The 228,722-nt window shown below is 70.9% G+C and carries 203 protein-coding genes, 1 tRNA gene and 1 pseudogene (1 of these 205 running past the window's edge); 93 read left to right on the forward strand and 112 right to left on the reverse strand.

The window, feature by feature from the left end; all coding sequences use genetic code 11:
* From QOM21_RS02680 to QOM21_RS02705, 6 genes are all read left to right on the forward strand, one after another.
* Positions 1-577, forward strand: the 3' portion of a protein-coding gene (locus tag QOM21_RS02680; RefSeq protein WP_407547878.1) for a sarcosine oxidase subunit gamma. It extends 53 nt beyond the left edge of the window; the window shows 577 of its 630 coding nt (coding positions 54-630); the start codon falls outside the window, past its left edge; it ends in the stop codon at positions 575-577.
* Positions 577-1,950, forward strand: coding sequence for an L-serine ammonia-lyase (locus tag QOM21_RS02685; RefSeq protein ID WP_407547879.1), 1,374 nt, complete (start codon positions 577-579; stop codon positions 1,948-1,950). The genes QOM21_RS02680 and QOM21_RS02685 overlap by 1 nt, the downstream gene beginning before the upstream one ends.
* Before the next feature lie 4 nt (positions 1,951-1,954).
* A complete protein-coding gene (gene purU / locus QOM21_RS02690) occupies positions 1,955-2,869 on the forward strand; it encodes a formyltetrahydrofolate deformylase (RefSeq protein ID WP_407547880.1) in 915 nt (304 codons plus the stop codon).
* A 140-nt stretch (positions 2,870-3,009) separates the two neighbouring features.
* Positions 3,010-3,342, forward strand: a complete 333-nt coding sequence (locus QOM21_RS02695) for a hypothetical protein (protein WP_407547881.1) — start codon at positions 3,010-3,012, stop codon at positions 3,340-3,342.
* On the forward strand, positions 3,339-4,436 hold the full coding sequence (locus QOM21_RS02700) for a DUF6973 domain-containing protein (RefSeq protein ID WP_407547882.1): 1,098 nt from the start codon (positions 3,339-3,341) through the stop codon (positions 4,434-4,436). The genes QOM21_RS02695 and QOM21_RS02700 overlap by 4 nt, the downstream gene beginning before the upstream one ends.
* Before the next feature lie 35 nt (positions 4,437-4,471).
* A complete protein-coding gene (locus tag QOM21_RS02705; RefSeq protein ID WP_407547883.1) occupies positions 4,472-4,909 on the forward strand; it encodes a hypothetical protein in 438 nt (145 codons plus the stop codon).
* 49 nt (positions 4,910-4,958) lie between these two features.
* Here QOM21_RS02705 and QOM21_RS02710 read toward each other — a convergent pair whose 3' ends face one another.
* Entirely contained in the window at positions 4,959-5,486 is a 528-nt protein-coding gene (locus tag QOM21_RS02710) for a hypothetical protein (RefSeq protein ID WP_407547884.1), read from the reverse strand.
* A gap of 185 nt (positions 5,487-5,671) precedes the next feature.
* Here QOM21_RS02710 and QOM21_RS02715 point away from each other — a divergent pair, with 185 nt between their 5' ends.
* Positions 5,672-6,421, forward strand: coding sequence for a response regulator transcription factor (locus QOM21_RS02715; protein ID WP_407547885.1), 750 nt, complete (start codon positions 5,672-5,674; stop codon positions 6,419-6,421).
* The gene (locus QOM21_RS02720) at positions 6,421-7,710 is read left to right on the forward strand and encodes a sensor histidine kinase (protein ID WP_407547886.1); all 1,290 of its coding nucleotides are present in this window, start codon (positions 6,421-6,423) and stop codon (positions 7,708-7,710) included. The genes QOM21_RS02715 and QOM21_RS02720 overlap by 1 nt, the downstream gene beginning before the upstream one ends.
* 113 nt (positions 7,711-7,823) lie before the next feature.
* Here the strand turns inward: QOM21_RS02720 and QOM21_RS02725 are convergent, their stop codons facing one another.
* From QOM21_RS02725 to QOM21_RS02735, 3 genes are all read right to left on the reverse strand, one after another.
* Entirely contained in the window at positions 7,824-8,384 is a 561-nt protein-coding gene (locus QOM21_RS02725; protein WP_407547887.1) for a TetR/AcrR family transcriptional regulator, read from the reverse strand.
* A 168-nt stretch (positions 8,385-8,552) separates the two neighbouring features.
* A complete protein-coding gene (locus QOM21_RS02730; protein ID WP_407547888.1) occupies positions 8,553-9,944 on the reverse strand; it encodes an amidase in 1,392 nt (463 codons plus the stop codon).
* Positions 9,931-10,137, reverse strand: a complete 207-nt coding sequence (locus QOM21_RS02735) for a hypothetical protein (protein WP_407547889.1) — start codon at positions 10,135-10,137, stop codon at positions 9,931-9,933. Before QOM21_RS02735 ends, QOM21_RS02730 begins: the two co-directional genes overlap by 14 nt.
* A 163-nt stretch (positions 10,138-10,300) precedes the next feature.
* Between QOM21_RS02735 and QOM21_RS02740 the strand changes: the two genes are divergently transcribed.
* Entirely contained in the window at positions 10,301-11,227 is a 927-nt protein-coding gene (locus QOM21_RS02740; protein WP_407555564.1) for an MBL fold metallo-hydrolase, read from the forward strand.
* 74 nt (positions 11,228-11,301) lie between these two features.
* Here QOM21_RS02740 and QOM21_RS02745 read toward each other — a convergent pair whose 3' ends face one another.
* On the reverse strand, positions 11,302-12,120 hold the full coding sequence (locus QOM21_RS02745; protein WP_407547890.1) for a VTC domain-containing protein: 819 nt from the start codon (positions 12,118-12,120) through the stop codon (positions 11,302-11,304).
* Positions 12,117-12,779 (reverse strand): DUF4956 domain-containing protein, encoded by a 663-nt coding sequence (locus QOM21_RS02750; protein WP_407547891.1) that lies wholly within the window; start codon positions 12,777-12,779, stop codon positions 12,117-12,119. Before QOM21_RS02750 ends, QOM21_RS02745 begins: the two co-directional genes overlap by 4 nt.
* A 183-nt stretch (positions 12,780-12,962) precedes the next feature.
* Here QOM21_RS02750 and QOM21_RS02755 point away from each other — a divergent pair, with 183 nt between their 5' ends.
* Entirely contained in the window at positions 12,963-13,406 is a 444-nt protein-coding gene (locus QOM21_RS02755) for a cupin domain-containing protein (RefSeq protein ID WP_407547892.1), read from the forward strand.
* 109 nt (positions 13,407-13,515) lie between these two features.
* Here the strand turns inward: QOM21_RS02755 and araD are convergent, their stop codons facing one another.
* The 8 genes from araD to QOM21_RS02795 form a co-directional block, all read right to left on the reverse strand.
* Positions 13,516-15,237, reverse strand: coding sequence for an L-arabinonate dehydratase (gene araD, locus QOM21_RS02760; RefSeq protein ID WP_407547893.1), 1,722 nt, complete (start codon positions 15,235-15,237; stop codon positions 13,516-13,518).
* Entirely contained in the window at positions 15,234-16,145 is a 912-nt protein-coding gene (locus QOM21_RS02765) for a dihydrodipicolinate synthase family protein (RefSeq protein WP_407547894.1), read from the reverse strand. The genes araD and QOM21_RS02765 overlap by 4 nt, the downstream gene beginning before the upstream one ends.
* A complete protein-coding gene (locus QOM21_RS02770) occupies positions 16,142-16,810 on the reverse strand; it encodes a GntR family transcriptional regulator (RefSeq protein WP_407547895.1) in 669 nt (222 codons plus the stop codon). The genes QOM21_RS02765 and QOM21_RS02770 overlap by 4 nt, the downstream gene beginning before the upstream one ends.
* Positions 16,811-16,971: 161 nt before the next feature.
* Positions 16,972-17,805 (reverse strand): pectate lyase, encoded by an 834-nt coding sequence (locus QOM21_RS02775; protein ID WP_407547896.1) that lies wholly within the window; start codon positions 17,803-17,805, stop codon positions 16,972-16,974.
* 88 nt (positions 17,806-17,893) lie between these two features.
* Complete coding sequence (locus QOM21_RS02780; RefSeq protein ID WP_407547897.1) at positions 17,894-18,610, reverse strand: hypothetical protein; 717 nt, start codon at positions 18,608-18,610, stop codon at positions 17,894-17,896.
* Positions 18,610-19,113: a SigE family RNA polymerase sigma factor gene (locus tag QOM21_RS02785; protein WP_407547898.1), complete on the reverse strand. Its 504-nt coding sequence runs from the start codon at positions 19,111-19,113 to the stop codon at positions 18,610-18,612. The genes QOM21_RS02780 and QOM21_RS02785 overlap by 1 nt, the downstream gene beginning before the upstream one ends.
* Positions 19,114-19,417: 304 nt before the next feature.
* Positions 19,418-20,155, reverse strand: coding sequence for an SAM-dependent methyltransferase (locus QOM21_RS02790; RefSeq protein ID WP_407547899.1), 738 nt, complete (start codon positions 20,153-20,155; stop codon positions 19,418-19,420).
* Between the two features lie 339 nt (positions 20,156-20,494).
* Entirely contained in the window at positions 20,495-21,538 is a 1,044-nt protein-coding gene (locus tag QOM21_RS02795) for an aldo/keto reductase (RefSeq protein ID WP_407547900.1), read from the reverse strand.
* 98 nt (positions 21,539-21,636) lie between these two features.
* Here QOM21_RS02795 and QOM21_RS02800 point away from each other — a divergent pair, with 98 nt between their 5' ends.
* On the forward strand, positions 21,637-22,263 hold the full coding sequence (locus tag QOM21_RS02800) for a TetR/AcrR family transcriptional regulator (protein ID WP_407547901.1): 627 nt from the start codon (positions 21,637-21,639) through the stop codon (positions 22,261-22,263).
* A 422-nt stretch (positions 22,264-22,685) separates the two neighbouring features.
* Here the strand turns inward: QOM21_RS02800 and QOM21_RS02805 are convergent, their stop codons facing one another.
* Positions 22,686-23,264, reverse strand: a complete 579-nt coding sequence (locus QOM21_RS02805) for a Type-2Aa cytolytic delta-endotoxin (RefSeq protein ID WP_407547902.1) — start codon at positions 23,262-23,264, stop codon at positions 22,686-22,688.
* A gap of 185 nt (positions 23,265-23,449) precedes the next feature.
* A complete protein-coding gene (locus QOM21_RS02810) occupies positions 23,450-24,178 on the reverse strand; it encodes a hypothetical protein (protein ID WP_407547903.1) in 729 nt (242 codons plus the stop codon).
* 190 nt (positions 24,179-24,368) lie between these two features.
* Here QOM21_RS02810 and QOM21_RS02815 point away from each other — a divergent pair, with 190 nt between their 5' ends.
* Complete coding sequence (locus tag QOM21_RS02815) at positions 24,369-25,781, forward strand: MFS transporter (RefSeq protein ID WP_407547904.1); 1,413 nt, start codon at positions 24,369-24,371, stop codon at positions 25,779-25,781.
* A 221-nt stretch (positions 25,782-26,002) separates the two neighbouring features.
* Positions 26,003-26,536 (forward strand): GNAT family N-acetyltransferase, encoded by a 534-nt coding sequence (locus tag QOM21_RS02820; RefSeq protein WP_407547905.1) that lies wholly within the window; start codon positions 26,003-26,005, stop codon positions 26,534-26,536.
* Positions 26,537-26,681: 145 nt separating this feature from the next.
* On the opposite strand, the gene QOM21_RS02825 is transcribed toward QOM21_RS02820, so the two are convergent.
* Positions 26,682-27,671, reverse strand: a complete 990-nt coding sequence (locus tag QOM21_RS02825) for a helix-turn-helix transcriptional regulator (protein WP_407547906.1) — start codon at positions 27,669-27,671, stop codon at positions 26,682-26,684.
* 92 nt (positions 27,672-27,763) lie between these two features.
* On the opposite strand from QOM21_RS02825, the gene QOM21_RS02830 reads away from it, so the two are divergent.
* Complete coding sequence (locus tag QOM21_RS02830) at positions 27,764-28,162, forward strand: VOC family protein (protein WP_407547907.1); 399 nt, start codon at positions 27,764-27,766, stop codon at positions 28,160-28,162.
* A gap of 28 nt (positions 28,163-28,190) precedes the next feature.
* Here the strand turns inward: QOM21_RS02830 and QOM21_RS02835 are convergent, their stop codons facing one another.
* Entirely contained in the window at positions 28,191-28,985 is a 795-nt protein-coding gene (locus tag QOM21_RS02835; protein WP_407547908.1) for a methyltransferase domain-containing protein, read from the reverse strand.
* A gap of 299 nt (positions 28,986-29,284) precedes the next feature.
* Positions 29,285-32,494 carry an alpha-L-rhamnosidase gene (locus QOM21_RS02840; RefSeq protein ID WP_407547909.1) on the reverse strand — a complete coding sequence of 1,070 codons (3,210 nt, stop codon included), beginning with the start codon at positions 32,492-32,494 and terminating at the stop codon, positions 29,285-29,287.
* Positions 32,495-33,063: 569 nt separating this feature from the next.
* On the opposite strand from QOM21_RS02840, the gene ggt reads away from it, so the two are divergent.
* Positions 33,064-34,908 (forward strand): gamma-glutamyltransferase, encoded by a 1,845-nt coding sequence (gene ggt, locus QOM21_RS02845; RefSeq protein WP_407547910.1) that lies wholly within the window; start codon positions 33,064-33,066, stop codon positions 34,906-34,908.
* Positions 34,909-35,009: 101 nt separating this feature from the next.
* On the opposite strand, the gene QOM21_RS02850 is transcribed toward ggt, so the two are convergent.
* The gene (locus QOM21_RS02850) at positions 35,010-35,426 is read right to left on the reverse strand and encodes a Fur family transcriptional regulator (RefSeq protein WP_407547911.1); all 417 of its coding nucleotides are present in this window, start codon (positions 35,424-35,426) and stop codon (positions 35,010-35,012) included.
* 629 nt (positions 35,427-36,055) lie between these two features.
* On the opposite strand from QOM21_RS02850, the gene katG reads away from it, so the two are divergent.
* On the forward strand, positions 36,056-38,284 hold the full coding sequence (katG, locus tag QOM21_RS02855) for a catalase/peroxidase HPI (RefSeq protein WP_407547912.1): 2,229 nt from the start codon (positions 36,056-36,058) through the stop codon (positions 38,282-38,284).
* Positions 38,285-38,472: 188 nt separating this feature from the next.
* On the opposite strand, the gene QOM21_RS02860 is transcribed toward katG, so the two are convergent.
* Together QOM21_RS02860 and QOM21_RS02865 are read right to left on the reverse strand one after the other, a co-directional pair.
* Positions 38,473-39,021 (reverse strand): YciI family protein, encoded by a 549-nt coding sequence (locus tag QOM21_RS02860; RefSeq protein WP_407547913.1) that lies wholly within the window; start codon positions 39,019-39,021, stop codon positions 38,473-38,475.
* Between the two features lie 168 nt (positions 39,022-39,189).
* Positions 39,190-39,588, reverse strand: coding sequence for a DUF4345 domain-containing protein (locus QOM21_RS02865; RefSeq protein WP_407547914.1), 399 nt, complete (start codon positions 39,586-39,588; stop codon positions 39,190-39,192).
* Positions 39,589-39,667: 79 nt separating this feature from the next.
* Here QOM21_RS02865 and QOM21_RS02870 point away from each other — a divergent pair, with 79 nt between their 5' ends.
* Positions 39,668-40,273: a TetR/AcrR family transcriptional regulator gene (locus tag QOM21_RS02870; protein ID WP_407547915.1), complete on the forward strand. Its 606-nt coding sequence runs from the start codon at positions 39,668-39,670 to the stop codon at positions 40,271-40,273.
* Between the two features lie 107 nt (positions 40,274-40,380).
* Here QOM21_RS02870 and QOM21_RS02875 read toward each other — a convergent pair whose 3' ends face one another.
* Positions 40,381-40,905 (reverse strand): GNAT family N-acetyltransferase, encoded by a 525-nt coding sequence (locus QOM21_RS02875; protein WP_407547916.1) that lies wholly within the window; start codon positions 40,903-40,905, stop codon positions 40,381-40,383.
* Between the two features lie 263 nt (positions 40,906-41,168).
* Here QOM21_RS02875 and QOM21_RS02880 point away from each other — a divergent pair, with 263 nt between their 5' ends.
* Positions 41,169-41,309, forward strand: coding sequence for a hypothetical protein (locus QOM21_RS02880; protein ID WP_407547917.1), 141 nt, complete (start codon positions 41,169-41,171; stop codon positions 41,307-41,309).
* 202 nt (positions 41,310-41,511) lie between these two features.
* Complete coding sequence (locus QOM21_RS02885; protein ID WP_407547918.1) at positions 41,512-43,065, forward strand: ArnT family glycosyltransferase; 1,554 nt, start codon at positions 41,512-41,514, stop codon at positions 43,063-43,065.
* Positions 43,066-43,145: 80 nt separating this feature from the next.
* Here the strand turns inward: QOM21_RS02885 and QOM21_RS02890 are convergent, their stop codons facing one another.
* Positions 43,146-43,721, reverse strand: coding sequence for a TetR/AcrR family transcriptional regulator (locus QOM21_RS02890; protein WP_407547919.1), 576 nt, complete (start codon positions 43,719-43,721; stop codon positions 43,146-43,148).
* Between the two features lie 71 nt (positions 43,722-43,792).
* Between QOM21_RS02890 and QOM21_RS02895 the strand changes: the two genes are divergently transcribed.
* From QOM21_RS02895 to QOM21_RS02905, 3 genes are all read left to right on the forward strand, one after another.
* Complete coding sequence (locus tag QOM21_RS02895; protein WP_407547920.1) at positions 43,793-44,380, forward strand: dihydrofolate reductase family protein; 588 nt, start codon at positions 43,793-43,795, stop codon at positions 44,378-44,380.
* Between the two features lie 70 nt (positions 44,381-44,450).
* Positions 44,451-45,338, forward strand: coding sequence for a LysR family transcriptional regulator (locus QOM21_RS02900; RefSeq protein ID WP_407547921.1), 888 nt, complete (start codon positions 44,451-44,453; stop codon positions 45,336-45,338).
* Positions 45,339-45,424: 86 nt separating this feature from the next.
* Positions 45,425-46,975 carry an AMP-binding protein gene (locus QOM21_RS02905; RefSeq protein ID WP_407547922.1) on the forward strand — a complete coding sequence of 517 codons (1,551 nt, stop codon included), beginning with the start codon at positions 45,425-45,427 and terminating at the stop codon, positions 46,973-46,975.
* 84 nt (positions 46,976-47,059) lie between these two features.
* Here the strand turns inward: QOM21_RS02905 and QOM21_RS02910 are convergent, their stop codons facing one another.
* The gene (locus tag QOM21_RS02910) at positions 47,060-47,644 is read right to left on the reverse strand and encodes a TetR/AcrR family transcriptional regulator (protein WP_407547923.1); all 585 of its coding nucleotides are present in this window, start codon (positions 47,642-47,644) and stop codon (positions 47,060-47,062) included.
* 115 nt (positions 47,645-47,759) lie between these two features.
* On the opposite strand from QOM21_RS02910, the gene QOM21_RS02915 reads away from it, so the two are divergent.
* Together QOM21_RS02915 and aguA are read left to right on the forward strand one after the other, a co-directional pair.
* Positions 47,760-48,455 (forward strand): VC0807 family protein, encoded by a 696-nt coding sequence (locus tag QOM21_RS02915; protein ID WP_407547924.1) that lies wholly within the window; start codon positions 47,760-47,762, stop codon positions 48,453-48,455.
* Positions 48,452-49,594, forward strand: coding sequence for an agmatine deiminase (gene aguA, locus QOM21_RS02920; protein WP_407547925.1), 1,143 nt, complete (start codon positions 48,452-48,454; stop codon positions 49,592-49,594). Before QOM21_RS02915 ends, aguA begins: the two co-directional genes overlap by 4 nt.
* Positions 49,595-49,625: 31 nt before the next feature.
* Here aguA and QOM21_RS02925 read toward each other — a convergent pair whose 3' ends face one another.
* The 10 genes from QOM21_RS02925 to QOM21_RS02970 all read right to left on the reverse strand — a co-directional run bounded on the left by QOM21_RS02925 (position 49,626) and on the right by QOM21_RS02970 (position 59,610).
* Positions 49,626-50,591 carry an erythromycin esterase family protein gene (locus QOM21_RS02925; protein WP_407547926.1) on the reverse strand — a complete coding sequence of 322 codons (966 nt, stop codon included), beginning with the start codon at positions 50,589-50,591 and terminating at the stop codon, positions 49,626-49,628.
* 136 nt (positions 50,592-50,727) lie between these two features.
* Entirely contained in the window at positions 50,728-51,390 is a 663-nt protein-coding gene (locus QOM21_RS02930) for a TMEM175 family protein (RefSeq protein ID WP_407547927.1), read from the reverse strand.
* Positions 51,391-51,487: 97 nt separating this feature from the next.
* Positions 51,488-52,099: a TetR/AcrR family transcriptional regulator gene (locus tag QOM21_RS02935; RefSeq protein WP_407547928.1), complete on the reverse strand. Its 612-nt coding sequence runs from the start codon at positions 52,097-52,099 to the stop codon at positions 51,488-51,490.
* A 102-nt stretch (positions 52,100-52,201) separates the two neighbouring features.
* The gene (locus QOM21_RS02940; protein WP_407547929.1) at positions 52,202-53,068 is read right to left on the reverse strand and encodes a 3-hydroxybutyryl-CoA dehydrogenase; all 867 of its coding nucleotides are present in this window, start codon (positions 53,066-53,068) and stop codon (positions 52,202-52,204) included.
* Positions 53,069-53,193: 125 nt separating this feature from the next.
* Positions 53,194-54,366, reverse strand: coding sequence for an acyl-CoA dehydrogenase family protein (locus QOM21_RS02945; RefSeq protein ID WP_407547930.1), 1,173 nt, complete (start codon positions 54,364-54,366; stop codon positions 53,194-53,196).
* Between the two features lie 52 nt (positions 54,367-54,418).
* Positions 54,419-55,591, reverse strand: coding sequence for an acyl-CoA dehydrogenase family protein (locus tag QOM21_RS02950; RefSeq protein ID WP_407547931.1), 1,173 nt, complete (start codon positions 55,589-55,591; stop codon positions 54,419-54,421).
* A gap of 32 nt (positions 55,592-55,623) precedes the next feature.
* On the reverse strand, positions 55,624-57,711 hold the full coding sequence (locus QOM21_RS02955; protein WP_407547932.1) for an acetate--CoA ligase family protein: 2,088 nt from the start codon (positions 57,709-57,711) through the stop codon (positions 55,624-55,626).
* 2 nt (positions 57,712-57,713) lie between these two features.
* Positions 57,714-57,905: a ferredoxin gene (locus tag QOM21_RS02960; protein WP_407547933.1), complete on the reverse strand. Its 192-nt coding sequence runs from the start codon at positions 57,903-57,905 to the stop codon at positions 57,714-57,716.
* An 11-nt stretch (positions 57,906-57,916) separates the two neighbouring features.
* Positions 57,917-59,203: an NADH-ubiquinone oxidoreductase-F iron-sulfur binding region domain-containing protein gene (locus tag QOM21_RS02965; RefSeq protein WP_407547934.1), complete on the reverse strand. Its 1,287-nt coding sequence runs from the start codon at positions 59,201-59,203 to the stop codon at positions 57,917-57,919.
* The gene (locus QOM21_RS02970) at positions 59,200-59,610 is read right to left on the reverse strand and encodes a hypothetical protein (RefSeq protein ID WP_407547935.1); all 411 of its coding nucleotides are present in this window, start codon (positions 59,608-59,610) and stop codon (positions 59,200-59,202) included. Before QOM21_RS02970 ends, QOM21_RS02965 begins: the two co-directional genes overlap by 4 nt.
* A gap of 362 nt (positions 59,611-59,972) precedes the next feature.
* On the opposite strand from QOM21_RS02970, the gene QOM21_RS02975 reads away from it, so the two are divergent.
* From QOM21_RS02975 to QOM21_RS03005, 7 genes are all read left to right on the forward strand, one after another.
* The gene (locus QOM21_RS02975; RefSeq protein WP_407547936.1) at positions 59,973-61,124 is read left to right on the forward strand and encodes an aromatic ring-hydroxylating oxygenase subunit alpha; all 1,152 of its coding nucleotides are present in this window, start codon (positions 59,973-59,975) and stop codon (positions 61,122-61,124) included.
* Between the two features lie 147 nt (positions 61,125-61,271).
* Positions 61,272-62,405: a spermidine/putrescine ABC transporter substrate-binding protein gene (locus QOM21_RS02980; RefSeq protein WP_407547937.1), complete on the forward strand. Its 1,134-nt coding sequence runs from the start codon at positions 61,272-61,274 to the stop codon at positions 62,403-62,405.
* Between the two features lie 82 nt (positions 62,406-62,487).
* The gene (locus QOM21_RS02985) at positions 62,488-63,309 is read left to right on the forward strand and encodes an ABC transporter permease (protein WP_407547938.1); all 822 of its coding nucleotides are present in this window, start codon (positions 62,488-62,490) and stop codon (positions 63,307-63,309) included.
* Positions 63,306-64,151, forward strand: coding sequence for an ABC transporter permease (locus QOM21_RS02990; RefSeq protein WP_407547939.1), 846 nt, complete (start codon positions 63,306-63,308; stop codon positions 64,149-64,151). The genes QOM21_RS02985 and QOM21_RS02990 overlap by 4 nt, the downstream gene beginning before the upstream one ends.
* 4 nt (positions 64,152-64,155) lie before the next feature.
* Positions 64,156-65,280: an ABC transporter ATP-binding protein gene (locus tag QOM21_RS02995; protein WP_407547940.1), complete on the forward strand. Its 1,125-nt coding sequence runs from the start codon at positions 64,156-64,158 to the stop codon at positions 65,278-65,280.
* Between the two features lie 46 nt (positions 65,281-65,326).
* Positions 65,327-66,640 (forward strand): flavin monoamine oxidase family protein, encoded by a 1,314-nt coding sequence (locus tag QOM21_RS03000; RefSeq protein ID WP_407547941.1) that lies wholly within the window; start codon positions 65,327-65,329, stop codon positions 66,638-66,640.
* Positions 66,633-68,063, forward strand: a complete 1,431-nt coding sequence (locus QOM21_RS03005) for an aminobutyraldehyde dehydrogenase (RefSeq protein ID WP_407547942.1) — start codon at positions 66,633-66,635, stop codon at positions 68,061-68,063. Before QOM21_RS03000 ends, QOM21_RS03005 begins: the two co-directional genes overlap by 8 nt.
* 24 nt (positions 68,064-68,087) lie before the next feature.
* On the opposite strand, the gene QOM21_RS03010 is transcribed toward QOM21_RS03005, so the two are convergent.
* Together QOM21_RS03010 and QOM21_RS03015 are read right to left on the reverse strand one after the other, a co-directional pair.
* A complete protein-coding gene (locus tag QOM21_RS03010) occupies positions 68,088-68,543 on the reverse strand; it encodes a GNAT family N-acetyltransferase (RefSeq protein WP_407555565.1) in 456 nt (151 codons plus the stop codon).
* A 206-nt stretch (positions 68,544-68,749) separates the two neighbouring features.
* Positions 68,750-69,754 carry an alpha/beta hydrolase gene (locus QOM21_RS03015; protein WP_407547943.1) on the reverse strand — a complete coding sequence of 335 codons (1,005 nt, stop codon included), beginning with the start codon at positions 69,752-69,754 and terminating at the stop codon, positions 68,750-68,752.
* A gap of 227 nt (positions 69,755-69,981) precedes the next feature.
* Between QOM21_RS03015 and QOM21_RS03020 the strand changes: the two genes are divergently transcribed.
* Positions 69,982-72,912, forward strand: a complete 2,931-nt coding sequence (locus QOM21_RS03020) for an AfsR/SARP family transcriptional regulator (RefSeq protein WP_407547944.1) — start codon at positions 69,982-69,984, stop codon at positions 72,910-72,912.
* A gap of 18 nt (positions 72,913-72,930) precedes the next feature.
* Here QOM21_RS03020 and QOM21_RS03025 read toward each other — a convergent pair whose 3' ends face one another.
* A complete protein-coding gene (locus QOM21_RS03025) occupies positions 72,931-73,320 on the reverse strand; it encodes a VOC family protein (protein ID WP_407547945.1) in 390 nt (129 codons plus the stop codon).
* A gap of 136 nt (positions 73,321-73,456) precedes the next feature.
* Positions 73,457-73,702 carry a hypothetical protein gene (locus QOM21_RS03030; RefSeq protein WP_407547946.1) on the reverse strand — a complete coding sequence of 82 codons (246 nt, stop codon included), beginning with the start codon at positions 73,700-73,702 and terminating at the stop codon, positions 73,457-73,459.
* A 290-nt stretch (positions 73,703-73,992) separates the two neighbouring features.
* Between QOM21_RS03030 and QOM21_RS03035 the strand changes: the two genes are divergently transcribed.
* The 3 genes from QOM21_RS03035 to QOM21_RS03045 all read left to right on the forward strand — a co-directional run bounded on the left by QOM21_RS03035 (position 73,993) and on the right by QOM21_RS03045 (position 77,665).
* Complete coding sequence (locus QOM21_RS03035) at positions 73,993-76,050, forward strand: phosphocholine-specific phospholipase C (RefSeq protein ID WP_407547947.1); 2,058 nt, start codon at positions 73,993-73,995, stop codon at positions 76,048-76,050.
* A 199-nt stretch (positions 76,051-76,249) separates the two neighbouring features.
* Entirely contained in the window at positions 76,250-76,894 is a 645-nt protein-coding gene (locus QOM21_RS03040) for a LysE family translocator (RefSeq protein WP_407547948.1), read from the forward strand.
* A 213-nt stretch (positions 76,895-77,107) separates the two neighbouring features.
* On the forward strand, positions 77,108-77,665 hold the full coding sequence (locus QOM21_RS03045) for a hypothetical protein (protein ID WP_407547949.1): 558 nt from the start codon (positions 77,108-77,110) through the stop codon (positions 77,663-77,665).
* A 140-nt stretch (positions 77,666-77,805) separates the two neighbouring features.
* Here QOM21_RS03045 and QOM21_RS03050 read toward each other — a convergent pair whose 3' ends face one another.
* Complete coding sequence (locus QOM21_RS03050) at positions 77,806-78,417, reverse strand: short chain dehydrogenase (RefSeq protein WP_407547950.1); 612 nt, start codon at positions 78,415-78,417, stop codon at positions 77,806-77,808.
* A 70-nt stretch (positions 78,418-78,487) separates the two neighbouring features.
* Between QOM21_RS03050 and QOM21_RS03055 the strand changes: the two genes are divergently transcribed.
* Positions 78,488-79,378: a LysR family transcriptional regulator gene (locus tag QOM21_RS03055; protein ID WP_407547951.1), complete on the forward strand. Its 891-nt coding sequence runs from the start codon at positions 78,488-78,490 to the stop codon at positions 79,376-79,378.
* Between the two features lie 16 nt (positions 79,379-79,394).
* On the opposite strand, the gene QOM21_RS03060 is transcribed toward QOM21_RS03055, so the two are convergent.
* A complete protein-coding gene (locus tag QOM21_RS03060; protein ID WP_407547952.1) occupies positions 79,395-81,011 on the reverse strand; it encodes an FAD-binding oxidoreductase in 1,617 nt (538 codons plus the stop codon).
* A 65-nt stretch (positions 81,012-81,076) separates the two neighbouring features.
* Between QOM21_RS03060 and QOM21_RS03065 the strand changes: the two genes are divergently transcribed.
* Complete coding sequence (locus tag QOM21_RS03065; RefSeq protein WP_407547953.1) at positions 81,077-81,718, forward strand: TetR/AcrR family transcriptional regulator; 642 nt, start codon at positions 81,077-81,079, stop codon at positions 81,716-81,718.
* A gap of 82 nt (positions 81,719-81,800) precedes the next feature.
* Here QOM21_RS03065 and QOM21_RS03070 read toward each other — a convergent pair whose 3' ends face one another.
* Positions 81,801-82,721, reverse strand: coding sequence for a LysR substrate-binding domain-containing protein (locus tag QOM21_RS03070; RefSeq protein WP_407547954.1), 921 nt, complete (start codon positions 82,719-82,721; stop codon positions 81,801-81,803).
* Between the two features lie 555 nt (positions 82,722-83,276).
* Here QOM21_RS03070 and QOM21_RS03075 point away from each other — a divergent pair.
* Positions 83,277-83,897: a LysE family translocator gene (locus QOM21_RS03075; RefSeq protein ID WP_407547955.1), complete on the forward strand. Its 621-nt coding sequence runs from the start codon at positions 83,277-83,279 to the stop codon at positions 83,895-83,897.
* A gap of 55 nt (positions 83,898-83,952) precedes the next feature.
* Here the strand turns inward: QOM21_RS03075 and QOM21_RS03080 are convergent, their stop codons facing one another.
* Entirely contained in the window at positions 83,953-84,882 is a 930-nt protein-coding gene (locus QOM21_RS03080) for a LysR family transcriptional regulator (RefSeq protein ID WP_407547956.1), read from the reverse strand.
* Between the two features lie 141 nt (positions 84,883-85,023).
* Here QOM21_RS03080 and QOM21_RS03085 point away from each other — a divergent pair, with 141 nt between their 5' ends.
* Positions 85,024-86,076, forward strand: coding sequence for a YncE family protein (locus QOM21_RS03085; RefSeq protein ID WP_407547957.1), 1,053 nt, complete (start codon positions 85,024-85,026; stop codon positions 86,074-86,076).
* Between the two features lie 64 nt (positions 86,077-86,140).
* Here the strand turns inward: QOM21_RS03085 and QOM21_RS03090 are convergent, their stop codons facing one another.
* The 9 genes from QOM21_RS03090 to QOM21_RS03130 form a co-directional block, all read right to left on the reverse strand.
* Complete coding sequence (locus tag QOM21_RS03090; RefSeq protein WP_407547958.1) at positions 86,141-88,186, reverse strand: FAD-dependent oxidoreductase; 2,046 nt, start codon at positions 88,184-88,186, stop codon at positions 86,141-86,143.
* Between the two features lie 220 nt (positions 88,187-88,406).
* Positions 88,407-89,828, reverse strand: a complete 1,422-nt coding sequence (aspA, locus tag QOM21_RS03095) for an aspartate ammonia-lyase (protein ID WP_407547959.1) — start codon at positions 89,826-89,828, stop codon at positions 88,407-88,409.
* Between the two features lie 154 nt (positions 89,829-89,982).
* Positions 89,983-91,011 carry an asparaginase gene (locus QOM21_RS03100; protein WP_407547960.1) on the reverse strand — a complete coding sequence of 343 codons (1,029 nt, stop codon included), beginning with the start codon at positions 91,009-91,011 and terminating at the stop codon, positions 89,983-89,985.
* A gap of 2 nt (positions 91,012-91,013) precedes the next feature.
* Positions 91,014-92,615 carry an amino acid permease gene (locus QOM21_RS03105; RefSeq protein WP_407547961.1) on the reverse strand — a complete coding sequence of 534 codons (1,602 nt, stop codon included), beginning with the start codon at positions 92,613-92,615 and terminating at the stop codon, positions 91,014-91,016.
* The gene (locus QOM21_RS03110; protein ID WP_407547962.1) at positions 92,612-93,352 is read right to left on the reverse strand and encodes a FadR/GntR family transcriptional regulator; all 741 of its coding nucleotides are present in this window, start codon (positions 93,350-93,352) and stop codon (positions 92,612-92,614) included. The genes QOM21_RS03105 and QOM21_RS03110 overlap by 4 nt, the downstream gene beginning before the upstream one ends.
* An 885-nt stretch (positions 93,353-94,237) precedes the next feature.
* Complete coding sequence (locus QOM21_RS03115) at positions 94,238-94,690, reverse strand: VOC family protein (RefSeq protein WP_407547963.1); 453 nt, start codon at positions 94,688-94,690, stop codon at positions 94,238-94,240.
* A 107-nt stretch (positions 94,691-94,797) separates the two neighbouring features.
* Positions 94,798-96,408 (reverse strand): bifunctional 3-(3-hydroxy-phenyl)propionate/3-hydroxycinnamic acid hydroxylase, encoded by a 1,611-nt coding sequence (locus QOM21_RS03120; protein WP_407547964.1) that lies wholly within the window; start codon positions 96,406-96,408, stop codon positions 94,798-94,800.
* On the reverse strand, positions 96,405-97,364 hold the full coding sequence (locus QOM21_RS03125; protein ID WP_407547965.1) for a fumarylacetoacetate hydrolase family protein: 960 nt from the start codon (positions 97,362-97,364) through the stop codon (positions 96,405-96,407). The genes QOM21_RS03120 and QOM21_RS03125 overlap by 4 nt, the downstream gene beginning before the upstream one ends.
* A complete protein-coding gene (locus tag QOM21_RS03130; protein WP_407547966.1) occupies positions 97,361-98,506 on the reverse strand; it encodes a VOC family protein in 1,146 nt (381 codons plus the stop codon). Before QOM21_RS03130 ends, QOM21_RS03125 begins: the two co-directional genes overlap by 4 nt.
* Before the next feature lie 135 nt (positions 98,507-98,641).
* Between QOM21_RS03130 and QOM21_RS03135 the strand changes: the two genes are divergently transcribed.
* Positions 98,642-99,277 (forward strand): TetR/AcrR family transcriptional regulator, encoded by a 636-nt coding sequence (locus QOM21_RS03135; RefSeq protein ID WP_407547967.1) that lies wholly within the window; start codon positions 98,642-98,644, stop codon positions 99,275-99,277.
* A gap of 9 nt (positions 99,278-99,286) precedes the next feature.
* On the opposite strand, the gene QOM21_RS03140 is transcribed toward QOM21_RS03135, so the two are convergent.
* A complete protein-coding gene (locus QOM21_RS03140) occupies positions 99,287-100,897 on the reverse strand; it encodes an MFS transporter (RefSeq protein ID WP_407547968.1) in 1,611 nt (536 codons plus the stop codon).
* A gap of 113 nt (positions 100,898-101,010) precedes the next feature.
* Between QOM21_RS03140 and QOM21_RS03145 the strand changes: the two genes are divergently transcribed.
* Positions 101,011-101,691 carry a TetR/AcrR family transcriptional regulator gene (locus QOM21_RS03145; RefSeq protein WP_407547969.1) on the forward strand — a complete coding sequence of 227 codons (681 nt, stop codon included), beginning with the start codon at positions 101,011-101,013 and terminating at the stop codon, positions 101,689-101,691.
* Positions 101,692-101,779: 88 nt separating this feature from the next.
* Here QOM21_RS03145 and QOM21_RS03150 read toward each other — a convergent pair whose 3' ends face one another.
* The gene (locus QOM21_RS03150) at positions 101,780-102,427 is read right to left on the reverse strand and encodes a TetR/AcrR family transcriptional regulator (protein WP_407547970.1); all 648 of its coding nucleotides are present in this window, start codon (positions 102,425-102,427) and stop codon (positions 101,780-101,782) included.
* 107 nt (positions 102,428-102,534) lie between these two features.
* A complete protein-coding gene (locus tag QOM21_RS03155) occupies positions 102,535-104,724 on the reverse strand; it encodes a SpoIIE family protein phosphatase (RefSeq protein WP_407547971.1) in 2,190 nt (729 codons plus the stop codon).
* A 391-nt stretch (positions 104,725-105,115) separates the two neighbouring features.
* Between QOM21_RS03155 and QOM21_RS03160 the strand changes: the two genes are divergently transcribed.
* On the forward strand, positions 105,116-105,709 hold the full coding sequence (locus tag QOM21_RS03160; RefSeq protein ID WP_407547972.1) for a dihydrofolate reductase family protein: 594 nt from the start codon (positions 105,116-105,118) through the stop codon (positions 105,707-105,709).
* Between the two features lie 218 nt (positions 105,710-105,927).
* Here the strand turns inward: QOM21_RS03160 and QOM21_RS03165 are convergent.
* Positions 105,928-106,737 (reverse strand): annotated as a pseudogene (locus QOM21_RS03165) (EamA family transporter); the annotation flags it as partial.
* Between the two features lie 141 nt (positions 106,738-106,878).
* On the opposite strand from QOM21_RS03165, the gene QOM21_RS03170 reads away from it, so the two are divergent.
* Both QOM21_RS03170 and QOM21_RS03175 read left to right on the forward strand, forming a co-directional pair.
* Positions 106,879-107,748, forward strand: a complete 870-nt coding sequence (locus tag QOM21_RS03170; protein ID WP_407547973.1) for a LysR family transcriptional regulator — start codon at positions 106,879-106,881, stop codon at positions 107,746-107,748.
* Positions 107,749-107,885: 137 nt separating this feature from the next.
* Positions 107,886-109,157: an MFS transporter gene (locus QOM21_RS03175; protein WP_407547974.1), complete on the forward strand. Its 1,272-nt coding sequence runs from the start codon at positions 107,886-107,888 to the stop codon at positions 109,155-109,157.
* Here QOM21_RS03175 and QOM21_RS03180 read toward each other — a convergent pair.
* Positions 109,129-110,106: an alpha/beta hydrolase gene (locus QOM21_RS03180; RefSeq protein WP_407547975.1), complete on the reverse strand. Its 978-nt coding sequence runs from the start codon at positions 110,104-110,106 to the stop codon at positions 109,129-109,131. The two genes, QOM21_RS03175 and QOM21_RS03180, sit on opposite strands and share 29 nt — an antisense overlap.
* Positions 110,107-110,300: 194 nt before the next feature.
* On the opposite strand from QOM21_RS03180, the gene QOM21_RS03185 reads away from it, so the two are divergent.
* Positions 110,301-111,758: an FG-GAP repeat domain-containing protein gene (locus QOM21_RS03185; protein WP_407547976.1), complete on the forward strand. Its 1,458-nt coding sequence runs from the start codon at positions 110,301-110,303 to the stop codon at positions 111,756-111,758.
* Between the two features lie 132 nt (positions 111,759-111,890).
* Here the strand turns inward: QOM21_RS03185 and QOM21_RS03190 are convergent, their stop codons facing one another.
* Positions 111,891-112,607: a TetR/AcrR family transcriptional regulator gene (locus tag QOM21_RS03190; RefSeq protein ID WP_407547977.1), complete on the reverse strand. Its 717-nt coding sequence runs from the start codon at positions 112,605-112,607 to the stop codon at positions 111,891-111,893.
* 107 nt (positions 112,608-112,714) lie between these two features.
* On the opposite strand from QOM21_RS03190, the gene QOM21_RS03195 reads away from it, so the two are divergent.
* Entirely contained in the window at positions 112,715-113,902 is a 1,188-nt protein-coding gene (locus QOM21_RS03195) for an FAD-dependent monooxygenase (RefSeq protein ID WP_407547978.1), read from the forward strand.
* Positions 113,903-113,972: 70 nt separating this feature from the next.
* On the opposite strand, the gene QOM21_RS03200 is transcribed toward QOM21_RS03195, so the two are convergent.
* Entirely contained in the window at positions 113,973-115,334 is a 1,362-nt protein-coding gene (locus QOM21_RS03200) for an APC family permease (RefSeq protein ID WP_407547979.1), read from the reverse strand.
* Between the two features lie 62 nt (positions 115,335-115,396).
* Entirely contained in the window at positions 115,397-116,281 is an 885-nt protein-coding gene (locus QOM21_RS03205) for a carbon-nitrogen hydrolase family protein (RefSeq protein WP_407547980.1), read from the reverse strand.
* Positions 116,282-116,504: 223 nt separating this feature from the next.
* Between QOM21_RS03205 and QOM21_RS03210 the strand changes: the two genes are divergently transcribed.
* Positions 116,505-117,221, forward strand: a complete 717-nt coding sequence (locus QOM21_RS03210) for a FadR/GntR family transcriptional regulator (RefSeq protein ID WP_407547981.1) — start codon at positions 116,505-116,507, stop codon at positions 117,219-117,221.
* A gap of 124 nt (positions 117,222-117,345) precedes the next feature.
* Here the strand turns inward: QOM21_RS03210 and QOM21_RS03215 are convergent, their stop codons facing one another.
* From QOM21_RS03215 to QOM21_RS03230, 4 genes are all read right to left on the reverse strand, one after another.
* On the reverse strand, positions 117,346-117,642 hold the full coding sequence (locus tag QOM21_RS03215) for a hypothetical protein (protein ID WP_407547982.1): 297 nt from the start codon (positions 117,640-117,642) through the stop codon (positions 117,346-117,348).
* A 104-nt stretch (positions 117,643-117,746) separates the two neighbouring features.
* A complete protein-coding gene (locus tag QOM21_RS03220) occupies positions 117,747-118,178 on the reverse strand; it encodes a protein phosphatase (RefSeq protein WP_407547983.1) in 432 nt (143 codons plus the stop codon).
* Positions 118,179-118,268: 90 nt separating this feature from the next.
* Entirely contained in the window at positions 118,269-119,132 is an 864-nt protein-coding gene (locus QOM21_RS03225; RefSeq protein ID WP_407547984.1) for a carbon-nitrogen hydrolase family protein, read from the reverse strand.
* A gap of 6 nt (positions 119,133-119,138) precedes the next feature.
* A complete protein-coding gene (locus QOM21_RS03230) occupies positions 119,139-120,683 on the reverse strand; it encodes an APC family permease (protein WP_407547985.1) in 1,545 nt (514 codons plus the stop codon).
* A gap of 144 nt (positions 120,684-120,827) precedes the next feature.
* Between QOM21_RS03230 and QOM21_RS03235 the strand changes: the two genes are divergently transcribed.
* Positions 120,828-121,427 carry a TetR/AcrR family transcriptional regulator gene (locus QOM21_RS03235; RefSeq protein WP_407547986.1) on the forward strand — a complete coding sequence of 200 codons (600 nt, stop codon included), beginning with the start codon at positions 120,828-120,830 and terminating at the stop codon, positions 121,425-121,427.
* 80 nt (positions 121,428-121,507) lie between these two features.
* On the opposite strand, the gene QOM21_RS03240 is transcribed toward QOM21_RS03235, so the two are convergent.
* The 5 genes from QOM21_RS03240 to QOM21_RS03260 all read right to left on the reverse strand — a co-directional run bounded on the left by QOM21_RS03240 (position 121,508) and on the right by QOM21_RS03260 (position 126,042).
* Complete coding sequence (locus tag QOM21_RS03240) at positions 121,508-121,984, reverse strand: hypothetical protein (RefSeq protein WP_407547987.1); 477 nt, start codon at positions 121,982-121,984, stop codon at positions 121,508-121,510.
* A 65-nt stretch (positions 121,985-122,049) separates the two neighbouring features.
* Entirely contained in the window at positions 122,050-123,270 is a 1,221-nt protein-coding gene (locus QOM21_RS03245; RefSeq protein ID WP_407547988.1) for an acyl-CoA dehydrogenase family protein, read from the reverse strand.
* 29 nt (positions 123,271-123,299) lie between these two features.
* Positions 123,300-123,953, reverse strand: coding sequence for an HAD family hydrolase (locus tag QOM21_RS03250; RefSeq protein WP_407547989.1), 654 nt, complete (start codon positions 123,951-123,953; stop codon positions 123,300-123,302).
* Entirely contained in the window at positions 123,950-124,762 is an 813-nt protein-coding gene (locus QOM21_RS03255) for an SDR family oxidoreductase (RefSeq protein ID WP_407547990.1), read from the reverse strand. Before QOM21_RS03255 ends, QOM21_RS03250 begins: the two co-directional genes overlap by 4 nt.
* Before the next feature lie 146 nt (positions 124,763-124,908).
* On the reverse strand, positions 124,909-126,042 hold the full coding sequence (locus tag QOM21_RS03260) for an alpha/beta fold hydrolase (RefSeq protein WP_407547991.1): 1,134 nt from the start codon (positions 126,040-126,042) through the stop codon (positions 124,909-124,911).
* Between the two features lie 84 nt (positions 126,043-126,126).
* Between QOM21_RS03260 and QOM21_RS03265 the strand changes: the two genes are divergently transcribed.
* Positions 126,127-127,101 carry an ArsR/SmtB family transcription factor gene (locus QOM21_RS03265; protein ID WP_407547992.1) on the forward strand — a complete coding sequence of 325 codons (975 nt, stop codon included), beginning with the start codon at positions 126,127-126,129 and terminating at the stop codon, positions 127,099-127,101.
* 106 nt (positions 127,102-127,207) lie between these two features.
* Here QOM21_RS03265 and QOM21_RS03270 read toward each other — a convergent pair whose 3' ends face one another.
* Genes QOM21_RS03270 through QOM21_RS03280 form a run of 3 tightly spaced genes read right to left on the reverse strand, consistent with a single transcriptional unit; the run spans position 127,208 to position 130,556 of the window.
* Positions 127,208-128,095, reverse strand: coding sequence for an SCO6745 family protein (locus tag QOM21_RS03270; RefSeq protein WP_407547993.1), 888 nt, complete (start codon positions 128,093-128,095; stop codon positions 127,208-127,210).
* Positions 128,096-128,099: 4 nt separating this feature from the next.
* Positions 128,100-129,710 (reverse strand): long-chain-fatty-acid--CoA ligase, encoded by a 1,611-nt coding sequence (locus QOM21_RS03275; RefSeq protein WP_407547994.1) that lies wholly within the window; start codon positions 129,708-129,710, stop codon positions 128,100-128,102.
* Between the two features lie 18 nt (positions 129,711-129,728).
* Positions 129,729-130,556 (reverse strand): enoyl-CoA hydratase-related protein, encoded by an 828-nt coding sequence (locus tag QOM21_RS03280; RefSeq protein WP_407547995.1) that lies wholly within the window; start codon positions 130,554-130,556, stop codon positions 129,729-129,731.
* A gap of 348 nt (positions 130,557-130,904) precedes the next feature.
* Between QOM21_RS03280 and QOM21_RS03285 the strand changes: the two genes are divergently transcribed.
* Positions 130,905-131,528 carry a TetR/AcrR family transcriptional regulator gene (locus QOM21_RS03285; protein ID WP_407547996.1) on the forward strand — a complete coding sequence of 208 codons (624 nt, stop codon included), beginning with the start codon at positions 130,905-130,907 and terminating at the stop codon, positions 131,526-131,528.
* Positions 131,529-131,573: 45 nt separating this feature from the next.
* Here the strand turns inward: QOM21_RS03285 and QOM21_RS03290 are convergent, their stop codons facing one another.
* Together QOM21_RS03290 and QOM21_RS03295 are read right to left on the reverse strand one after the other, a co-directional pair.
* Positions 131,574-132,368, reverse strand: coding sequence for an SGNH/GDSL hydrolase family protein (locus tag QOM21_RS03290; RefSeq protein ID WP_407547997.1), 795 nt, complete (start codon positions 132,366-132,368; stop codon positions 131,574-131,576).
* 12 nt (positions 132,369-132,380) lie between these two features.
* Positions 132,381-132,950 carry a PadR family transcriptional regulator gene (locus QOM21_RS03295; protein ID WP_407547998.1) on the reverse strand — a complete coding sequence of 190 codons (570 nt, stop codon included), beginning with the start codon at positions 132,948-132,950 and terminating at the stop codon, positions 132,381-132,383.
* 71 nt (positions 132,951-133,021) lie between these two features.
* On the opposite strand from QOM21_RS03295, the gene QOM21_RS03300 reads away from it, so the two are divergent.
* Positions 133,022-133,420, forward strand: a complete 399-nt coding sequence (locus QOM21_RS03300; RefSeq protein WP_407547999.1) for a nuclear transport factor 2 family protein — start codon at positions 133,022-133,024, stop codon at positions 133,418-133,420.
* A 23-nt stretch (positions 133,421-133,443) separates the two neighbouring features.
* Here the strand turns inward: QOM21_RS03300 and QOM21_RS03305 are convergent, their stop codons facing one another.
* Positions 133,444-134,403, reverse strand: coding sequence for a LysR family transcriptional regulator (locus tag QOM21_RS03305; RefSeq protein WP_407548000.1), 960 nt, complete (start codon positions 134,401-134,403; stop codon positions 133,444-133,446).
* 173 nt (positions 134,404-134,576) lie between these two features.
* On the opposite strand from QOM21_RS03305, the gene QOM21_RS03310 reads away from it, so the two are divergent.
* Positions 134,577-135,272, forward strand: coding sequence for a type 1 glutamine amidotransferase domain-containing protein (locus tag QOM21_RS03310; protein WP_407548001.1), 696 nt, complete (start codon positions 134,577-134,579; stop codon positions 135,270-135,272).
* Positions 135,273-135,337: 65 nt separating this feature from the next.
* Here the strand turns inward: QOM21_RS03310 and QOM21_RS03315 are convergent, their stop codons facing one another.
* The gene (locus QOM21_RS03315) at positions 135,338-136,999 is read right to left on the reverse strand and encodes an ABC-F family ATP-binding cassette domain-containing protein (protein WP_407548002.1); all 1,662 of its coding nucleotides are present in this window, start codon (positions 136,997-136,999) and stop codon (positions 135,338-135,340) included.
* A gap of 476 nt (positions 137,000-137,475) precedes the next feature.
* Here QOM21_RS03315 and QOM21_RS03320 point away from each other — a divergent pair, with 476 nt between their 5' ends.
* From QOM21_RS03320 to QOM21_RS03330, 3 genes are all read left to right on the forward strand, one after another.
* Entirely contained in the window at positions 137,476-137,814 is a 339-nt protein-coding gene (locus QOM21_RS03320; RefSeq protein WP_407548003.1) for a hypothetical protein, read from the forward strand.
* Positions 137,811-139,145: a hypothetical protein gene (locus QOM21_RS03325; protein WP_407548004.1), complete on the forward strand. Its 1,335-nt coding sequence runs from the start codon at positions 137,811-137,813 to the stop codon at positions 139,143-139,145. Before QOM21_RS03320 ends, QOM21_RS03325 begins: the two co-directional genes overlap by 4 nt.
* Positions 139,146-139,288: 143 nt before the next feature.
* Positions 139,289-139,525 carry a hypothetical protein gene (locus QOM21_RS03330; RefSeq protein ID WP_407548005.1) on the forward strand — a complete coding sequence of 79 codons (237 nt, stop codon included), beginning with the start codon at positions 139,289-139,291 and terminating at the stop codon, positions 139,523-139,525.
* Between the two features lie 116 nt (positions 139,526-139,641).
* On the opposite strand, the gene QOM21_RS03335 is transcribed toward QOM21_RS03330, so the two are convergent.
* The 3 genes from QOM21_RS03335 to QOM21_RS03345 all read right to left on the reverse strand — a co-directional run bounded on the left by QOM21_RS03335 (position 139,642) and on the right by QOM21_RS03345 (position 143,918).
* Complete coding sequence (locus tag QOM21_RS03335) at positions 139,642-141,003, reverse strand: M28 family metallopeptidase (RefSeq protein ID WP_407548006.1); 1,362 nt, start codon at positions 141,001-141,003, stop codon at positions 139,642-139,644.
* Between the two features lie 265 nt (positions 141,004-141,268).
* Positions 141,269-142,453 carry an anhydro-N-acetylmuramic acid kinase gene (locus QOM21_RS03340; protein WP_407548007.1) on the reverse strand — a complete coding sequence of 395 codons (1,185 nt, stop codon included), beginning with the start codon at positions 142,451-142,453 and terminating at the stop codon, positions 141,269-141,271.
* A 61-nt stretch (positions 142,454-142,514) separates the two neighbouring features.
* Positions 142,515-143,918, reverse strand: a complete 1,404-nt coding sequence (locus QOM21_RS03345) for an MFS transporter (RefSeq protein ID WP_407548008.1) — start codon at positions 143,916-143,918, stop codon at positions 142,515-142,517.
* A gap of 444 nt (positions 143,919-144,362) precedes the next feature.
* On the opposite strand from QOM21_RS03345, the gene QOM21_RS03350 reads away from it, so the two are divergent.
* Positions 144,363-146,678, forward strand: coding sequence for a glycoside hydrolase family 3 N-terminal domain-containing protein (locus QOM21_RS03350; protein WP_407548009.1), 2,316 nt, complete (start codon positions 144,363-144,365; stop codon positions 146,676-146,678).
* 141 nt (positions 146,679-146,819) lie between these two features.
* On the opposite strand, the gene QOM21_RS03355 is transcribed toward QOM21_RS03350, so the two are convergent.
* The 4 genes from QOM21_RS03355 to QOM21_RS03370 all read right to left on the reverse strand — a co-directional run bounded on the left by QOM21_RS03355 (position 146,820) and on the right by QOM21_RS03370 (position 153,315).
* Positions 146,820-147,905, reverse strand: coding sequence for a LacI family DNA-binding transcriptional regulator (locus QOM21_RS03355; RefSeq protein ID WP_407548010.1), 1,086 nt, complete (start codon positions 147,903-147,905; stop codon positions 146,820-146,822).
* Positions 147,906-148,238: 333 nt separating this feature from the next.
* The gene (locus QOM21_RS03360) at positions 148,239-150,854 is read right to left on the reverse strand and encodes a hypothetical protein (RefSeq protein ID WP_407548011.1); all 2,616 of its coding nucleotides are present in this window, start codon (positions 150,852-150,854) and stop codon (positions 148,239-148,241) included.
* A gap of 155 nt (positions 150,855-151,009) precedes the next feature.
* On the reverse strand, positions 151,010-152,437 hold the full coding sequence (locus QOM21_RS03365) for a sugar porter family MFS transporter (protein ID WP_407548012.1): 1,428 nt from the start codon (positions 152,435-152,437) through the stop codon (positions 151,010-151,012).
* 602 nt (positions 152,438-153,039) lie between these two features.
* The gene (locus QOM21_RS03370) at positions 153,040-153,315 is read right to left on the reverse strand and encodes a hypothetical protein (RefSeq protein WP_407548013.1); all 276 of its coding nucleotides are present in this window, start codon (positions 153,313-153,315) and stop codon (positions 153,040-153,042) included.
* A 686-nt stretch (positions 153,316-154,001) separates the two neighbouring features.
* Here QOM21_RS03370 and QOM21_RS03375 point away from each other — a divergent pair.
* From QOM21_RS03375 to QOM21_RS03475, 21 genes are all read left to right on the forward strand, one after another.
* Positions 154,002-154,196: a hypothetical protein gene (locus tag QOM21_RS03375; RefSeq protein ID WP_407548014.1), complete on the forward strand. Its 195-nt coding sequence runs from the start codon at positions 154,002-154,004 to the stop codon at positions 154,194-154,196.
* Between the two features lie 281 nt (positions 154,197-154,477).
* The gene (locus QOM21_RS03380; protein WP_407548015.1) at positions 154,478-155,242 is read left to right on the forward strand and encodes an IclR family transcriptional regulator; all 765 of its coding nucleotides are present in this window, start codon (positions 154,478-154,480) and stop codon (positions 155,240-155,242) included.
* A 466-nt stretch (positions 155,243-155,708) separates the two neighbouring features.
* Positions 155,709-156,344: a dihydroxyacetone kinase subunit DhaL gene (gene dhaL, locus QOM21_RS03385; RefSeq protein WP_407548016.1), complete on the forward strand. Its 636-nt coding sequence runs from the start codon at positions 155,709-155,711 to the stop codon at positions 156,342-156,344.
* A 268-nt stretch (positions 156,345-156,612) separates the two neighbouring features.
* The gene (hppD, locus tag QOM21_RS03390) at positions 156,613-157,722 is read left to right on the forward strand and encodes a 4-hydroxyphenylpyruvate dioxygenase (protein WP_407548017.1); all 1,110 of its coding nucleotides are present in this window, start codon (positions 156,613-156,615) and stop codon (positions 157,720-157,722) included.
* A complete protein-coding gene (locus tag QOM21_RS03395; protein ID WP_407548018.1) occupies positions 157,719-158,885 on the forward strand; it encodes an alpha-hydroxy acid oxidase in 1,167 nt (388 codons plus the stop codon). The genes hppD and QOM21_RS03395 overlap by 4 nt, the downstream gene beginning before the upstream one ends.
* Complete coding sequence (locus QOM21_RS03400; RefSeq protein ID WP_407548019.1) at positions 158,882-159,799, forward strand: phytanoyl-CoA dioxygenase family protein; 918 nt, start codon at positions 158,882-158,884, stop codon at positions 159,797-159,799. Before QOM21_RS03395 ends, QOM21_RS03400 begins: the two co-directional genes overlap by 4 nt.
* Before the next feature lie 65 nt (positions 159,800-159,864).
* Entirely contained in the window at positions 159,865-161,112 is a 1,248-nt protein-coding gene (locus tag QOM21_RS03405; RefSeq protein ID WP_407555566.1) for a PLP-dependent aminotransferase family protein, read from the forward strand.
* On the forward strand, positions 161,109-162,044 hold the full coding sequence (locus tag QOM21_RS03410; RefSeq protein ID WP_407548020.1) for a DMT family transporter: 936 nt from the start codon (positions 161,109-161,111) through the stop codon (positions 162,042-162,044). Before QOM21_RS03405 ends, QOM21_RS03410 begins: the two co-directional genes overlap by 4 nt.
* Before the next feature lie 77 nt (positions 162,045-162,121).
* The gene (locus QOM21_RS03415) at positions 162,122-163,342 is read left to right on the forward strand and encodes a prephenate dehydrogenase (RefSeq protein WP_407548021.1); all 1,221 of its coding nucleotides are present in this window, start codon (positions 162,122-162,124) and stop codon (positions 163,340-163,342) included.
* Between the two features lie 18 nt (positions 163,343-163,360).
* The gene (locus QOM21_RS03420) at positions 163,361-163,750 is read left to right on the forward strand and encodes a 5-carboxymethyl-2-hydroxymuconate Delta-isomerase (protein WP_407548022.1); all 390 of its coding nucleotides are present in this window, start codon (positions 163,361-163,363) and stop codon (positions 163,748-163,750) included.
* On the forward strand, positions 163,747-164,199 hold the full coding sequence (locus QOM21_RS03425) for an NUDIX hydrolase (protein ID WP_407548023.1): 453 nt from the start codon (positions 163,747-163,749) through the stop codon (positions 164,197-164,199). The genes QOM21_RS03420 and QOM21_RS03425 overlap by 4 nt, the downstream gene beginning before the upstream one ends.
* A gap of 310 nt (positions 164,200-164,509) precedes the next feature.
* Positions 164,510-165,751, forward strand: a complete 1,242-nt coding sequence (locus QOM21_RS03430) for an ROK family transcriptional regulator (protein WP_407548024.1) — start codon at positions 164,510-164,512, stop codon at positions 165,749-165,751.
* Between the two features lie 479 nt (positions 165,752-166,230).
* The gene (locus tag QOM21_RS03435; RefSeq protein ID WP_407548025.1) at positions 166,231-167,559 is read left to right on the forward strand and encodes an LLM class flavin-dependent oxidoreductase; all 1,329 of its coding nucleotides are present in this window, start codon (positions 166,231-166,233) and stop codon (positions 167,557-167,559) included.
* The gene (locus tag QOM21_RS03440; RefSeq protein ID WP_407548026.1) at positions 167,556-168,593 is read left to right on the forward strand and encodes an ABC transporter substrate-binding protein; all 1,038 of its coding nucleotides are present in this window, start codon (positions 167,556-167,558) and stop codon (positions 168,591-168,593) included. Before QOM21_RS03435 ends, QOM21_RS03440 begins: the two co-directional genes overlap by 4 nt.
* Positions 168,590-169,396: an ABC transporter ATP-binding protein gene (locus tag QOM21_RS03445; protein ID WP_407548028.1), complete on the forward strand. Its 807-nt coding sequence runs from the start codon at positions 168,590-168,592 to the stop codon at positions 169,394-169,396. Before QOM21_RS03440 ends, QOM21_RS03445 begins: the two co-directional genes overlap by 4 nt.
* Positions 169,389-170,252 carry an ABC transporter permease gene (locus tag QOM21_RS03450; RefSeq protein WP_407548030.1) on the forward strand — a complete coding sequence of 288 codons (864 nt, stop codon included), beginning with the start codon at positions 169,389-169,391 and terminating at the stop codon, positions 170,250-170,252. Before QOM21_RS03445 ends, QOM21_RS03450 begins: the two co-directional genes overlap by 8 nt.
* A 103-nt stretch (positions 170,253-170,355) precedes the next feature.
* Positions 170,356-171,297, forward strand: coding sequence for a TauD/TfdA dioxygenase family protein (locus QOM21_RS03455; protein WP_407548032.1), 942 nt, complete (start codon positions 170,356-170,358; stop codon positions 171,295-171,297).
* A 671-nt stretch (positions 171,298-171,968) separates the two neighbouring features.
* The gene (locus QOM21_RS03460) at positions 171,969-173,282 is read left to right on the forward strand and encodes a PP2C family protein-serine/threonine phosphatase (protein ID WP_407548034.1); all 1,314 of its coding nucleotides are present in this window, start codon (positions 171,969-171,971) and stop codon (positions 173,280-173,282) included.
* 58 nt (positions 173,283-173,340) lie between these two features.
* Positions 173,341-173,838, forward strand: coding sequence for a winged helix-turn-helix transcriptional regulator (locus QOM21_RS03465; protein ID WP_407548036.1), 498 nt, complete (start codon positions 173,341-173,343; stop codon positions 173,836-173,838).
* Between the two features lie 131 nt (positions 173,839-173,969).
* On the forward strand, positions 173,970-174,533 hold the full coding sequence (locus QOM21_RS03470; protein ID WP_407548038.1) for an SRPBCC family protein: 564 nt from the start codon (positions 173,970-173,972) through the stop codon (positions 174,531-174,533).
* Positions 174,533-175,594, forward strand: coding sequence for an LLM class flavin-dependent oxidoreductase (locus QOM21_RS03475; protein ID WP_407548040.1), 1,062 nt, complete (start codon positions 174,533-174,535; stop codon positions 175,592-175,594). Before QOM21_RS03470 ends, QOM21_RS03475 begins: the two co-directional genes overlap by 1 nt.
* A gap of 52 nt (positions 175,595-175,646) precedes the next feature.
* Here the strand turns inward: QOM21_RS03475 and QOM21_RS03480 are convergent, their stop codons facing one another.
* The gene (locus QOM21_RS03480; RefSeq protein WP_407548042.1) at positions 175,647-176,924 is read right to left on the reverse strand and encodes a SpoIIE family protein phosphatase; all 1,278 of its coding nucleotides are present in this window, start codon (positions 176,922-176,924) and stop codon (positions 175,647-175,649) included.
* A 130-nt stretch (positions 176,925-177,054) separates the two neighbouring features.
* Positions 177,055-177,130 (reverse strand) — tRNA-Trp (locus tag QOM21_RS03485).
* A 292-nt stretch (positions 177,131-177,422) separates the two neighbouring features.
* On the opposite strand from QOM21_RS03485, the gene gntA reads away from it, so the two are divergent.
* Positions 177,423-178,133: a guanitoxin biosynthesis heme-dependent pre-guanitoxin N-hydroxylase GntA gene (gene gntA, locus QOM21_RS03490; protein WP_407548044.1), complete on the forward strand. Its 711-nt coding sequence runs from the start codon at positions 177,423-177,425 to the stop codon at positions 178,131-178,133.
* 157 nt (positions 178,134-178,290) lie between these two features.
* Here the strand turns inward: gntA and QOM21_RS03495 are convergent, their stop codons facing one another.
* Together QOM21_RS03495 and QOM21_RS03500 are read right to left on the reverse strand one after the other, a co-directional pair.
* Positions 178,291-179,283: a 2-hydroxyacid dehydrogenase gene (locus QOM21_RS03495; protein ID WP_407548046.1), complete on the reverse strand. Its 993-nt coding sequence runs from the start codon at positions 179,281-179,283 to the stop codon at positions 178,291-178,293.
* A 56-nt stretch (positions 179,284-179,339) separates the two neighbouring features.
* Positions 179,340-180,506 (reverse strand): lactate 2-monooxygenase, encoded by a 1,167-nt coding sequence (locus QOM21_RS03500; protein WP_407548048.1) that lies wholly within the window; start codon positions 180,504-180,506, stop codon positions 179,340-179,342.
* A gap of 119 nt (positions 180,507-180,625) precedes the next feature.
* Here QOM21_RS03500 and QOM21_RS03505 point away from each other — a divergent pair, with 119 nt between their 5' ends.
* The 4 genes from QOM21_RS03505 to QOM21_RS03520 all read left to right on the forward strand — a co-directional run bounded on the left by QOM21_RS03505 (position 180,626) and on the right by QOM21_RS03520 (position 185,707).
* Positions 180,626-181,678 carry an Lrp/AsnC family transcriptional regulator gene (locus tag QOM21_RS03505; RefSeq protein WP_407548049.1) on the forward strand — a complete coding sequence of 351 codons (1,053 nt, stop codon included), beginning with the start codon at positions 180,626-180,628 and terminating at the stop codon, positions 181,676-181,678.
* 210 nt (positions 181,679-181,888) lie between these two features.
* Positions 181,889-182,497 (forward strand): CatB-related O-acetyltransferase, encoded by a 609-nt coding sequence (locus QOM21_RS03510; protein ID WP_407555567.1) that lies wholly within the window; start codon positions 181,889-181,891, stop codon positions 182,495-182,497.
* An 82-nt stretch (positions 182,498-182,579) separates the two neighbouring features.
* Positions 182,580-183,461 carry an oxygenase MpaB family protein gene (locus QOM21_RS03515; protein WP_407548051.1) on the forward strand — a complete coding sequence of 294 codons (882 nt, stop codon included), beginning with the start codon at positions 182,580-182,582 and terminating at the stop codon, positions 183,459-183,461.
* A 215-nt stretch (positions 183,462-183,676) separates the two neighbouring features.
* Positions 183,677-185,707, forward strand: a complete 2,031-nt coding sequence (locus QOM21_RS03520; RefSeq protein ID WP_407548053.1) for a trypsin-like serine peptidase — start codon at positions 183,677-183,679, stop codon at positions 185,705-185,707.
* 33 nt (positions 185,708-185,740) lie between these two features.
* On the opposite strand, the gene QOM21_RS03525 is transcribed toward QOM21_RS03520, so the two are convergent.
* The gene (locus QOM21_RS03525; RefSeq protein ID WP_407548055.1) at positions 185,741-186,733 is read right to left on the reverse strand and encodes a DMT family transporter; all 993 of its coding nucleotides are present in this window, start codon (positions 186,731-186,733) and stop codon (positions 185,741-185,743) included.
* Positions 186,734-186,798: 65 nt separating this feature from the next.
* On the opposite strand from QOM21_RS03525, the gene QOM21_RS03530 reads away from it, so the two are divergent.
* A complete protein-coding gene (locus QOM21_RS03530) occupies positions 186,799-187,629 on the forward strand; it encodes an AraC family ligand binding domain-containing protein (RefSeq protein ID WP_407548057.1) in 831 nt (276 codons plus the stop codon).
* Between the two features lie 12 nt (positions 187,630-187,641).
* Here QOM21_RS03530 and QOM21_RS03535 read toward each other — a convergent pair whose 3' ends face one another.
* Entirely contained in the window at positions 187,642-191,088 is a 3,447-nt protein-coding gene (locus QOM21_RS03535) for a DNA polymerase III subunit alpha (protein WP_407548059.1), read from the reverse strand.
* Between the two features lie 331 nt (positions 191,089-191,419).
* Between QOM21_RS03535 and QOM21_RS03540 the strand changes: the two genes are divergently transcribed.
* Complete coding sequence (locus QOM21_RS03540) at positions 191,420-192,343, forward strand: TIGR03564 family F420-dependent LLM class oxidoreductase (RefSeq protein WP_407548061.1); 924 nt, start codon at positions 191,420-191,422, stop codon at positions 192,341-192,343.
* 28 nt (positions 192,344-192,371) lie between these two features.
* On the opposite strand, the gene QOM21_RS03545 is transcribed toward QOM21_RS03540, so the two are convergent.
* From QOM21_RS03545 to QOM21_RS03560, 4 genes are all read right to left on the reverse strand, one after another.
* Positions 192,372-192,731, reverse strand: a complete 360-nt coding sequence (locus QOM21_RS03545) for a hypothetical protein (protein WP_407548063.1) — start codon at positions 192,729-192,731, stop codon at positions 192,372-192,374.
* 875 nt (positions 192,732-193,606) lie between these two features.
* Entirely contained in the window at positions 193,607-194,011 is a 405-nt protein-coding gene (locus tag QOM21_RS03550; protein WP_407548065.1) for a hypothetical protein, read from the reverse strand.
* Complete coding sequence (locus tag QOM21_RS03555) at positions 194,008-195,792, reverse strand: right-handed parallel beta-helix repeat-containing protein (RefSeq protein WP_407548067.1); 1,785 nt, start codon at positions 195,790-195,792, stop codon at positions 194,008-194,010. The genes QOM21_RS03550 and QOM21_RS03555 overlap by 4 nt, the downstream gene beginning before the upstream one ends.
* 52 nt (positions 195,793-195,844) lie before the next feature.
* Positions 195,845-196,945: an endonuclease/exonuclease/phosphatase family protein gene (locus QOM21_RS03560; RefSeq protein WP_407548068.1), complete on the reverse strand. Its 1,101-nt coding sequence runs from the start codon at positions 196,943-196,945 to the stop codon at positions 195,845-195,847.
* Positions 196,946-197,277: 332 nt separating this feature from the next.
* Between QOM21_RS03560 and QOM21_RS03565 the strand changes: the two genes are divergently transcribed.
* The gene (locus QOM21_RS03565) at positions 197,278-197,688 is read left to right on the forward strand and encodes a RidA family protein (RefSeq protein WP_407548069.1); all 411 of its coding nucleotides are present in this window, start codon (positions 197,278-197,280) and stop codon (positions 197,686-197,688) included.
* 123 nt (positions 197,689-197,811) lie between these two features.
* Here the strand turns inward: QOM21_RS03565 and QOM21_RS03570 are convergent, their stop codons facing one another.
* Entirely contained in the window at positions 197,812-198,186 is a 375-nt protein-coding gene (locus QOM21_RS03570) for a hypothetical protein (RefSeq protein WP_407548071.1), read from the reverse strand.
* 187 nt (positions 198,187-198,373) lie between these two features.
* Between QOM21_RS03570 and QOM21_RS03575 the strand changes: the two genes are divergently transcribed.
* A complete protein-coding gene (locus QOM21_RS03575) occupies positions 198,374-199,174 on the forward strand; it encodes a MerR family transcriptional regulator (RefSeq protein WP_407548072.1) in 801 nt (266 codons plus the stop codon).
* The gene (locus QOM21_RS03580; RefSeq protein ID WP_407548074.1) at positions 199,171-200,409 is read left to right on the forward strand and encodes a glycosyltransferase; all 1,239 of its coding nucleotides are present in this window, start codon (positions 199,171-199,173) and stop codon (positions 200,407-200,409) included. The genes QOM21_RS03575 and QOM21_RS03580 overlap by 4 nt, the downstream gene beginning before the upstream one ends.
* A gap of 212 nt (positions 200,410-200,621) precedes the next feature.
* Here the strand turns inward: QOM21_RS03580 and QOM21_RS03585 are convergent, their stop codons facing one another.
* The 4 genes from QOM21_RS03585 to QOM21_RS03600 form a co-directional block, all read right to left on the reverse strand.
* A complete protein-coding gene (locus QOM21_RS03585) occupies positions 200,622-202,295 on the reverse strand; it encodes an alpha-amylase family glycosyl hydrolase (protein WP_407548076.1) in 1,674 nt (557 codons plus the stop codon).
* Between the two features lie 142 nt (positions 202,296-202,437).
* Positions 202,438-203,292, reverse strand: coding sequence for a carbohydrate ABC transporter permease (locus tag QOM21_RS03590; RefSeq protein ID WP_407548078.1), 855 nt, complete (start codon positions 203,290-203,292; stop codon positions 202,438-202,440).
* Positions 203,289-204,221: a carbohydrate ABC transporter permease gene (locus QOM21_RS03595; RefSeq protein ID WP_407548080.1), complete on the reverse strand. Its 933-nt coding sequence runs from the start codon at positions 204,219-204,221 to the stop codon at positions 203,289-203,291. Before QOM21_RS03595 ends, QOM21_RS03590 begins: the two co-directional genes overlap by 4 nt.
* On the reverse strand, positions 204,218-205,543 hold the full coding sequence (locus QOM21_RS03600) for an ABC transporter substrate-binding protein (RefSeq protein WP_407548082.1): 1,326 nt from the start codon (positions 205,541-205,543) through the stop codon (positions 204,218-204,220). Before QOM21_RS03600 ends, QOM21_RS03595 begins: the two co-directional genes overlap by 4 nt.
* 279 nt (positions 205,544-205,822) lie before the next feature.
* On the opposite strand from QOM21_RS03600, the gene QOM21_RS03605 reads away from it, so the two are divergent.
* Positions 205,823-206,968 carry a LacI family DNA-binding transcriptional regulator gene (locus QOM21_RS03605; protein WP_407548084.1) on the forward strand — a complete coding sequence of 382 codons (1,146 nt, stop codon included), beginning with the start codon at positions 205,823-205,825 and terminating at the stop codon, positions 206,966-206,968.
* A 137-nt stretch (positions 206,969-207,105) separates the two neighbouring features.
* Positions 207,106-207,726 carry a hypothetical protein gene (locus QOM21_RS03610; protein WP_407548086.1) on the forward strand — a complete coding sequence of 207 codons (621 nt, stop codon included), beginning with the start codon at positions 207,106-207,108 and terminating at the stop codon, positions 207,724-207,726.
* 123 nt (positions 207,727-207,849) lie between these two features.
* On the opposite strand, the gene QOM21_RS03615 is transcribed toward QOM21_RS03610, so the two are convergent.
* On the reverse strand, positions 207,850-208,836 hold the full coding sequence (locus QOM21_RS03615; protein WP_407548088.1) for a DMT family transporter: 987 nt from the start codon (positions 208,834-208,836) through the stop codon (positions 207,850-207,852).
* A 63-nt stretch (positions 208,837-208,899) separates the two neighbouring features.
* Between QOM21_RS03615 and QOM21_RS03620 the strand changes: the two genes are divergently transcribed.
* On the forward strand, positions 208,900-209,502 hold the full coding sequence (locus tag QOM21_RS03620; RefSeq protein ID WP_407548090.1) for a TetR/AcrR family transcriptional regulator: 603 nt from the start codon (positions 208,900-208,902) through the stop codon (positions 209,500-209,502).
* A gap of 102 nt (positions 209,503-209,604) precedes the next feature.
* Here QOM21_RS03620 and QOM21_RS03625 read toward each other — a convergent pair whose 3' ends face one another.
* From QOM21_RS03625 to QOM21_RS03645, 5 genes are all read right to left on the reverse strand, one after another.
* Positions 209,605-211,047: a flotillin family protein gene (locus QOM21_RS03625; RefSeq protein WP_407548092.1), complete on the reverse strand. Its 1,443-nt coding sequence runs from the start codon at positions 211,045-211,047 to the stop codon at positions 209,605-209,607.
* A gap of 246 nt (positions 211,048-211,293) precedes the next feature.
* Complete coding sequence (locus QOM21_RS03630; protein WP_407548094.1) at positions 211,294-211,803, reverse strand: hypothetical protein; 510 nt, start codon at positions 211,801-211,803, stop codon at positions 211,294-211,296.
* 204 nt (positions 211,804-212,007) lie between these two features.
* Positions 212,008-212,934 carry a DMT family transporter gene (locus tag QOM21_RS03635; protein WP_407548095.1) on the reverse strand — a complete coding sequence of 309 codons (927 nt, stop codon included), beginning with the start codon at positions 212,932-212,934 and terminating at the stop codon, positions 212,008-212,010.
* Positions 212,935-213,296: 362 nt separating this feature from the next.
* On the reverse strand, positions 213,297-213,524 hold the full coding sequence (locus QOM21_RS03640) for a DUF5133 domain-containing protein (protein ID WP_407548097.1): 228 nt from the start codon (positions 213,522-213,524) through the stop codon (positions 213,297-213,299).
* A gap of 197 nt (positions 213,525-213,721) precedes the next feature.
* Positions 213,722-214,231, reverse strand: coding sequence for a hypothetical protein (locus QOM21_RS03645; protein WP_407548099.1), 510 nt, complete (start codon positions 214,229-214,231; stop codon positions 213,722-213,724).
* Positions 214,232-215,303: 1,072 nt separating this feature from the next.
* Between QOM21_RS03645 and QOM21_RS03650 the strand changes: the two genes are divergently transcribed.
* Positions 215,304-215,681 (forward strand): hypothetical protein, encoded by a 378-nt coding sequence (locus tag QOM21_RS03650; RefSeq protein ID WP_407548101.1) that lies wholly within the window; start codon positions 215,304-215,306, stop codon positions 215,679-215,681.
* A gap of 164 nt (positions 215,682-215,845) precedes the next feature.
* Here QOM21_RS03650 and QOM21_RS03655 read toward each other — a convergent pair whose 3' ends face one another.
* Entirely contained in the window at positions 215,846-216,550 is a 705-nt protein-coding gene (locus QOM21_RS03655) for a hypothetical protein (protein WP_407548103.1), read from the reverse strand.
* Positions 216,551-216,760: 210 nt separating this feature from the next.
* Positions 216,761-217,399: a TetR/AcrR family transcriptional regulator gene (locus QOM21_RS03660; RefSeq protein ID WP_407548105.1), complete on the reverse strand. Its 639-nt coding sequence runs from the start codon at positions 217,397-217,399 to the stop codon at positions 216,761-216,763.
* Between the two features lie 106 nt (positions 217,400-217,505).
* Between QOM21_RS03660 and QOM21_RS03665 the strand changes: the two genes are divergently transcribed.
* The gene (locus tag QOM21_RS03665) at positions 217,506-218,153 is read left to right on the forward strand and encodes a DUF5701 family protein (protein ID WP_407548107.1); all 648 of its coding nucleotides are present in this window, start codon (positions 217,506-217,508) and stop codon (positions 218,151-218,153) included.
* An 86-nt stretch (positions 218,154-218,239) separates the two neighbouring features.
* Here QOM21_RS03665 and QOM21_RS03670 read toward each other — a convergent pair whose 3' ends face one another.
* The 3 genes from QOM21_RS03670 to QOM21_RS03680 form a co-directional block, all read right to left on the reverse strand.
* Positions 218,240-220,756 carry a SpoIIE family protein phosphatase gene (locus tag QOM21_RS03670; protein ID WP_407548109.1) on the reverse strand — a complete coding sequence of 839 codons (2,517 nt, stop codon included), beginning with the start codon at positions 220,754-220,756 and terminating at the stop codon, positions 218,240-218,242.
* Positions 220,757-221,029: 273 nt separating this feature from the next.
* Entirely contained in the window at positions 221,030-222,253 is a 1,224-nt protein-coding gene (locus QOM21_RS03675; protein WP_407548111.1) for a beta-ketoacyl-[acyl-carrier-protein] synthase family protein, read from the reverse strand.
* Positions 222,254-222,519: 266 nt separating this feature from the next.
* Positions 222,520-223,353 (reverse strand): NmrA family NAD(P)-binding protein, encoded by an 834-nt coding sequence (locus tag QOM21_RS03680; protein WP_407548113.1) that lies wholly within the window; start codon positions 223,351-223,353, stop codon positions 222,520-222,522.
* 378 nt (positions 223,354-223,731) lie between these two features.
* Between QOM21_RS03680 and QOM21_RS03685 the strand changes: the two genes are divergently transcribed.
* Positions 223,732-223,809, forward strand: a complete 78-nt coding sequence (locus tag QOM21_RS03685) for a 50S ribosomal protein bL37 (RefSeq protein WP_372486533.1) — start codon at positions 223,732-223,734, stop codon at positions 223,807-223,809.
* Between the two features lie 262 nt (positions 223,810-224,071).
* Here QOM21_RS03685 and QOM21_RS03690 read toward each other — a convergent pair whose 3' ends face one another.
* From QOM21_RS03690 to QOM21_RS03700, 3 genes are all read right to left on the reverse strand, one after another.
* The gene (locus QOM21_RS03690; protein ID WP_407548115.1) at positions 224,072-225,355 is read right to left on the reverse strand and encodes a cytochrome P450; all 1,284 of its coding nucleotides are present in this window, start codon (positions 225,353-225,355) and stop codon (positions 224,072-224,074) included.
* Positions 225,352-226,080, reverse strand: coding sequence for a TetR/AcrR family transcriptional regulator (locus tag QOM21_RS03695; protein WP_407548117.1), 729 nt, complete (start codon positions 226,078-226,080; stop codon positions 225,352-225,354). Before QOM21_RS03695 ends, QOM21_RS03690 begins: the two co-directional genes overlap by 4 nt.
* Positions 226,081-226,267: 187 nt before the next feature.
* A complete protein-coding gene (locus tag QOM21_RS03700) occupies positions 226,268-227,737 on the reverse strand; it encodes a UDP-N-acetylmuramoyl-L-alanyl-D-glutamate--2,6-diaminopimelate ligase (RefSeq protein ID WP_407548119.1) in 1,470 nt (489 codons plus the stop codon).
* Positions 227,738-228,722 lie beyond the last annotated feature (985 nt).

Here is a 228,722-nt window from a genome sequence, read left to right on the forward strand (position 1 = left end):
TCCCCTGGCCCATCTGCAAGGGCGGATACGCGCCGCCGCGGTCACCGGCGCCCGCGGCGTCACGCTGACCGAGTGGCCCTTCCTCACCATGGTCAACCTGCGCGTCGACCCCGCTTCCGAGGCGGCCGCCCGCGTCGAGAAGACCCTGGGGACGCCGCTCCCACGACAGTGCGGGCACACCTCCGCGTCGGGCCCCCATACGGTCGCCTGGCTGGGTCCGGACGAGTGGCTCGTGCTGTCCCCGGACGAAGCGGCCCCCGTGGCCGCCGAGTTGCGGGAGGCACTCGGCGCGGACCCGGGCTCGGTGGTGGACGTCTCGGCGAACCGCACCACGCTGGAACTGCGCGGTCCGGCCGCCCGGCAGGTTCTGGAGAAGGGCTGCTCGCTCGACCTCCATCCCCGGGCCTTCGGACCCGGCCAGGCGGTGTCGACCACGGTCGGCCCGGTCGCCGTACTGCTCTGGCAGGTCGACAGCGCGCCGACGTACCGGCTGTTCCCGCGCTCCTCGTTCGCCGACTACCTGGCGCGCTGGCTGATCGACGCGATGGGCGAATACCGCGGCCCGGAGGTGCCCTGATGGGGCTCAGCGCCTTCGACCTGTACTCGGTCGGCATCGGCCCTTCCTCCTCCCACACGGTGGGGCCGATGCGGGCGGCCCGGCGCTTCGTCAGGCTCCTGGACAGTGAGGGCTTCCTGCCCTCCGTCAGCCGGGTCGGAGCCGAGCTGTTCGGGTCGCTCGGCGCGACCGGCCACGGGCACGGCTCGGACAAGGCGGTCGTGCTCGGCCTGGAGGACGAGGATCCCGCGACCGTGGACACCGACCGGGCCGACGGCAGGGTCGCGCAGGTACGCGAAAGCAGCACCCTGCTCCTCGCCGGCAAGCACCGGATCGGCTTCCACCGCGAGACCGACCTGGTGCTGCACCGGCGCAAGTCGCTACCCGCGCACCCCAACGGAATGGTGTTCCACGCCCTCGCCGACGACGGCCGGGTGCTCGTCAAGCGGACCTACTACTCCGTGGGTGGCGGGTTCGTCGTCGACGAGGCCGCCACCGGCGCCGACCGCGTCGTCGCGGACACCACGCAGGTGCCCTTCCCCTTCGACTCGGCAGCCGAGCTGCTCGCGCACTGCGCTCGGGAAAACCTGGCCATCAGCGACATCATGCTCGCCAACGAGCAGGCCTGGCGCCCCGAGGCCGAGGTGCGGACGGGACTGCTGCACCTGTGGTCGGTCATGCAGGCGTCCGTGGACCGCGGATGCCGACGCGAAGGAGTGCTGCCGGGCGGACTGCGGGTGCCACGCCGGGCACCGGCTCTGTTCCAGGAACTGCAATCGAACACCGGCGACCGGGATCCGCTCCAGGTCATGGACTGGGTGAACCTGTTCGCCCTGGCCGTCAACGAGGAGAACGCCTCCGGCGGCCGCATCGTGACCGCTCCCACCAACGGGGCGGCCGGCATCATCCCCGCTGTACTGCACTACTACGCGCGGTTCGTACCCGGCGCCGACGACGAAGGCGTGGTCCGTTTCCTGCTGACCGCCGCGGCGATCGGCATCCTGTTCAAGCAGAACGCCTCCATCTCCGGCGCGGAGGTCGGCTGCCAGGGCGAGGTCGGTTCGGCCTGCTCGATGGCGGCCGGGGCGCTCTGCGAGGTGCTCGGCGGGACTCCCGCGCAGGTCGAGAACGCCGCCGAGGTCGGTATCGAGCACAACCTGGGCCTCACCTGCGATCCGGTCGGCGGCCTGGTGCAGATCCCCTGCATCGAGCGCAACGCCGTCGCCGGTGTCAAGGCGATCAACGCGGCACGGCTCGCCCTGGCCGGTGACGGCACGCACAAGGTCAGCCTGGACAAGGCCATCAAGACCATGCGCGACACCGGCCGGGACATGAAGGTCAAATACAAGGAGACCGCCCGCGGCGGTCTCGCCGTCAACGTCATCGAATGCTGACACCATGACTGATATCCCGGCTTCCGCCACGCCCCCCGCCCACCCGTCCGCCGACCCCGCCACGGCGCCGGTCGAGCACGTACTCACCCTCGACTGCCCCGAGGCCCCGGGCATCGTCCATGCCGTCTCGCGGTTCCTGGTCGAGCACGGCAGCGACATCATCGACAACCAGCAGTTCGGCGACCGCCGCGACGGCCACTTCTTCATGCGGGTGCACTTCGCCGCCCTCGGAAGCGAGAACACCACGGACACCCTGCGGCAGAACTTCGCCGCCGTGGCCGCTCCCTTCGCCATGGACTGGCGCCTGGAACCGGTCAGCACCCGCCGCCGCGTGCTGGTCATGGTGTCCCGCTACGGCCACTGCCTCAACGATCTGCTCTTCCGTACCCGCAGTGGCGACCTGCCCATCGACGTGGTCGCGGTGGTCTCCAACCACCGCGACCACGAGGCTCTCGTCGCCTGGCACGGCATCCCGTTCTTCCACCTGCCGGTCACCGCCGCGACCAAACCGGATGCCGAGGCCCAACTCCTCGACATCATCGACTCGTTCGACGTCGACCTGATCGTGCTGGCGCGCTACATGCAGGTGCTCTCAGACGGCCTGTGCACCCGCCTGGCCGGCCGGACGATCAACATCCACCACTCCTTCCTGCCGAGCTTCAAGGGCGCCAAGCCCTACCACCAGGCACACGACCGCGGCGTCAAACTCGTCGGCGCGACGGCCCACTACGTCACCGCCGACCTCGACGAAGGCCCGATCATCGCCCAGGAGGTCATCGGCGTCGACCACAGCCACACCCCCGACGACCTGGCCGCCATCGGCCGCGACGCGGAGTCCGCAGCCCTGGCCCGAGCGGTCCGATGGCACTGCGAGGACCGGGTATTCGTCCAGGGCAGGCGCACGGTGGTCCTCCGGTGACGGACTCTCCCGAAGGAAGCAGGCGGGAGGCGCACGACCGTCCTGCGGCGAGCGCCTCGGCCGATGGCTCAGAGTGATCCATCCGCTCCATCGGCTTTTCGATCATCTGTATGGTGAGCGAGAGCTGATGGGGGAACAGCATGGGGGATTTCGGTGCGGGTCAGCGGGGCTATGCGGCTGATCCCGATGCGATCAGGAAGGCCGGCGGCAAGGCGCTCGACATCCGGCAGGATCTGCTGGATGCGGCCAGGCCGACATGCGCCGCGACGAGTCGCGCGGCGACCGGCCTGGAGGGCTGGCAGAGCGCTGACCAGCTGAAGAAGACCGCACGGCGGTGGGAGGAGCAGACCTTCGCCCTCGCCGAGCGAATGGGGCGCACCGGCGGGAATCTGCAGCACAACGCCGAGGGGTACCGGACCGCGGAGGATGTCAACACTGCTGCCGTGACGGCGGTGGACAGCCCGTGGGGATGACGGTGAGGCAGCTCGAACGGGCCGACGCCGACCTGGTCCTCAAGGCGTCGGAGGCATGGGCCGAACAGGTCCGTGCGTTGAAGGGCCTGGTCGACAGTTACCGGACCGAGGTCAAGGACACGGTCGAACGGAGTGGCTGGCAAGGCCCCGCATACGAGGCCGCCCGGAGCAACTGGGTCGAGGAACTCACCCAGCTGGAGAACGCCCGGGCAGAGGCCGACGGCATCAGGCTGGCACTGGACATGGCCGTGGCCGACATCCGGGCAGCACAGCAACTGCTGCGCTCCGGCCTGGAACCCGCCCGCGAGAACGGGGTGCCGGTTGCTCCGGACGGAAGTCTGGAACCGCCTCCGTCCATGCTTGACGATCCGAATCTGATCAGCGGCCCTCTGGGGGACGAGCTGCGAGCAGCGCAGGAGCGGATCCACGACGCGCTCCGGATGGGGAACCGGGCCGACGAGAGGATCGCCTGGGATCTGAAGGACGACGGCGGTCCGCACGAGGACGTCTTCAACGACCGGGTGCACATGGGGCGGAGGCTCAGCCCCGGGGAAATACGGCGTCAGTATCAGGTCACCGACGACCCGGAAGGCATGACCACGTACTTCGGGGAGCAAGTCACCCAGGGCGAGAAGGACATCCTTTCCGAACTCGGTGCCGGCGAAAAGCTCGACTTCATGGAGATCAGGGATCAGGCATGGGAAGAGTGCCAGGCCCGGTTCCCCGACGACGAGCAGGACGGGCACATGGACGCCTTCCGGCACACGTACTGGAACTCCCTGATGGCTCAGCGGTTCGGCGTGGAGTGGGCGGAGCGTTACGGTTCGGCGCACGAGCGGGTGCCGGGCAACCCATCGGACCGTGAGGCGATGGATCTGCACAACAACGATCTGGGGCGCCGCATTGCCGTGGAGAACCCGACCGCCACTCCGGCCCAGCTGGCCGAGAAGGTGCAGGCAGCGGTGCAGCAGGGGAGGACCGTGGTGATGGACCGGGACGGAAGCCTGGTTCCCAGTGACAAGGTGCGAGTTCAAGAGAACGGGCACAGCAACGGGGTCGCGGGCGCGCCTGACCAAGGCAAGGGCCCCCGGTGAACCGCGGCAGGGAGGCCGGGGTGGGGAGGCTGCCGATGCTGCGCACGCGGAAGAGGAAAGTGACTGCCGTGCTGGTGGTGGCCGTCACGCTGGGCGCGGCCTGGTACGTGTTCCGGGAGCCGGCGGTGGTGAGCACGACCGACAAAGCTCTTCAGGAGAAAGTGCATTCAGCGATCGCGGGCCGTCATCCGGCCCCGCTTACGAAGATGACCGGCTTCGCATGGGACCGGCTCCAGGTGTTCGCGCACGACACGAGCGATGGCGATATTTCCGATGCGGTGGGCGACCGGGTCGAGTGGGAACCCGCCGCGTCCTCGTACTCAGGACCTTCGTTGTGGGTTTTCAGCAAGGGCGGCGAGGCGGTGCGGGCCGTGCAGATGGAGACCGGCGTGCCTGATGCAAAGCCGAGTTGGTCGACGAAGGTGAAGGTCTCCGGGGGCGCCTACCGCAACACCTTGCATTTCGTGGAGTGACCGTCCGGCGAGAGGATGAAGCACACCGGCGCCGCGAGTTGTGTCCGGCTCAGTCGTCCGTGTCACCCATCTTCTGGACCCGGGGTCCGGTCGGTGTGCAGGTGATGTCGTACGACCGGTCCTCGGCCTCGTCGGCGTCGGGTTCGGCCTCCAGGTGGGCTACCGCGGACGGTCCCCGTACGACGTCCTCGTCGAAGGCGTAGCCGTTGGCCGGGCTCCAGGAGACGAGGTAGACCGTTCCGTCGGGACGGCACTCCGCGGTGGCGGTGCCGCCGGTGAAGCGGACCGTATCCGTTCGGGGAGCGGCTTCTGTTCGTGATCCGGCGGCGGTGGGAGTGCCCTGCGGGCCCGGGGTCTTCGAGGGTGTGGGAGCGGGGGGTTCGGTGGGTTCCGCCGCGGTGGCCGAGTGCGTGTTGGCCGCCAGGGCGCGTCGGACCGCGGCGTCGTCCAGGGCCCGTCCGTGGGCGTCCGCGCTTGATCCGGCGTCCGCGCTCGCGAGTTGCCACGCGCCGAGCCCGCCTGCGCCGGTTCCGACGGCGATCCAGGCTGCGGTCACCAGCGCGCTGCGCCACCTCACGACGATCTCCTCCACACGCCGGCGTTCCCGCCGGCAGTTTCGTACCGGATGCACCGGCGTCCACCATGAACCCTCCCCCACCCTTTCCTAACGTCGCGTTAAGGCCCGTACAAGGACGGCCCGGGAAGGCATCCGGCATTCACCCTGAGTGCCCCTTGCATCCACTTGGTGGCTACGGTGTTCCCATGGCCCACCTGCTTGTCGTGGAGGACGACGCCGCCCTGCGCAGCGCTCTTGTTCGCGCCCTGCGCGACAAGGGGCACGCCGTCGCGACGGCGGCCGGCGGGATGGCGGGGCTCGACGCGGCGGTGACCAGTCCGCCGGATCTGATCGTGCTGGACCTGGCACTGCCGGACGTGGACGGCGGGCAGGTTCTGCGGATGCTGCGGGCGGTCAGCGACGTACCGGTGATCGTGGCGACCGCGCGGGACGAGGAGTCGGAGATGGTCTCGTTGCTGGAGGGCGGCGCGGACGACTACCTCGTGAAGCCGTTCGGCGCGGCGCAACTCGACGCTCGTATCAAGGCGGTGCTGCGGCGCCTCGGCCCGGCCGAGGCGGAGGAGCCGCTACGGGTGGGCGGACTCGTCGTGGATCCGGCGGCCCGTGAGGTCACCCTCGACGGCTGCGCCCTCGACCTCACGCCCCGGGAGTTCGACCTGCTCACCCACCTCGCCCGCCGCGCCGGTCAGGTCGTCTCGCGCCGCGAACTTCTCGCCGAGGTCTGGCAGCAGCCGCTGGGCGGTGCGGACAAGACGGTCGACGTCCATCTGTCCTGGTTGCGGAGGAAACTGGGCGAGACGGCCCAAACCCCGCGCTATCTGCACACGGTCCGTACGGTCGGGGTGAAGCTGATGGCTCCCGGACAAGGGGTGACATCCGAACTCGGGGCGGAGCCGGGGTCCGGGAACGCGGCGGCGGAGACCGGTGACCGATAGTGCGTCGTCGGCTGCTCCTGCTCACCGGGGCCACCACCGCCCTCGTGCTGGCCGCTCTGCTGGTGCCGCTCACCCTGCTCACGCGGTCGCATGCCGCCGACCGCGCCACTGCCGAGGCGACCGCGCGGGCGCAGTGGGTGGCGGCGACGGCCGGGCCGGTACTGGCCGGCGGGGCGCGGGGGGTTACGGACGTCGGACAGACCATGCAGAGCGTCAACGGGCCCGGGCTGCCCAGGACGTCGCTCATCCTTGTCGACGGCACGGTTGTCGGCGCACCCGCCCGCGTCACGGACGCGGTCCGGCTCGCGCGTACGGGACGGGCCTTCACCTATGAGCCTCCGGACGGCGGCCGAATGGTCCTGGTGCCGGTACATGGAGCGCCGGAGGGCACTGCGGTCGTCCAGGTCGCCCTCGCCGAGCGCCAGTTGTACGCGGGCGTCCTCACCTCCTGGCTGGTGCTCGCCGGCATAGGGGCGGGGCTCGTGGCGCTCGGTCTGGTCCTCGCCGACCGGCTGGGCGCGCGCCTCGTGGGAGCGACACGCGCGCTGGCCGGGACGGCGGTCCGGCTGGCGGCCGGGGATCTCACAGCCCGGGCACAGCCTGCCGGGCCCCCCGAACTCCGTTTGGTGGGAGATGAGTTGAACAGGCTGGCGGCCCGTATCGAACAGCTCCTCGCCGCCGAGCGCGAGAACGCCGCCGACCTCGCCCACCGCCTCCGTACGCCCGTGGCCGCGCTCCGCCTGGACGCGGAGACCCTGCGGGATCCGGCCGAGGCCGAGCGGATCGCCACGAGTGTCGCCGCCCTGGAGCTCGGTGTCGATGAGGTCATCCGCCGGGCCCGACGGCCCTTGAGCGACTCCGCACCCACCGCGGACCTGTCCGCGATCACCCGCGATCGGACCGCTTTCTGGCTCCCGCTGGCCGAGGACCAGGACCGCACCGTCGAGGTGCACACCCCGCCCGGCCCGCTTCCGGTGCGGGTCCCCCGCGACGAACTTGCCGCCGCGCTGGACGCATTGATCGGCAACGTGCTGGACCACACCCCGCACGGCACCCCGTTCCGCGTCACGGTCCGCTCCCGGGGCGACGCCGCCGAGCTCCTGATCCAGGACGACGGCCCTGGCTTCGCCACGTCCGATACCGCCGAACGCGGTATCAGCGGAGCCGGTTCCACGGGCCTCGGGCTGGACATCGCCCGCCGCACGGCGCAGGAGTCGGGTGGCACCTTCACGGCGCAGAGCGCACCGGGGGCGAGGGTGACGTTGACGTTCCCGGCGCACACGGGATGAGCCGTGCACCCCGGGCCGAGGGACCGGCCTGGGCCGGACCAGCGGGAGAGCGCCTGACGCGCAGGCTCTGACCAGCGCGGAGGGCGCCTAACGGGCCCGCGGGGGTTTCGCCGTCAGAGCCGGTCGAGGGCGTTCGTCACGAGTTCGCGCGCGTACGCGGCGTCCAGCCGACCGGGGCGAAAGAGGATGCGGTACATCATCGGCGCCACGACCCGGTCGATCACCCGTTCCGTGTCAGGCACCGCCTCTCCGCGCCGCGTCGCACGGTTCAGGACGGCGTCGATCTGCTCCGCGGCGTAGGCGGAGCACCGGCCGGCATTGGTGCCGTCCGGATCGCCGAGGAGCGCATCTCTGATGTACGCACGCCCTGGCGGAGAGGCCATCTCGTCGAGGAACTGCTCCGCCCATGCGTCGAGGTCGGCCCGCAGGCTGCCGAGATCGACGGGCTCGGTCTCCGGGCGCAGCCGTTCGACTGCGACATCGGACAGGAGTTCCTGCAGGTCGCCCCAGCGGCGGTAGATCGTGGAAGGTGTCACACCGGCCCGGGCCGCCACCAGGGGAACGGTCAGCGCTTCGCGGCCCTTCTCACCGACGAGCTCACGGACCGCGGCATGAACGGACTCCTGCACACGGGCACTGCGCCCGCCGGGGCGCGTCATGGGCTTGGGGCTCATGCGTTCCACCTTAATGCGAATACGTTGCTTCTAGTCGCCCGCCTGCCGGTCCGCGACAGGTGCCCAGGGGCACCGCCCTGGGCACCGCACCATCTGAAGACGGCGGCCCGAGAAGGACCGCCGGGCGCCCCCGGGCAAGCACGGGTCACCCGGGACTTCCGCCGACCCTCAGGCCGCCACCGGGGCGACCCGCCCCACGTCGGCGGCCATCCCCTCGTACGCCCTGCCCACACGCAGCACCGTCGCGTCCCCGAAGGGGCGCGCCATCAGCTGCATACCGATCGGCAGTCCGGCGTGATCGTGTCCGACCGGCAGCGTGAGGGCCGGAACGCCGGTGATGTTGGCCGGGGCGGAGAGGCGGACATAGCTGTCGGACACCGTTTCCACCGTGCCGTCGGCCCATTCGACCGTGTCCTGGTTGGACTTGGCGGCTGTCATCGGCACGGTCGGGGCGGCGAGGACGTCGATCCCGTCGAACATGCGGGTCCAGCCGTCGCGCATCATGGTGCGGGCCCGCTGGGCGCGAAGGTAGTCGCCGGCTGATGTGAGTGCGCCGGCTTCGAGCAGGACGCGTACGTCCGAGGTGTACAGGTCGGGCGCGGCCCGCAAGGACCGCTCGTGGTAGGCCGTGGCCTCGGGAACCATCAGCCCCCACTGGATGGCCTGGATGTAGCGCGCCATCGGGATCTCCACGTCGACGAGCTGCGCGCCGAGCTCCGTCAGCCGCTCGATCGCCCGGCGTACGGCCTCCTCGACTTCGGGCGAGACCCTGTCGAAGTAGTGATTGCGGGGAATGCCGACCCTGAGCCCCTTGAGATCACCGCCGCCGGTGAAGTCCGTCGAGGGGCCGGACACACTCGCCGGATCGTGCGGGTCGTACCCGGCTGTCGCGGCCAGCACCAGAGCCGCGTCCCGCGCACTGCGGGTGATGGGACCGACGTGGTCCAGGGACCAGGACAGCGAGGTCACACCGGAACGGGGGACGAGACCGTAGGTCGGCTTGAGGCCCACCACGCCGTTGAGTGCGGCGGGGACCCTGATGGACCCTCCCGTGTCGGTGCCCAGGGCGAACGTCGCCCCGCCCGCGGCGACCGCCACCGCCGAGCCGCCGCTCGACCCTCCGGCGACGCGGCTCCGGTCCCAGGCGTTGGCGGTCTGTGGGGTGGTCAGGCCGTAGGCGAATTCATGGGTGTGCGTCTTACCCAGGAGAACGGCCCCGGCAGCCTTCAGGCGTGCGGCCACCTGGCTGTCGTGGTCCGCGAGGTGCCCGGCCCGGACGTCCGAACTCGCCGTGGTGGGCAGGCCCGCGGCGTCGATCAGGTCCTTGAGGCCCATGGGGATGCCGTGCAGAGGGCTGCGCGGTCCGGTTGCGGAGATTTCCCGTTCGGCGCGCACCGCTTCGGCCAGAGCGGCGTCCGCCGCGACGGTGACGTAGGCGCGGAGCCGTCCGTCGACCGCGGCAATGCGGGCCAGTACGGATTCGGTGAGCTCGACCGGGGAGAGTTCCCGTGCGCGTACGGCGCGGGCCGCCTCGGCGAGGGACAGCTCAAAGGGTTGCATCGACGTCCCCCTGTCCGGCCCGGTACGACATCGCCGGGGGTGTGTCGGCAAAGTCGAGTTCGCGCAGTGTCGTGATGACGGAGTGGATGTGGTTGGCGGTCGCAGCCACCCCTTCGTGACGCTCGTCCCCGAGGAAGAGCCCTGCCCGCAGCGCGACTTGAGCCGCCTGCTGGGGAGTGAGTTCGCTGGTCATGGGTGTTCCTTCCAGCCCTGTGCGGTGCGCCGGTCCGGGACCTGGTCCACAGCCCCGACCACCTAAAAGCGAATCGTTTGCTTTAGATGACGGTAGGGCCTACGGTTACTTAAAGCAAACCAGTTGCTTTTAGCTCACGTAAGGGAAGATCACCGTGCCCGCGATCCCGCAGCCCAGCACCCCCGCCACCGCGCAGACCCCCACATGGGCCGTGGGCGACCACACCGTGCGACGCATCGACGAAACAGCCCTTCCCGCCGCGACCGGCCCGTGGCTGCTCCCCGGGGCGACCGCGGACGTCGTGAACCGGACGCCTTGGCTGCGCCCCGACTTCGCCGACGAAGAGGGCGTCCTCCGGCTGGCAAGCCACACCTTCGCGGTCGAGGTGGACGGGCTGCGGATCCTGGTCGACACCGGCATCGGAAACGGAAAAGAGCGCACCAACCCCGCCTGGCACCACCTGAACAGCGACTACGAAGCACGACTGACGGCGGCCGGCTTCGCACCGGAGACCGTGGACGTCGTCATCCTGACCCACCTTCACACCGACCACGTGGGCTGGAACACCCGGTTCGAAGGCGGCAGTTGGGTGCCGACCTTCCCCAACGCGCGCTATCTCACCTCGCATGCCGAATGGAACTACTGGGCCGGTGTCGAGATGGAGGAGGCGCGGCAACAGATGTTTCAGGACTCGGTGCACCCCGTCCGGGATGCGGGCCTCCTGGAGATCGTCGATGTCGCGGACGTGGGCACGGACATCGCGCCGGGTGTCCGCCTGCTGCCCAGCCCCGGCCACACTCCGGGCCAGGTGACGGTGGCGCTGAGCAGTCAGGGCGAGAGTGCACTCATCAGCGGCGACAGCATCCACCACCCCGTCCAGATGGGGCATCCAGAGCTCTGCAGCTGCGTGGACATCGCACCCGAACTCGCCGCCAGGACCCGGCACCGGATGCTCAGCGCACTGGCCGGCACCCCGACCCTGCTGCTCGGCAGCCACTTCCCGCCCCCGACCGCCGGTCACGTGCGGCGCGAGGGCAATGCGTACCGGCTGGTGCCCATCGCACCCGGGGGCGCAACGTTGCGTGCCTGAACGGGGTACCAGCGCCGCACCTGCCGCCCCAAGGGCAACGGCGGTGACCGGAGTGCGGAGAATCCGCTGAGGGTTCAGCGGTCGAGGGCGCCCGGGAACACCCGCCGCACCGCCCGGGCCCAGGCGTTCGCCGCGAGCCCCGGCCGTACCGCGGCCAGTCCCCCGCTGTACTTCGTGAACTCGGCCGGCCGTACGCCGTGCCGGTGCAGCACACGGTCCGCCTCCGTCAGATGCCCGCGTGTCTTGGTCTCGACGAGCACGAGCGAACCGTCCGCGACGGCGCACCGCCCGGAGGTCTCGTCCCGCACCAACAGACCGGCGTCACAGGTCACCCGCTGTCCGTCAGCGACGAGGGTCACTCTCCGGTAGTCCGTGCGGAGCGTGGGCAGGAGGCCGTGCGGGACCTCGATGGGCCCGTACGACTGCCTGAGCACCCGGCCCAGGAACGTCCGCCGCGCTCCGTCCAGCGGATCGTCGTGGCCGGACATCCGCTGCCGGTGCTTGACCGTCTCACCGCGCCCGCTCTTGAGCTTGACCTCGAACTGCCGCTCGCCGCTGTCCTCGTACACCCGCTCCCTGATCCGGAAGCGCCGCCGGCGCCCCTGACGGTGGTCGTGGAAGGTGCCCAGCCCCGGAGTGTCGTAGTAGGTGGAGCGGTACCGGAAACAGCGCAGCCCGTCGATCGCGAGGACCCGGAAGGCGTCGGCGCGGCGCGGATCCGTCAGGCGGGCCACGAAGTCCTCGAAAACCGGGACGGGCACGAGATAGCTGTTGTCGTAGCGGGCCAGCAGTTCCGCGCGGGCGTTGAGCTCGGCGAGCGACAAGGGATGTGCGGCGAGCGCGGCCCGCTCAAGGGCGAGCAGCGCCTCCGACGGCGTTCCGCTGCCGCTCACCACGGGGTGGGCTCCTTCGCCTCCGTCGCCGTGAGCCGCGCCGACGCACCGGCGGCCGCCAGGGACTCGTGGGAGACGCGGGACGCCCGCGCGGCGGGCTGCCGGTAGCGCACCTCGACAACTGTCAGGTCCCGCACGTAGTCCACCTGCCGCACGGTCCAGCCGAACGGCTCGCCCAAACGCCGCCGCAGATCGGCGCACAGGGCGTCCTCATCGTCGTACACCGTGTCGAGGGTGACGACCGCCCGCCGCTCACGGGCGTAAAGACGGGGGTGATCGGCGCCGTACACCACGAGCAGGAGCACAGCCGTGAGACCTGCGGCCACGCCCAGGCCCAGGCCGGGCAGCCCGCAGAGCAGCCCCAGGACCAGAGTGGTGAAGTAGTACGCGACTTCCTGGTGCTGCACCGCGTCGGATCGCAGCCGGACGATCGACAGGACGCCGAACAGCCCGAACCCCAGCGCGAGTCCGCCGCTCTTGCCCACCGTGCCGAGGGCCGCGACGACCGCGAACAGCGCGACGTTCAGCGCGAGATACGCGGGCACCAGCTCCCGCCTGCGATGCCGCGGTTGGAAGACGCCGAACGTCAGCAGCGTCACGGCGACGAGATCGAGCCCCAAGTGGGCGGCCATCTGACCAAGAGTTCCTGTGCTGTCCATGACCACGACGCTAGGACCCGGCGAGTTAAGGGGACCGCAGGACCGGGTTAAGGACTTCGCGGCGGCACCCCCTCGACCCGCACCCCGGCTCCATTTGCCGTGTCGGCAAAGATGATTGCCGCATCCGATATGAGCGTCGCATCCTGGTTCGGGCAAGGCCAACGAGATTCAGGAGGCTGCACGATGACTACCCATGAAGGCGCCGGGACCGCGCTCGGGCCTGGTGACGGCTCGCCGCTGAACAACCGTGTCCACCACATCCGGTCCGGCGAGTTGGACGGCTACGCCGCCATCAGCGGCGGCACGGTCGGTTCGAAGAAGCTCTGGATGGGCGTCGTGGAGAATCCGCCGTCGAGCGCCACGGACAACCACCATCATGGCGATTCGGAGGCGGGGATCTACGTGGTCAGCGGTCACCCCGTGTTCGTCTACCACGACGGTACAGAGGAAGTACGCCTCGCCGCCCGGCCGGGCGACTTCTTCCTCGTCCCCCCGTTCGTCCCGCACCGCGAGGAGAACCCCGACCCGGACGAGCCCACGGTCGTCGTGATCGCCCGGACGACGCAAGAGCCGATCAAGGTCTCCGTGCCGGAGCTGTACCGGCTCGAAGAGACAGCCACGCAGTAGAAGACGCAGTAGAAGGAAGAGGCCGCCTGGAAGGAAGCGGTCCGAGGCTGGTGCCGACGAACCAGGGCGGGGGGCGTCGGGGGTGAACTCGGGGGCGTTGCCGGGCTGCTCAACCCGCGTAGGGGTCGGGCACCTTGCCCGGTCGGGCCAGGAAGGCGAAGTCGCAGCCGGTGTCGGCCTGGGTGATCTGCTCGGTGTAGAGCGCGCCGTACCCGCGTTCGTACCGCTCGGGTGGCGCGGTCCAGCCGGCGCGGCGCCGTGCCAGCTCCGCCTCCGGCACGTCGAGCCGCAGCGTCCGCGCGGCGACGTCCAGGCTGATGGGATCGCCGGTACGGACGAGGGCGAGCGGTCCGCCCACGTAGGACTCGGGCGCGACGTGGAGCACGCACGCGCCATAACTCGTGCCGCTCATCCGGGCGTCGGAGATCCGCAGCATGTCCCGGACGCCCTGCTTGAGGAGATGCTCGGGGATCGGCAGCATGCCGTACTCGGGCATTCCAGGGCCCCCCTTGGGACCGGCGTTTCGCAGGACGAGCACATGGTCGGCGGTGATGCCGAGGGCCGGGTCGTTGATCGTGCGCTGCATCTCCCGGTAGTCGTCGAAGACTACGGCGGGGCCGGTGTGCCGGAGCAGGTGCGGTTCGGCGGCTATGTGCTTGATGACCGCTCCGTCCGGGCAGAGGTTGCCGCGCAGCACCGCCACGCCGCCCTCGGCCGCCACCGGGTTCTCGCGGGTGCGGATGACATCGTCGTCGTGGACCAGGGCGCCGGCCAACTGCTCCCGCAGCGTCGGGTGGGCGACGGTCGGGCGGTCCAGGTGCAGCAGGTCGGTGATCCGGGAGAGGAAGCCGGGCAGCCCGCCCGCGAAGTGGAAGTCCTCCATGAGGTACGGACCGCCGCCGGGCCGGACGTTGGCGAGCACCGGTACGGTGCGGGCGATCCGGTCGAAGTCGTCCAGGGTGAGCCGCACTCCGGCGCGTCCGGCCATCGCGATCAGATGGATGACGGCGTTGGTCGAACCGCCGAGCCCGAGGACGGTGGTGACGGCGTCCTCGAACGCCTCCGCGGTCACGATGTGCGACAGCCGCACGTCCCGGCGTACCAGGTCGACGATGCGCAGGCCCGATGCCGCCGCCATCCTGTCGTGTCCGGAGTCGACGGCCGGGATGGAGGAGGCCCCGGGAACGGTGACGCCGAGCGCCTCGGCGGCGGCGGTCAGGGTGGAGGCGGTCCCCATGGTCATGCAGTGGCCGGGCGAGCGGGCCAGGCCGCTCTCCAGCTCGGCCAGTTCGCAGTCGCCGATGAGGCCGGCGCGCTTGTCGTCCCAGTACTTCCACATGTCGGTGCCCGAGCCGAGGGTCGCGCCGCGCCAGTGCCCGGGGAGCATCGGCCCGGCGGGCACGAAGACGGTGGGCAGATCGACGCTGGCGGCGCCCATCAGCAACGCCGGCGTGGACTTGTCGCAGCCGCCGAGCAGCACCGCGCCGTCCACCGGATACGAGCGCAGCAGCTCCTCGGTCTCCATGGCGAGCATGTTGCGGTAGAGCATCGGGGTCGGCTTCTGAAAGGTTTCGCTGAGAGTGGCGACCGGGAATTCGAGCGGGAATCCCCCGGCCTGCCACACCCCGCGCTTCACGGCCTGCGCGCGGTCGCGCAGGTGTTGGTGGCAGGGGTTGATGTCGGACCAGGTGTTGAGGATCGCGATGACGGGCTTGCCGGAGTGTTCCTCGGGCAGGTAGCCGAGCTGCCGGGTGCGGGCACGGTGGCTGAAGGAGCGCAGCCCCTCGGTGCCGTACCACTGATGGCTTCGGTACTCCTCGGGGCGCCTCATATCGACCAGCCGGCGGCGATGGCGGCGACCTCGGCCCGCTCGTCCTCGGGCAGCGTCCGGCTCGGCGGGCGGACATCGCGGCGGCACAGACCGAGCGAGGCCAGGGCCTCCTTGACCACGCTCACGTTGTCGGCGGAGGCATTCGCGCCACGCAGCTCCTCGAAGCGGCGGATCCGCTCCCAGACCTTCATGGCGGCCGGGTGGTCGCCGGACCGGAGCGCTTCGAGCATGTTCAGCGAGACGGCCGGGGCGACGTTCACCAGCCCGGAGGTGAAGCCGGTGGCACCGGCCGAGAAGTACGAGGGGGCGTAGGGTTCGGCGAGCCCGGCGATCCACACGAACCGTTCGAGACCGGCATCGCGGGCGAAGGCGGCGAAGCGTGCCGCGTCCGGGACGGCGTATTTCACACCGATGACGTTCGGGCAGGCGTCGGCGAGTTCCGCGAGCCGGCGGCCGCTCAGCGCCGGGTTGCGGAGGTAGGGGACGACGCCCAGCTCGGGGACGGCCTCGGCGATCGCACGGTGGTAGTCGACCCAGCCGCCCTCCGAGACGTACGGGTGCACGGGCTGATGCACCATCACCATGTGTGCGCCGACGTCGCGGGCGTGCTGCGCGGAGGCGACGGCGGTCGGCACGTCGTGGCCGATCCCCGCCAGGATCGTGGCCCGGTCTCCGGCTGCCTCGATGGTCAGCTCGGTGACGGCGCGCCGCTCGCCGGGGGTGAGGGCGTAGAACTCGCCGGTGTTTCCGTTCGGCGTCAGCGTTCGGACGCCGCCGTCGAGCATGCGGCGCAGCAGCACGCGGTGGGCCTCGGTGTCGAGAGCGTCGTCCGCCGTGAACGGGGTCACCGGGATGGCCACGACATCGGCGAGGGCCGCACGGTGTGTGTCGAATGCGGCCGGTGTCATGCCTGCGCTCCTTCTGCGGTGGGGGCGTCGTCCGGCTCGGGGAAGGCCCGTTCGACGAAGGAGGCGATGTGGGCGTGGACCGCGTCGGCCGCTCCTTCGGCGTCGCCGGCCGTGGCCAGCCGGAGGATCTCCTCGTGTTCGGCGGCCTCCCGCTCCCAGGACGGCACGGCCGCCCAGGCGACGGTCGACACCAGGGCGGCCTGGTCCCGGACCTCGTCGAGCATGCGGGCCAGCAGCGGGTTGCCGCACGGCAGATACAGCGCGCGGTGGAAGTCGCGGTTGGCGAGGGAACGGTCCGCCGGGTCGGCGGCCGCCGCCGCCCGGGCCAGCGCCGTGCGGGCGGCCTCGAAGGAGGCGGCACCGCGCACGGTGCGGCGGACCGCCTCCGGCTCCAGAAGCAGCCGTACGTCATATACCTCGTGAGCCATGGCCGCGTCGACCATCCGCACGGTGACGCCCTTGTACTGGCTCACGACCACGAGTCCGGTGCCCGCGAGGGTCTTCAGCGCCTCGCGTACGGGTGTCTTGGAGACCCCGTACTGGGCGGCGAGTTCGGTCTCGACCAGTGACCTGCCTGGGCTCAACTGGCCGGTGAGGATGCGGTGTTTGATCGCTTCCAGCACATATTGCGTGCGGGAGGGTATCGGGGCGGGGGCGAAAGTCATGGGCGGCCGCTCTCCGTTCTCGTATCTCGCGCATCGCGTCTCATATATGACGCATGAAGTACGACGCGATGAAGCTAGAACGACCGAGGGGGTTCGTCAACGCTTCTGACAGGGGAACCGGAGAGACGGCCGCCGCACGACCAACAGGTGCTGCTGAAGGCTCAGTTGTACGAGATATCGGACGCCGAGTAGCGGCAGTACGTGCCGTCCGGGCCACTGCCGGTCTCGACGGGCTCGTCGCCGTTGTCATTGCCCGTGTAGTGCACGCAGGGCTTGATCTTCTTGCCGCTGTCGCCGTGGATGCGGATGTCCCGCAGCGTCACGGTGTCCCCGTAGTTGGTGTTGATGCCGGTCAGGGACTTCCCCGGAGCCGTCACGTCGACGTCGCTGACGCTGATGGCGCGCTTGTACTGGGTCGAGCAGTTGCCGCAGCTGCGGACGAGCTTGCCGAAGTCGGCGACCTGGAAGCCGCTGATGTTCAGCTTGCCGGCGCCGTTGAACTGGAAGACCTTGTCGGACGCCTTCCTCGCGCCGCCGCCCGTGACCGTGTACGTCGCACCGGCGGAGGTGCCCTTGAAGGAGGCCGCGTCCTCGCCGACGTCCTCCCACCACACGTTCTGCAGCGTGCAGCTGCCCGAGCAGTGGACACCGTCGGCGGCCGGCGAGCCGATGACGACGTTCTTGAGCACCGCGCCGTCCTTGAGTTCGAAGATCGGGTCCTGGCCCTCGCCCTGACCGCCGTCGCCCAGGTCCCCGCTGCCGTAGAAGCGCTTCAACCCGCCGTCGTACGTACCGGAGACCTCGATGGTCTCGGAGACCGGCTGACCGACGCCGGACGCAGGCCGGTCCGCGGCGGCGTTCGCCGTTCCCGCCTGCGTCGTGGTGAGGATGGCGGCGCCGGTCAGCCCGGCTGCGGCGAACCCGCCGAGTACCGCGCGGCGGCGGCCGATGGACCTGCGGTGGCGGCCCGCGGACCGCTGTTCTGCTGACGTCATGTCCCGTCTCCTTCGGTGGGGGTGAGACCTACGTCGTCCTGTCGCCACCGGAGGCGGAAGAGGTTGCCGGGGCCGGGAAGTTTTTCCCTCAGTCGATTCGGGGAGCGAAGTCCCCCCGTACCGCTACCTGTTCATCGCCGGACCGTGCGGTAGCCGCGTAACCGTCCGCGGTCGCGTCCCGGCCGCCGCGCGCATGGTGGTACTGCCCGGCGAAGACATGACTGCCCGCCGGCACCGTGCGGCCTCCCTTCAGCGTCCAGCGGTAGACGAGGAAGCCGTCCTCGGCCTTTGTGGTGAGGACGAAGTCACGGGCGGGCAACGTGCGCCACGCGCCGGCCGGCCGTACGCCCTCGGTGCGTGCGACGCGCAGCTCCACAGCGAGCGAGGTCAGCGGCTGCGTCGTCTTGAGAGTCACATTGCTCTGAGCCCAGAAGTCGTTGCTGTGCGGGTCGACGGAACCGTCGCTCCAGAGCGGGCCGTCCTCCGTGCGCACGCCGCGCGGCGAGGTGCTGGGCGCGGGCGGGGAACTGCGGCTGGGCGGCACGGTGCGTGCGGGAGCCACGGCTTGCGTGGGGGCGCCGCGCGAGTGTTCGTGCAGCAGGACGGACATGCCGTAGCCGCCGGCCACCAGGACACCGGCGGCGGCAGCGGCAGCTCCCGCGATGCGCAGCGACGGCCGGACGGAGCGCCGCGGGGCCGGCTTCCCCTGGGCCGACATGCCACGCTCGACACGGGCCAGCATCCGCTCCCGGTCCGGGCGGTGAGCCGCCGCGCTCTGCCGCAGTTGTCGGCGCAGCTCGTCCATCACGTCCTCCTGCCGACGAGTTCCCCGGTGGCGCCGGTACCCAGCAGCCGTTCCAGCTGGGCCATCCCCTTGGAGGTCTGGCTCTTCACCGTACCCACCGAGACACCGAGGGCGAGCGCGGTCTCCCGCTCGGACAGATCGAAGGCGTGCCGCAGCACGACACAGGCCCGCTTGCGGAACGGCAGTGTGCGCAGGGCCTGTTGCACATCGACGACGGCCGGCACATCCGGCGCGTCGGTGTACTCGGCGCTCTGTGCCCAGAACAGTGCGACCCGGCGGCGCTCCCGCATCGCACTGCGGATGTGGCTGCGGGCCAGGTTTGCCACCACTCCCCTGGCGTACGCCGCGGGACGGTCGGCCGCGCGGACCCGGTCCCAGCGGCGCCAGAGGGCGAGCAGAGCGTCCGCCGCCAGGTCATCAGCACCTTCGGGGTCTCCGGTCAGCAGGCGCGCGAGCCGGGCGAGTTCGGCGTAGTGGCGCTCGAAGAACACACGGAACTCCACGGCGGCATCGTCCCCGGCCGCCAGGGCGTCCGCCGATCGATACGCGGCCGGGGCCGCCCGCCCCGCACCCGGATCGCCGCGGCGGCCAGGCGTCGTCCGACCGTTCACCACGCCCCCCATGTTCGAGATTTCGGCCGACAATCGGAATCGCGAACACAGGCTAGAGGCAGGAGCAACGCCGGGCAACGGGCGGGCCGGGGCCGGCCGGAACGGCGGCACCGACGCCGGCTGTGGCATTTCAGCCTTCGCCGACCTGCCGAACGGTGGGATCACAGCCGGGACGGCGCCGCGAACCGATGCAGGGTCAGTCGGAGGTCCGGCGCAGGACCAGGCAGACGAAGCCCCAGGTGTCCCGGTAGACGCGCAGCCATTCGGAGCGGCGGGTGGCGGCCGTCACGAGGGCTTCGGAACTGTCCGGGTGATCACGATGGTCCAGGGCCCATGAAGCCAGCGATCCCCAGCACGCCCACTCGTAGTCGTCCAGTTCCCGGCGTGTGCTGACGTGACCGTGGACCGGCGTCCACCCGTCGGCGGCCACACGATCCAAGGTGGTTGCCAGGTCGGCGAAGTCGCCGAGCATCTCTACGGCTTCCCGCGACGGCTCTTTCTCCCAGAAACCGTCACCGACCAGGACGCGTCCGCCCGGAGCCAGGTGCTTGCGTGCCGCCGCGAGAGTGGGCAGCAGCCCGCCGAAGGCATGGGCGGCTCCTACGCTGAGCACCAGGTCGAAGGGGTGCGGGGAGGTGAAGTCGGCGGCTGACCGCTGGTGGAGGACCAGGCGCTCCTGGAGGTTGCGGCTGCTCGCGGCTTCACGGGCCTGCGCCAGAGCCTCTTCGGAGATGTCGACACCCTCGGCCCGCACTCGCGGGCCGGTGGACAGGGCACGAAGAAGCCACTCCCCTCCTCCGCAGCCCAGATCGAGCACGCGCGCGTCGGCACGGGAGATCCCACGGTCGAGCAATTGGCGCACCGAATCGTCGTCGAGCGGCGACTTGATCGGGTGATCGACATGAGCGATTCTCGAGATCTGTTCACTGTTCACCGGCGCAGCCTGACACCGGCCGACGACCGCACGCACCTCCATTTTCCTCGGTACGCCGCGGTCCGCTCACGCCCATGCCCCCCTCCTCGCAGCCGTATTCAGCCCCCAGCAGTTCGGCGACGAGGATTCCGGCCGATGACGCGGACGATCCACCGGACAGGCCCTAGGGTGTGTCCGCAAAGTCCCGCCTGACCCGCGACGCCTGGCACGCACGCTCGCTGCGTTGTCGGGATCGCCCACGTAGACCCACTACGAGGACACCCTCCGCCTTGCGATCGCACGCACCAGACGCCGCGGCCCCCGCCCTACGGGCGGACGGCGGACCTTTGCGGAGACGCCCTAGGCGATGCCGACCGGGCGGGGGTTGAGGCGGGCGAAGCCCTCCTGCCGCTCGTAGGGGAAGTACGGGTACGGCGCGGGCTTGGCACTCGCGGCGTCGAGGCGGGCGGCCTGTTCGCCGGTCAGCTCCCACCCGACCGCGTCGATGTTCTGGCGCAACTGCGTCTCGTCGCGGGCGCCGATGATGACGGAGGAAACCGTGGGACGCCGCAGCAGCCAGTTGAGGGCGATCTGTGGAATGGTGCGGCCCGTCTCCTCCGCGATCTCCGCAAGGACGTCGACCACGCGGAAGAGGAGCTCGTCCTCGACCGGCGGGCCGTAGTCGGCGGTGTCGTGCAGACGGCTGCGCTCGGGCAGCGGACGGCCGCGCCGGATCTTGCCGGTGAGCCTGCCCCAGCCCAGCGGGCTCCAGACGACCGCCCCTACGCCCTGGTCGAGCCCGAGGGGCATCAGCTCCCATTCGTAGTCGCGGCCGATGAGGGAGTAGTAGACCTGGTGGGCGACATAGCGCGGGTGGCCGTTCCTGTCCGCCGCGGCGAGGGACTTCATCAGCTGCCAGCCCGAGAAGTTGGAGACACCGGCGTAGCGGATCTTCCCTGCCTGTACGAGCTGGTCCAGCGTGGCGAGCACCTCCTCGACCGGGGTGGCGGCGTCGAAGGCATGGAGCTGGAAGAGGTCGATGTGGTCGGTGCCGAGGCGCCGCAGGGCATCCTCGGTCGCCTTGATCAGCCGCGTACGGGAGGTGCCCGCATCGCCCGGACCGTCACCCATCGGCAGCCCGGCCTTGGTGGAGATGATCACCTCATCCCGGCGGCCCTTGATCGCCTGCCCCAGAACCTCCTCGGAGGCGCCGGCCGAGTACACGTCCGCGGTGTCGAACATGGTGATGCCGGCGTCCAGCGCGATGTCGACGAGTCGGCGCGCCTGCTGGGCGTCCGTGTCGCCCCAGGCCCCGAAGAGCGGACCCTGACCGCCGAAGGTGCCGGTGCCGAAGCTGAGAGCGGGGACCTTGAGCCCGGATGCGCCGAGTTGCCTGTACTCCACGACTGTCCCCTTCCCCAACGAGCTAATGGGTCGCTCGTTCCGTTAAGATGTCTCGACGGTAGCAGAAACTCGACCCCAAATGGAACTGGAGTGCCGTTATGGATTCCGAGAGTGCCGACCCGGGGACGCTGCGCCCGGGCGGACGCACGGCGCGGGTGCGGGCCGCGGTGCTGTCGGCGGCCGGAGACGCACTGGCCGAAGGGGGCTTCGCGCGGCTCGACCTCGCCGACGTCGCACGTCGCGCGGAGGTGGGCAAGACGACCGTCTACCGCCGCTGGGGCACCGTGACCGGCCTGGTGGCCGACCTGCTGGAGGACATGGCCGAGCAATCACTGCCGCGCACCGAGACCGGCTCGCTGCTCGAAGACCTCAAGGCCAACGCCGACCTCGTGTGCCGCACTCTGGCCGACCCCCGCCAGGGCGCGATGTTCAAGGCCGTCCTGGCCGCCGCCACCTGCGACACCAAAACCGCCCAGGCCCTGCACCGCTTCTACGAGATCCGCGTCCGGGAATGGGCACCCTGTGTGCAGCAGGCCGCCGAGCGTGGGGAGGTGCCGGAGAAGACCGACCCGCACGCGGTCATTCGGGCCGTATCCGCGCCCCTCTACTACCAGCTCCTCACCACACACCTGCCGCTCGACGAGGCCGACGCGCAGCGGGCCGCTCAGGCAGCCTTCACGGCGGCACGGGCCGGCGTGTACGTCCGGGACGTACGGACCGGATGACACACGGGGAGCTTGCGCGCGGGGCAGACAGCATGCGGAGTGCTTGTGCGCGGAGCAGTTGGCACGCGGAGCCCTCGTGCGGGGCAGGTGGCACGCGGGCTGATGACCGCGCAGGCGCCTGCACCGGCAGGGGGCGGTGAGTCGGAGGGGGCGCCGTCCGGCGCACTCCCGGTGGGACGGGGGCCGTGACGGAGACGGGTAGGGGACGGAACTGACGTCCCGTAAGGCGCCGCTCTTGTGGGGCCACGACGGCCACGCCGTCAGCCTTCCCCGCGTCGAGGCCCAGCTTCTCCCCGGGTTCACCACCGGGCTGGTCAGCGGACACGAACGCCCTGCCTGGCGAGCCGCAGCGGAGCCACTCGCCATCGGATCATCCGGCCCGGGACGGCGGGCCGGGAGGGTGACTGCCCCTCAGGCGGCAGTCAGGACACCGGTTGCAGCTCCTGGCGCACCACGATCGCGTTGAGCCTCAGCGCGAACCGGGCGACATCGGAGATCTCCAAGGCGCCGACCCGCGCCTTGTCCAGGCCGATGGTGGCATCCACGCAGAAGGCGATGGCGTACACCCCCGCCCCGGTCTCCTCGTCCTGGAGGGCGAAGAACAGGTCCCGGTAGAAGCTGGTGTGTTCCTCGCCTTCCTCGTAGTACGAGAGCCCCGGCTCGCCCTCCTGCGCGGCGAGGCCGGTGAAGGCGCGCACCAACTCCTCCTCGATCGTGTCCCAGAAGGAGGCGTCGGCGAACGAATCCGGCAGTGCCTGACGCACCGCCTCCTTCAAGGAGAGCACCATCACCATGATCGGGGCGTACTCCTGAAGGCCCCAGCCACGAACCGTCTTGACGATGACGCCGTCGGGTATCGCTGCGGCGGCCTCCCGGATGTTGCCGAAGTCGAAGTTGACGGTCGCCGGGGCAATCGCCTCCTGGAACACCCGGTCGATGGCCCGTGCCTGGTCGACGTGGTCCGTGCCCACGTCGATGACGGTTTTGAAATTGCCGGCCAAAGCTCCTCCTGTGTGTCGCGGTAATCAAGAGGGGCAGTATGCCGAGCAGGCTTCGAGCGGTGCAGGGGCGTCCCGGTGTGCGGACGACGCCGGATCGTCACCGGTCGCAGGACGCCGAGGAGAGCACTCCGGCCGAGCCCGGCTCACCGGAGGCGAACCGCCCAACGGCGTTCGCGGCGCGGGAATCAGGAGCGGGCAAGAGCCACCATCCCCTTGTGGCCCACGTTCGGTGCGCTCAGAGCCAGCCATCCGTGCCCACCTATCCGGGTGTTCGCGTCGATGCCGGGGTGCACCGACAGGTACTCGCACGCCGACATGGCGCTCTCCGTGCCCTCATTCGGCTCGGCCTCGTCGAAGTCCGGGTCGAAGTCCTCGTCATCGACGGCCCGCGTCTCCCACGCCAGCGGCTCGCCCACCCACTCCGGATCGCTCTCGCGTGCGTAACGGCGCCGGATGTGCCCCTCCTCGGCGACCACCCAGATGTCGGCACCGCCCGCGATGTCCTCCAGGAACATCTGTGCCTCTCCGCACCGCCGGCTCAGCCGGTGCACGGCGCCCATCATGCCGTCCCAGCTGTGGCCGACGACGGATTCCAGGCCCCCGTAGACCAGCCGCCACCCGTCGAGTTCCGGCGTGACGAAGACTCGGTCCGCTCCCGGACGGGACGGCAGATCCGCGACGTTCACGCCCTCGCGGAGGGTGACCGGTATCCGGTCGTGCAGGTCCAGAGCCTCGAACAGTCCTTCGTAGCTCTCGCCCGGCACCGCGAACCACCAGGCTGTCGGCAGTCCGTGAACCGGCGCCTCCCCCACGGACTTGAGCAGCGCCCGACGCGCAAGCAGCCTCCTGCCTCGCTCCCCGAGACGGTCGGTGAAGCCGTTCTCCAGCAGCGACTCAAGACTGTTCTCCCTCATAGGACCGGAGCATAGGGACAGCCACTGACACCGGCCCGCACGCACCCGCGGTCCGAAGAAGTTCCTTCTCCGAGCAGGAACCGGCGCCCCGGATGGCACCGTTGGTGGCGCGGCCCGGCGTGAGTGCCCGGCGCGCCGCCGGACTGCTCAAAGCCCTGGGACGCGTGCGTTTCGGCAATACCGTGTCGCCATGGTGCCCGCCGGTAGCCCTCAGGCCGATCGACAGAAGGGGCCGGCGGGCTCGGGCCGGCAGGTGGCCCCGCTTCTCGCGGTGTGCGCGGGCTACTTCATGGTCATCCTGGACGTGACGGTCATCAACGTCGCCGTTCCCGTGGTGGGCCGGGAACTGTCCGCCTCGCTCACCGGCATCCAGTGGATCACGGACGGCTACACCCTGGTCTTCGCCGGCCTGCTGCTCACCGGCGGTGCGCTGGGAGACCGGCTGGGCAACCGCCGGATCTTCTGCACCGGCGTGGTGGTCTTCACCCTCGCCTCGGCGGGCTGCGGGCTGGCCGGGAGCACCGGCACCCTGATCGCCGCCCGGCTGCTGGAAGGACTGGGCGCGGCGCTGATCGTGCCCGGCTCCCTCGCCCTCCTCCAGCAGGCCTATCCCGAACCCGCCGAACGTTCCCGGGCCTTCGGCCTGTGGGGCTCCATGGCCGGCATCGCCGCCTCAGCCGGTCCCCTTCTGGGCGGTCTCCTGGTCACCACGGTGGGCTGGCGCTGGGTCTTCTTCATCAATCTGCCCGTGGGCTGCGCCTGCCTGCTGCTGACGCTGCGCCGCGTGGCCGTTTCTCCCCGGCGCACGGACCGTCCCCTGGACTGGCCGGCCCAGTGCGCGCTCGTCACGGCGGTGGCCTTGCTCACCGCCGTCCTCAACGAGGCGGGACGACGGGGCTGGGCCGACCCGCTGATTCTCATCGGGGCCGGTCTGTGCGTGCTGGCAGCGGCCGCGTTCGTCCTGCGCGAGCGCCTTGCCCGCTCCCCCGTGCTACCCCTGCGGCTGCTGCGCTCCCGCCCGATGAGCGGGGCCGCGGCCATCGGCCTGCTGTTCAATTTCGCCTTCTACGGCATGATTTTCACCGCCAGCCTGTACTTCCAGCACTACCGCGGCCTGTCGGCGCTGCGCACCGGTATCGCTCTCTTCCCGGCCGTCGCCATGACGATGTTCGCGTCCGTCCTGTCCGGACGGCTGGCACGCCGCACCGGACACCGCCCACTCGTGATCACCGGCATGACCCTGGGAGCGGCCGGTCTGGCCGGGTGGGCCGCAGCCGGCGCCGATCCGCACTACTTCCTGCTCGTGGGGCCGATGATGGCAGCGGGCTTCGGCACATCCTTCGCCCTCACCGGGGCGACCTCCACCGTGATGTCGGCCGCCCCCGAGAACTACTCCGGCACCGCCTCCGCCCTCTTCAACACCACCCGTCAGATCGGCAGTGCCGCAGGGGTCGCGCTGGGAGGCTCGCTGCTGACCACCACCGCCGGCTTCGCCACCGGCCTGCGCACCAGCATGGCCATCGGCGCGGCCGCGTATGTCACGGCCGCCGTCCTCGCCGTCCTCTGCATCCCCCGGAAGGAACCCCGCCACCTCACCGACTGAACGGTGACGGACCGGCCGGAACGGACGTCGGAATCGGGACCTTCACCGCGGCGGCGCTCCCCTCCCCGCCACGGAGCCCACCCCGGAATCGGCGACCGCGAATCCGCCTGGGCACGGACGTAACCGAGTTCCGCAGCCGAGGGCCCCAACTGATCGCGCCCCTCCATAAGACCGGGCGACCCGGTTGAGCAGGAGCCCCGGACGTAAAGGATCATGCGGGCATGGCTGATCACCCATCCATCTCACCGACGACCGCGGTACGGCTCACGCGATACACCCCGACCGAGCAGAACGAGATCCTCGGTGACGGCGCAGATCCGTTCGGCGTCGCGTCCACGGGCCTCACCTGGTTGCCCAAGGAGGACCACTTCGGCGTCACGCTTGGCGGCCGCCTCGTGGCGCATGCCGGCCTCCGCATCCTGCCCGTCTCGATCGGCGGTGTCGGCACCGAAGTGGTCGGCGTGGGCGGTGTGGCCGTTGCGCCCGATGTGCGGGGGCGCGGCTTGGCTCGGCAGGTCATCACCGCAGCCCTGGACCACGCACGAACCCTGGGACCTCGGCACGGGCTCCTCTTCTGCCGGAACGCTCTCGTCCCCCTCTACGGCCGGCTCGGCTGGCGAGCGCTGGAGCAGGAGGTCCGCGTCGAGCAGACTCAAGGGCCCGTCCTGATGCCGCTGCGGACCATGGTCACGGCGCTCCACGACGGAGCGAACTGGCCGACCGGAGCGGTGCGGCTGCATTCCCTCCCCATGTGACCGGGCTGTCAGCCATGGCATGACGGAGCGCTTCAACCGACGAGCGGTATCAGCGGAAGCGCTCCTCGGGAGGACCGAGTCGAAGGGTGCCGGTCCGCTTCGTCCTGTGCCTCAGCGGTGGGCAGAGGGCGTTCGGTGCTCGCTGTCAGGCTCGGCGGGCGTGGGAGGCGAGGCGGTCGGCGAGCGCGGTGACGAGGTCGCGGAGTTCATCGGGGCGCTCGATGACGAACGGCCGGTCGAGTGAGGCGAGTACCGGAGGCAGCCAGTCGAGCCGCTCCGCCCGCAGTTCGACGCGCAGCCAACGCTCGGCCGCCCCGTCGTCGTCCGCCGTGGGCGCGTGTTCCTCCAGGCTCGCGATGGCGGCCGGAAGGCGGGCGCGGATCTGCTCAACGGTCCCGTGGATCCGCAGGGTCACCTCGTGCCGGTACTCAGCCGTGGCGAACCCCGACAACACGCGCTGCGCGGGATCGAGACCCACGGGCGCCTCGAACGAGCCGGGGAGAGCCCTCGCGTCTGCGATGCGATCGAGCCGAAAGGTCCGGTCCTCGCCGATCTCGGGGTCCATGCCGGTGACGTACCACCGGCCCGCATGGGCGACGATCCCGTACGCGTGCAGTGTGCGTTCGCCGCGTCGGCCGCACCGGTCGGTGTATCGGACCGAGACCGGTCGGCGGTGCCGTACGGCATCGGCGACGGCGAGCAGGACCCCGGCGTCCGGGGTGGCGAACTCACCGGGCTCGTCCGTGAAGGCGAGAGATTCCAGGAGTGTGTCGAGCCGGCGGGCGAGGTGCTTGGGCAGCACCCGTCGGATCTTGGCCGACGCCGTCTCGCCCGCGGTATGACCCGACGTCATCAACCCTGCTCGGCGGCCTGCGACCAGGCCGAGCAGTACGGCCAGCGCCTCGTCGTCGCTGAGCATGAGCGGGGGCAATCGGTACCCGGGGGCGAGTCGGTACCCGCCGTAGCGGCCGCGCACCGACTCCACGGGCACGTCGAGGTCGATCAGCTGTCCCACATACCGCCGCACGGTGCGCCCTTCGACGCCGAGCCGGTCGGCGAGTTCGGCCACGGTCCGGGTGCCGCCCGACTGCAGCAGCTCCAGGAGTGTCAGCACGCGGCCGGTGGGTCGAGACATGCGCCCAGACTAGTGCGAATACAGGACCGATTCTGTCCACTATTTCTCCTAGCCTGCGCCGTGCAGTCACTTCACCGGCCAAGGAGATCACCATGGACTTCGTCTCGATCCGCATCATCACCGGCGACGTGGCACGCCTCGTCGAGTTCTACGAGCGAGCCACCGGAGTGCGGGCGATGTGGGCAACCGAGGACTTCGCCGAACTCAGGACACCCAACGCGACCCTCGCGATCGCCGGGACCCGCACCGTCCCGCTGTTCGCCCCGGGTTCGGCCCGCCCGGCGGACAACCACAGCGTGATCACCGAGTTCCGCGTCGACGACGTGGACCGCGTCCACCGGAACCTGACCGGCTTCGTCACCGACGTCGTCACCGAGCCCACCACGATGCCCTGGGGCAACCGGTCGCTGCTGTTCCGCGACCCCGACGGCAACCTCGTCAACTTCTTCACCCCCGTCACCCCGGCCGCCGTCGAGAAGTTCGCGCGGTGAAGCCAGGGTCGCTCGCCGGGGTCGGCGATCAGACGCTGTCCGACTCCGCGCGGGCGAGGAGGTGGTAGTGGCGAGCCACGCGTCGGTACGGGTCGGCCCTCCCGGCCGCCCACTCCGCTTCCAGCACCCGGTCGAAGTCCTCGCCGACGGGCTCGTCGCCGAGGTGGTCGGTGAACACCCGAACGCCGTACCACTCCAGGAGCTGGATGCGGTGCTCCGCGAGCACCCGCAGGACGGCGGCGCGGTCCACGCTGCGGCTGATCACGCCGAGGTTGCTGTGCTCCGCCGTGCTGTGCAGCGCCTCCAATGCACCGTCCCAGTCCCGTTCCAGCCCCCGTCGCATGGCCAGGGCGGCGGCCTGCTTGGCGAGGATGGAGACCAGGCCGCCGGGCCGCACGCACCTCGCAAGCGCCCGTAGCAGCGGGGCGGGGTCCTCCAGGTACATCAGTACGCCGTGGCACAGCACGACATCCCATCCGGTGCCGGCACGCTGCGGCGCCTGCTCGCCGACGCCGTGGAGGAAGCCGACCGAGCCCGGGACGCCCTCGGAGTAACGCTGCCAGGCCAAGCGCGCCTTGTTCAGCATGTCCTCGTCCGGATCGAGCACGGTGACCTCGTGTCCGCGCTCGGCGAGCATCCGGGCCTGGACGCCGGTGCCGCCCCCGATGTCGAGCACCCGCTGCGGGGGCGCGCCCGGAAGGCGCTCGGCCAGGGCACGGTCCACCAGGTGATGGCGCAGGGCCCCACGCAGCGTGCGGCTGTGGCGGGCATACACGTCGGCAAGATCTTCGCCGTCGTGGGTGGGAGTGATCCAGGTATTCATCGAATGCCCTCCCGCGCGTGCCGCGGACCGCGCCGGCCCTGACCGGGGTGTGCAGCGACCGTAGCGCCGCGGTGTGCCGGGGGCGACGCGGAAGGGCTGTACGGGTGGCGGCCACGGGGGGCTGCACGGGCTGCGCGACGACCTCGAAGCATGAGCCGGAGTCTCCGTGGGCCCGGAACGGCATGTCGCCGGCCTGGGACGCCTGCCGATCTCACGGCTTCCCCGCCGGTTCCGGTTCATGGCTTCCTTGCCGTGCATGCGGTCATCGCGCAGCCCGTCAGCACCTCGGCGGGCTCGGTTCAGCCCGCGAAGTGATGCGTACCCGACGGCGCCGCGTACACGGCGCAGCCGTCCTCGGTCCGCAGGAACTTCGTGCCGCCGTGGGCCGCTTCCGCGGCCTTGTCCGTCGGGACCCACACCTCGGCGGTCGTATTGGCGGGGATCGTCACGGCGAGTCGGAACCCTTCGTCACCCGTCGTCCAGCGCGTGGTGATCGGGCCGCGGACCGAGTCGAACGTCGCCTCGGCGCCGGTGACACCGCCGCCGGGACGCGGCCGGATCAAGACCTTGCCGAAGCCCGGTGCCGCCGGTGCGATGCCCGCGATGTTCGCGTACATCCACTCGCCCACGGAGCCGTACGCGTAGTGGTTGAAGGAGTTCATCGCGGCGTCCTGGAAGCTGCCGTCCGGCTTGATGGAGTCCCAGCGCTCCCACATCGTGGTCGCCCCCCGGTCGATCTGGTAGCCCCAGCTGGGGAAGGTGCGCTGGGTGAGGAGCCGGTACGCGACGTCGGTGTGGCCCGTCGCGGTGAGCACGGGCAGCAGACGGGGCGTACCGAGGAAGCCGGTCGACAGATGCCAGCTCTTGGACTTGATCAGTTCGACGAGGCGGTCGGCGGCCGGGCCTCGGTCCGCGTCCGCCAACAGGTCCATGGACAGGGCCAGGACGTACGCGCTCTGCGTATCGCCCTTCACCCGGCCGCCGCCGGTGACGTACGCCGCGCGGAAGGCGTCGCGCACGCTGCGGAACAGCGACGCGTACGGCGCCGGGTCCTTGCCCAGTGCTTCGGCCGCGCGCCCGACGAGGTCGGCGGCGTGCGCGAAGTAGGCCGTGCCGATGACGTCCTTGGGCGTCTCGTCCTGAATGTTGAGCCAGTCGCCGTACCCCTCGGCGGGACGCAGGAAGCCGCTGCTGTGCTCCTCCAGGTAGGCCAGCCACTTCACCATCGAAGACCAGGACTGTTCGAGGACGCGGGTGTCCCCGTACGCCTGGTACAGCGCCCAGGGCACCGTCACTCCGGCGTCGCCCCAGCCCGCCACGCCCTTCCCGACGGTGCCGATGAAGGGCGCCACGTCGGTGAACGCGCCGTCGTCCGACTGTCCGTCGCGCAGATCCCCGAGCCACTTGGTGAGGAACCTGGCCGATTCCATGGTGTAGGCGGCCGTCGGTGCGAAGACATTGATGTCGCCGGTCCATCCGAGGCGTTCATCGCGCGCGGGGGTGTCGGTGGGAACGGAGACGAAGTTGCTGCGCTGTCCCCACGTGATGTTGCTGTGCAGCTGGTTGAGCATCGGCTGGTTCGTCGAGAAGTCCATGGTGAAGGGCGTCGACGTATGGATGACCCGGCCCGTGACGGCGTCGAGCGGCGGCTTGCCCGGGTAGCCGGTGACCTCGACATAGCGGAAGCCGTGGAACGTGAAGCGCGGCTCGTATGTCTCCCTGCCCTCGCCCTTGAGGGTGTACGTGTCGGTGGCGCGGGCCGTGCGGAGGTTCGTGGTGTAGATCGATCCGTCGGGGTTGAGGACCTCCGCATGACGCAGCCGCACGGTGGTGCCCGCCTTGCCGGAGACGGTGAGCCGCACCGCGCCCACCATGTTCTGGCCGAGGTCGAAGACGAAGACGCCGGGCGTGGGTTCGGTGATCTTGCGGGCGGAGACCTCGCGCTCGACGCGCGTGGGCCCGCCGACCTCGGCCACGACGGCAGCGCCCACCTCGTCGACCGCGTCGGCGGCGACCCACCCCGCGGCGTCGAAACCGGGGCGCGTCCAGCCGGCGGTCTCCAGGCGGGCGTCGTAGTCCTCGCCCGACATCAGGTCGGCGTTCGTGATCGGCCCCGTCGCGGCTCGCCAGTCGGTCCCCGACAGCACGCGCTCGGTCGAGCCGTCGGTGTAGGTGACCTCCAACTGGGCGAGCATCGCGGGCCGTTCACCGTACTGATGCGGTCCGAACCAGGCGATGTTGCCCGCGTACCAGCCGGCGGCGAGGGTGACGCCGAGCGCGTTGGCGCCGGAGGCCACGAGCTTCGTCACGTCGTACGTCTGGTACTGGACGCGCTTGTGGTAGTCCGTCCAGCCCGGCGCGAGCCGGTCGTCGCCGATCCGCACGCCGTTCAGATACGCCTCGTACAGGCCGAGCGCGGTCGAGTACAGGCGGGCGCGCGCGACGCGCTTCGACTTGAGGCGGAACTCGTGTCGCAACTGAGCGGCGGGGGCGTAGGCGGGAGCCACCTTGCCCCAGGGGCCGGCCCCCCACGCGGCGGCCACCTTTGCCGCGGGCCAGGAGGCGTCGTCGTAGTCGGCCGACTCCCAACCGCCCGACGGCTCCTTGTCGAGTGCCTTCCAGCCGGAGTCGGTCGCGACGGTGCTCACGGTGCCGTCCGCCGCCGTCAGTTCGAGCGCGACGAGGAGTCCCGCGGGCCCCTTCGTCTCGTTGGTCGCCGCGGTCGCGATCACCGCGGGGCCGCCGCGCAGCAGGTCCGTCACGTCCACCACGGCGGGCCGGCGCCAGTTGTCCGCGGCGCCGTCCGCGTCCGTGTGCGCGACACGCGTACCGTTCACATACGCCGTGCAGCCGTCGTCGGCGGCCACCACCAGGCGTGCCCGGACCACACCGTCGGGAACGTCGACGCGGCCCCGGAACCAGCGGGTCCCAGCAGGGGCGCTGCTCGCCGGATCGCCCTCGGGGAACCAGATCCAGGAGGCGTCGTCCAGGGCCGGGGCCCCGACCAGCGCGGCGGGTGCGCCGGTCCAGCGGGCCGACCAGTCGGACGCGGCGGTCAGACCGTTCTCCCACCACGACGGCTCGCTCCACCCCGAGGCCCTGCCCGCGGAATTCCAGACGCGGACCGACCAGTAGTAGCGGGCACGCGATGCCAGGGCGGGGCCGGCGTACGGCACGAGGACCGAGTCCGAGGACGTGACCTTGCCGCTGTCCCAGACGTCGGGCTTCGCGAGGCGGTCCGGGGCGGTGGCGACACGTAGCTGGTAGGCACTCTGGGCCTGGCCCTCCGCCTCGGACGACAGATGCCAACTCAGCCGGGGGCGCGGCACGTCGAGACCGAGGGGGTTCTTCGTGTACTCGACGGTGGGTGCGGTGACGCGCAGCGGATCTCCGGCGGTCGCGGGGGCGGAAGGGGCGTCCGATGCGTCGGCTCGCGCGACAGAAGTGGTAAGTGCGGTGGCCAGTGCGGCCGTTGTGGTCGTGCTGAGCAGTCGTCTTCTGCTGATCACGCTCAGGTCTCCGTAAATGAATCGACGGTGAATCGTTTCACATAGGGAAGCTAGAGACGCATGGGTGATCCGTCAAGAGGCCGACCACGGCGTCCGCTTGCCTGGCATATTTCCTTGCAAGAACCGTTGACGGACCTGTCGTTCCGGGCCTAACTTCCATCGAGGGTGACGCTTGAAACCTTTCACAGCGCGGAGGGCGTCACCCACGAGCGAGGTCCTCGGAGCGGAGGCTCCCGTCCCGGCCACACCAGCCGGGTACGTCCTCCGGAACGGTCCAGGCGCTTGCAGGCCGGGCTGCGTATTCCGGATCGCGTACCGAAGGGACACGCGGGCGGGCGTCGTTGCTTTCAGCCGGGCGGAACCGGCCCGATAGGCACCGGGCCGCAGTGGACGTACACGCGCGGGCGGCGGCCCGCGGGCGCTCCCGGGCCGATTCGCCCGGCGCCGGTTACCGGTCGGAAACCTCAGATCTCCCGCAAACCTTGCAGCTCAGCGTTGATCCAGCACTCGTACGATGCCAGGGTTTCGGGAATTCACCGCAAGCTCCACAGCGAAATCCTGGAGGCCGTATGGCTGTCCGTCGTGCCGCTGTCGCCGCCGCGTCCGCGGCTGCGCTCAGTCTTTCCCTGCTGGCCACTTCCTGCAGCGCCGGCGGAGCCTCGCCCGCCGCCGACTCCAAGGCGCAGCCGCCCCCGAAGAAGGCGGTTGCCACCGGCAGCGGAGGCGCGGTCTCCAGCGTCAACCCGTACGCCTCCCGAGCCGGGCTCGACGTGCTCCGCAAGGGCGGAAACGCCGTCGACGCGGCGGTGGCAACGGCCGCGGCACTGGGCGTGGTCGAGCCGTACTCCGCAGGGGTCGGGGGCGGCGGCTACATGGTCTACTACGACGCCAAGGCCAAGAAGGTACGCACCATCGACGGCCGGGAGACCGCGCCGGCCACCATGCGCTCGGACTCGTTCCTGGATCGCTCGACCGGCAAACCGCTGCCCAGCGACGAAGTGATCAACTCAGGACTGTCGGTCGGTGTTCCCGGCACGCCCGCAACATGGGACAAGGCGCTGAAGAACTGGGGCACCGTGCCCTTGGCGAAGGCCCTGCGTCCGGCCACCCGGATCGCCGACGACGGTTTCGTGGTCAACGACGAGTTCCGGGCCCAGACAGCCATGAACGAGAAGCGCTTCCGCGACTTCAAGTCGACCACCGACCTGTTCCTGCCCAAGGGCGAACTCCCCGTGGTCGGCTCACGCTTCCGCAATCCTGACCTTGCCCGGACCTATCGCCAGCTGGCCCGTGAGGGGGTCAAGGCGCTGTACCGCGGCGGAATCGGGCGGGATGTGGTGCGGACCGTGCAGCGGCCGCCGATGGCTTCCGGGGCCGACCACAAGGCACGCCCCGGCCTCATGAAACGCGGCGACCTCGCCGCCTACCGTGCCGTGCACAGGGAACCGACCCGCGCCAACTACCGCGGAATGGACGTCTACTCCATGGGACCGTCCTCGGCGGGCGGCACCACCGTGGGCGAGGCGCTGAACATCCTGGAGAACTTCCACCTCTCGAAGGCCGACAAGGCCCAGGCCCTGCACCACTACCTGGAGGCCAGCCGGATCTCCTTCGCCGATCGCAACCGCTGGGTGGGCGACCCGAAGTTCTCCGACGTCCCCACCGAGCAGCTGCTCTCCAAGGATTTCGCCAAGGACCGGGCCTGCCTGATCCGTTCCGACAAGGCGCTCAAGAGCCCGCTGGCTCCAGGAGACCCGCGCCACCCGGGGGCCGACTGCGACCGCAGGACCGGGAACAAGGAACCGCACGAGGGGCCTTCGACCACTCATCTGGTGACCGCGGACCGCTGGGGCAACGTCGTCTCCTACACCCTGACGATCGAACAGACCGGCGGCTCGGCCATCACCGTGCCCAAGCGCGGCTTCCTCCTCAACAACGAGCTGACCGACTTCGACTTCGCCCCGCTCACCAAGGGAACGCCGGACCCGAACCTGCCGGGGCCCGGCAAGCGTCCGCGGAGCAGCATGTCGCCGACGATCGTCCTGCGTGACGGCAAGCCGATGATCGCCGTCGGCTCGCCCGGTGGTGCCACGATCATCACCACCGTGCTGCAGACCCTGGTCAACCGACTGGACCTCGGCATGTCCCTACCGGCGGCGGTCGCCGCGCCGCGTATCTCGCAACGCAATCAGACCGCGACGGAAGCCGAACCGGGCTTCCTGTCCTCCCCCGAGCGCAAGAAGCTCGACGCCCTGGGCCATGAGTTCGTCCTGGCGCCGAAGACCTTCACACCGGCACCGGAGATCGGGGCGGTCGCCGCGCTGGAGTTCCTGCCACACGGCAAGATCTCGGCAGTGGCCGAACCCGAGCGGCGTGGTGGCGGATCGGCCATGGTGCTCAAGGAATCCCGCTGAAGCCGAGCCCCCTCCGAGCGACGTCTCGGAGGGGGCTCGTCCCGATGGCCCGATGCGTGAGCAGGTGGGCAACGTGATGTGGGCCGGGGTCCGGCTGCCGCTCAGGCGCGGGCGCAGTCGGGGCACACGCCCCGATACGTCACCTCGGCCTCGCGGACGGTGAAGCCGAACCGTTCGGAGGCGGGCAGATCGGCGAGGGGATCGCCACCGGGGTGGACGTCGCGAATGGCCCCGCAGCCGGAGCACACCAGATGCTGGTGGGGGCGGTGGGCGTTCGGGTCGTAGCGCTTGGCACGTCCGTCGGTGGCCACCTCGATCACCTCGCCCAGCGAGACGAGTTCACCGAGGGTGTTGTAGACGGTCGCGCGGGAGATTTCCGGCAGCTTGGCGGTGGCCCGCGCCAGCACCTCATCCGCGGTGAGGTGGATGTGCTCGCCGTCGAGTACCTCGGCCACCACGCGGCGCTGGGCGGTCATCCGCCAGCCGCGCCCGCGAAGCCGGTCCAGCAGGTCACTCATGCCCACCAGCCTAACTGTGACCCGTCCGGGAAATGAATCCGTACGAGTCTGGTTGATGTATTGACTTGGACTTTGTCCATCGTAGGATCGGATCCGGCGACAGCCAAGGGACAGGACAACAGCAGGGAAAACCCGTGACGGTTCAGGAGACGGGTCCGCTCACCACCGCATGCGATGCCCTGGTCGCGGACCACCACAGCAGCGAGCAGGCGGGCGCCGGCGCCCCGGTGCAGATCCACGATCAGGTCCCGCTGGAGAAGCGTGCCCCTTTCCCGCGCAGGCGCCCCGCCGACACGCGGCTCGTCCCCTCGCGCGCCCTCCGCGGCCGCACCGCCCGAGGCCGTAACGCCGGTGCCCGGGCGGTTTCCGTGACGACGTCCAGGAATCGCCCCTGCGGGACGCGAGCCGGCGGACGCCTCCGCGACGGCCTCCGTCTTCGTGTGCCGGTCGTGCGGTGTCGTCGCTGACTTCGACCACACGGCCGGCGTCAGCCCCTGGCCTTCCGCCGCCCGACGTCCTCCGCCTCCTGACCGAGGAGGCCGAGGCCCCTCGCCGGGGCTCCGCCCCGGCTGTTGCACCGCCCAGCAGTTCCGCCAGCACTGTGATCCGCCCCGTCCGGAAGGATTCCCATGTCTGAGAACCACGACGCCATCGTCACAGACCCCGAGCCCGAGGGGGCGGGTGGCTGCCCGGTCGCACACGGCCGTGCCCTCCACCCGACTCAGGGCGGCGGAAACCGCCAATGGTGGCCGGAGCGGCTCAATGTGAAGATCCTCGCCAAGAACCCCGCCGTGGCGAACCCGCTGGGCGAGGACTTCCATTACGGCGAGGCGTTCAAGAGCCTCGATCTGCCGGCCGTGAAGCGCGACATCGCCGAGGTACTGACGACCTCGCAGGACTGGTGGCCCGCCGACTTCGGCCACTACGGCCCGCTCATCATCCGGATGGCCTGGCACAGCGCGGGCACCTACCGCATCAGTGACGGCCGCGGCGGCGCGGGAGCGGGCCAGCAGCGCTTCGCCCCCCTCAACAGCTGGCCCGACAACGCCAACCTCGACAAGGCCCGCCGCCTGCTGTGGCCGGTCAAGAAGAAGTACGGCCAGAGCCTGTCGTGGGCCGACCTGCTCGTCCTCTCCGGCAACGTCGCGCTGGAGTCGATGGGCCTTGAGACCTTCGGTTTCGCCGGCGGCCGTGAGGACGTCTGGGAGCCGGAGGAGGACGTCTACTGGGGCCCCGAGACCACCTGGCTCGACGACCAGCGTTACACCGGCGACCGGGACCTGGAAAACCCCCTCGGTGCCGTCCAGATGGGCCTGATCTACGTCAACCCCGAGGGCCCCAACGGCAACCCCGACCCGATCGCCGCCGCCCGCGACATCCGTGAGACGTTCCGCCGGATGGCGATGAACGACGAGGAGACCGTCGCCCTGATCGCCGGCGGCCACACCTTCGGAAAGACCCACGGCGCGGGCCCCGCGGACAACGTCGGCGACGATCCCGAAGCCGCCACCCTCGAAGAACAGGGCCTGGGCTGGAAGAACGCCTACGGCACCGGTAAGGGCGCCGACGCCATCACCTCCGGCCTGGAGGTGACCTGGACCAGCACTCCCACCCAGTGGGGCAACGGCTTCTTCGACAACCTCTTCGGCTACGACTGGGAGCTCACCAAGAGCCCCGCAGGCGCCAACCAGTGGAAGCCGAAGGACGGCGCGGGCGAGGGCACGGTGCCGCACGCCCACGACTCCTCGAAGAAGATCGCCCCGTCGATGCTCACCACCGACCTGTCGCTGCGCTTCGACCCGATCTACGAGCCGATCTCCCGCCGTTTCCATGAGAACCCGCAGGAGTTCGCGGACGCCTTCGCCCGCGCCTGGTACAAGCTGACCCACCGCGACATGGGCCCGAAGTCGCTGTACCTGGGCCCGGAGGTCCCGGACGAGACCCTGCTCTGGCAGGACCCGCTGCCCGAGGCCGGGGGCGAGATCATCGATGCCTCCGACATCGACGCGCTCAAGGCCAAGCTGCTCGACTCCGACCTGACGGTGTCTCAGCTGGTCAGCACCGCGTGGGCGTCGGCCTCGACGTTCCGTGGCAGCGACAAGCGCGGCGGCGCCAACGGCGCCCGCATCCGCCTCGAACCGCAGCGCGGCTGGGCAGCCAACGACCCCGACCAGCTGGCCCTCGTGCTGCGCTCGCTGGAGAGCGTGCGGCAGGAGTTCAACGCCGCCTCCGGCGCCAAGCAGGTCTCCCTGGCCGACCTCATCGTCCTCGGCGGCGTGGCCGCCGTGGAGAAGGCCGCCAAGGACGCGGGCATCGAGGTACAGGTGCCGTTCACCCCGGGCCGGGTCGACGCGACCGAGGAGCACACCGACGTCGAGTCCTTCGAGGCGCTGGAGCCGACCGCGGACGGGTTCCGCAACTACCAGGGCAAGGGCAACCGCCTGCCGGCCGAGTTCCTGCTGCTCGACCGGGCGAACCTGCTCACCCTGAGCGCGCCCGAGACGACCGCGCTGGTCGGTGGCCTGCGCGTCCTGGGCGCCAACCACCAGCAGTCCTCGCTCGGCGTCCTCACCAGCACCCCTGGGGTGCTGACCAACGACTTCTTCGTCAACCTGCTCGACCTGGGCACGACGTGGAAGGCGGTCTCCGAGGACGCCACCACCTTCGAGGGCCACGACGCCGCCACGGGTGAGGTGAAGTGGACCGGCACCCGTGCCGACCTCGTCTTCGGCTCGAACTCCGAACTGCGCGCGCTCGCGGAGGTCTACGCGAGCGATGACGCCAAGGAGAAGTTCGTGAAGGACTTCGTCGCGGCGTGGGACAAGGTGATGAACCTCGACCGGTTCGACCTCGCCTGATTCGACCTCGTCCGACGGGTCTCGTCCGACACATGACGTCCAGGCCGGCCGCGTATCGGCCGGCCTGGACGCCGTCGCGCGGCCCGTAAGCCCCCGAGTGCACTACCCGCACGATTCCCGCGCGCTCCCGGCCAGGCGTCTTCGTGGTCCGCCGCCGGGTGCGGTCGGCACCGCGCGGCCCCGGTTCGTCAACGCCGCCCGCCGAACTCCCAGTTGTGGACCTCGATGTCGGCGTACCGGTCCTGGGACAGAACCGCTCGTGCCGTGTCCGGGCCTGGCGCCCGGACCAGCGCCGCCGTACCCAGCCAGGCGGTGCCGTCGTCGGAGAGCAGCGGCCCGTAGGCGATCAGCTCGTCCCGGTCGGGCGGCACGTCGAGATCAGCGGTCCCTCCCGTGCCCAGGCCGAGGACCAGGTACCTGTTGCCACCGGCCCGGCCCCCGGGGAAGTCCCACATGGTGCGCCCCAGCACGTTGCGCCACCGCCGCAGCATCACGTCCCGGTACACACCGGCCTGGTAGCCGGGCTCGTCGAACGCGAATGCGCGGGCGGCGGCCGGGCCCGGCAGGTCGACCACGTGCACGCTGCCGGTGGGTGTCTCGTCATCGTCGGCGAAGGTCGGACCGCGGGCGATCAGCTCCTTCTCGTACCGGTCCATGTAGGACCAGTGCGCTTCCAGCAGCTCGTGGCGCAACGGGACGGAGCCGGGCCGATCGCGGTGATAGCAGAAGAACTCCATGGCCACAGGATTTCCGACCCCCGCCGGTATCTCAACAGCGTATTTGCCAATTGAGCGGCGTGCTCGGCCAGTTGGGCGGTCGGCGTGCCTGCGAGACCGTGCGGTGACCGCCGCCGGAAGGGCGACGCACTCCACGACCTGGCACCGCGGCCGTCGCCCGCCCGTTCCCTAGGACTGCCCGCGGACCGCTTTCTCCTCCGAGTCGGCCAGCCAGAAGAACACCGGCGGCAGCACGAGTTCGACCCCCGTCAGCACCACCTGGAACCAGTGCGGCCACCCGTCCACGGCGAGCGACAGCAGCCGCCCGAACGCCCCCAGCAGGAACACACCGGCCAGCCATCGCACCGCCGTCGCGGGGATCGGCGACTGCCGGGCCGTCCGGAGCCAGGCCAGGCCGTACCCGGCGAAGATCGCGCCGAAGAACCGTCCGAGGCTGTCGACCGTCGCACCGGCCGAGCCCGCGCCCGGGATGGAGGCATTCCCGAGCAGGACGTGGAAGAGCCCGATCGCCACGCACGCGTACCCCATGGCCAACACGAGCCCCCGCAGCACCTTCGCCCTGACCATGACCACATCACCCCGTTAATAGACACGTGTCCAATAGACTACCGCCGCCTAATAGACGCGTGTCAAGTAACATGGGCCGATGCCTCCCCGTCAGCGCCTCCGCCCCGCCGAGCGCCGCGCCCAGCTCCTCGCGGTCGCCGCGCAGCTCTTCGCCGCGCATCCGTATGACGAGGTGCTGATGGAAGACGTCGCGGAGCGCGCCGGGGTCTCGCGCGCGCTGCTCTACCAACACTTCGCGAGCAAGCGGGACCTCTTCGCCGCCCTCTACCAGCAGGTCGCCGAGCAACTGCTGGCCAGGACCCGGCTCGACCCCACCGAGACCCTCGTCGAGCAGCTCACCGAAGGCTTGGACGCCCATATCGAGTACTTCGCGGAGAACCGCAACACCGTGCTCGCGGCGAACCGGGTACTGGCCGGCGACCGGATGGTCCAGACGATCATCGACGGTGAACTCGACGCTCTGCGCGAGCGGTTGCTCGGCGTGCTCCCCCTGGCGGACGACGGGACCCGGGAGGCCGTGTCGGGCGTTCTGAAGAGCTGGCTGGTGTTCGTCCAGGTGCTGTGCGTGGACTGGCTCACCAAGGAGACCTGCACCCGTGCCGAACTGCGCGACGTGTGCATCGGCGCCGTGCTGGGCGCCATCCGGCCCCTCCTTGACGAAGACCCCGCCCCGGACTGGCCGTGACGGTCGCGCTCCCGAAAGCTGCCCGCCGCTGCGACCTCGCCTGACCGCGCACCGATCAGCTCAGGGCGCCCCACCTGCCCTCGTGGCCACGGCCGGAGGGCGCGGCCCTACTCCCCGTCACCCCGTACGGCCTTTTCGAGGAGCGTGAACGACTTGGGCGTGCCGCCCAGCTGCGGCTTGCCCTCCTTGCGCCCGACCACCCGATAGCCGGCCTTGAGGTAGTACGCGTGCAGGCGTGCGTTGCCGGCCCAGCAGTCCAGACGGACCAGCTGTCGGCCCGCCTCGGCCACGCGGCGCTCCGCGACGCCCAGCAGCTCCCGCCCCGTCCCGGGCGGGACGCTGCCGTGATCCACCATCAGCCGGTGCACATAGCCGGCCGTCGGCGGCTGCGGCCCCCAGGCGCCCTCGTCCTCCCACCACAGCTCCCAGGCCCCGACGGCACGATCGGCGGCCTCCGCGAGCCATACCTCCCCGCTCTCCATGACCCGGCGGAAGTGGTCCCCGTCCAGCTCACCGGGCCGCCACTGACCGGTGACGCCCTGGGCGAGCATCCAGCGGGCGGCGTTGTCGCGCAGACGCACGAGGGCAGGAAGGTCGGTGTCGTCAGCGAGACGGAAGCGTAGGTCGTTCACGCTGCGATCCTCACACAAGGGTCCGGCGCGGCATCGACCGGTGGCAGGTGCCCTGACGCCCCCTCCACACCCACCCGGTGCGCACCGGGAAGCATCGCCCCCACCCCCCCCGCACCCGAAATGATGCTATTTGTGGCGAATATGAGAGCGGGAGATCTACCGTGTGATCCGAGGTGGTTTCGATCCGGTGACAGCGAAGCTCCGGGGCCATGTGCCCGCCGGGCCGTTGCGCGCCGGCCGTGGAGGCCGTGGAAGGAGCAAGGATGCCCGACCGGCCGGGGCCGGTGCGCCAACTGCGCTACGCCATACGGGCACCGTGGCTCGCCGTGCCGTACGCGCGGCGCCCGGCCCGAGACGCCCGTTTCCTCGACAGTGATGCGGTCGGACACCACTCGCGGCTCTGATGACGCGAGGGACAGCAGGATGCGCGACCGGCAACCGGCGCCGGAGCCACCACCCGGCCCCCGCGCACGACGTGTCGTTCGACTTCCTTGGCGACGCCGCCCGGTGCCGCACGACGCCTCGCCTGCCCAACCCCGCACTCATCGACCTCCTCGACCTCGTTGAGCACTCCCGCGGTCGGGCGACCTCCCCCTGGAGCCTGCTGTGAACACCGACGGCTACGCCGCGACCCCGCAGGCCGGCGGGCTGCCCCACGAGACCTCCGGGAGGGGTGCGGGCCGCGCGCCGGAGGAACGGCGGCGGTGGGCCGGGGTATCTCCGTTGTGGCTGGTCGCGGCGGTGTTCGTCATCGTTCAGCTGATGGTCGTCCCGCTGTGGATGCCGTTGGGCTGGGACGAGGGCGTCTATGTGAGCCAGGTCGGTTCCCGGGTGCCCGCGGCGTACTTCAGTGCTCCCAGGGCGCGGGGCATCAGCTGGCTCGCGGCGCCCGCCGTACTTCTCAGCTCCTCCACCGTGGTGCTGCGCGCGTGGATGCTGGCGTTGTGGACTGCGGGCCTGGTGGCAGCGTACTGGCCGTGGCGGCGCCTGGTGGGTGAAAAGGTCACCGCGGTGGCGGCGGCGATGTTCGCCGGTTTGTGGGTCGTGCAGTTCTATGCGGCCGAGGTGATGCCCAATACGTACGTGGCCTACGGCGCGGTGGCCGCCACGGGATGGTTCCTCCGGGCGGTATCGAGCCACGACCGCAGGGCGGCCGTCGCGCTCGCGCTCGGCATTGCCTTCATCGCCCTGATGCGTCCGGCCGACGCGGTCTTCATCGCCGCTGTCCTGACGGCCGGAACGGTGGTGGTGCGTTCATGGCGTCGTTGGTCCGCGGGCCTGGCGGTCCTCACCGGGCTCGGCGTCGGCCTCCTGCCGTGGCTCGTCGAGGCTTGCGCCAGGTACGGCAGCCCCCTCGCGCGACTGCGGGAGGGCAGCGACGTCCAGGGCGGCATGCACCTGAGTGCGGCGTTCGGCATGCAGCTGCGTGCCCTGAACGGGCCCCTGCTGTGCCGCCCCTGCCGGTCCTCCTGGTCGTACCCGCCCCTGTCCGGTTGGTGGCTTGCCCTGCCGGTTCTGGTTGCCGCGGGCCTGGCGCTCGCCGCCCGCAGGCGCCGCGCCGAGCCGGTCGGGTTCGCCGGGCTCGCCCTGGCCACGGTATGCGCGGCGGCAGTGTCGGTGCAGTACGTGCTCCTGCTGGACTACGCCGCGCCGCGCTTCCTGATCCCCACCTATGCCCTGCTCGCCCTGCCCGTGGCCGTTCTGGTGGTGAGCGGGGTCGGCGCGGTCTCCCGCCGCCGCCGACCCGTCATGGCGGGAGCGCTGGCGGTGCTCTTCGTCATGCACCTGGCCGGCCAGGTGCTGGTGCTGGACCGGCGGACGAACTCCCAGGTACGCAGTCGTACCGCTCTGCTGGACCTCGCTCAGCGACTCCATCAGGCGGGTCTGCGACCGCCGTGCACCCTCGTCGGGTCGGACGTGGTCCCGTTGGCCTTCCACGCCGGCTGCAGATCCGAGGCGCTGACGGGCAACAACGCCTCCATCACCAGGAAGGAGCTGCTGCGGCGGACAGCCCTTGAGCCGGTGGCAGCCGCCGGAAACTCTCGCCACACCCCGCGGTATGCCCGACGATGGGCGCGCTGTTCGCTGATGTCGGCCGACGGGACACCCTGGTACGTGTTCATCGCGCCGTCCCCCGGCGTCCGACCGGAGCGCTGCTGACCCAGCGGCGATCGGCTGCGCATCCGCCGTGTATCGGCTGCGAAGACCGCCTGGAGGGTGCGTGTCCGGGCGTTACGGCATCACGGCGTCACGATGCGCTCGACCGCCGCCGTCACCAGCTGTTCGCGCTCGGCATCCGAGAACACGTCCGGCAGGGTGAGCTGTTCGACGATGATCCAGTTCAGCGCCAGGTACAGCAGCCGGACGGCGGTCGCGTCGCCCGGCAGACCGGATTCCTCGTGGTAGGCCACGTTGGCGTCGATGTCGGCGCGGACGCGCTCGGTCAGCAGAGCCCGCAACTCGGGGCGGCGGGTGGCCTCCAGCCGCAGTTCGAGCAGGGCCAGGTAGCCGGCCCGGAAGGCGCTGATCCGGCCGACCAGCTCGCGCATCAGCGCCGCGTAGGTCTCCCGGTCCGGTGTGCTCGCCCGCTGTCGCGCGATGGTCGCCTCATCGGGCTGCAGCCGTTCGTAGACGCGAACGCCCGCCTGGGTCAGCAGGTGGTCGCGGTTGGTGAAGTAGTTGGACGCCGTACCGGCGGGCACGGCCGCCTCGGCGTCCACCGCCCGGAAGGTCAGACCTCGCGCGCCCTCCTTGGCGAGTACCTCAATGGCCGCGTCCACGAGGGCGCCCCTCCGCTCGTCGTTCCTGCGCACCATTGACACCACTCCATCCGTAGTACTACGTTCAGGCCACTCACGTCAGAGTACTACAGATGGAGTGGTGTTCAATGCGAAAGCTCGTGTACTACGTAGCCGTCACCCTCGACGGCTACATCGCAGGCCCCGGCGGGGAGTTCGACTTCTTCCCGACGGGCGACGAGGAGCAGGCCGCCGCCTACGCCGCATGGACCAACGCGCGTTATCCCGAGACCGTCCCCACCTTCATGCGCCCCGCCCATGGCCTCACGGATACGCCCAACCTTCACTTCGACACGGTGCTGATGGGGTTGGGCACCTACCGTCCCGGTCTGGACGCCGGCATCACCAGCCCGTACGCACACCTACGGCAGTACGTGGTGTCGAGCACGCTCAAGCAGGAGCCTGATGCCGGCGTGACCGTCGTCGACAGCGACCCGCTGGCGCTGGTCCGCGATCTCAAGCAGGAAGAGGGGCAGGACATCTGGCTGTGCGGCGGGGGCCGGCTCGCCGGCGCACTGCTGCCCGAGATCGATGAACTGATCGTCAAGAGCTATCCCGTGGTCGTCGGGTCCGGGATCTCCATGTTCGACGGGGAGTTCGACCCCACCCTGTTCGAGGTGACGGACCGCAGGTCGTTCGCCAACGACGTCACGATCACCTGGTTCACCCGACGGTGATCCGGCCTCCACCGCTCACCACCCTCCGCCACCGCCCCCCATCGGACGGCCGACCAGCGAGACTGCCGTCATGGACCTGCTCTCGCTGCGATACTTCCAAGCCGTGGCCCGCCACCAGCACATCAGCCGGGCCGCGGAGGAACTCCGTGTCGCCCAGCCGTCGGTGAGCCGGAGCATCATCCGGCTCGAATCCGAGCTCGGCATTCCGCTGTTCGATCGCCAGGGGCGCCGGATCCGGTTGAACGAGCACGGTACGGCCTTCCTGCGCCGGGTCGAGCGGACATTGGCCGAACTCGACGATGCCCGCCGGGAGATGGCCGATGCCGTCGGCGCCGGACCCGGCCGGGTCGCCGTCGCGGCCGAGACACTGCTCCAGCTGGCCGGGGTGCTTGCCGCCTTCCGCGCGCAGCGTCCAGGGGTGAGTGTGCGCCTGTTCCAGGCTTCGCTGACGTCGATGCGGCGTCATCTGCGCGCCGCCGAGGTCGACTTCGCGCTCGCCTCCCAACCGTTGGCCGGTCCGGAATTGTGCTCGGTCGAACTGGCTCGGGAGGAGGTGCTGCTGGCCGTGCCGCCCTGGCACCCGCTGGCCGGGCGGGAGAGCGTCGCGGTGACCGAGCTGGCCGACGAGGAGTTCGTCAGCACCCGCGCCGGCCACTGGCAACGCACCCTGCTGGACCGGCTCTTCGTCCGTGAGGGGCTCACGCCGCAGGTGGTCTGCGAGGGCGACGAGGCCGCCGCGACGCCGGAGCTGATCGGCGCCGGACTGGGCATCGGCCTGATGCCGGCCGTCGCACGGCGCGCCCTCGGCGAGAGCGGCCAGGTGGCCTGGCTCCGCCTGGACGCAGCGGACTGCCATCGGACACTGACCCTGGTGTGGCGCCAGGACGCCTATCTCTCCCCCGCCGCCAAGGAGTTCCGTCGGCTGGCCACGGAACGATTTATGCCCCGTGAGTCATGAGTACATGGCGAATTCGGTCGTGGAAGGCATGAACGGACGGCGCTAGCGTCAAGGAATCCGACAGGTTCCGACCAGGGAGACCAGCGATGACGCAGATCAGGCGCCGCCCCACCGCGGAAGGCGCTTTCAGCAGCTACGCAGAGGTTGTCCTCGACGTACTGTCCGCCGAGCCGGCACGACCGGTCATCACCACCGCCGAAGGGCTGGTGATCAGCGCGGGAGAGTTCCGGGACCAGGTCCATCGGCTCGCCGGGGAGCTGGCGGGGCGCGGCGTGGGGCGCGGCACCACCGTCACCCTGCTCACCGGCAACACCGCCGAGGCCCTCGTCGCGCGCTATGCCGCGGGGCTGGCCGGCGGCAGGGTGGTCAGCCTCTACGAGGGCATGAGCCCGTCGATCATGGCTCGCGTCATGGCGAGCGTCGACTGCTCACTGTTGCTGGTGGACGGCCAACGGCACGCCATCGCACAGGAGTTACTGCACATCGCCGGTGTCCCCCGGATGCTCTCCCTGGGTCCGAGCGGCTTCGCCGAAGACGTACTCGCGGTGGCCGCCCGCCGTCCGGCACAGCCGATGAGCGGCATGGTGGGTCCGGAGGACGACTGGTGCATCCGGCACACCGGCGGAACCACCGGAGTCCCCAAGGGCATCCGGATTTCCCATGACTCCTACCGGCAGACCCTGGACCACCGGCTCGCCGGCGCCGGCGACCCGCCCCGCTATCTGGCCTGCACCTCGCTCGCCCACCTCGCCGGAATCTTCGCCGACATGGCCCTCCACCAGGGCGGCCAGGTGATTCTGCGGCACGGATTCGAGCCCCGCGACGTACTGGCCGCGATCGAGCGTGAGCGCATCACCCACACCTGGCTGTTGCCGCCGCTGCTCTACCAGCTGCTGGATCACCCGGACCTGGCCACCACAGATCTCTCCAGCCTGTGCCGGATCACCTATGGCGGCACCGCCGCCTCATCGGTCAGGCTGCGGCAGGCCGCCAAGGCACTGGGACCCGTGCTCTACGGCGTGTACGGGCAGGCCGAGGCGCAGTACATCACCGAAGCCGGTCCCGACGTACAGGAGTTGACCGGGCCTGGCGGTCATCTGACGGTCGGCCGGGCCATGCCCGGCGTGGAGATCGCCATCCGGGCCGTCGACGGCACCGCCCTGCCGCCCGGGGAGCCGGGCGAAGTGCTGGTGCGCTCGCCGTATGTGATGAACGGCTACTGGAAGCAGCCTGAGCTGACCGCGGAGGTGCTGAGGGACGGCTGGGTGCACACCGGCGACGTCGGCTATCTCGATGAGCGCGGATATCTCTACATCGTGGACCGGATCAAGGAGATGATCGTGGTCGTCGGCGGCCACGTCTACCCGGCGGAGCTGGAGGACCTGCTGCTGGGCCATCCCGCCATCGCTCACTGCGCGGTCTTCGGCAGTCGGGACGAGGAGTCGGTGGAGCACGTCCACGCCGCCGTGGTGCCCGCCCCCGGACAGCGGCCCTCACTGGAGGAGATCCGGGACTTCGTCTCCACCCGCAAGGGCCGCCTCTACGCTCCCGAAGCGCTGCACGTCGTCCCCGCCATCCCGCTGACCGCAGCGGGCAAGCCGGACAAGCGGCAGCTGAGGTCCCAGCTGTCCGGCTGAGGACACTGCCTCGCCCGCCGACAGCGCACCGAGGAGCTCGGCGCGGGCGGCCGGGGTCTGCTTTTTGGCAACTGCCCGGCCGGGCTATCGCCCCCCGGGCAGTTGCGCCAGGTGCCGCCGCAGTACCGCCCGGACCGCGTCCGGGCGCAGACGGTCGGGATGCAGAGCCGCGTTCAGGGCAAGGCCGTCCAGGACAGCGGCGAGGTGTTCCGTCGCCACCGGGTCGTCCACACCCAGGCGGTGCAGCAGGCGGCCGGCGACGGTCCGCAGACCGTCGTGCAGTTCGACGGCGATCGGGCCCAGCGCGGGGTCCGTGCGTGCGGCCACCGCGAACTCCAGCCAGACCGCGGTCTCGTCCGCGCGCGCCGCGTCGAGCGGCAGGAATTGGCCCGCGATCTCCTCCGCCACGTCGTGGGGGTCGTCGTCCGGGCCCAGGCGTTCCCGCTGGGCCCGCACCCGGGCCTCCACCCGGTGCACCATCTCGCGGGCCGCTGCGGTGAGCAGTTCCGGGTGGCTTTCGAAGTAGTGACGTACGGAGCCGACGGCGAGCCCCGCCTCGGCTGCCACGTTCTGCAGCGTGGCCTGCTGGATGCCTCCGCGGGCCACGACGCGGAAGACAGCCTCCACCACCTCGCGCCGGCGCTCTTCTCGGTCCACGATCTTCGGCATCCGTTTTTTATAGCACGGTCGTGCTAGATTTTATTTAGCACGATCAAGCTACAAAAATCGCCGAGCCCGCCGCCGCTCCTCCGGCGGCCGGACCAGGACCGGATCAGGAGTCGCCATGGAACCGTCCCGCACACACCGCCTCGGGCGCCTGGCGCGTATGACGCGCCTGGCGCTCGACCTGGGAATCTCATCCCTCGCGTACTACGGCTGCGCCCTCGCAGGCATCGACACGTTGCCCGCCCTGCTGACCGCCGCGGGCGTGGCAGCCGCATGGCTGGCCACGACGACGCTGTACGACCGCCGCGCCGACGGCCTCGCCCTCGGCATGCTGCTCATGTACGCGCTGTCGGCAGCCTTCGCCGCGGCGACCTCGGAGCCCCGGCTGCTGCTCCTGCGCGATCCGCTGGTGAGCGCCCTCGCCGGGCTGGTGTTCCTCGGCAGCTGCCTTGGCGGCACTCCGGCCACCGCCTATCTGGCGCGCAGGCTGCACGGCCACCCGCTCCGCGACCCTCAGCTCCGCCGCGCGCACCGGACGCAGACCCTGGTTCTGGGCACCGGGCTGACCGCCGAAGCGCTCGCGCGCGTTCTGCTCGGGTGCGCGCTACCGGTCACGACAGCCGCCGCGATCACGCCTCCACTGGAATTCGTGGTGCTCATCCCGCTCGTCGTATGGACGATCCGGCAGCGCCGGAAGGTCGTGGCCCGATCCTCCGCCCCGGCAGCCGGGTCCGTGAGCGGGGTCGACGCACCAACGCTCCCGCACCGATCGGGCGTGGCCGCTCCTGAGCAGGCCCGGGGAGGTGCCCGATGAGGACCCTGGACAGCCCGCCCGCCGCGGACGGCTTCCGGATGCCGGCCGAGTGGGAGCGTCACGACGGGTGCTGGATGGTGTGGCCGCAGAACGGATATGTGTGGCGCGAAGGAGCCCGCCCCGCCCAGCGCACATTGGCCTACCTTGCCAACGCCGTTGCGGACACAGGCGAGGACGTCACCGTCACGGTGACCGGCGACCAGTACGCCAACGCCCGGTCCTCGCTGGACTCCCGGGTCCGCGTCGTCGAGGCCACCACCTGGCTGGGCTGGGCCCGTGACATCGCACCCACCTTCGTCGTGGACGACAGCGGGCGACGGCGCGGAGTGGACTTCGCCTTCAACGGCTACGGCAACCGCTACCCGTACTGGGCGACCGACGACCAGTACGCCCGCAAAGTGCTCGACCTCGCGGCCACCGACCGTTACCGCGCCCCGCTGGTGCTGGAAGGCGGAGCCTTCCATGTGGACGGCGAGGGAACCGCCTTGGTCACCGCCGAGACCCTTCTCGACCCCGCCCGCAACGGCAGCCCCTCGCGCACCGCGATGGAAGAACTGCTGGCGTCCTACCTCGGCGTCACCCGGACCCTGTGGATCGAATGGGGCCTCACGCACGACGCGACGCGCGGCCACGTGGACAACATGGCGTGCTTCGCCGCCCCCGGCTTGATCTGCCTGACCTGGACGGACGACACCCGCGACCCCCAGTACGACCGCAGTGCGCGCGCCCTGGAGGAGCTGCGCGGCGCCACCGACGCCCAGGGCCGCGCCCTCCGGGTGGAGAAGCTGCCCCTGCCCGGCCCGCTCCACGCGACCGATGACGAGATACGCGGCCTGGACAGCCACCGCCCGCGGACGAAAGACCCCCAACTGCCCAGGCTCGCCGCCTCGTACGCCAACTTCTACCTCACCGCCGACCACCTCTTCGCCCCGCTGCTCGACCGCGAGCGCGACGACGAGGCACTCGCATGCCTCGCCCGGATCTTCCCGCACCACACCGTCGTAGGGATCCCCACCCGCGAACTCCTCCTCGGCGGCGGCAACATCCACTGCGCCACCCAGCAGATGCCGAGCCGGCGCTCAGGCGGGGCGAAGCCGCCGTCGCTCGAAGCGGCTCACCGGCCACCCGGCGCCCGCTGAGGGACGCATCCGGGGGCGGCGGGCCGCATCCTCAGAACAGTCGTGCCGGGGTCACCTCCCGCACATGCAGGAGGGCGTCGAACCAGTCGGCGAGTGCGCCGCCCGACAGATGGTGATTCCGATCGTCGGCCGGGTCGTAGGCGGGACCCACGAGCCGAGTCCTGGTGGGAGTGTGCAGCCAGTCGCGCACGGGTCCCGGCGGCGGGCCGGTGCGCAGATCGGGCACGTAGTAGGCAGCCGTCGCCACCGCGCCGAGCACGGACTCGGCGAAGTCGGGCGGGGGAACCGGCACGGGTGCGGGGTGCGACAGCCTGCCGTGGTGGAACGTCACCCCCAGAGAGACGTAACCCGCCCCGAAGTGTTCTCTTAAGTAGCTGCCCGCGTTGCGGTGAGTCAGCGGCGGAGAGGCGGCCGGTGCGGGTGAGACGGTGCGGGGACTTCCCACCGCCGTATGCGCGATGCCGCCCAGATAGACGGTCCGGTCCCCGGACTCCGCGTGCCAACGAATGGAGTCCTCGGCCAGGCGGCGCTCGATTCCCGCGAGCCCGTCCGGAGGCAGGGCGGAGAGCGTCAAGGCGGGGGGCATGAAGCGGACCGGGTCGTCCGGGAAGCGTTTGTTGTACGCGCGCATCCACGCCACCAGTGCCAGAACCTCCTCCGTGCGCCAGAACGACCGCGCCGGACCCAGCATTGCGCGCGGATCCCCCTCCCCCGTGAGCACGTAGGTGTCGAGCCCCAGCCGGGCCGGATCGTCCCCCTCCAGGGTCACGGAGCGGAACCCGTGCTCCTCGACCAGCAGCCGCGCCACCCGGTGCTGAAGGACGGCGGGTTCACGCGCCTCCCGCGCCGAGACGCCGACAGCCACGACCTGGGCGTCGCCGATCAGCGGAGCCAGCGGACGTAGATCATCCAGCGGGGAGGCCGGGTCGGAGGGATCGAGCGGGTGGGCGTGCTCCTCGACCCCACGCCTGACCTGTTCGTGCTGCTGCTCGCTCATGGGGCTGCCTCATTCGACGACCGGTGCGGGGCCGTTGCCCCGCGTGACCAGCAGTCTCAATGCTGAAGTCCGGTTGAGGTCAAGGTGATCGCCGAGCTGATCGGACCGGGCCGCCCCGCGGAACTCGACGCCCTCCTCAGCTTGCCGAGCGGTCGTCAGAGGGCCGCTGCGCCTCCTCGCGCAGGCGCTTGCCCCGCCGGCCTGTCATGGTCTTGAGCGGGAGCAGCACCACCCACCACAGTTTCGCGCCCGTTGGGGAGACGAACGCGAGGGGTACCGCGACGAGGAAGACCAGTACCGTCCATGCCAAGTCGGCCACGTCGTTGCGTGCGACGGGGTCCGGCAGTGCCTTGCTGCCGAGCCACGGGCGCTTCCACACCACGATCGTCAGGGCGAGCTGTGCGGCTCCCATGGCGGCCACGGCACCCGAATAGACGGCGACCGACTGGGACTGGTCCCCGTATTCGGCCAGCAGGACGGTGGGAAACGGCATCAGGGCGATCAGGCCCAGGTTCAGCAGCCCGAGCCTGATGATGGTGCCGTCGACCTCCCGGACGTACTGGAAGATCTGGTGGTGGCCCCGCCAGAACGCCCCGATGACCACGAAGCTGAGGGCGTACGCCCAGAGGTTGGGCACCACGGCTGCCAGTGCCCGCTCGAAACCGGCGGTGTCCAGGCCGGAGGGCAGCGTGATGTCCAGCGCCAGCAGCGTCATCGCGATGGCGAACACTCCGTCGGACAGTGCGAGGAGCCGGCCCGCGTCCCCCTCGTCGTCCCGCACTCGCAGGTGGCCGTTCACGGCGCCACCCTAGAGCCAGATGCCCTGAAAAGTTCCGATTGACCTCATCGGCCCCTTGGCCTCTGTTGCCGGAGCCCGGCCCCTCGGCCTGCCGGCGTCAGATCTCCGGGAAGGATTCCGGCACGCCCAGCGTCCCCGCCACGGCACGCCAGATGGCCGCCTGGGCCGTCGGCAGGTCGATGCGCGGGTCGCCCAGCATCAGGCGGATGCCGAAGCCGTCACTCAGTGCGAGCAGCAGCGTGCTGGTCGCCTCGACGTCGCAGTCGGCGAACTCACCGGCCTCGATGCCCCTGCGCAGCGCCTGGCCGATCCAGGCGTGCAGCTGGTCGTAGAGGTCGACGGCGAGGCTCTGGGCCGTCTCGTCGCGCAGGGCCCTGACCCACAGTTCCTGCCACAGCCGCCAGTCCTGCCGGAGCTCGGCGTCCGTGGGCAGCATGTTGTGCAGGATGCGGGCCAGGACGACCGCGGCGGGCACCGTGTCGGCGTCCCGTTCGAGTTCCGTGCCGGTCTGCCCGAAGGAGTGGGTCATCGCCTCGGCGAAGAGCCGCTCACGGTTTTCGAAGTGGTAGTGCAGCAGGGCCGTCGAGACCTTCGCGCGCTCGGCGACCATGCGCATCCGGATCTTTTCGAAGCCGACCTCGGCGATCACTTCGCACGCGGCGGAGAGGATCCGCTCCCGCGTTTCGAGAGTGCGTTCGTCCTTGGTCACGTGACTGCTCCCCGGGATATCGGTACAGGTCCTGCGGGCCCACTGGCCCGTCTCGTGCCATCTTCCCGCATCGCCTTCAGCCGTCCCCCGCCGCAGGGCCGGTCATCGGTAGGTGTGGAAGCCGCGTCCGGACTTGCGGCCGAGCAGGCCCGCCTCGACCATCCGGTCCAGCAGCGGCGGAGGCGCGTAGCGCGGCTCGCGGAACTCCTCGTACAGCGACTCGGCGATGGCCCGTGTCGTGTCGAGGCCGATCAGGTCGGCCAGGGCGAGCGGCCCCAGCGGGTGGGCGCAGCCCAGCCGCATGCCGCGGTCGATGTCGGCCGCGGAGGCCGCGCCGGACTCGGCCATCCGCACCGCGTCCAGCAGATACGGGACGAGGAGCGCGTTGACGATGAATCCGGCGCGGTCCGCGGCCTGTACGACCTCCTTGCCGAGCACGTCGGCGGCGAAGGACCGGGCCCTGCGGGTGGTGTCCTCGCCGGTCAGCAGGGAGGGCACCAGCTCGACGAGCGGCAGCACCGGCACCGGATTGAAGAAGTGCAGGCCGATGACCTGCTGGGGCCGTGCGGTGGCGGCGGCGAGCCGGATGACGGGCAGGGAGGAGGTGTTGGTCGCCAGGATCGCGTCCGGTCGCCGTACCGTCGCGTCCAGTCGTCCGAACACGGCCACCTTCGCCGCCTCGTCCTCCGCGACGGCCTCGACGACCAGGTCGCGGTCGGCCAGCGCCTCCAGGTCCGAGGTGAGGGTGATCTTGGCGAGCGCCGCGTCGCGGTCCTGGGCGGAGAGCTTTCCGGCGGCCGTGGCGCGGTCGAGGGATCCGGTGAGCCGGCGCAGGCCGGCGTTCGCGGCGGCACGTCCGGTCTCGACGACGATCACGTCCCGGCCGGCCCGGGCACACACCTCTGCGATGCCGGAGCCCATCAGGCCGCAACCCACGATCCCGATCCGTTCGACAGCGCTGGTGGGCATCGGTCCTCCTTGGTCGGTGTGCCGGGCGGCCGAGGGGTCTCGGCCGCCGCCCCGTGACACCGGGTGGTGCGTGCGGGGCGGGTCCGGCGTGTCCCGGCCAGGGGGACGGGACACGCCGGAAAGGGTCAGTCGGCGACGGGCATCTGGAGTACGCCCGTGCCCCGCTTGACCAGTTCACCGGCGATGATCAGGCGCTGGATCTCGGAGGTGCCCTCCCAGATCCGGTCCACCCGCAGCTCCCGGTAGAGCCGCTCGACGGCGTAGGAGCGGTCGTAGCCCCGGCCGCCGAAGATCTGCACACAGCGGTCGATGACCCGGCCCGCCGCCTCGCTCGCCGCGAGCTTGGCGATGGCCGCCTTGGCGTGCAGGGTCTTGCGGTCGACGGTGCCCTCGGTCACCTCCCAGGCGACCTGGTGGGTGTACGCGCGGTTGACCGCAATGTCCACCGCGCAGTCCGCCAGCATCCCCTGCACCAGCTGGAAGTCCGCGATCGGCGAGCCGAACTGCCTGCGCTCCACCGCCCAGTCACGAGCCAGCCTCAGGGCCCGCTCGGCGGCGCCCGTCGTACGGGCCGCGATCATCAGCCGCTCCTCGGTGAACCAGGACCGGGTGATGTCGTAGCCCTTGCCGATCCCGCCGAGCACCGCGTCCTCGGGCACCGCGACGTCGGTGAAGGTGAACTCGGGGTGCTCGTAGACGAAGGTGTGCATGAACCGCGGCACCCGGGTCATCTCGATGCCCGGCGTGTCCTTGTCGACGAGGAACAGCGTCGGCTCCCGGTCCGGGCCTGCCGCGGCAAGGACGATCATGAAGTCGGCGTGGTCGCCGACGGTGACGAACCACTTCTCGCCGTTGAGCAGCCAGCCGTCGGCGGTCCTGGTCGCCGTGGTCGCCAGGTTCTGCGGGTCGGAACCGGCGCCGGGCTCGGTCACCGCGTAGCAGTCGCGGCGCTCGCCGCGGATGACCGGTTCGAGGTAGCGCTCGCGCTGTGCGGGTGTGCAGAAGCGCAGGGCGTTGGCGGGGCGCCACACGGTGTCCCACAGTGCTCCGGTGAGCTGCCCCAACTCCTCCTGGACGATGGCCTGTTCCAGGATGGTGAGCCCGGCGCCGCCCCACTCCTGCGGCATGTTGACGGCCTGCAGACCGCTGCCGAGCACGGCGTCGCGGATCTCCGCGTGCGCCTCCGGCGGCAGGCCGTTGTTCTCCTCGCAGTCGACTTCGTACGCGGTGAGGGTTTCGGTGAGCTCGCGCGCGGTGCGCTTGAGGCCCGCCTGGCGGGGGGTGAGACGGAAGTCCATGTCAGTCCTCAAAAGGTGGTGGCGGACCGTGGTCCGGTGGTCGGGCGACGGGTCAGGACAGCGGCAGGTTGAGGGCGCGGGTGCCGCGCTTGATGAGCTCGTTGGCGATGATCAGGCGCTGGATCTCGGAGGTGCCCTCCCAGATCCGGTCCACCCGCAGCTCCCGGTAGAGCCGCTCGACGGGGTAGGAACGGTCGTAGCCCCGGCCGCCGAAGATCTGCACACAGCGGTCGATGACCCGGCCCGCCGCCTCGCTCGCCGCGAGCTTCGCCGTCGATGCCTTGGCGTGCAGTGCCTTGGGGTCGACGCCCGGCTGATCGGCCTCCCAGGCGACCTGGTGGGTGTAGGCGCGGTTGACCGCGATGTCCACCGCGCAGTCCGCCAGCATCCCCTGCACCAGCTGGAAGTCCGCGATCGCGGACCCGAACTGCTTGCGCTCCACCGCCCAGTCGCGGGCCAGTTGAAGGGCCCGCTCGGCGGCGCCCGTCGTACGGGCCGCGATCATCAGCCGCTCGTCGGTGAACCATTCCTTTGTCAGCTCGTAGCCGTTGCCCACGCCGCCGAGGACGTCGTCGTCGGGGACGAAGACATCGGTGAAGGTGAACTCCGGGTGCCCGTTCACGGCGGAGTGCATGAAGCGCGGCACCCGGGTCATCCGTACGCCCGGCGCCTCCTTGTCGACGAAGAAGAGGGTGGCGGCCCGCTCGGGGCCCGCGTCGGCCTGCACCAGCAGGAAGTCGGCGATGTCGCCGCAGGTCACGAACCACTTCTCGCCGTTGAGCAGCCAACCGCCCTCGGTGCGGGTGGCGGTGCTGGTGCCCGACCCCGGGTCCGAGCCGGCGCCCGGCTCGGTCACCGCGAAGGCGTCGAAGCGCTCACCGCGGATGACGGGGAGCAGATACTTCTCCCGCTGGGCCTCGGTGCCGTAGGCCAGTACGTTGGCCGGCCGCCAGGGAATGTCCCACAGGCAGTTGGTGACCTTGCCGAACTCCTCCTCGACGATGACCTGATCGAGCAGGGAGAGTCCGGGGCCGCCCCACTTCTCGGGCATGTTGATGGCGTAGACCCCCGCGTCGATCGCGGCCCGGGTCAGCTCGCGGACGGTTTCGGCGGGCAGCGGTCCGCCGGCCTCCTCGGACTGGTTCTCGTACGGATACAGCAGCTCGGTGTAGGCGGCGGCGCGGGCCTTGAGATCGGCCTGTCGGGGTGTGTAGCGGAAGTCCATGGTGTCCTCCGGGACGGCGGGCGGGGCGGGTGTCAGGCCAGTAGCGCGCGGGCGTCGAGGGCGAGGGCGCCGTCCGGGCGGACGAGCAGCGGATTGACCTCGATCTCCGTGATCTCGGGGTGGGCGGCGGCGAAGGTGGTGATGCGTTCGACGGCGGCCGCCGCGGCCGCGATGTCGACGGCGGGACGTCCCCGAACTCCCTTGAGAAGGGCGGAGGTTCGCAGTCCGGCCAGCAGTTGTTCGGCACGCTCGGCCGGTACGGGCGCCAGGGCGAACGCGACATCGTGCAGTGCCTCGGTGAGCACTCCGCCGAGGCCGACCATGGCGACCGGGCCGAACCGGGGATCGTGGTTGACCCCCACGATCAGCTCGACGCCGTCCGTCGTATCGGCCATCGCCTCCACCGAGTAGGAGGACGCGCCGAGCCGGGCGTGCATCTCCCGGTAGGCCGTGACCAGGGAGGCCCGGTCCGGCAGCCCCAAGGCCACCCCGCCCGCGTCGGACTTGTGCAGGAGGTGCAGGGCCTTGAGGACGTACGGGCCGGGGAACGCGTCGGCGGCGGCGAGCAGTTGGGCCTCGTCGGTGATCTCCCGGGCCTCCGGGAAGGCCACTCCGGCGGCGCTCAGCAGCGCGCGCACTGCGTGGTAGCCGACATCGACGACCGGCGGCGCCGCCGGTGGCAGCAGGCGTACACCGGCCGGTCCGGCGGCCTCGGGCACGGTCATGGCCGCCAGCGCCCTGGCCGCGTCCTCGGTCGACGCGAAGACGGGTATGCCCGCCTCGACGAGCGTCCGGCAGCTGGGAGCGTCCGGGAACATCGACTGCACCACGAAGGGCTTGTCCGCCCTGGCCGCCTGCCCGGCCATCTGGTGTGCCGTCTCCAGCTCACCGGCGGCGAGTGCGCTCCCGCCGCCGCTGGTGCCGCTGTCGGCCGCCGGGCCTCCCAGGCCACCGGTCGCCGCGGAGTAGCCACCGAAGTACCCGGTCAGGAGTACGGAGTCGACCTCGTCCATGCCGAGCAGGGCGGTCACGGTGTCGCCGTAGGAGTGCGGGTTCTGCTCGCCCATCCCGGCCAGATCGACCGGGTTTCCGACCGCGGACTGCTCCCACAGCAGCGTGCTGAGCTGTTCCTGTGCGGCGCCGCCGAGTTCCTGTACGTCCAGCCCGGCCGCCTCGACGGCGTCCGCGGCGATCGCTCCGTGACCGCCGCCGTCGGTGCACACCGCGGTACGGCGCCCGGTGGCGCGCCGTCCCGCGTGCAGTGCGGCGAGGACGACGGTCATCTCGTGGGGAGTGGCGACCAGGTGGACACCCGCGTCCCGGCAGGCCGCGGCGACGACATCGGCCGAGGTGGTCAGGGCACCGGTGTGGGACCGGGCGCTGCGGGCGGAGGCGGTGCCCCGCCCCGCGGTGAGCAGGACCACCGGCTTCCCCGCGGAGGCCGCCGCCTCGGCGAAGGCACGGCCGTCGCCGAAGTCCTCGGCGTAGACGGCGATGGCCCGGGTGTCGTCGTGCCGTGCGGCGTCCTCGACGAGGTCGACGAGGGTGACGTCGGCCTGGTTGCCCAGCGAGACGAAGCGGGAGAAGCCCAGGCCGTGCGGGGCGCACCGGAGTTGGAGTTCGAGGGCGAGGTTGCCGCTCTGGCTCAGCAGCGCGATGCCACCGGGCGCGAAGCGGTCGGAGGCGAGATACAGCTCCGTGGTGTTGTCCGCGATGCCCAGGCAGTTCGGCCCGACGAGCACCGCTCCCGCGGCGCGTACGCGCTCGGCGATCGCCTGTTGGCGGGCCAGCCCCAGCGGGCCGGTCTCGGCGAAGCCCGCGGTGATACCGACGAGAGCACGCGCTCCGCAGGCCAGTGCGTCGTCGACGGCGGCCTCGAAGCCGGGGCCGGGCACGGAGATCACCACGAGGTCGACGGGTTCGCCGATCGCGGCGAGCGAGGGGGCGGTGGTGCGCCCCAGGACCGTGCCGCCACGGCGGTTCACCAGGTGGACGGGGCGGCGGTCGGGTGCCCGCAGCGCCTGGGCGGCGACCGCGTGGCCGTACTTCGCCGGGTCGTCACTGGCTCCGACCACCGCGACCGACTTGGGGTCGAACAGGGCCGACAGATCACGTCCCATGGTTACCTCTCCAACTTGAGCGCGGAGTTGGGGCAGGACTCGGCTGCGGCGCGGGCGGCGTCCTCGGGGGCGCCCGGCGCGGGTTCGGCGACGACGGTGGCGTAGCCCCACTCGTCGAGGTCGATGAGGTCGGGGGCGGGTTCCTGGCAGAGGCCGTAGCCCTGGCAGCGGGTGGAGTCGAGGAGGAGTTTCACGGGTGTTCCTTTCAGCGCGGGCAGGGGGCGGAGGTTCGCCGGTGGGCGACGGCAGGGAGGGCCACCCCGGGGACGGCCACGGTGAGCCGGTCGCCGGATCCGGCGGATGCGGCGCAGGCCGGACAGGGGGCGTCGAGATGGGAGCGGACGAGGTGGGGGAAGGACCGCAGCAGGCTGCCCGCGGTGCCTGCCGCGGCGTCGAGCAGACCGCAGGCGCCGCGGCCGGGCAGCGAGGTGGACCAGCGCTCCAGCCGCACGGTGATGTCGGGGGTCGCGGTGCCTGTGGTGAGGGCGGCCACGGCCTCGCGGATCGCGCCGGTGCCCGCGACGCAGATGCCGCACTGCCGCGCGCTCTCGGCCGCGAGATGACTGAGGGCGGCGGAGGCGAGGGAGACCGGGCACTCGTCAGGGCCGAGGAAGCGGATCGCTCCGCAGCCCAGTGCCGCGCCCGCGGCCGCGAGGGCGTCGGGGTCGAGCACGAGGTCGAGGGAGCCGGGCCCGATCAGCCCGCCGAACAGGCCGCCCAGCAGGGCTCCGGCGGGCTCTGGGGCGCCCTGGGCCTGCGCCAGGGACCGCAGAGTGCGGCCGTAGGGCACCTCCGCGAGCAGCGGGTCCGCGTCGCCGCCGGCGAGCGTCAGCAGGGTGCTGCGTGCCGTGCGGTGCCCGAGGTCAGGTCGTACGGCGAGGAGGGCGATGCGGGCCAGGGTCTCCACGTTGGTGACGAGGGTGGGTGCGCCGCCGACGCCCTGCTCGTACGGCCGGGGCGGCTTGGCGGTGGGGAGGGCGGGGCCGCCGTCGATCCGGCGCACCACGGCGGTCTCCTCCCCCGCGACGTAGGTGTGCGGGGTGTGCACGATCTCCACCGGGAGGTGCGGTGCCCGCTCGGCGAGTGCGCGGCGGACCCGTTCGGCCGCCGTGTCGTCGGAGAGGTAGACGTAGCCGCGTTCGGCGCCGGTGATCCGGGCGGCCTGTGCGAGCCCGTCGAGGACCAGGTGGGGCCGGGCCCGCAGCAGCCAGCGGTCCTTGACCGAACCGGGCTCGCCCTCCTCGCCGTTCGCGACGACGACGGGCCGGCGGCCTGCGTCGCGGACGGCGCGGAGCTTGGCGGCGGTGGGGTAGCAGGCGCCGCCCCGGCCTCGCAGTCCGGCGCCGGCGATCCGGTCGAGGAGTTCGGCCGCGCCGACGGTGTCGCGGTAGCCGCCGGTGGCCGCGTACGCCTCGGCGTCTTCCGTCATGCCCGGTGTGACGCCGAGCGCGGAAGGGGTGCCCTGCGGTATCAGGGAGGCGATGCCGGTCATCCTCGGTCTCCGTCCGGTGGGGCGGCGCGCAGGGCGCGTACCGCGCTTTCGAGGGCTGTGCGGTCGGCTGCCGTGCGGCCGTATCCCGGTCCGGGGAGGCCGATCAGCATGCGGTGGTGGTCGAGCACGACTTCCGCGGCGAGCAGGGCGGCTTGCCGGTCGCCGGGGCGGGTGCCGCCGGCGACCGCTGTGACGAGGCCGGTCACCTCGGCGAGGTAGCGGAGCCAGCCGCGCTGGGTGCCGTGCATGACCAGCCGCTCGACGCGCCGCCGCTCGGCTCGCGTCGCCGCCTCCGGCGCGTCGGCCGCACGCCGTACGGCGGTGCGCAGTGCCGCGACGGTGACGGGCAGTTCCCGTTCGGGTTCGGGGGTGAGCCCGAGCCAGACCAGGCTCCGACGACCGCTCATGCGTGCCTCCGGGAAAGGAGTGGGGGTGGCCGGCACGGCGCGGATCGGGGAGTCGGGGTGCGGGGCATTGCCCGTGGCTCGGTGCCGGAAGGGGTGTGCCGTTGCGGGGTGTCGGCCGGGGGACCGGGACGCACCGCGCCCGCTCACTGCCGGCGTTTCACCGTGGCGGAGCGCCAGGAGCAGCGAGAGCACTAAACTAACTAATCAATTAGTCAGGACACAAGTCTTGACTTCCCCGAAACCCGCCAGCAATCTGACTGACCAATTAGTCAGCACGGGATCCGATACGTCGACGACGGGCCGCCCACCGCGTCCGGGCCGCCTCGTTCCCCTCGCCCCGTGCGGCATGGAGGAGCCACCCGATGCACCCCGAAGCCACCACCGCACCGCCCCCTCAGGACACCCCCGGCCAGGGACTGCCCGGCCGCCTTTACACCGACCCGGCCACCGCCACCGCGGAGACCCGGCACATCTTCGCCAAGTCCTGGCAGCTGGTCTGCCATGAATCCGATCTCCCCGGCCCCGGGGCGCGGCTCGCCGCCGCCGTCGCCGACCGCGAGGTCCTCGTCGTACGCACCGAGGACGGCGGCCTGGCCGCCCACCTCAATGTGTGCAGGCACCGCGGAACCCGCCTGGTCACCGCCCCCGAGCCGGCCGGCAAGGCCATCCGGTGCCCGTACCACGGCTGGACCTACAAGCTCGACGGGCGCCTGGTCGGCGCGCCGGAGGCACGGCAGATCCCCTGCCTGGACAAGCCGTCGCTCGGCCTCTTCCCGGTCCGGGTCGAGTCGTTCCTCGGGTTCGTCTTCTGCAACCTCGCCCCGGACGCCGTACCGCTCGCCGAGCAGTGCGCCGGGCTGGCGGAGGCCGTCGGCCACTACGCCGGGACCGATCTGGTCCCGGTGGGCCGAAGCCGGATCCACGACCTGGCCGGCGCCGAGGTCCAGGAGGCCAACTGGAAGGTCGCGGTCGACAACTACCTGGAGGGCTACCACGTCCCGGTCGCCCACCCCGGGCTGATGCGGCTGCTCGACTACCAGGGCTACACCAGCGAGATCGCCGAGTCCTACGTGCTCTTCGCCTCGCCGCTGCGCGACAAGCCCTCCTCGAACTGGGCCGAGCGGCTCTACCAGCGCGTCGCGTCCCCCATGCCGGGTCTTACCGAGGCCGACCGGCGGATCTGGCGGTACGCGGTGATCTACCCCAACACACTCATCGACTTCTACCCCGACCATGTGCTTGCCTGGACCGCCATCCCGACGGCCGTCGACCGGGTGGCCGTTCCCGGCGCTTTCTACACCCGCCGCGGGACCGGCCCACGGACCCGGCTCGCCCGTCGCCTCAACATCCACATCGGCTGGATCACCAATGACGAAGACGCCGAACTGGTGGCCCGTGTGCAGAAGGGCCTCGGTACGCCGGGCTTCGAGCCGGGCCCCCTGTCCCGCCGGGAGGCCGCCGTCGGCTGGTTCGCCGACCGGGTACGCGCCGACCTGGGCGACGCGGTGCGCTGAACCGCCCCGGTGAGGCGACTGCCCGAGCATCCCCGGCGCGCACCGCACCGCGCCGCGGCCGTCTGGTTCCGCGCGAAGGACAGGGCCTTCCGCGCCCCCGCGACCACCCCCCTGAAGCAGCGCTGACCCCCTACGGAGAGGACACCGATGTCCCCCGAGGCACACCCACCACCGTCCCGACGCGGCTTTCTGCGCGCAGGCGCCACCGCGGCCCTCGGCCTCGGCGTCGCAGGCTGCGGCTTCCTGCCGGAGAGCCGGAACGCCTTCGGAGACCCGGACGCGCCGATCGACGTCAAGCCCGACGGCGACCTGGTGTATTTCAACTGGGCAGATTTCGTCGCCCCGGCCGTCTTCGACGGCTTCGAGAAGGAGTACGGCGTCAAGGTCATCCAGTCGAACTTCGACTCGATGGAGGGCATGACCGCCAAGCTCAACGCCGGCAACCGCTACGACATCATCTTTCCCACCGCGAAGTGGGCGCAGCGGCTGGCCGACGGCGGTCGGCTGCGCCGTATCGACCACTCCCGGCTGCGCCACGCCGATGCCGTCTTCGACAAGTACGACTACTTCGCGGATCCCTGGTACGACCGGCGCTCCGCGCACACGGTCCCGTTCACCATGTACAAGACCGGCATCGGCTGGCGCAAGGACAAGATCGGCGACGGCCTCACCGGATCCTGGGGCGACCTGTGGAACGACCGGGCCAAGGGGCGCGTCTTCGTCCTCGACGACCGCGACGAGGTCCTCGGCATGGCCGCGCTCAAGCTCGGCCTCGACGTCGACACCTCCGACGAACGCGATCTCGGCCGGATCACCAGGACGCTGCAGAGCCTCCGCCCCCGGCTGCGCGGCTTCTCCAGCGACAGCTACAACAACCTGCTGAACGGCAACGCGGCGATGACGCAGGCGTGGAGCGGTGACATGGCCGCCATGCTCGGCCAGGCCAAGGACCCCTCCGTCCTCGGCTTCGAGGTGGCACGGGAGGGCGCGCCGATCAACTCGGACTGCTATGCGATACCCACCAACGCCCGCCACCCCGGGACGGCGATGCTCTTCATCGACTACATGCTCAGACCCGAGAACGTGCGCAAGAACATCCGGTACATCGGCTACCCCATGCCGGTCGGCGGCAGCGAGGACGTCTACGCCGCCCTGGTGAAGCCGTTCCCACAGTGCCTGGTCGCCCCCGACGACCTCAAGGCCGACCTCTTCTTCCGCAATGCCTCCTCGAAGGGCGAACAGGCCCGCGACACCGCCTGGACCCACGTGAAAGCGGGCTGACATGGCACAGCGCTCCCCCTCCGGGTCTCCCCGGCCGCCACGCGGGCCCTCGGCCTCCGGCACACGGCTGTGGACCTGGCTCATGCTCCCCGGCACCCTGTGGATGACCGGCTTCCTGATCGCCTCCCTGATCCTGGTGGCCACCCTGGCCCTGGGCACCACCGACCCCCTCGGCAACCCCCGCTTCGGGCTCAACTTCGACAACATCGCGGCGATGGCCGACCCCGCCTACCGCATCGTGCTGCTGCGCTCCCTGGTCTTCTCGCTGATCGCCTGCGCCGTCTGCCTGGTGGTGGCCTACCCCGTCGCCTACTCCATCGCCCTGCACGGCGGACGGTTCAAGAATCTGCTGATCGCCGCGATCGTCGTGCCGTTCTTCGCCAACTACCTGGTGCGGATGTACGGCTGGTCGGTGGTGCTGTCCGACGGCGGACCCGTGCTGAAGGCACTGCGGGCCGTCGGGCTGGCCGATGACGGCACCAAGATTCTGCAGAGCGGTGTCGGTGTCATCGCCGGACTCGTCTACGGCTTCATCGTCTTCATGATCATCCCGCTGTACGCGGCACTGGAACGGATGGACCTCTCGCTGATCGAGGCGGGTCGCGACCTCTACGGAGGCCCCTTGCGGACCTTCTTCTTCGTCACCCTTCCCGCGACCCGGCAGGGCGCGGCCGCGGGCGCCGTCCTGGTCTTCCTGCCCGCCATGGGGGACTTCGTGAGCGCCCAGCTGATGGGCGGCCCGGACCAGATCATGATCGGCAATCTGATCCAGGACAAGTTCTTCCAGGGCCAGAACTGGCCCCTGGGCTCCGCCCTCACCATGCTCATGATGGCGGTGCTGTTCATCGGGATGCTCGGCTACCTGCGACGCACCCGCAAGGACGAGGCGGAGGCCACCCGATGACGCTGCGCTCCCCGCACCGGCGGCACCGCCGCGGCACCGACCGCAGGCCCCGGCTGGCACTCGCGGTCACCGCCGCCTTCTTCCTCCTCCTCTACCTCCCCATCGGGGTGGTCGTCCTCTTCTCCTTCAACGCCCAGAAGTCCCTCACCGTCTTCAAGGGCCTGAGCTTCCGCTGGTACACGGCCTTCTTCCACGACAACGTGCTGATCGAGTCGCTCGGGATGAGCCTGCGGGTCTCCCTCGTGGCGATGGCGGGTTCGGTGATCCTCGGCGTCGCGCTGGCCCTGGGCCTGGTGCGCAGCCGTACCCGGCTCGGGTCCATGGCCGGCCTGATCATGCTGGTCCCGCTGATCACCCCGGAGATCGTCACCGGCGTCGCCGCGATGCTCCTGTTCAAGGGCATGGACATCACCCTCTCCTCGGGCACGGTGATGCTCGCGGAGATCACCTTCTCCATCTCCTACGTGACGGTGATCCTGCGCTCGCGGATCGCCGCTCTCAACCCGGAGGTCGAGGAGGCGGCCATGGACCTGGGGGCCACCCGCTGGCAGGCCCTGCGCCTGGTCACGCTGCCCGCCCTGCTGCCCACCATCCTCGCCGCCGCGGTGCTCGTCTTCGCCCTCGTCTTCGACGACTTCGTGCTGGCGTACTTCACCACCGGCGTCGACCCCCAGCCGCTGTCCGTCCGCATCTACTCCGCGATCCGGTTCGGCGTGCAGCCCACCATCAACGCCGTCGGCACGCTGATGCTGGCCGGCTCCATCGGCCTGATCGCTCTCGCGCTGGCCATCCCGCGTCTGTTCGGCCGCCGCGGCGGCCTCGACCTGCTCTCCGGGAAGTGACGCCATGACCTCCTCCGACTCCCCCTCCGACGGCATCCCCTCCGACGCGGCGGCCCCGGCCGACGCACCGCCCGCCGTCCGGCTCGACAACGTCAGCAAGAACTACGGTGGATCCTTCGCGGTCAAGGACCTCTCCCTGGACATCGCACCCGGCGAGTTCTTCTCCCTGCTGGGCCCGTCCGGCTGCGGCAAGACCACCTCGCTGCGGATGATCGGCGGCTTCACCGACCCCACCGCCGGCGTCGTCCTGCTGGGCGGTGAGGACGTGACGGCGCTGCCGCCCGACAAGCGCAACGTCAACACCGTCTTCCAGAGCTACGCCCTCTTCGACCACCTGTCGGTGGCCGACAACGTGGCCTTCGGCCTCAAGCGCAAGGGCGTCCCCCGGGCCGAGATCCGCGAACGGGTCGCCACCATGCTGGACCGGGTGCAGCTCGGCGACCTCGGCGGCCGCAAGCCCGGCACGCTCTCGGGCGGGCAGCGCCAGCGGGTCGCCCTGGCGCGCGCCCTCGTCAACCGCCCCCAGGTCCTGCTGCTCGACGAACCGCTGGCGGCGCTCGACCTGAAGCTGCGGCGGCGTATGCAGGTCGAGCTCAAGCAGATTCAGCGCGAGGTCGGCATCACCTTCGTCTTCGTCACGCACGATCAGGACGAGGCGCTGACCATGTCGGACCGGGTGGCGGTGATGAACCAGGGCCGCGTCGAGCAGTGCGGCCCCCCGGAGGATGTCTACGAACGTCCCGCCAACCAGTTCGTGGCGTCCTTCATGGGCACCTCCAACCTCGTGCCCGGCACCTATCGCTCCGGCGAGGTGGTCCTCGACTGCGGCCCCGCGCTGCCGGTGGGTGTGCGCACCGGCGTCCCCGACGGCAGCAGCGTCAGCCTGTCGATCCGGCCCGAGAAGATCTGGCTCTCCGACTTCGAACCGGGCATGGCCCTGGTGAACGGCGTGGTGCGGGAGACCGTCTACTCCGGCCCGACCACCACCTATCTCATCGAACTCGCCCCCGGCGTCACGGTGTCCGTACTGGAGCAGAACACCTACCGCTCCCGCATGGAGGACCGCTGGAGCGGCGGCGAAAGCGTGGAGATCGGCTGGAAGCCCGAGCACTGCCTGGTCCTGGACTGACCGGCGCCCACCTCCAGCCGCCCACCCACAGCGAAGGAACGCCCTCATGAATCACGATGTCATCGTGCTCGGCGCCGGCCTCGCCGGCCTCGCCGCGGCACGGGACCTGCACGCGGCCGGCGCCGACGTCCTCATACTCGAAGCCCGCGACCGGGTGGGCGGACGGGTCGAGCAGACCGTGCTGCCCGACGGCCGGCTGGTACAGCTCGGCGGGGAGGTGGTCGGCCGGGCCCACACCGCCTACCTCGCGCTCGCTGCAGAACTCGGCCTCACCCTCGTCCCCAGCTACGTCGCCGAACCCGGCCGGATGGCCAGGGCCACGGCGGAAGGCGTGTCGGCCGGGGACCCGCCGCACTGGTTCGGCCCCGGCGACGAGGCCGGCCACCGCCGTGCCGCCGCCGCGTTCGTGGCGCTTGCACGCACCGTCGACCCGCAGGACCCCTGGTCCCACCCGCACGCGGAGGCCCTCGACCGCCTGTCGGTCGGAGCCTGGCTGCGCTCCGAAGGAGCGAGCCCCGCGGTCGTACGGCTCTGGGAAATCGGCCAGCTCGCCCTGGCCAGCGGGTCCTGTGAACGCACCTCCCTGCTGGCCGCGCTCCGCAAGCACGCCGCCGTCCCCGGTGACGACGCCTATGCGTACGAGGACTGGGAGGGGCTGCGCGTCGCGGAGGGGTCGGCGACCGTGGCCCTGCGCATGGCCGAGCAACTGGGCCGGCGCATCCGTCTCGAAGCGCCCGTCGACGAAGTGACGGTGCGACCGGGAGGCTGCCGGGTCCGCCTGACCGACGGCCCGACGCTGACCGCGGATGCGGTGGTCAGCGCCCTGCCGGTCGGCCCGCTCCGCTCGGTCGCCGTCACCGGCGTCTCCGCGGCCCGCCTCGCCTCGCTGCACCGCCAGCGGCAGGCCGTCGCCGCCAAGTTCGCGGTGGCCTACGACAAGCCCTTCTGGCGCAGCCTGGACCTCAACGGTCTGTCCGAGTGCGAGGGCGTGCTCGGCAGCACCTGGCCGCAGAGCGAGGGCATCCTCTCCGCCCTGATACCTCCCGAGCGCTACGGGGTGCTGCTGGGCATGCCGGCCGAACTGCGCGACCACGAGCTGCTCAGCGACATCGCCCGCCTCTACGGCGACGAGGCCCACCAGCCGTTCATGTCCGCCCTGCGGATGTGGGGCACCGATCCGTGGACCCAGGGCTACGTCACGCACTGGAACCCCGGTGACGTCATGGGCGTCGGGCCCCTGCACGGCACCCATGAACCGCCCTTCTACGTGTGCGGATCCGACCAGTGGGTGGCCGGCTACATGGAAGGCGCGGTACGCACCGGCCGGGAAGCGGCACAGGCGGTGCTGCGCCATGGCTGAGACGAACGCCCTCCCCCCGGTCCTCAACCACATCGCGGGAGCCGACCGCCCGGCAGCCTCCGGCGCCACGATGGATCTCGTCAACCCCGCCACCGGGGCGGTGCACCGCAGCGCTCCCCGCTCCGGGGCTCCCGACACGGACGCGGCTTGCCGGGCCGCGGAGACGGCCTTCGACCGCTGGTCGCTCACCACCCCCGCGGAGCGGCAGCAGGCCCTGCTGCGGATCGCCGACGCGATCGAGGAGCACGCCGACGCCTTGGTGGCCGCCGAGGTCGGGGACACCGGCAAGCAGCCGGACCAGTTCCGCAACGACGAACTGCCCGCGGTCATCGACACCTTCCGCTTCTTCGCGGGGGCGGCACGCAACCTGCCGGGTGCGGTGGCAGCCGAGTACACCGAGGGCCGTACCTCGCTGCTCCGGCGGGAACCGGTCGGTGTCTGCGCACAGATCACGCCCTGGAACTATCCGCTGATGATGGCGGCGTGGAAGGTCGCACCGGCCCTCGCGGCGGGCAACACCAGCGTCCTCAAGCCCGCGGACAGCACCCCGTCGTCGTCGGGGGTACTGGCCCGGGCAGCCGCGGAACACCTGCCGCCCGGCGTGCTCAACGTGATCTGCGGCGACCGCGACACCGGCCGGTCCCTGACCGCGCATCCGGTGCCCCGCCTCGTCGCCGTCACCGGCAGCGTGCGGGCCGGCCAGGAGATCGCCGCCGCGGCCGCGGCGGACCTCAAGCGCGTGCACCTGGAGCTGGGCGGCAACGCCCCGGTCATCGTCCACGACGACGTGGACGTCGAGGCCACCGCTGCGGAGCTCGCGGCCGTCGCGTACTACAACGCCGGGCAGGACTGCACCGCTCCCACCCGGTTCCTTGTACACCGGCGCGTGCACGACGCGTTCGTGGCCGCGTTCACGGCCTGCGCGCAAGCACTGCGCACCGCGGGTCCCGAGGAACCCGCCGACTACGGCCCGGTCAACAGCGCTACCCAACTCGCCTCCGTAGCAGGGCTGTTGAATCGACTTCCGAGCCACGCCGAGGTGGTGACCGGAGGGAAGTCGCCCGAGCGGCCCGGCTGGTTCCACTCCCCCACCGTGGTGGTCGGGCTGCGCCAGAGCGACGAACCGGTACAGGAGGAGATCTTCGGCCCGGTGGTCACCGTGCAGTCCTTCGACGATGAGGAGGAGGCGCTGCGGCTGGCCAACGGGGTCCGGTTCGGCCTGGCGGCCAGTGTGTGGACCACGCGCCACGACCTGGCGATGCGGGCCACCCGGGCGCTGCACACCGGGATCGTATGGGTGAACACCCACGGCACCACGGTGTCGGAGATGCCGCACGGCGGAGTCAAACACTCCGGCTACGGCAGCGATCTGTCCCTGGCGGGCCTGCTGGACTACACCCAGGCCAAGCATGTGATGCTCTGAAGCCGGGCCTTGCTGCACATGCGTTCAGAGCACCCTGGTCATGAACGTGCTGTTCGGGTCGGGCCGGTAGTCCGCGAAGGGCGCACAGCACCGGAAGCCGAACTTCTCGTACAGCTTTCTGGCTGGCAGGAAGAACTCGGCGGATCCGGTCTCCAGGCTCAGTCTGGTGAACCCCATGCGGGTGGCTTCGCCGATGATGTGTTCCAGCAGCTGGGAGGCGACCCCGCTTCGCTGCCGAGTGGGCCTGGTACGCATCGACTTCAGCTCGGCGTGGCCCGAGTCCAGCCTCTTGATCGCTCCGCAGCCCACCAGGCTGTCGCCCTCCAGGACCGACCAGAACGTGATCCCGGGTGCTCGAAGGCCGTCGAGGTCGAGGGCGTGCTTACTCTCCAACGGCGTGAGGGAGCGCATCTGTGCCACGTGTTCGGTGAGGAACCGGGCGATCTCCGGGCCGGAGAGGTCATCCGCCACGATCTTCAGCATGCCCATCCTTCTCCGAGCTCCCGGTGCCCAGGCATCGCGGCGAGTGGCGCATGTGCCGTGTGAGGTCGTCCGGTTCGCACTCCATCGATCGTGACGACTGAGCAGCCCGACCCGAGGAGAAGACGAGACCGCACCCCGGCCCACTGCCCCACATGTGGACGGTGGACCGGGGTGCCGGTGCCGTGTGGCCGGAGCCGGCTGCCCTACGCCTTACGAAGCCGGGCGAGGATGCCTTCGAGGTCGCCGCGGAACCTCTCGGGCCGGACGAAGTGCCCGCCGGGCTCCTCGTGCCATTCGTGCCGGATACCCGCGTTGTCCAGGAGGCCGCGGAACTCCCGCTGGCCGGCGAGCACTTCGGTCTCGTTGAGCAGGTCGAACGGGTCGACCGGGTTGGGACTGGTACCGGCCACCAGGAAGACCCGCTTGTTGCGGTAGCGCTCGACGTTTTCGGCCGGGTTGTCGGCGCTGACCCTGGCCTCGTCCCACGGCACGCCGTAGATCGTGCCGCCGCCCAGGTCCAGGGCACCGGCGGAGACGTTGGCCCAGTGGACGACCGCGCCGAGGTCGCGGCGCAGGCTCGGCGGGCCGGAGTGGGCGCTCACCGAGGCGAAGTGGCCGTGGTACTTCGCCGCGTACTTCAGGGCGCCGAAGCCGCCCATCGAGAAGCCGGCGACGGCACGGCCGTCGAACTCCGCGTACGTCCGGAAGTTCGACTCGATCCACGGGAGCAGCTGAGCCATGTGGAAGGTCTCCCAGTCCCGGGGCCCCGTGTTGGAGCTGACCGGGTTGGAGTACCAGCCCGCGTGACCGCCGTCGGGCATCACCACGATGACCGGCTTGCCTGCGGTCCAGGCGCGGATGCCTCCCTCGGGAAGCCGGTCCCAGGACATGAAGTCCTGGTCGGTACCGCCCCCGTGGAACAGATAGAGGACCGGGTAGGTGCGTCCGCTGGTGTGGTAGTCGTCGGGGAGCAGGACGTTGACGGCTGGCTGCCAGCCGATCGCGTCGGTCGCGAAGCGGTAGTACCACATGCGGGGATCGTCCTCGTTGTGCTCCACGATGCGCAGCCCGGAGCCGTCGCCGGCCGCAGCGGCGGCGTGGGCGGCCGGCGCCGACGCCAGGACGCCGGCGCCGCCGAGAGCCATCGCCGCGGAGACGCCGCCGACGGCCTTCAGGATGCTTCGGCGGGTGGAGTGGTGCTCGCTCACATGACCTCCTGGTGGGGGGAGTGGTACGAACGGCTCGTGTGCCGCGAAACCCTCGGGTAGGTTCGTCATCGGAGCGTGGGGCGCTCGCCCGCCCCCCGCTACCTGCCATCTCGGTTCCCCTGCTCCCATGCTTCCCAGCGGGGCGCGATGGCGACTTGCCAACCCTTGCGGGAGACGCTGAAATACGGGTGAAATCTCGATGGTGCGCGAGAGCGGGGGGCTTCGGGATGGACGCGGGTGCTTTACAGGGGCTTCGTATCGCGGTCCTCGGACCGGTGCGGGCCTGGCGGGACGGGACGCCTCTGGATCTGGGGCCGCTACGGCGACAGGCGGTGCTGGCCGCGCTGGTGCTGCGTCCGGGCACGCTGGTCAGCCATGAGCAGTTGCTCGATGACGTGTGGGGTACCCGGCCGCCGAAGTCCGGCCGCCGTGTGCTCCCGAGCTACGTCTACCAGCTGCGCAAGGCGCTCGACGTGGAAGGCGCCGGACCATCGGGGTCGGCGATCCGTGGCGGCCGGGAGGGCTACCGGTTCCTCATGGACGGGACCCGGCTCGATGTGGCCGAGCTGACCGAGCGCGTCGGTGAAGCTCAGAGCGCGAGGGCATCCGGTGACCTCGCCACCGCGATGGACCGGTTCACCGAGGCACTCGACCTGGTCCGCGGCGAGCCCCTGGCCGGGCTCTCCGGCCCGCTCGTGCAGACCGAGCGGCAACGGCTGTCCCAGCAGCTGAGCACGTTTCGGCAGGAGAGGCTGGAATGCCTTGTTCTGCTCGGCCGGCCCGCCGAGGCCCTGGACGAACTGGCCACGTTGTCCGCATCCGATCCGTACGACGAATCGCTGGCAGCGCTGCGGATGCGAGCCCTGTACGGCAGCGGGCGCCAGGCGGCGGCGCTGACCGTCTATCAGGACATGTGCGCGCGGCTGCGCGACGAGCTCGGGGTCGATCCCGGTATGGAGCTCCGCCGGGTGCACCAGGCAGTGCTGCGCCGCGATGACGCGCAGCTCCTCGGCCCGGCGGTGGCGCGCTCCGCGGCTCCGCCGCCCGTGCCCCGGCCGCGCCGTGCGGTCGATGAACTGCCGGGCAGTACCGGCCAAGTCATCGGGCGGGAGCGGGAACTGGCGCTGCTGACCGAGCCGTCGCCGTCCGCATTCGTGTCGGTCGTGGCCGTGGACGGCACCGCGGGCGTCGGCAAGACCGCGCTCGTCCTGCGAGCGGCCCACGCGCTTCGCTCCCACTACCCCGACGGCTGCCTCTTCGTGGACCTGCGCGCTCACAGCACCGGACGGCAGCGGCTCTCGCCACAGCGAGTGCTGCGGCGGATGTTGCGCTCGATCGGCACGGCCGAGAGCGAGGTGCCCAGCGACCTCGACGAACTGACCGCGGCCTGGCGGGCCGCCACCAGCTCACTGCGGCTGCTTCTGGTGCTGGACGACGCCCTGAGCACCCAGCAGCTGCGGCCGCTGCTGCCCGCCGGACCGGGCAGCAAGGTGATCGTGGCGGGCCGGCGCCGGCTGGCCGGACTGGACGCCGATCGACGGGTCACCCTGGAGCCCCTGGAGACCGGCAGCGCGGTGTCCCTGCTCAGGCATATCGTCGGCGAGGATCGCGCGGACCGGGAACCCGAGGCGACGCATGAGCTGGTCCGGCTGTGTGACGGGCTGCCGCTCGCGCTGCGCATCGCCGGTACGCGGCTGCAGACCCGTGACGCGTGGACGCTGGCGTATCTGGTGGACCGCATCGCGGGCGACGAGCACCGCCTCGACGAACTGAGGGCCGGGGATCGCAGCGTGGAGGCCGCCTTCCGCCTGTCGTACGACCAGCTCCCGCCGAAGCAGCAGCGCGGATTCCGCACGATGAGCCTGGCGCCGACGGTCGAGTTCGACGCACTCACCGCGGCCGCCATGCTCGACAGCTCGTTCCGCGACGCCGAACAGATCCTGGAAAACCTGGTCGACACGAGTCTGCTGCAGCAGCCTCGTCCCGGCCGCTACCGGTTTCACGACCTGGTTCGCGCGCACGCCCGGCGGCTCGCGGAAGCCGCGCCCGCCGAGGCCGCCGCGGCCCGCGCCTCCGCCTTCCACCTCTATCTGGCCGCCGGCCGGATCAGCAGCGACTGGGGCCCGGAAGGATTTTCCACCGGGCCCTCGACCGCCGGAGCGCCCTTCACCGACTGGCGGGACGCGGACAGGTGGCTGGACGCCGGAAGCGAGGAACTCGTCGACGTCGTGGGACACGCCGCGGCGCTCGGCGAGGCCGACCACGCCTGCTGGATCGCGGAGGCGCTGAGTGACTACTTCGAGCGCCGGGGCCGCTACCACGAACTCCGGACCACCGTGGAGACCGCACTCGCGCACGCGGATGCGGCCGCGGACCGGCGGATGGCCTGCGCGCTGCGGAACTGCATGGGCCTGACCAACATCTACCAGGGCCAATACCAACAGGCGCACAGCTGGTTCAGCGAGGCACTGCACCTCAGCCGGCGTCGCGGGGACCAGCGCGAAGAGGCGCGGGCGCGGACCGGGATGGCCATGGCCGACCTCAGTTCCGGCGGGGACGAGCGGGCCGTGAACCACCTCACCGCGGCGCTGGAGCCCGCTCGGCGGCTCAACGACACCTGGCTCACCGCGATGGTGCTCGCCGCACTGGGCATGCTGCACCACTCGCACGGCCGGAACGAGGAAGCGCTGGGCTACCTCGCCGACGCCTGCACCCACGCCGAGAAGAACGGCAGACCTCGGTTGCTCAGCAGGGCCTTGACCTGCACCGCCGACGTCCGGCTCGCCCTCGGCCACTACGGGGAGGCCAAGAACCTGCTCCGCCGGGCAGCCGATCTGCTGGAGCAGGCCGGGGACATCCTCCTGCACACACTCGTCCTGACCCGCCTGGGTACGGCGGAGGAGGGCGAGGGAAACCTGAGCGCCGCCGTGGCCCTCCATCACGAGGCCCTCGCCCAGCAGGAGAAGCTGTCACCGCTCAACGACCCCAACTGCGTCAGGCTGGAGATGCACATCCGTTGCAGGCTGGGCGGCACCTACTCCGCGGCCGGCAGCACAGCCACGGCACGAGAGCAGTTCCGGACCGCGCTCGCGCTGCCGGGCGCCAGTGCGTACCCCGAGGAGCACGCACTGGCGATCGCGGGACTCAGAGAGTGCTAGGTCGTGTGCGGCGGATGGTCAGGAGGGCCGGCCGCCGTACGGCACGGTGATGAGCTCCATGAAGTGGCCTGCCGGGTCGATGAAGTACACCCCCCGGCCTCCGTCGTTGTGGTTGATCACGCCGGGATGCCGGCGTTGCGGGTCGGCGTAGTGCTCGATGCCGCGCTCCGTGATCTGTGCGTACGCCGCCTCGAACTCCTCCTCGGAGATCAGGAAGGCATAGTGCTGCGGGGCGATGCTTTCCGCGGGGATCGTGGCGAAGTCCAGCGTGACGCCGTTGCTCAGCTCGACCGCGATGAACGGTCCCCACTCCGCGGTGATCTCAAGACCCAGCAGGCCCGCGAAGAACTCGGCGGACTCCCGGTTGTCCCGGGCGTGGATGATCGTGTGGTTCAACTCGACTGACAAGGAATGCCTCCAGGGGCATATCCCGACACCTCCATGCCTCACCCAGCCGGTGACCGACACGCGATGCTGCCGCCGATCTTATCGCCATTCCTTTCGCCGCGTCAGTGGTGGCCGAAGAGGGCTCCCGGCCGCTAGGTCATGCCCCTGGACCGCTGGTCTCCCGCCGGCTGGAGACGGCCACCTGCGCAATCCTGGAAAGGCTCAGGGAGCGTTCGCGATCGACAACCAGCCAGCCCTTTTCGAGGAGGCTCTGGAGCTGCGGCCGTACCTCGTCACCGAGCTCCTGCGCCAGGTCGTCATCTGTCGGGGAGTCGCCGGCCCCCACCCGCTCGGCGATTCGGAAGACGAGGGTCTCCTCTTCCGCCGTGATGTTGAAGTCCATGAGGAGAAGGTACGGGCACAGCGGCAGGATCGCCCCGGCCCGCCTTGGACGGACCGGTCGCGTCGAACCCGCGGCCCGGGCCGCTGCCACAGCTGTCACCAAGGACCTCACGCGGCACGCGGCGGCGGCCGGTATCCCCAGGAAGGCGATGCCCAAAAGGAACTCCGCGTTGCTTCTGAAGCTGAAATATTCCTGGCCCTTCACCCTTCCTTCGCATGATTTGACGCCTCAAGGGCGGGCCGGAATACGGTGACCGACCTTCCCCCCACACGTTTCAGAGGAACAGCTCAATGCCTGAATTCAATCGTCGGCGTTTCCTCCAGGTAGCGGGCGGCACCGCCGGCTTCGCGGCGCTGTCCGCCAGCATCATGCGCGCCGCCGGCATCCCCGCTTCCGGCCGTTCAGGATCGATCGACGATGTCGAGCACATCGTTGTGCTCATGCAGGAAAACCGCTCCTTCGACCACTACTACGGCACCCTCAAGGGCGTCCGTGGGTTCGGAGATCCGCGCCCGCTGACGCTGGAGAGCGGCAAATCCGTATGGCACCAGTCCGGCGGTGGCGAAGAAGTCCTGCCCTACCACCCGGACGCCGACGATCTGGGAATGCAGTTCATCGCCGGGCTCGACCACGACTGGGAAACCGGCCATCAGGCATGGAACAAGGGCAAATACGACGACTGGATCTCGGCCAAGTCGTCAGGCACCATGGCCCACCTGACCAGGGAAGACATACCGTTTCACTACGCCCTGGCGGACGCGTTCACGGTCTGCGACTCCTACCACTGCTCCTTCATGGGAGCCACCGACCCCAACCGCTACTACCTCTACAGCGGCCACGTCGGAAACGACGGCAAGGGCGGCGGACCGGTCCTCGGGAACGAGGAAGCCGGCTACGACTGGACCACCTATCCCGAGCGCCTGGAGAAGGCCGGGGTGTCGTGGAAGGTCTATCAGGACATCGGCGACGGCCTCACCGAGGACGGGCTCTGGGGCGCTCTCGAAGACGCCTACCGCGGAAACTACGCCGACAACTCGCTGATGTTCTTCAACAAGTTCCGCAAGGCCGAACCGGGTGACCCGCTCCACGAAAGGGCGTGCAAGGGAACGAACATCAAGAAGAGCGGCCATCTTCTCGATGACCTCCGGTCGGACGTCAAGGCCGGAACCCTGCCGAAAATATCCTGGGTCGCCGCCCCGGAAGCGTTCTGCGAGCACCCCAACTGGCCGGCGAATTACGGCGCCTGGTACATCTCGCAGGTCTTGGACGCACTGACGTCCAACCCCGAGGTCTGGAGCAGGACCGCCCTGTTCATCACCTACGACGAGAACGACGGCTACTTCGACCACGTACCCCCGCCCTACCCGCCGGCCGACTCCTCCTGGGGAGCCTCCACCGTCGACACCGAGCTCGACATCTTCCCCGGCGACAGCAGCTACAGCGCGGGCCCGTACGGCCTCGGTATGCGCGTCCCCACGCTGGTCGTCTCCCCTTGGTCGACCGGCGGCTACGTCTGCTCCGAGGTCTTCGACCACACCTCCGTCATCCAGTTCATGGAACGCCGCTTCGGAGTCCACGAACCGCACATCTCACCCTGGCGACGCGCCATCTGCGGCGACCTCACCTCCGCCTTCGACTTCACCCTCAAGCACACCAAGCACGCACCGCTGCCCAGCACCGACGGCTACCAGCCGCCGGACAAGGAGCGGCACAACAGCTACACCCACTCGCCGCCGGCCGCCCCGGCCCTGCCCAAGCAGGAAAAGGGCACCAAGCCCACCCGGCCCCTCCCCTACGTGCCCCTCGTCACCGCGGCCGTCAAGCCCTCCAGCGGCAACATCGAACTCACCTTCACCCCGGGTGAGGAAACCGGAGCCTGCTTCCTCGTCACCTCCGGCAACCGCGACGACGGTCCCTGGACCTACACCGCCGAAGCCGGCAAGAAGATCTCCGACACCTGGAGCACCGGCCCGTCCGATGGGACGTACGAGCTGACCGCGCACGGACCCAACGGCTATCTGCGTGTCTTCAAGGGCACCGCCGCCACCGTGAGCCCCGAAATCACCGGCCACCACGACGAGAACACCGGCCGCATCAAACTCGACATCACCAACCCCGCCAAAACTGCCTGCCACCTCACCATCACCAACGCCTACGGCGGCAAGAGCAGCAACCTCACCATCGAGGCGGGCGGCCGGCAGACCCGCTGGGTCGCCCTCGGCCACAGCAAGCGCTGGTACGACCTCCGCGTCCACTCCGACAGCGACAGCACCTACCTGCGCCGGCTCGCCGGACACGTCGAGACGGGCGAGCCCGGCACCAGCGACCCGGCGCTCCACACCGCCTGACCAGGACCACCGAGAGCGGGCCCGGCCGTGCGGACCGGGCCCGAAGGGCGCTTCGCCGGCCGTCGGCGCGAGCCCCTCCGCGTCACGGGGCGGCGTCCTCCGGTGCCCCGTGATACCGGCATGTGGATGAGCCTGGAGCGGCCGGTCCGCCGTCTGCTTGTATTGCCGCCTGGAACGCAGTTCAGGAGGTGACGGACAGATGGTGTCCACGGAGAGCATTCTCGCCTTCGCGGCGATATCCCTCCTGGTGATCGTGATTCCGGGGCCGAGCGTGCTGTTCGTGATCGGTAGAGCCCTTGCACACGGCCGCCGCACGGCGCTCGCGACGGTCCTCGGCAACTTGGTCGGTTCGTACGCCCTGGTCATCGCTGTGGCCTGGGGCCTCGGCGCGCTGGTGGAGAGCTCGGCGGCGATCTTCACGGGCGTGAAGACGGCCGGGGCGGCGTATCTCGTCTACCTGGGCGTGCAGGCGTTCCGGCACCGCAGGGAGATGCGCGCGGCGGACATGGAGGCCCCGGCGGGTGAGCAGCGCGGCGATCTGCGCACGATCCTGGACGGGATTTTCGTCGGCGTCACCAACCCGAAGGGCCTGGTCTTCTTCGCGGCGGTGCTGCCGCAGTTCGTGGACCACTCGGCGGGCCATGTCCCCCTCCAGATGATGACGTTGGGTCTCGTCCCGGTCGCCATCGGCATGATCACGGACACCTTGTGGGGCCTGGGGGCCTCGGCGGCCCGTTCCTGGTTCGCCCGCTCGGACCGTCGCCTTTCGATGGTCGGCGGAGCGGGTGGCTTCGCGATGATCGGTCTGGGCGTAACGGTGGCGGCGACCGGTCGCGCCGACTAGGAGCCGTACGGCGAATCAGCGGCGGAGCGAGAGGTGTCCGACTGCAATGGCGGCCCCGCCATCCGTCGGCAATCCGCCCCGCGTGGGAAAATTTGTTCACGCCGTAGCTCGATGTGCTGAAGTACTTTGACTGTCCCGGAGATTCGGGCCTGCGTGGGTAGGCGCCCTGTGACCACGCCTCGCATGAGGTGCGTTACGGCAGGGAGATTCATCATGAAGCCCTCCACTCCCACCAGGTTCGCCGTGGCCGTCGCAGTGACTTGCGCCTGCCTGGCTCCCGCAGGCGGCGCCCAAGCCGCAGACGACCCGGAAATCCCCCAGACCTCCTTCTCCGCCCCTGCGATCCCCGATGGCTACGCCCACCCCGCCGACGACCAATTCGCCAGGGACGCGGGCGCGATCGCGGAAGCGTTCTGCACCAAGGACAACTTCGAACCGGCAATCCAGACCCAGTTGCTCGAAGACTTCCAGAACCTGCCTGTCGTCTTCGGCAGTTACGACGCCCCCAAAGACCCCCAGGCCGACGCACGCCGCGCGGTAACGGGCACCGACCAGCTCACCGACGAGGCCCGCCACCAACTCTGCACGGATGAGGGCGCGCAGCAGTACCGCGACAAACTCGCCGGCTTCATCGCGGAGTACGGGGTCCTGCCCAACACCGAGGAAGGCGTCAACGGACCCGAGGACACCGATCAGATCGACGCCGTCTGGCGCACCCGGATCGAGGCCTTCCGCGCCACCCTCGTCCTCTGGCTCCCCCCGGACGCGTAATCACGGCGAGCGGCCCGGAACCGGACAGTGCCGCGCGTTGCAGGACGGACGCGCGGCACATCCGGCCACGCCTTGTCCGGTACGCCGGTGGCACGGCGACACCACACGGGCGGCGATGCCCGGACTCGCCTTCCGGACCGCTACAGCCGGTAGATCTGCCCCGTCTGCGCCCCCTCCACCGACCGTACGTACGCCTCGGCGACGCGTTCCAGCGGTACGGAGCCCATGCCGGGGAAGTAGTCGCCGTAGGTGTCCAGGGACTCCGTGAAGACGTTCGGGGACACGGCGTTCACCCGCTGCGGTGCGAGCTCGATGGCGGCGGCGCGGACGAAGGACTCCACGGCGCCGTTGGCCATGGAGGCGGCGGCGCCGGTGACGATGGGCTCGTGCGCGAGAACGCCGGTGATCAGGGTGAAGGAGCCACGCTCGGCGACCTGGGCGAGGCCCTGCCGGACCAGCTCGATCTGGGAGAGGACCTTGCCACTGAAGGCGGCCTGCCAGTCGTCCGGGCCGAGCTCGGCCAGCGGCTTGTACGGCACCGAGCCGGCCGCGCTGACCACCGCGTCCAGCGGTCCGGCCGCCTCGTAGAGTGCGGTGATCTGCGCCGGGTCGCCGATGTCGTGCCGCAGGTCGCCCGAGGTGCGACCGACGGTGCGGACCGTGTGGCCCCGGGAGGCGAGGGTCCGGTGCACGGCGCGACCGAGGGTGCCGCCCGCGCCGATCAGGAGGATGTTCTGCTGCCGGTTCGTCATGGCGGCCACGCTAGGCGCCCCTCCCACGCCCGGGGAAATGCCGTCTGCGCACCGCTTATGCTTGTCAGTTATGAATGTGGAGTTGCGTCACCTGCGGGCCCTGGCGGCGATCGGCGACGAGGGTACGCTGACGGCCGCCGCACGCGCGCTGCGCATCACTCAACCCGCCCTCTCGCGGACCCTCGCCCAGCTCGAACAGCGCCTCGGTGTGCGCCTGGTGGACCGTACGACGCGCAGCCTTCACCTGACCGAGCCGGGTGAGCGGCTGTGGGAGAACGCGCACCGCATTCTTGGCCAGTTCGACGACGCCCTCGCCGACGCTGCCGGGCACGGCACGCCGCGGCCCCTGAGGCTCGCGTTCGCCTGGGCCGCACTGGGCAGCCACACCGTGCCGCTGCTGCGCGCCTGGCGCGAGCGGCACCCGGAGGTGCCGGTGCACATCCGCCGGGCGGACGATCCGGCCGCGCTGCTCCGCCGCGGGGAGGCGGATCTCGCGTTCCTCCGGCTGCGCCCGGCGCCGGATGACCCGCAGGTGGTGCACCGCGCGCTGATCCGCGAGCGCCGCATGGCCGCCGTGCCGGTGAGCCATCCGCTCGCGGACCGCGCGGATGTCGCCCTCGCCGAGCTGGGTACGGAGACGGTGGCGCTGTGCGCGACGGCCGCGACGACCAGCGCCGAGCTGTGGGCGGCGGGGCGGCGGCCGCGCACGATGACCGTCCCGGGCGTGGACGAGTGGCTGACGACCATCGCGACCGGCGCGGCGGTCGGCGTGACCGCGGAGGGGACCGTGCACCAGCACCCGCATCCGGGCGTGCGCTACCTGCCGGTGCGCGACGCCGACCCGGTCACCGTCCATCTGGCCTGGCCCGCGCGCCCTGCCCACCCGGCGACGGACGCCTTCCGCCGCCATACCGAGCTGCACATCGCGGACAACGGCCGGCCCGCCGGTCCGGTCGGCTGACGCCGCTCCAGGCCGTCTACTCCCGTCGAAGGGGATCGATCACAGCGCCGGGGTTCAGGATCCCCGCGGGATCGAGCGCCGCCTTGCCGGCCTGGAGGGCAGCGGCGAAGAGGTCGGGACGCTGCTGGTCGTACCAGGGCCGGTGGTCGCGGCCCACGGCGTGATGGTGGGTGATGGTGCCCCCGCAGGCGATCAGCGCCTCGGAGACCGCCGCCTTGATCTCGTCCCACTGCTCCACCGTCCGGCCCCAGGCGCCGGCGGCGTAGATGCCGAAATAGGGTGCCGGGCCGTCGGGATAGACATGGGTGAACCGGCAGGTCACCACTCCGGTGGCACCGACCTGGCGCATGGCGTCCCGAGCCGCCTCGTCGACGGCTGCGCGAAGCGCGTCGAACCTGTCCCACGTGCAGGCGGTCTCGAAGGTCTCCACGATCATGCCTTGCGCGGCAAGTGCGTCCCGCTGATAGGGCATACGAAGGAAGGAGGAGCGCCAGGAATCTGCCGCTCCACTGCGTGCGGCCCGGTCGGTGTCGGTATCGGTGTATCGCGGCGGCTCGGCCAGGGTGCCACCGTGATCACGGCAGAGTTCCAGCGCGCGTTCCATCCAGGTGTGGACGGGGTGGTCCGCGGATTCGAATCCGAGCAGCAGGACGGCCGTCGGGGAGTCCGCGTTGAGGAACGCCTCCATGGGGTCCAGGAGGCGGCAGTTGGAAGGGTGGAGTCCCGATTGGGACAGTGCGCGGACGGCTTGCACGCCCGCGTCGTGGTCAGCGAAGCCGACCGATGCCGCTGCCCGCCAACGGGGCCGGTCCTGGAGCCGCACCCATGCTTGCGTGATGACGCCCAGCGACCCCTCGGAGCCGAGGAACAACCGGTCGGGGGAAGGGCCCGCGCCCGAGGCCGGGAGCCGGCGGGACTGGATGACGCCGGCGGGGGTGACCACCCGGAGCGACTCGGTGAGGTCGTCGATGTGCGTGAGCAGCGTCGCGAAATGGCCCCCCGCGCGAGTGGCCAGCCAGCCGCCGAGACTGGAGAACTCGAAGGACTGCGGGAAGAAGCGGAGCGTGTAACCACGCGGCCTGAGCTGCTCCTCCAGATGCGGACCGAGAACTCCGGCCTGGACGAGGGCGGCCCGGCTGATGTGGTCGACCTCGATGACCCGGTCCATCGAGGTGAGGTCCAGGCTGACCACCCCGGAGTACGCGCCGTCGACACGAGGCTCCACACCTCCCACCACGGAAGAGCCGCCCCCGAAGGGGATGACGGCGACGTGGGCGTCGCTGCACCAGTCCAGCACCTGGATGACCTCGGCCTCCGAGGTCGGCCGTACGACGAGGTCGGGCACGTGCGGGAGCTTTCCCAGCAGAGCGCGGACGACGTCACGGAAGGCCTGCCCATGGCTGTGCGCCAGCCGGTCGCGCACATCCTCGGAGACGATCGGCGCCAGGGCCGACGGCGCCTGGATCCGGCTCGCGCCCACGTCGAACGCCTCCACCGGCGGAGCCGAGTGCGGCGTCAGATCCGCATCCGGAAGCAGCTGTGAGACCCGTCGGCTGAGCGCCTCACGCTCGGCGCCGACCACCGCGTCCTCGGTATTTCCCCATCCCCACCACGAACGCGTCTTGTGCCGCACTCCCACACCACCGATCTGAACAATGGGTAAGTTACCGGTTGGTCAGCGTGGCATAGGGTGCGGCCATGAGCAAGCAGCTGGACGGGACGCGGGGTGTGGGCACCAAAGGCATGCCCCGCAAGGACCGCGAACGACTGATCTTGGACGCGGCGGCGGCGGAGTTCGGCGACAAGGGCTGGGCACGCGGTTCGATCGCGGCCGTGGCGGCGCAAGCGGGGATCACCAAACCCCTGATCTACGAGTACTTCGGATCCAAGGACGGCCTCTACCTGACCTGCCTCGACCGTGCGGGCTCCGGCCTCGTCGCGGCGGTCGCCTCCGCGCAAGCGGGCCCCTCCGACATCACACGGGCCGAACGCACCCTCGGCGCCATCTTCCGGGCGCTCGAATCACGCTTGCAGGATTGGGAGTTGGTCTACGACTCGACACTTCCGGCCGGCAGCGAGCTCTACGCCGCGGCCGCCGTACACCGGCGGGAACTCAACCGGATGGGAGCGGCGGGCGTGGCCGACTTCCTGGGCTCCTCCCGCGCCGCCGATCCGCTCGATGCCGACCTGGTCACGCACCTCTGGTACGGGACCGTGAGCGCAGCGGTGGCCTGGTGGCGGCATCACCCCGAGCAGACCGCCGACGAGATGACCGCACGCTGCGAGCGGATCTTCGCAGCGCTCTTCACGGAGGCGCACCGGCCGGGCCCCCTCTCGTAACGGGGATGGGCCCAAGCCAACTGCCCCGACCGCCCCCACGAACGCCCCGCCGACGACCGGTGCGACGCGACGCCGGGCTCTGCTAGGCCGGGTTGGAGCGGAGCGCGGCGGCCCGGAGGAAGGCGTCCCGGCACGCGCGGACGGCGGGGTGCGCGCTGCGGCCGCGGCGTACGACGGTGAAGACGCGGCGTGTGCGCCGGCCGCGGGGAAGCTGCCGGAGGGTGACGGTCGGGTGCCGTCCGCTCCAGACGAGGCCGGGCAGGAAGGCGGCGGCGTGATTCTGCTCGACGAGGCGGACGTGCAGCAGAAGGTCGGTGGTCTCGAACCGTACGTCGGGTTCGAAGCCCGCGTCGCGGCAGAGGGTCATGGCCCAGTGCCGGGCGGTGGTGCCCTCGGGTTCCAGCACCCAGGGGTGGTCCGCGAGTGAGCGCAGGGCCGCCATCGGGCTCTCGGCGTCCGATCCGCCGGCCGTTTCCGGCAGTGCGAGGTGGAGGGCGTCGTCGAGCAGGTCCTCCTCTTCGAGTTCGGCGGACCGCGGGTTGGGGGTGCCGGGGTATTCCTCGGCGAGTACCAGGTCGAAGTCGCGGGCTTGGAGAGCGGGGAGGGACCGTTCCGGTTCCCTCTGCGTGACGTGGACGCGCAGTTGCGGGTGGCGGTCGCGGAGCAGGTCCAGCGCCGTCGGGACCAGGGCAAGGGCAGCCGTTTGGAACGAGGCGATACGCAGGGTGCCGGTCAGGTCGGTCAGCGAGGTGGCGATGTCCGCCTCGGCGCGCTCCAAGCGTTCGAGGACCACCTCGGTGTGGGCGACGAGGATCTCGGCCTGCTCGGTCAGCCGCACCCGCCGCCCGACGGGTTCCAGCAGCCGGACGCCGACCTCGGCTTCCAGCTGGGAGAGCTGCTGGGAGACGGAGGAGGGGGCGTAGGACAGGGCGTCCGCTACGGCCGCGAGCGTGCCGCGGTGCTTGAGCTCACGCAGCAGGCGCAGTCGGTGCAGGTCGAACATCGGCGGACCGCCCTCCTCACCGTTGCCCGGCGACCAGGTAATGGTCGGTATTTTCGATGAGTATAGGTCGAAAACATTCGCTGGACCGATGACAGGTGAGCGTCCGACCCTGGTCGGGTGACTGAAAGCGTTCCCTCCCCGCGCACGTTGCCGTGGCCCGTGCGACCGGGCGCCCGCAGGCGCGGCGCACACCCGCCCGCACCGACGCACGGGGCTTCCCTCCCCGCCTGCCCGGCCACCCCCCTACCCCGATGACCTAACTCCCGCTGCGGTATGCGGAGTTGAGCGCGATCAGCCGAGGCGCCGCCGAGCCGGAAGCGGCCCTGCGCGGCTCTCTACGTGCGTCACTCAGCGGCCCGGATCCGACCGAACGCCGCAGACGCTCGGGCTCGGTTCGTCCTCGGCAGCCCCGCTGCTGAGCACCGAGGGCCCGGCTGCCGACCCGCACTCCCCCGCCGCTCACTGAACTCGCCATACCTGAAAGGCCCCTGCGTTGAACCACCGCACCTTCATCGCCTCCACGTATGGCGCTCGGCATGGCAGGGGGACGGCAGGATGCTGACCCACCTCATAGCCGCGGTCGGCGTCCTCGGCCTGCTGACCATCACTCCGGGGCCGGACATGGCAGTGGTGACCCGGCGCACCCTCGCGGCCGGCCCCCGGGACGGGCTGCGGACCGTGGGCGGAATAGCGACCGGGCTGCTGATCTGGGGCGCGCTGACCGTCGCCGGACTATCGGCCGTGCTCGCCTCCTCACCTGCGGCCTACCTCGCGGTCAAGCTCCTGGGCGCCGGCTACCTGGTGTTCCTGGGCGCACAGGCGCTGTGGCACAACCGCCGGGCGGCCCCTGCCTCAGCAGATACCGCGGCCCAACCCACTACCGGCAGCCCGTGGCGGACCGGCCTGGTCAGCAATGTCCTCAACCCGAAGATCGCCGTCTTCTACACGGGTCTGCTCCCCACGCTGGCCCCGCCTCAACTACCCGCCGCCGGAGCCATGACGCTCCTCGCACTCCTCCACACCATGCTCACCCTCACCTGGCTGGGCAGCTACGTGCTCCTGCTGTCCAAGGCCGGGCGCTTCCTCGCCAAGCCGGTGATCCACCGCGCGCTGGGCCGGACCACGGGCGTCGTGCTGGTCGGCCTCGGCCTCGCGGTCGCGACCGCAGCCGGCTGACCCGCACGGATCGCGCAGCTCCCGTGGAGCCGCGTCGCGGATAGGACAGGCCCACCTACGACTCCGCACTCCCCAGGGAAGGGCCATCCCCCGTCGCTGAAGGGGCCAGGACCGCGGCGGCCAAGTGGTCGCGGAACCAACGGTGGCCCGGATCGGTGGAGTTGCGGGGGTGCCAGGCCATTCCGATTTCGAGCGGGGGCAGGTCGAGGGGGACGCGGAAGGTGCGCAGTCCCAGTGCGGAGATCGTCTCGGGAAGCCAGTCAGCCATGGTGAGCGCCACGAGATCAGTGGTCCGGGCGAGCATCATGGCGCTCGTATGGCTGGGTACCACGACCGCGGTCCGGCGCCGTAGCCCGAGTTCCGCGAGCGCGGCGTCAATGGGCCCGAGGCGCTTACCGAGACGGGAGATGCCGATATGGTCCGCCGCCGCGAAACGGCGGGCGTCGATCCGCCCGTCGAAGAGAGGATGGCCGCTGCGCGCGACGGCGACCGGTGTCATCCGGGTGAGCCGTTGGGTGCGGATCTCCGGGTCCAGGTGTCCGAGGACGCCCAGTTCGACGTCGACCCAGCCCTGCCGCAGCGCGGGGCCACCCTCCACCGCCTCCGGGAGGAAGTCCACGTTCACCTGCGGGGCCTCCGCGCGGATCCGGTCGGTCAGGCTCCCGGCGAGCCCCACCAGGAGCAGGTCGGTGGCCTGCACCGTGAAGGTGCGCTGGAGATGGACCGCGTCGAAACCGGCCCCCGGGCGCAGGACGTTGTCGCAGCTTCGCAGCAACGCGCTCACCTCTCCCCGGAGTTCCATGGCTCGCGGGGTGGGGACCATTCCCTGACCGGCGCGGACCAGCAGGGGGTCGCCGACAGCGCGCCGGAGTCGGGCCAGGGTCCGGCTGGCCGCCGCGGGTGAGGTGCCGAGGCGCTCCGCGGCGCGGGTCACGCTGTTCTCCTGGAGCAGGGCGTCCAGGGCCCGCAGCAGGTTGAGATCCATGAACACTCCTGAGCTGCAGTTTTACGCCTGAGTCAACTATTGACTGCCAATCTTTGCATTGTGGCGACATCCTCTCGTGCCCGGAGTGGAGGTGTCCGCGAAGACGCGTGACATCCCTTCGCCTCGTCCGAGGAGATATCCATGCAGCAGTCCCCCCGCACCGGCCGAGACGGCGATGTGCTGGCCGTGGTCAGTCAGAGCGGGCCCACCGTCTCGTTCTTCGACGCCGCCTCCGATCGGCACGTCGGTACGGTGGAAGTCCTCGCCGAGCCACACGAGTTGTGCTTCGACCCGACGCAGCGTCTGCTGTGGTGCACCACGGCGTATCGCTCGGGGTACTACCACGCGAACGGCGGCCGACGCACCGAGCTGACCGTCATCGACCCCGACTCACACCGCGTCGTCGAGGTGATCGACCTCGCCCCGGAACACGGCCCGCACGGACTGGCGTTGGACACGGCGCACCGGCGTCTCTACGTCAGCGTGGAGGGCTCGGCGGACCGGCCCGGCGGCGTCGTGGTGATCGACACCGAGACCCGCCGCCCGCTGGGCAGGATCGACACCCACGCGCCCGGCCCGCACTGGTTCGCCATCGACCCGGCCGGCAGGACGGGTTACGCCACCAACAAGGAGGCGCCGTTCGTATCGGTCGTCGACCTCGAACAGGGAACCCTCACCGCGAAGGTCGAGGTGCCGGGCAGCGAGGGACTCGCCGTATCCGCCGACGGCACGCGCGTCTACGTCGCCGGACCCTACGCCGCCTTCTCCGCCACCGCCGAGGAGGCCCCCGCCACCGGTATCCGGGTCATCGACGCCCGGACGGCATCCGTCGTCGACATCCTGCCCACGGAGAACACCATCCTGCCGGTGCACCTGACGTCGACGGGCAAGCTGCTCGCGGGCGAGCTGCGCATGGAATCCGACCCGGTGTCCCAGCTCGGACGCCATGCGCCTGGCCGCCTCACGGTGTTCTCCGCCGACACCCACAAGCGACTGGGTGAACTGGAGGTGGGGTGCGCCCCGTTGACGATCACCTCCTCGCCCGACGGCCGCATCGCCTACGTGGCCTGCGTCGCCTCCTCCACTGTCAACATCGTCGACCTGGAGACGCTGCAGGAGCTGGCCCGGATCGACATCGCCAAACTCGACGAGCCCGGCGCTCACGGCCTTGCCTACATCCCACGCCCGGCCTGACCAGGACGGGGTACCCGTCCGGTGTCCCGGGGCGACCGGGGCACCGGACGGGTCCCGCCGCGTCTCAGCCCGTGTGGACCTTCAATGCTGTGCGGACGGCGGATTCGAGGGCGCCCTCGATCCACGCGGGCTTGATGGAGGTGTGGTCCCCCGCGAAGTGCAGCGGCCCCTCGGATGTGGGCACGTCGGGAAACAATTCCGTGTGCTGGCCGGGGAAGAGCACGGAGGCTTCACCGTAGGCGTAGTGATCGCGCATCCACGACTGGGTCTTGCACTTGGTCGTGAAGAAGACCTCGCAGCGACGGCCGAAGACAGCCTGCACTCCGGCGAGCGCGCGCAGATAACGCTCCTCGTCGGCGAAGGCATCCCACTTGAGGGCGTCGTCGGACCAGCTGTAGGAGGCGAGCATGACGCCTCCGTCGCTGCCCTCCATGGGCTGCGCGTGCTCGAAGTACATGAAGCGGTTGGCATTGTCGCTCACGGTCCCGCCGCCACGGACATGAGTGGCTTCCGGTTCGCCCCTCATCACGGGCCGGAAGACGGCGAAGCACTTCTTGAATTCGTCGGGGACCGTCACGCCCAGATCCTTGACGGACTTGTGCGCGCCCAGATACTTGCCGTGCTTGACGTGACCCGCCTTGTACTTGTCGTAGAGGTCGTCCTCGATGGAGTTCAGCGCCTCCTTCCACTGCGCCTCCGTGAACTCCCACCAGCGCCGGGAGAATTCCAGCAGCACCTTGGTCGCGGCGTCGTAGTGCAGTTCCGTGACGGCCCGGCGCTTTCCGTAGGTGAGCGGCGGGTCGAAGGCCACATGGCGCAGTCCGGAGAAGGGGACGGTGATGATCGCCTCGTCGCCCTCGAAGACCTCCGTGACTCCGCCGTCGCCGGTCTGGCAGTCCTCGGAAACGGTGTGCACCCGCACCTTTCCGCCGTGCCGTTCGATCCGTACGGCACGCCTGTCGAGCCGCACTTTCCCCTTGACCGGCGCGTACAGCGCGTCGGCGAGCAGCGCGGTGCCGCCCTTGATCTCCCAGAACTTGGTCTTGGGGTCGATCAGCGCGGCGGACAGGAAGCTGTGGGTGAAGGAGAGGTGCAGCCGTGAGGTCAGGTTCTGGATGGTGCCGATGAGGTCGACGGTCCTGGTGTCGAGTCCGGCGGCTTCGGTGAGATACCGGTACATCGACCAGTGGCCGTACTTCTTGAGGATCTCGGCCCATCCGTTGACGAGGGCGGTCCCTTCCTTGCCCCGGATGAGCTGGTGTGCGGGTTCGAGGGCGTTCGCGAGAATGACGGATGCGGTCTTCACGCGGTTGGGGCCCGTGACGCCGAAGCTGTCATTGATCTCTTCGGGGTTCTTGTCGTAGTCGGCCCTGCGCATGCGCACGCCGTTGACGTGGATCCAGGTGCGATTGGCCTGCTTCGACGGATTGTCGACGTCCACATCCACCAGGTAGAACTCCTGGAGCGTGAGGTGGAGCTTCTTGATCAGCGCCATGAGGAGCGGGTGGCTGGCGGGCAGCCGCATGGCCCCGGCCTCGGCGTACTGCGCGGGGTCCGCGAAGGGCTGCTCGGCGCCCTCGTGGCCGCCCTTGCGGAACGTCTTGATCCGGCCGCCGACCCGGTTGCCGTTGGCCTCGATCACGACGACATCATGGCCTGCCCGGTTGAGCAGATCGGCGGCGAGCAGACCGGCGGGCCCGGCCCCGACGATCAGGACCCGTTTCGTCGCCTTCGCCCGGCCGGCGGGCAGACCGCTCTCGACGGCCTTCACGTAGGCCGGGACGAGGGACTTGTCGTTCTCGTCGTAGACGGCGATGGCGCGGGCGACCGTGGTGTACGCCTTCGGATCGGTGCCGGGTGGCGCCGCGGCCGGCACCGTCGAGGGTGCGGTGGCAGGGCTCAACGCGGACGCGGGCGCGACGGAGGCGGCGGTGAGTCCGGCAGCGAGCGCCGAGGCGCCCGTTGCCGTGACGACGGCGCGCCGTGTGGGCTGCCCGCCGTGCGAGGGGGGTAAGGGGTGCGAGGCGGGCGAAGCATCCGCCGCGCGTTCTTCCCCGCTCGATGCGTCCGTGTTCTTCGTGGTCGGAATGCTCACGTCTGGGTTGCTCATGTCGTGTGTACTCATCGCGCAATACACTTGGCGTACCAACGACGGTGAGCCACCGCATTCACGCAGACGGGGACGCTAAACCACTCGAACCGCTACATGACGCGGCTCCCATGACATCTCTCCGTGACCCGCCGGCGGTGCCAACGTCCGGACGGGACTGGGACGTTCGCGCGCCCGGGCCCTCCCTGCCCGGTCGCGGCAGGGAGAGGCGGCCGGCGGCTCAGGCCGTGGTGAGATCGCCGCCCGTGCCGGCGATCTCCTCCGGGCGCAGCAGCGCCGCGAGCCGGTCGGCGGGGAGCAGGCCGTGTTCCAGGACCAGTTCGGCGACGCCGCGTCCGGTGGCGAGGGCCTCCTTGGCGATCGCGGTGGCGGCCGTGTAGCCGATGTGCGGGTTGAGTGCGGTGACCAGGCCGATGGAGTTCTCGACGCTCGCACGGAGAGTTTCGGTGTTGGCGGTGATGCCCACGACACAGCGCTCGGCGAGGGTGCGGCAGGCGGCCCCGAGGTGGGTGATGCTCTCCGAGAGGGAGTGCAGGATGATCGGCTCGAAGGCGTTCAGCTGGAGCTGGCCCGCTTCGGCGGCCATGGTGATGGTGACGTCGTTGCCGATGACTTCGAAGGCGACCTGGTTGACGACCTCGGGGATGACCGGGTTGACCTTGCCGGGCATGATGCTCGAACCGGCCTGCACCGGCGGCAGGTTGATCTCGGCGAGCCCCGCGCGTGGGCCGGAGGAGAGCAGCCGCAGGTCGTTGCAGCTCTTGGACAGCTTGACGGCGATGCGCTTGAGGACACCGGACAGGTGGACGAAGGCCCCGCAGTCCTGGGTGGCCTCGACGAGGTTGGCGGCGGTGACCAGCGGCACGCCGGTGAGCGCGGCAAGGTGTGTGCGCGCCGCTTCGGCGTAGCCCCGGGGGGCGTTGAGGCCGGTGCCGATGGCGGTGGCGCCGAGGTTGATCTCGTGGACGAGGAGGGCTGCCTCCGCCAGCCGGCTCTGGTCCTCCTCCAGCATCACCGCGTAGGTCGAGAACTCCTGGCCGAGGGTCATCGGCACCGCGTCCTGAAGCTGGGTGCGCCCCATCTTGAGGACGTCGCGGAACTCCTCGGCCTTGGCGCCGAAGGCTTCGCGCAGGATGGTCATCGCGTCGAGCAGTTCGCGTACGGCGATGATCGTGGCGAGTTTGACGGCCGTCGGGTAGACGTCGTTCGTCGACTGGCTGAGGTTGACGTGTTCGTTGGGGTGCAGGTGGTGGTAGTCGCCCTTGGTGTGGCCGAGGATCTCCAGCGCGCGGTTGGCGATCACCTCGTTGGCGTTCATGTTCGTCGAGGTTCCGGCGCCGCCCTGGATGACGTCGACGATGAACTGGTCGTGCAGGCGGCCGCCGTCCCGGATCTCCCGGCAGGCGGCCGCGATGGCGTCGGCCCGCTCGGAGTCGAGCAGGGAGAGGTCTTCATTGGCGCGCGCGGCGGCTTCCTTGACGGCGGCGAGCGCGTTGATCAGGTGCGGGTAGGCGGCGATCTGCGTGCCGGTGATGGGGAAATTCTCGACGGCGCGCTGGGTGTGGATGCCCCAGTAGGCGTCGGCGGGGACGTCCCGGTCTCCGAGCAGATCGTGTTCGCGGCGGTGGCCGGCGGCAGTCATGTTGCGGGGGTTCCTTTGCGAGGTGGAGGGGAGGTGTTGGGAGGTCGGGCCGGAGCCGGGCCGGGGAAGGGCCGCGGGGAGGTTGGTGGCGCAAGCCGGTGCGGTGCGTCCCGCGGGGTGAGCGGGTGCCTCGCACCCGGCACATGACGCTGCGTCAGACAGCTTGCCGAGCAAGGGCACCCGCTGCGTGGAGTGTCCCGACCTGTGCCCCGCCGCCCAGGACGGGTGCGGTGGCGAACGGGGCGAGGGCCTCGGGGTCGACGCCGCAGAGCGCCAAGGCGGCCGCCGTCACCGGCATCCGGGCGCGGTCGCCGCCGTCGGCGATCTTCACGCCGACCGCCCGCCCGTCGGGCAGCGCCGCGATCTGCACGCCCTCGAAGCCGTCCTTGGCCAGCAGACCGGGCACTGCCCGCACCAGCCGGGCGACATCACGTCGACTGCCGGAGACCATGTGCGGGTGCTCGCGCATGGCGTGGGCGAGGCGGCCCTCGTCGGTGCCTGGGGCTGCCGTCGCCAGCCGGGCGGCGGCCCGGGTCAGCCCGTGCAGGGAGACGGAGAACAGCGGCGCGCCACAGCCGTCGACCGTGACGTGGGCGATGCCCTGGCCGGTGAGGTCCTCGACCGTCGCGGCCAGTTCCCGCTGCAACGGATGTCCGGGGTCGAGGTAGTCGTCCAGGTCCCACCCCCGGGTGCGCGCCGTCAGCAGCATGGCGGCGTGCTTGCCCGAGCAGTTCTGTGCGAGACGGGTGGGCCCCAGGCCGCGCCGGATCCACTCCTCCCGTACGGCGGGGTCGTAGGGCAGGTCGGGGACGTTGCGCAGCGCGTCCTGGGTCAGTTGGCCGCCGGTCAGGATGCGCCGTGCTGCGGCCAGATGCTGTTCCTCACCGGAGTGGCTGGCCGCGACGAGGGCCAGCTCCGGATCGTCCAGCGACGGCAGTCCCGCGCGCAGCAGGCCGACCGCCTGGAGGGGCTTGAGCGCCGAGCGCGGGTAGAACGCGGCCTCGATGTCGCCCGCCTGGAACTGCACGCTCCCGTCGGCCGCCAACACCACGACCGAACCGTGGTGGATGCCCTCGACGAGACCTGCGCGCACGACATGGGCGAGGGGAACGTGAGCCGGTTCGCGGACGACGGGCGGCTCCCCCGCGGTGCGGTGCGGCCGCAGGGTGGTGGGCTGAGACATAATCAGTTTTCGGTACTTTCCGTGCTGTTGGAGCTGTTGGAGCTGTCAGTGCTGTTGGTGTCTTCGGTGCGCCGCGGGGTGGGTACGGCGGCCGGGTGGCTGCCGCTCTCCCGGGCCGCTGCGGCAGCGTCCTGGAGGGTGCCGACCCGGCCCCGTACCAGGAACCAGCCGGCGACCAGCGCGGCAGCGATCAGGGGGAGGGACATCACGGTGGTGCGGCCGGCGCCGCCGTCGGCCCACATCAGCACCAGGACGCCCGCAAGAAAGACCAGGGTGACGATCTCGGTCCACGGCGAGGCCGGGAGGCGGTAGCCGGGGCGGACGAGCTGCCCGGTCCGGGTCTTCCGCCAGAAGAGCAGGTGGCAGATCATGACCATGGCCCAGGTGCTGAGAATTCCGATCGCCGCGAAATTCAGCACGATCTCGAATGCCTCGCTCGGCACGACGTAGTTCAGGCCCACGCCGAGTACGCAGACGCCCGAGGTGAGCAGAATGCCGCCGTAGGGGACCTGGCTGCGGCTCATCACTCCGGTGAAACGCGGTGCGGATCCCGACATCGCCATCGAGCGCAGAATGCGGCCGGTGGAGTAGAGGCCGGAGTTGAGGCTGGACATGGCGGCGGTGAGGACGACGAGATTCATCACTCCGCCGGCGGCCGGCACCCCGACGTTGGCCAGCACCGTGACGAAGGGGCTCTCGCCGGCCGAATACGCGCTCCAGGGCAGCAGCATCGCCAGCAGGACCACCGAGCCGACGTAGAAGATGCCCACGCGCCACATGATGGAGTTGATCGCCCTCGGCATGATCTTCTCCGGCTCCGCCGTCTCACCTGCGGTGACGCCGACCAGCTCGACCGAGGCGTAGGCGAACACCACGCCCTGAATGACCAGCAGCATCGCCAGCGTCCCGGTCGGGAAGAGGCCGCCGTGGTCGGTGATCATCGAGGGGCCGGGAGTATGGCCGGCCACCGGGTGCTGGGTGACGAGCAGGAAGATGCCGATCAGCATGAAGACGACCAGCGCACCGACCTTGACGATCGCGAACCAGAACTCCAGCTCCCCGAAAATCTTCACGGATATCAAATTCACCGTCAGCACGACCGCGAGGGCTATCAGCGCGATCACCCACTGCGGGACATCGGAGAACATCCCCCAGTAGTGGGTATAGGTCGCCACTGCCGTGATGTCGGCGATTCCGGTGGTCGCCCAGTTCAGGAAGTACATCCAGCCCGCGACGAACGCGCCCTTCTCGCCGAGGAATTCCCGCGCGTAGGAGACGAACGCTCCCGAGGACGGCCGGTGCAGTACCAGCTCCCCCAGAGCACGCACCACGAGAAAGGCGAACAGCCCGCACAGCGCGTACGCCACGGCCAGCGAGGGTCCCGCGTCGGCGAGCCTGCCTCCCGCGCCGAGGAAGAGGCCGGTTCCGATGGCCCCGCCGATGGCGATCATGTTGACGTGCCGGGACTTGAGGGACTTCTGGTATCCGGCGTCGCCGGCGTCCACGTGCCTGCCCGGCTGCTGCGCGGGGCCGCTTCCTTCGTGTTCCTGGGGTGTTCCTTGTTGCCGGTGCCGTTCCGCCTGCTGGAGGGACTGCTCGCTCACGCGTGATCCTCGTCTTCGGTGGAGGGGTCCGTACGGTGTTGTTGCGGCCGCACGATGGTGGTCAGCGTCGTTTCGACGCGTGCGAGGTGGTGCTCCATGGCTGCCACCGCGTCGTGTTCGGAGCGGTCGACCAGTGCTTCGACGATCGCCCGGTGTTCCCGGTTGGACTGCTCGCGGCGTCCGCCGAGCTCGTTGAGGAAGGCCGACTGGCGCGCCAGCGCATCGCGGATCTCTTCGATGACCCGGCGGAAGACCGGATTGCGGGCCGCCTGGGCGATGGCGAGGTGGAAGAGGCTGTCCATCGCCACCCACGCGGTGGTGTCGGTCTCCTGCTCCATCCGCTCCAGCAGATGGAGCAGGTGATCGAGATCCTCCGCCGTACGGCGCAGCGCCGCGTAACCGGCCACCGGAATCTCCACGTGGCGGCGCACCTCCAGGAGGTCGCTCGCCACGTAGTCGCCGAAGGTCGGATCGGCCACGGCGCCGTCGGAGATGACGAAGGTGCCCTTGCCGGTGCGCGAGACCGTGAGCCCCATGGTCTGGAGCGCGCGCAGCGCCTCCCGGAGGACGGGCCGGCTCACCTCCAGCCGCCGGCAGAGCTCGGCCTCGGAGGGGAGCTTGTCCCCGACCGCGTACTCGCCCCGTTCGATGGCGCCGCGCAAATGGTTCAGAACCGCTTCCATCGCGCTGATCCGCCGGGGCACATCGCCAGCTGTCTGGCTGTCTGACAGGTTCACCCCGGGATCGTCGAATCCGACCGGGGGCCATGTCAAGGGTTAAGGCCGGATGAAATCTCCTGGTGGCGACCGTCCGGGCCATCCGACCGCCGTTAACCGCGCATGTCGCCGACCTCGACGGACGTCCTCGCACCCCGCTGCGTCGGCCGCCCGCACGCAGCGTCCGGGACGACCTCAGGGCCGCCGTCCACCCCGCCGGGCCCGGCTGAGCAGGGCCGAAGCGTCTCCGCGGCCCCCCTGGAAGCGGCCGCAGCTCCGGCGAGCACGAGCACCGCGATACGGCTCAGCCCTGCCGCGGCCTCCTGTCCCCGTAGGCGAGGCCCGAGACCTGGATCTTCTCCAGGGCCATCCGCACCCGCGCCGGGGCGGTGATCGAATGCGGCGCGAGGCTCGGCAGCGTCCGGGGCGGCGGCTCCTCGGAACAGCTCGGCGCCGGCGAACTCCGACAGGGCCGTGCCCACGTCGGTGCAGGTCAGCCACAGGATGCCGTCGATGCGGGAGGGAGGGCAGGTTCGGGGCCGCGTGTCCGTGGATGGGTTCGCGGTAGACCGCCTCGGTGCCCTCGCGGGCCCCGAACAGGTCGCAGCGCGCTGGTGGGCCTCCGCCCCGGCTCGCCGCTTTCACCCAGCCCGCCCGGCGTGGACCGCGGCCCCGCCACATCGCCGACCGCACTCGATTCGTCCGGCCTCACGCCAACCAGCCCCATGCGGGCGGACGACCCTGGTGCCCAGAAGCAAGCCCAGCAGCCTCCTGGCCGGGTAGCCGGCGCTCGTCCTACCCGGCATGACCGGGTCAAGCCGCGCCATCGGCTCCGGAGAGGGCATCGGCCCCGACGTCACGCCACGAGCCGGCCGTCCTCACCTCCACCGTGCCCCGCGGCCGTGGCTAGGCAGCGCAGAACTCGTTGCCTTCCGGGTCGCGCATGACCCACCAGTGCCCGGCCGGTCCCTGGTTCACCTCGCCGACGCAGGTCGCGCCCAGTTCCTCCAGCCGTGCCACCAGCTCGTCGAGGCCGCCGGGCTCACCGTGGATGTCGATGTGCAGGCGGTTCTTGCCGGCCTTGCCTTCGGGTACGTCCTGGAAGAGCAGCCGTCGCCCGCGGCCGATGCCGCTGGTCTCGTCGAAGGGGTCCTCGGGGTGGCGGATCGCGGCGTAGCCGCGGAAGATCTTGTGGCCGCGGTGCTCGGTGACCGCTTCCTCCCCGACGTGACCGGCTGCCAGCAGCTGCTCGATGAGCGCGGTGGGGTTCTCCACTTCATAGCCCAGTGCCGCGGCCCAGAAGTCCGCGAGCACGGGCGCGTTCCCGCTGTCGATAACCAGTTTCCAGTTGAGTGTCATGTAGTGGGTTGTATGGGTTGCTCGGACTCCGTCGCAACCTGACGCACGCTGCACTCCCCCACCGGGCCGTTCGCGCACCGCATGCGCACCGGGCGTGGCGGAGGATGTCACCTGATCGGCGCCTCCCGCACCCCCGGGGCAGGTGAGGCAGGGCGGCGGGCGGTGCAGAGCAAGGGCGCCCAGCCGGCGGTGTCCGTGAAGTCGTCGCCGCCGCGTGGCAGTACGTCCAGGACCACGCGGTCGGGTCGCAGCAGGGCCGCGTCGGCACGGCCGTCGCGGAGCCACGCCGCGAGGGTTCCGTCGTCGCCGGTGCGCCGTACGTGGACGATCCGCGCGCCGAGCGCCTCGCCGAGCGCGCGCAGGGAGGGGGTGAGCGGCACCGCGGTCAGGATGGCGAAGGAGTCGCCGAGGACATCGTCCAGGCGCGCCCGGGCGCCGTTGGCGGTCACCCAGGGCTGTGGGCAGAGAGTGCCGGCGAGTCGGCTACGGCGTACGAGCGGGCCCGGGGGCAAGGGCCGGCTGAAGCCGCGGTCCGCCGCACCCGCCACGCCTGCCACCCCGGCGATGCGGCAGACCGCACCCACGGCCGCCCGGCGCAGCGCCGCCAGACGGTCCTGGCCGCCGGTCATGGCCCATCCGGTCGCGACGGCAAGGCGGATCATGTGGCGGGCGTGGGGCTTGCGTTCGCATTCATACGTCCCCAACAGCCGCTCATCAGCGCCCTGTTGCAGGACGTAGGCCAGCTTCCAGGTCAGGTTGTGGGCGTCGCGCAGGCCCGCACACAGCCCCTGCCCCACGAACGGCGGGGTGAGGTGGGCGGCGTCACCGAGCAGGAAGACGCGGCCCTGGCGCCAGCGGTCGGCGATACGGGCCCGGAAGGTGTAAGGAGCCTGCCGGACCACATGGAAGTCGTCGCCGGCGGAGACGTCCACCCAGGGGGCTACCAGCTCGCGCAGTCGCTCGAAGTCGAGCTCTTCCTCCTCCCGCAGCCGGAACTCCCAGCGGTATCGGTCCTCTCCGACGCGCATGAAGGTCGCCGGCCGGTGCGGGTCGCAGACCTGGTCAACGCCCTCCCAGGAGCGGACGTCGGCTCGGGTGCGGACATCGACGACGGTCCAGCGTTCCTCGAAGCGCAGGTCTTCCCAGACCGCGCCGATCGCCCCGCGGACAAGGCTGTTGGCGCCGTCGCAGCCCAGGACGGCATCCGCCCACAGGTGGTCCTCGCCACCGCCCCCTCGGAACGTCACGCGGACCGGGCCTCCGGTGGTCGAGGCGATGCCGGTGACTTCCACCCCGCTGCGCAGCTCGCACTCCGGGCGCCGGTCCAGGGCGTCGCGCAGCAGCCGCTCCAGTTCGGGCTGGTCGAACATGCTGGTCTGGGGGAATCCGTGGTGGCCGTGCGGAGACCGCGGGAACTCGGCGATCGCCCGGTGCCGGCCGTCGAGCAGGCGCAGTCCCTTGGCGGGGCGGGCGAGGCGGGCGAACTCCTCGTGGATTCCGGCGGCCTGGAGAATGCGACGGACCTCGTCATCCATGGCAACGGCACGCGGGAGGGGGTAGAGGTCCCGGTGGCGTTCGAGGACCACGCAGGCGACTCCGCGCCTGGCGAGCAGAAGTGCCGCGGCCGCCCCCACCGGACCGGCTCCGACGATCACGACGGGTACGTGCTGCGCCGATCCGGACGGCGTCTGCCCTGGTCCGGCCTGTTCGGCGGTCACGTGGCCGACCTCGATGACCGGTTCGCGTCGGCCACGGGGGTGCGCTGTTCGCCGAGGTCGATCCGCCCGTCCGGCGTGGCGATCGTGGCGGTGATCAGGTCGCCCTCGTCCAGGTAGCGCGGGTTCTTGGCCTGGCTCTTGAAGAACGACTTCCACTTCACCGCGGCCGGCAGCAGCGCGCCGATCTTCTCCACCGGTTTGGGCGGCGCCTTCAGGGCCGTGCCGCCGGGGGTGCCGGTCAGCAGCAGGTCGCCGGGGTCGAGGGCCTGGAACCGCGCGAGCAGGGTCAGTGCCTGTGCGGGACGGACGATCATGTCGGTGAGGGTGCGGTCCTGCCGCAGCTCGCCGTTGACCGACAACTTCAGCCGCAGGTCGAGGAGATGGTCGAAGTCCGCCGGCTCCAGCAGCGTCAGATACGGGCCGGTGGGTGTGAAGGTCGGGTACGACTTGCTCTCGTAGAACTGGGTCTTGGTCAGCTGTACGTCACGGGCGCTGACGTCGTTGGTGACCACGAGCCCGGCGACGTAGGCCGGCAGGTCCCGCTCCGCCACCGCGGTGCCCACCGGCAGGGGCGCCCCGATGACCAGGCCGAGTTCGATCTCGTAGTCGAGGAGTTTCACATGGGAGGGACGGACGATGGTGTCGGTCGGCCCGCTCACCGACCCGGACGCCTTGCGGAAGAAGGCGGGCGGTATCTCGCCGGTGAATCCCGAATCCCGTGCGTGGCTGCGGTAGTTGACCATCTGGGCGACGACGCGGCAGGGGGTGGTGACCGGGGAGAGCGCCGCCAGGCCGGCGACGGGTGTGCCCGCTTCGCCGGAGGCCGCGGCCTTCGCCACCGCGGCACGGTCGGCGAGCAGATCGGCTGTGGTGGTGGCCGCGGTGTCGACGGGGACGGCTCGGTCCCCGAGGACGACCCACCATCCGTCGGCGGTGCGCAGGACGTCGGTGCTCATGAGGTCATCGCTTTCATCAGGCCCAGCAGGCGTGCGGGGTCGAGTTCGTTGTCGCCGCGCAAGGCCGTGAGGACCTCGCGCAGCTTGGCGGGGGACGGACCGGCGCCGAGGAAGTCACGGGTCACCGGCGGGCCCCATTGCGCGAGACCGCTCGCGGACATGGGTGCCCAGCCGGGTTCGACGTCCCGGGAGAACAGATCGCCGTCGGCGAAGTGCTCCAGCATGAAGCGGTCCGGGTCGCGCCAGTAGTCGAAGAGCTGGCTGCCCTGGATGTGGCGGCCGATGCCCCAGCTGCGCCGGTAGCCGCGTTCGCCCAGATACTCGCCGCCGGCCGCGATCGCGTCCAGGTCGGTGACCTGGTAAGCGGAGTGCACGTATCCGGTGCCGGGCCCCAGGTGCATCGCGAGGGTGTGGTGGTCCACGGCCCGGCTGCCCTCGTCGCAGCGGATGAAGGCCATGGTCGGACCACGGTCGCGCCGCCCGTCCAGGAAGAGGAAGTCGGACACGATCATGCCGAGGGTGTCCAGGTACCAGTCGAGGGCGCGGCCGAACATCCGTGTCTCCAGCACGACATGGCCCAGGCGCTGGATCCGGGAGGGCTCGCGCGGCGGGCGCTGCGGGGCGTTCGTACGGCGCAGGTCCGTGCCGAAGTTCAGGATCCTTGGCTGCTGTTCGGGCAGCGCGGGCAGCGGCGCGGCACAGTGCACGACGCGGACGGGGAAGCCCGAGGGGTCGAGCAGCAGGACCTCCTTGCCGCCGCCGGGGACGTCGGAGTCCCGTACGGCCGTGCCGGTGGCGCGGGCCAGCCGGTCCAGGTCGGTGCGCTCGGCCGCGCGGAAGGCCGGGCCGGCGAACCGGGAGGTGCGCCCCTGCCGGATGACCATGCAGGGCGAGCCCGCGAAGGTGCCGCGCAGCCACAGTTCGCGTGCACCGCGGGCCGCGACCGCGAAGCCGAAGTCACGGGCGAAGACCTCGGCGCGGTCCAGGTCGGGCTTCTCGAACTCCAGCCAGGCCAGGTCCGCCACCTTGATGACGGGGTTCCGGGTCCGGCCCGGGTGCTCACCGCGCAGGGCGCCCCGTTCGCTGTGCAGATCCTGGTGGGGCGTGGCGACGGCGGGCCCGTCGGTGTGGGTTTCGGACATCGTGCCCTCCGAGCGACAGTGTCGTGATGATGAAATCATCAAGTTTGACGGATCGCTCGTCAAGGGCTGAGTCGAGAGAAATGATGGATTCATCAGAACTGCGGTTGGCATCGATACCGCGGCTAGACTTCGCGTATGCCTACGTCAGCCCCGCCCGCGAACCGATTCGAGCGCCGCCGCGCCGAGACCCGCCAGGCGCTCGTCCGCGCCGCCCGGCAGATCCTCGCCGAGACCGGGGACACCAGCGCGAGCATCCAGGCGATCGCCGAGCGCGCGGACGTGGGTTTCGGGTCCTTCTACAACCACTTCGAGTCGAAGACGGACCTGTTCGACGCGGCGGTGGTGGACGCGCTGGAGGAGTTCGGCCAGACCTTCGACGAGCGGCTGCGCGGGATCGACGACCCCGCGGAACTCGTGACGGCGGGCTTCCGGCTCAGCGCCCGGATGGCCGACTCCCACCCGGAACTCATGCAGGTGCTCCGCCACCGGGGGCTCGGCCACCTCCACGCCGACCGCGGCCTCGCCCCCCGGGCGCTGCGGGACCTGGAAGTCGGTGTCGCCTCCGGCCGCTTCTCCCCCGTCGACACGACCGTGGCCCTGTCGGCGCTGGGCGGGACCCTGCTCTCCCTCGTGGAGCTGAGGTTCGCCCGCCCCGACCTGGACGGCGACGAGGCGGCGGCGAACCTGGCCGAGATGGTCGTGCGCATGCTGGGCGTTCCGCCGGACGAGGCCCGCGAGGTCGCCCGGCGTCCGCTGCCCGACCTCGGCTGACGCGGGAAGCTACACGGCGTCGGCGCGATCGGCCTCGCGGACCTCCGCCGGCTCCTCCACCCGGCGCCTGGCGACGGCCCGGCGGCCCGGCAGGACCACCAGGACGATCACCGTGCCGGCGGCCATGATGATTCCGCCGACCAGGCTCGTTCGGGCGACGCCCTGGGCGAACGACTCGTGGACGGCGTCGATCAGGACCTGGGACTGCTGCGCGCCGCCGGCAGGATCCTTCGCGATCCGCTCGGCGACCGCGAGACCACCGCCCACCGAGTCCTCGGCCGCCCGCATGGCCGCGGCCGGCAGCCGGTTGCCCACCAGATCGGTCAGCTCGTCCCGGTAGGCCGTGCCCAGCAGCGAGCCCAGCACCGCGATCCCCAACGACCCGCCCAGCTCCAGCGCGGTGTCGTTGGCACCGCCGCCGACGCCCAGCTCGGACTCCGGGAAGGAACCCATGATGGTGTCGGTGGCAGGAGAAACGCTCAGGCCGATCGCGAACCCGAGCAGCAGCATCGGCGTCAGGAAGTCGGCGTACGACGAGCCCTTGTCGACCATCGTCAGCAGGAAGACGCCCGCGGTCCCGATCACCATGCCGGTCACCACCATCGCCTTCATGCCCAGCTTCGGGGTCAGCTGCCCGGTCACCGCGGCGCCGAGGAAGACGGCCCCGGCAAGCGGCAGCAGGCGGGCACCGGTCTCCAGCGCGTCGTAGCCGAGGACGAACTGCAGGAACTGCGTGGAGTAGTAGATCGCGCCGAACGTGCCGAAGAAGAAGAACAGCACCGCCATCATCGAACCGCTGAAGGGACGGATCCGGAACTTGCGCACGTCGAGCATGGGGTGCGGGTGGCGCAACTCCCAGGCCACGAAGGCCAGTAGACCCACTCCCGCGACGACGGCGGCAGTGACCGGACCGGCACCCCAGCCGAAGTGCGGGCCCTCGATGGTCGCGTAGACAAGGGAGCCGACCGAGACGATGGAGAGCAGCCCGCCCACGTAGTCGATCCGCCCCATCCCGTGCGCCTTCGACGGCGGAACCAGGAACAGTGCGCCGACGACGGCGACGAGGGCGATGGGGACGTTGATCAGGAAGGTCGAACCCCAGGCGTGGTCCGCCAGCAGCCGGCCCGCCACGAGCGGACCGACGGCGATCGCGAGACCGGAGGTCGCGGTCCATGCGGTGATGGCCTTGGCCCGCTCGCGCTTGGGGAAGATCGCGACCAGCAGGGAGAGCGTGGCCGGCATGACGACGGCGGCGCCGATCCCCATGACCGCGCGAGCCCCGATGACCAGCTCGGTCCCGTCGACCAGGCTGCCCATCACCGAACCGCCCGCGAAGATCAGCAGACCCACGAGGAGGGCGCCGCGGCGGCTGTACTTGTCGCCGATCGACCCCAGCACCAGCATCAGCGCGGCATACGGGACGGTGTAGCCGTCGATGACCCACTGCAGATCGCTGCTGGACAGACCGAGATCCCTCGTCATGGCCGGCGCCGCCACGATCAGCGAGGTGTTCGCCATGACGACGATCAGCAGGCTCAGGCACAGCACGAGCAGGGCGTACCAGCGCCGCGGATACGGCCCGGGCATCTTCTCGACGGGTGTGTTGGCGAGGAACGGCATCGGGGGCTCCTAGGGGTACGAGTTAATTGCCCGTCGATGTGCAGACTAGTTTGTTGCACACTCGTGTGCAAATATCGCGAGTGGACCGCCCCACCACTGCCCGAGGTGCCGACGTGACCAGCCGACCAGCCCCGCACGCCTCCCGGAGCCGCGGGGCGCGCACCACCCGCACCCGCATCCTGGAAGCGGCCCGGCGGGAGCTGGGCCGGAACCCGGACAGCGGCCTGGGCGCCATCGCCGAGGCCGCCGGCGTGGCCCGTCGCACCGTGTACGCGCACTTCGCCGGCCGGGCCGCACTCGTCGAGGGACTCGCCACGGACGCCGCGGAAGCGATACGCCTCGCGGTGACGGTCACCCGCGCCCCGGCAGCGGACCCGGCGAGCGCCCTGGCCTGCTTCGTCCTCGCCTTGTGGCCGGTCGGCGACCGCTACCGCACGCTCATCAGGCTCGTCTGCCAGGACATGCGGGAAGATCGGGTGGGTGAGGCCCTGGCACCCGCCCGCGCCACGGTCACCCGGATTCTGGCCTCGGGCCAGCGCCAGGGCGTCTTTCACACCGCCATTGCGCCGGGCCCCCTCGGCAGGGCCCTCGAAGCGCACCTGCTGGCCCTCCTGGACAGCGTCAACGCCGGCACCTGGGCCGGCGACGGCTCAGCCGCCGCCACCGCCGCACTGATCGCCATGGGCGTCGACAGCGGCGTCGCGACCGAAACGGTCCAACGACTGCGCGGCACCGGGCCGACGTCACCACCACAGGGACAGACGTCACCGCATCCGGAAACGGAGCAGGCGTAATTAGTTGCGCGTCGGCGAGTAACTACGCTCGCCCTTCGCTCTCAGCAGATCTCGGGCGCAAGATGTTGTGGGCGGCCGCCCGGGGGACTCAGTCCTCGGCAGCGCGCTCCGCGGTCACCGTCAGGGCGACCTCGTCGACCACGACACGTGCCCGCCGCTCCGGCACACCGGCGGCGACAAGTGTCGCGACGGCGGTGCGGGCGCCATCGTCCTCCAGCGCGCCGGAGTTGACCTCCTCCAGCAGCGCGACCGTCATCGCTTCGAGTCCTGCGCTCAGGACAGCGGGCGGCAGCAGGGTGTGGAAGACGCCGTCCCGCTGCCCTCGCTCCAGGATGGCCGTGCCCTCGTCGCGAGCCGGCTTCAGGATCTCGGCCACGCGGTCCAACCCCAGGTCCCGCCGGGCCAGCGACAGCAGGAAGCGATACCGGTCCCCCAGGTGCCACATCGAGAACGTGAAGTGCGCCAGCGCCCGCTCGGCCGGGTCCTCGGGCCTGGTGGCGGTGGCCAGAGTGTTGCGAAGGGCTTCGGAGGCTTCCTCGGCCAGGGCCTCCAGCAGCGCCGTACGTCCTGGGAAATGGCCGTAGAGGGTGCGTCGCACCACGCCCGAGGCGCGCGCGAGTTCCTCCAGGGTGAGGTCGGGGTTGCGTCCGAGTTCGTGGCGGGCCGTGGCCAGGATGCGCGCCCGGTTGGACCGCGCATTGCGTCGCTGGGGAACGCGGGCCACGGGCTTGGTCACGGAAACCTCGGTGCGTCAGTGCGGGGAACGACGAGCAGGACGAACGGCGCACCCATTCTGACATGCAGGCCATCCCTACCGGCCGGACCAGCGGGCCCGGCCGAGGGCTATGCCGAGGGCTGGACGGAGTCCGCCACCGGCAGTCCCGCTACCGGCAACGCGGCCGACTCGGACAGCTCGGCCCAGACCGTCTTGCCCGCTCTCCCATGGCGCGTTCCCCACCGCTCTGCGAGCTGGGCGACCAGGAGCAGGCCGCGGCCGCCCTCGTCGAAGACGCGGGCCCTGCGCAGATGCGGGGAGGTGCTGCCGCTGTCGGAGACCTCGCACATGAGGGCGCGGTCATGGATGAGGCGCAGGCGGATGGGGGGCTTGCCGTAGCGGAGGGCATTGGTGACGAGTTCACTGACCACCAATTCGGTGGTGAAGGCGAGCTCTTCGAGTCCCCAGGTGGTCAGCTGCCGGGAGGCCCAGGCACGGGACCGGGCCACGGCGGCCGGGTCCGCGTCCAGATCCCGGGTGGCGACCTGCCCGGCCCCGAGGATGCGGGTGCGGGCCAGGAGGAGCGCGACGTCGTCGCGTGGTCGGCCGGCGGGCAGCAGCGCTTCCAGCACGGTGTCGCAGGCCGCGTCCAGGGACGGAGCGGGCTGCTCAAGCGCGTCGCGCAGCAAGGTGAGGCCCGCCTCGACGTCCCGGTCCCGGGCCGAGATCAGGCCGTCGGTGTAGAGCGCAAGGAGGCTGCCTTCGGGCAGTTCGATCTCGGCCGCTTCGAACGGCAGGCCGCCCAGGCCCAGGGGGGCGCCGGCCGGCAGATCGAGGAGTTCGCAGCTGCCGTCCGGGGCCACCACGGAAGGCAGCACATGCCCCGCGCGCGCCACGGTGCAGTACCCGGTGACGGGGTCGTAGACGGCGTACAGGCAGGTGGCGCCGATGTCCCCGACGGATGCGGCATCCGGGCCGGTCGGGGCTTCGGAGGACAGGCGGATGACGACGTCGTCGAGGTGCGTGAGGAGTTCATCGGGCGGCAGGTCGATGTCGGCCAGGGTGCGTACGGCGGTCCGCAGGCGGCCCATGGTGGCGGCGGCGTGGATGCCGTGGCCGACGACGTCACCCACCACGAGGGCGACCCGGGCTCCCGACAGCGGGATGACGTCGTACCAGTCGCCGCCCACACCGGCCCGGGCGCCTGCGGGCAGGTAGCGGGCAGCCACCTCCACGGCGGACTGCGGCGCAGTGCGCCGCGGGAGGAGGCTGCGCTGAAGGGTGAGGGCCGTGGCGCGCGCCTGCGTGTAGCGGCCCGCGTGGTCGACGGCGACCGCCGCTCTGGCGGCGATCTCCTGCGCGAGGAGCAGGTCCTCGTCGTCGAAGAGGCCGGGAGTGCGGTGCCGGAGGAAGTGCGCGACGCCCAGGGTGCGGTCCCTGGCACGCAGCGGCACCACCAGTGTCGAGTGGACGCGGGGGGCGTCGGCGGTGCCGAGGACGTCCGGGGGCGCTGCCGCACCGGCGTCGAGGTGATGCCGGGAGGGCCGACCGGTGGCCAGGGCCCGGGCCGGTGGCGAACCGGCCGGAAAAGTGTGGACGCGCTCCGGCCGGGGCGGCGATTCAGGGGCGTCCTCCCCCGCCGACCGCTGGGCGAACCGGCGCAGCACGAACGGACCTTCCGCGGGAGCGTCATCGCCTCGCAGCACGGCGTCGAACAGGTCGACGGTGACCAGGTCGGCGAAGCGCTCGGTGGCGACGTCCGCGAGTTCCTGGGTGGTGCGCGAGATGTCCAGGGTGGTGCCGATGCGCATGCTCGCCTCGTTCACGATCGACAGCCGCCCTTGCAGGCGATGGTCACGCTCCTCCTGGTAGGCGGCCACGCCGTGCTCCGACATGCGGTCGACGTACCCGGTGGCCGTCGCGATCAGCTTGCGCGTGGCGGCGCTGAGCAGTTCGGCATCGCTGGTCAGCCGGGGCATCTCCTGGAGCAGCCGGTCGAGTATCACCGCCTGCGCGAGCCGGAAGGCCCGCAGCATCACGCTGACCGGCGTGCCGTGCCGGGCGAGCCGACGCGCGCGCTCCAGGTCGCCGGCCGGTGTTTCGATCCGGCTCGGCTCGATGCCGTTCTCCAGGCCCGCCAGGGCGGCGAGAACGTGCTCGGCGACGCTCTCCGCCGTGATCCGGGCGATGTCCGGGTCTCCCCAGACCTCGGGCACGCCACGCCGCAAGGACCGTTCCACGTCATGGATCAGCTGATCCGCTCGCCGGCTGAGTTCACGCGCGCCACGGGACACGAGACCGTCCGCAGTCAAGTCCACACCTATGACGTTACGCCGCGGAGGAGGGCACGTGTCGGGGAGCGTGGATGCCCCTGCTCGCACTCCCCCGGCCCGGGGGCCGGGCTCTCCACGGAGGCATTCGCACGGTGATGGCTCAGTGCCGGGCTCTCCTGGGCCGGGTTCACGTCCACCGAGGTCGAGTCCGGTCCATCGCGCCGAGCCACCTGACGAACCGCCAACCGCCCTGCCCCGCCGCTGGCACCGTCACCGCCGAAGTCACCGTAGGCACTGCCGCGGCGGAGGACGGGGGGCCAAGTGCGCCGCCGTTCAGGTCGGATCGCCGGCACCGGATCGTCGAGGAGCGATGATTTCGCAACTGCGCCGCAGTCTCCCTTTCCGTACATCCGGATTGGAAACAGGAGCAGCTCCCATGCGCATCGTGATCAGCGAGTTCATCAGCCTCGACGGCATCGTGCAGGCACCGGGCGGGCCCGACGAGGACACCGACGGCGGCTTCGCCCACGGCGGCTGGTCACACCCGTTCTTCGATCCGGAGGTGGTGGGCGGGGCCTTTGACGACGCGATGTCGAACGCGGAGGCGCTGCTGTTCGGCCGGCGCACCTGGCAGGCGATGGCCGCGGCCTGGCCCCAACGCGCCGGTGACCCCTTCGCCGACAGAATGAACGCCATCCCCAAGCACGTCGTCTCCCGGGCCCTTGGCGATGACGAACTGACCTGGGCGAACACCACGCGCATCCCCGGCGACAACGCCCTCTCCCACATCCGGCAGCTGCACGGGACGGCCGGCGGTGACCTGCTGGTCATGGGAAGCCCCACCCTGGTACGCGCCCTCCTCGGTGAGGGGCTGTTCGACGAGCTCCGCCTCATGATCATGCCGGTTCTCCTCGGCGGCGGAAAAACGATCTTTCCCGACGACCGGGCACACCGCGCACTCGCACTCGCCTCCACGGCCACCAGCCCCACCGGCGTCCACGTGTGCACCTACCGGCCGGCCGCCGAGTAGTGAGCGGCCGCGAGGCGACCGGCCGTTCACGGGTGAGGTGACCGAGCCCTGACGTCGGGTCAGGTCAGGCAGTCCGCCGGGTGTGGGGCGTGCCGGTCGACGGCTTCCGTGCGGAGCTGCCCGGCTTCGGGGCAACTCTCCGGACCGGGAAGGGGCGGATCCGCAGGCGGCGCCACCCCGTCCTGCCCGGGCCGCCCCGCCTTTGCTTCCGTCGCATGACGGGCGGCGAAGCCGACAGCGACGGTGTTCGCGGTGACGATCGCCCCGATGGCCAGCCACGACGCGAGGTCGAGGCGCTGGCCGAGGACCAGCATGCCGACCAGGGCGGCGAACACCGGATTGACGCTCATGAACGTGCCGAAGAAGTGGGCGGGGACGCGGCGCAGTGCGAGCAGATCGGCCAGGAACGGCACCGCGGACGACAGCACGCCGGCGGCCAGCGCGCACAGCAGGGCCCCGGCAGTGGGCCGGTGCAGCCACAGGACGACGACGCCGACGGGCAGGTAGAGCAGCCCTGAGACGGCTGCGGCGGCGGCCGACCCCTCCAGGCCGGGCAGGCGAGCACCCACCGTGCGGTTCAGCAGGATGTAGCAGCCCCAGCAGACGGCGGCCGTCAGCCCCAGGCCGATGCCCAGATAGTCGGTACTGGGCCGCGGGCGTACGAGCACCACCACCGCAACCGCGGCGGCAAGCGCACACAGCAGATCGACGCGGCGCCGGGAACTCACCAGCGCCACGGTCAGCGGGCCGAGAAACTCCAGGGTGACCGCAAGGCCGAGCCCGATCCGGTCGATCGCCATGTACAGCGTCAGGTTCATCGTCGCGAAGACCACGGCCAGCCCCAGCACCGGACGCCACTGCGCCGCGGTGAACGCCCGCAGCTTGGGGCGGCCCGCGCTCAGCAGCACCGCGGCGGCCACCCACTGCCGTACCGCGACCACGCCCACCGGCCCCAGCACGGGAAAGGCGAAGGCGGCGACCGATGCCCCGATCTGATTGGACATGCCGCTGCCGAGCATCAGCGCCATCCCGGGCCAGCGGGGTGAGGCTGCCTGCTGCGGGGCGGCTTCCGGTATCGGTGCACGGTCTTCGGTCGGCATGGGGCCCACCCTCCGCCGGATCGATCCATGCCCAAAATGCATCCGACGCGCCATCTATACGATGGACGTATGGAGGGAAAGCCCGGGCTGGAGCTGAGGCATCTGCGCTGCCTGGTCGCGATCGTCGACGAGGGCACCTTCACCGACGCCGCGATCGAGCTGGGTACCTCCCAGGCGGCCGTGTCCCGCACCCTGATCGCGCTGGAGCGGATTCTGGGCGTGCGGTTGCTGCATCGCACCAGCCGTACCGTCACCCCCACCACCGCCGGCGTACAGGTGCTCGCCCGCGCCCGCCATCTGCTCACCGAGGCCGATCAACTGGTCCGTGAGGCCACCAGCGGCCACACCCGGCTGCACATCGGCCACGCCTGGTCGGCGATGGGCCGGCACACCGCGGAGTTCCAGCGCCGCTGGCACGACCGCTACCCCGACATCGTCCTGCACCTGATCCGTCACAACACCCCCACCGGCGGTCTCGCCGAGGGCCTGTGCGACCTGGCCGTCATCCGCACCCCCGTCGACACCCACCGCTACGCCCATGCCCTCGTCGGCCACGAACGCCGCTACCTCGCCCTCGCCTCCGACGACCGGTGGGCCAGGCGCCGCTCCATCCGCCTGGAGGAGATCCGCGCGCGCACCCTCGTCGTGGACCATCGCACCGGCACCACCACCCTGGACCTGTGGCCCGAGGACGCCCGCCCGGCCGTGGAGTACACCCACGACATCGATGACTGGCTCGCCGCCATCGCCACCGGCCGCTGCGTGGGCATGACGGCCCAGGCCACCACCGCCCAGTACCGCCGCGACGGCATCACCTACCGTCCCCTGCGCGACGCCGACCCGGTCCCCGTCCACCTCATCTGGCGGCGGCACGACCCCCACCCCGCCATCCACGCCGTCGCCGCCCTCCTCACCGACCTCTACCGCGAGGACGGCTGACGCCCGGGCCGCGGGCGGGTCCGGCGTCGGCGAAGGCGGTGCTTTTTGACCCGTTGGTGCGTTGCGCGCTTTGATCTCGCTGGTCAGCGTGAAATGGGACGACGAGGGCGCGGGCGCGCCGGGCATGGTGGTCAGGCGTGGGCGGAAGATCGCTGGGGCGGCGGTTCGAGTGGCTCTGGGCGGCGTACGCGGTCAGCACGTTCGGGTCCTGGCTCGCGCTCGACGCGTTCCCCCTGATCGCGCTGGTCGTTCTGCACGCCGGGCCGACCGAGGTGTCGGTGATGGCGGCCGCGGGACTGGCGGTGGGGGCGGCGGTCGCGGTGCCGCTCGGCCCGTGGGTGGAGTTCCGCCGCAAGCGGCCGGTGATGGTGACGATGGACCTGATCCGGTTCACCGCGCTGCTCAGCATCCCCGCCGCCTTCGCGCTCGGCGGGCTCGGATTCGTACAGCTGCTGGCCGTGTCGGTCGTCGTCGCCGCGGCCAACATCACCTTCCGGGCGGCGAGCGGCGCCTTCCTCAAGGCGCTCGTGCCACGGGAGGACCTGCTCGTCGCGAACGGGCGGTTCGAGGCCACCACTTGGACGGCCACCGCGCTCGGCCCACCGCTCGGCGGGGCCGCGATCGGGCTGTTCGGCCCGGTGACGACCGTGCTGGCCGACGCGGTCAGCTTCCTGCTGTCGGCGGTGGGGATCCGAGCGATCGGCGGGAAGGAGCCGCGCCCCGCGCGCCCGGACGCACCGCGGCGCCGGGCGGGCGATCTGCTCGAAGGGTGGCGCTACCTTCTCGCCCATCCCGCACTTCGGCCGCTGTTCTTCAACACGCTCCTGGTCAACAGCCTGATCATGGCCGCCTCGCCGGTACTCGCCGTCCTCATGCTCGACCGCCTGGGCTTCGCACCCTGGCAGTACGGCCTGGCGTTCGGCGTGCCCTGCCTCGGGGGTCTGCTCGGCTCACGGCTCGCCCCCCGGCTCGTCGCGCGTTTCGGGCAGTACAAGGTGCTGCTCGCCTCCGGTGCGCTGCGCACGTGCTGGGTGCCCGGGTTGGCCTTCATCCGGCCGGGGGCTGCTGGGCTCGTGCTCGTCATCGTCGTCGAGTTCGGGCTGATCACCAGCATGGGCGTGTTCAACCCGGTGTTCGCCACCTACCGGCTCGAGCGCATCCCGACGGACCGGGTCGCCCGTACCCTCTCCGCGTGGTCGGTCACCAGCAACGCCACCGTCGCCGCCCTGACCGCCCTGTGGGGCCTGCTGGCCGGCGCCACCGGCCCCCGCACCGCGATCGGGGTCGCCGGGCTCCTCATGCTGGCGGCCCCGCTCCTCCTCCCCCTGCACGACCGCGCCCCACAGCAGGAAGACGAACCGGTGCGGGCAGCCCGATCGTTCAAGTGGCCATGGACTCAAGCCAGTTGACGAGGATCTGGTTGACCTCGTCGGGGCGCTCCTGCTGGATCCAGTGGCCGCAGTCGAGGATGTGGGAGGAGACAAGACCGGGGAGCGTGGTGGGGTATGCCGCGATGGCCTCCGCCATCCAGGCCATGGAGGCATCCAGGCTGCCGCCGACAAAGAGGGAGGGCTGGGTGAGCGGGGCGCCTTCGAAGTCACCGAGATCTTCCCAGTCCCGGTCCATGTTCCGGTAGCGGTTGAGCGGCCCGCTCATGCCGGTCCGCTCGAACTCCCCGGCGCAGATGTCGAGATCGTGCTCACTGAGCCAGCCGGGCAGCGGTCCGGTCGGGAACCGCTCGCGCAACGTCCCGCCCCGGCTGACGAAGTACGGGCCGGGCGCATCGGAGGGGAGCATGGTGTCGGCGGAGAGGGCGGCGTAGAAGCCCGCGAGCCAGCCGCGTACGTCGGGCTCGATCTCGGCCTCGGCACGACCGGGCTCCTGGAAGTACGAGACGTAGAACTCCTGGTCCCCACCCATCCGCGCGAAGACCTGACCGGGCCGCGGGCCGCCGGGCGGGGCGTACGGTACGCCGAGCAATCCCACGGCGCGGAAGACATCCGGCCTGATCAGGGCGGAAGTGGCGGCGATGGTGGCCCCCCAGTCATGGCCGACGATCACTGCCTCCCGCTCGCCCAGGGCCTCCACCACCGCGGCGTTGTCCTCGACCAGGTCGAGCATCCGGTACGCGGTGACGTCCCCGGGCTTCGAGGAACGGCCGTAGCCGCGGACATCGATGGCGGCCGCGCGGTACCCGGCATCGGCCAACGCCGTCAGCTGGTGCCGCCAGGAGTACCAGGACTCCGGAAAGCCGTGCACGAGCAACACCAGCGGACCGGTGCCCCTCTCTACCAGGTGGATCCGCCCTGCGGGCCCGGGGACCGTGCGGTGAATGATGTCCGTGGAGTGCTGCGGCATGGAACCTCCAGAGCTCGTGACCTGCCGTACGCGACGGTCGGTGCTCCGATCATCGGCGAGCGCGTGGGCCCGGAGCGAGCCTTGTTGCCGTTTCGGCAACACGACGAGTGTGAGGTGCGGCCGCGGCTCCTGCGTCGCCCGGCTCGCCCTCGAAACCCGGGCCCATGACGGGGACATGACGCATAATCGGCCGAATGAGATCGATCAGAGTGGCCGCCATGGGTGCCGCGCTCGTGCTCACCGTTTCCTCCTGCGGAACGGACGGCGATTCCGGAAGTTCCGGCGCCGGGTGTCGCGCGAGCGCCGAGTCCCGTAAGCCCTCGAAGAGTTGGGACCGGCCGGCGGACTTCGACAACGACGGCTACCCCGACGCGGTGGATGTGGTGACCGGCGAACCGGCCACCGCCAAGGGCACTCCGCCCGTGGCGCTGAGCCGAGGGGCGATCGGACCGCTCGCGGTCTTCATGGGCGGCAGGGACGGACTGCGTCCCACCGGCCGCCCGCTGGCCGACGGCGTGGTCCCGCCGGGCTCCGGCGGGAAGTGGAAGGAGGGTTTCGCCCGCACCTACACCGCCGATCTCGACGCCGACGGCTACACCGACGTGCTCGCCGCGCAGCTGATACCCAAGAACGAGTACGTCGACAAGTACACGAGATCGATGGTGCTCTTCCGGGGCGGCCCGAACGGGCTGGGCGCAGAACCGGTCGTCGTCCCCTACCCGTCGGGCCCGGCGCACACCCAGTCCCCGCCCACCGCGATCGGGGACTTCAACGGGGACGACCGCGCCGATGTGCTCGCCCCCGTCCCGGGCAAGGCACCGGGTGAGATCGGCCAGATCCTCTACGGGCCGTTCGGCTCCGACGGCCGCCCCGCCTCGACCCGCGACCTCACCGTACGAGGCCCCGCCCCCGACCTCGGCTACTACTCCTCGCTGCTGTCCGCCGACATCGACGCCGACGGCCGGACCGACCTGCTGCTGACCGTCGAGACGGACGACCCCGAGGACGACTACGAGGGCGGCACCTACCATCCTCTCCGCTGGTTCCGCGGCACCGCCGAGGAGGGCATGGTGGAAGCCGAGTCGCCCCCGGGCACGTACAGCGCGAACATCACGACGGGCACCGATTTCGACGCGGACGGCTACCCGGACACCCTGCTGACGGGCCCCGGCCCCGGCCCCAAGGGCGGTGGCCTGCCCATGCTGCGCGGCGGCCCGGACGGCTTCCGCCCCGGCGTACGGAGCCTGCGCTCCGACGCTCTGGGCGGGCCGCTGGTCACGGGCGACATCACCGGGGACGGGCGGGCCGAGAGCGTGTCCGCCATCGGGACCGGGAAGTACGCCACCACGAAGAAGATCCTGGTGTCGGAGCTCACGGCGACGAAGGACGGCGCCCGGATGCGCGCCCTGCAGCGCATCGCGCACAACGACAAGGCCCTTCGGGGTGCGGCCTCCAGGACCGCGTTCGGCAGCACCCTGCTACTCCTCGATGCCGAACAGGACGGCTGCGACGACCTGCTGACCGGCTCCGCCTTCACCGGATCCTCCTACCGGCGCGGCGGCTACTGGGTGCTCCGCGGCGGAGCGGACGGGCTGCGCACCAACGGCATCCGTCACTACGGACTGCGGGAGCTCGGCCTGCTGAAGAAGTGAACGCCCTGGCACACACACGGCAGTACACGTCAGGCCGGTTCAGCAACGCCGCACGCCCGTCGGCGGCCCCTGGAGCGGTTCCACCTGTACGCCGATGACCTCGGCCGACCTCGCCGGCCAACTGTGCACGGCCTAGCCCGAGCGCTCGGCGATGAGCAGGCCCAACCCGTCCAGGATGCGTTGCAGCCCGAACTCCAACGCCTGGTCCTCGCCGCCGTGCCGGGCCACAGAGGTCAGCGCGGCGGCGAGGGCGGGGTAGTGCTCGCCGTGCGCCTCCATGAGTTCACCGATGGTGGCGCTGAACTGTGCTTCGGGGTGTCCCATCGGCCCGGCGGCATGGGCCTGTTGGGCGATTCCCCGCACGTGGCCGACCAGCAGGACGACCGCGTCCATCCGTTCCGCTCCTGACAGGCCGGTCCCCTCCAGCGCGGCGATGGCGCGTTCCGTCCAGGCCAGCTCCCTCGGCCCCAGGATCCTCGGGCCGATGGTGGCGTCGAGCAGCCAAGGGTGACGGTGGAAGACGGCCGCCAGTTCGCGGGCCCACGCGCCGAGTTGCTCCCGCCAGCCGGTGCGCGGCCCGTCCGCCGGCGGGCCCTCCCCGATCGCGGCCTCCACCATCAGTGCCACCAGCTCGGACTTGCCGGGCACGTACCGGTAGAGCGCCATTTTGGTGACGTCGAGCAGCCCGGCAACCCGTTGCATGGAGACGGCGGCGAGTCCCTCCGCCTCGGCGACATCGACGCCGGCTCGCGCGATGCGCTCCAGGGTGAGCGTCGGTTTCGGCCCCCGGGAGGGCTTCGGGTGCGGGCCCCACAGCAGCCGCACTCCCGCGCTGCGCTCGTCGCTCATCGTCTCCGCTCCCGTCCTCGGTCTTGCCGGGCAGCAAAACTGTGTCTACGGTACACATAATAAATAGCGTCCATCGGACACAGTTCACGAGAAGTGGAGTGACACCCATGAGGAGAGTTCTGATCTCGGGTGCGAGCATCGCGGGGCCCGCGCTGGCTCATTGGCTCGGCCGCTACGGGTTCGAGCCCACCGTGGTCGAGCTGGCGCCCGCCTTACGCGGAGGCGGTCAGGCCGTCGATTTCCGCGGCGAGACGCATCTGTCCGTGTTGGAGCGGATGGGGGTGCTCACGCAGCTGCGCCGGATACGGACCGGAGGCAGCCCGATGCGGTTCGTCGACGATCGCGGCAGACAACTGCTGTGCCTGCCGGCCGAGTTCGCCGGCGGCGACGTGGAGGTGCCCCGCGGTGACCTGGCCCGGGTGCTCCACGAGCACAGCCTCCCGCACACCGAATACCTCTTCGGCGACTCGATCACCGGCCTCACCGAGACCGCCGGGGGCGTCCGGGTCACCTTCCGGAGCGCGGCGCCTCGGGAGTTCGACCTCGTCATCGGCGCCGACGGGCTGCACTCCCACGTGCGCCGGCTCGCCTTCGGCCCGGAGGAGAGGTTCGTCCGTCATCTCGGCTATTACGCGGCCACCTGGCAGCTGCCCAACTACCTCGATGTCGGGCGGGGTTCGGTCGGCCACAACACGCCGGGCCGGCTCGCGAGCGTGGGCGGCGACCACCGGGACGCGGCGAAGGCCGGCGCGTTCTTCCTCTTCGCCTCGCCTCAACTCACCTACGACCGCCATGACCCCGTCCAGCAGAAAGCCCTGATCACCACGGCCTTCGCAGGGATCGGCTGGGAGGTGCCGCGGCTCCTCGACTCGCTCCGGCAGGCACCGGAGATCTACTTCGACTCGATCAGCCGCGCCGACGTGCCGAGTTGGTCCAAGGGAAGGATCTGCCTCGTTGGCGATGCCTCCTGCGGTGCGACCATCGGCGGTATGGGCACCGGGACCGGGGTGGTGGCCGCCTACGTCCTGGCAGGCGAACTCGCGCTGGCAGCTGGGGACCATCGCGCGGCCTTCACCCGGTACGAGAACACGATGCGCGCGTACGCCCAGGGCTGCCAGAAGGGCGGCGACCGTACGGGCAAGTTCCTCGCCCCCGGCACCGCGACCGGCATCCGCCTCCGCAACGGCCTGATGGGCAGGCGCGCGATCCTGAACCGGATGCTCAAGGAGGGACAGAAGGTCAGCACGCTCGCCCTCCCCGACTACCGGGCCGCGCTTCCCTCTGCGTTCGAGTGAAGAACCCGCCCGGTGCGGACGGCGAACGTGCCTTCGCCGCACGGCCCCGCCGAGGGCCGGGCGCCCCCGCTCACCCTGCCTCGGCGGCGGGCTCCTCCTCCGTGAAGGCCATCTCCGGGGGCGCGGCACGGAAGCCCTTGGTGAGGTAGGCGAGGTAGCCGATGCCCAGCGCCAGCCAGATGGCGCCGAGAGTGAGGGCCTTGCCATCGAGATGGGCGAGGAGCCAGACGTCGACCGCGGCGCCGATGGCGGGTGCGACGACGTAGGTGAGGCGGCGGGGGCGTTCCCCGGCCCGGCGGCGCCGCAGGTAGGTGGCGATGACGCTGACGTTGACGAAGGTGAAGGCCGTGAAGGCACCGAAGTTGATGAAGGAGGTGGAGGTCGCCACGTCCATCCGCACGGCGATCAGCCCCACGACTCCGGTGAGCAGGATGTTCAGGGCGGGGGTGCGGTAGCGGGGGTGGAGGTACCCGAAGACGCGGCGCGGCAGGACGGAGTCCCGGCCCATCGCGTACAGCAGTCGTGAGGCACTGGCCTGAGCCGCGATGCCGGAGGCGAATTGGGCCACGACCAGGCCGGCGAGGAAGACGGACGAGAACACGTCGCCACCGATGGTCCTGGCGATCTCGAACGCCGCCGAGCTGGGGTCGTCGAAGTCGCTTCCCGGGTGCACCAGTTGGGTGGCGTACGCGACGGCCACGAAGACGGCGCCGCCGATGAGCGCCGTCAGCATGATCGCTCGCGGCATGGTCCGCTTCGGGTCGACGGTCTCCTCGGTGAGGGTGGTGACGGCGTCGAACCCCAGGAAGGAGTACGCGGCGAGGGCGGCGCCGGCGGAGATGCCCGCCACGGTCGTGGCGTTGTTGGCGAAGGGTGCGGCGGAGGCGAGGGCACCGGCCCCGCCGAGGTGGAAGACGTGCCGCAGCGAGAGCAGCACGAATATCCCGATCACCAGCAGCTGGAAGACCATCAGCAGGTCGTTGGCCCGCTCCGCGGTCTTGATGCCGCGAAGGTTCAGCCCTGTGGTCACGCCGATGAAGCCGATGATCCACACCCAGAGGGGCACACCCGGGAACTGCGCCTGCAGATAGGCGCCGCCGATCAGCCAGATGACCATGGGGAGGAAGAAGTAGTCCAGCAGCGTCGCCCAGCCGACCAGGAAGCCCACCCGGGAGTCGATGGCCCGCCGGACGTAGGTGTAGGCGGAGCCCGCCACGGGGTGGGCGGCGGCCATCTTGCCGTAGCTGTGCGCGGTGAAGAGCATCGCGAGCAGGGCCAGCAGATACGCCATGGGGACCGCACCACCGGTGTCGGCGGCGACCACACCGAAGGTGCCGAGCACGATCATCGGCGTCATGTACGCCAGGCCGAACAGGACAACGCTTCTGAGCTTGAGCTCCCGTGCCAGCTGCGGGGCGGGGAGGTGATCCATTCGAGGCTCCGGGGGACGAGGAGGGAACGGGGAAGGAGCGGGGCGGCGGGTGGGGCCGCGCCTCAGGAAGGGGGCCGGTCTCCCTGGCCGGGGTGCCAGCGCCGGGGATCGATCCGGCCGCCGTAGAGAGGGAGATCGATCGGGGTGTCGGCGTCGGTGAACTGCGCCCACATGCGGCTTAGCCCGGCCGTGCCGTAGGTCCGTACCCGGGTGACGTGGTCCAGATCCAGCACGTCGGTCAGCACGGTGGCGCCCTCGCCCGGTGCCTCGGTGCGGACCAGGCCCTCCGGGTCGACGACGAGGCTGCGGCCCGTCCCGAGCGGGCCCGCGGTGTTCACACTCACCACGAAGACCTGGTTGACGATGGCGTTGGCGCGGGCCAGGACCAGCTCCTGGGCCCGGTCCGAGGTGGTGGTCATGACCGGGTTGACGATGACCTCCGCGCCCATCCACGCCAGGTGCCGCGCGACTTCCGGGAACCAGGCGTCGTAGCAGATGGAGAACCCGACCCGGCCCGTCCCGGGGATGTCGAAGACCACGAAGCGGTCACCGGGGGCATACGGCTCTCGCGGGCGCCACGGAAACACCTTCCGGTACCACGCCGCCGGCTTACCGTCCGGGGCGAAGGCCAGCGCGGTGTTGAACAGCTCCCCCGCCGGCCCGCGCTCGCAGATACTGCCGGGCAGCAGCCAGACGCCCAGGTCGCGGGCGAGGCTGCCCAGCTCGGCGACGCGGCGGCCGTCCAGCGGCTCAGCGGCCTCCTGGAGCTGCCGGTCCGCGTCCTGCGTCTCGTCGATCCCGCACAGGTGCAGCTCGGGGAAGGCGATCAGCCGGGTCTGCGGAAAGCGCCGCAGAACGGCCTCCACCTCCTCGGCGAAGCCGGACACGGGCGCCCCTGCCGGGCGCGGAGGCGCCTGGACCAGAGCGATGGGGAGGGGACGGGACACGTGCAGCCACCTGCTTCATATCGGGTGCACCGAAATTAGAGCAGGATGAGCAGTTAAACAAGAGTGCTCAAGATGAGCTGTTTTTCCGGGCAGCGGATAGAGTGGCGTCATGCCTGGACCCAGCGACCCGCCCACGCCGGGAACGGCACCGTCTCCGGCGCGTTCGGCGACGGTCGACGCAGCTTCTCCCCCGGCTTCGGAAGACGCCGGTCCCGGGAGTTCCATGCCGCTCAACGCCCCGCCGCTGACGGGCATTCGGCAGCTGTCGGCCCTGGAGACGGTGCGCGCCCGGATAGCCCTGGCGGTCGACCTCGGGCTGCTGGCGCCGGGCGAGCGGCTGCCGGCGAACGGACAGATCGCCGAGGCGCTGGGCGTCAGCGAGATCACGGTGCGCCGCGCGCTGGTCTCCCTCGACAAGGAGGGCGTGCTGGAGCGCCGCCGGGGCCGCAACGGCGGGACCCTCGTCGCCCTCCGCCCTCCCAAGGGCACGGTCGAGGCGACCGCCGCCTACCGGTCCGACGCCACCGCCGTCACGGTCCACCAACTGATCGACCACCGGCTCGCCCTCGAATGCGGCATCGCGCATCTGGCCACCGGCCACGCCGAAGAGGCCGCGCTCGGAAGCCTGGATGCCATGGTCGACGAGATGGACGGCATCGTCGGATGGGCGGAGTTCCACCGCTGCGACGAACGGTTCCACCTCGCACTGGCCGCCGCCACCGGCCTTTCGTCGATCGTGGAGCCCTACACCGCGGTGCTCCACGACCTCTACCGCTACTACCTGCCGTATCCGGTGGAGACCCTCCGCGACTCCAACCGCGAACACCGGGAGCTGATCGCCGCCATCCGCGGGCGCGACGCCACCGCCTCCGCCCGCATCGCCCGGCGCCACGTCGAGGTCCTGCACCGGACGATGTTCGTCGGGCTCATGGACGGCTGAGCGGGCCGCCCGCGAGAGCGAGCGGAGCGCGAACCGCCTGAAGGGAAGGCGGTCCGCGCTATGGCCGGAGAGGCGTCACCGCCTGGCAGGACGTCCCGCCGTTCAGATCAGGCCACAGCCGTGATCAGGCCGCGGCACGTACCCGGGCGGCGAGAGCGTGTCCGATGAGGACGTAGACCACGGCGGGCAGACCGTAGTTGAGCACGGTCCGAAGCCAGCCCGGGTCCATGGTGAACAGGTCGTGGGACCATCCGGCCAGCCAACCGGCTGCCGACTGCACCCAGCTGACCAGGTCGTTCGCGCGATTTGCGTCGAGGAGGGCGAAGAGGATCCAAAGCCCGAGGATCACCGCGGTGAGGTCCGCGATGACGACGATGACCTTCGCTGCTTCGCCTTTGCCACTACGAGTACGTCTGGACATGACAAGCGGATTGCCGTTTCCGGCCGATCGAAACCCGCCACGAGGAGCGGCGGCGTCAAACCTCACCGCGGCCATGGGCCACCGACTGCCGGAGGTGACCGCGCTCAGGCCGTGAAGTGCCCGACGTACCGCCGCTGCCAGGGGGTTTCGACGGCGCGAGGGTGGTAGTTCTCGCGTACGAACTCCACGGCCCGGTCGGCCGGTACGCCGTCCAGCACCGCGAGGCAGGCCAGGGCCGTGCCGGTCCGGCCTCGGCCACCGGCGCAGGCGATCTCGACGCGGTCGGCGTCGGCCCGCTCCCACGCTGCACGGAAGACGGCCGCGGCCTCCGCACGGCTGCTGGGCAGCCAGAAGTCCGGCCAGCGCAGCCACCGGGCCTCCCAGGGGACTTCGGGAGGCTCCCCACCGAGCAGGTAAACGGCGAAGGTGGGCGTCGGCCCCTCCGGCAGCGGTCGCCGCAGCCCCCGCCCCCTCACGAGACGCCCGGAGGGCAGCCGCAGGACACCGGCGTCGGTCGCCTTCCATGGAGGGGTCATCCGCTCACCGTAGCCGCAGCGGGCCGGAAGGGCCGTCGCTTCGGCGGGGCCGGCGGATCCTCGACCATGAGCCGGGCTCCGCGCCCCGGCTCAGTCGACCCACCGCGTCGGCTGGAACGTCCCTCCGTACATGGGCAGTTCGATCCGGTCTCCATAGCGGGCGAGCTGGGACCAGGGACGGTTGATACCGGCGGATCCGTATGTGCGGACGCGGGTGACGGTTTCGAGATCGAGGACGTCGACCAGCACCTCCTCGCCCGAGCCGGCCTGCTGACGGACAGCGCCCTCCGGGTCGACGATGACACTGGCCCCGACGCCTGCCGGGTCGGCGGCGTTGAGGTTCACGACGTAGAGCTGGTTGGTCCAGGCGTTGGCCCGCGCACAGACCAGTTCCATCTCCCGGTCGCGGGTGGTGGTGAGGGTCGGCTGGATGATGACCTCGGCGCCCAGCCAGGCCAGTTGCCTCGCCGTCTCCGGGAACGATCCGTCGTAGCAGATCGCGAGGCCCGCGCGGCCGATGCCGGGCAGGTCGAACACCACGAACTCACCGCCGGGCGCGGTCCGTTCGTAGGGCTGCCACGGGAAGATCTTGCGGTAACGGGCCACGATCTCACCGTCCGGGGAGACCGCGAGGGCGGTGTTGTAGGTGAGCCCGTCGTCGGCCTGCTCGTAGAGGCTGCCGGGGATCAGCCACAGGCCGGTCTCGCGGGCCAGGGCGCAGATCCGGTCGGTGAGCGGGCCCGGGACGGTGACCGCCGCCTTCCGCATCCAGTCAGGCCGCGCCTGCAGCAGGGGCGCCCCGGCGGCGAGCATCAGCTCGGGTACGACGACGAGCTGGACGTGCGGGAAGGTCTCGCGCACCGCCCGTACCCGGTCGGCGAAGCGTTCCCAGGTGGCGTGCAGGTCGTGCGGGACGGGCGTGGTCTGGACGGCGGCGATGGCGAGCGTGCGCATGAGTGATCAGTTCTCCGGGAGGGACAGGGTGGTGACGGGAGGGGTGACGGGTGGGGTGACGGAGGAGGTGGCGACGGACGCGCGACCGTCGCGGAAGAAGCCCGTGTGGCGGGAGCGGACGAGGAGCATCACTGCGCTGCCGAGCACGATCGAGCCGACGCCGAGCAGGAAGGCTCCGCCGACCCCGCCGAGGGAGGTGTGGCCGTAGCCGGGGTCGAGCATGTCGTAGGCACTGCGCACGAAGGCCGCCAGCATCATCAGGCCACCCGCCACCGGCATGACGCCCTTGACCAGCAGGTCGCGCGGTGAGCGGCGCAGGTGCCCGCGGAAGTACCAGGCGCAGGCGAAGCCGGTGATGCCGTAGTAGAAGGCGATCAGCAGGCCGACGGAGAGGACGGCGTCGCCGAGGAAGTCGGCGGAGACCAGCGTGAGCAGGGACAGGACGACGGCGGCCGCGATGCCGAAGAAGACCGTGCCGAAGGCAGGGGTCCGGAAGCGCGGGTGGATGCGCCCGAAGGCGGCGGGCAGGGCGCCGTGCGCGCTCATCGACAAGGTGGTGCGCGGCGTGGAGACGGTGCAGGTCAGCAGGGCACCGACGGCGGAGACGCCGACGGCGAGCCGGACGAGCTTCGCCGGGACGTCGCCGAGGACCGCGGGCGCGAGGTTGCCGAGGACGTCGGCGGCGGCCTCCTCGCCGCCGAGGCCGAGGCCGGTGGTGCCGGTGCCGGCGAAGGAGAGGGCGGCGAAGGCGGTGAACAGGTAGGTGACGACAAGGATCACGGTGGAGGTCACGGCGGCCCTGCCGGGTGTGCGTCCGCTGTCGACCGTCTCCTCGTTGAAGGTGATCAGCGCGTCCCAGCCCCAGTAGATGAACAGGCTGAGCAGCACCGCCTCGGCGAAGGCGCCGAAGCTGTCGAATCCGAAGGGGTTGAGCCAGCTCAGGGACGGGGTCGCCGCCCCGTCGTGGGCGAAGGCCGCGATGCCGAAGGCGAGCAGTGCGACGAGTTGCAGGCCGAGCATCGCGTACTGCACATGCGCGGCGAGCTGAACCCCTCGGTAGGCGACCGTGACGGTCAGCGCGAGCAGCAGCACGGCGAGACCGGTGACGGCGAGGCCGCTGTCCGCCGCCGCGTCCGGGCCCAGCAGGCCCAGGAGCGCCGATGCACCGACCTGAGCGAGCGCGGTCATGGCGATGACGGTGGCGACGAGGACCGTCCAGCCACCCGCGAGCCAGCCGGCGGCGGGACCGAACACGCGGGTGTTCCACACGAAGGTGGTGCCGCAGTCGGGCATCTCGCGGTTGAGCTCCCGGAAGGCGAAGGCGGTGAGCAGGATCGGCACGAAACCGAGCAGCAGGGCGGCCGGCGCGAGGTCACCGGCCACCAGGATCACCAGTCCCAGGGTGATGGCGATGCTGTAGGCGGGCGCCACGGAGGCCAGCCCCAGGGCGACCGTGGCGAGCAGGCCCACCGAGTCGCCGCGCAGACCCTTGGCGGTCAGTGGTGGTGCGGTGGTGGGCCCGGGACCGGCCCCGGTGTCGTCCGTGGTCATGACGGCCTCCAAGAGGAGAGTGCGTGGGCACCCGGATTCATTAAAGAGCGATTTAATGAAACGGTCGTAGCCCGGTCAAGACCTGGACCGGTATCTTTTCGGATCGGTTCAGTCTTTGAAGAAACGAGAGAACGAGGGAACGCGGTGGCACGGACCAAGGACCAGGAGGCGCGGCGGGCCCAGCTGAGCGAGGCCGCCGGGCGGGCACTGCTCAGCAGGGGTCTCGAAGGGCTGCGGCTGCGGGACGTGGCAGAGCAGGCCGGGGTCACCCCCGCGGCGGTCCTTTACTACTACGACGACCTCGACGCCCTGATGTACGAGACCTTCCAGCAGGCCATCGAGCGGTTCTGCCGGGACCGCGAGTCGGCCGCGGAACGCCACACGGACGCGCGGGAACGGCTGCGCAGCTGCATCGCCTCCGGAGTTGCGGACGGCCCGCACGACCAGCTGCCCCGCCTCCTCTTCGAGTACTGGCCCCGCACCCTGCGCGACCCGAAGGCCGCCGCCCTCGACAGCGCTTTGACGGAACGTCAAATCGGCGTCTACCAGGGAATTCTGGTGCTCGGTGAGGCGCAGGGACACTTCGCCCTGACGGACACACCCCGCATGATCGCCTCCAACTTCGTGGCGATGGAGGACGGTTACCAGATGGACGTCCTCGCCGGGCGCCGCACGCGACGCGAGGTCATCACGGCGCTGCACTCGTACGGGCGGGCGGCTGCCGGCGATCGATGGGAGGGCTAGGACGCGCCCTGGGCGAGACGGGGCGAGGCGCTCGGGCGGTGGCTCAGCGGCACTCCGAAGGACGGTGCCCGGGCAGGTCATCAGTCCCAGGCGTTGAAGAGCACGCCGCCCAACGTGGTGATGCCGCGCAGGCGGACCTCGCGCCGTTCGCTCCGGGTGAGTACGGAGGTGTCGATGTTGGCCAGGGGCGTGGCGAGCGTCCCGGCGCCGAGGACCTCGAATCCCGCTTGCGCGAAGGGCGAGGACCACCAGGGCGGGGCGAGGAACCCCTCGCTGTACTCCTGCCGCCGGTCCTGGGCGAAGGCGATCCAGGGGTGATGGGCGTGGCACAGGACGATGGTCTCGCCTGCGTCATCGATGACCGACGCGGTGTGGAAGGTACGGGGGTACGCCCTGTCCTCCACCTCCCCCACCATGCCTCCGGCGAGGCGCGCGGCCGCGTACAGCCCGGCGCGGAAGGCCCGCCGGTCGGTCTCCGGCAGCGGGCCGTCCTCGGGCCGGAAGAAGCCTGTCGCGCCACGCGGCAGGGTGAAGCCGGCGTTCTCGTCCGTACCCATGCGCTCATCCTGCCCGGCGCGGGTGCGCCGGGCAGGTGGCTCACGCTACGGCCGCTTCGCTCTCCTCACGCCTTCCCCCAGTTCGCGTCGCGCCGGCGCAGTTCGCGCAGGGCGATGGTGCGCTTGTGGACCTCGTCCGGGCCGTCCGCCAGGCGCAGGGTGCGCAGGTGGGCGTACATGCTGGCGAGCGGGAAGTCGTCGGAGACGCCGCCGCCCCCATGGACCTGGATGGCGCGGTCGATCACCTTCAGCGCGACCTCGGGAGCGGCGACCTTGATCGCGGCGATCTCGGTGCGGGCCTCCTTGTTGCCGACGGTGTCCATCAAGTAGGCGGCCTTGAGGGTCAGCAGGCGCGCCATGTCGATCTCGATGCGTGCCTCGGCGATCCAGTCCTGGATGTTGGCCCGGTCGGCGAGGGGCGCGCCGAACGTCGTCCGTGCCTGCGCGCGGTCGATCATGAGGTCGAGGGCGCGCTCGGCCATGCCGATGGATCGCATGCAGTGGTGGATCCGGCCCGGCCCGAGCCGAGCCTGGCTGATCATGAAGCCGTCGCCCTCACCGGCCAGCAGGGCCGTCGCCGGTACCCGGACGTTCTCGAAGAGGACCTCGGCATGGCCCTCGCGGTCCTGGTAGCCGAACACCGGCAGATTGCGCAGGAGGGTGACGCCCGGGGTGTCGAGCGGGACCACCATCATGCTCTGCTGCCGGTGGCTCGGGCCCTCGGGGTCGGTCTTGCCCATGACGATGAGGACCTTGCAGTTCTTGTGGAGGGCGTTGGAGGTCCACCACTTGCGCCCGTTCAGGACGTAACTGTCGCCGTCGCGCTCCATCCGCAGCTGGATGTTGCGGGCATCGGAACTGGCGGCCGCCGGCTCGGTCATGGCGAAGGCCGAGGCGATCTCACCGGCGAGCAGGGGCTTCAGCCACTTCTCCTTGTGCTCCTCTGTGCCGAAGAGGGTGAGGACCTCCATGTTGCCGGTGTCCGGGGCGTTGCAGTTGGTGGCCTCGGGTGCCAAGTGCGCGCTGCGTCCCATGATTTCGGCGAGCGGCGCGTATTCGAGGTTGGTGAGACCGGGACCCCACTCGGGGTGCGGGTGGAAGAGGTTCCACAGCCCCTGCTTGCGTGCCTCGGTCTTGAGCTCTTCGAGGATCGGCGGATGGAAGTGCGGGTCCCCCGACGCGGCCATCTGCGCCTCGTAGAGGGGCTCGGCGGGGTAGATGTGCTCGTCCATGAAGGCGAGCAGCTTGTCCTGGTACTCCTTGGCCCTGTCGGACGTTTCGAACACGGGTCCTCCCACGGTCGCGGATCGCTGATTCACTGTTCGGTCGAAGACACCGGCCGGCGGCCCGCCGGGGCAAGCAGCTCCCGCAGCTCGTGTGCGGTCGTGGCCGCTTCCCGGTGGACGACTCCCGCGAGGCCGATGCGGTGCGCGGCCGCGATGTTCTGCCGGAGGTCGTCGACCATCACGGTGTCCTCGGGCCGTACGCCGAGCCGCTCGCACGCCGCCTGGTACGCGCGGCGCGACGGCTTGCGTACACCGATGTCGCGGGAGATGGTCACGGCGTCGAACATGGCGGGCAGGTCGAAGCCCCGGTAGCAGTCGTCGCCGAGGGAGTTGGAGAGCAGACCGACGCGATGGCCGTCGGACCGGAGCTCCGCCACCAGGGCGATCATGTCGACATCCGGGCTCAACAGCTCCTGCAGCCGGCTCACCAGGCCCTCGCCCTCCACCGTCGCGCCGTGCGCACGCAGGCGCGCGGCGAAGCCCTCCTCGAACTCCCGCTCCCCGATGCGCCCTTCCTCGTGCGCTACGAGAAGCGTGCTGCTCTGCTCGTCCGTCCCCAGCAGCCGCAGCGGCAGCCGCGGGTCGGCGCCGAGCTGCCGCCCGACCTCCTCGAAGGCGGTGACCACGCTGGACGTCAGAACGCCGCCGAAGTCGAAGAGGACGGCGTTGCGGGTACCGGTCACTTCACTGCCTCCTGGTAGCGCCGCATGCCGCGTATCCACCGGTCGTAGTCGCTGCCCTTGCGGCGGTAGAAGTCGAGCACCTGCGCGTGCGGCAGGACGAGGAACCGCTCGTCGCCGACCGCGGCCAGCACGCGGTCGGCGACGTCCAGGGGTTGCAGCAGCTCCCCCGAGTCCAGTACGGCGCGCGCACCGGCACGTTCGACGGGGTCGGCCGAACGCGTGCCCGCCATGAGCAGTTCGGTCTCGACGCCTTGCGGGCACAGACAGCTGACGCGCACGCCTTGATCCCCGTACGTCACCGAAAGCCACTCGGCGAAGGCGACCGCGGCGTGCTTGCTGACGGAGTACGTGGCCGAGCCGATCTGCGTGAGCAGCCCCGCGGCCGACGCGGTGCTGAAGAAGTAGCCCCCGCCACGTTCGATCCACCCCGGTACGAGCAGCTTGGCCGCGCGCACATGCGCCATGACGTTGACGTCGAGCGCAGTGGACCATGCCGCCTCGCTCGCATCGAGCCCGGAGCCGCCGCCCACTCCGGCGTTCGCGAAGTAGAGGTCGACGGGGCCGAACTCCGCCTCGGCCACGCCGATCAGGCGCCGCAGGTCCTCCGTCGAAGAGGCGTCCGCGGCCACTCCCGCGGCCCGCCCGGCATGGGCGTCGGCGAGCCGCTTCGCCGTCGCGTCGAGGCGGGCGGCGTCCAGGTCCGTCAGCAGGACACCGCGCGCTCCCTCCTCGAGAAGGCGCTGCGCGATCGCGGCACCGATGCCGCCCGCCGCGCCCGTGACGATCGCGACCTTGCCGTTGATCTGCACGAAGTCTCCGTCCCACACATCCCGTACGGCTGCCCGACGACCGCCTCGGCCGCCGGCTCCGGTCACCGTATTTGAATCTGAGTTCAACTTCAATGGGTGGCGTGTGGGGGCGGGACGTCAGCGGGCGGGAGGGCCGGGGCGGACCGTCACCTCGGCAAGTGAGCGGCGAAGAACGACCGCACGAGGTCGCGCACGGCAGGCACGGCGATGCGCGGATCGCCCCGGCCGACCATGGCGGCGCGCCCGGCGGCGGTCATCAGGCCGGCCCTTTGGAGCTGGGGGACGAGGGACCCGTAGTCGGTGAAGACCCAGTGCTGGGCCTCATCGAGCTGCCGCCGGACAACGGGACCCCCATGGGCGAGGAGCGCACCCCAGGACCGGTCGAGCCGGGCGTCGCGGAACCCGTCGGTGCCGGCCAGGAGCAGCGGCCGGTCCGTCCCCTGCTCGGCCACCGGCAGGAGTTCACCGTCCATCCGGTCGAGATACCCCTCCAGGTTGACCGCGGCGGCGATCCGCCGGTCCTCGTGGAGCGCCTGCGCGACCGCGGTGCCGCCCGCGGAGTGCCCGTAGACGCCGACCCGGTCGACGCCGAAGGCATCGAGGACGAAACGGAGGTCGGCGACCCGGGTGTCGATCATCGTGCGGAAGGCCGCCGCGTCGGGCGGACCGTACAGCGCGGTGGGCCGGACCCGCTTGCGGCCGGGCCGCTGGTCGGGGAACTCCACCTGGCTCGCGTCCCCGGGATGGTCGACGGTGAGGACCGTCCAGCCGTGCGAGGCGAGGTCCACCGCGAGGGAGCTGCCCGTCGTGCGGGCGTCGCCACCACCGGGGCTGTAGAGCAGCACGGGGCGTCGGCCGGGCAGGGACGGGGCCCCGGTCCGGGCATGCGTGAGGGTGGCCGCCCAGTCGACTCCGGACCCCGGGAGCTGCGGGTGGATCCGCTGGGCGATGCCGGCGAAGAGAGCGGCGGCGCCCGGGGTCAGCTGCGGAGCCCGCGGGAAGCCGTGGCCGGGCGCGGCCGGGCGCAGGACGGTGACCATGAGTTCGCGTACGCCGATCTTGGGCTGCCACGGGTCGTTGCGGGAGCCGTCGACGAGGTGGCGGGTCGTCGCACCGACACGGTAGGGCCCGTCAGGAGCCGGCAGACGCAGGAGCGGCGCGGCGGCGGGGGCGGCACTGGCAGCGGCGGCGGCCCGGTCGGTGCCGATCAGCAGGGTGGCGGCCCCGGCGAGGACGCCCTTGGCCAGGGAACGGCGACCGGGTGTGAAGTAATGGGTCATGGACGGCATCGTGGGGGCGAACGCCATGTCGGGGCGAAGCTTGCGCCCTGGTCCGAAAGGCTGGCGCGGAACGGGGGAACGTACATGATCCGGATTCACTTCACGACGGATGATCTCGCGCAGGTGCGGTTCGCGCCGCGGCCCTCGCCCGTACCCGAACTGCACGCCGCCCTGATGATGTTGGGCGCCCCGCACGACCAGCTGTTGTTCGGACGCTGGCGGAGCAGGTTGCTGCGGTCCCTCCCGCGCGCGGTCGAACCGCTCGCGGACCTCGTGCCGGAGGGTGTGGCCCCCGCCTTCCTCGATGTCCTCGGCGACACCCCGGATGAGGGGTTCGCCCTGATCGCAGCGGCCCGCCCGGAGTTCGTGCGGGCCGGGATCGAGGAGGTGTACGCGCGCCGGCCTGCCCCACCCTGGATCCGCGCGCTGCACGCCGGGGACGCCGGCGCCCGGCGGGCACTCGGCCGGGCGCAGCGGGCGGCGTACGAGTCGGTACTCGCGCCGGTGTGGCCCCAGGTCCAGGATCTGCACCGGGCGGAGTTCGCCCGCCATGCCCTCACGGTCTCCGAACAGGGCCTCGGCGCTGCTCTGACCGCCCTGGCCTCTGGCTCACGGTTGCGCGACGGCGTCTGGGAATGGCCCCTACCGGGCATCCCGGGTGTGCGCGACGTACGACTTCGCGGGCGAGGGCTGATGATCCGGCCGACCTTCCACTGGCGGCGTGGCCCGCTCGTCCAGGATCTGCCGGACCGCCCGGTGGCGCTGGCCTATCCGGCGGGCGTGGGGCTGCCGATCGTCCCGGAGGGGGCAGGCCAGGGCGAGCCTCTCGTGGGCGTCTTCGGGCGCACCCGGCTCGCGCTGCTGCGCTGTTTGGACGAAGCCCTGACGACCACGGGTCTGGCGCGCCGCATGGGCGTCAGCAACGCGACGGCCTCCGCCCACGCCTCTGCCCTGCGCGCCGCCGGGCTGCTCACCACCACCCGCACGGGCCGCTCGGTGCACCACGCGCGTACGCCCCTGGCGGAGCTGCTGTTGACCGGCGGACCGGCCGACAGCTGACCTGGGCAGGACGGCTCAACTGCCGCGCTCCCCCGGAACGAACGTCCCCGGCATGCGACGTCACCACTGCCGACTGAGCCGCCGAGCAGCGGCTCCGAAGGTGACATCAGAGGGAACGGCCGAGGCGTTCCACCGCCCACGGCATCAAGTCCTGTGCCAGCGCCAGGCTGTACGGGCGGACCAGGTCGCGCAGTTCCTCGCACGCGTCAGGGCCCAGCGTGGTGTACGGCACGGCGGCGAGCCGGTCGGTGACCCGTTCGACGGCTGCTCGCCGCTCCCGCCCTTCGGAGGTGAGGGCGGGTTCGGCCTCGTCCGTGAGCCATCCCCGTTCACGCAGGCCGTCCGCCGCGCGGGCCCACTCCTGCGGCGCCCAGGACCGGGTGGTCCGCAGGGTCTCGGCGGCGACCGCCCCCGTGGCGGCGTGTGTGACCAGCGCTTCGATGCCGTTCAGCCCTGCCGCGAGCAGCGCCTGGACGTGGCCGTCGCCTCGGAATTCACGGAGCAGGGTCTGCGCGTGCCACAGCACCAGATGAGGCTCGTCCGGCCACGGGAGCGCGGCGTGCGCGGCGAACAGGGGGCGCCCATGGAGGAGTGGCCGCGCGGCTTCGGCGGCCCGTCGGGCCAGTTCGGCGGCACGGCGCAGGCGCTCCGACGTGATGTCCGCGCCGAGGACCCGGCGCAGCGTCGCGTCGATGCCCCGCAGCCGTGCGGCCAGGAACGCCGCCGGCGGAGCCGCGTCCCACGCCGCGGGAAGTGCCGCGTGCACGGCCACGGGGTTGAAGTTGTAGAAGGTGGCGGCCGTGAGTTCCGCGGGCGCCGGCCCGAGAGCCGCGGAGCGCGAGGCGAAGTACGCCGCCTGTCCCGCCGACCCCAGCTCGCCGTAGCGTGCCTGTGCCTCGGGTGAGAAGTAGACGGCTCCGTGGTACGGCTCCAGGGTCCGCCATGTCTCGCGAGCGTAGGGCGGCGTGGCACCGGCCGTAGAGGTGGACGTCATGGGTTCAGTGCCCTCCGGAAGGCGTGCAGTTGCCCGGGGCCGCGGTATCCGAGGGGTCCGTGGCGTCCGCGGGCCCGAGCGCCGCATCCGTCGGCTCCGCCTTCAGTGCGACCGGGTCGATGGCCCGTTTGAGGATCTTTCCTGTCGGGCCCTTGGGGAGTTCGTCGACCACCGCCACCACGTGCGGCACCTTGTACGCGGAGAGGCGTTCCTTGGCCCAGCGGCGGAGGTCGGGCCCGCTCAGACGGGCGCCCGGCCGCAGGGCGACCACCGCCGCCACTTCCTCGCCGTAGTGCGCGTCGGGGATACCGATGACGGCGGCCTCGACGATGTCGGGGTGCTCGTAGAGCACCTCCTCGACCTCGCGCGGGTAGACGTTGTAGCCGCCCCGGATGACGAGGTCCTTCTTGCGGTCGACGATGCGGAGGTCCCCGTCGGCGTCCATCGTGCCCAGGTCGCCGGTCGCCAGCCGGCCGTCGTGCAGCACATCGGCGGTGGCCTCCGGGCGGTTCCAATACCCCTTCATCACCACCGGGCCCTTGACGTACACCTCACCGATCCCGCCCGGCGGCAGCTCCGCGCCGTCGTCACCGCGTACGGACACCTCGCAGCCGGGCAGTGCCCGCCCGACACCGCCGGGTTTCCTCGGGCGTCGCGGGTCCTGGAACGTGGCGGCGCCGGCCGTCTCGGTCAGCCCGTACCCCTCGACGATGGCGCAGCCGAACCGCTCCTCGAAGGCACGCATCACCTCGACGGGCAGCGAGGCCCCGCCGGACGACGCCAGGCGCAGACCGGTGAAGTCCGCTGCGTCGGCGGCATCGGAGGCGCGCAGCAAGGCGTTCCACATCGTGGGTACCCCGGCGGTGAAGGTGGGGCGGTCACGGCGGAGCATGGCCAGCATGGATGGCGCGTCGAAGCGTTCGAGGAGGGACAGGCTCGCGCCCGCGTGCATCGTGGTGGCCATGACGCACACCTGGCCGAAGACGTGGAACAGCGGCAGTCCCGTCACGGCCCGGTCCTCGGCCGTGATCTCGTACACCTCGCAGAAGACCGCGGCGCAGGCGACCAGATTGCCGTGGGTCAGTTGGGCGCCCTTGGGCCGGCCGGTGGTCCCGGAGGTGTAGAGCAGGACGGCCGTGTCGTCGTCCTCCGTGGGGTGGGGCGCGCTGATCGCGGAGTCCGACTCGGTGCCGCGGTCGCCGAGACCGGTGAAGCCCGCAAGCCTTGGGTCCAACTCGCCGTAGGGTACGCCCAGTTCGTCCGCGACCTGCTCGGGAGCCGGGGTGCTCGCGCGCCGTCCCAGGACGAGTGAGACGCCCGCGTCCACGCCGATGTACGTCAACTCCCGTGGCGCTGCCATGGTGTTGGCGGTGACGGCGACGGCTCCGGCCGAGAGGATGCCGTAGTAGGCCGCGGCGAATTCGGGGACGGACGGGGCGACGAGCAGCACCCGGTCGCCGGGCCGTATGCCGTGCTCGCGCAACCGGCCGGCGACGGCGGCGGACCGGGCGCGCAGCGTTCCGTAGGTCCACGGCTCGCCGGTGTCGCCGCGCAGGGCGATGCGCTCGGGCGTGTCCCAGGCGTGCTCCCAGATCGCTTCAGCGGCGTTCGGCATGCGTGCACCTCCGGGGTGTCACTTGGGGTCGAGGGGCTGGAACGCGGGCGGGCGGCTCTCCAGGTAGGAGGCGACGCCCTCGGCGGCATCGGGCCGCCGGAATGCCTCCGGCATCAGCACGTCCGCCCAGTCGACCGCTGCGGCGAAGTCGGTGTCCAGGCCGCGGTACACCTGATCCTTGATCACGCTCATGGCCGTCGGGGAGCACCAGGTCGCCAGCTCGGTGGCGTAGGCGACTGCCTCGTCGAGGAGACGGTCCGCCTCGACGAGCTGGTTGACAAGGCCCATCTCGTGGGCCTCCGCGCCTCGGATCACCCGTGCCGACAGCAGCAGATCCAGGGCCCTGCCCGGTCCTACGAGGCGCGGCAGGAGCCAGGCGATGCCGTACTCGGCGATCAGGCCGCGCCGGGCGAACGCCGTGGTGAACTTTGCGTCCGGTGTGCTGAACCGGACGTCGCAGTACAGGGCCTCGACGAGGCCGAGCCCGGCGACGGCGCCGTTGACCGCCGCCACCATCGGCTTGCGGACCATCAGCGGGAACCACCGGGGCCGGACCCGGCCGGCGCGGTCCGCCAACCGGGCGGCGGCCGACTCCGCCGCCGCGCCCGCCCGTTGCAGATCCGCCATGTCCGCGCCCGCGCAGAATCCGCGGCCGGCGCCGGTGAGGACGATGGCCCGTACGTCGGGGTCCGCCTCCGCCTCGTCGAGCAACGCGAAGTAGCGGTCCTCCAGCTCATCGTTCCAGGCGTTGAGCCGGTCCGGTCTGTTCAGCGTGATCACCATGACCGCGCCGCGCCGCTCGGCGAGAACCGTCTCCCCCTTCTGCACCTGAGCACCCTGAGTCACTCGCGTGACCTCCCCAGCTCGTCCCTGGCCCGGATCCGGATCGTGCGGTGTCGCCGCCCGCAACCTGCGGCGATGAGCCGGACCCTACTGTGAAGGTGAAGCCACATTCAATATTCGTGCGGGCGCCGGCTCGGGCCGCTCCCGTCGGCCGGTTGACCCCTGTCACCACGGCGAAAGAGGTGGTCGGACACCTGTGGAGGGGCAACGCCCGAGGTCAGGAGGCCACCAACTGGTAGCATCCGCTGCCACCCGTACGTGTTCGAACGACAGGGATGGACCACCTTGGCTGCCCAGGCCCCGGCCGCAGACGGCCGGAAGCAACCGATCACCCCGCGGAGCAGCCGCGGCATGCGGACGCGGAACGCGCTCATCGCCGCGGCGCGTGAAGTCTTCGAGCGCGACGGTTTCCTCGACGCCCGGATCACCGACATCACCCAGGCCGCGAACGTGGCGTCGGGGTCGTTCTACACGTACTTCAACAGCAAGGAAGAGATCTTCCAGGCGCTCGTCGAGATGGTGCAGGAGGAGATGCTCCACCCGCACCTGCGCGAGCGGACCGGCATCACCGACACCCGGCTGCTCATCGACGCCTCCAACCGCGAGTATCTGCGCGCGTACCGGCGCAACGCGCGCCTCATGGCGCTGTTCGAGCAGGTCGCCCAGGTCGACGAGAAGTTCCTCGCGCTCCGGGTGGAGCGCGGTAACGCCTTCGTGCGGCGCAACGCCAAGATGATCCGCGCCCTTCAGCAGGACGGCGAGGCCGATCCGAGCCTCGACCCGCTGGTCACCGCGCACGCGCTGTCCGCCATGGTGAGCCGCATGGCCTACCTGGTGTTCGTCCTGGAACACCGCATCCCGTTCGAGCGTCTCGTCACCACGCTCAACAAGATCTGGGAGAACGGCCTTCAGCTGAAGGACGCGCCCCAGGAGGGCGACCGGGAGCCCGCCGCGGAGCCCCCGGCCGACGCCTGACCGGAGCGGGCGTGCCGCACAGCGGTGGCCCGAGGTGAGCCGTGCTCACGGTGCCGGACGGGCAGGCACAGCAGCCAGTTGCGGACGCTTGGCGGTGCGGCCGTCGCCGGACGAGCGACCCCGTATGCGCCGGGCGATCCATGGGCCGAGGAACGCGGCGGCCCAACGCGCCTCCGCCGCCGCGGCGCGCCACCCCGCAGGGAACGGGGCGGCCGGCGGCGGCAGCGGGTGCGTCCACGCCTCGTCGCTGCCCGGCAGTTCGAGGGCGTGCGCGACGGCGGCCGCGATCCGTTCGTGGCCGAGCGGGGCGGCGTGCAGCCGGTCGGGGCTCCAGATCCGCGGGTCGGTGACGACGTCGTGGTGCGAGGTCTCCGCGACGACTACGCCATGGCGCCGCGCCGCGGTGCGGATGCGGTGGTTCAGGGCGACGACACGGGGCCTGATCGGGCGCGCGAGCGGGATGATCCGCCCGACGTCGGGGAAGGTCAGCGTCGCCACGCGCGCCCCTGATGCGGTCAGGGCCTCGAACATCGCTTCCAGGTGGCCTGCCACCTCGTCGGCGTCGAAGCTCGGGCGCAGCAGGTCGTTCATTCCCGCGACGACGGTGGCCAGGTCGGGTCGCAGCGCGAGAGCGGGCGCGAGCTGCTGGGTGCGTACCTGGGCGGCGACGCATCCGCGGACGGCGAGATTGGCGTACCGCACCTCGGGGGTGTGCTGCGCGAGGCGCTCGGCGAGCCGGTCCGCCCAGCCTCTGAGGCCGGTGGTGTCGTCCCCGTCGCCGAGGCCCTCGGTCTGACTGTCCCCGAGGGCGACATAGCGCAGGTATGCGGTGTTCGTCATGGTCGGCGCCTCTCAGGCCCGGTCGGCGGACGCCGTGCGGCGTGCCAGGATTTCCAGGACCTGTTGGCCCCATCGCAGGTTCTCCTCCTCGAAGGAGAAGCCCCGCAGCAGTGTCAGATAGGGGCCGACGCGCTCACCGTCCCGCAGGAACTCCTCCTCGCTCAGGTCGCCGAGGAGATGCCGGCGCAGCCGCTCGTAGCGGGCGAGCTTCCCGCGCGCCCACTCCATCCGCTCCTCGATGTGCGCCCGCACGGCCGCCATGTCTCCGCCGTCGACCGCCTGGACCTTGACCATGAGTTCGTCGCGGGCCGCGGTCGGGCGGGGCTGTTTGGCGGTGAAGGCGGCGAGGTCCTGCCGTCCGGCCTCCGAGAGCGTGAACATCCGCTTGTTGGGCCTGCGTTCCTGCGGAACGACCCGCGCATCGATCAGGCCCTCCCCCGCCAGGCGCTCCAGTTCGCGGTAGAGCTGCTGCGGGGTCGCCGCCCAGAAGTTCGACACCGACACATCGAAGATCTTGGCCAGGTCATAGCCGGAGGCCTCGCCCTCCAGGAGCGCCGCCAGGACCGCGTACTTCAGAGACATATGGACACAGTACATCGATGCGATTACTGTCCTCCACACCTACTCATCAAATTGACTATGAGGTGACCCGCGTGCACGCATTCCGCAAGGCCGTGGAAGCGAACGACCACGAGGCCATGGAAGCGCTCCTGGCCGAGAACGTCGTCTTCACCAGCCCCGTCGCCTTCCGGCCGTACCCCGGCAAGGCCATCACCGCGGCGATCCTGCGCGGCGTGTCCCGCGTCTTCGAGGACTTCCACTACATACGGGAGATCAACGGCGCCGACGGCCGCGACCACGCCCTCGTCTTCGCCGCCCGGGTCGGCGACCGCGAGATCACCGGGTGCGACTTCCTGCACCTCGACGAGAACGGACTCATCGACGACTTCACCGTCATGGTCCGCCCGCTCTCGGCCGCTCAGGCCCTCTCCGAAGCCATGGGCGCGCAGTTCGAGCAGATCAACAAGGAGGCTCAGGCGGCGGCCGGTTGAGCGCACGGCCACCGCGGGCCGCCCTACCAGGCGCGGGCGGACCGCAGCAGGTGGTCGCGCACCAACGCGACGTGCGGATTGTCCGAGGCGCCGGGACGCTGCACGAGAAAGCCGGTGTTGATCGGTGGATCGTCCGGCTCGCCCAGCAGGACCAGGGCTCCGGAGGCGAGTTCCGCCAGGCAGAGGTAGCGGGGCAGCACGCTGAATCCGGAGCCGCCGACGACCGCCGCTTTCACGGCCCGCAGGTCCGGCACGGTGACGGCGGCCCGGCACACCAGCCGCTTGCCGAAGACATGGCGCCAGTAGCGGCGGACGATCGGCAGGTCCTCGGCGTACGCGACCAGGGGGATCCCGTGCAGTGCGGCCGCGCCTTCGGCGGCCACCCGGGCGGGGCCGCCGATCCGCTCCGCCCAGGAGGGCGCCGCGACCAGCACGAACTCCTCGTCCGTCAGCGGCACGGACGTCAGGTGCCGGCCGCGGGGGCGGACCGTGGCGATCACCAGGTCGTGCCGCCCCGCGCGCATCTCCTCAAGGAGAGGCTCCGTCAGGCCGGTGGTGATGCGCAGCCGCACGCCCTTCTCGACCAGCGGTCCGAGAGTGGGTACGACACTGTGGGACAGAAGCTCGGCCGGGCCCGCGAGGTGAACGGGTTCCGCAGCGCCCTCGGCGGCGAATCCCCCCTGGCCGGCAACGGCGGCCAGGGCGTCCAGGGGCTCGACGACCCGGGCTGCCAGCTCGTCCGCGAACGGTGAGGGAGCCGCACCGCGCGGCAACCGGGCGAAGAGTTCCCTGCCCAGCTGCGCCTCCAGGGAGCGCACTTGTGCGGTGACCGTGGGCTGTGACAGACCGAGCAGGCGCGCGGCAGCCGTGAAGGATCCGGAACGGTGGACGGCGAGGAAGGTGCGCAGCAGGTTGAGGTCCGGCGGTGCAGTGCCGCCGACCTGCTCCCTTCCATCCTCGCCATCGGAATTCCTATGCCTCATATGGCCGAGCCTATTGGATTCCGATGGCTGACCGGGCCTACCTTCGGGGAGGTCGGCGCACCGACGGGGTACGAGGCACCGAGTACCGGAGTCCCGGACCCACGAGCCCCGGAGCATGCGTCGCGACGCCCCCGGCCCGGCAGGGCCCGCACCCACAGCGAAAGAGCCTCACCATGTCGAAGATCCTTTTCGTGATGACCGGCGCCGACCACTGGACGCTGGCCGACGGCACCAAGCACCCCACCGGCTACTGGGCCGAGGAGGCCGCCGCCCCGTACGAGGTGTTCAAGGCCGCGGGCCACGAGGTCGTCGTCGCCACCCCGGGCGGCGTCGTACCGCACGTCGACAAGGGCAGCCTGGCCCCCGAGGTGAACGGCGGCGAGGAGGGCGCCGCCAAGGTGTCGCAGACCCTCGCGTCCTTCGCCGAACTCCAGCGCCCCCGCAAGCTGGAGGACGTACGCCTCGACGACTACGACGCGGTCTTCTACCCCGGTGGCCACGGCCCCATGGAGGACCTCGCCGTCAATGCCGACTCCGGCAAGCTGCTGACGCACGCCCTGGAGTCCGGCAAGCCCCTGGCTCTGGTGTGCCACGCCCCGGCCGCCATGCTGGCAGCGACCGGGTCCGACGGCGCCAACTCCTTCGCGGGGTTCCGGCTGACCGGCTTCACCAACGCCGAGGAGGGCCAGGCGGGATTCGCCGACAAGGCGAAGTGGCTGCTCCAGGACCGTCTCGTCGAGGCCGGTGCCGACTTCCGGGAGAGCGAGCCGTGGGCGCCGCACGTGGTCAGCGACCGCAACCTGGTCACCGGACAGAACCCCTCCTCCTCCGGTCCGCTCGCGACCGAGCTCCTCAAGAAGCTGGGCTGAGCACTCCTCGCCCCGCCCTCTTCGCGGACGTGAGCCGGGACGGTGATCCATGAGACGAAGGCCCGTCAGTCACCCTCTCCCCCTTCGAGCAGATCGCGGACCTCGTCCTCGCCGGTCTCCCGCAGTTCCTCTCCGACGAGCAGCCAGCGGGTGATGCCGACCGAGGCGAGGAAGGGCAGGTCGTGGCCGGCGATCACGAGTGCGCCCTGGTAGGAGTCGAGGGCGCTGGTCAGCTGCCGGACGCTTGCCATGTCGAGGTTGTTGGTCGGCTCGTCCAGCAGCAGTAGCTGCGGCGCCGGTGCGGCGAGCATCGTCGCCGCGAGGGCGGCCCGGAAGCGCTCCCCGCCCGAGAGGGTTCCGGCAGGCTGGTCGGCGCGTGCGCCCTTGAACAGGAATCGCGCGAGCTGGGCACGGATGTGGTTGTCCGTGACACCGGGAGCCAGCAGGGTCACGTTGTCGGCGACGCTCAGCTCCTCGTCCAGCACGTCGAGGCGCTGCGGAAGGAACCTCAGCGGCACGAACGTGCGGGCTTCGCCGGACAGCGGTGCGAGTTCTCCCGTCAGGGTGCGCAGCAGCGTGGTCTTGCCGGCTCCGTTACGGCCGACGAGCGCGATGCGTTCGGGGCCGTGCACATGGAGGTTGCCTTCGCGCAGCGTGCCGAACGGAAGGCGCAGTTCGCGCAGGTTCAGGACGGTGCGGCCTGCGGGGACGGCGGTGTGAGGAAGGCTCACACGGATCTCGGCGTCGTTGCGGATCGCCTCCGCGGCCCCCTCGCGTCGCTCGCGCGCCTCGTGCAGACGGTCCTCCTGGAGTCCGCGGAGCTTGTCCGCGGATTCCTGCGCGGACCGCTTGCGTTCGCCGGCGACGATTCTCGGGGCGCGCCGCTCGGCGTCCATCTTCTTGCTGTGCCGCTGTCGTCGGGCCAGCTTGACCTGGGTTTCCTCCAGTTCGCGCTGCTGCCGGCGCACGTCCGCCTCGGCGGCCCGCAGCATCCGCCCGGCCGCTTCCTGCTGGGTCGCCACGGCCTCCTCGTACGCGGACCAGCCGCCTCCGTACCACGTCAGCGAGCCGGATCGCAGATCGGCGATGCGGTCCACGCGCTCCAGGAGGTCGCGGTCGTGGCTGACCACGACCAGCACTCCCGAGCGCCAGGAGTCGACGGCGTCGTAGAGCCTGCGGCGCGCGAACAGGTCGAGGTTGTTGGTCGGTTCGTCGAGCAGCAGCACGTCGGGGCGCTCCAGCAGCAGCGCGGCGAGGCGCAGCAGTACGGTCTCGCCGCCGGACAACTGGCCTACCGTCCGGTCGAGTTCGACATCATCGAGTCCGAGTGAGCCCAGCGTCGCCAGGGCCCGCTCCTCGACGTCCCAGTCGTCGCCGACCGTCTCGAAGTGCGCCTCGCTCACGTCTCCGGCCTCGATGGCGCGCAGCGCGTCGCGCCGTTCGGCGATGCCCAGGGCCCGGTCGACGCGCAGCGTCGTGTCGAGGGTGATGTTCTGTGGCAGGTAGGCGAGGCTGCCGCCGACGGTCACCGAGCCCCGGGAGGGGCGGAGCCGTCCGGCCAGCAGTCGCAGCAGGGTGGATTTTCCCGTGCCGTTGGCGCCGACGAGGCCGGTGCGGCCACGGCCGATGCCGAGGGAGAGCCCGTCGAAGACGGTGGTGCCGTCCGGCCACTGGAAGGACAGGCCGGAGCAGGTCACGGAGGCACTGGGGGTGCTGGGGTGAGCCATGTGGATTCTCGCAGTCGCAAGCGCAGGGAAGGGGACTTCGTTTGCGAGCACCACGCGGCGACCGAACCGGGAAAAGGGGGTGCGGCCCTCCGGAGAAGTGAGGACGGCTCATGCACCGAGGTCGCATCCGCGCGGGGTCACGGGCGGCAGGAATGCCGGCTGCAGCGTGACGGGAGTACGGCGGATGCCGTACCGCGCGATGATCGCGGACCTCAGATGCGCAACGTCCACCTCTATCGGAGACAACAGGACTCCAAAACTGTACCTCACCCCCGGCGCGGGCTGCGAGAGGTTTATGCGCGACGCACCACCCGGCCGAAGAACTGCATCGGACGTGCGAGACGGCTTCCGGGCGGTCCGCCATCGGCACCATCGCCCCGGACAATAACAAAAGGGTCAAAGCCCGCTTGACGCTTCCGCGAGCTTGCGACGATGATTATGCGGCTGTTCGTATTCTGGATTGCTTCGGGGGACATATGAGTGACGGATACGGAGCGGATGCCGCATCGATCGACGGCAGCGCGAATATTCTCGTGGAGATCGCGGGATTGCTCCACGAAGGCCGACTCGACAAAGATATCGGCACGCTTTCGCGAACACCGCACGCACATCGCGAAGTGGCCCATGAGGTCGATGATTTCGCGCGTTTCGCCGCCGACCAGCAGCAGGACCTGGTCCTCCTGCTCACCGCACTGTCCACCGCGCTCAAGACCACCGGAAACAACTACACGAAGGTGGACGAGCAGACACGCGACGATTTTCGGGCCGTCCTCGATTCCTCCCGGTACGAGGCGCCGAAGGAGGCCACCGCGTGACCTACCACGCCGAAGTGGAATTCCTTCAGGATTGCAATCCTGCTCTCATCGAGCGAAATGCCGACGAATTCAAGCGGATGTACGGCCTGCTGCACGCCGCGGCGCCGTCCGTGAAGAAGGCGGAGCGGCTCGACTGGACGAGCGACTCACGCAGCCATTACGAAGCGCGGCTTCGTGACGTCGAGGGTCTCGTCACCGGGTTGACCGAGGGATACCGGAAGGCGTGGAAAGCGCTGCTGGATTATTCGGACGCGGTGACGCACGCCAAGCAGTTCCTCTCGGCAGGCGAGGAGGCACAGTCCGCACTCTCGGACGTCATGTCGCGAGAGGCGACCCCCGTGACGTCCAAGGCCAAGGCCGCGGAACCGATGCGCCAGTGGGAGGACCTCCGGGGGACGACCGGATTTCTGGACGCGCTGGCCGAGCTGCTGGTCGACGTGGACGCCATCCGGGAGGAAGCCGACGGGTGGCACAAGCGCGCGTCCGAGGCGTTCGGCCACGCACTGAAGACCGAGCAGACCGCGCGAAGGTCATGCGTCGCCGAGTTGCGGTCCGCCCGGCGCCTCATCCCGAATTTCCACACGGAATTCAAGGACGCGGCCGGCCTGATGGAACGCGTGGGCGCCTTGCAGGCCGAAGCGCGCCAGGCCCAGGGCAATCCGCTCACGCATCTGGCGGGCAGCGGCAACAAGACGGACCACTTCCCCGGTGTGGCGGCGGACGTGGTGGTGTCTCCGGCGCTGATGCGGATCAAGCGGCTCTGCGCAGGGCTGCCCGAGGGCACGGGCAACAACTACTGGCTGCCCTCCGATTCGGATGACAGCCGCCGGGACTGGATCGGCGCCAACCGGGCGATCCTCAAAGCGGCAGCCGAGGAAAACGGTCTGCCGCCGGACATGATCGCGGGCATCGCCTGGAAGGAAGTCGAAGGGGACCCGGGCATCATCGACGATGTCGCCGACACGGTGCGCGGATTCGGCATCGGCGGAGAGGCCGACAAGACGTCCATGGGGCCGATGTCCATTCAGATCCGTCGCGCCGCCGAGGTGCTCGGCTACGATCCCGGGCACCTCACCGGCATGCAGCGGGACCAGGTCGAGGAAGCGGTCAAGGATCCCGCCCAGAACGCCTTCATCACCTCGGAGTACTTGGCGCAGCTGAAGGCGGAGAGCTCGTTCGCCGACATACCTGCCGACCGGATGTCCCCCGAGCAGTACCAGGAGTTGGCCGCTCGCTACAACGGCGGTCCTTACTGGGAGAGTGATGCCGCGCAGGCCTACGGCGACAGCTTCATGACGCATCTGGGCAACGCACGGCAGGCACTGCGGTGAGTCGTTCCGGGGCATGCCCGGCCGACGGGATTGCGGGCACTTCCGGAGACCGGGACCGAAGCGGGCGCCGGAGCGGGCGCCGGAGCGGAGGCGAAGCGGCCGGGGCCGCGATCAGCGCCGCCGTACTGATCGCGGCGAACGCAGTGGTCCTCTACGTCGTGTTCCTGGCGTCGGCCGTCTCGCCCGACGGCCCCTGGGGCGTGCGCGATTCGGCCGACAAGGTCCAGATCCTGTGCCTCACGGCCGGGGTGCTCGCCTCGGCCGTGGCCCTCCTGACGGTGTTCGTTCTGGCGACCCGATGGCTGCGCAGCAGATGGTGGCTGGCGGCGCCGGCGCTGATGGTTCTGTATGCCGTCGTCAGGTGGCTCCTTCCCTCCTGATTCACCGCTCTCCAGGCGTCGTTGGCCGCCCGCGGCGTCACGGTGGACGCCGCGGGCGGTTCAGCGATCGAACGGGTGGGAGCACCCGGAGGGTGCGGAGGTGCCCCGTTCAGGGCTCAGAAGGTGAGCTTCCAGCTGTCGAGGTAGCCGGTGTCCTGTGCCGCCACGTCCTGCACCCGCAGCTTCCACGTCCCGTTGGCGGTCTCGCCTGAGGCGTTGACGGTGTAGGTCGCCAGGACGTTGTCCGCGGAGTCGTTGGCGCTGGAGTTCTTGAGCCGGTAGGAACTCCCGTCCGGGGCCAGGAGGTCGATGACGAGGTCGCCGCGCCAGGTGTGCTTGATGTCGACGCTCACCTTGAGGGCGTCGGGGGCATTACCTGTGCGCCCGCTGACGGCGACGGACGAGGTCACCGCCGCGCCGGCGTCCGGCACGGGAAGGTCGGCGGCGTTCTCGTAGACGTTTCCTGACGGAGGCGTGCTGCCCGCGCTCAGCGTCCAGACCGCGTGCGCGACGGCATCACTGTTGCGGTCCAACGCGGTGTCGTTGATGTTCGCCGTCGTGTCGCACGAGGAGTGGTAGCAGCGGTCGAAGGAGGTGCCTGCCGTGCCGCCCCACTTCTGCGCCTGGGCGGTGGTCTTGGTGTAGTCGGCGCCGCTGAACAGGCCGCCCACGGGGATGCCGACGTTCTTGAACGGAGCGTGGTCGGAGCGTCCGTCGCCCTCGGTCTCGATCTCGGTGGGGATGTTGAGCGAGGCGAAGTAGTTCTTGAACACCGACTCGATCTGCGGGTCGTCGTCGTAGACGAAGTAGCCCGGGTTGGGCGATCCGATCATGTCGAAGTTCAGGTAGCCGGCGACCTTCGCCCGCTCGGTGGAGGACAGGTTGTTCACGTAGTACTTGGAGCCGAGCAGACCGAGCTCCTCCGCGCCCCACCAGCCGAACCGCAGGTGCTTCGTGGGCTGCAGGCCCTCGCGGGACACCGCCAGGGCCGTCTCCAGTACGGCGGCCGACCCCGAGCCGTTGTCGTTGATGCCGGGGCCCGAGGTGACCGAGTCGAGGTGCGCGCCGGCCATCAGGACCTGTTGGGGGTCGCCGCCCGGCCAGTCGGCGATGAGGTTCCAGCCGGTGGCGCCGCTCGCGGTGAACTGCTGGAGGGTCGTGGTGTAGCCGGCCGCGTCCAGCTTGGCCTTGATGTAGTCGATCGAGGCCCGGTAGCCGGCACGGCCGTGGGCCCGGTTGCCGCCGTTGGCGGTGGCTATCGACTGCAGCTGGCTCAAGTGGGCCTTGACGTTGGCCAAGGGTATGTCGGGGGCGGCCACGGCCGGGGCGGCGGGCCGGTGCGGGGCTGCGGCCGTTGCCGCGGGGGCCGTGGTGAGCAGCCCGAGTACCGCGCCGGCCGCGGTCACCGCCAGGGCAGCCCGGCGCGACCACGATCTTCGGGGGGTGGGCGCGGTGCGTCTTTCGGCGTGCGAGGACATGAGGGGTCTCCGGATTCCGTAAGGGAATGGGACGGACCGTGCATGACGCGAAGCCGATCGTCGGGGCGGCCCGCCCCGACGACAAGCCTGTATTCGGACACGCCACGCCGAATATCGACCCTGGGCGCCGCCCGTGGCGTCGTGGGCGGTGGCATCCGCGGACCCTGGGCACAGCCAAGAGCCGCCGTTCCCGGTCGCATCACCGGCGCCCACGAGGCGTCACCGGCCTCCCCCACGCCCCTTCAGGACGGGCGGCAGCCCAATATCACCCCACAGTCGCCGAGGAGGTCACCAGCAGGCGCTCAGGGGCCGTCTGCGCAGGCGTGGGAAGGCGCAGCCCGCCCGCACCGGGCGTGATCGAGCCCAGGACGCCGGAGTGTCGGGCGCCGGTGCATGAGGGGACCGTGCCGGGCAGGCCGTGTGCGGTGAGGAAGCCGAGGACGGCGAACGCGTACGCCTCCTTGGCGGCAGAGGGCAGGCCGAGGTCGTCGGAGGTGTGGAGCCGGACGGCGCCGAGTTCCGCGCGGAGCATGGCCATCAGGGTCGGGTTCTTCGTCCCGCCGCCCGAGGCGATGACCTCGCTCGCCCCTACGGCGTGCGCCGCGTCGGCGACGGTTCTGGCCGTGAGGAGGGTGACCGTCGCGGTCACGTCCTCGGCGGGCAGCGGCCCGCACTCGGCCAACGCCGCCAGGAGATACGGGAGATGGAAGAGTTCCTTGCCGGTCGTCTTCGGGGCCGGCAGGGCGTAGTACGGCTCGTCGAGGAGCCGGTCGAGCAGACGCTCGCTGACGGAACCCCGCGCGGCCAGTGCCCCGTCCGTGTCGTAGTCCAGGCGCCCGTTGGTGAGGTGGTGGACGGCCGCGTCGACGAGGGCGTTCGCCGGGCCGGTGTCGAAGGCGAGGGGTTCGGCGCCTTCCGGGAGCGCGGTGATGTTGGCGATGCCACCGAGGTTCAGGGCGACGGGGGCTCCCGGCCTGCCACGTAGCCACAGGGTGTCGACGATGCTGACCAGGGGCGCGCCCTGACCGCCGGCGGCGACGTCGCGGGTACGCAGGTCGGAGATCACGGGCCGGCCGGTGGCCTCGGCGATCCAGGCGGGCCGGCCGATCTGGAGGGTGCCGTGGACGCGCCCTTCGTCCGTCCAGTGATAGACGGTCTGCCCATGGGAGACGATCAGTTCGGCGCGGCCTTCGCACAGCTCGCGGTCGGCGCGGACGGCCAGGGACGCGAAGGACTGCCCGATCCGCGTATCGAGCCGGCACACGTCCTCCATGGTGGTCCCCGCCGGGGGCAGCGCGGCGGCGAGCGCGGCGCGCAAACCGTCCGGGTACGGCTCGCTCAGCATGCCGAGCGGGGCCAGTTCGAGGGTGTCACCGACCAGGTGGAGGTCCGCTGCCGCGGCGTCGACCGCGTCGTAGGACGTGCCGGACATCAGGCCGATCACCCGCATGTCATCGTTCTCCTCTCGGGCGTCGGTGCGCCCGTTCGCCGGCGGGCCGGTCGGCACATCGTCAGTCGCGCAGGGACCTGCGGTGGTCGTCGCCACGCAGTGTCAGCAGCGCGGCCACGCTGATGGCGCAGGTCACGGCCACGTAGTAGGCAGGGATGTCGGCGTCACCGGTCCGCTTGATCGTCTCGGTGATGATGAGGCCCGCGCAGCCCGAGAACACGGCGTTGGACAGGGCGTAGGACAGACCGAGGCCGGTGCATCTGACGCGGGTGGGGAACATCTCGGCGAGCATGGCGGGTCCTGGCCCCGCCATGAGACCGACGACGGCACCGGCGGCGAGGACGGCCGCCCCCTTGGCCGTCGTCGGGGCCGCGGGGTCCTGCAGCAGGTTCAGCAGCGGGAAGGCCAGGACGGCCACCAGGGCCGCGCCGGCCGTCATCACCGGGCGCCTGCCGATGCGGTCGCTGAGGACACCTGCCGGGATGATGGCGAGGGCGAAGCCCAGGTTGGCCAGGACGGTCGCGAGGAGTGCCTGCCGGAAGCTCGCGTTCAGCGTGCTCTGCAAGTACGAGGGCAGCACGACGAGGAAGGTGTATCCGGCAGCGGACCAGCCCATCAGCCGTCCGGCGCCGAGGGCGATCGCCCGCGCCACCTCCCCCGGGCGGGGAGCCGCGCCGGGTCCCTCGGCCGGGCCCTTCGTTCCGTGTGCGCGGTCCAGTTGCTCCTGCCGACCGGTTCGGTCCGGTCGGTCGGCACGGGTCGGCGCCTGGACCGTCTCCCCCTTCGTACGGCTGAAGGCGGGTGTCTCCTCCATCCGCAGGCGCAGCCAGAGCGCGGCGAGCCCCATGGGCAGGGTGGACAGGAAGGGCAGGCGCCAGCCCCAGGATTCGAGGTCGGCCTGCGTCAGCGCGACGGTCAGCAGAGCCGCCGCGCCCGCGCCACCGAGCAGCCCCAGGGCCACCGTGAAGGACTGCCACGCACCGTAGAGACCTCGTTTCCCGGGCGGCGCGAACTCCGTCATGATCGACACCGCGCCACCGAACTCACCACCCGCCGACAGCCCCTGTACGACACGCAGCAGCGTGAGCAGCCACGGGGCCGCCGCGCCGAGGGTCGCGTAGGTCGGCAGCAGGCCGATGAGCGTGGTGGCTCCGGTCATCAGCAGGATGACCAGGACGAGCGTCGGGCGACGGCCGATCCGGTCGCCGAGCCGTCCGAAGAGCGCGGCGCCGACGGGGCGGAAGAAGAACGCCAGGGCGAAGGACGCGTACGTCTTGATGAGCGCTTCGACGTCGCCGCCGCCTTCGGGCGTGAAGAAGTTCGCGGCGATGATCGTCGCGAAGTAGCCGTAGACACCGAATTCGTACCACTCGATGAAATTGCCGACGGATCCCGCCACCAGCGCACTGCGGGAGCGGGACGGCTCGACGGTCTCCTGGGTCGTGTGGTGCACAGAGGCGGTCATGGGGCCCTCTCGCGTCGCGGATTCCGGGCGGAGACGGGAGTCCGGGAGGAGAGTCAGTTTCACCGGCCCTTGAGGGGGCGTCAATAACCTTCACCCGCTCGCCGAATGTCGCCTTCCGCGAGGCGGTACGGACGCGGGCGGGGAGCGAGCCGGGTGGCCGCGTCACCGGTGGAGCGGCCCGGCTCTACCAGGAGCTTCTCATTTCACGGGGTGTCACCCGGAAGCGGCACTGTATGCGCGTACACAGAGGCTCGTCAATGGTTCCTGTACGCGCATACATCCCCCTTGACATGGGCTGATGGCGCAGCCGTTTCTGCGCCCAACACCCGCTCCCCGCAAGGCCGTAGAAAGTCTTGACATCCCCGCGGCAAGCCCTTTAACTCCAAGCCAACTTGTGTAACGAGAACCCCGAAAATTGCCGACCTTTGTTAAAAGGATGAACTCATGGCTGGTATTCAACGGCGGACCGTTCTGGCTGCGGTGGGGGGCACGGTCGCCGCGGGCGGCGCCGTCGGCAGCGGGCTGATGGGAAGCGGTACCGCGCATGCCGCGCAATCCGCCGCCGTACCGGCCCCGGCGAAGGCGCACTCAGGGCCTCACGAGGCGAAGGTCAGGTCACTGCTCGCCCGTATGACGGTCGAAGAGAAGCTCGGCCAGTTGCAGCAGTTGCCGTGGTCGTACAACACCGGTCCCGGCGGCGCGGAGACCAAGGACGTCGAGGACGCGGCGCGCAAGGGTCGGCTGGGGTCCGTCCTCAGCATCTTCGGGGCCCGCAGCAGCAACGCCCTGCAGCGGATCGCCGTGGAGGAATCCCGGCTCGGCATCCCGCTGCTGTTCGGGCTGGACGTCATCCACGGCTTCTGGACCACCTTCCCCATCCCCCTCGCCCAGGCGGCCAGTTTCGACCCGGAGGTGAGCAAGCGGGACGGTGAGGTGTCCGCGAAGGAGGCCCGCTCCAACGGGGTCCACTGGACGTTCGCCCCGATGATGGACGTCACGCACGAGCCACGCTGGGGACGCATCGCGGAGAGCTGCGGTGAGGACCCGCACCTCACCTCCGCCTTCGCCGCCGCCAAGGTCCATGGCTACCAGGGCAAGAACGCGGGTGAACTCGACGCGAAGGACCGCCTGGCCGCCTGCGCAAAGCACTTCGTCGCCTATGGGGGCGCCGAGGGCGGGCGCGACTACAACACGGTCGACGTCTCCGAGTCGCGGCTGCGCAACTTCTATCTGCCGCCGTTCAAGGCGGCGCTGGATGCCGGCGTGGCCACCGTGATGGCGTCCTTCAACACCATCGGCGGCGTACCGGCCCACGGCAACACCCACACCCTCACCGAAATCCTCAAGGGCGAGTGGGGCTTCGACGGCATGGTGGTGAGCGACTGGACCGGTGTCCAGGAGCTGATCGCCCACGGCTTCGCCGAGGACGGCGCGGACGCCGCACGGCTCACCCTCAACGCCGGTGTCGACATGGAGATGACCAGTACCAACCTCGTCGCGCACGGCAAGCAGCTGCTCAAGAGCGGGCGGATCAAGGCCGACCGGCTGGACGAGGCGGTGTCACGGATCCTGCGGCTGAAGTTCGCGCTCGGACTCTTCGCGCATCCGTACGTGGAGGAGTCCGCCGAGATCACCGAGCCGTCGAAGCAGGCGCGGGCCGCGGCGCGGGAGACCGGGGCGCGGTCGATGGTGCTGCTGAAGAACGAGGACGACACGCTGCCGCTGAGCGCGTCCGCCTCCTCGATCGCCGTGGTGGGGCCGTTCGGCGACTCCTCGGACCTGCTGGGGACCTGGGTGATGCCCGCAGCGCAGGAGAAGTTCCCCTCGGTGAAGGTGCTGGACGCGGTCCGCAAGGCCGCACCCGGCGCGAAGGTCCGTTACGCCCGGGGCGTGGACGCGGAGGGCAAGGACCTGAGCGGCATCCCCGAGGCCGTCGCGGCGGCCAAGGCTGCGGACGTCACCGTCGTCGTGGTCGGCGAGCCCCCGGCGATCAGCGGGGAGGCGGCCGCGCGCAGCGACATCTCCCTGCCCGGTGCGCAGGAGAAGCTGATCGCCGCGGTCGCGGAGACCGGCAAGCCCTTTGTCGTCGTCCTGGTCAACGGCCGCCCGCTGACCATCGGTGGCTGGCTTGAGCAGGCCCCCGCCGTCCTGGAGGCGTGGCACCCGGGCGTCGAGGCCGGAAACGCCATCGCGGACGTGCTCTTCGGCGCCGTCAATCCGGGCGGCAAACTTCCGGCGACCTTCCCGCGCAGCGCCGGTCAGATCCCGGTCTACTACAACCACGAGAACACCGGCCGCCCGTACGACCCCGACAACAAGTACACCTCCAAGTACCTCGACCTTCCCCACGGGCCGCAGTTCGCCTTCGGATTCGGGCTCAGCTACACCACCTTCGAGGTCGGCGAGCCCCGGCTGAGCGGCAGCCGCATCGCGGCCGGGGCCCTGCGCAAGGGAGACACGGTCGAGGTCGCGGTCCCGGTCACGAACACCGGGGAGCGTGCGGGCGATGAGGTCGTGCAGCTGTACGTGCACGACCGGGCGGCCAGCATCGCCCAGCCCGTACGCAGGCTTGCCGGCTTCCGCCGCGTCGGCCTCGCCGCGGGCAAGAGCCGGACCGTACGCTTCCGGCTCGGCGCCGCGGACCTCGGCTTCTGGAGCAACGATCCGCACGGCGAATTCCGCATCGAGCCGGGCGCGATCGATGTGTACGTCGGCAACAGCTCGCAGGCCGAGGCCAAAGTCACGCTGACGATCGGTTAGAGCGCGGCTGACGGCTCCGGAGGATCTCAGGAGCCGGTGGGTAGGGGGACGGATGTGGGCATCCGTCCCCCTACCCACCACCCCCACCGACTCCGCAGATCCGACGCCCCCGTCCCGTCACCCCGCTGCTCGCGCCACGGCCTACGCAGGGAGGCAACCGCAGCTTTCACGCAGGACGACCTGCACGGGCAGTTGGCGGTGTGCCGGGGCGCGCCGCCCCTGGCTCACCTGATCGGTGAGGAGCTCCACCGCGACCCGCCCGAGGGCATCCATCGGCTGGCGCACGGTGGTCAGGCCCGGCCGCAGAAAGCGGCCCGCGTCGAGGCCGTCGAAGCCGGTGACCGCGACGTCGCCCGGCACCCGCACACCGTTGCGGACCAGCACATCGATGACACCGAGCGCGATCTGATCGCTGCCGCACACGATCGCCTCCGGCAGGCTCCCCCCGCGCAGCATCTCCTCGGCCATCGCACGGGCGTCGACGCGGAAGCCCGTGCCGCGGAGCTGAGGTTCGTCGGGGACGGGCAGCTGCGCGGCCCGCAGGGCCGAGCGGAAGCCCTGGAAACGTTCCGCGCCATCAGCGCTCCGCCGCTCCTGCAGACCGACGAACCACAGATCCCGTAGCCCGTGTGCGTCCAGCAGATGGTCCGTCATCGCCCGCATTCCGCCGACGTTGTCCACCGTCACGTGGCTGAGCGGCGAGCCGGCCCTGGGAGGGTCGGCGAGCACCACGACCGGGATACGGCGGGCTACGTGTTCGAGCACCTCGTCCGGCACCACGCCCGGCAGCACCACGAGTCCGTCGACGCGCCCCGCCACCTCGCTGATCATCGCGTGGCCCGGGTCGTCCTCGCCCCATCCGAGCATGAGCGCGAAACCGCGGACCGTGCACTCCAGCTGGGCGCCGCGCAGCACCTCGTCGGCGAACAAAGGGTAGAGCCGCGGCTCGGCGACATCCCGCGAGATCGAAACGGGCGCGCCCGCCTCCAGCGGGGGAAGGGCGAATTCGTCCGGCTCGTGCCTGCCCCACGTACACAGCCCGAACACGCCCGTCCGACGAGCAGCCAGGCCCCGGGCACTCCCGCTGGGGACGTAGCCCAACGCGACCACGACCGAGCGGATCTTCTCCCGGGTCGCCTCCGCGACCTTCTCGGGCTGCCGGAAATACCGCGAAACCGTCGCGGTCGACACACCCGCGACGGAGGCGACGTCATACACCGTCGGCACCCTGTCCACCTGCACCGCCGCATCCCTCCCCCGCCAGAATACGCGCCCGACCGCGGCCGGCTCCGGTAGGGCGACGGCGGTGCGGACGCGGCTGAATTCCCCATGGCAGAAGGATGTGCGCCCTTCGCGCTGCGAACGGAGGCGGATGGATGTCGTCGGCCTCGACGAGGCCCCCAGCGCCTACGAGCACTCGACGACCGCGACGAGGGCAGGACCTAGATCGTCCCGCACCCCGGCAGCGCGGACTGACGCCAAGTCAGGAAGACCCGCCGCTTCTCCCGGCCTGCCGAGGTGGACCGGGAGAAGCGGCTGTGGGTCGCTGCGTGTGCCGCGCTACTTCGCTTGCGGGGTGTCGGCCTTCCTCAGCATCGCCTTGATCGCGTAGACGTCGCTGTAGTTGGCGGGTCCGCTCATGGTGTCGTTGTATCGCGCGTTGGCGGAGAAGTAGCTCATGTTCACGGCACGCCGGTCCTGACCGAGTTCGATCCGGTAGGTCGTGCCCTTCTTCAGCCGCGCCTTGACGAAGGTCGAGCCGCGCACCGTGGACCAGCTGCCGGTGTTCGGCATGGCGATGACGTCCTCGGTGACCAGCTCGCCGGTGGCGTCGTCGCGGACGCGGAGCATCTTCATGCCGCCGGCCACACCGGTGTTGACGGGGTTGCCGACGGCAGCGTCGGCCTGGAGGAGGTACTCACCGTCGGCCTTCGGGGTGATCCGGGCCGTCAGCTTGTCATCGGGCGCGGTTCCCCAGTCGGCGTAGTAGGTCCCGCGGTCGTTGGTGGTCTTCTTCCCACCGGTCGCCTCGAAGTCCTCACCGGTGACCTTCTGGACACGGTCGTGGTCCGGCCCCCAGTAGCACTCCGGCTCGGCGTGCTGGGAGGTGTTGCCGCTGGAGGAGTACCGCAGGCGGACGCTGTAGCAGTGGGAGACGGAGTCCAGGTCCACCGAGCGGTCGTCCACCCAGGTCTGCCGACCGCCCTTGACGGGCACCCCCTCGGCGATGACGGCGCCGTCCCGCAGGACGTCCATGGTGACCTTCGAGGCGGCCTCGTCGCCGGTGTCGAGCGACAACTGAAGCCTGTTTCCTGCGGAGTTGGGGGCGACGCGGCGCACGTCCGGCGTCCTGGGACCGTACAGCGCCTCCTTGGAGGAGAGGTCCACCGGTTGCCGAGCGGCCTCGCCGGAACCGGCCGCCGGCGCACCCAGTTCGACCCGGAGCCTGGCGGTACCGTCGCCGAGCATGTCCTCGGTGAGAGGCCGGCCCGCCTCGATCCGCCGGCCGTTCAGCGTCATCGAGGAGACCTCGAAGGCACCCTGTGCGGCCTTCCCCGGAGGGAGTTGGAGCGTGATGTCCAGCTTGTGCCCGCGGTAGTTCACACCGTTGAGCGTGGCGCTGCGGCTGTCGGCGAAGTAGGTGTCGCGCAGCTTCGCCGGCAGGAACGGCTCGATGTGCAGGCCGTCTTCCTTTGCGTCGATGCCGAAGATGCTCTGCTGCACCATCGACATCATCCCGGCCACGCTCCACAGCTGCCGGTCCGAGTTGATGGCGGTGTCGGTCTTACCGGTGGTGAGGTTGATGTTCTCCTTGTTGGTGCCGAACAGCGCGGCTCCCCGGACCAGGGAGTCGGCCTGTTGCGTCGCCACACCGTCGTTGCCGGTCCTGGCCGCCGCCCGCATCATGTAGGCGGTGACGAAGGGCCAGATGCCGTTGTTGTGGTACGCCTCGACACCCTGCTGCTGCGGCCACAGCACGGACGGGCCGTACGGCGTCTGCGGGTAGTTCTCGACGGCCTTCGCCGCCTGACCGGGCGTCGCCACGCCGGTGAGCACGGCAAGCGAGGTGCCCAGCGCGTCATAGCGGTCGACCGGGGAGGTGTCCAGTTCGGTGGAGAGCATCTGGGAGAACTGGCCCTTCTCCGGCAGCCAGAACTTCGTGCGGATCGCCTTGAGCAGGTCGCCGGCCCACACGCGGTACTTCCCGGCCGCGGCCCGGTCACCGGCGCCGGCCGCGAGGCGGGCGGCGGTGTCGAGGGCGACCCAGTGGGCGACGTTGGTGGACAGCGAGCGGGACGAGGCGATGGTCGCCACGTCGTCCTTGGTCCAGTCCGGGTAGCTCTGCTCACGCCAGTCGAGGAAGGAGTGCTCGCCCCGGTACAGCCCGTCGCCGGTGTCGAAGACGACCTTCCGGTCGTGCTCGACGGTGTTGCGGATGGCCTCGTAGGCCTTGGCGGCGAACGCCTGGCGCTTGCCGTCCGGCAGCCAGTTGATGATCTCGCCGGCGCCCAGGGCCCATACGACCCGGTCGGTGGAGTTGGGGTAGCTGCCGCCGGTGCCGGTGTCCTGGATGATCTGGGTGTCGCCGGATCCGTCGCGGCGGTCGCTGAGCTTGAAGGCCAGCGTGTTGCGCATCCGTTCCGGGTCGGCCGGGGTCAGGCCCAGATCGGCGGAGTAGGAGACGTCGCGGGTCCAGACGTACGTCCAGGACTTGCCGGTGAGGTAACAGCCGCCAGGGCACTCGACCGGGTCACCGTGGTTGTAGGAACCGTCGCTGACCTCATCGGTCCTGTTGAGCCGTGCGTCGTCGTGGGCCATCGCGTAGAGCCCGTCGAGGAGCACCGACCCGGACCGCAGGGTCGGGGTACCGGGCGCCTCCGTGAAGACCCGTTCTCCGGTGAGCGAGCTGCTCAGCTTGTACGTGCGCCGGCAGTCGTCACCGACCTCGGTCACGGTCAGGGTGGCGGAGCCGGTGCCGTCCTCGAACCGGCCGGGCTCTGCGGGAACATGACATCCCGCAGGGCCCTTCGCGCTGCCGGCTCTCGATGAGGTGGCGGTCGCCGGCTGAACGGTGGAGAGCAGGGCAGCCGTGACAGCGAAGGTGAGGACGGCCTTCGACTTGGGCCTGCCACCGGGGGAAGTACGCGGCGGCTGCGGGCGCGACGAGGTACTCATACTGCTCCTTGGCGGTGTCGCCCGACCAACGAACCGCGGAGGAAGGCGTAGCTGCGTCTACGCCTTCCTCCGCACCGGGTCGGGGGGAAGGGCCGGATTACAGGGGCGGATACGCGGTGCGCGGAGAGGTACGCGGGTGAGTGGGGGCTGCGGGTTCAGCCCATCTCCTCAAGTGACTTGCCCTTGGTCTCCGGCACCCACTTGAGGATGAAGGGGATCGAGAGCGCGGCGAATGCCGTGTAGATGAGGTACGCGCCCGACAGGTTCCAGTCGGAGAGGTTGGGGAAGGTCACGGTGATCAGCCAGTTGGCGACCCACTGGGCCGAAGCGGCGACGCCCAGCGCGGCGGCCCGGATCCGGTTCGGGAACATCTCACCGAGCAGCACCCAGACGACCACGCCCCACGAGAGCGCGAAGAAGAGCACGAAGGAGTGCGCGGCCGCGAGTGCGACGGTGCCCTGGAGATCGGGCATGGCGATGTCCGTGCCGGTACCGGTCTTGTACGAGAAGGCCCAGGCGGCGACGCCCAGGGAGACCGCCATGCCGGCGGAGCCGATGAGCGCCAGCGGCTTGCGGCCGATGCGGTCGACGAAGGCCATCGCGATCACGGTGCCGACGATGTTGATGATCGAGGTCGTGAAGCTGTAGAAGAACGAGCTGCTCGGGTCGATGCCGACGGACTGCCACAGCGACGACGAGTAGTAGAAGATCACGTTGATGCCGACGAGCTGCTGGAAGACCGACAGCCCGATGCCGATCCAGACGACCGGGAGCAGGCCGGCCCGGCCGCCCATCAGGTCCTTGAAGGTCGACTTCCGCTCGCTGCGCAGGGCGGACTCGATCTCGGCGACGCGGACGTCGAGGTCGACCTGCCCGCCCTCGACCTCGGCCAGCACCTGCTTCGCCGCGTCGAGGCGGCCGACGGAGATCAGGAAGCGGGGCGACTCGGGGATCCGGTACGACAGCAGTCCGTAGAGCACGGCCGGCAGGACCATCACGCCGAGCATCCACTGCCAGGCTTCCAGGCCCGCAAGCGTGCCGCGCTGATCGCCGTCGGCGAGACCGAGGATCCCCCAGTTCACCAACTGGGAGACGGCGATGCCGATGACGATCGCGGCCTGCTGGAAGGAGGCGAGGCGACCACGGTAGGCGGGCGGCGCGACCTCGGCGATGTAGGCCGGGCCGATGACCGAGGCCATACCGATGGCGCCGCCACCCAGAATGCGCCACATGGTCAGGTCCCACAGCCCGAACGGCAGTGCCGAGCCGACCGCGCTGACAGTGAACAGGGCCGCGGCTATCTGCATGACACGGATGCGGCCGAGCCGGTCGGCCAGGCGCCCCGCCATGGCGGCTCCCAGGGCGCAGCCGATGAGGGCGGCGGCGATGACCTGGGCGAGCGCGGCGGGGCCGACCCCGAAGCGGCCCCGGATGGCCTCGACCGCACCGTTGATGACGGAACTGTCGTAGCCGAAGAGAAAGCCGCCCATCGCGGCGGCCGCCGTGATGAAGATGACGTGGCCGAGGTGCTCCGGACCGGCCTTACGGCCCTCGGTCGGCGGTGACTGCACGGTGCTGCTCAAGGTGGACTCCTTGACCCCGCCGCGCGGCAGGGCGCGCGGCGACGTTCCGGGACAGGCAGGTAACCCTTCGGACGGCGCACGAGGCGGCCGCTAGGTGAAGGTGAAATCGACGTTGCAGAGACTATGCGTTCGGGTTTCGAAGTCAACAGTCTTCACACGGCCGGATATCTGGATGCAGCCTCAGCTTTGCTTACAAGGTTTGAATGAATGAGCCACGTCGTCAGGGAGGACATCGGGGCGAATTCCCACCAATCGGAGAGCGACGCAAAGGGTGGATTCGGGACACGCCTGCCTCAAGTGCGCGCAGTGGCCGCGCGCCAGGGCGGACGGCGATGACCGAACGGGCGCGACGGCAGCGGCACGGCCGACGAGAGCACGGGCGCGGCCACGCGGCAGCACGCCCGCGACAGCAAGAAGCTGCGCCCCGGCGGATGCCAGGGGCGCAGCTTCTTGAGGCGCAGGCCTTCCGGCCTTGGCCGGGGTCCCCAGTGATTCAACTGTCAGGTGCTTCGACTCGCACACCGTTTGCACGGCGGGAATCGCCGGCCGTGGCCGTCACGCAGTCGGGCCGTCGCGTCGAGGCGATCAGCGAGCGGCGGCGCTCACTCCTCCACGCTCTCCGCCAGCCTGAAGGGCCCCGCGGCGCCGGGGCCGAACATCACCGGGAGGCTGCGCCCGTGCGGCAGAACGACAAGCGGCTCTTCACGATATTCCCTGAGAAAGTTCTCCAGCGGCTCCCAGATGAGGCTCCGGTACCCGGACTCCGATCGCTGCCCCTCGAAGGAGAGGGTCAGCGCAGCATCCATCACCGTGACGCTTATGGAGTCCACCCCCAGCCACTCCCCGCCGATCCACGCTTCGAGCCTTACGTATGACATGGCGTAAGAGTGCCTTGTCCAGCAGGTCAGCCGCAATCGCCTGCGAGCGCGCCGCCGGCGAGGAGGGGTGGGCGGCGAGGCACCAGGGCGTCGGCCTGCCGGTGATCCGGGGGCCGACGGCGCCGGCCCCCGCGTCGAGCGCGCCTCGTCCCGTTGTCCGGGTGGCCCCTCCCCCCGGCTCCGCGCAAAGCGGGCCCGAGCGACCCGACTCCGACAGCACCGGCGCCCCGGGCGACCCAACGCGGTGCGGCTCACGGTGGCCAGTGCGGGGACCGGGGCGCCCTCCCGCCGGGGCTTCGACGCCTGAACGGAACGTCAACGGAAAAGCCACGGAATGCGTCAACCGGCAGACGGCTCCACGCGGGAATTCGACACCACGCCATAAGCCCAACTCGGCGCTGCACGCGCCAACTTCACTGCATCCCACACCCAACTACCGTGATTGTTGTGGGAACCTGACAGTTTTTCAGGCCATCTATGGACCCTTGACACATAGAGTATCCCGGCCCCGCACACGGCACCATTGGTTCACGAGGTGCAGCCAAGTCGCAGCGCGCACCCAGCCCGAGCCACCGCCGCGCGCCTCGTGAAAGGAGGGGAGCCCCGTCAGGTCCGACTCCGGTTCCCAGGCCACGTCGGAAGGGCTCCCCTCGTCACCCCGTCATCGCTGTGGATGAAGGAGCGTCATGCAGGATAGGGGCAACCTCAACGAGACCGATACCGCCGAACCGAAAGTGGTCGAGACCACCCGGCGGCGGCGCATCGCCCGCTGGATCAAGCGCCGGCGCCACGTCGCCGCAACGAGCCTCCTGCGCGGCGTCGCGTACGGCATCGGCGCCGGCGGAATCGGTCTCGTCGTCTGGTGGATCGAGAACCGCTAGATCCCGGACACCCACTCGCCCCGGTACCCGCCAGGTGCCGGGGCCCTGCGCTTTCCCGCCACCGGGGCACCGATACCCGGGCACACCTCCACCGCGACGTCGCAAACCGGCGACGGCGGCCCGCGCAGGACCGGTCCATGCGCCGCCGAGGGCAGGCGCGGGCGATCTCCGCACGGGCCGGCAGACGTACGATGCCCACCAACGGTGTCATGAGTGAGGACACTACGAGTCAGAACGCCGTTCAGCAATACTGAACAGGGAGCTGTTTCATGGTCCAGGCGGTGCACAGGGCTGTCCACGTCCTCCGGGAGCTCGCCACGGCGACCCCGCGCCTCGGGGTGACCGAACTGGCCGACCGCATCGGGATCGCGAAGCCGACCGTCCACGCCCTGCTGCGCACCCTGGAGGCCGAGGGCATGGTCGTCCAGGACCGGGAGACGGGCAAATACCAGCTGGGGCCCGCCCTGGTGACCCTGGGCAATGCCTACCTGGATTCGCACGAACTGCGCACCCGGGCGGTGACCTGGGCAGATCTCCTCGCCACCCAGGCCGGTGCGGCCGTATGGGTGGGCGTGCTGACGGATCATCACATGCTTGTCATCCACCACGCGTTCCGACCCGGCGGGTCGGTCCAGGTGCTGGAGACCGGGGCCAGCCTGCCCTGGAACACCTGTGCCCTGGGAAAGGCCGTCGCGGCCTTCCTCCCCGTCGAACGCCGTACCGAGCTGCTGGCGGGCGAACTGCCGAGGGTCACCGGCTCCAGCATCGACGATCCCGCGGAGCTCTCCGCGCAGCTCGATCAGGTGCGCAAGACCGGATACGCCCTGGACGACCAGGAGTTGACGTTGGGCGACGCGGGTATCGCGGCCCCCGTCTTCGACCGCACGGGTGAGGTGGTGGGCGGCCTCGGCCTGGTGGGTCCGGTCGAGCGCCTCCTGGTGGACAGCGCACGCCAGGAGTGCGCCATCGCGGTGCGCGAGGTGGCGCGGAGCCTGTCGCGGGACCTGGGAGCACCGCGAAACGCGGGGTTGCGGGCCGGCGGCTGACCCTCACCCCGGGGCTACCCACCGGTCGTTGAGCGTTCATCAACTTGTCCGCTTCGGGCGCCAATTGGCCCCGGATATGCCATCGGCCCGATCGCCGTGCAAGAAGTCCTTGACGGAGCCGGGGTCGCTGCGTTTTGCTCTGCGTGGGCATTCGGTAATGCCGAACAGCTTTCGGATCGCGTTCAGCGGTCCGAGTCACCGCTCAACGCTGCGCGGGTCACGGGGGAACGAAGGAGCACCTGGCATGCGGAAGATTGCAGAAAATCCCGACAAGTTATCCGGGGAGCCCCTAGGCACGCCCTCCGCTGCCGGAGGGCCGGGGGTGCCTTCCCCTCCTGCCGACGGCCCTGGACGCACAGCCGTGCGGGAGCCGTGCGCGATCCTCGCCGATGCCGCCGCAGTCGTTGCGCCCAGCGGAAAAGCACCGACACGCAGCGCTGGACGATCCGCACCTGAAGGAGGACCGGTGGATGTCTCACTCGCCCTTGGCTGGATGCAGAACACTGCCGCGGCCATGAGCCGCCATCAGGACTATCTCACCCAACTGGATTCGGCCATCGGGGACGGTGACCACGGTGCCAATATGGCGCGTGGCTTCGGCGCGGTCCGCGACCGGCTCGACGACGCGTCGCGAAGACCCGCCTCGGTCAGCGGAATCCTGGTGATGACCGGGAGCTCCCTGCTGTCCGTGGTCGGGGGCGCCTCCGGGCCGCTGTTCGGCAGCGCGTTCCGGGCCGTCGGCGAGGCGGTCGGCCCCGCGTCGCACATCGACGTCCCGCGCTTCGGGGCAGCACTCGCCGCCGGGCTGGAAAAGGCCCAGCAACTGGGTGCGGCGGTGCCCGGCGACAAGACCATGATCGACGCCTACGCGCCCGCCGTCAGCGCCTTCGGTGACGCGGCAACCGCCGGCGGCGACTTCCGCACGGCCGCCCATGCCGCGGCCGACGCGGCGGAAGCCGGTATGCGCGCCACCGTCCCCTTGCAGGCCAAGAAGGGCCGGGCGGCGTATCTGGGGTTGCGCAGCATCGGTCACATGGACCCGGGTGCGACGTCGACCGCCTATGTCTTCCGCGCTCTCGCCGAAGCGACCGGGACCCGGTGAGCGGCGCCGCCTCGACCACCCCGCGCCTCGACGTCATCTCGCGTACGGGTCCGGAGCGGTCCGGGCCCGGTCGTCCGTAGGACGGCGTCCCGCCACACGGACGGCATCACCACGGCCCGGTAAGGGCCGTCGCCCTCATGAACCAAGCCCCGCGGCCGGGGCTGCCGTCGGGCTGCCCGCCCGCAGCGCCGACGGAGCGCTTCCGGCCGGAAAGCCGGCGCGGCCCCGCGCCGCCCGGATCTCACCCTCAACCACAGATCGGATCAACGTGACCGCCCATTCCATCGACCACGTCGAGTTCTTCGTCGGGGACGTCAACCAGGCCGCCCACTACTACCGCGGCACCTACGGCTTCCGGGTGGTGGCCGAGGCGGGCCCGCGCACCGGGCTCGCCGGGGCACGCTCCCTCGTGCTCGCCCACGGAGGCGTCCGCGTGGTGCTGACGTCCGCCCTGCACGCCGACCACGCCGCGGCACGGTTCGTCCGCAAGCACGGTGACGGCGTACGCGACGTCGCCCTGCGGACCACCGACGCCGCCGGCGACTTCGAGCGGGCGGTGGCCGCCGGGGCCGACGTCGTGGCGGAACCCACCACCTTCGGGGACGACGGCGGCCGGGTCATCCGGGCGACCGTTGCGGCCACCAACGACCTGGTGCACACGTTCGTGCAGCGTGACGATCCGTCAGGCGACTTTCTGCCGGGGAGGTACAACCCCACGTCCGGCGCCGACACGACGGACCCGGGACTGCTCCGCTCGATCGATCACCTGGCCCTGTGCCTGCGCCCCGGTTCGCTGGAGAGCATGGTCGACTTCTACCAGCGCGCACTGGGCCTGCGGCACACCTACGACGAGTACATCGTCGTAGGGGGCCAGGCGATGGCGTCCAAGGTCGTGCAGGACGAGACCAGAGGCGTCACCTTCACCATGGTGGAGCCCGACCCCATCAGTGACCGCGGGCAGCTCAACGACTTTCTCGACGGCTTCGACGGCCCCGGTGTCCAGCACGTCGCGTACGGAACGGACGACATCGTGCGGGCGGCACGTGAACTGCGCTCGACCGGCGTCGAGTTGCTGTCGACACCGGCGGGCTACTACGCCGCGCTGGCCGAGCGGGGCATCGAGGTGGACATCGACACCACGGTGCTCCAGGAACTGGGACTCCTCGCCGACCGCGACGAATGGGGCCAGCTGGTCCAGGTGTTCACCCGCTCCCCCTACGCCCGTCGGACTGTCTTCTTCGAGCTGATCCAGCGGCTCGAGGCCCGCACTTTCGGCAGCGGCAACATCAAGGCCCTCTACGAGGCCGTGGAGCGCGAGCGCTCCGACGGCGCGCAGGCCGCGGTACCGGTCGGCGCCGCGGCGGGGGCCGAGGGATGACCCCGCCACCGACCGTCCGATCCGACGTACCGGAGGAACGCACGCTGCTGTCCCCGCAGGACTACGCGGCGGCGGCGCGTGACCGGCTCGACGGACCGGTGTGGGACTACATCGCCGGCGGCAGCGGTGACGAGGTGACACTGCGCGGCGACCGTGCGGCCTACGACCGCTACCGGCTGCGCCCGCGGGTCCTCGTGGACGTGTCCCACTGCGAGTTGAGCACCACACTGCTCGGCCGGCCGGTGGCTTTCCCCGTGGGCATCGCGCCGATGGCGTACCACCGTCTGGTCCATCCGGAGGGCGAGACCGCCACGGTCCGTGCGGCCGGCGAGGTGGGCGCGCTCACGATCGCCAGCACGTTCGCGAGCAAGACGCTGGAGGAGACCGCCCGCGCCGCGACCGGTCCGCTGTGGCTGCAGCTCTATGTGCTGCGCCGCAGGGAGGTCACCGAGTCCCTGATCCGCCGGGCCGAAGCCGCCGGCTACCGGGCACTGGTCATCACCGTCGACACACCGCGCATGGCGCGCCGCGAGCGCGATCTGCGCAACGGCTTCGGCCTGCCCTCGCACATCCGGCCGGTCAATCTCGACGAGGCCCACACGGCCGGGCTGCACCACGGCCGCGCCGGCAGCTCGACGCTGGCCGAACACTCCGTCCGGCACCATGACGACGCGTTCACCTGGGAGGACCTGGCCTGGGTGCGCTCACTGACCGATCTGCCCCTGGTGCTCAAGGGGGTGCTCACCGCGCAGGACGCCCGCCGGGCTGCCGACCTGGGCGTCGAGGGGCTGATCGTGTCGACCCACGGCGGCCGCCAACTCGACGGCGCGGTGGCCGCGTTGGACGCCCTGCCGGAGGTCGTCGCGGCGGTCGAGGGCCGGTGCGAGGTCCTGGTCGACGGGGGTGTCCGGCGCGGTACGGACGTGCTCAAGGCGCTGGCGCTCGGAGCGCGCGCGGTACTGGTCGGCCGCCCGGTCCTCTGGGGGCTGGCAGTCGACGGTGCCGCCGGCGTCGAGCGGGTGCTCTCCGCCCTCAAGGACGAGTTGGCGGAGGCGATGGCACTGACCGGCCGGCCCCGCCTCGAAACGATCGACCCGGAGCTGCTGAACGGCCCCTCCGGATTCACGCATCACTCCATCACTCACGACAGGGATATGGCATGACGACAAACGATTCCCGCTTCGCGCTGACCGATGCCGAGCAGGAGCTGCTGCCCTCCGACGAGGAGGTGCAGTTCTACCAGGAGCACGGCTGGTACCTGTCGAAGAAGCTGCTGAGCGACGAGGAGGTCGACCTCCTCGACTCCGCGACCGACCGCTTCTACGCCGGGCACCGGGACCGTTCCCTGCCGGCGCGGCCGCCGCGCCTTGCGTACTGGGAGCCCGAGAAGGGCGATGTGCACCGCCACAACGACTACATCTTCTACGAGGACGACACGATCCGCGGCATCCTGTCCAAGCCGATCATCGCGGCAGTCGCGGCTCGTATCGCGGAAACCAGCCGGATACGGCTGTGGAACAGCACCCTCATCCACAAGCCGCAGCGCGCGGACGACGCCCGCAACATCGTGCCCTGGCACTTCGACCGCCACTACTGGCAGACCTGCTCCTCCGACGAGATGCTCACCGCCTTCATCCCCTTCCACGACTGCGGCGAGGAAATGGGGACGATCACGATGGTCGACGGCAGCCACCGGTGGAAGGAGATCGGCGGGGACGACTCCACCAGCCGCCACTTCGCCGAACGCGACCGGTCCGAACTGGAGGAGGTGCTGGAGGAGAACGCCGCCTTCAACCAGGCGGAGGTGCGCAAGGTCCCGGTCACCATCCCCAAGGGACACATCAGCTTCCACCACTGCCGCACCTACCACGGCAGCGGATACAACGTCAGCGACCGTCCGCGCCGGGCCATTTCGCTGCACCTCCAGGACGCCACCAATCAGTGGCGCCCCTTCGAGCTGTCCTCCGGTGACCAGGTCATCTACAACAACGACGTGCTGGTCCGGGCCGACGCGCAGGGCCACCCCGACTACACCGACCCGGACTTCTGCCCCGTCCTGTGGGAGGGCTCCCGGTGAGTGACCGCTCCCCCACCACCGTTCTGCCGTCCGGCGAACTGCACGGTTCGCTCGGTGACCCGCTCATGGAGGTGATGAACTTCCTCAACGAGGTCACCTCCCGCCATTCGGAGGCGATCTCGTTCGGCCCCGGCCGCCCCTACGAAGGGCTTTTCGAGGTGGAGCGGATCGGCCTCTACCTCGACGCCTACAAGCGGCACCTCACCGAGGACCTGGGCCGCACCCCGGACGAGGTCCGGACAATGCTCTTCCAGTACGGGCGCACCAACGGCCAGATCCACGAGCTGGTGGCCCGCACCCTGCTCAATGACGAGGGCATCGACGCGGACCCCGCCTCCCTGGTGGTCACGGTGGGCTGCCAGGAGGGCATGTTCATCACCCTGCGTGCCCTGTTCGCCGAGCCCTCGGACGTCCTGCTCGTGTCCTCACCGTGCTACGTCGGTATCACCGGAGCGGCCCGGCTGCTGGACATCGAGACGGCACACGTCCCCGAGGGCGAGAACGGACTCGACCCCGATGTGCTGCGACGGACCGTCGATGAGCTGCGGGCGGCCGGCAAACGGCCACGGGCGCTCTATGTGGTGCCGGACTTCTCCAACCCGACGGGCACCTGCCTGCCGCTGGACACCCGCCACCGGCTGCTCGGCCTGGCCGAGGAGGAGGATCTGCTCCTCCTGGAGGACAACCCGTACGGCTTCTTCACCCGGACCGGCACCGGTCTGCCCACGCTCAAGGCGCTGGACGGCCGACAGCGAGTGATCTACCTGGGCTCCTTCGCCAAGACCTGCTTCCCCGGAGCCCGTGTCGGCTACGTGGTCGCGGACCAGCAGGTGCAGGCTCCGGACGGCAGCCGGACGCTCCTGGCGGACGAACTGTCCAAGATCAAGGGCATGGTGACGGTCAACACCCCGGCGCTCAGCCAGGCGGTCATCGCAGGGATGCTCCTCACCCACGACTTCCGCCTGCGGGAAGCCAACAAGCCGGCCGCCGACTTCTACCAGGAGAACCTGGCGGTCCTGCTGGACAGTCTTGAGAGCCTGCTTCCCCGGGAGCGGCGCGAGGCGGCGGGCATCCACTGGAACTCGCCGGAAGGTGGCTTCTTTCTGACCCTTACGCTCCCCGTCCCGGCGGACAATGCCCTCCTCGAAGAGTCCGCCCGCGACCACGGAGTGATCTGGACACCTATGAGCTACTTCCATCCCGACGGCGGCGGCACGCACCAGATGAGGCTGTCCCTCAGCTACCTGACGCCCAATCAAGTTCGAGAGGGAGCACGTCGGTTGGCCGGCCTGCTGGAGAGGAGCTGCCTGTGAACGCCGTCCTCTATGTCGTGACGGTGCTGATCTGGGGCTCGACCTGGCTGGCCATCAAGGGCCAGCTCGGGGACGTGCACCCCACGGCTTCCATCGCCTACCGGTTCGCGCTGGCCGCCGTCATCCTGCTGGCTTACGCCCGCCTGCGCGGCCTGCCGCTGCGCTATCCGTTGCGCGTCCACGGGCAGTTCGCCCTGATGGGCCTGCTGATGTTCTCCACCAACTTCGTCTGCTTCTACTTCGCCGAAGGGCACCTGACCACCGGTCTGGTCTCGATCATCTTCGCGATGTCGCTGGTGGTGAACATGGCGTTCGCCCGCCTCTTCTTCCGCCGCAAGATCACCGTGAAGATGCTCATCGGCGCGGGCATCGGGCTGCTGGGGATCGCCACCGTGTTCTGGCCGGAGTTCCGGAACTTCGACCTCTCCTCGGGGTCGGGGCCCGGCATCGTGCTCTCCGCGCTCGGCACCCTGGTCTTCTGCCTGGGCAATGTGGTCTCCGGCAAGACGCAGGCCGCGGGCATCCCCGTGGTCCAGGGCACCGGTTACGCCATGGCGTACGGGGCGGTCCTGATGGCACCGTTCGCCGCCTTCCTCGGTGACGGCGCCCTGTTCGAAGCCACGCCGGAGTACCTCGGCTCGCTGGTCTACCTCGCCGTCTTCGGTTCGGTGATCGGCTTCGGCGCCTATCTCACCCTGCTCGGCCGGATCGGCGGGGAGCGTGCGGCGTACGCGATGGTGCTCTTCCCGATCGTGGCTCTCCTGCTGTCCACGGTGTTCGAGGACTTCCACTGGACGCCGCGGGACGTGCTGGGCGTGGTCCTGATCCTGATCGGCAACGCCGTGATGCTGACCAACCCGGCGCTGCTGCGGCGGCTGACCGGTAACCAGGCACCCGCGGAACCGGCAGCACCCGCGCCGGCCGAACGGTAACGCCTTCCGAGCCCGTACGGCCCCGCCCGGCGGGACCGTACGGGTGCACGCCCACCCCACAGGTCCAGGAGCCCCCCTTGCACACCGCTGCAGTCGTCGGCACCGGTCTCATCGGCACATCGATCGCCCTGGCGCTGACCGGCCGGGGAGTGACCACCCACATCATCGACCGCGACCCCGAAAGCCTGCGTCTCGCCGTCGCACGCGGTGCGGGGACGCCGGAGCCACCGTCGGCGCCCGTGGACATCGCGGTCATCGCCGTGCCTCCGTCCGCCGTCGCCAGAACCCTCGCGGACCACCAGAAAGCCGAGTTGGCCTCGGTGTACACCGATGTGGCGAGCGTCAAGTCGCTTCCTCGCGCCGAGTGCCTCGCCCTCGGATGTGACATCGCCACAGTGGTGGGCGGGCACCCGCTGGCCGGACGGGAGCGCTCCGGGCCGCTGTCGGCCCGCGCCGACCTCTTCCACGACCGGCACTGGGTGCTCACTCCGACCCCGGACACCCGCGAGAGCGCCCTCAACCGTGCCCTGGAGCTGGTGTCGCTGTGCGGAGCGGTACCGGTACTGCTCGACGCGGCAGCCCATGACCGGGCCGTGGCGCTGGTGTCCCATCTCCCCCACCTGATGGCGAGCCTCACCGCCGCCCGGCTGCTGGACGGTGAGGACTTCGCCGTACGGCTCGCGGGCCGCGGCATGCGCGATGTCACCCGGATCGCGGCCGGTGACGCCGGGCTGTGGGCCGACATCCTCGCCGCCAACGCCGCCGCCGTCGGGCCCCTGCTCGTGGAGCTGACCGCGGACCTCCGCAGAACGGCCGAAGCGCTGAGCCTGCTCACCGAAGCGGCACCCGAGGAGCAGGCCGCCGCTCTTTCGGACCTGACCGAGATCCTGCGGCGCGGCAGCGAGGGCAGGGCCCGCATCGCCACCGACCACGGCGACGCGGATGCCCATACCCTCCTCTCCGTCGCCCTCGGCGACCATGGCCGGCAGTTGGACCGGCTGCTCGACGATGTCGGCGAGGCGAGAGTGGACCTGGAGGGCATGGTGCTCCCGGAGGCCGGGGCACCCTCCCACGCGTCGGTCGGCCTGCGGGTCGCCCCGGGCGTCGCCCGCCCGCTGACCGACGCCCTGCGCGACCGGGGCTGGGCGGTCCGCCAGGGCGTGTCCGCGGAGTCCCGTCGCGCCGGGCAGCGAAGCCCTGTTGAGCCGGCCGGGTCCCGGTGCGAGAGTGTCGACGGCTCACGTCGGCCACCGAGACCGGCCCAGCCGGACCGAATCCGACCGCCCGACCAGCCCTGACAAGGAGAAGCAAGGACCATGCCGCACATCACCGTCGAGTACGACAAAGCTCTGGACCGTTCCTTCGACCGCCGCCGCTTCGCACTCGAACTGCACGCGCTGGCGGCCAGGACGGTCGAGGGGATCACGGTCGAAAGCTGCAAGACCCGCTTCCGGCACGCCGAAGAGGTCGTCATCGCGAACGGTGAGCCGGGGCAGGCGCTGATCCACCTCGACTTCGCGATTCTGCCGGGCCGCACGGCCGAGGCGAAGTCGGCCCTGAGCAGCGCGGTACTCGAACTCGTCCGCCGCCACACGGCATCGGTGCCGGGCACGGCGGTACACGCCTCCGTGGACATCTGGGACCTCAGCTCGGCATACGCCAAGCACGTGGAGCCCCCGTCGGCCGAACCGCGTCTTCAGGCATGAGCGCGCCGGTACGCTCGCGCATCTCCGCGTACGCGATCGCCACCGCGGACAGCCAGTTGTTGTTGACGCGGCTCTCCGAGGCGTCAGCGGTCTTCGCGCCCGGGTTGTGGCACCTGCCCGGCGGGGGCGTCGATCCGGGTGAGCAGCCCCCGGAGGCCCTCGCGCGCGAGCTGCACGAGGAGACCGGCCTCGAACTGCTCGACGCCCGCCTGGTCGACGCACGCACCTACACGGCCCATCGACTCGGGGTGCACTGGCATCTGGTGGGACTCTTCTACGCCGTCGAGTTCACCCCGGGCCCACTCCAGGTCACCAAGGCCGATGACTCGACGTCCGAGGTGGCGTGGATGCCGCTGACCGGGCTCCAGGAGTCGTCGCTGTCCCCGGCGACGATCGACGGACTGGCGATGATCCGTGGTGGGCAGGTGCGGCCGGTGCCAGGCGCCTGAACCGGGAGGGCGACGCCGGCTCAGCTATGGCGGACCACGCACGGCCGCGCGATCGGATTTCGACAGGCCCCTGATCGGTCGCCCCGCCCCTCCGCTTCGTCCTCGCCTCCCGCGGCTTCCCATCGTCTCCCTTCCGTGGCTCCGTTCGCACGACTGCCACGCCCCCTTAACGCCACGCCGTTGACCAGGCCCGCAGCGCGCTGCGAGCATCGAGGCATGGTTTCCACGCTGTGTTGTACGGGCTACTGCCACTGATCCTCCCGGGGTCCGGTGGCCGACGCTGTCGTCCTGCCGACCGAGCGAGGAGCCCATGGCCACCGTTGCCGCCCCTGCCCGCCCGCCGCTGCTGATCGCACCCGCGCTGCCGTACCCGCCGCAGGAGGTACGGGCCACGCCGAGGGACGGTGCGGGTGTGGTGCTGCGGGCCGTGCTGCGCGGCGGCCCGCTCGCCCGCACGGCCCTGGCGCGGGCCACCGGTCTCAGCCCGGCCGCCGTCTCCCGGCACACCGCGGAGCTGGTCGGGCTCGGGCTGCTGCGGGAACTGCCGCCGCCGGCCGGGCCACCGCGGGCCGGCCGGCCGCAGATGCCGGTGGAGGTGGACCCCGCGCACCACGCGGCGTGCGGGGTCCACATAGCCGTGGACATGGTGACGTTCACGCTGGTGGATCTGCGCGGGGCGGTGCTGGGCGAGGAACGGATCCGGCACCGCCGGTCGGCGCACGACGTGCTGGGGCGGATCCGGTCGTATCTGCCGGGCTTCCTGGCGCGCCGGTCGCGGCACCGGTCGGTGCTGGGGCTGGGCGTGGTGACCGGCGGCTGGGTGGACAGTGAGCGGGGCACGGTCGTCGAGCACTCCCTGCTGGGGTGGCGCGACGTGCCCGTGCGCCAGGTGCTCTCCGCGTCGACGCGGCTGCCGGTGCACGTGGACGGGCACGCGCGGGCCCTCGCGCGGGCCGAGCTGCTGTTCGGCGCCGGGAGCGGCAGCGCGGAGCTGGTGCAGCTGTTCGTGGGCAATGTGGTGGACGCGGCCATCACGGCGGGCGGCGGGGTGCTGCGCGGCCGCAGCTCCGGTGCCGGGGACATCGCGCATCTGCCACTGGGCGTACCGGGACCGCCGTGCGCGTGCGGCCGCAGCGGATGCCTCCAGGCCACGGTGTCCGAACACACCCTGGGACAACGGGCGTTCGCGGAAGGACTGATCGAGAAGGCGGATTTCGCGCTGCTGCTGGCGCGGGCCCGGGACGGCCACCCGGCGGCGTTGCGCATGTTCCGCGAGCGGTTGCGGATGGTGGGCCGGGCGGCGGCGCTGCTGCTCGACGTGCTCAATCCGGAGCTGCTGGTGGTCGCCGAAGCCGCCGTGGTGCACCTTCCGGGCCTGATGGCCGACCTGCACGAGGAGGTCGCGGCGCATTCCCACCTGTGCACCGACCCCGAGCACGTGGTGGTGCCCACCAGCTTCGGTGAGCAGGTGCTGGCGGTGTCGGCGGGCGCGGTGGTACTGGACGCCGTCCACCGCCGCCCCATGGAGTTGCGTACGGCCGGTTCGGCATGAGGCCGACGACGGGGCGACCGGAGGACACGGGTACTTCGAGGGTGTCCGGGAAGCCGGCGGGGGTTTCTTCCACGGCGTCGCAAATCATTGCCCGGGGCGTGCGGCCCGACAAGAATCGAGGCATGGACGCGACAGTGAGGACCGCGGTGCGCAGCGCCGCCGGGCGACAGGCGGCAGTGGGCCGCCCGGGGCAACCCCTCCGCGTTCGCCTCCCTCAGCGCGCCTCCCGCCCCGGCGGTCGCGGCGGTTGTCGCCGCGGCTGTCCCCCGTGTCCGGGCTGTCCGCGCCCTCCGTACGCGCTGCGCTGACCCCGTCGGGTCCCACACCTCCCGGTATTCGGCCTCAGGCGCCGACGACACCGTCGCCGCAGGTACTTTCTCGCGCCCCGGACTCGCTGCGGCCTGTCCGCGGGCCTCTCCCTCTTCTCTCCCGGCGCTGCTCTCCTGCCCCTTCAGCGCTCCCTTTCCGAGGAATTGTTGATGACCACAAACGACCGGCAACTGCATCTCAACCTCTTCCTGATGGGTGTCGGCCACCACGAGGCCGCGTGGCGGCATCCGCTCACCGATCCCTCGCGGGTGTCCGACATCGCCCATTTCCAGGACTTGGCGCGGAAGGCCGAGGAGGCCGCGTTCGACTCGGTGTTCCTGGCCGACGGCCTGGAGGTGCGCAGCCCCGTCCAGTACGGCCTGGTGAACCACTTCGAGCCGCTGACCCTGCTGTCCGCGATCGCGGCCGTCACCACCCGCATCGGGGTGATCGGCACCGCCTCGACGGGGTTCAGCGAACCGTTCAACCTCGCCCGGCAGTTCGCGTCGCTCGACCATCTCAGCCACGGCCGCGCGGGGTGGAACATCGTCACCTCCGCCGGCGACCGGGCCGCGCAGAACTTCAGCCAAGACGCCAACCAGGCCCACACGGAACGCTACGCACGGGCCGCGGAGTTCCTGGAGGTCACCCGGGCGCTGTGGGACAGCTGGGAGGACGGGGCGCTCGTGCTCGACCGGGAGACCGGTGCGTACGCGGACCCGTCGAAGGTGCACGAGATCAACCACAGCGGGGCGTACTTCCGCGTCCGAGGCCCGCTGAACGTACCGCGCAGTCCGCAGGGCAGGCCGCTGCTGGTGCAGGCCGGGTCGTCGGAGGACGGCAAGGCGTTCGCGGCGCGGTACGCGGAGGCGGTGTTCACCGCGCAGCAGACACGGGAGGACGCGCAAGCCTTCTACCAGGACCTCAAGCGTCGGGCCGCCGCGCACGGCCGTGATCCGGAGGGGTTGAAGGTGCTGCCCGGCATCGTGCCGGTGATCGGGTCCACCGAGGCCGAGGCCCGGGCACTGGACCGGGAGCTGAACGAGCTGATCACTCCGCAGCGCGCGGTGGCCGTGCTCTCCACGACCCTGGGCATCGACCTCACCGACCATCCGCTCGATGCACCGCTGCCGCCGCTGCCGCCGGTCAGCGCCGTCAACGGTGCGAAGAGCCGATTCGAGCTCATCCGGGACCTGGCCGAACGCGAGGGGCTGACGCTGCGGCAGTTGATCGGCCGGCTCGGTGGCGGCCGTGGGCACCAGGTGTTCGCCGGTACGCCGGAGCAGATCGCCGACTTCATCGAGGAGTGGTTCCGCGAGGGCGCGGCCGACGGCTTCAACGTGATGCCTCCGGTGCTGCCGGCGGGCCTCGACGCCTTCGTCGACCATGTCCTGCCCCTGCTGCGCAAGCGCGGGCTGTTCCGCGAGGGCTACACCGGCTCGACGCTGCGCGAGCACTACGGCCTGCCGCTGCCGGCCGAAGAAGCGGTGGCGGCATGAGCCTCACCCGACGCACGCTGGCCGCCGGGATCGGCGGGGCGGTGGTCGCGGCCGGTCTGGGCGCCACCGGGATCGCCACGGCCCGCGAGGACCGGGGCCGCTCGGGCTGCCGGCCGCAGACCCGAACCATTCGCTACCAGGGCTCGGCCGGTGCGGTCACCCCGCTCGAACTCGCCGCCGGACTGGGCTACTTGGAGGACGTGCGGCTGGAGTGGATCGGCAACAGCACCAGCGGCCCGCAGGACATCCAGGCCACGGTCACCGGCGACACCGATATCGGCGGGGCCTTCAACGGCGCCATCATCCGGCTGATCGCGGCGGGCGCCCCCATCACATCGCTGTACAGCTACTACGGGGTCGACGCCACGGTGTGGTCGGGGTACTACGTCCGCGAGGACAGCCCGGTGCGCACCGTGCGGGACCTGGCCGACCGTACGGTGGGCGCCAACACGCTGGGCGGGCAGGCCGAGGACGTGCTGCGGATGCGACTTCGGTCCGCGGGCCTTCCCGCGGCCCGTGCGCGGTCCGCGCAGATCGTGGTGGTCCCACCGGTAAGCGCCGAACAGGCCCTGCGTTCAGGCCAGTTGGACGTAGCCGTGCTCGGCGGCATCCTGCGTGACGCCGCCCTGGAGCGTGGCGGCATCCGGCCGGTCTTCAACGACTACCAGGTGCTGGGTGCCTTCAGCTGCGGGTGCCAGGTGATGCGGGACGGCTTCGTGCACGACAACCCGGACACCGTACGCGCCGTGGTCGGCGCCGTGGCCCGCGCCCTCGCCTGGAGCCAGAGCCGGCCGGCCCCGCAGGTCATCGACCGGTTCCGGCGCATCCTCAAGGCCAGGAAGCGCGCCGAGGACGCCGCGGCGCTGCAGTTCTGGAAGGGCTACGGCGTCGCCGGGCGGGGCGGCGTGATCGCCGCACGAGAACTGTCCGTGTGGCGCGACCGGCTGGTGGACGACGGCATCGTCGACCGCCGCGACGCACCTCTCGACCGGCTGTACACCAACCGGTTCAACCCCTACTCAGGAGCGGCATGAGCAGCTCGATCGTCTTCGAGAACGTCACCAAGACCTTTCCGTCCCGTGAGGGCGAGGAGCTGACCGCGCTGCGGGACGTCGGCCTGGAGATCGCCCCCGGTGAGTTCACCGTGGTGGTCGGCCCGAGCGGATGCGGCAAGTCCACGCTGCTGGACCTGCTGGCCGGGCTGGCCACGCCGAGCAGCGGCCGCGTCCTGGTGGACGGGGTGCCGGTGCTGGGGCCGGGCCTGGACCGGGGCGTGGTCTTCCAGCAGTACGCCTTGCTGCCGTGGCGCGACGCCCGCGGCAATGTCGAGTTCGGCCTGGAGGCGAAGGGCGTACCGCGCCGGGAGCGCCGCGAGCGGGCACAGGAGTACCTCGAACTCGTCGGCCTGACCGGCTTCGGCGACCGCTACCCGCACGAGCTGTCGGGCGGGATGCGGCAGCGGGTGGCCATCGCGCGGTCCCTGGCCTTCGACCCCGATGTGCTGCTGATGGACGAGCCGTTCGCCGCGCTGGACGCCCAGACGCGGGATCTGCTGCAGGAGGAGTTGCTGCGGATCTGGGAGCGGACCGGCAAGACCGTCGTGTTCATCACGCACGGCATCGACGAGGCCGTGTACCTGGGACAGCGGGTGGCCGTGCTCACCTCGCGCCCCGGGCGGATCAAGGAGGTCATCGACGTCGGTCTCGGCGACCGGCGTACCGGCGATGTGCGCTCCAGTCCGGAGTTCGCACAGCTCAGGCACCGCATCTGGGAGCAACTGCAGGACGAGGTCCGGCAGGCGGCCCGCGAGGGAGAGGAGGCGGTGGCGCGTGTCTGAGACATTGCAGCTCGACCGCGAACGGACGGTTGCCGAGCCTGTTGCCGCCGGAGCGCCGGCGCCACCGCGGCCGAGTCCGGCGCGGCGTGCGGCGCGCCTCGCGGGCGCCGTGGCCAAGCGCTCGGTGGCCGTCGTCGCGCTGCTCGCCCTGTGGGAGGTGACGCCCAGGGCGGGTCTGGTCGACAGCGTGTTCCTGCCGCCGTTCTCCGAGGTGGTCGGCGCCTGGCTGGAGGCGGCGGGCAGCGGACTGCTGTGGGACAACCTTCAGGCCAGTGTGGTCCGTTCGGTGGCGGGCCTGGCCATCGCGGTGGTGATAGCGATCCCGCTGGGAGTGCTGATCGGCTGGTACCGGACCGCCGCCGAGCTGCTGGGGCCGCTGCTGGAACTGTTCCGCAACACCGCGGCATTGGCCCTGCTACCGGTCTTCGTCCTGCTGCTGGGCCTCGGCGAGAGCTCCAAGATCTCGCTGGTCGTCTACGCCTCCACCTGGCCCATCCTGCTCAACACCGTCAGCGCGGTGCGCGGGGTGGACGCCCTGCTGGTCAAGTCCGCCCGCTCGCTGGGCTTCTCCTCCCTGCAGCTCTTTCGCAAGGTGGTGCTGCCGGCCGCGCTGCCCACCATCTTCACCGGTATCCGCCTGGCCGGCGCGGCATCCATCCTGGTGCTGGTCGCCGCGGAGATGACCGGGGCGAAAGCGGGCCTCGGATACATGATCAACGCCGCGCAGTTCAACTTCGCGGTGCCGCAGATGTACGCGGGCATCGTGACCATCGCCCTGCTCGGGCTGGCCTTCAACCAGGTCCTGGTGTCGCTGGAGCGCCGTTTCTCCCGCTGGCGCGTCGAGCCCTCCCGGTAGCCCTCCGATCACACGGCCACCGCACCCACCGTCGCCTCACGCTTCACGTCCCGCACCTCAGGTCCCCCACCTCACACTTCACACCTTCGAAAGGACATCCGTCATGACCGCACCCGCTTCCGCCGTCTCCCTCGACATCGTCAAGGTCTCGGGAAACATCGGCGCCGAGATCCACGGCGTCGATCTCTCCGCAGACCTGCCCGCCCCGGCCGTCGAGGCCATCCGGGCCGCCCTGCTGGAGCACAAGGTGATCTTCTTCCGCGGCCAGGACCTGGACGCCGCGGGCCAGGAGCGCTTCGCCCGCCGGTTCGGCAGTCCGACCACGGCGCACCCGACGATCCCCTCGCTGGACGGCTCCCCTGCGGTGCTCGACCTGGACTACGGCCGTACCGCCGGCCGCGCCAACCACTGGCACACGGACGTGACCTTCGTGCAGCGGCCGCCGCTCGGCTCCATCCTGCGCGCGGTGACACTCCCCCCGTACGGCGGCGACACCGTCTGGGCCAACACGGTCACCGCCTACGAGCGGCTGCCGAAGGAACTGCGCACGCTGGCTGACGAATTGTGGGCGGTGCACTCCAACGCGTACGACTACGCCGCCTACAAGCCGTCGGACGACAGCGAGGACGCCCGGCGGCATCGCGAGGTCTTCACCTCGACCGAGTACGTCACGGAGCACCCGGTGGTGCGGGTGCACCCCGAGACCGGTGAACGCTCACTGGTGCTCGGCGGCTTCGTACGGCGTTTCGTCGGCTGGAACGCCGACGACTCCCGTGAGCTGTTCAAGCTGTTCCAGTCCTACGTGACGAGTCTGGAGAACACCGTGCGGTGGCGCTGGGCGCCGGGCGACGTGGCGTTCTGGGACAACCGTGCCACCCAGCACTACGCCGTCGCCGACTACGGCACCCTGGCCCGCCGCGTGCAGCGCATCACGCTTGCGGGCGACACTCCGGTGGCGGTGGACGGCACGGCCAGCCGCTCGGTGACCGGCGACGACACCGCCTACAACACGGCCCTGGCCCAGCCGGGTGACGCCACGCGCTGACCCGCACCCGGTCGGCCACCGCCCATGCCTGTGGGCCCGGCACAGGTGCCGGGCCCACAGGCATGGGCGGACACACGAGAGCCCCGACTGGACGGGGGAGACCAGCCGGGGCGTTTGTGGGAGCTACCAAGGGCGGTCGCCTCTCGGCGAAAGGCTCCACGAGACTTCAGCCGAACGATCTTTCTCGTGGGCAAAAAGTCGGGCCCGGGGACACTGTTCCCTTGGCAGCCTCATTGATAGAACGACGTCCTGTCCCCTTTTGTTCCCCACCACGCCCGCTCGCAGACGTTGTTCCCCCATCTTTCCGCGGGTTGCCCGGCCGTCGGCGTGTGTACGGCCGGCTGCGACCCACCGACGTGCGAAGGACAGTGGGCCGCAGCCTGTTCCCGCCGGGTGGCGGGCCGTAGACCGACGGTATCGGCGAACTGCGGCCGGCGCGACGAAGCCGCCGCCGAACGGAGCCCCGGCCCGTTCTCCCACGAGCCCCGCACACCGCCCATAGCGCCGGTGGGCTGTCCTCCGCCCCGTAGGACCGCCCACCGGGCCTCTTGTCACCCGCCGCCCGTCACCGTCGCGCCACACGCGTCCTGCCGTGCGCCGTGGGACGAATGCGGGATGGTGGATACAGGCTGTTCGTTCGCTGAGGAATTGTGCTGAGGGAGAGTGGCTGCATGAGCGGCACGGGCCTGGGGCCCGCCGACCGGATGCTGGGTGACCTCATCGCCGCCAGCCACGTGATCATGCTGGAGCAGATCCCGGAGGTGGTCGGCCGGCACGCGGAGCGCGTGGGCTGGTCGCAGGTGCTGGTCTATCTGGCCGACCTGCAACAGGAGTCCTTGCACCTGCTGGGCGCCGAAGGTTCGGCCACGGCCCGGGAGAACGCGGACGCGCCCACCGCACTGCAGGTGGAGGGCACACTCGCCGGGCGGGCGTTCCAGACGGGCGCCATCGTCAAGGGCTCGGCGTCCCCGGTGGGCCAATGGTGGGTGCCGCTGCTGGACGGCACGGAACGTCTGGGCGTGCTGCGGGTGTCCGCCGGCGAGGCCGGTGCCCCGGTCGCCGACGATCTGCGCACCGTGGCCGGGCTGGTCGCCTTCATGCTGGTGAGCAAGCGCGCCACCAGCGACACGTACGCGGGCCTGGTGCGGCGCCGCGGGATGAACGTCGCGGCCGAGATGGAGTGGCGGCTGATGCCGCCCCGGACGTGCGCCACCGACCGGGTGCTGATCAGCGCAGTGATGGAACCCGCCTATGAGATCAGCGGTGACGTCTTCGACTACGCGATCGGCACCGACACCGTCTGTTTCGCCCTCTTCGATGCCATGGGCCACGACACGGCCGCAGGGCTGACCGCGGCACTCGCCCTGTCCGCCTACCGCAACAACCGCCGCGACGGCGCCGGCATGCCGGAGACAGCAGCGGCCATCGAAAGGGCCCTGGTCGAACAGTTCAGTGCCGCGCGCTACGCCACCGGTGTCATGGCCGAATTGAACTTCGCGACGGGTCTGCTGAGCTGGACGAGCCTGGGGCACCCCGAACCGGTGCTCATCCGCCGGGGCCGCACGGCCTGGAGCCTGCCCTGCCCGCCCGCACCGCCCGCGGGAACCGATCTGGGCCTGGAACCCACCGTGTGCCAGGAGCAGCTGGAGCCCGGTGATCGTCTGCTCCTGTACAGCGACGGCATCACGGAGGCGCGCAACAGTGACGGCGAGGAGTTCGGCCTGGCGGGCCTGACCGACTTCCTGCTGCGCCACCACGCCGACGGCCTGCCCGTGCCGGAAACCCTGCGCCGCCTCATCCGGCACCATCTGCGCTACCACAACGGCCGCCTCAACGACGACGCGACCGTCCTGCTGCTGGAGTGGAGCGGCCCCGATCCCTACCGCCCCGCCCGGGTCGAGGCGCTCACCGGCCTCCCTCCGCACACCACGCCGGAGGACGTCATGGAAGGGCGCCGCCTGCCACCCGGTGCCGACGCCGAGTGAGGGTGAGACCTCCTGGACGTGCTGGGTCTCGTTTCGAGACCCGCCGTATCCTGGGCACATGAGACGGTCCTCCTTCGCCAACTGGCCCTGCTCGATCGCCCGCACCATGGACCTGCTGGGCGACTGGTGGACGCCTCTGGTGCTGCGGGAGGCGTTCTACGGCGTCCGGCGGTTCGACGAGTTCCAGCACTCGCTGGGCATCGCCCGCAACACCCTCACCGACCGGTTGCGGCGGCTGGTGGACGAGGGGCTGATGGAGAAGCAGCCCTATCAGACCCAGCCGGTGCGCCACGACTACGTCCTGACCGAGATGGGCCGTGACTTCTTCGGCGTGCTCCTGGCCATGAACGCCTGGGGCGACCGCTGGCTCGCCGACGAGCAGGGCCCGCCGATCGTGTTCCACCACGACCGCTGCGGGCACCGCGGGCGCCCCGCGGTGGTCTGCGACGACTGCGGTGAGCCGATGACCGCGGACGACACCCGGCCGCGGCTGGGTCCGGGCTACCCCACGCGGCTGGCCGAGCGCCCTGACGTACGCGAGCGGTTCGCGGACTGACCCGGCACGCCCGCCGATTCGAAGATCCCGCTGTGTCGCGGCACCCCTTGACGAGTGAGTTCATCTACGCAACTTTAGAGGCCAGGCCCTATTTGTAGGGATCTTCGGACGGTCGAGGAGGCTGCACGGTCGTGGAGTGGACGGGCGCGCGCTATGCGGACATGCCGACGGTCGAGGTGTCGATCCGGATCGACGCACCGCCGGCGCGGGTGTGGGAGGTGGTCTCCGACATCGGGACGATGCCGCGGACGAGTCCCGAGCTGGGGTCGGTGGAGTGGCTGGACGGCCGCACCGGGCCGTGCCTCGGGGCCCGCTTCGTCGGGCACAACCGGCACGAGGCGTTCGGGGAGTGGTCCACCACCTCGCACCTCGTGGAGTACGAGCCACCGCGCGTCTTCGCCTGGGCGGTCGAGGACATCGAGCGCCCCTCCGCCGTCTGGCGGTTCACCCTCACCCCGCAGGAAGACGGCGCCACGCTGTTGCGCCAGTGGATGCAGCTGGGCCCCGGCCGCTCCGGACTCTCGTACGCCATCGATCGCATGCCGGAGAAGGAGCAGTCGATCGTCTTTGTGCGCCTGCGGGAATTCGAGGCCAATATCGGCAGGACACTTGCCGCGGTAAAGGAGCTGGCCGAAGGCGGGCCGGATCTGCCCTCTGCCCTCCCGGACGAGACCCCCGGAAAGGCGAGCGAGTAATGCGTACGTCCACCACGATCGAGGCGTCCGGCGGCAAATGGCGGGAATCCGTCGAATTCGTGCGCGAGGCGGAGAAGCTGGGACTGGATATCTGCTGGGTGGCCGAGGCATGGGGCTCCGAGGCGCCCTCGCCCCTCGGCTATCTCGCCGCCCGCACCGAGCGGCTGCTGCTCGGCTCCGGCATCATTCAGCTCGGCACGCGCACCCCAACGGCCATCGCCAGGGCGGCGATCACCCTGTCGAACATTTCCGAGGGACGTTTCCTGCTGGGCCTCGGCCCGTCAGGTCCGCAGGTCATCGAGGGTCTGCACGGCGTCCCGTTCGCCCGGCCGCTCGCGCGCACGCGGGAGACCGTCGAGATCGTGCGGCAGGCCGCGACCGGCGGGAAGATCTCCCACGCCGGGCGGGAGTTCACCATTCCGCTGCCCGACAACGACGCCCGAAGCATGCGCCTTTCGATGCGCTCCGAATACGACGTTCCCATCTACCTCGCGACGCTCTCGCCGAAAATGCTCCGGCTGACCGGGCAGATCGCGGACGGCTGGCTGGGCACCAGTTTCGTACCGGAGGGCGCCGGCGAGGCGTATTTCTCCCACCTGGACAAGGGCCTTGCCGATGCGGGCCGCGCGCGCACCGATCTCGATATCTGCCAGGGCGCGGAGGTCGCGTTCGCCGAGGACGAGGACGCGTTGCGGGAGATGGTCGCCGGCCGGAAGAAAGAGCTGGCGTTCAGCCTGGGCGGAATGGGCTCGGCCACCACGAACTTCTACAACGACGCCTACAGCCGCCAGGGCTGGGCCGAGACCGCGGCCGAGGTACACGAGCGCTGGCAGTCCGGTGACCGGGACGGCGCGGCCGGACTCGTCACCGACGAGATGGTCCTCGGCACGACGCTCATCGGCACCGAGGACATGGTGCGGGAACGCCTGCGGGTGTGGCGCGACGCCGGGGTCGACACCATCCGCTTCTACCCCGCGGGCGAGACCCTCGAAGCCCGGCTCACGACGCTCGGCCGGGCCCTGGACCTGACGCGCGCCATGGAGTCGAAGGCGTCCGGCTAGCGGCCGGGACCGGGGCGCGGGAGGGGCCGCGGTCGCGCGGGACGCCGTCCCGCTACCCGGCGGCGGGCGGGGGCGCGGCCCCACCCAGGCGTACGACGACCAGCGCGATGTCGTCGCGGGCGCCGGCACTGACACCGAGGCGGGCCAGCAGCGCATCGGCGAGCCGCTCGGGACTGAGCCGGCTCAGGCGCGCCAGGCCGTCGGTGAGGCGGGCGAGGCCCGCGTCGATGTCCTCGCCCCGGCGTTCGATGAGCCCGTCGGTGTACAGCACCAGGGTGTCGCCCGCGCCGTAGGTCAGCTGCGCCTCGGGACGGGCGACATGGTCGGGGCGGGCACCCAGTGGCGGATCGGTGGCCCGGTCCAGGAGGTCGTAGCTGCCGTCCGGATGCAGAAGCACGGGCGGCGGGTGGCCGGCGCTGCTGTAGGTGATGCTGTGCACGCCGACGTTGATCATCACCTTGATCGCGGTAGTGGCCAGCGCCCCCTCGACGGAGCGGGCATACAGGCCGAGCACCTCCAGGGCCTTCGCGGGCCCTTCCACGGCGCGGGTGGCGGCGCTCAGCGCGCTGCGCAGCATCCCCATGACGGTGGCGGCTTCCAGCCCGTGGCCGACGACATCGCCGACAGCGACGGCGAAGCCGTTTCCCGGCAGGTCGACGACGTCGTACCAGTCGCCGCACACGTTCAGCGAGCCGATGGCGGGCAGATAGCGCACCGCGATGTCGCGGTGCCCGGCCAGATCCGGCGAGTGGAGCATCGCCTCCTGCAGGGTGACGGCCACCTGACGCTCGCGGGCATGCGCCTGGCGCAGCTCCTCGTTGAGGCGTTGCAGCTCCCGGGCCCGGGCGTAGAGCTCGGTCTCCATCCCCTCCTCCCGCTCGCTCAGGCTGCCGCCGGTCATCCGCAGCTGGGTACGGCGGGCCCGGACGAAGGAGGTCACGTCCTCGACCCGGTGCAGGATCCACGCCACCGAACCGTCCACGCCGAGGACGGGAGTGTTGATCGTGGACCACCAGCGCTCCTCGAACCGGCCGGGCCGGTTCACGAGGGGGATGTCGTACTTCTGCAGCGCCATGGGGTCCTGCGCGCGGGTCGTCAGCACGCGGTGCAGGGAAGCGCTCAGCGTGCGTACCCCGTCGGCGTCCGGGTCCGCCGGATTGTCCGGGAAGGCATCGAATACGTACTGCCCCACGAGGTCGGCGCGGCCGCGCCCGGTGGCTCTGCAGTACGCCCGGTTCGCATCGACGATCACCAGGTCGGGTCCCAGTACCAGGCAGGGGCTGGGGGTGGCCGCGAACAGCGCCGCGTAGTCGATCTGAGATGTTGTCACATGTTCCTGCCAGGTGGCCCGCGGGGTCGAGATCGTCCCAATCTACGAGCCGCACGCCCCCGGCAGCCGCCGCAACACCGCCCGCCGCCGGCTCGGGAGTGCCGCCGTGACGCTGCGATGTGACGGGTGATGAGGAGCGGCGGGAATCGAACCCGCGTCTTCCGGTTCTGGAGACCGGTGCTCTGGCCCTTTGAGCTACGCCCCTCGGCAAGGGAGCTTGGCACCGGTCGGCGTAGGGGTAAAGCCCTTTCTCGCATCCCGGCATTCCGGGCGCGGAAGATCGTCGGAAACAGTCATGGAACGGACGCGCAGCGGGCGGAGGGGCTCGCCGACGAGATGCGCTCGCGACCGGCGGACGTTCGGACCGCTGCGATCACACGGACACCCAAAGTGACGGAATCGCAGCGACGGAGGACTCGTCTTGACGAATTGGCCGTGCCCGATCTTCACTGCCAGAGTCCCCCCACGTTTTCCTCCCACGACGAAGGTTTAGAACACATGCCGGTTGACGTCTCCGCCGCCACTGAAGTCGGGCAGTTCCTGCTCGGCGACTCCTTCGCCTGCCTGGCCGGTCGTTCGGCCTGGCGGCAGGGTGGCATCACCCATCGCCATTACACGTGGCTCGGGGACGATACGGCGGCGCGGGACATGGCTGCGGACCTGGAGGACTACGTGCAGGCCGTGGACTGGGCCGCCAAGCCCTTCACCAGCTTCATCGCCACCTTCTCCGGTCCCCTGAACGTGTCGGAGACCGAGTTCGAGCATCTGCTGTGGCAGCAGCTCCAGGCCGTGCACGACCACGACAGCCTGACGCACCCCTGGGCCGACGGCTACGACCACGACCCGTCGTCCGGCGCCTTCGCCTACAGCGTCGCCGGGCACCCGTTCTTCGTGATCGGCCTGCACGAGTCGCACCGCCGCGTGGGCCGCCGCCCACCCTTCCCGATGCTCGCCTTCAACTCCCACGCGCAGTTCGACCGAATAAAGGCCGCCGGCCTGTGGGACCGCCTGCAGGAGAAGATCCGCAAGCAGGACATCGAGCTGCAGGGCGACATCAACCCCAACCTCCTGGAGTACGAGCAGCTCTCCGAGGCCCGGCGCTACTCGGGTCGGCCGAAGCCGGCCGACTGGGCGTGCCCCTTCAGCGCCCGCACCGACCGCGAGCCGGTCGGCGCACAGCCGGCCGCGGTCGCCCAACCCGTCGGCTGACCGGCCGAGGCCCTACCGGCCCTCTTCCGGACGCGACACCTGAAGCAGGCCGACCGACCGCGCCCGCGCCGCCGGACTGATCCGACGGCGCGGGCGCGGGTGGTAGCGCGCCCGTCGCACGGCCTGCGGCCTGACGTCGGTCCGCCTCCGTGCGGCCTCAGGAGACGATGTCCTGCAGCGGCCTGCCGTCGATGTGGTTCGCGGCGTTCTGCACGGCGGCCAGGGCGATGCGCACCAGGGTTTCGCGGGTGACTCCGGCGACGTGCGGCGAGAGGACGACGTTGGGGGCGCGGAGCAGCCGCAGGTCCGCGGTGGGCGGTTCGGGGTCGAAGACGTCGATGCCCGCGCCGGCGAGCCTGCCGGCCTCCAGCGCCTCCGCGAGGGCGTCCTGGTCGATCAGGGCGCCCCGCGCCGTGTTGATGACGAAGGCGGTCGGCTTGAGGAGCGCCAGCCGCTCGGCGTCGAGGAGGTGGCGGGTCCGGGCGGTGAGCGGAGCGTGCAGGGTGACGTAGTCGGACGTCCGCAGCAGCTCCTCGAATTCCACATGGCGCGCGCCGCCGAGCTGGGCTTCGATCTCGGCGGCGGCGGGCCTCGGACCTGCGTAGACGACGTTCATGTCGAACGCGACGGCACGGCGGGCGACCTCCTGGCCTATGTGGCCGAGCCCCACGACGCCGAGGGTCTTGCCGGACAGCTCGGTGAGGGACTGCTGGAGGCGCGGCAGCGCCCAGTCGGCGACGGCGAGCGCGGTGTGGGCCGGGATCAGTTGCTTGGCGAGGGCGAGCATGAGCGCGAAGGTCTGCTCGGCGACGTTCTGCTTCTCCGCGCCACTGGAGCCGATGCTGCACACGAGGACGCCACGCTCACGCGCCGCGTCCAGGTCGACGTAGTCGAAGCCGTGACTGGCGCACTGGACCAGCTCCAGGGCTGGTGCCGCCGCGATGTGCTCGGCGGTGACCGGCCCCAGGCCCGTGATGATGACGTGGGCCTCGCGCAGAGCCGTGGGGTCCTCGTCGGCGGTCTCCACGACGGTGACGCGGGCCTGCCCCGGGAAGACCTGGGCGAGCGCGCCTCCCGCGGCGCGGCCGCCCACATGGGGCGAGACGACGGCGAGCACGTTCTTCACGGTGTTCGTCGCGGTGGTGGTCATGCGGCTCCTTGGCGAATCGAGCGAGGGGTGACAGGAGGGCGGGGCGTGCCGAAGGGCTATACGACGCGCTGGAGCGCTTCCGGAGTGAGCCCCGACAGGGTCGGGTAGCCGTCGACGGCCATGATCAGGTCGGCTTCCGCCAGCAGGGAGCGGAGCACGTGCACGACGCCCTCGGTGCCGCCGAGGGCGAGCCCGTAGGCGTAGGGCCGGCCGATCCCCACGGCGGTGGCCCCCAGCGCGATGGCCTTGACGATGTCCGCCCCGCTGCGGACGCCGGAGTCGAAGAGCACCGGCAGCCCGTCGGCGGCCTCCACGACGGCGGGGAGCACGTCGAGGGCGGGCAGCCCGCCGTTGGCCTGCCGGCCGCCGTGGTTGGAGCAGTAGATGCCGTCCACGCCCCCGTCCTTGGCGCGGCGTACGTCCTCGGGATGGCAGATGCCCTTGACGATCAGCGGCAGATCGGTCAGCGACCGCAGCCAGGGCAGGTCCGCCCAGGTGAGCGGATTGCCGAAGATCTGTGTCCAGCGCAGCACGGCGGCCTGCGGCGCCTCCTCCGGGGTCTGCTCCAGGCCGGCGCGGAACACCGGATCCGAGGTGTAGTTGGCCAGACAATGTCCGCGCAGCTGCGGGAAGTTGCCGGTCGCCAGGTCCCGCGGGCGCCAGCCGGTCACCCAGGTGTCCAGCGTGACGACGATGCCCTTGAAGCCGGCTTCCTCGGCCCGCCGCACCAGGCTCTGCGCCAGGTCCCGGTCGGTGGGGGTGTAGAGCTGGAAGAAGCCGGGAGTGTCGCCAAGTTCGGCGGCGACCTGCTCCATCGGGTCGACGGACAGCGTGGAGGCCACCATCGGCACCCCGGTGTCGGCGGCGGCCCTGGCGGTGGCCATGTCGCCGTGCCCGTCCTGCGCGCACAGGCCGATGACACCGATCGGTGCCGCGAAGACGGGTGAGGGCAGCGTCATGCCGAACAGCTCGACCGACAGGTCACGCTCCGCGGCGCCGACGAACATCCTCGGGACGAGGCCCCACCGGGTGAACGCGCTGACATTGGCCCGCTGCGTGCGCTCGTCCCCGGCGCCGCCGCAGACGTACGACCACACGGACGGCGGCAGCACCGCCTCCGCTCTGGCCTCCAGTTCCTCGAAGCTCATCGGGAAGCGCGGCATCACGCCGCCGAGCCCGTTGAGGTAGATCTCGTCCTGATAGGAACCGAACGTCCGACGCATCAGCCGTCTCTTCCTTCCCGGGGCACCAGTGACGAGCACGGTGTGCTCGCCCGAACAGGTTGCGATACTGCACTGTGCCCCCCGTCTGATTGCAGGAATCCCGCAGAGGAGCGGTGCAGATGCAGGATCCGGCCACATTGCTGAGCGAGGACGACCTGGCGCTCATCCACGCGCTGCAACTGCGGCCACGCGCCTCATGGACGGAGCTGGGGCGCGCTCTCGGGGTTGATCCCGTCACCGTGGCCCGGCGCTGGAGCCGGCTGTCCGAGCGCGGCGAGGCGTGGGTCGGCCTCTCCCCCGGGCCGCGGCTGTTCGAGCAGGTGTGTACCGCCTTCATCGAGATCGAGTGCGCTCTCGGCGACCCGGCCGCCGTGGCACGTTCCCTGAGCCGGCACCCCCACATGCTCACCATCGAGCGCGCGTCCGGCGCCCACGACCTCCTCGCGACCGTGGCCACCCGCGACCTGCCCGCCCTGTCCCGCTACGCCCTCGACGTCCTGCCCGCCGTGCCCGGTGTGAGCGCCGTCCGCCCGCGGATCGTCAGCCATATGTTCACCGAGGGCGGGCACTGGCGGATCGCGGCACTCGCCCCGGGGCAGCGCGCCCAACTCGCCGCCGGCGCGGAGGAGTTGGAGGCCGACCGGGGTCAGGGCGAGATCACCGCATCCGACCGGGCGATCCTCGGTCACCTGGTGAACGACGGCAGAGCCTCCTACCAGTCCCTGGCGGCCGCGCTGGGCATCAGCGCCTCCACCGTCAAGCGGCGCACCGACCAGCTGATCCGCCTCGGCCTGCTCCGCTTCCGCTGCGACTTCGCCCGCCCGCTCGGCGGCTGGCCCGTCTCCGTCACCTTCTGGGCCAAGGTGCCGCCGTCGGACCTGCCCGACGTGGGGCAGGCCCTCATCCGGCTCCCGGAGACCCGCAACTGCGCGGCGATCAGCGGCACCGAGAACCTCATCCTCCAGGCGACCCTGCACTCCGTCACCGACGTCCTCCGCTTCGAGACCCAACTCGCCGCGACCCACCCCAGTCTCGACATCGCCGAGCGGGTGATCACCCTCCGGCACGAGAAACTCCTGGGCCACCTCCTCGACGAGCACGGCCGCTCGGTGAGCGTCGTCCCGCCCGACGTGTGGAGCGACGTCGGCGCGGGGCCCGGCTCGGAGGTCTGAACCGCCGCGCACGGCGCCGGACGGCGGGTAGCCGCTCCCCGTGCGGGAGTTGGGGCAGGGCCGCGTGGCTCGGGCGCGCGCGGCTGTTGCGATCATGGGTACGTTCGGCCCGCCACAGCCGCGCCGGGCCGATCGGCCGGGCCGGCGCCACGGAGAGGAAGTCGCATCGTGCCACCTGTCATTCCCCCTGACCCGAACGTGGTGCACCCGATGCCCGGCCAGCCGCGGGTGGTGCTGCTGAAGCCGCTGGTCACCTCGCCGCTGATCGAGGTCGGGGAGTTCACCTACTACGACGATCCGGACGACCCCACCGCGTTCGAGACGCGCAACGTGCTGTACCACTACGGGCCGGAGAAGCTGCGCATCGGAAAGTTCTGCGCACTGGGCGAGGGCGTGCGGTTCCTCATGAACGGCGCCAATCACCGCATGGACGGGCCCTCCACCTTCCCGTTCCCGATCATGGGCGGGTCGTGGGCCGAGCACTTCGATCTGATCACCGGTCTCCCCGGACGGGGTGACACGGTGGTCGGCAACGACGTCTGGTTCGGCTACCGGGCCATGGTCATGCCCGGTGTCCGTATCGGCCACGGGGCGATCATCGCGTCCGGTTCCGTCGTGGTCGATGACGTACCGGACTACGGCATCGTCGGAGGCAACCCGGCCAAGCTCGTCCGCCGCCGGTTCGACGACGCGGACATCGCCCGGCTGCTGGCGCTTGCCTGGTGGGACTGGCCGATGGACCACCTGAGCGAGCAGCTGCCGACGATCATGTCCGGCAGCATCGACGACCTGGAAGCCGCGGCTCCGGACAGGCGTTAGCGGCGGGGCGCCCCAGACCGCGTCCGGACGCGGTCGTCCGGACGCCCTTGGGGCGGCGAACGTCCGGGCGGATACTTGACCCATGAACGTCTCGGCGCGAGGGCTCCTCGGTCTGCGCGAGAGGGTGGGCAGCAGCCTCTTCCACCGCGTCGCAGGCCCGGAGGGGCCGGTCAACCGGGCCCGCATCCACGGCGCGCCGGGGCCTCGCTGGTTCGGCCCGGACCGGCCGATCCGTACCGTCCACGGCGACGCCTCGATGTTCATCGGCGGTCTGCGGGCCCTGTTGTTGCAGTCGCTGCACCCCCTGGCGATGGCCGCCGTGGCGGCGCATTCCGGCTACCGCGGCGACCCCTGGGGCCGGCTCCAGCGCACCAGCACGTTCCTCGCCATGACGACGTTCGGCCCCGCCGCGGACGCGCAGCGGACGGTCGACCGGGTACGCGAGGTGCACGAACGCGTGGCCGGGACCACCGCCACCGGGGAGAAGTACCACGCCGCGGATCCGCACCTCCTGGCCTGGGTGCACATCGCGGAGGTCGACAGCTTCCTGTGCGCTCACCGGCTCTACGGCGCGCACCCGCTGGACGCCGCCGGGCGTGACGCGTACATCGCCGACGCCGCACGGGTGGCGGCCGCGCTCGGCGTGGTCGACCCACCGCGCGACCAGGCCGAGCTGGACGACCGGTTCGCCGTCTACCTGCCCGAACTCCGCGCCTCACAAGAGGCTCGGGAGGCGGCGCGCTTCATCCTCCTTCATCCGCCCCTGCCCTGGGCCGCCCGGCTCCCTTACGCCGTCCTCGCCCTGAACGCGGTCGCCTCCCTCCCGCCATGGGCCCGCGGACGCCTCGGGCTGGCGCGTGTCCCGGGGATCGAGAACCGCCTCGTCCGGTTGAGCGGACGCGCGCTGACGGCGGCCATCCGATGGGCCATGACTCCTCCCCCGGGTTCCTCCCGCAGCGATTGACCACGGGGCCTTCCTCGCTCCGCACGCCTGCCGCGGGCGCCCTCCGCGGCGCCGGGCACTCCGCCATCTCCCGCATATGCCCCGCGACGTTCCCGGAGGCAACCCGATTGCCCTCTCCCCTGTTGCGCCATCGCTTTCCGTACCCGCCCCTTGGAAGAGCAGGCCAACAGCAGAACGGCCCCCCACTCGATCACCTCGCCAGGCGGTAGGTTCCCATGCCAGCTACGTCGAAGACCCTCAAGGAACTGGACAAGCAGGCCAGAGCCGCCGCCCGTCGCTACGGCGAAACGAGTGCCCAGCGGCAGGCGACCCGGCGTGAGCTGGACGAAGGGGTGAAGTTCCCGGACTCGCCGGAGGCCCTCGCGGCCCGCGCGACCCGGCTGCTCGACCGGGGCGGCGTACCGGCCGCGGCCGCGGTGGCGAAGATCCACGCGGATCCGCTGGATGTGCCCGTGACGAACGAGCGCATCATCGGCACCTCCAAGGAACTCCAGGCGTGGAACTTCCTGCCGCGCGGCGTACGGGCCGCCGGCACCGTCGCCCGTATCTCGATCCGCGAGGCCGGCCGGGAGCTGCCGCAGGGCACCGGCTTCCTGGTGTCGCCCCGGCTGCTGATGACCAATCACCATGTGCTGCCCGACGAGGCCACCGCGCGAAGCTGCTTCGTGGAGTTCAACGCCCAGGTCACCATCGACAACACCCCGGACGCGGCGACGCGGCTGGAACTCGACCCCGGGGCCTTCTTCCTCGCCGACGAGCGGCTGGACTTCGCGCTCGTGCAGATCGCGCAGCCCGCCGGCACCCCCGCCCCTGGCGAGACGTTCGGCTGGAACAGGCTCAGCGTCCAGCAGGGCAAGCTGGTCGTCGGCGAGCCCGTGAACGTCATCGGCCACCCCAGCGGCCGCTTCAAGGAGATCGCCGTCCGCGACAACGCGCTGCTCGTCCGGCTCGACGACTTCCTGCACTACGAGACCGACACCGAGCCCGGCAACTCCGGCTCCCCGGTCTTCAACGACCAGTGGGAAGTGGTCGCGCTGCACCACTCCGGTGTGCCCAGGACGGACGGCGAGGAGCGCGTTCTGCGCAAGGACGGCCAGGTGTGGCGGCCGGGCGACGGCGACGACGCCGTGGACTACGTCTCCAACGAGGGAGTGCGCATCAGCTCCATCCTGCGGCATCTGGCCGGGCAGCAGCTGGACCCCGCCCGTCGTGCGCTCCTGGCCGAGATGGGCCCGGACTCCGGCCTCCAGCAGGGCACCGAGGCCGCCTCCCCGATGGACAGGGCGCCCACTCCCCCACCGGCCGCGCGCGCCACCACCGAGAGCACCGAGGAGCGCGTCGGCCTCCGGGCCCGTGGCACCGCATTCGGCGGCCGTCGGCATCTGGTCTTCCTGCACGGCAGGAGCCAGGAGAAGAAGGTTCCCGAGGACATGCGGCGCGAGTGGACCGGCGGACTGAACAAGGGACTCACCCTCGCCGGCATCGCCCCGATCGACCCGGCGGATGTCTGGCTGCCGTTCTACGGCACCCGGTTGATGGGCGCTCTCGGGCAGCAGGAATCCCTCCCCCGCCAGTTCGAGGAGCTGACCACCGGCTCCGCCGCGGAGGCGTTCGCGCCCGCCGGTTCCGCCAGGGATACCTACGAGGAGCTGATCGCGGAGGCCGCGGGCAGGGCGGGCATGCCGCAGGACGGCGGGCCCGCCACCGAGGGGTTCGGGAACACGCTGGTGGGCGCCCTGCAGGGACAGTTGAGCTGGCTCGCGGCCAAGACGGACCTGGACGAGTGGGTCATCGCCACCGTCCTCCGGGACGTCGCGGCCTACCTCGACAACCGTGCCGTCCGGCAGGCCGTCCTGGACTGCGTGCTGGAGACGATGCCCACCTCCGGCAGGCTCGTCCTGGTCACCCACAGCCTCGGCACCGTGGTCGGCATGGATCTCATCCCGAAGCTCCCGCCGGAGCTGGAGGTCGACCTGCTGGTCACCGCCGGCAGCCCGTTGGGCATGAACGGCGTGTACGAGCGGCTGCTCGTGCCCGGCGCCAAGCGCCCGCAGGGCATCCGCGAGTGGGTCAACGCCTGGTGCCCGACCGACACCGTGGCGATCGGCTGCCCGCTGGAGGACTCCTGGGGCAAGCTGACCGAGCGGGCCGTCGTCAACCCGCGCGACAAGGCGCACAACATCGACGAGTACCTCGCCCACCAGGAAGTCGCCACGGAGATCGGCCGGGCCCTCACCGCGACCTGACGGACCTCCGCCGCGCATCGTGCCGTCGGCCGGTCACGGCCGAGCGGCGTCCCTTCCGGCCGCGTCCTCGTCGGTCGGCGCCGCCGGGCCTACGGCGGGCGGGACGGACGTGCCCGCCCGCCGTGGCAGACGTCCCTGGGTCGCGGCCAGGACGGCGCCGGACAGCAGGACCAGCGCGCCCACGGCCTGCAACGCCCCGAAGGTCTCGCCGAGGAAGAGCGTGGCGCACACGGTGTTCACGACCGGGACCGTGAACATCATCAGCGACGCCGAGGCGGGCCCGACAGCCCGCACGCCCCGGTAGTACAGGAGGTTGGCGACGGCAGCGGCGCACAGCGCCAGGTACGCCGCGTTCAGCCAGACGCCGGGCGGGAGTTCGCCCCAGCGGACGTCCGGGAGGTCGGGCGTGGCGACGAGGCCGAGGAGGAGGGCCCCGGCGCACGTCGCGTAAGCGGTCGCCCGCAAGGGATCGGTGCCGGCGAGCACTTTGGGGCCCGCGAGGGTGTAGGCGGCCCAGCACACGGCGCTGAGCAGGAAGAGCGCGTCGCCGGCGAGCCGCGTGCCGCCGCCGTGCGTGCCACCGCCCGCCCCCAGGAAGAAGAGCACGGCTCCGGTCAGTCCCAGGCCGAGGCCGGCCAGCCGTGCCCCCGACGCCCGCTCCCGGCGCGTGACCAGCAGGAACAGGCTGGTGAGCACCGGGCTCATGACGGGTATGAGGATGCCCGCGTCCAGGGAAGGGGCGAGCGAGAGGCCCCAGAAGAAGCCCCCGTTGTAGGCGAACACCCCCAGGGTTCCGGCCATCGCCGCCCGTCCGCCGGACCGCCACGGTGCGTCGGGGCGCCGGCCGCCGAAGAACGCCACCGCCACGAGCAGCGCGACGGCGGCGCCCGCGAACCTCATCAGCGCGGCCACGGTGTGCGGGACGTGCTCGACCACCGACTTCGAGCTGGAGAAGGCACTGCCCCACAGCAGCATGGTGATCATCAGGAACAGATACGGGCTGCTCAGGCCCCTTTTCGTTGGCATGCGTCGACTCTGCCGAACAGGAGGCGCCGCGTCTTGAACGTGTGTGCGCACGCCATAATGCGGGGATGGCGACGGCCGGCAGCTGGGTGCGGTACTGGCGGGACGAGGACCGCCCCGTGGAGGCGATGCACGCGCACTTCCGGGACCACGTGTACCCGCCGCACGCTCACGACACGTACTCCCTCGGCATCACCGACGCCGGGGCCCAGCGCTTCCGCTGCCGGGGCGCTGCCCACACCAGCGGCGCCGGCATGGTGATGGCGTTCAACCCGGACGAGGTGCACGACGGCCGGGCCGCGGCGGAGCTGGGCTACCGGTACCGCATCGTGCACCTGGGCCCGTCCGTGGTGCGTGCGGTGCTCACCGACGCGGGCGACGGACGCGCCGGTGCGCTGCCGCTGTTCGCCCTTCCGGTGCTGACCGACCCGGCCCTCGCGGTCGCGCTCACCCGGCTGCACGCCGCCCTGGCCGGCGGCGCCGATCCGCTGGTCCGCGACGAGCGCCTGACGGCGGCCGTCCTGGCGATGGCCCGCCGCGGCGCCTCGTCCGCCCTCCGCGCGGGCCGCACCCCGTCCGACGGCATGCGGCAGCAGGCCGCCCGCCGGGCGCGGGCGCTGCTGGACGAGGCGTATCCGGAGCCGGTGTCCGGCGAGCGCTTGGCGGAGGCGGCCGGATGCAGCCGGTTCGCCCTCTACCGTGCCTTCCGTGCCGAGTTCGGTCTGGCGCCCAGCGACTACCAGCGGCAGCTGCGGCTGCGCCGCGCCCGTTCGCTGCTGATGTCCGGCACCGCGCCCGCCGCCGCGGCGGCCGCCACCGGCTTCGCCGACCAGGCCCACTTCACCCGCTGGTTCCACCGCGTCTACGGCATCACACCCGGCACCTTCAGCCGCGCCTGACCGTGGGTGCCCTCAGCCTGCACTCCCGCCGCTCTTGTGGCCGAGTGCGGTGACATCCGCGGAGCGGCTGCCGGCCGGCTGGAGGTCGGCCCAGGCGTGCAGCGCGGCGCCGGCCGTGCCGTCGACGAGGGTGCGCTGCGGCTGCTGGGCGGGGGTGGGCCGCGGGCCGGTCTCGCCCAGGCGGCGCAGTGTCGCCTCGGGCCCCTGATCGCGGCGGACGGCGGCGAGTTCTTCCAGGTCCCACACCATCGTGCCGACCACGGCCCTGCGGGGCCCGCGGCGTTGGACGACGCCGCGGACGAGCAGGAGCCCGGAGTGGAAGACGGTGTGGGCGCACGCCTCGTGGGAGTCCTCGAAGAAGGCGAGGTCGACCATGCCCGAGCCGTCCTCCAGGGTGACGAAGATGATCCGCCGGCCCGAGCGGATGGGCGGGGTCTGGGTGGAGGCACGCACGCCGGCGACCAGGACGCTCTGCCCCGCGGCCATGCCGGCGAGGTGCCGGGCGTCGGTGGCGCCGATCTCGCGCAGCAGGCGGTGGTGGTGCTCCATGAGGTGCCGGGAGACGTCGATTCCCAGGATCTGCAGCTCGTTGCCGAGTTCTTCGCGGCCGGTCATCTCCGGCAGTCCGCTCGGCTCCGCGGTCACGGTGCTGCCGTCCAGGGGCAGTTGGCCGTCGCCCTGCCGGCCGCGAGCGTGCCGGTGCAGTTCCGCGATCTGCAGGAGGAGGTCACGGCGGGTGAGGTCACCGCGTACGGAGTCGAGGGCGCCGATCTCGACGAGGTGTTCCGCGGTGGGGCGGGCGGGGCGGGCGCGCTCCCAGAAGTCCTGCAGGCTGGTGTAGGGACGGCAGGCGGCGATGCGCTCCACCTGATCGTCGCTGATGCCCTTCACCGCCGACAGGGCGAGGCGGACGCCCCAGGTGCCGTCGGCGCTCTTCTCGACGGTGTGGGTCTGCCGGGAGTGGTTGATGTCGACGGTCAGGACGGGGACGTCGTGGCGGCGGGCGTCGGCGACGATGACGCGCTTGGGCCACATCCCCGGATCGTGCTCCAGCAGACCGGCGTAGAGGGCGGCCGGGTGGTGGGCCTTGAGCCACGCCGACTGCAGCGCCGGGACCGCGAAGGCCACCGCGTGGGCCCGGCAGAATCCGTAGGCGCCGAAGGCTTCGATGATGTCCCAGATGCGCTCGCGGGCCTCGGGGGTGTAGCCGCGTGCGGCTGCCTTCCGGTGGAACCAGTCGCGCAGGGCGGGCAGGCGTGCGGCGTCGCCCAGGGCGCGGCGCGCGACCTCGGCGAGTGCCAGGTCGCAGCCGGTCAGCCGGGCGAGCATGAGGATGATCTGTTCGTGCCAGATGGTGACGCCGTAGGTGTCGCGCAGGATCGGTTCGAGGTGGGGGTGCGGGTAGGCGGGGGCCGCGCCGTGGCGGGCGGCGATGTACTGCTCCGGCATACCGCCGGCCACCGGGCCGGGCCGGAAGAGGCTGATGTCGGCGATGACGTCCTGCGGGTCGCGGGGCTGCAGCCTGCCGAGGAGATCCTGCTGGCCCGGTGATTCGAGCTGGAAGAGGCCGATGGTGTCGCTGGCCTGGATGAGCTTGAAGGAGAAGAAGTCATCGAGGGGCACCTTGCGGCCGTCGTCGAGGTCGATGTCCTGGCCGGTGGTGCGGCGGACCTCGGCGACGGCATGCGCCATGGCCGACTGCATCCGGACGCCCAGCACATCGAGCTTGATCAGGCCGAGGTCCTCGACGTCCTCCTTGTCGGCCTGGACCATGGGGTAGTCGCCGCCGGGGGTGGGCTGCACGGGGAGCCGGTCCAGCAGGGTGGCGTCGGTGAGGATCACCCCGCACGGGTGCATGGCGATGCCGCGCGGCAGGCCGTCGAGGCCCTCGGCCAGCTCCCACAGCGGGCCGTACGCCTCGGCCTCGGCGGCGAGCGGCCGCAGCTCCGGCAGCTCGGCGAGGGCCGCGGTCACGTCGCATGCCCTGATGTGCGGGAACGCCTTGGCGATCTTGTCGACGAGATGCGGGGCGATGCCGAGCGCCATGCCCGTGTCGCGGAGCGCGTGCCGGGCGCGGTAGGTCTCCGGCATGGCGGTGACCGCCACCCGTTCGGTGCCGAACCGCTCGATGATGCGGTCGTAGACGTCCAGCCGGCGGGCGGACTCCACGTCGATGTCGATGTCGGGCAGCGAGGAGCGGCGTTCGGAGAGGAACCGTTCGAAGAGCAGCCGGTGGTCGAGCGGATTCGCCGTGGCGATGTACAGGGCGTGGTTGACCATGCTGCCGGCGCCGGAGCCGCGGGCAGCGACCCGTATCCCCATCTCCCGTACGTCGGCGACGACTTGGGCGACGGTGAGGAAGTAGGTGGCGAAGCCGAGCCGGCCGATCACCGCCAGTTCCTCCTCCATACGCCGGACGGCCTCCGCGTCGCGGTCCAGGCCGCGACGGGCCATACCGGCTTCGCAGCGCTGCCGCAGCAGCCGGTCGGCGTCCCCCGGCGCGGAGCCGGCGCCGACCGTCTCCGGCTCGGGGAAGCGGGCCGTGCCCAGTCCCAGGTCGGCCACGGGGTCGATCCTGCACCGGTCGGCGGTCCGCTCCGTCTCGGCGAGCAGCTGAGCGGCGCGCGCGGAGCCGGCACCCGCAGCCGTGCTGATGCGTTCGGCGACGTCCAGCAGGGCGGCGGGGCCTTTCAGCCACCGCTCCCCCGGATCGAGGCGGCGGCGGTCGATGGGCCGCAGCAGGCGGGCCGCGTCCAGCACATCGGCGAGGCGGTGCCGGTCGGGGTCGGCGTAGCGCACCGCGTTGGTCAGCACGGACGGGATGCCGATCCGGTCGCCCAGGGCGAGGGTGCGGCCGGCGAGCCGTACGGAGCCGGGACCGCTGCCCGCCGCCCCGAAGGAGAGCACCTCCAGCCGCAGCGAAGCCCCCGCGGCCGCCAGCTCACGCCACGGCGCCAGCAGCCGCTCGGCCTCGTCCGGCCGGGCGGCCGAGAGGGCACGCACCGGCTCGGAGACCGGGCCGAGGAGGACGGTCAGCCCCTCCCCCGCGTGGTCGGCCAGCGCGGACCAGGGGATCACCGGCGATCCGCCCGCGGCCTGGTTGTGGGCGGCCGAAACCAGGTGGCACAGCCGTGCCCAGCCCCCCCGGTTCCGGGCGAGGAGGGTGACCCGGAGCGGTGGCTCGGCGACGTGGGCGCCGCCGCGTATCGGGGTGCGCCGACGGCTCGCGGCGGGTGCGGGGGCGTACGGGGCCACCGCGGCGTCGACGCCGAAGATCGGCCGTACGCCGTGGGCGGCACAGGCGTGGGCGAAGCGGACGTGGCCGCTGACGGTGTCCCGGTCGGTGAGCGCCATCGCCGTGATGCCGCGCTCGGCGGCGCGGCGGACCAGGTCCTCGGGATGCGAGGCGCCGTAACGCGCGGAGAAGCCGGAGGCGACGTGCAGGTGTACGGCACTCACCGGGCGCCACCTCCTCGTATCCCTCCATAGCTGGATTTCGCCACCATGGCTTGATATCCACTCTAGACCAAGTTCGAGCAGATGTTCGAATGAGGTTTTCCGTCGCTGCCGGGTCGCGGGCGCGCCATCGAGCTCCGACGGAGCCGCGACGTGGCGCTTGTCGCCCACGGCGCCCGGACCGGCGATCGCGCGCCGCATCCCCCGTGCATTTGTGCGCATCGGCGGTGTGCACGAGGCGGCGGACGCGGGTGCCCACGCGTACACACAGCTGAAAGGAAGCTGTCACACGAGAGCCGGAATGCCCGGCCAACTGCCGCTGGTTGGCGCTGACATGACTGTGGGAGCAGCACTCAACACGACCGGTCCCGACAACCAGATCGACGCCTCCGTGCGGCTCGCCGAGGAGGCCGCGGCCGCGGGCCTGCGCTCCGTCTGGTTCGGGCAGACCTTCGGCGCCGACTCGCCTCAGCTCGCGGCCATCGTCGGGCGCGCGGTACCCGGGCTTCAGGTGGGCACGTCCGCGATCCCCGTGTTCGGACGCCACCCGCTGACCGTCTCCGGTCAGGCGCAGACCGCGCAGGCGGCCACCCACGGCCGCTACCACCTCGGCCTCGCGCTCGGCACCAAGCTCCTGACCGAGGCAGGTTTCGGCATCCCCTTCGAACGGCCGGTCGCCCGCCTGCGTGAATTCCTCATCGCCCTGAGGCAGTTGACCGAGACCGGCAGCGCCGACTTCCATGGCGAGCTGCTCACCGCGACCACACCGATCCCCGCCCGGGTGCCGGGCGCGGAGGCGGGTGTGCCACTGCTCGTCGCCGCGATGGGGCCGCAGGCACTGCGCGCCAGCGGCGAGCTGGCGGACGGGATCCTGCCCTATCTCGCCGGGCCCCGCGCCCTGGCCGAGCACATCGTGCCGGCCGTCACCGCGGCCGCGGAGGCCGCGGGCCGCCAGGCGCCCCGGATCGTGGCGCTGGTGCACGGCGTGGTGACCGACGATGTCGACGCCGTGCGCGAGACGGTCACGGAGCAGCTGGCGTTCTACGAGCAGATCCCCTCCTACGCGCGTGCCGTCGCGCTCTCGGGTGGCACGCGGGCCGCCGACGTGGCCGTGATCGGCGACGAGAAGACGGTGGCAGCCGAGGTGCGGCGCTACCGGGACGCCGGCGCGACGGAGGTGGTCTTCGCGGGCACGGAGGTCGCCGGGGACGCCGACCGCCGCCGTACCTGGGCGCTCCTCGGCGAGCTGGCGGGCTGAGGCCGGGGCGGCTTCCCCCGGGCCTCCGTCAGTCGCGCAGGGACTCGATGCCCTGGGCCAGGATGAGTTCCTGCATCAGGGAACGGCCCTTGTCCGGGTCGTCCGGCCACGGCGTCCAGCCGTGGCCGACCGGACAGATCAGCCGCGCCGGGTCCGTCCAGTGCCCCATGGCCGTCCACCCCCGGTCGGCGTCGCACTCCGGACACCGCAGGGCCGTCACACGGAGGAAGGGGGCGTACTGCCCGTCCGCGGCCCGCTTCTCCTCCCCGGCGTCCTTGCGCGCCACGGCCGCCGGATCCGCCTCATGCACCCGGATCTGGTCCCGCACCTCGATCGACCAGAACGCACCCTCCGGCACCTCGTCCCGATCCCGCTCGTCACTCCCCATACCGGCGCCCTCCTCCGACCACTCCCGTCCCCGACGACGCTAGCCCAGCACCCGCGACGGCATCACCTGCGGTCGGCGCGCCACGCGGGTCATTCCGGTCGAGGGGCGTGCACGGTGACAGGTCACGTCTTCCGGCGTCGGCGGTCATAGGCGTCAGCCCTCTCCGACGGCGTGCGGGCAGCGCCGTCACGGCGGCAGCCGGCCGCCGGTGCAATCCCCGCTCTGCGCCCGGATCGTTGCCTCATCCGCGTGGTTGCCCGGCGAGTCGGTTGTGCGGCCCTTGGCCGTTCGGCACGGTGACAGCGTGCGCCCTCCCCTCCTTCTCGCCACCGCCGCGATCGTGCTGCTCGCCACCACAGGTTGCGTCTCCGTCCCCGACCATGGCTCGCCCCGGGCCCCCGACCGGTCGCCGGAGGTGCACACGGTCGCGCCGGCCCGGCCCTCGGCACAGCTGACGCCGACACAGGAACCGCCCCGCGAACGGCTGGTGACGGTGGCGGATGCCCGCGTGCCCAAGAAACGGGTGCTTCAGGCGAAAGCGCCCGCACGCGAGGCCGCGCCCCGGCAGCGGGTGCAGCAACCGCAGCGTCGGCAGGCGCCGCGCGCTCGCCAGGTGCCACGGCAACACGTCCGGCAGCGGCCGCCCTCCACCCCGGCGCCCGTCCGGCGGCAACAGCCGAAGCGCCGTACGGCCGCCCCTCACCCCCGCGACACAGTCGACTCACGAGTCGTGTGCCGCCTGGCGTCCGGGAATGTCCGCGCGGACCTCATGCGTCTGTGCCGGGGAATGTACGGCCGCTGAGGCTGCCGGTTGCCCGCCGTTCGGACGGCCTGGTGACGGTGCCTGGTTTCGGTGCCGCTGACGCCGCGGGCGATCAGATGCCGGTCAGACCCTCGATCGCCGTCCGGGCCCACTCCTGCGCACCCACCGCCGTACCGGCCGCCACTCCGGTCGCGACCGGGGCGAGCGCCCCCTTGAGCATGCCGAGCGCGCGGCGGAGCTTGCCCTCCTGCGGCGCGTCCTGCTGCGTGATCACCGCGAGGACGTCTCGGGCCGCGGCCTCGGCGTCCTCGCGGTCCCGATCGGCCAGACCGGCCTGCGGCAGCTGGCGGAGCAGTTCGGTGACGCGGTCGGCCAGCGCCTCGAAGCCGGGGGCGACGGGGCCGTTGTTCTGCTGATTCTGGGTGACCGTGTCGTTGTTCCAGGCGAACTGGGAGCCCGAGACCTCGCCGTTGAACACCGGCCCGTCGTAGTTGTTGACGTTCTGTTCGTCGGTCATGTGCGGGAACCGTCCTCGTTGGTCTGCTGCTGGATGACGTTGTTGTTGTTCCACGCCAACTGGGCCCCGTGGACCGCGGCGTTGAAGACCGGGCCGTGGAAGTTGTTGACGATCATCGGCGGACGCTCGACCGGCTTGACGACCTGTTTGACGACCGGCAGCGACGTACGGAGCGAGACAAGGTCGACGAGGCCGTTGTCCTGCACGGCCACGCCCCGCGTGCCGTTCACACCGCAGTCCACCAGACGGCCGTTGCACGTGTCGTCGAAACTCGCGCCCGCGCCCACGCAGTCGGTGAACTCGCTGTCCGCGACGTCCATGTAGGCGGAGCCCTTTCCACAGAGGCCGAATGCCTCCGCGCCGGTCACGGTGAGATTCCGCGCGACGAGGCGCGCCTTGTCGAACCCGATGGCCCCGCCGATGCTCACCGCCTTGACGTCGCAGTCATGGACGAACAGCTGGGCTTCCTCGCCGGCGCCGAAGCCCAGCGCACCGCGCTCCGCCGCCACGCGGGTGAGGGTGACGCGGGACTGGCCGAGAACGGTCACCGCGCCGATGTCGAAGTCACGGATCCCCACGTCGGTGAGGTCCGCCGTGGTGCCGCCGTTGCCCCGGGCCTCCATGCCCGACGGGCAGTTCTCCACCCGGACCTGCTCGAACACGGCCCTGGAACCGTCAAGAACCCGCAGTGCCACACTCGTCAGCTTCTCGATCTCGACCCGGGAGAAGCGGCCTCTCGCGGCGTCCGTGACGGCAATGCCGACGTTGCCTCCCGAGATGCGACAGCCGTGGACCTCCGGGGCGCCGCCCTCGGTCGAGAACACCGCGATGTTGCCCGCGCTGCGGACCTCGCAGTCCTCGAACCTGCCACGGCCCGCGGTCTGGACGTTGATGCCGGTGTCGCGACACTCGATGAACGCGCAGCCGCGCACCACCGGATCGGCGCCACTGGCCACTCCGATCCCGTGTTCCGCATCGGTGACGCGCAAGCCCTCCACCGAGCCCCTCGACTGCTCGATGAACATGACGGCCTCCGCGTGCACGGCATTGACCGTGCAGCCGGACATGACGAGTTCCGCCCGCGCGTCCGCCATGAGCGCGGCCTTGCCGGTGCCGGTCAGTTCGCACCCGGTGACCTCCGCACGCGCGTCGCTGACGCGCATGCCGTGGATCCGGCTGCCCCCGATCCAGCTGTCACGGACCGCGACATGGGCGCCCTCGATCACCGCGACCGCGTTGTCCGCGGCGTCGGTGAACCGGCAGCGTTCGACGAGCCCGGCGGCCCCGGAGAAGAGGGCCCGGCCGTGCAGGATCGCGCTGTCCCGCAGCGTCACGGAGGTGTTCGGCCTCGCGTGCACACTGACGCCGTTGTGCGCCCGGATCTCGCAATGTTCGAGTGTGAGCGTGCCCGCATGGCAGCCGACGACATCGGCCTCGCGGCCGATCAGTACGAGGCCGTGCACGGCGACCGCCCCGAAGGCGTCGAGGACGGCACCGCGCGGCCGGCTCACCACCACCGACCCCGGGCCGTCGATCGCGGCCAACCGGACCTGTCCCCCGACGGTGAGCGCCTCGTCGTAGCGTCCGGCCGCGATCTCGATCAGCGCGGGCCGGCCCCGTCCGGCCGCCGCGGCCAGGGCGGACGAGATGTCGGGGTAGACGCGACGGCCGCCACGCGGCGAAACCACATACCTCGCGACCATTCCCGCTTCCCCCCACGCCGCCCGCTCGGAGGCGTCGATATTACCCGAGCAGGTGAACGACGGCGTCTGCCCGGACATCCGCCCCAGGGCATTCACCGACACAACGCGCCGTGGGGACAGCGCAGTTGTCTCACAGGTCGAGGTCGGCGTACACCGCGGCGTGGTCGGACGCCTGATCGCCCTTCGAGGTCACGGTCGGGAACGACTTGAAGGTGCCGGGCGCGAAGATTCCGCGCCGCTCCACCTTCACGTCCTCCACCAGGTCCCACACCGCGGGCGCGAGCATCAGGTAGTCGAACTTCTGGTGGAGGGAGGTGCCCGTCCCATGGGTACCGGGCGCGCCGGTGTACGTCCGGTGGCTCATCACGTCCCTCAGGCCGGTCTCCAGGAGCAACGCCAGCGGCTCGCTCTCCGGATCGTCATTGAGGTCTCCCGCGACCACGACATTCGCGGACCTCTTGAGCGCCTCCTTGTAGATCTCCCGTACCCGCCCGGCCTGCGCCGTTCGCTTCTTGGTGGTGGCGGCCGGGCTGCCGATCTTGCTCTTGAAGTGGTTGCCGAGGATCCACAGCGGTGCGCCGCCGGTGAGTTCGACCTCGAACTCCGGGCAGTCCCGGCTGAAGATCGGCCGGCCTGCCGCACTGTCGAAGATGTGCGACCGCACCGAGGTGATCGGCCGGCGGCTGTACAGGCCGATGTCGATGCCCCGGCTGTCGTTGCCGTCGATCAGCATGTTGAAGGGGTAGTTCCGCGCCCCCATCATTTCGCTCAGCACCTGCTTCTGGAAACGGTGCAGCGTGAGCCGGTCCTCGACCTCGACCATGAGCAGTACGTCGGCATCGACCTCGGCGATCACCTGACCGGTGTTGTGGACGGCCTCCTCGTCGAGGTCGTCGCGCACGAGTTCGGCCCAACCGACCCAGTGGGCACGGCCCTCGGCGAGGATTTCGATACCGCCACCGCGCTTGGTCCTGAAGAGCTTGGCGCCGCCTCGGGTCTCGTTCAGCAGGATGGAGCGGCTCTTGGACTGGGAGGCGGCGACGTCGTACTTGTCGAGGAACTCCGCGATCTTCTTCTTGTCATCGGCCGTGTAGGTCTCGTGGTCGAGGAGGGAGACGAGGGCGGCGAAGTCCTCCAGCGTCTGCCTGCGCTCCTCCGGATCGGCGAGCGCGAAGACACGTGGCCGGTGAAAGAGGTTCTCTGCGTTGAAGGTGGCGATGCGGAGAGTCATGGCGCCTCCCGTCGCGGCGCGGGTACACGCGGCCGACCGGGCAGGCGCGCCGCCGAGGACACTGCTCGCCGGCACTTCCAATTCTCCGAGCGTGTGCGTTGCCTGTCCAACGGAGCGCGCGACCCTCGTGACCTCTCGCGGCCCCGCTTCGTTAGCACCATTGACGCGTGCATCCTTCCCCCCACGGGAGACGCGCCACGAAGGCCCTGAATCTGCCCGGCTCAGGGCCTTCACCCTGTCGGCTCGGTGAACCAGGCCCTCCGCATGGTGCCGGCGGTGCCTTCGGCGAAACTCCTTTGCGGCGGCGTTCGCAGGCGGCCACGATCTGGGGCATGGCTTCCAGAATCCGACGTATCAACCCGGACGGTCTCCACCCGACGCCGGGCTACCACCACATCAGCGTCGTCGAAGCAGGACGTACCGCCTATCTCTCCGGTCAGTGCCCGCTGGACGTCTCCGGCGCACTCGTCGGCGAGGCGGACCTGGACCGGCAGATCGACCAGGTGGTGGCGAACGCGACGGCCGCCCTGGCAGCGGTCGAAGCCGAGCCCCACCATGTGGTGCGGTCCGTCGTCTACGTGGCAAGCGATGAGAGGGAAGTGCTGGCCGCCGCCTGGCACCGCTTCCACGCATCGGCGCTCGGGCCCGCGCTCAGTACGGCGAGCACCCTTCTCGGCGTCACACGGCTCGGCTTCCCGGGTCAATTGGTGGAGCTGGACCTGACGGCGGCGCTTCCTGGGTGACGGACCGGCGGCATCAGGACCGGCTCCACCCGGCACCCGCGCAGGCATCCCGAGCAGCACCACTCGGCTGAGCGGCACCGCTCGGCTCAGCGCCTCAGCCGAACGGTGCATCCGCTCCGGTCGCTACCCGTTCCGCCGTACCCGGAGGTTGTGCCAGGCGAAGGCCCGGTCGAGCTGACCACGCGTCAGCCCGGTGATCGCCGCCATCTGCTCGAAGGTGAGCCCGTCGGGGTGCCGGTCCAGCGCGCGGGACATCTTTCCCGCCCATTGCTCTTCGTCGATGTAGGGACGCCGCTCGTACTCGTCCCGCAGTTCGGCGAGGTGCGCCGCGGAGCAGGCCGTGAGCGGGCGCCATCCGTCCAGCTCCGGATCGTCCGGGTGGACGACGGAGGAGTCGGGCACCCGGGCGTGCACCTCCGAGTGGTCGGTGATCACGGCGCCGCAGACATCGCACAGTGCAGGCAGCATCCCGCCCGCGTCATCCCGGTCGGCATCCATTCTTCCGGTGTACTCCGGAAACACCTGGCATGCCAGTGCACGCGGAGCCGCCGAGGCCGGGCGCCATCCGGGCGGTCCGGCCCGCGGAGGCGGCTCGGCGCAAGCAGACGGCAGCCGGAGCGGAGAGCGGGTTGACCCTCCCCTCACGTCAGGCTTGAGGCTGTCCACCGACGAGAGGGGAGGGTACATGAGTTACTCCGTGGGGCAGGTCGCGGCTTTTGCCGGAGTGACGGTGCGTACGCTGCACCACTACGACAGGGCGGGGCTGCTCTCGCCCAGCGACCGCAGTCGCGCCGGATACCGCCTCTACAGCGACGCCGACCTGGCACGCCTCCAGCAGATCCTCTTCTACCGCGAACTCCGCTTCTCCCTGGAGGAGATCGCCCAGATCCTCCAGGATCCGCAGGCGAACGCGCTGGAGCGACTACGAGAGCGGCAGCGGCAGTTGGCCGAGGAGATCAGCAGACTTCAGCGGCTGGCCGAGGTCGCGGAACGCGCCATCGAGGTCCAGCAGTCCGGGGTGCCCCTGACTCCCCGGGAACGCTTCGACGTCTTCGGCGAGATCAGCTTCGACCTCAGTTACGCGATGGATGCCGACCTGAAGTGGAGGCATTCGGACGGACACCGGGAGGCGATGGCACGCGCTGCGGCCCACACCAAGGAGGACTGGCAGCGGCTCATGGGCGAGGCCGCCGTCTGGCGCGCGGAGTTGCTCACGGCCTACGACGACGGCGAGCCCGACGACGGCGATCGGGCCATGGACCTCGCCGAGGAGCACCGCCGGCACCTCGCGCGCTGGTTCACCCCCTGCCCGCCCGACATGCACCGGCGCATCGCGGACGACTTCGCCGCCGACCCGCGCGCCTTCGCCCTCGTCGTACCGCTGTCACAGCAACGCCCGGGCCTTGCGGCCTACCTGTGCAGGGCGGTCCACGCCAACGCGGCCCGCAGCGCCGGTTCGCGCACCGAATCCGAGGAAGACCGATGAGAATCATGATCGCCACTGCCGGGTCGCGCGGCGACGTCGCGCCGTACACCGGCCTGGGCTCCGAACTGCGCCTCGCCGGGTACGACGTCGCCCTGGCCACCACGGACTCCTTCGCGCCCCTCGTGCGTGATGCCGGCCTGGAATTCCGCCGCCTGCCCGCCGACACCCGACCGCACGCGGGTGTGCGGGGCAGACGTGAACTGATGCGCGCTGCTGCCGCGTTCCTCACCGAGCTGGGTCAGGGATTCACCGGCGCGGTGGCCGAGGGCACGGACCTGCTCCTGCTGTCGACCACCACGGCCCCGCTCGGCTGGCACCTCTCCGAGGCCACGGGCATCCCGAGCCTCGGCGTTCACCTCCAGCCCACCGCACCGACCGGCGACTTCCCACCCGTCGTCACGGGCTCCCGTTCGCTGGGCCGCGCGGGCAACCGCGCGGCGGGGCGCTTCGCTCTCCGCATGGCCGACCGCGTCTACGAGCCGGCGGTTTCGGAGCTGCGCCATCGTCTTCGACTGCCTCCGCTCTCCGCCTCCGCGATGCGCCGACGGCAGGAGGAGGCCAACTGGCCCGTTCTGCACGGTTTCAGTACGGCGCTGGTGCCGCGCCCCTCCGACTGGCGCTCCGGCATGGAGGTCGGCGGCACCTGGTGGCCGCACCGCGCCGCCAACGGACGACTGCCCGCGGACCTGGAGGACTTCCTCGCGGCCGGGCCCCGTCCGGTCCTGATCGGCTTCGGCAGCATGGCGGCCGGGGAGGGCGAGCGTCTGAGCGAGATCGCCGTACAAGCGCTGCGGCGTGCCGGGCTGCGCGGGATCCTGCAGTCCGGCAGCGCCGGGCTCGCGGCCGACGGGGACGATGTCCTCACCGTCGAGGACGTGCCGCACGCCCTGCTGTTCCCGCGGCTGGCCGCGGTGGTCCACCACGCCGGAGCGGGCACCTCGGCGGCCGCACTGCGTGCCGCGATACCCGCGGTCACCGTTCCGGTGACCGCGGATCAGCCGTTCTGGGCTGCGCGGCTCGCCTCGATCGGCGCCGCACCGACCCCGATCCCTTTCCGGTCCCTCACCGCCGAGCGGCTTGCCGACGCGCTCAGTCATGTCACCGAGGAGCCGCGCTTCGCAGGAGCCGCCGCGACCGCCGCGCGCCACATGGCCACGGAGGACGGAGCGGGGCAGGTCCTCAGGGCCGTTCAGCGGATGACCGGAAGCGTGCTTCGGCCGAGGAACCGTTCATGACCGGGCGGGCTGTGGTGACGGTTCGTCATAGGCCATGTATCCGTCGTGGGTCCGTCGTACGACCGGGAGGCCCGGGGTGCGGGATGTCCCCGGCGACGCGCCTGTGGAACAGAGCCGGGCGCGACCGCCGGTCCCGAGGAATCCTCCTCGGGACCGGCGGTGGCGGAGAGTGCCGTGGTGCACCAGGTACGGCACTCCCTTCGCACGGTGGGTCAGTTCTGGAGCCAGACGGTCGTGTCCGGCGGAAGGTCGTCGCCGGTCAGCGGACCGCTGGCCAGCAGTACCTCGCCAGGCGGGACGGGCACCGGGCTCTCGGAGAAGTTCGTGACGCTGTGCCATCCGCTGCTGCGGCGGAAGTGCAGCACACCGCCGACCGCCGCGTCGTCCGCCCCGACCCACTCCAGGCTCTCGTCGCCCATCATCTTGCGCCGCAGCCGCAGGGCCGCCCGGTACAGCTCCAGGGTCGAGCCCTCGGTCCCGTCCTGCGCCTGGGGGGAGTAGCCGCCGAAGGTCTCCGGCTGGGGCAGCCACGGCGTGCCCGTGCTGAAGCCGAAGGCCGGTCCTTCCACGGTCCAGGGCAGCGGCACCCGGCAGCCGTCCCTGCCCTTGCGCCGGTGTCCGGTGCGCTCCCACACCGGGTCCTGAAGGGTGTCCCGCGCCAGGTCGGCGACCTCGGGCAGGCCGAGTTCCTCGCCCTGGTAGAGGTAGGACGAGCCGGGCAGGGCCAGCATCAGCAGCGTCGCCGCGCGGGCCCGCCGCAGCCCGGCCGCCCTGTCGGGGGCCGGCTCACGGCCGTCGCCGAGCAGCCAGGAGTCCAGGTCGGCGCGGCTCATACCGATGGGCAGGGCATAGCGGGAGGCGTGCCGCACCACATCGTGGTTGGACAGCACCCAGGTCGCCGAGGCGCCTGCCGCGCGCGCCGTGACCAGCGAGGTGTCGATGACGGTACGGAACTCCAGGGCGCTCCAGGGGCATTCGAGGAACTCGAAGTTGAATGCCTGCCCGAGTTCGTCGGGGCGTGCGTAGAGCGTCCGGCGGGCGTTCGCCACCCACGCCTCGGCCACCGCGGTGCGCGGCGGGTCGTACTCGTCGAACACCTGGCGCCACTCGCGGAAGATCTCGTGCACCTCCTCCCGGTCGTACAGCGGGTGGCTGCCGTCGAGCGGGAGTTTGCCCAGGGGGCGGCCCTGGCCGGCGCCGAGGTCGCGCAGGGGCTCGGCGAGATCCTTGGCCAGGCCGTGCGCGACATCCACCCGGAAACCGTCGACGCCTCGGTCGGACCAGAAGCGCAGGGTCGTGAGGAAGTCGGCCCTGACCTCGGGGTTGTCCCAGTTCACGTCCGGCTGCTCGGGGGTGAACAGGTGCAGGTACCACTGTCCGTCGGGGAGCCGTGTCCAGGCGCGGCCGCCGAAGTTGGACTCCCAGTCCGAGGGCGGCTCGTCGCCCTTCTCGCCGCGGCCGTCGCGGAAGATGTAGCGGTCGCGCTCGCGTGAGCCGCGCGGGGCACGCAGCGCCTCCTGGAACCACACGTGCCGGTCGGAGGTGTGGTTGGGGACGATGTCCACCACGACCTTCATGCCGAGCCCGTGCGCCTCGTGGACCAGGTTGTCGAAGTCGGCGAGGGTGCCCAGGCGCGGGTCGACGTCGCGGTAGTCGTCGACGTCGTATCCGCCGTCCGCCAGCGCGGAGGGGTAGAACGGGCTCAGCCAGACGGCGTCCACGCCGAGGTCGGCGAGGTAGGGCAGCCGGGCGGTGATGCCGGGGAGGTCCCCGATGCCGTCGCCGTCGTGGTCCGCGAAGCTGCGCGGATAGATCTGGTAGACGGTGGCCTGGCGCCACCAGTTCGGGTCACAGGTCGCCTGGTCCGCGGGGTGCGGGGTGCTCACAGGGGCTCTCCATGTCTGCGGTGTGCGGTCTGCGGGTGAGGTCCGGATCGGCCGGGCGGGAAGACGTCGGCCGGTCCGCACGGGCCGGGTGCCGGGCGGTGGTGGTCCGCGGGGGCCCGGGTACGCGGTGGGCTTCATCCGGTCACCCCTTGACCGCCCCGGCGGTCAGGCCGGAGGTGATCGAGCGCCGGAAGACCAGGACGAGAATGGCGATGGGCACGGTGGCGGACATCGCCCCGGCGAAGATCGTGCCGTAGGGCACGGTGTACTGGCTGCCGAAGAGTGCGATGCCGACGGGCACCGTGCGGGCGGAGTCCTCGCTGTTGAAGGTGAGTGCCATCAGGAACTCCGTCCAGGTGGCGGTGAAGGTGAACACCCCAGCGGTGAACAGGCCGGGCCGGGCCGGCGGCAGGATCACCGACAGCAGGGTGCGGGTGACCGAGGCGCCGTCGATCTCGGCGGCCTCCTCCAGGCCGCGGGGCAGTCCCAGCAGGGAGTTGCGCATGATCCAGACGGCGAACGGCAGATGGAACGCCACGTACGGGATGATCAGGCCGAGGTGACTGTTGAGGAGCCCCAGGGAGCGTTCGACGAGGTAGAGCGGGGTGACGACGGCAATGGCCGGGAAGACCGAGATCATCAGCAGCGCGACCATGATCGTGCCGTGTCCGCGCATCGGCAGCCGGGCCAGCGCGTACCCCGCGAAGAGCGCGAGCCCCAGGACGACGACGGTGGAAACGACCGCCACCACGCCGCTGTTGAGCAGGTAGTGGCCGAGGCTGTTGCCGCCGAAGGCGTCGGAGTAGTTCGCGAAGGTGGGGTCGGACGGGAAGAGGCTCGGGGGGTTCGCGCCGATGTCGCGTGGGTCCTTGAAGGACGCCGAGGCCATCCAGTAGAGCGGCATCGCGGTGAGGACGACGAGGACGAGCGCCCCCAGGTTCACCGGGTCGAGCCAGCGCCGCCGGCCCCGGCCGCGCGCCTGCGTCAGCCGCCTCATCGCAGCTCTCCTTCCGACGCCTGGGACGTGAACGCCCGCAGGAAGACCAGACAGCAGACCAGCACCAGCAGAGCGGTGGTGGTGGCGATCGCGGCGCCGGGCCCCATGTTCAGGTCCTGGAAAAGGGTCTTGTAGCCGAGGACGGCCAGCGACTGGGTGGCGGTGCCGGGGCCACCCTGCGTCAGGACGAACGGCAGGTCGAAGATGCCGAACGCCTGAAGGATGCGGAACAGCACGGCGATCCCGATGACCGGCCGCAGTTGGGGCAGGGTGACGCGCCAGAAGGTGGACCAGGCGTTCAGGCCGTCGATCTCGGCCGCTTCGAAGACGTCCCGCGACAGCATCACCAGACCGCCGAGGACGATGATCGCCACGAAGGGAGTGGTCTTCCAGATGTCGGCGACCATCATGCCGCCGACGGCAGTGGCGGGCGTGCCCAGGATGACCGGGGAGTGGCCGAGGAAGATCTCGCAGAACCAGGTCGCCAGGCCGTACGAGGCGTCGTAGAGATAGCCCCACAGCTGGGCGGAGACCACCGTGATCAGCGACCAGGGAACGAGCAGCAGCGCCATGATCCAGCCCCGGCCGGCTCCCAGTCTCTCCAGCACCAGCGCGGCCAGCGTTCCCAGCACCAGTTCCACCAGCACCGTGACGACCGTGTAGAAGAGGGTGAGGAGCAGCGCCTCGCGCCATTCCGAACTGTTCAGCAGGGCCGCGTAGTTGGCAGTGGTGAAGGACTCGACGCGGAAGCCGTCGTAGGTGATCCGCACGGTGGTGAAGCTGAGCACCACGGAGAACAGGATGGGAAAGATGGTGACCGCGCCGACGACGAGAAGCGTGGGAGCGGTGTAGCCCCAGCCGACCCGGGCGCGGCGACGGCGTGCGCTTCCGGGTCCGACGTCGGCCCGGCCTTTGCTTCCGTTGCTCACAGCACCGCTCCCTTCAGTGCCGCCCGCACCTCGGATTCCATGGCGGACAGGGACTCCCTCACGGACGCCGAGCCGCCGACGGCGGAATTGGCGCCGGTGTAGAGGGCCTTGCTGACCTTGGGGTAGTACTGCGTGCCCGACGGCCGGGCCACCAGCTCCAACGTCCGGGCGTTGTCGAGGACCGGGCTGCCCAGCTGCCGGGCGGTCCGGCTGTTCAGCGCCGAAGTGAGCGCGGGGATGTAACTGCTCTCCCGCAGCAGCACCTGCTGCCCCTCCTCGGAGAGGAAGCGCGCGAAGGCGAGGGCGCCACCCAGCTCGCGGGTGTGCGGGTTGACGAACACGCTCCAGCCTCCGAGGCCGCTGCGCCCGGAGCCCTCCCGGCCTTCGAATCCCGGGCGGGGCACCACACCGACCCTGCCCGCGGTCTTCGTCCCTTCGGCGTTCGACGCGCCCCAGGCGTAGGCCCAGTTCCGCAGGAACAGGGAGCGGCCGCTGATGAAGGCGTCCAGCGTGTCCTGCTCGATGTAGGTGGTCACCGCGGAGGGGCTGACCTTCGAGGCCACCAACTCGCGCATGAAGGAGAGGGCTTGCGTCCCCGCGGAGCCGCCCACGGTGACGGTGCTTCCGTCGGGACCGACGACCGACCCTCCGGCGTCTGCCAGGAACTCGGTGAAGTTCACCGTCATTCCCTCGTAGACCGATCCCTGCCAGACGAAGCCATGGCCGACGTCACCGGCCCTGCGGACCTTGGCCGCGGTGTGCGCCAGCTCCTCCCAGCTGCGCGGCACCCGCAGCCCGTGCTTGGCCAGCAGATCCTTTCGGTAGTAGAGGAACGACTCGTCGATGAAGAAGGGCAGGGCGTACACGCCGCCCTCTGCCGAGCAGGCGTCGATCAGCGGCTTCGGATATTTCTTCCAATGCCCCTGCGGCACATAGGGATCCAGTGGGAGGGCCAGGCTGTTGTACGCGAACTGGCCCGGCCAGACGACGTCTCCCAGGAAGACGTCGGGCGAGGGCGACCCACTGGCGATCTGGGTGGTGAGCGTGGCGCGGTTGGTGTCCGTGTCGGACGGGGCCTTGAGCAGTCTGACCCTGATCTGCGGGTGCCGTCGTTCGAACGCCGCGATCAGCAACGGCGCGAGTTCCCCGTTGCGGCGGTCGGTGAGGCGGTGGCACCACCAGGTGATGGTGGTGGGTTCGGTGGGCACCGCGGCGCTCTGTCCGGCCACCGGGTCGGTCACTTCGCTTCCACACGCGGTGAGCGCGGCGGCCGTGACCCCTCCGAGGCTTCCGGCGAGCAGGGAACGGCGGCTCAACGGCATAGGCCCTCCTCCTTGGTCCTCCGTGACTGCTGCCGCGAGGTCGTCGGCCTGGCCGGGCTCCCGATGACAGCGTTTGCAAGCTAGGGACGGCGATCGGGCCGCGTCAACCATGGGGACAGGATTCGCCGCTCTCGAATCTCAGTGGTGGCCGGCATATCGGGCGACAACCGCCGGGACCACCCTCAATGGCAACGCTGCCATCCCACTCACCCCGGCCCGGCCGGGGGAGAACAACACCGGCCCCTGCCCACCGCTGTGACGGTGGGGTACGTTGAGCGCATGCGCCCCAGTCGGAGTCCCGCCACCATGCCCGATGTGGCCCGGCGAGCGGGCGTGTCGGTATCAACGGTCTCGCGCACGCTGCGGGGTCTGCCCACGGTCTCCCCCGCGACCCGGCACAGGGTCGAACAGGCCGCCAAGGAACTGTCGTTCAGCATTTCCCGCAGCGCCTCCAGCCTGGTCACCGGCCGCACCGGCCGGGTCGCGGTGATGGTCCCCACGCTGCAGAGCTGGTTCATGGGCGCGATGCTCGCCGGACTCAGCTCGGTCCTGCGGGCCGCCGACCTCGACCTGTTGATCTACGACGTACCGAGCATGGCCGAGCGCGCCGCCTTCTTCGAGCGGCTGCCCGCCCGGCGCAACGCCGATGCCCTGCTGGTCGCCTCGTTCGACCTCTCCGCGACGGAGCGCGAACGGCTCGACGAGCTGGGCATGCCGGTGGTCTTCGTCAGCCAGCAGATGGCGGGGCGGGCCGGGGTGCGCGTCGACGACGTCGAAGGGGCGCGGCACGGCACGCAGTATCTGGTCAACGTCGGCCACCGCCGGATCGCCTTCGTGCAGACGGACAGCGGCAAGGGCTTCTCGTTCAGCGCCCAGGAACGCGTCGAGGGCTACCGGAAAGTGCTCGCGGAGTCGGGGATCCCCGTGGACGAGAGTCTGGTGTTCCGCGGCGGTACGGGCCGGCGCGCGGGCGCGGACGCGGTGGCGCACCTGCTGAGCGAGCCGCAGCCGCCCACGGCCGTCTTCGCGGAGAGCGACGAAGTGGCCATCGGAGTGCTGCAGGCCCTGCGCACCTCACGCATCCGGGTGCCGGAGACCATATCGGTGCTCGGCTTCGACAATCACGAGATGGCCGAGCTGTTCGACCTGAGCACGGTCGCGCAGTCACCCGACGAGGTCGGCCGGGCCGCGGGCGAGCTGGTGCGCTCGATATTGGAGAACGACGAGGCGGACGACGCCCGGCAGGTGGTGCTGCCCACCCGCCTCATCCTGCGCGGGAGTACGGCGCCCCTGGCGGCTTCCGACACCACACCGGCAGGGCGCCCCCGGAAGCCGAAGGCGACGGACCGGCCCCTCAAGGCCAACAAGCAGGGCCCCGCGGCCGGTCGTTCCACCGGAGCGGGAGGTAAAGGCGCCCGGGGGTAACCGCTCGGCGGCCCGACTCGACACCGCTCCGCCGGCTCCTCCCGGCCCCCGCCCCCATCCCCGGAGCCCATCCCGGAGCGCCTTGTCACGCCTGCTCGCGGTGGATCGTATCGCCTTCGATCCGTACACTCCGCCGCATGATCCACGGACCCTCCCCTGCCCCTGACGCGGCCCTGTTCAACTTCGGCAAGCGGCGGATGCTCCAGACCGTGCGCGGCGCGATCGGGGCCTTCGTCCTGGCGCTCGCGATGCCGATCGCCGGCGTCGTCCATGAATACGGGCTCGGCACCTGGGTGTTCGCGGTGATCTGGTTCCTCGTCTTCGGCGGCGCCGGGGTGGGCCTGGCCTGGGTCGGCTGGGCGGACCGCCATGCGTATCTGGCCTTCGACGCGACCGGCGTCTGGCTGCACAAGCAGACTGCGCGCGCCGTCATACCGTGGGCCTCGCTCGAATCGGCCGGTCTGTTCTGGTGCCCCCAGGGGCCGGACAACTCCGGCAAACGCCTGGTGAGCCTCGAACTGTGCCCCGCCGGCGGGGTCGATGAGCACGACCCGGCACTGTCCCCGCTCATCGTCCATGACGAGCCGAACCTTCCGGGCGTGGCCGACCGTCGCTACCGCGTCGGTATCCCGGTGTTCGCCCTCCGCCTGTACGGCCCGAAGCTCGTCGAGGCGGCCCGCTCCCGCGCCGGTCGCCTCTGGTTCGGCGAGCACGAGCGGCCGTCGGGCTACCTCCGCCTCCAGGACCTCTTCAGCTGAGTCCGCCGCCGCAATCAGCGGCTGAGGAGAAACGCCCGCCGGCTTCCTCGTCAGCCGCGAGCGGCCCGGCGCACCGACCCCGCACACGCGACCGGAGCGGCCAACCGGTGTGCTGCTTGCGCTTCATGAGACGTTTTCACGCCGGGACACCTCAGAGGTCCCCGGCTCGGCCGCATCCGACTCGGCAGGCTCCTTCCCGGTCGCCTCCCGGCGCTTCGACCCGTGTACCGCAGTCCCCCGACGTGGCCGTTCACCACGGTGGACGATGGCGACGGCCGCGAGGCCCACGGCGAGCCCGACGGCCGTCTGGGGGCCGAACGGTTCGCCGAACATCACGGCGCCCCACAGGGCGGTGACCGGAGCCATGAGGAACATGAGCGTGTTGACCTTGGTGACCCCGGAACGCCGCAGGATGAGCCAGTAGAGCCCGTAACCGCCGAAGGTGGAAAGGGCCACGAGCCAGCCGATCGCCGCCCAGAACGACAGCTCGGCGGGCGGTGCCGCCGCCCCGGCGGCCATGGCAAGGACGGTGAAGACGACGGCACTTGCCGCGCAGTGCACCGTCATCGCCACGCTCGGCGCGACCCGGGTACGGGAGCGGCTCTCGACGAATGTGGCCGCCACCAGAGAGGCCATGCCGAGGAACGGTACGAGGTACGCCCACCACGCCACACCGGCGGCCGCCGCCGCGTCGGCCGTGGTGACGATGACCACGCCGGTCACTCCGAGGCACAGGCCGAGCCACTGGCGGCGCGAGACGTACTGCCGCAGCAGCGGCCCGGCGAGCGCTCCGGCGACGAGCGGCTGGGTGCCGTCGATCAGTGCAGTGGTACCGCTGGAGACCCCGAGCTGGATCGCGTAGTAGACGGTGAGCAGGTAGCCGCTCTGCGAGAGCAGGCCGACGGCTACCTGCCGGACCACCGTCCGACCGGTGAGACCTCCCCACGACGCCCGGGCGCAGCAGACGGAGACGACGAGCAGCACGACGGCAAGCGGCAGAAACCGCCACATCAGGATCGTGACGGCGGAGGCGGTGCCGGCGCCGAGCTTGGCCCCGATGAATCCCGAGCTCCAACAGACGACGAAGGCGATCGAGAGCAGGAAATTCATGCCACACCTCCAGTAAACAGATCGGTATACTCCTCACTATACAGATCGGTATACACTGGGGCCATGGGCACTGCACACACACCACGGCGGATCGCGATGACGCCCGCCGCGGCCCGCGTCGTGGAGGCCGCCGCGCGCCTGTTCTACGAGCGGGGAATCCACGCCGTCGGGGTGGATCTGATCGCCTCGGAGGCCGGGGTGACAAAGAAGACGATCTACGACCGCTTCGGCTCCAAGGAGCAGGTCGTCGTGGAGTACCTCGCCGACCGCGACGAGCGCTGGCGGGCCTTCCTCGCCGAGCGCCTGGACGCGGTCGGCCCGCGGCCGGCGAAGCGCGTCCTGGCCGTCTTCGACGCCTCACGGGCGTGGTCGGAGGAGTACAGCGCCAAGGGGTGCAGCATGGTCAACGCGCACGCCGAGATCAGCGATCCCGCGCACCCCGCCCACCCGATCATCGTCGGGCAGAAGGCGTGGATGCTCGCCCTGTTCACCGGACTCGCCGAGGAGATCCGCCCGGAGCAGGCCGGTGACCTGGCCAGGACGCTGATGCTGCTCCACGAGGGCGCTCTCGTCGCCCACGGCCTGGCCGTCTTCCCCGAACCCATCACCCACGCACGCGACCAGGCACAAGCTCTCCTGGTCACCGCCGCCGAGGCGACGCGGTAGGGCTGAGGAGCCGCAGGGCGAGCGGAGTTCCTCCATGCGAGGAGCCCGGTCGGCTCCATCAACGCCGACCGGGCTCCCGGCTTTCCCTCGGGCCGTGGGTGCTCAGTCCGTGATCGGGATCTGCCCGTTGAGCGGTGCCCCTTCGGCTGCGGGCGCGGCGGCGGGCTTGGCGGCGGAGCCACGCTGGGTGACGCCCTTGAGCAGCTCGGCCAGGTCGACGCCCGTCGTGGAGTTGAGCAGCTCCATGCCCTGGGCGACGTTGTCGGCGACCGTCCGGGACAGCTGGCTCGCCCCGTCCGTGGAGATCACGGTCATCTTGTCCACGGCGCTCAGCGGTTCGGACGCCTTGGCGACGACCTGCGGGAGCACCTCGACCAGCATCTGAAGGATCGCCGCGTCACCGTACTGCGCGAAGGCATCGGCCTTCTTCTGCATGGCCGCGGCCTCGGCTGCGCCCTTCGCGGCGATCGCGGCGGCTTCGGCCTCACCCTCGATCCGTACGGCCTCGGCGAGCGCCGCGCGGTGCAGCTTCTCGCCCTCACCGGTCAGCCGGGACCGCTGCGCCTCCGCCTCGGCCTCCTTGACGTGGGCGATACGGCGGGCCTCGGCCTCCTGCTCGGCCTGGTAGCGGGCGGCGTCGGCCGGCTTACGGACCTTGGTGTCGAGTTCGCGGTCGGTCAGCGCCGCCTGACGCTCGGCCACCTTCTCCTGTTCGGAGAGGATCTCCTGCCGACGCGCGGCCTCGGCGAGCGGGCCCGCCGCGTCGGCCTGGGCAGCGGCCGCCTCGGTCTCCACCCTGATCTCGGCCTGCTTCAGGCAGAAGGTCCGTTCGGCGATGGCGATCTCCTCGGCCGCCTTGAGCCGGGCCTGCTCCGAGGCCCGCTTGGCGTTCGCCTCGGCGATGTCGGCCTCCTGCCTGGCCCGGGCGGCTTCGGGGCGCCCCAGGTCCTCCAGGTAGGAGCCTTCGGTGGTGATGTCCTGGATCTGGAAGGCGTCCAGGATCAGGCCCTGCCCGGAAAGGCTGGCCTCCGCTTCCTCCGCCACCTGGCCGGCGAACGCCGCACGGTCACGAATGATGTCCTCGACCGACATCCGGCCGACGATGGCGCGCAGTGCACCCGAGAGCACTTCCTGGGTGAAGCCGACGATGCCCTTCTGCTGCTGCAGGAAGCGCTGAGCCGCGGCGCGGATGGCGTCCTCGCTGCCGCCGACCTTGACGATCGCGACGCCGTCGAGGTTGGCCTTCACACCGCGCAGCGTGACTGCGCCCCTGACGGCGACGGGGATGTGCCGGCTGGAAAGGTCCAGGGAGAACCGCTGCTGGACGAACGGGACGACGAACACGCCACCACCGACGACGACCTTCTGGCCGCTGTTGTCGATGCTGACGCGCCCGGTCGCCGGATCGGTGGACTTCTTGCCGCGGCGGCCGGTGATGATGAACGCCTCGTTGGGGCCCGCGACCTTGTAGCGGGTGATGACCGCAAGGGCGAGCAGAACGAGGAGTACGACGACCCCTACAACGGCGACAACTACTGAATTCATGCTGGTTCCCCCGTGCCTCTCGACCGAGGCAATTGGAAGGTGGGCGGTGATGGTGGGCGCCGGGTGGCGCCCAGGACGATGGGTGAGAGGTGGTCGGCTGAGCCTGAATGTGGTGTAAGCGTGGCTATGGGTGTGACAGTGGCCGTGGTCCGTTTCCCGGCCTTCGGGACGACAGGTCGGCCGACCCGGCTGAGGCCGACACGGGCGGTGGTCGGCGGACGGTCCAGGACGCGCCGGAAGGGCCGGTCAGCGCTCCACGGGACGGACGGCGACCGAGGTGGACGACAGCGACGCCTCCACCCAGATCTCGGCGCCCCGGGCGACGGGTTGCTCGCTCTTGGCCGCCAGTTTCACGGGATGACCCGCGAGGCGAAGGAGCACTTCCCCGTACCCGTCGGCGGGAATGGCGGTCACCACCGATCCCGCGGTGCCGACCAGATCCTCGTGCCGGGGCACCGGGTCGGTCTGATCCCGCATCAGGACACGGCTGAACTTCCACGCCAGCCATCCCGCGGCGACCCCGGCCGCCGCGCCGATCACGACGGCAGCGCCCGGACCGAGCCCGGCGCCGCCCCATACGATCGCGCCGCTGAACCCGAACATCGACAGGAAGCCGGCGACGACCGGGAGCGACAGCAGCCCGTCGAACAACCCGCCCAGAAATCCGCCGAAGAGCCCTTCGAGGATTCCGTCGAAGACCAGCGCGAGAAGCAGCAGCGCCACCCCCGCGATACCGAGCCCAAGAAACCAGTTCACCCGGCTGCCCTCCCCCGTTTTCAACAATCGCGTGAACAGAAGGAGCGTCTCATGCGCAGCCGGACATGCACATTGCCTGATCCCGGCAATCTTTATGCGCTTTTGATGCCGCGTTACATCAGCGGGGCCGCTGTGACGTACGGGAGAGCTGTCGGCCGCGACGGATCGGCGCATCGCGCCTCCGCCCGCGTCCCTGAGGCGCCCTCACATCTCCCCGGGGCGAGGGTTCGTCCCGGCCGCGCCTTCCGTAGCGGGGGCTCCGCCCTCACCGCCCACCAAGTCCCGGGCCAGTGCGACACGGGAGAGCAGGACGGCGCCCCAAAGGATCAGCGCCACCCCCGCGCCCTCGACGAGGAGCCACCAGCCGGTCCGTACGCGTTCGTCGAACAGGGTGACGCCCAAGGACAGGCTCACCAGCGCGTCCCCGAGGGTGAGGACCGGCTGCGAGGCGGTCAGCGGGCCCGACTGCATGGCGTTCTCCAGGAGGAAGAGCGCCAGGACTCCGACGAGCGCGAAACCGTAGGTCTGCCAGGACAGGAAGAATCCGGCGGGGCCCCCGACCTCCCAGGCGTACGTGGCGTCCTTCATCAAGGCCGCGGTGAGCGCGTAGGCGATGGCCGTGGCAGCGCCGAAGCAGGCCGCCCGTACTCCCCCGGCGCCTCGGCGCAGCGCCGCACCGACCGCCGCCATGATGACCACCGCGCACACCACGAGCGCGGGCACCCAACGGCTGACCGGCGCATGGTCGTTGCCGACGGTGGGCGCGGCAGCCGTCAGCGCCGAGCCCAGCCCGACGACGATCAGCCCTACGCCCACCCAGCCACCGGGCGATACCGTTCCTCCCAGCAGCACCCGCCCGATGAGCAGGGCGAGCGGCAGTTCGAGGATGAAGAGGGGCTGCACCACCGACAGTGCGCCCTGTGACAACGCCAGCGCCTGGAAGCAGGCGGCGGCGATGACCGCGAGCATGCCTCCCAGCCACACGACCCGGTGCAGCAGATCGACGAGCAGGCCGAGACGCAACTTGGCCGAGACCGGGAGTGTGCGCGCGGCGCGCCGCTGCAGGACCGTGGCCAGCGCGTTGCTGAGCGCCGCGAGCACCGCGAAGAGGGCAGACAGCCAAGCGCTCATGGAACTGCCTCCTCTACCTCCTCGTCAGCGCAGAATCAGCACCGTTCGCCGTCGTCCGGTCCCTCCCCCACGGCCTGCCCCCCGGCCCACTGCACCCGCATCCACGAAGTCGCGGTCGCACCGTCGTCCGATCCACCGGCGTCGTCGCCCCGGGCTCCGGAACCGTCGGTGTCTCCGTCGCGCTCGCTCTGCTCATGCCGTGATCCCTACCAACCCGGACGGGCGAGGGCTCCCGAACACGGCACCAACCACGCGTTCGGCGCCGCCCGGCAGCCGAAGGCAGCGCTGCTCATCACGCGGTAAGGGGGCATCAGGCCGAAGGGCCTCGTGGATGCCTGGGCTTCCTCAGGGCAGCCGATTCCTCAGCGGGCCAGGAGGGAGTCGTCCTTCACCCGAGCTCCGGGCAGCCGGTGACGCGCGGCGATGAGCGCGGCGTCCACATCCCGCGTGCCGGTGGAGACGCACAGGCTGTACTCCACATCGTCCAGCCGCTGTCGTACCTCGACGCTGCCCTCCTCAGCGTGGAGAGCCTTCAGCGCCTCGTACTGCTCGATGAGATTGCGCAGCACTGCGGGGTGAGCCATCAGCACGGTGGAGCCCCTTTCGCCCTTACTCGTGATTCTCCGGTCGGTCACAGACCCGGCTACCCGGCGATCACCGGGGAATTCAGCCCGACCGCCCGCCGCTCATCGGCGCATTCAGGGGCGCCGCCAGGAGCCTTCCACTCACCACGAAGCGCGCAACGGCGCCACCCATCCGGGGCACACGGCAGCTCTGGGCGAGGGGCTCACACGATGAAGCTGGCCGGAGGCAGCGCGGGCTTGGCGGAGTCGGACAGCGTGGCACTGCCCGGCCCGACGGCGTCACCGGCAGGGCTCGTGTGCGTGCGAGGGGCGGCGTTGGGGGGCCTCGTGACGGTCGTCGGACGGGCGGATTCGGTCTGCTTGCGGGGCTTGACGTTGACCTTGACGGACCATGTCCTGTCGTCCGGGCAGGTGCCGTCGATGTGGTACTGCCCGCCGGCCGCCCGAGAGGCGATCCTGGCCTGGCCACGGTAGGTGGCGTTGCCCGTGCCGCCGGTCCTGTGCAGGACGAAGCGGCCCTGGGCCAGCGCCTGGCTGTTACCCGAGATCGTGCTGGTGACCACACCGGAGGGCGCGCATCTTACGGTCACGGTCACGGTGTCGCCCGGGCCGGCCGCCCCGGGTGACACGGAGTCGGCGAGCGCCACGGGAGCTGCCGCGGCCAGCACGCCCGTAAGAACGCCGACAACCGATGTGGCGAGTGCGAGGCGCATCAGGTCTCCTCTTCGCTGAGCCGCTTATGGGGCTCTCGATGTACCCGATGCGGTCATACGTGATGTGCGGTGTCACCCGGACAACACGCGCCACCCCTCTTACGGGTGACCCGCGGTGCCGGGCAGCGCCAGGGGCAGCTGGACAAGGCGGCGAATGCTCATCGACGCCCTACGGCTCGCACGCCGCCCCTCCGTCGGACGGTGGCCTGGCCATGAATGGGGAATGAGTGCCTTAATGCCACAAGTCCGTACGACGGGCCGACCGGGAGATGTACCGACCGTGCGCCGCCCGACGAAGGATCCTTGCCACAACGCCACACCGAGCAGACGAAGCCGGAGAACGATGACCAGGTCCCCCTCATGAACCTCCCCTTGCGCCGACGCCGCGCTCCCGAGGCCCCTTGCCCCTCCTGTGGTGGCAACGACCTCCTGTGGGAGGACGAGGGCGTCTACGGAGGCGGCGAACTGCTGTGGTGGTGCGCCGACTGCCTTCACCAATGGCACGCAAGCGACTACGCCGCGCCGGTGCCGGCCCCGCGCCCTTCGGCGCCCCCGCCCTCCCAGGAGCCGGCCCTCGCACAACACCGGCCCCAGGCGCAGGCACAGCCGCAGCCTCAGGCGCAGCTCCAGCCACAGACACAGCTTCCGGCACAGCCGCAGGCGCCCAGGGGAACGCAGGTGGCGCCCACGCCAAGGCCCGCGCCCGCACCGCCACTCCCCCCGCAGCCGGCCAACCCGCCCTCAGGAGCCGGTCCTGGCACCGTCGCGGAGCGCCTGATGCATACCGCCGGCCTGATTCCCCTCGTGCCGTGCCCCGGTGCCTACGACCCCTGGCCCTGCCGATGCGCGCGCTGCGGCCGCGAGGTCAATCCCACCTACCGTCAGATCCGCGACGGTGCGGCCGGTTGCGCCTGCCGCCGTACGCGTCGGCGCCGTACGTCCCGTTCCGGGTGAGCAGCCGGGGCCCGTGCGCAGGGCGGCTTCCCGGTGCCGGGGCCGCCCCGGTGGCCGGCCGCCGACGGGCGCCCCGCGCAGCCCTGCGCGACACCCCTGCGTAGTAAAGTCTGCGGTCATGTCGAAGCCCGATGTGCTGCTCGTCGACATCGCCTCCAGGGTGGAGTCGGAGCAGAGCACTCAGATGTCCCTGACTGTGGTGGTCCACGGCACCGTCCTCACCGGACGCCTGGCACCGGAGGCCGTGTGGCGGCAACGCGTAGCAGAGGTGCTGCAGGAGTCGGAGCGGCTCGGTTCGTTCTCCGCCCTCTTCACCTCCGGCAGCGAGGACGCCCCCTCCGCAGAACCCGTGACGCCGCCCACGCACCTGCATTTCCATGTCGCGCGCATTCTCCAAGGGACGGTCGGGATTCCCGAGACCGGCGGCATGTACCGCGTCGCCCTCGCGGATGTCAGCGCCTGGACGGTGGGCGACTTCAGCTACTCCGACCGCTGAAGCCCTGCGACGCGGCTCCCGGTTCACGCCCGAACCGGCTGCGCTCTGCCAGTTGCTGACGCTCTCACCACTCTCATCGACTGCTTGCTCACCCGTTGCGCCGTGAACGCCGCCCGGGTGAACGGGCCCCGGCCGCCTACCGGCCGGGGCCCTCATCGCCCCCTCTACTCCACCCGTTCGATCACGGCACGGCGGATGAGGAATTTGCCGGGTTCCCGCACCTGCTCGAATGCGGCGTTGTTGAGGAGCGCGCAGCTTCCCGACGCCGAAGTGACGGACACCGTCGTCGACTTGTTGTTGTCCAGGTTCGTCACCTTCAGTTTGGTACCCGTCGGGAACTCACTGCTGGAGGCCGCCGGTGCGCCGCCCTCGCCGGAGAGCGTCACCGTCGAGCCCTTGCAGACGACTTCGCCGGCGGGCTGCGCCGGGTCCTGCGCCTGGTCGTCCGGCCCGGCGGACGGGTCGGCACCGCCTTGACCGGGCGGCTCGGCCGACGCCGAAGGATCGCCCGAGGCGGGCGGTTCCGCCGATGCGGAAGGTTCCGCCGATGCGGGTGGTGCGTCGGTGGCCGGCGGCGAGGCGGCCTCGTCACCTCCGCCTGCCGAACAGCCCGCTGCCTTCTGCTGCTCACCGATCTGTGCGATCACCGCCTTGCGATTGGCGATACGGGCTTCCGACTGGGCGTCCGGATCGGCCTGCTGCGCGGCGATGAACTGCTCGTTGCGGCTCAGTGCCGCAGCGAGCCCTTCGCAGGCCGCCGACGCGTGGCTGGTGCCCGTCATCGTGATGGCGACACCGCCGACCAGCGCGGCGGCGCTGACACCCACGATGATCTTCTGGGTCCGACCAACTCTTCTCTTCCGGGACATCCACCACTCCTGTCCTCGATCGTGAACCCCCAGGGGCCCGGGGTCGGTCGAGGGGCGGTACGGAGACGAGATGGCGTCACGCTCAGAGGCGGTTCGTAATTGTCCGCGGATGCCAAATCCTGGCGCAGCAGGGGTTGTTGTGGCAGGCGCCGTCGAAGGAGGCTCCGGCATCGGCGCCGATGCCGCAGACGATCGCCGGTCGCGCCGCCGTCATTTCGCGGCGTAGTCGGCGAGCGGGCCGCCGGCCAGCAGCGCGAAAACGCGGTGGGCCGCGCCGGTCACCGTCTCCGCGATCCGCTCGTCGCTTCGACCGTCCAGGGTCAGCTCCAGGATCTGCTGGAACAGGATGCGGTGGGCGCTGCCCAGTTGGGCTGCGGCCGCCCGGGGCGTGATGTCGTCGGGAGCGGCGCCGGTCTCGGCGGCGAGGAGCGCGGCGAGCGCGGCCTCCCGCTGGTCGTGCATGTCGCGCAGGCGGGCGAGCAGAGTGGGGCTGTCCGCGATCATCCGGGCGAACTCCTCTCCGGAGAACCCGATCACCGGATCGCGCCGCTCGACCCCGGCGAGGAACTCGCGAAGCAATGCCTCCAGCGCGGACTCCCCTTGGGCGCGGCGCGAGACGGCGCTGGCGAGGCCCCCGATGAACTCCTCCTGGTGATCGAAGGCCAGGTCCTCCTTGCGGGCGTAGTAGTTGGTGACCGTTTTCTTGGCGACCCGGGAGGCCGCCGCGATATCGGCGATCGTCGTGGCCTCGAAGCCGTTCTCGATGAACAGCCTGGTCGCGCAATCGGAGATGAGCTGCCTGGTCTCCTGCTTCTTGGATTCGCGAAGCCCCGTCGGTTCGATGCCCATACGGCAAGCTTACACCCGACGTAAGTTTCCTCTTGACGTACCTGGCACATTCGACGTAACTTTACGTCGGTAGTAAATTTGGTTTCGCCGCCACAGAAGGGTCCACATGACTGCATTCGACGCCCGTGCGGAGTTCGACCGCCAGGTCAACACCCTGGTCGCCGCGGGGTATCCGGGCCTCGCCGGGATGACGGAGGCCGATTTCCACACGCTCGTCGAGCCGCTGCGTGAGCCCGTGCTCGCCCGGGCGGCGGCGTCCGCGTCGCCGAGCGAGGGACGGGTGCCGTTCCTGTTGGTGGTCACCAGGGCACTCGTCCCCCTGGAGGAAGCCGTCCCGCTGACCACCCTCGCGGGCAAGCGCAGCCCCGGCGTCATCGAGCGCTTCTACGCCCCCGGCGAGCTGGAGCGCTTCGTATCGCTCAAGGAACTGGCGCTCCCCGAAGGCGAGGTGTACGTCGTCTTCGATGTCGAGCGGGGCGAGGAATTCTGCGGTGCCGTCCCGGTGGACGCCCTGGCCACTCTCGTGGAGCGGAAGCGCACCCCGCTCACCATCGAGGAGGGCATTGCCCTTCTCACCCAGTTCCCGCAGGCACTGGCCAAGAACAAGTGCTTCTCGCTCGGCGGCAGCCGCTTCGGGGACCGCCGGGTACCGGCCCTGTGGATCAGCAAGGGTGCCCCTAAGCTCGGCTGGTGCTGGGAGGGCAATCCGCACACCTGGCTCGGCATGGCCTCGGCCGGGGACCGAAGCCGGTGAGACCGGTAAGAGGGGCCCGAAGTCCGGTCACGGTGGCGACCGTTGCCGCCCCGGGCTCCTGTCCGCCGGCACGCGGCCCGGTGGCCTCACATGTCAGGGTCGTTGAGGGGGGCCGGTTCACCGAAGCGTTCCATCAGGTCGTCCAGGTCTTCCGTCCCACCGGGCTCCGCCACGGCATCGAGCGGCAGTTCAGCAGAGATGATCTTGCCTTCGGCGGTGTAACGCGTCCCCCACCGCTGGGCCAACTGGGCGATGAGGAACAGCCCGCGGCCGCCTTCGTCGGTGGCCAGTGCATGACGCAGGTGCGGCGAGGTGCTGCTGTGGTCCGACACCTCGCAGATCAGGTCGCGTGCCCGGATGATCCGCAGCCCGATCGGAGTGGACGCGTGCCGGATGGCGTTGGTGACCAGCTCACTGACGATCAGCTCCACGGAGTAACTCAACTCCTGGAGACCCCACTCGGCGAGCTTGCCTGCGGCCTTCCGCCGGGCATCGGACACCGCGGAGGGTTCCGCCGGGATGTCCCACGTCGCCACCTGCGCCTGCGGCAGGGCCCTGGTACGGGCCACCAGCAGGGCCACGTCGTCGATCGGGCGGGCGCCGGGCAGACTGCTGACGACCGCTTGGCATACGTCGTCCAACGCGACCTGCGGAGCTGCCAGGGCGGTGCGCAGCCGGGTGATGCCTCCGTCGATATCGAGGGCCTTCCCCAGCAGAAGCCCGTTCGTGTAGAGAGCGAGCAGGCTCCCCTCGGGCAGCGCGAGTTCCGTGGATTCGAAGGGGATGCCGCCCAACCCGAGCGGCGGGCCCGCGGGGAGGTCCAGCACCCGGGAAGCGCCCGCCGGAGTGACCACCACCGGCGGCGGGTGGCCGGCACGCGCCAGGGTGCAGCAGCACCGGACCGGGTCGTACACCGCATACAGGCAGGTCGCGCCGATCACGCTGTCGTCGGCGTGCGTGTCACTGGCCACCCGGTTGACCATGTCGTCCAGATGCGCGAGCACTTCCTCCGGAGACAGGTCCATGCCCGCCAGCGCCTGCACCGCGGCCCGCAGCCGGCCCATCGTGGCCGCGGCGTGCAGCCCGTGGCCGACCACGTCACCGACGACCAGGGCAACCCGGGCACCGGAGAGCGGGATCACGTCGAACCAGTCGCCCCCGACGCCGCTGCGCGAGTCGGCGGGAAGATAGCGGTAGGCGGCGTCCACGGCGACCTGCTCCGGCAGTTCGCGCGGCAGCAGGCTGCGTTGGAGAGTCAGTGCGGCGGCGTGCTCCCGCGTATACCTGCGGGCATTGTCGATGGAGATGGCGGCACGATTGACGAACTCCTCGGCAAGGACGAGGTCGTCGGCCTGGAAGGGGCCCACGGCCTGCCGCCGGGCGAACGCGGCCGCGCCCAGGAAGATCCCCCGCGCCTGCAGCGGCACCACCATCAGGGAGTGGAAGCCGAGGCCGCGCAGATGCTCGGACCGCTCGGGGTCTTCCGCCGCCCAGTCGCCCGAGGCGAGGTCGAGGTGCGAATCCAGTGAGGAATTGCCGTTGGTGAGGCCCAGGACGACCGGGGCCGACGGGGAATAGCCGGCCGGCTCCCCGATGGCGACCACCGCTTCCGGGCAGCCCTCACGGACCGACTTCTGCCCCGCACGGCGCAGGGTGAGCAGATCGCCGCCGTCGACCGGGCCGGGAGCCTGCTCGGCGCCGTCCAGCACCGTGCCGAAGAGGTCGACGGTCACGAAGTCGGCGAGGTCCGGCACCGCCACGTCCGCGAGTTCCTGTGCCGTCTGCAGGACGTCGAGGGACCTGCCGATGCGCTCACCGGCGCGGTTCAGCAGGGCCAGCCGCTGCCGCGCCCGATAGCTCTCGGTGACGTCGAGGGTCATGTAGCAGATGCCGAGGGGGTGCCCGGAGGCGTCCTCCAGGCGGAAGAAGTAGGTGGAGTACGCGTGCTCGCGGTCGGGATCGGACTCGGGGCGGCCGAGATACTCGAACCCGGCGGAGGGCGCTCCGGTGTCGAGCACCCGGCGCATCTCCGCCTCGATGGACTCGACGGCGAGCCCGGGCTGCACCTCGCCCAGCCGCCTCCCCAGACGCTCCTCCCGGGGCGTGCCGCCCATTCGCTCCAAGGTGTCGTTCATCCACACGTAGCGCAGCTCGGTGTCCAGCATGCCGACGCCGACGGGCGACAGCCCGAACATCCCGTCCAGCAGCGACTGATTGACCCCCGACCAGGGTGTTTGCGTGATCTCTGCTGCCATGACGAGGCGACGGGAACGCGCATCGGAGTCCAGCACGGGCAGGATCCGGAGCTCCAGGTCGAGGCGTTGCCCGTCCGTGCGGCGCACCGCCTCCAGGCCGCTCCAGCCACCCGCCGCCGCGAGCCGGCCGGTCCAGCGCCCGTCCTGCCCCGGATGCCGGGGCTCGGTCGAGGCGAACAGTTCCTCCATCGACCGGCCGAGCGCCTGGGACGCCGGGTGGCCGAGGAGGTGCTCGGCGCCCTCCGTCCAGCCCCGTACCACCCCGTCCGGGTCGACCATCACCACGGCGGTCCGGGTGAGATCGAAGAAGCCGTCTCCGGAGAGGCGGCCGTCCTGCGAGGTGCCCATACGATCCATCCCACTGCCGGCGCCACAGACGCGGGCGAGCCCTCTGCCGTGCCCGCCTACCACGCGTCACCAGCCAGTACCACGGTACTCTCCGGCCGCAGCGCGAGCCCTGCGCGACGGTCGCGACAAGGCGGCCGGGAGCGCCGCCGGGACGCTGCGGCCCCGCCGCGGGCAGGAAGGCCGCCGCGGCGGAGCCGGGCCCGGCCATGCGTGGATCGGCGGCCGGGCGGACGGCCGTCACAGCGGGCCCGGCCGGACGGCCGTCACACCAGGTCAGGAACCTGGTGTGAACACCAGTGAGGCGTTGTGGCCGCCGAAGCCGAAGGAGTTGGCCAGGGCCGCCGTCAGGGCGCCCGTGCGGGGACGGCCGGAGACGACGTCCAGCTTCACCTCCGGGTCCAGGGAGTCGAGATTCTGCGTCGCGGGGATGACGCCGTCGCGCACCGCGAGGATCGCGGCGATCGCGCCGATCGCGCCCGCCGCGCCGAAGAGATGCCCGGTCATCGACTTGGTGGCGGTGACCGCCGGGTGGGCACCGATGGCCTCGGTGACCGACCGGGTTTCGACGAGGTCTCCCTTGGGGGTGGACGTCGCATGCGCGTGAACGTGTTGGATCTCGAGCGGGGAGAGCCCCGCTGACGCCAGGGAACGGCGCATCGCCCGCACTTGGCCGTCGGCGTGCGCGGCCGTGATGTGGTGCGCGTCCGAGGTGACACCCGCGCCGGCGAGCCTCGCGTGTGCTCGGGCCCTTCGGGCCGCGGCGAACCCGGCGCGCTCCAGGATGACCACGGCGGCCCCCTCGCCGATGACGAAGCCGTCGCGGTCGACATCGAACGGCCGCGATGCCCGCTCGGGCGCGTCATTACGCATGGAGTGCGCCTTGGCCTGCGCGAACCCGGCCATCGGCAGCGGGTGGATGCAGGCTTCGGCGCCACCGGCGACGACCACGTCGGCCCGGCCGAGACGGATCAGATCCATGCCCATCGCGATGGCCTCGGCCCCGGAGGCGCAGGCGCTGACCGGGGTGTGGGCACCGCCACGGGCGCCGAGGTCGATGCTGACCCAGGCGGCGGGGCCGTTCGCCATCAGCATCGGGACGGTATGCGGTGACACCCGGCGCACACCTGAGGCTTCGAGTACGTCGTCCTGGCCGAGCATGGTGAGAGCGCCCCCGGTGCCGGTCCCGATCACCACGGCCAGCCGGTCCGGGTCGACGTCCGGTGTGTCCGCGTCGGCCCACGCCTCGCGGGCGGCCACCAGCGCGACCTGCTCGCAGCGGTCCATACGGCGGGCCTGCACCCGGTCCAGGACCTCGGTCGGTTCGACCTTGAGCCGGCCCGCGATACGCACCGGCAGATCGGCCGCCCATTCCTCCTCGATCGCGCTGATCCCCGACTGCCCGGCCAGCATCGCGGACCAGGTCGAGGCGATGTCGCCGCCGAGCGGTGTGGTGGCCCCGAGACCGGTGATCACCACGTCCTCGTTCTGTGCACTCACCGAAGCAACCCCCTTGTAGTAGTGAGACAACTCCCCCGCACGGTCTGGATGCGGGGGAGATCGCATTGCCCCCAACCCTGACAGGGAAATGACCGCAATCGGAGTGCCATGATCAACGGAGTCGGCGGCACAGGATTTGTGGGGTTCCGACATCACGCTCCCCTCGGGAGCCTGTGATCATTCGCCGTCCCGAGGCGTCGCCGGGGACGCCGCCCCAAGGCGTCGCCGGAGACCCCGGGCCAAGGAGTCCGCCCCTGTCCCCGCCCTCAGCGGAAGTCGTCCGCGTGGTCCTGCGCCCACGAGCGGAAGGTGCGGGCGGGCCGCCCCAGCAGTCGCTGCACGGTGTCGGTCACCCGCTCCGGCGAGTCCACGAACCCCCGCCACGCCTCCAGCCGGGCCTCCACGAACGACGGGTTCCCCCAGGACGCCACCAGCTGCCGCCGCGCTGTCTCGACGGGCAGATCCTCCCAGCGCACCTCACGCCCGATCGCCTCACCGATGATCCTGACCTGCTCGGCATGGGTGATCGATTCGGGCCCCGTGATCACGTATTTGGCCCCGTCGTGCCCCTCTGTGGTGAGCGCGCGCAGTGCCACATCCGCGATGTCGCGCTCGTGGATCAGCGACCTGGCGGCCTGCCCGTACGGCCATCGCACGACGCCCCGCCTGATCTGGTCGGCCCACCCGAGCGTGTTCGTGGCGAAGTCGATGGCCCGCACGAACGTCCAGCTCACACCCGACTTCCTGAGCTGCCGCTCGATGTCCTGGTGAAAGATGGTGGCCGGCTCGCCATCCGCCAGGTCCGGGACGTCGGCCGACAGGTAGACCACGCGCTCGACACGCTTGGCGATCACCTCGACCACACGGGGATCCACCGGGATCCCGGGCCACATCAGATACACATGACTCACCCCGTCCAGCGCGGGTTCCAGCGTCCGCGGGGACGAGAGATCGCCCTGCACCACTTCCACTCCCGCGGGCAGCTCGGACCTGCCCGGTTCGCGCACCAGAGCGCGTACGTCCCGTCCCGACTCCACCAGCGAGGAGACGAGGAGACTGCCTACGGTGCCGGTCGCGCCGGTCACCAAGATCTTGGTCATGAGGCGAACATAGAACCTCAATTGGAGTTGAGGTCAAGGAGTCCTCCCGCACGGCACGAGATATGCCGGCCCCATCCGTCAACTCCCCCGGCTACAGGGCAACTTGACGGGCCAGGCCATTCCGGTCGAAACGACCGAAGAGGCTCGCCCCTTGCGTCCCGGCCGAATCGCTTCACTTCTCCGGCCTCATGGACGACGCCGGCAGCCCCCGGCCTGACATATGGGCTCCCGCGCCCCCACACGAAGCGTGCGGAGCGTGACGTGCTTCACGAGCATGCCGGCCCGAGGTGTGGGTAGCCGGTCCCGAGATCGCCTGGTGGCAGACCTCTATGAAATGGTAGAAAACCGGGGAAACCCATCGCGAGGAGAGGAGACGACATGTCGTCGAAGCGGCGTCGTAAGAAGAAGGCACGTCGTAAGAACGGAGCCAACCACGGTCGGCGTCCTCAGTCCTGACCGAGGAGGGCCCTGCCCTGCTTCTGCCCAAGGCTCCCCGTGGCACTGCGCGCGCCGCGCGCACTGTTGCGGGGAGCCTTCGGGTTGTCTGGATACGTATGAGTGGGGCGGGGGCAGGGAAGCAGCCGCGAAGCGGGAACCGCAACACCGTTGTGTGCACAGCTCCTTGTCCTCACCTGCGGCAGTCCGGCGATCCACTCCGCGCCGGGAGTCCGGTCGCCGGTGAACCGCCGCCGCTCCCCCGGCCCCGGGCAGGCTCGCCCTACAGGCGCACGGGCAGCGCGGCCAACCGCCAGCTGCCGGGCAACGGCACCCGCTCCAGGCTGTCCGCGGCAACTCCCAGGGCGAGGTCGGGGAAGCGCGTGAGCAGAGCGCCGAAGGCGACTTCGCCTTCCTGCCGGGCGAGGGTGGCGCCCAGGCAGTAGTGCATTCCGTGACCGAAGCCGACGTGGTTCTCGGCGTGGCCCACGGGATGCCGGGTCAGATCGAGGCGTTCGGGTTCGTTGTAGTGGCGTGGGTCGAAGTTCGCGGCAACCAGTACGAGTTGGACCGCGTCGCCCTTTCGGATGAGTGTGCCGCCCAGCTCCACGTCCTCGGCGGCGAAGCGCAGCTGGGTCAGGTGCACCGGTCCGCACCAGCGCATCAGCTCATGGACGGCGCGTGGGAGCAGCGCCGGGTCGCCCTGAAGAAGGCGCCGCTGGTCGGGGTGGGTGAGGAGCGCGGCGGTGCCGTTGGCGATGAGGTTGGCGGTGGTCTCGTGGCCGGCCACGACCAGGGTGAGGACCATGGTGACCATCTCGACGTCGCTGAGCTTGCTGCCGTCGTCGTCGTGTGTGCGGATGAGCTCGCTGAGCAGATCGTCGGTGAGTGCCTCGCGCCGGACGCGGATCAGTTCGTGGATGTGCTCGACCAGCGCCGGGAACGTCTTCCCCAGCCGGTCCGGTTGCGGCGAGACGAGGTCGGCGCTCCATGCCCGCCACTGCGGGCGGTCCGCCTCCGGGATGCCCACGAGCTCGCAGATGACCGTGATCGGGAGCGGATAGGCGAAGTGCTCGATGAGGTCGACGACGCCGTTCTCGGCATGGTCGGGGAGCCGGGCCAGCAGTTCGTCGGCGATCTGCTGCACACGCGGTCGCAGGTCGGTGATCTTGCGGGCCGTGAAGGCGCGCGACACCAGGCGGCGCAGGCGGGTGTGGTCCGGGGCGTCGTTGTTGAGGATGGATCCGCGCAGGTAGTCGGCGAGGTGCACGGGAAGGCCGAGCGTCTCCATCAGCCGGCTCAGCGGGTCCTCGGCGGAGTCGCCCCGTGCGGCCGCCCCGTTGTTCACGAAACGCTGGTCGCGTAAGACGTCGCGGACATCGTCGAAGCGGGTGACGAACCAGACCGGTGAGTCGTCGAGGAAGCGTCCGCGGACCACCGGCCCCTCCTCGCGCAGGGCGCCGTAGCCGCTGAAGGGGTCGGCGAGGAGCGCGGGCTCCATCACGTTCGGCTCGCCGGGGTGCTTGCCGACATGCTCGGCGAACGGGTTGGTGGGTGCTGCGGTCATCGTTCGTTCCCTCCTGGTTGAGAGTCAGTGACGCAGCGCCGCCGTATCTCCCGAGCGCTGAGCTGTTCCAAGCGCTCATAAAGCGCGATGATCCCGGGCGCGGCCGCGGTGGCGAGCGCGGTGGCGGAGGCGGCGGAGCTCGCTGGGGTCTCCAGCGTGGTGCGGATGGTGTGGACGAGGATGTCGGTCCGTACGTCCGGGTTGCCCGGGGCACGGTCGGCGAGCAGTACCTCGCTCATGAAGAAGCCGGTGATCACCGCCACCAGCGCGTACTGCTGGTGGGCCGGATCGGTGTCGTCGCGCAGCAGGCCGTGCTCGCGCAGGATTTCCAGGTGGCGGTGCAGCGCCCGGTGGCTCTCCCCCACCAGATCCGACAGCTCGGTGGCTGCCCTTTCGTTGAGGCGGCCGAGGATGTCGGAGTCGTCGGTGTGCATGGCGCGCAGCACCGGATCGCACAGGAAGTCGCGGTAGTAGCCGCGCGCCGTCCGGCTCGGCAGGATCTCCAGCGGGTCGGCGCGCATGCGTTCCAGCTGCCGCCGCAGACTGCGCGTCTTGCTGCTGAGCACGACGGCCAGGAGCAGCGACTCCTTGGTCTTCCAGTGCAGGTAGACGGTGCCCTTGCCGACCTTGGCTCGACGCGCGATCTCATCGATGGTCACGCGCCGGTAGCCCCAGGCGAGCAGCAATTCGCCCGCCGCTGCCAGGATGCGCTCACCGCGCTCCATCTGTTCCGGCACCTAATCCCCCGTATCCGTGACCAGTTTTGAAATCTGGTCACGGAGTCAACGCTAGGCCGGGCAGGCCCTCCGGAGAAGAGGAGGTTTCAGCCAATGGCCTTGTGCCGTAAGGCTTTCCGGCACAGGGAGCGGTGGCGTTCCCCGCCGAGGACGCGCCGTCACGTCCACCGGCAGGTCAGGCGCAGAGTTCGCGGACCACGGCCATGTCGGTGAAGGGAATCAGCCGGTCACCGACGATCTGGTGGGGCTCACTGCCTTTCCCTGCGACCAGCACGATGTCGTCGGGCCGGGCCGCGGACAGGGCGTACGCGATCGCCGAGCGGCGGTCGGCCTCCCGGTGGAAGTGCGTGCCGGTGGCCACGAGACCGGGAGCGATCTGGTCGAGGATGGCTTCCGGGTCCTCGCCGCGCGGGTTGTCCGACGTGAGGACGCACAGGTCGGAACGCTCCCCCGCGATCTTGCCCATGATGGCGCGTTTGGTGATGTCCCGGTCGCCGCCACAGCCGAAGACAGTGATCACCCGGCCGGTGGCGAAGCCCGCGATCGTGGCGAGGACCTTTTCCAGGGAGTCGGGTGAGTGCGCGTAGTCGACGATCACGCAGGCACCCTGCGGGGTGCGGTAGCGCTCGAACCGGCCCGGGGTGGGCGGCATCCGGTCCAGGGCCGCGACGAGCCCTTGGAGGTCGTACCCGAGAAGGTGGCAGGCCGCCAGGGTGGCCAGCGCGTTCGCGACGGAGAACGGGCCCGGAACCGGGATCGCCGCGGGATACTTGCGACCGTCGTGGTGGAGCGTGAACCGGCTGCCCGCCGCGTCCACGACGAGGTCTGTCGCCCGGTAGTCGGCGGGCGCGTCCAGTCCGTAGGTGGTCACCCCTCCGGGCATCCGGGCCTGGATCTCGGCACTGACCGGGTCGTCGGCGTTGACCACCGCGCGGTCGCAGCGCCCTTCGAAGAGGCTGAGTTTGGCGTTCTTGTAGTTCTCCATGGTGCCGTGGTCGTCGAGGTGGTCCTGGGTCAGGTTGGTGAAGACACCGACGTCGACGGCGACGTGATCCAGCCGCCGCTGCAGCAGTCCCATGGACGTGGCCTCCAGCACGACGCTTCCCGTCCGCCGGTCGCGCATATGGCCGAGCAGGTACTGGAGGTCCGGCGCCTCCGGAGTGCTCAGCACCGAGCGGGGCATCGGGATCCGGTCGCCGCCGATCCGGCTTCCGGAGGTGCCGATGACTCCCACCTTCGCGCCTTCGGCGATGCGCAGAGCCGACTCGACCATGTACGAGATGGAGGTCTTGCCGTTGGTTCCGGTGATCGCCACCACGTCCATGGCACGGCTGGGATCGCCGTGATAGCGGGAGGCGGCGACGGCGGCCGCGGCCCGGACGTCGGCCACCAGCACCAGGCAGACGGTGTGCGCCCACTCCGCGGGCAGCGGGGCGTCGTCCTGGGCCAGCACGGCCACCGCGCCGCGCGCCACCGCTTCCGCGATGCCTCCGGGACCGCCCTCCTCGTGGCGCGGCACCGCGATGTAGAGCGCCCCGGGCCTCACCTGGGGGACGTCGAAGGTCATTCCGGCGGTGATCTGCGTTTCCGCGTCCCCCTGGGCCACGTGGTGGGCGTGCGCGTCGAGCAGGGCACTGAGTTTCACAACTGTCTCCTCGGAGGCGGTCGGCTACGCGTGCGGGCCCGGCCGGAGACAGGGAGGACAGCGAAGCGGAGACCGCGTTGATGACCATGAACCGGCGGTGCCGGGGATCGTGCTGACCGGCCGGTGCTCACCGTTCGGCGCTGTGCGGTGCACATGCGGCGCGGGAGCCGGGGCACCGGCTGCGTGACGTGTGACGACGAGCGGGCCCCGCAGGGGGGAGATCTGCGTGCGGCCGGACGGCCGGATCGGCCGAGGATCGCTACCTGTCACCGCGCAATCGGCTGCGGCATGCGGCCGGATCCGGGTCGGACCCGATTCGCCGGCCCGGCGTGTCCGGGCGGCAGAACTTCCGCTCCGGCCGCGGAGGGTGGTGAACAGGTGGTCGGGCGGAGCAGGGACCTGCCCGACACCGTCTCAGTCTACGGCCGGCGCGCAAGGGGGCAGGTCCGGGGCGGCGCGGGCGGAGGCGCGGTCCTCCGGCGTGCGGGAGGACGGAGACGCCACGGCCAACGGGTGCGGTGTGGACGTGCTTCCGGAAGGGGGCATGGGGCCTCACAGGGGCTCCCGGACGGGCGCTACCGGGGCAGGCGACCGTGAGCCCGCCGTGGAGAGCGTCGACGGCGAGTATTCGGAGGCGCCGGTAAGCAGCCGGCTCCCCCAGTCGGCGCACCTCGGCCGCCCGTCGATCAGGGCCACGGACCCAGCCGCCCCGGCTCAACTGCCCCACCCGCGCCACGACATCGGCCTCAAGGATGCGTCGTAGCCGTCGCCAGCAGGAAGGGCCACCTCGGCGCGGGGACCGCTTCGGCGGACGGTGGGCTTCGGCCGGCGGGCAGGCGCGCGGAGAGTCATGCCCGCTCGTCCCGGTGGGCTGAGGTGCCCCGCTCCAGGTGTGCAGGCCGGCGGTCACGCCGGCCTGCAGGGGGGACGGCACGCGCGATTCCGTGCCGGCCGGCCACCACCTCATGCTCCCGCCTGCCCGCGG

This window comes from Streptomyces sp. Pv4-95 (assembly GCF_045782725.1).
In the GTDB taxonomy this organism is placed as follows: domain Bacteria; phylum Actinomycetota; class Actinomycetes; order Streptomycetales; family Streptomycetaceae; genus Streptomyces.

Bases quoted from the DNA above. Each gene is read 5' to 3' on its own strand.
- QOM21_RS03345 (WP_407548008.1), bottom strand. From the start codon at position 143,918: ATGACCGCCTCTGTGCACCACACGACCCAGGAGACCGTCGAGCCGTCC.
- QOM21_RS03660 (WP_407548105.1), bottom strand. From the start codon at position 217,399: ATGGGCATCGAACCGACGGGGCTTCGCGAATCCAAGAAGCAGGAGACC.
- araD (WP_407547893.1), bottom strand. From the start codon at position 15,237: ATGAGGCGCCCCGAGGAGTACCGAAGCCATCAGTGGTACGGCACCGAG.
- QOM21_RS02685 (WP_407547879.1), top strand. From the start codon at position 577: ATGGGGCTCAGCGCCTTCGACCTGTACTCGGTCGGCATCGGCCCTTCC.
- QOM21_RS03310 (WP_407548001.1), top strand. From the start codon at position 134,577: ATGTCGAAGATCCTTTTCGTGATGACCGGCGCCGACCACTGGACGCTG.
- QOM21_RS02825 (WP_407547906.1), bottom strand. From the start codon at position 27,671: ATGTCTCGACCCACCGGCCGCGTGCTGACACTCCTGGAGCTGCTGCAG.
- QOM21_RS03690 (WP_407548115.1), bottom strand. From the start codon at position 225,355: ATGACCGCAGCACCCACCAACCCGTTCGCCGAGCATGTCGGCAAGCAC.
- QOM21_RS03180 (WP_407547975.1), bottom strand. From the start codon at position 110,106: ATGCCGCAGCACTCCACGGACATCATTCACCGCACGGTCCCCGGGCCC.
- QOM21_RS02905 (WP_407547922.1), top strand. From the start codon at position 45,425: ATGACGCAGATCAGGCGCCGCCCCACCGCGGAAGGCGCTTTCAGCAGC.
- QOM21_RS03635 (WP_407548095.1), bottom strand. From the start codon at position 212,934: ATGAGCGCTTGGCTGTCTGCCCTCTTCGCGGTGCTCGCGGCGCTCAGC.
- QOM21_RS03075 (WP_407547955.1), top strand. From the start codon at position 83,277: ATGCTGACCCACCTCATAGCCGCGGTCGGCGTCCTCGGCCTGCTGACC.
- QOM21_RS03040 (WP_407547948.1), top strand. From the start codon at position 76,250: ATGGTGTCCACGGAGAGCATTCTCGCCTTCGCGGCGATATCCCTCCTG.
- QOM21_RS03510 (WP_407555567.1), top strand. From the start codon at position 181,889: ATGCCCGGCCAGCCGCGGGTGGTGCTGCTGAAGCCGCTGGTCACCTCG.
- QOM21_RS02705 (WP_407547883.1), top strand. From the start codon at position 4,472: ATGCTGCGCACGCGGAAGAGGAAAGTGACTGCCGTGCTGGTGGTGGCC.
- QOM21_RS03670 (WP_407548109.1), bottom strand. From the start codon at position 220,756: ATGGGCACCTCGCAGGACGGCCGCCTCTCCGGAGACGGCTTCTTCGAT.
- QOM21_RS03515 (WP_407548051.1), top strand. From the start codon at position 182,580: ATGAACGTCTCGGCGCGAGGGCTCCTCGGTCTGCGCGAGAGGGTGGGC.
- QOM21_RS03160 (WP_407547972.1), top strand. From the start codon at position 105,116: ATGCGCATCGTGATCAGCGAGTTCATCAGCCTCGACGGCATCGTGCAG.
- QOM21_RS03320 (WP_407548003.1), top strand. From the start codon at position 137,476: ATGAGTGACGGATACGGAGCGGATGCCGCATCGATCGACGGCAGCGCG.
- QOM21_RS03020 (WP_407547944.1), top strand. From the start codon at position 69,982: ATGGACGCGGGTGCTTTACAGGGGCTTCGTATCGCGGTCCTCGGACCG.
- QOM21_RS03545 (WP_407548063.1), bottom strand. From the start codon at position 192,731: ATGGGGAGTGACGAGCGGGATCGGGACGAGGTGCCGGAGGGTGCGTTC.
- QOM21_RS02940 (WP_407547929.1), bottom strand. From the start codon at position 53,068: ATGCCCACCAGCGCTGTCGAACGGATCGGGATCGTGGGTTGCGGCCTG.
- QOM21_RS02725 (WP_407547887.1), bottom strand. From the start codon at position 8,384: ATGAGCCCCAAGCCCATGACGCGCCCCGGCGGGCGCAGTGCCCGTGTG.
- QOM21_RS03130 (WP_407547966.1), bottom strand. From the start codon at position 98,506: ATGTCCGAAACCCACACCGACGGGCCCGCCGTCGCCACGCCCCACCAG.
- QOM21_RS03340 (WP_407548007.1), bottom strand. From the start codon at position 142,453: ATGCGGGTGATCGGCCTGATGTCCGGCACGTCCTACGACGCGGTCGAC.
- katG (WP_407547912.1), top strand. From the start codon at position 36,056: ATGTCTGAGAACCACGACGCCATCGTCACAGACCCCGAGCCCGAGGGG.
- QOM21_RS03680 (WP_407548113.1), bottom strand. From the start codon at position 223,353: ATGACCAAGATCTTGGTGACCGGCGCGACCGGCACCGTAGGCAGTCTC.
- QOM21_RS03570 (WP_407548071.1), bottom strand. From the start codon at position 198,186: ATGGATGCCGACCGGGATGACGCGGGCGGGATGCTGCCTGCACTGTGC.
- QOM21_RS02945 (WP_407547930.1), bottom strand. From the start codon at position 54,366: ATGGACTTCCGTCTCACCCCCCGCCAGGCGGGCCTCAAGCGCACCGCG.
- QOM21_RS03590 (WP_407548078.1), bottom strand. From the start codon at position 203,292: ATGAGGCGGCTGACGCAGGCGCGCGGCCGGGGCCGGCGGCGCTGGCTC.
- QOM21_RS02830 (WP_407547907.1), top strand. From the start codon at position 27,764: ATGGACTTCGTCTCGATCCGCATCATCACCGGCGACGTGGCACGCCTC.
- QOM21_RS02995 (WP_407547940.1), top strand. From the start codon at position 64,156: ATGACCTCCTCCGACTCCCCCTCCGACGGCATCCCCTCCGACGCGGCG.
- QOM21_RS02925 (WP_407547926.1), bottom strand. From the start codon at position 50,591: ATGAGCGAGCAGCAGCACGAACAGGTCAGGCGTGGGGTCGAGGAGCAC.
- QOM21_RS03070 (WP_407547954.1), bottom strand. From the start codon at position 82,721: ATGTTCGACCTGCACCGACTGCGCCTGCTGCGTGAGCTCAAGCACCGC.
- QOM21_RS03230 (WP_407547985.1), bottom strand. From the start codon at position 120,683: ATGACCACGGACGACACCGGGGCCGGTCCCGGGCCCACCACCGCACCA.
- QOM21_RS03055 (WP_407547951.1), top strand. From the start codon at position 78,488: ATGAATGTGGAGTTGCGTCACCTGCGGGCCCTGGCGGCGATCGGCGAC.
- QOM21_RS03370 (WP_407548013.1), bottom strand. From the start codon at position 153,315: ATGTCATACGTAAGGCTCGAAGCGTGGATCGGCGGGGAGTGGCTGGGG.
- QOM21_RS03000 (WP_407547941.1), top strand. From the start codon at position 65,327: ATGAATCACGATGTCATCGTGCTCGGCGCCGGCCTCGCCGGCCTCGCC.
- QOM21_RS02800 (WP_407547901.1), top strand. From the start codon at position 21,637: ATGGATTCCGAGAGTGCCGACCCGGGGACGCTGCGCCCGGGCGGACGC.
- QOM21_RS03270 (WP_407547993.1), bottom strand. From the start codon at position 128,095: ATGACGTCCACCTCTACGGCCGGTGCCACGCCGCCCTACGCTCGCGAG.
- QOM21_RS03435 (WP_407548025.1), top strand. From the start codon at position 166,231: ATGACCACAAACGACCGGCAACTGCATCTCAACCTCTTCCTGATGGGT.
- QOM21_RS02910 (WP_407547923.1), bottom strand. From the start codon at position 47,644: ATGCCGAAGATCGTGGACCGAGAAGAGCGCCGGCGCGAGGTGGTGGAG.
- QOM21_RS03420 (WP_407548022.1), top strand. From the start codon at position 163,361: ATGCCGCACATCACCGTCGAGTACGACAAAGCTCTGGACCGTTCCTTC.
- QOM21_RS03035 (WP_407547947.1), top strand. From the start codon at position 73,993: ATGCCTGAATTCAATCGTCGGCGTTTCCTCCAGGTAGCGGGCGGCACC.
- QOM21_RS03695 (WP_407548117.1), bottom strand. From the start codon at position 226,080: ATGGAGCGCGGTGAGCGCATCCTGGCAGCGGCGGGCGAATTGCTGCTC.
- QOM21_RS03225 (WP_407547984.1), bottom strand. From the start codon at position 119,132: ATGCGCACGCTCGCCATCGCCGCCGTCCAGACCACGCCCGTCCCGCAC.
- QOM21_RS03560 (WP_407548068.1), bottom strand. From the start codon at position 196,945: ATGACTCTCCGCATCGCCACCTTCAACGCAGAGAACCTCTTTCACCGG.
- QOM21_RS03285 (WP_407547996.1), top strand. From the start codon at position 130,905: ATGCGGACGCGGAACGCGCTCATCGCCGCGGCGCGTGAAGTCTTCGAG.
- QOM21_RS02750 (WP_407547891.1), bottom strand. From the start codon at position 12,779: ATGGACAGCACAGGAACTCTTGGTCAGATGGCCGCCCACTTGGGGCTC.
- QOM21_RS03555 (WP_407548067.1), bottom strand. From the start codon at position 195,792: ATGTCCGGGCAGACGCCGTCGTTCACCTGCTCGGGTAATATCGACGCC.
- QOM21_RS03465 (WP_407548036.1), top strand. From the start codon at position 173,341: ATGAGACGGTCCTCCTTCGCCAACTGGCCCTGCTCGATCGCCCGCACC.
- QOM21_RS03290 (WP_407547997.1), bottom strand. From the start codon at position 132,368: ATGACGAACACCGCATACCTGCGCTATGTCGCCCTCGGGGACAGTCAG.
- QOM21_RS03455 (WP_407548032.1), top strand. From the start codon at position 170,356: ATGACCGCACCCGCTTCCGCCGTCTCCCTCGACATCGTCAAGGTCTCG.
- QOM21_RS03540 (WP_407548061.1), top strand. From the start codon at position 191,420: ATGACTGTGGGAGCAGCACTCAACACGACCGGTCCCGACAACCAGATC.
- ggt (WP_407547910.1), top strand. From the start codon at position 33,064: ATGGCTGTCCGTCGTGCCGCTGTCGCCGCCGCGTCCGCGGCTGCGCTC.
- gntA (WP_407548044.1), top strand. From the start codon at position 177,423: ATGCCGGTTGACGTCTCCGCCGCCACTGAAGTCGGGCAGTTCCTGCTC.
- QOM21_RS02850 (WP_407547911.1), bottom strand. From the start codon at position 35,426: ATGAGTGACCTGCTGGACCGGCTTCGCGGGCGCGGCTGGCGGATGACC.
- QOM21_RS02775 (WP_407547896.1), bottom strand. From the start codon at position 17,805: ATGACGTCAGCAGAACAGCGGTCCGCGGGCCGCCACCGCAGGTCCATC.
- QOM21_RS02715 (WP_407547885.1), top strand. From the start codon at position 5,672: ATGGCCCACCTGCTTGTCGTGGAGGACGACGCCGCCCTGCGCAGCGCT.
- QOM21_RS02990 (WP_407547939.1), top strand. From the start codon at position 63,306: ATGACGCTGCGCTCCCCGCACCGGCGGCACCGCCGCGGCACCGACCGC.
- QOM21_RS02970 (WP_407547935.1), bottom strand. From the start codon at position 59,610: ATGAGCGGTCGTCGGAGCCTGGTCTGGCTCGGGCTCACCCCCGAACCC.
- QOM21_RS03405 (WP_407555566.1), top strand. From the start codon at position 159,865: ATGGAGGTGATGAACTTCCTCAACGAGGTCACCTCCCGCCATTCGGAG.
- QOM21_RS03460 (WP_407548034.1), top strand. From the start codon at position 171,969: ATGAGCGGCACGGGCCTGGGGCCCGCCGACCGGATGCTGGGTGACCTC.
- QOM21_RS03615 (WP_407548088.1), bottom strand. From the start codon at position 208,836: ATGAATTTCCTGCTCTCGATCGCCTTCGTCGTCTGTTGGAGCTCGGGA.
- QOM21_RS03425 (WP_407548023.1), top strand. From the start codon at position 163,747: ATGAGCGCGCCGGTACGCTCGCGCATCTCCGCGTACGCGATCGCCACC.
- QOM21_RS02985 (WP_407547938.1), top strand. From the start codon at position 62,488: ATGCTCCCCGGCACCCTGTGGATGACCGGCTTCCTGATCGCCTCCCTG.
- QOM21_RS03605 (WP_407548084.1), top strand. From the start codon at position 205,823: ATGCGCCCCAGTCGGAGTCCCGCCACCATGCCCGATGTGGCCCGGCGA.
- QOM21_RS03260 (WP_407547991.1), bottom strand. From the start codon at position 126,042: ATGACCCATTACTTCACACCCGGTCGCCGTTCCCTGGCCAAGGGCGTC.
- QOM21_RS02735 (WP_407547889.1), bottom strand. From the start codon at position 10,137: ATGACCAGCGAACTCACTCCCCAGCAGGCGGCTCAAGTCGCGCTGCGG.
- QOM21_RS02695 (WP_407547881.1), top strand. From the start codon at position 3,010: ATGGGGGATTTCGGTGCGGGTCAGCGGGGCTATGCGGCTGATCCCGAT.
- QOM21_RS03520 (WP_407548053.1), top strand. From the start codon at position 183,677: ATGCCAGCTACGTCGAAGACCCTCAAGGAACTGGACAAGCAGGCCAGA.
- purU (WP_407547880.1), top strand. From the start codon at position 1,955: ATGACTGATATCCCGGCTTCCGCCACGCCCCCCGCCCACCCGTCCGCC.
- QOM21_RS03565 (WP_407548069.1), top strand. From the start codon at position 197,278: ATGGCTTCCAGAATCCGACGTATCAACCCGGACGGTCTCCACCCGACG.
- QOM21_RS03005 (WP_407547942.1), top strand. From the start codon at position 66,633: ATGGCTGAGACGAACGCCCTCCCCCCGGTCCTCAACCACATCGCGGGA.
- QOM21_RS03445 (WP_407548028.1), top strand. From the start codon at position 168,590: ATGAGCAGCTCGATCGTCTTCGAGAACGTCACCAAGACCTTTCCGTCC.
- QOM21_RS03530 (WP_407548057.1), top strand. From the start codon at position 186,799: ATGGCGACGGCCGGCAGCTGGGTGCGGTACTGGCGGGACGAGGACCGC.
- QOM21_RS03215 (WP_407547982.1), bottom strand. From the start codon at position 117,642: ATGTCCAGACGTACTCGTAGTGGCAAAGGCGAAGCAGCGAAGGTCATC.
- QOM21_RS02955 (WP_407547932.1), bottom strand. From the start codon at position 57,711: ATGGGACGTGATCTGTCGGCCCTGTTCGACCCCAAGTCGGTCGCGGTG.
- QOM21_RS03625 (WP_407548092.1), bottom strand. From the start codon at position 211,047: ATGAATTCAGTAGTTGTCGCCGTTGTAGGGGTCGTCGTACTCCTCGTT.
- QOM21_RS03305 (WP_407548000.1), bottom strand. From the start codon at position 134,403: ATGAGGCATAGGAATTCCGATGGCGAGGATGGAAGGGAGCAGGTCGGC.
- QOM21_RS02865 (WP_407547914.1), bottom strand. From the start codon at position 39,588: ATGGTCAGGGCGAAGGTGCTGCGGGGGCTCGTGTTGGCCATGGGGTAC.
- QOM21_RS03430 (WP_407548024.1), top strand. From the start codon at position 164,510: ATGGCCACCGTTGCCGCCCCTGCCCGCCCGCCGCTGCTGATCGCACCC.
- QOM21_RS02895 (WP_407547920.1), top strand. From the start codon at position 43,793: ATGCGAAAGCTCGTGTACTACGTAGCCGTCACCCTCGACGGCTACATC.
- QOM21_RS03115 (WP_407547963.1), bottom strand. From the start codon at position 94,690: ATGACACTCAACTGGAAACTGGTTATCGACAGCGGGAACGCGCCCGTG.
- QOM21_RS03185 (WP_407547976.1), top strand. From the start codon at position 110,301: ATGAGATCGATCAGAGTGGCCGCCATGGGTGCCGCGCTCGTGCTCACC.
- QOM21_RS02980 (WP_407547937.1), top strand. From the start codon at position 61,272: ATGTCCCCCGAGGCACACCCACCACCGTCCCGACGCGGCTTTCTGCGC.
- QOM21_RS03030 (WP_407547946.1), bottom strand. From the start codon at position 73,702: ATGGACTTCAACATCACGGCGGAAGAGGAGACCCTCGTCTTCCGAATC.
- QOM21_RS02770 (WP_407547895.1), bottom strand. From the start codon at position 16,810: ATGACTTTCGCCCCCGCCCCGATACCCTCCCGCACGCAATATGTGCTG.
- QOM21_RS03400 (WP_407548019.1), top strand. From the start codon at position 158,882: ATGACGACAAACGATTCCCGCTTCGCGCTGACCGATGCCGAGCAGGAG.
- QOM21_RS03170 (WP_407547973.1), top strand. From the start codon at position 106,879: ATGGAGGGAAAGCCCGGGCTGGAGCTGAGGCATCTGCGCTGCCTGGTC.
- QOM21_RS03050 (WP_407547950.1), bottom strand. From the start codon at position 78,417: ATGACGAACCGGCAGCAGAACATCCTCCTGATCGGCGCGGGCGGCACC.
- QOM21_RS03685 (WP_372486533.1), top strand. From the start codon at position 223,732: ATGTCGTCGAAGCGGCGTCGTAAGAAGAAGGCACGTCGTAAGAACGGA.
- QOM21_RS02900 (WP_407547921.1), top strand. From the start codon at position 44,451: ATGGACCTGCTCTCGCTGCGATACTTCCAAGCCGTGGCCCGCCACCAG.
- aspA (WP_407547959.1), bottom strand. From the start codon at position 89,828: ATGACTGCCGCCGGCCACCGCCGCGAACACGATCTGCTCGGAGACCGG.
- QOM21_RS02950 (WP_407547931.1), bottom strand. From the start codon at position 55,591: ATGGACTTCCGCTACACACCCCGACAGGCCGATCTCAAGGCCCGCGCC.
- QOM21_RS03580 (WP_407548074.1), top strand. From the start codon at position 199,171: ATGAGAATCATGATCGCCACTGCCGGGTCGCGCGGCGACGTCGCGCCG.
- QOM21_RS03525 (WP_407548055.1), bottom strand. From the start codon at position 186,733: ATGCCAACGAAAAGGGGCCTGAGCAGCCCGTATCTGTTCCTGATGATC.
- QOM21_RS02860 (WP_407547913.1), bottom strand. From the start codon at position 39,021: ATGGAGTTCTTCTGCTATCACCGCGATCGGCCCGGCTCCGTCCCGTTG.
- QOM21_RS03650 (WP_407548101.1), top strand. From the start codon at position 215,304: ATGTCGAAGCCCGATGTGCTGCTCGTCGACATCGCCTCCAGGGTGGAG.
- QOM21_RS02810 (WP_407547903.1), bottom strand. From the start codon at position 24,178: ATGAGGGAGAACAGTCTTGAGTCGCTGCTGGAGAACGGCTTCACCGAC.
- QOM21_RS03495 (WP_407548046.1), bottom strand. From the start codon at position 179,283: ATGACCACCACCGCGACGAACACCGTGAAGAACGTGCTCGCCGTCGTC.
- QOM21_RS03045 (WP_407547949.1), top strand. From the start codon at position 77,108: ATGAAGCCCTCCACTCCCACCAGGTTCGCCGTGGCCGTCGCAGTGACT.
- QOM21_RS03210 (WP_407547981.1), top strand. From the start codon at position 116,505: ATGCCGCTCAACGCCCCGCCGCTGACGGGCATTCGGCAGCTGTCGGCC.
- QOM21_RS02975 (WP_407547936.1), top strand. From the start codon at position 59,973: ATGCACCCCGAAGCCACCACCGCACCGCCCCCTCAGGACACCCCCGGC.
- QOM21_RS03600 (WP_407548082.1), bottom strand. From the start codon at position 205,543: ATGCCGTTGAGCCGCCGTTCCCTGCTCGCCGGAAGCCTCGGAGGGGTC.
- QOM21_RS03550 (WP_407548065.1), bottom strand. From the start codon at position 194,011: ATGACCGACGAACAGAACGTCAACAACTACGACGGGCCGGTGTTCAAC.
- QOM21_RS03360 (WP_407548011.1), bottom strand. From the start codon at position 150,854: ATGAGTACCTCGTCGCGCCCGCAGCCGCCGCGTACTTCCCCCGGTGGC.
- QOM21_RS03655 (WP_407548103.1), bottom strand. From the start codon at position 216,550: ATGTCCCGGAAGAGAAGAGTTGGTCGGACCCAGAAGATCATCGTGGGT.
- QOM21_RS03475 (WP_407548040.1), top strand. From the start codon at position 174,533: ATGCGTACGTCCACCACGATCGAGGCGTCCGGCGGCAAATGGCGGGAA.
- QOM21_RS03315 (WP_407548002.1), bottom strand. From the start codon at position 136,999: ATGGCTCACCCCAGCACCCCCAGTGCCTCCGTGACCTGCTCCGGCCTG.
- aguA (WP_407547925.1), top strand. From the start codon at position 48,452: ATGAGGACCCTGGACAGCCCGCCCGCCGCGGACGGCTTCCGGATGCCG.
- QOM21_RS02870 (WP_407547915.1), top strand. From the start codon at position 39,668: ATGCCTCCCCGTCAGCGCCTCCGCCCCGCCGAGCGCCGCGCCCAGCTC.
- QOM21_RS02815 (WP_407547904.1), top strand. From the start codon at position 24,369: ATGGTGCCCGCCGGTAGCCCTCAGGCCGATCGACAGAAGGGGCCGGCG.
- QOM21_RS03190 (WP_407547977.1), bottom strand. From the start codon at position 112,607: ATGAGCGACGAGCGCAGCGCGGGAGTGCGGCTGCTGTGGGGCCCGCAC.
- QOM21_RS03375 (WP_407548014.1), top strand. From the start codon at position 154,002: ATGCAGGATAGGGGCAACCTCAACGAGACCGATACCGCCGAACCGAAA.
- QOM21_RS03265 (WP_407547992.1), top strand. From the start codon at position 126,127: ATGATCCGGATTCACTTCACGACGGATGATCTCGCGCAGGTGCGGTTC.
- QOM21_RS02700 (WP_407547882.1), top strand. From the start codon at position 3,339: ATGACGGTGAGGCAGCTCGAACGGGCCGACGCCGACCTGGTCCTCAAG.
- QOM21_RS03440 (WP_407548026.1), top strand. From the start codon at position 167,556: ATGAGCCTCACCCGACGCACGCTGGCCGCCGGGATCGGCGGGGCGGTG.
- QOM21_RS03090 (WP_407547958.1), bottom strand. From the start codon at position 88,186: ATGAGCAACCCAGACGTGAGCATTCCGACCACGAAGAACACGGACGCA.
- QOM21_RS03125 (WP_407547965.1), bottom strand. From the start codon at position 97,364: ATGAGCACCGACGTCCTGCGCACCGCCGACGGATGGTGGGTCGTCCTC.
- QOM21_RS02755 (WP_407547892.1), top strand. From the start codon at position 12,963: ATGACTACCCATGAAGGCGCCGGGACCGCGCTCGGGCCTGGTGACGGC.
- QOM21_RS03505 (WP_407548049.1), top strand. From the start codon at position 180,626: ATGCAGGATCCGGCCACATTGCTGAGCGAGGACGACCTGGCGCTCATC.
- QOM21_RS03100 (WP_407547960.1), bottom strand. From the start codon at position 91,011: ATGTCTCAGCCCACCACCCTGCGGCCGCACCGCACCGCGGGGGAGCCG.
- QOM21_RS03645 (WP_407548099.1), bottom strand. From the start codon at position 214,231: ATGCGCCTCGCACTCGCCACATCGGTTGTCGGCGTTCTTACGGGCGTG.
- QOM21_RS03295 (WP_407547998.1), bottom strand. From the start codon at position 132,950: ATGTCTCTGAAGTACGCGGTCCTGGCGGCGCTCCTGGAGGGCGAGGCC.
- QOM21_RS02890 (WP_407547919.1), bottom strand. From the start codon at position 43,721: ATGGTGCGCAGGAACGACGAGCGGAGGGGCGCCCTCGTGGACGCGGCC.
- QOM21_RS03620 (WP_407548090.1), top strand. From the start codon at position 208,900: ATGGGCACTGCACACACACCACGGCGGATCGCGATGACGCCCGCCGCG.
- QOM21_RS03500 (WP_407548048.1), bottom strand. From the start codon at position 180,506: ATGCGTCGGACGTTCGGTTCCTATCAGGACGAGATCTACCTCAACGGG.
- QOM21_RS03135 (WP_407547967.1), top strand. From the start codon at position 98,642: ATGCCTACGTCAGCCCCGCCCGCGAACCGATTCGAGCGCCGCCGCGCC.
- QOM21_RS02820 (WP_407547905.1), top strand. From the start codon at position 26,003: ATGGCTGATCACCCATCCATCTCACCGACGACCGCGGTACGGCTCACG.
- QOM21_RS03575 (WP_407548072.1), top strand. From the start codon at position 198,374: ATGAGTTACTCCGTGGGGCAGGTCGCGGCTTTTGCCGGAGTGACGGTG.
- QOM21_RS03065 (WP_407547953.1), top strand. From the start codon at position 81,077: ATGAGCAAGCAGCTGGACGGGACGCGGGGTGTGGGCACCAAAGGCATG.
- QOM21_RS02915 (WP_407547924.1), top strand. From the start codon at position 47,760: ATGGAACCGTCCCGCACACACCGCCTCGGGCGCCTGGCGCGTATGACG.
- QOM21_RS02730 (WP_407547888.1), bottom strand. From the start codon at position 9,944: ATGCAACCCTTTGAGCTGTCCCTCGCCGAGGCGGCCCGCGCCGTACGC.
- QOM21_RS03335 (WP_407548006.1), bottom strand. From the start codon at position 141,003: ATGTCCTCGCACGCCGAAAGACGCACCGCGCCCACCCCCCGAAGATCG.
- QOM21_RS02765 (WP_407547894.1), bottom strand. From the start codon at position 16,145: ATGACACCGGCCGCATTCGACACACACCGTGCGGCCCTCGCCGATGTC.
- QOM21_RS03195 (WP_407547978.1), top strand. From the start codon at position 112,715: ATGAGGAGAGTTCTGATCTCGGGTGCGAGCATCGCGGGGCCCGCGCTG.
- QOM21_RS03395 (WP_407548018.1), top strand. From the start codon at position 157,719: ATGACCCCGCCACCGACCGTCCGATCCGACGTACCGGAGGAACGCACG.
- QOM21_RS03275 (WP_407547994.1), bottom strand. From the start codon at position 129,710: ATGCCGAACGCCGCTGAAGCGATCTGGGAGCACGCCTGGGACACGCCC.
- QOM21_RS03080 (WP_407547956.1), bottom strand. From the start codon at position 84,882: ATGGATCTCAACCTGCTGCGGGCCCTGGACGCCCTGCTCCAGGAGAAC.
- QOM21_RS03665 (WP_407548107.1), top strand. From the start codon at position 217,506: ATGACTGCATTCGACGCCCGTGCGGAGTTCGACCGCCAGGTCAACACC.
- QOM21_RS03085 (WP_407547957.1), top strand. From the start codon at position 85,024: ATGCAGCAGTCCCCCCGCACCGGCCGAGACGGCGATGTGCTGGCCGTG.
- QOM21_RS03350 (WP_407548009.1), top strand. From the start codon at position 144,363: ATGGCTGGTATTCAACGGCGGACCGTTCTGGCTGCGGTGGGGGGCACG.
- QOM21_RS02880 (WP_407547917.1), top strand. From the start codon at position 41,169: ATGCCCGACCGGCCGGGGCCGGTGCGCCAACTGCGCTACGCCATACGG.
- QOM21_RS02835 (WP_407547908.1), bottom strand. From the start codon at position 28,985: ATGAATACCTGGATCACTCCCACCCACGACGGCGAAGATCTTGCCGAC.
- QOM21_RS02780 (WP_407547897.1), bottom strand. From the start codon at position 18,610: ATGGACGAGCTGCGCCGACAACTGCGGCAGAGCGCGGCGGCTCACCGC.
- QOM21_RS03140 (WP_407547968.1), bottom strand. From the start codon at position 100,897: ATGCCGTTCCTCGCCAACACACCCGTCGAGAAGATGCCCGGGCCGTAT.
- QOM21_RS03610 (WP_407548086.1), top strand. From the start codon at position 207,106: ATGATCCACGGACCCTCCCCTGCCCCTGACGCGGCCCTGTTCAACTTC.
- QOM21_RS03220 (WP_407547983.1), bottom strand. From the start codon at position 118,178: ATGACCCCTCCATGGAAGGCGACCGACGCCGGTGTCCTGCGGCTGCCC.
- QOM21_RS02965 (WP_407547934.1), bottom strand. From the start codon at position 59,203: ATGACCGGCATCGCCTCCCTGATACCGCAGGGCACCCCTTCCGCGCTC.
- QOM21_RS03200 (WP_407547979.1), bottom strand. From the start codon at position 115,334: ATGGATCACCTCCCCGCCCCGCAGCTGGCACGGGAGCTCAAGCTCAGA.
- QOM21_RS03240 (WP_407547987.1), bottom strand. From the start codon at position 121,984: ATGGGTACGGACGAGAACGCCGGCTTCACCCTGCCGCGTGGCGCGACA.